Annotated in this window: 242 protein-coding genes, 3 pseudogenes and 1 riboswitch (2 of these 246 running past the window's edge); of the genes and pseudogenes, 155 read left to right on the top strand and 90 right to left on the bottom strand. The window is 66.9% G+C overall.

What is annotated here, in order from left to right:
* Positions 1-1010, top strand: the 3' portion of a protein-coding gene (locus ACRCUN_RS01710; protein WP_462139916.1) for an NAD(P)/FAD-dependent oxidoreductase. It extends 16 nt beyond the left edge of the window; 1010 of the gene's 1026 nt are visible here — the last part of the coding sequence; the start codon falls outside the window, past its left edge; its stop codon occupies positions 1008-1010.
* On the opposite strand, the gene ACRCUN_RS01705 is transcribed toward ACRCUN_RS01710, so the two are convergent.
* Positions 972-2273, bottom strand: a complete 1302-nt coding sequence (locus tag ACRCUN_RS01705; RefSeq protein ID WP_462139915.1) for a uracil-xanthine permease family protein — start codon at positions 2271-2273, stop codon at positions 972-974. The genes ACRCUN_RS01710 and ACRCUN_RS01705 overlap by 39 nt on opposite strands.
* A 63-nt stretch (positions 2274-2336) precedes the next feature.
* Between ACRCUN_RS01705 and ACRCUN_RS01700 the strand changes: the two genes are divergently transcribed.
* Positions 2337-4016, top strand: coding sequence for a SulP family inorganic anion transporter (locus ACRCUN_RS01700; protein ID WP_462139914.1), 1680 nt, complete (start codon positions 2337-2339; stop codon positions 4014-4016).
* 80 nt (positions 4017-4096) lie between these two features.
* On the opposite strand, the gene ACRCUN_RS01695 is transcribed toward ACRCUN_RS01700, so the two are convergent.
* Both ACRCUN_RS01695 and ACRCUN_RS01690 read right to left on the bottom strand, forming a co-directional pair.
* The gene (locus ACRCUN_RS01695; RefSeq protein ID WP_462139913.1) at positions 4097-4870 is read right to left on the bottom strand and encodes an SDR family NAD(P)-dependent oxidoreductase; all 774 of its coding nucleotides are present in this window, start codon (positions 4868-4870) and stop codon (positions 4097-4099) included.
* Between the two features lie 10 nt (positions 4871-4880).
* The gene (locus tag ACRCUN_RS01690) at positions 4881-5720 is read right to left on the bottom strand and encodes a sugar phosphate isomerase/epimerase family protein (RefSeq protein WP_462139912.1); all 840 of its coding nucleotides are present in this window, start codon (positions 5718-5720) and stop codon (positions 4881-4883) included.
* Positions 5721-5908: 188 nt separating this feature from the next.
* On the opposite strand from ACRCUN_RS01690, the gene ACRCUN_RS01685 reads away from it, so the two are divergent.
* Both ACRCUN_RS01685 and ACRCUN_RS01680 read left to right on the top strand, forming a co-directional pair.
* Entirely contained in the window at positions 5909-7243 is a 1335-nt protein-coding gene (locus tag ACRCUN_RS01685; RefSeq protein WP_462139911.1) for an MFS transporter, read from the top strand.
* A 70-nt stretch (positions 7244-7313) separates the two neighbouring features.
* Positions 7314-7982: a GntR family transcriptional regulator gene (locus tag ACRCUN_RS01680; protein WP_462140117.1), complete on the top strand. Its 669-nt coding sequence runs from the start codon at positions 7314-7316 to the stop codon at positions 7980-7982.
* A gap of 1 nt (position 7983) precedes the next feature.
* Here ACRCUN_RS01680 and ACRCUN_RS01675 read toward each other — a convergent pair whose 3' ends face one another.
* Genes ACRCUN_RS01675 through ACRCUN_RS01665 form a run of 3 tightly spaced genes read right to left on the bottom strand, consistent with a single transcriptional unit; the run spans position 7984 to position 9780 of the window.
* Positions 7984-9204, bottom strand: coding sequence for an APC family permease (locus ACRCUN_RS01675; protein WP_462139910.1), 1221 nt, complete (start codon positions 9202-9204; stop codon positions 7984-7986).
* A gap of 15 nt (positions 9205-9219) precedes the next feature.
* Complete coding sequence (locus ACRCUN_RS01670; protein WP_462139909.1) at positions 9220-9546, bottom strand: hypothetical protein; 327 nt, start codon at positions 9544-9546, stop codon at positions 9220-9222.
* A gap of 9 nt (positions 9547-9555) precedes the next feature.
* Complete coding sequence (locus ACRCUN_RS01665) at positions 9556-9780, bottom strand: hypothetical protein (RefSeq protein ID WP_462140116.1); 225 nt, start codon at positions 9778-9780, stop codon at positions 9556-9558.
* 97 nt (positions 9781-9877) lie between these two features.
* On the opposite strand from ACRCUN_RS01665, the gene ACRCUN_RS01660 reads away from it, so the two are divergent.
* Positions 9878-11140, top strand: coding sequence for a TetR/AcrR family transcriptional regulator (locus ACRCUN_RS01660; RefSeq protein WP_462139908.1), 1263 nt, complete (start codon positions 9878-9880; stop codon positions 11138-11140).
* Here ACRCUN_RS01660 and ACRCUN_RS01655 read toward each other — a convergent pair.
* From ACRCUN_RS01655 to thiC, 8 genes and pseudogenes are all read right to left on the bottom strand, one after another.
* Positions 11107-11376 (bottom strand): DoxX-related protein, encoded by a 270-nt coding sequence (locus ACRCUN_RS01655; RefSeq protein WP_462139907.1) that lies wholly within the window; start codon positions 11374-11376, stop codon positions 11107-11109. The genes ACRCUN_RS01660 and ACRCUN_RS01655 overlap by 34 nt on opposite strands.
* 16 nt (positions 11377-11392) lie before the next feature.
* A pseudogene (locus tag ACRCUN_RS01650) lies at positions 11393-12878 on the bottom strand (flavin-containing monooxygenase).
* A 46-nt stretch (positions 12879-12924) separates the two neighbouring features.
* On the bottom strand, positions 12925-13194 hold the full coding sequence (locus ACRCUN_RS01645) for a DUF3303 domain-containing protein (RefSeq protein ID WP_462139906.1): 270 nt from the start codon (positions 13192-13194) through the stop codon (positions 12925-12927).
* Between the two features lie 128 nt (positions 13195-13322).
* Positions 13323-14276 carry a DUF5996 family protein gene (locus ACRCUN_RS01640; protein WP_462139905.1) on the bottom strand — a complete coding sequence of 318 codons (954 nt, stop codon included), beginning with the start codon at positions 14274-14276 and terminating at the stop codon, positions 13323-13325.
* Positions 14277-14293: 17 nt separating this feature from the next.
* Positions 14294-14848: a septum formation family protein gene (locus tag ACRCUN_RS01635; protein WP_462139904.1), complete on the bottom strand. Its 555-nt coding sequence runs from the start codon at positions 14846-14848 to the stop codon at positions 14294-14296.
* On the bottom strand, positions 14845-15474 hold the full coding sequence (locus ACRCUN_RS01630; RefSeq protein ID WP_462139903.1) for an alpha/beta hydrolase family protein: 630 nt from the start codon (positions 15472-15474) through the stop codon (positions 14845-14847). The genes ACRCUN_RS01635 and ACRCUN_RS01630 overlap by 4 nt, the downstream gene beginning before the upstream one ends.
* Positions 15471-16307: a bifunctional hydroxymethylpyrimidine kinase/phosphomethylpyrimidine kinase gene (gene thiD, locus ACRCUN_RS01625; protein WP_462139902.1), complete on the bottom strand. Its 837-nt coding sequence runs from the start codon at positions 16305-16307 to the stop codon at positions 15471-15473. The genes ACRCUN_RS01630 and thiD overlap by 4 nt, the downstream gene beginning before the upstream one ends.
* Positions 16304-17908, bottom strand: a complete 1605-nt coding sequence (gene thiC / locus ACRCUN_RS01620; RefSeq protein ID WP_462139901.1) for a phosphomethylpyrimidine synthase ThiC — start codon at positions 17906-17908, stop codon at positions 16304-16306. The genes thiD and thiC overlap by 4 nt, the downstream gene beginning before the upstream one ends.
* Positions 17900-18009, bottom strand: a riboswitch (TPP riboswitch). It overlaps the preceding gene by 9 nt.
* A 214-nt stretch (positions 18010-18223) precedes the next feature.
* On the opposite strand from thiC, the gene ACRCUN_RS01615 reads away from it, so the two are divergent.
* Positions 18224-19981 carry an MFS transporter gene (locus tag ACRCUN_RS01615; RefSeq protein ID WP_462139900.1) on the top strand — a complete coding sequence of 586 codons (1758 nt, stop codon included), beginning with the start codon at positions 18224-18226 and terminating at the stop codon, positions 19979-19981.
* Between the two features lie 57 nt (positions 19982-20038).
* Here the strand turns inward: ACRCUN_RS01615 and ACRCUN_RS01610 are convergent, their stop codons facing one another.
* Positions 20039-20518 carry a DUF7715 family protein gene (locus ACRCUN_RS01610; RefSeq protein WP_462139899.1) on the bottom strand — a complete coding sequence of 160 codons (480 nt, stop codon included), beginning with the start codon at positions 20516-20518 and terminating at the stop codon, positions 20039-20041.
* A 52-nt stretch (positions 20519-20570) separates the two neighbouring features.
* On the opposite strand from ACRCUN_RS01610, the gene ACRCUN_RS01605 reads away from it, so the two are divergent.
* Positions 20571-21263 carry a hypothetical protein gene (locus tag ACRCUN_RS01605; RefSeq protein ID WP_462139898.1) on the top strand — a complete coding sequence of 231 codons (693 nt, stop codon included), beginning with the start codon at positions 20571-20573 and terminating at the stop codon, positions 21261-21263.
* Between the two features lie 51 nt (positions 21264-21314).
* On the opposite strand, the gene ACRCUN_RS01600 is transcribed toward ACRCUN_RS01605, so the two are convergent.
* From ACRCUN_RS01600 to ACRCUN_RS01590, 3 genes are all read right to left on the bottom strand, one after another.
* Positions 21315-22340, bottom strand: coding sequence for an MPT63 family protein (locus tag ACRCUN_RS01600; protein WP_462139897.1), 1026 nt, complete (start codon positions 22338-22340; stop codon positions 21315-21317).
* A gap of 332 nt (positions 22341-22672) precedes the next feature.
* Positions 22673-23455, bottom strand: a complete 783-nt coding sequence (locus ACRCUN_RS01595) for an exodeoxyribonuclease III (protein ID WP_462139896.1) — start codon at positions 23453-23455, stop codon at positions 22673-22675.
* 4 nt (positions 23456-23459) lie between these two features.
* Positions 23460-24314, bottom strand: a complete 855-nt coding sequence (locus ACRCUN_RS01590) for a LysR family transcriptional regulator (RefSeq protein WP_462139895.1) — start codon at positions 24312-24314, stop codon at positions 23460-23462.
* A 112-nt stretch (positions 24315-24426) separates the two neighbouring features.
* Between ACRCUN_RS01590 and ACRCUN_RS01585 the strand changes: the two genes are divergently transcribed.
* The gene (locus tag ACRCUN_RS01585) at positions 24427-25140 is read left to right on the top strand and encodes an SDR family oxidoreductase (protein ID WP_462139894.1); all 714 of its coding nucleotides are present in this window, start codon (positions 24427-24429) and stop codon (positions 25138-25140) included.
* Here ACRCUN_RS01585 and ACRCUN_RS01580 read toward each other — a convergent pair.
* The gene (locus ACRCUN_RS01580; RefSeq protein WP_462139893.1) at positions 25127-26044 is read right to left on the bottom strand and encodes an N-acetylglutamate synthase, CG3035 family; all 918 of its coding nucleotides are present in this window, start codon (positions 26042-26044) and stop codon (positions 25127-25129) included. The two genes, ACRCUN_RS01585 and ACRCUN_RS01580, sit on opposite strands and share 14 nt — an antisense overlap.
* Positions 26044-26637, bottom strand: a complete 594-nt coding sequence (locus ACRCUN_RS01575; RefSeq protein ID WP_462139892.1) for a peptide deformylase — start codon at positions 26635-26637, stop codon at positions 26044-26046. Before ACRCUN_RS01575 ends, ACRCUN_RS01580 begins: the two co-directional genes overlap by 1 nt.
* Positions 26638-26764: 127 nt before the next feature.
* Between ACRCUN_RS01575 and ACRCUN_RS01570 the strand changes: the two genes are divergently transcribed.
* The 6 genes from ACRCUN_RS01570 (at position 26765) to ACRCUN_RS01545 (ending at position 30515) form a co-directional block, all read left to right on the top strand.
* Positions 26765-27076 (top strand): nucleoid-associated protein NapA, encoded by a 312-nt coding sequence (locus ACRCUN_RS01570; protein ID WP_067849423.1) that lies wholly within the window; start codon positions 26765-26767, stop codon positions 27074-27076.
* A gap of 75 nt (positions 27077-27151) precedes the next feature.
* Complete coding sequence (locus tag ACRCUN_RS01565) at positions 27152-27622, top strand: LytR C-terminal domain-containing protein (protein WP_462139891.1); 471 nt, start codon at positions 27152-27154, stop codon at positions 27620-27622.
* Positions 27623-27631: 9 nt separating this feature from the next.
* Entirely contained in the window at positions 27632-28336 is a 705-nt protein-coding gene (sodC, locus tag ACRCUN_RS01560) for a superoxide dismutase[Cu-Zn] (RefSeq protein ID WP_462139890.1), read from the top strand.
* Positions 28317-29447 carry a glutamate--cysteine ligase gene (locus tag ACRCUN_RS01555; RefSeq protein WP_462139889.1) on the top strand — a complete coding sequence of 377 codons (1131 nt, stop codon included), beginning with the start codon at positions 28317-28319 and terminating at the stop codon, positions 29445-29447. Before sodC ends, ACRCUN_RS01555 begins: the two co-directional genes overlap by 20 nt.
* Before the next feature lie 9 nt (positions 29448-29456).
* Positions 29457-29885 carry a hypothetical protein gene (locus tag ACRCUN_RS01550; protein WP_462139888.1) on the top strand — a complete coding sequence of 143 codons (429 nt, stop codon included), beginning with the start codon at positions 29457-29459 and terminating at the stop codon, positions 29883-29885.
* Between the two features lie 3 nt (positions 29886-29888).
* Entirely contained in the window at positions 29889-30515 is a 627-nt protein-coding gene (locus tag ACRCUN_RS01545) for an LON peptidase substrate-binding domain-containing protein (protein WP_462139887.1), read from the top strand.
* A gap of 34 nt (positions 30516-30549) precedes the next feature.
* On the opposite strand, the gene mnhG is transcribed toward ACRCUN_RS01545, so the two are convergent.
* Genes mnhG through ACRCUN_RS01515 form a run of 6 tightly spaced genes read right to left on the bottom strand, consistent with a single transcriptional unit; the run spans position 30550 to position 36646 of the window.
* Complete coding sequence (gene mnhG, locus ACRCUN_RS01540; protein ID WP_409504411.1) at positions 30550-30888, bottom strand: monovalent cation/H(+) antiporter subunit G; 339 nt, start codon at positions 30886-30888, stop codon at positions 30550-30552.
* Complete coding sequence (locus ACRCUN_RS01535) at positions 30885-31172, bottom strand: monovalent cation/H+ antiporter complex subunit F (protein WP_462139886.1); 288 nt, start codon at positions 31170-31172, stop codon at positions 30885-30887. The genes mnhG and ACRCUN_RS01535 overlap by 4 nt, the downstream gene beginning before the upstream one ends.
* Positions 31169-31708 (bottom strand): Na+/H+ antiporter subunit E, encoded by a 540-nt coding sequence (locus ACRCUN_RS01530; protein WP_462139885.1) that lies wholly within the window; start codon positions 31706-31708, stop codon positions 31169-31171. Before ACRCUN_RS01530 ends, ACRCUN_RS01535 begins: the two co-directional genes overlap by 4 nt.
* Positions 31705-33291 (bottom strand): Na+/H+ antiporter subunit D, encoded by a 1587-nt coding sequence (locus ACRCUN_RS01525; RefSeq protein WP_462140115.1) that lies wholly within the window; start codon positions 33289-33291, stop codon positions 31705-31707. The genes ACRCUN_RS01530 and ACRCUN_RS01525 overlap by 4 nt, the downstream gene beginning before the upstream one ends.
* 14 nt (positions 33292-33305) lie before the next feature.
* Positions 33306-33764 (bottom strand): Na(+)/H(+) antiporter subunit C, encoded by a 459-nt coding sequence (locus ACRCUN_RS01520; RefSeq protein ID WP_462139884.1) that lies wholly within the window; start codon positions 33762-33764, stop codon positions 33306-33308.
* Positions 33761-36646, bottom strand: a complete 2886-nt coding sequence (locus tag ACRCUN_RS01515; protein ID WP_462139883.1) for a Na+/H+ antiporter subunit A — start codon at positions 36644-36646, stop codon at positions 33761-33763. Before ACRCUN_RS01515 ends, ACRCUN_RS01520 begins: the two co-directional genes overlap by 4 nt.
* Positions 36647-36803: 157 nt before the next feature.
* Here ACRCUN_RS01515 and ACRCUN_RS01510 point away from each other — a divergent pair, with 157 nt between their 5' ends.
* Positions 36804-38228 carry an FAD-dependent monooxygenase gene (locus ACRCUN_RS01510; protein WP_462139882.1) on the top strand — a complete coding sequence of 475 codons (1425 nt, stop codon included), beginning with the start codon at positions 36804-36806 and terminating at the stop codon, positions 38226-38228.
* Positions 38229-38311: 83 nt separating this feature from the next.
* Here the strand turns inward: ACRCUN_RS01510 and ACRCUN_RS01505 are convergent, their stop codons facing one another.
* Genes ACRCUN_RS01505 through ACRCUN_RS01495 form a run of 3 tightly spaced genes read right to left on the bottom strand, consistent with a single transcriptional unit; the run spans position 38312 to position 39698 of the window.
* Positions 38312-38758, bottom strand: a complete 447-nt coding sequence (locus tag ACRCUN_RS01505) for a DUF1707 domain-containing protein (protein WP_462139881.1) — start codon at positions 38756-38758, stop codon at positions 38312-38314.
* A 59-nt stretch (positions 38759-38817) separates the two neighbouring features.
* The gene (locus ACRCUN_RS01500; RefSeq protein ID WP_462140114.1) at positions 38818-39306 is read right to left on the bottom strand and encodes a hypothetical protein; all 489 of its coding nucleotides are present in this window, start codon (positions 39304-39306) and stop codon (positions 38818-38820) included.
* A gap of 2 nt (positions 39307-39308) precedes the next feature.
* The gene (locus ACRCUN_RS01495; RefSeq protein WP_462139880.1) at positions 39309-39698 is read right to left on the bottom strand and encodes a hypothetical protein; all 390 of its coding nucleotides are present in this window, start codon (positions 39696-39698) and stop codon (positions 39309-39311) included.
* A 21-nt stretch (positions 39699-39719) separates the two neighbouring features.
* On the opposite strand from ACRCUN_RS01495, the pseudogene ACRCUN_RS01490 reads away from it, so the two are divergent.
* Positions 39720-40292, top strand: a pseudogene (locus ACRCUN_RS01490) (TetR family transcriptional regulator); the annotation flags it as partial.
* A 12-nt stretch (positions 40293-40304) separates the two neighbouring features.
* A complete protein-coding gene (locus ACRCUN_RS01485; RefSeq protein ID WP_462140113.1) occupies positions 40305-40733 on the top strand; it encodes an SRPBCC family protein in 429 nt (142 codons plus the stop codon).
* Here ACRCUN_RS01485 and ACRCUN_RS01480 read toward each other — a convergent pair.
* From ACRCUN_RS01480 to ACRCUN_RS01460, 5 genes are read right to left on the bottom strand one after another with little or no spacing between them, the layout of a single operon-like run.
* Positions 40730-42937 carry an AAA family ATPase gene (locus ACRCUN_RS01480; RefSeq protein ID WP_462139879.1) on the bottom strand — a complete coding sequence of 736 codons (2208 nt, stop codon included), beginning with the start codon at positions 42935-42937 and terminating at the stop codon, positions 40730-40732. The two genes, ACRCUN_RS01485 and ACRCUN_RS01480, sit on opposite strands and share 4 nt — an antisense overlap.
* Positions 42938-42947: 10 nt before the next feature.
* Positions 42948-43808, bottom strand: a complete 861-nt coding sequence (gene pssA / locus ACRCUN_RS01475) for a CDP-diacylglycerol--serine O-phosphatidyltransferase (RefSeq protein WP_462139878.1) — start codon at positions 43806-43808, stop codon at positions 42948-42950.
* Positions 43809-43821: 13 nt separating this feature from the next.
* On the bottom strand, positions 43822-44520 hold the full coding sequence (locus ACRCUN_RS01470; protein ID WP_462139877.1) for a phosphatidylserine decarboxylase: 699 nt from the start codon (positions 44518-44520) through the stop codon (positions 43822-43824).
* Positions 44521-44555: 35 nt separating this feature from the next.
* Complete coding sequence (gene moeA, locus ACRCUN_RS01465) at positions 44556-45743, bottom strand: molybdopterin molybdotransferase MoeA (protein ID WP_462139876.1); 1188 nt, start codon at positions 45741-45743, stop codon at positions 44556-44558.
* 2 nt (positions 45744-45745) lie between these two features.
* Complete coding sequence (locus ACRCUN_RS01460; protein WP_462139875.1) at positions 45746-46669, bottom strand: SDR family NAD(P)-dependent oxidoreductase; 924 nt, start codon at positions 46667-46669, stop codon at positions 45746-45748.
* 37 nt (positions 46670-46706) lie between these two features.
* Here ACRCUN_RS01460 and ACRCUN_RS01455 point away from each other — a divergent pair, with 37 nt between their 5' ends.
* The 3 genes from ACRCUN_RS01455 to ACRCUN_RS01445 are packed head-to-tail and all read left to right on the top strand — an operon-like array spanning position 46707 to position 49547.
* On the top strand, positions 46707-47246 hold the full coding sequence (locus ACRCUN_RS01455) for a PH domain-containing protein (protein ID WP_462139874.1): 540 nt from the start codon (positions 46707-46709) through the stop codon (positions 47244-47246).
* Positions 47243-48706 (top strand): PH domain-containing protein, encoded by a 1464-nt coding sequence (locus ACRCUN_RS01450; RefSeq protein ID WP_462139873.1) that lies wholly within the window; start codon positions 47243-47245, stop codon positions 48704-48706. The genes ACRCUN_RS01455 and ACRCUN_RS01450 overlap by 4 nt, the downstream gene beginning before the upstream one ends.
* A gap of 25 nt (positions 48707-48731) precedes the next feature.
* Positions 48732-49547, top strand: coding sequence for an HAD-IIA family hydrolase (locus ACRCUN_RS01445; RefSeq protein ID WP_462139872.1), 816 nt, complete (start codon positions 48732-48734; stop codon positions 49545-49547).
* Here the strand turns inward: ACRCUN_RS01445 and ACRCUN_RS01440 are convergent.
* The gene (locus ACRCUN_RS01440) at positions 49544-50950 is read right to left on the bottom strand and encodes a vanadium-dependent haloperoxidase (protein WP_462139871.1); all 1407 of its coding nucleotides are present in this window, start codon (positions 50948-50950) and stop codon (positions 49544-49546) included. The two genes, ACRCUN_RS01445 and ACRCUN_RS01440, sit on opposite strands and share 4 nt — an antisense overlap.
* Before the next feature lie 74 nt (positions 50951-51024).
* The gene (locus ACRCUN_RS01435; protein WP_462139870.1) at positions 51025-52731 is read right to left on the bottom strand and encodes a DEAD/DEAH box helicase; all 1707 of its coding nucleotides are present in this window, start codon (positions 52729-52731) and stop codon (positions 51025-51027) included.
* Positions 52732-52977: 246 nt separating this feature from the next.
* On the opposite strand from ACRCUN_RS01435, the gene ACRCUN_RS01430 reads away from it, so the two are divergent.
* On the top strand, positions 52978-53556 hold the full coding sequence (locus ACRCUN_RS01430; protein ID WP_462139869.1) for a hypothetical protein: 579 nt from the start codon (positions 52978-52980) through the stop codon (positions 53554-53556).
* A gap of 4 nt (positions 53557-53560) precedes the next feature.
* On the opposite strand, the gene ACRCUN_RS01425 is transcribed toward ACRCUN_RS01430, so the two are convergent.
* Together ACRCUN_RS01425 and ACRCUN_RS01420 are read right to left on the bottom strand one after the other, a co-directional pair.
* Positions 53561-54067: a cupin domain-containing protein gene (locus ACRCUN_RS01425; protein WP_462139868.1), complete on the bottom strand. Its 507-nt coding sequence runs from the start codon at positions 54065-54067 to the stop codon at positions 53561-53563.
* A 96-nt stretch (positions 54068-54163) separates the two neighbouring features.
* The gene (locus ACRCUN_RS01420) at positions 54164-55087 is read right to left on the bottom strand and encodes an SDR family NAD(P)-dependent oxidoreductase (RefSeq protein WP_462139867.1); all 924 of its coding nucleotides are present in this window, start codon (positions 55085-55087) and stop codon (positions 54164-54166) included.
* 106 nt (positions 55088-55193) lie between these two features.
* On the opposite strand from ACRCUN_RS01420, the gene ACRCUN_RS01415 reads away from it, so the two are divergent.
* The 4 genes from ACRCUN_RS01415 to ACRCUN_RS01400 all read left to right on the top strand — a co-directional run bounded on the left by ACRCUN_RS01415 (position 55194) and on the right by ACRCUN_RS01400 (position 59364).
* Positions 55194-55751 (top strand): TetR/AcrR family transcriptional regulator, encoded by a 558-nt coding sequence (locus ACRCUN_RS01415; protein ID WP_462139866.1) that lies wholly within the window; start codon positions 55194-55196, stop codon positions 55749-55751.
* Positions 55748-56584 carry an LLM class F420-dependent oxidoreductase gene (locus tag ACRCUN_RS01410; protein ID WP_462139865.1) on the top strand — a complete coding sequence of 279 codons (837 nt, stop codon included), beginning with the start codon at positions 55748-55750 and terminating at the stop codon, positions 56582-56584. The genes ACRCUN_RS01415 and ACRCUN_RS01410 overlap by 4 nt, the downstream gene beginning before the upstream one ends.
* A 180-nt stretch (positions 56585-56764) precedes the next feature.
* On the top strand, positions 56765-58390 hold the full coding sequence (groL, locus tag ACRCUN_RS01405; protein WP_462139864.1) for a chaperonin GroEL: 1626 nt from the start codon (positions 56765-56767) through the stop codon (positions 58388-58390).
* Between the two features lie 140 nt (positions 58391-58530).
* Complete coding sequence (locus ACRCUN_RS01400; protein WP_462139863.1) at positions 58531-59364, top strand: endonuclease domain-containing protein; 834 nt, start codon at positions 58531-58533, stop codon at positions 59362-59364.
* 69 nt (positions 59365-59433) lie between these two features.
* Here ACRCUN_RS01400 and ACRCUN_RS01395 read toward each other — a convergent pair whose 3' ends face one another.
* Together ACRCUN_RS01395 and ACRCUN_RS01390 are read right to left on the bottom strand one after the other, a co-directional pair.
* Positions 59434-59811 carry a pyridoxamine 5'-phosphate oxidase family protein gene (locus ACRCUN_RS01395; RefSeq protein ID WP_462139862.1) on the bottom strand — a complete coding sequence of 126 codons (378 nt, stop codon included), beginning with the start codon at positions 59809-59811 and terminating at the stop codon, positions 59434-59436.
* A gap of 43 nt (positions 59812-59854) precedes the next feature.
* Positions 59855-61588: an N-acyl-D-amino-acid deacylase family protein gene (locus ACRCUN_RS01390; RefSeq protein ID WP_462139861.1), complete on the bottom strand. Its 1734-nt coding sequence runs from the start codon at positions 61586-61588 to the stop codon at positions 59855-59857.
* Positions 61589-61637: 49 nt separating this feature from the next.
* On the opposite strand from ACRCUN_RS01390, the gene ACRCUN_RS01385 reads away from it, so the two are divergent.
* Positions 61638-62024, top strand: coding sequence for a VOC family protein (locus ACRCUN_RS01385; RefSeq protein ID WP_462139860.1), 387 nt, complete (start codon positions 61638-61640; stop codon positions 62022-62024).
* 3 nt (positions 62025-62027) lie between these two features.
* Here ACRCUN_RS01385 and ACRCUN_RS01380 read toward each other — a convergent pair whose 3' ends face one another.
* Both ACRCUN_RS01380 and ACRCUN_RS01375 read right to left on the bottom strand, forming a co-directional pair.
* On the bottom strand, positions 62028-62531 hold the full coding sequence (locus ACRCUN_RS01380; protein WP_462139859.1) for a hypothetical protein: 504 nt from the start codon (positions 62529-62531) through the stop codon (positions 62028-62030).
* On the bottom strand, positions 62531-64066 hold the full coding sequence (locus tag ACRCUN_RS01375) for a serine/threonine-protein kinase (protein WP_462140112.1): 1536 nt from the start codon (positions 64064-64066) through the stop codon (positions 62531-62533). The genes ACRCUN_RS01380 and ACRCUN_RS01375 overlap by 1 nt, the downstream gene beginning before the upstream one ends.
* Positions 64067-64121: 55 nt before the next feature.
* Between ACRCUN_RS01375 and ACRCUN_RS01370 the strand changes: the two genes are divergently transcribed.
* From ACRCUN_RS01370 to ACRCUN_RS01345, 6 genes are all read left to right on the top strand, one after another.
* On the top strand, positions 64122-64643 hold the full coding sequence (locus ACRCUN_RS01370; RefSeq protein WP_462139858.1) for a mycothiol transferase: 522 nt from the start codon (positions 64122-64124) through the stop codon (positions 64641-64643).
* The gene (locus ACRCUN_RS01365) at positions 64640-65221 is read left to right on the top strand and encodes a phosphatase PAP2 family protein (protein WP_462139857.1); all 582 of its coding nucleotides are present in this window, start codon (positions 64640-64642) and stop codon (positions 65219-65221) included. Before ACRCUN_RS01370 ends, ACRCUN_RS01365 begins: the two co-directional genes overlap by 4 nt.
* Positions 65222-65226: 5 nt before the next feature.
* Positions 65227-66744, top strand: a complete 1518-nt coding sequence (locus tag ACRCUN_RS01360; protein WP_462139856.1) for an aldehyde dehydrogenase family protein — start codon at positions 65227-65229, stop codon at positions 66742-66744.
* Between the two features lie 74 nt (positions 66745-66818).
* Positions 66819-67676 (top strand): polyphosphate kinase 2, encoded by an 858-nt coding sequence (ppk2, locus tag ACRCUN_RS01355; RefSeq protein ID WP_462139855.1) that lies wholly within the window; start codon positions 66819-66821, stop codon positions 67674-67676.
* Positions 67677-67707: 31 nt separating this feature from the next.
* Complete coding sequence (locus ACRCUN_RS01350; protein WP_462139854.1) at positions 67708-68556, top strand: hypothetical protein; 849 nt, start codon at positions 67708-67710, stop codon at positions 68554-68556.
* Positions 68557-68656: 100 nt separating this feature from the next.
* Positions 68657-69874 (top strand): peptide synthetase, encoded by a 1218-nt coding sequence (locus ACRCUN_RS01345; protein WP_462139853.1) that lies wholly within the window; start codon positions 68657-68659, stop codon positions 69872-69874.
* A gap of 11 nt (positions 69875-69885) precedes the next feature.
* Here the strand turns inward: ACRCUN_RS01345 and ACRCUN_RS01340 are convergent, their stop codons facing one another.
* The 4 genes from ACRCUN_RS01340 to ACRCUN_RS01325 form a co-directional block, all read right to left on the bottom strand.
* Positions 69886-70470 carry an RNA polymerase sigma factor gene (locus ACRCUN_RS01340; protein WP_462139852.1) on the bottom strand — a complete coding sequence of 195 codons (585 nt, stop codon included), beginning with the start codon at positions 70468-70470 and terminating at the stop codon, positions 69886-69888.
* Positions 70471-70550: 80 nt separating this feature from the next.
* The gene (locus tag ACRCUN_RS01335) at positions 70551-71462 is read right to left on the bottom strand and encodes a crotonase/enoyl-CoA hydratase family protein (RefSeq protein ID WP_462139851.1); all 912 of its coding nucleotides are present in this window, start codon (positions 71460-71462) and stop codon (positions 70551-70553) included.
* A gap of 31 nt (positions 71463-71493) precedes the next feature.
* On the bottom strand, positions 71494-71760 hold the full coding sequence (locus ACRCUN_RS01330) for a hypothetical protein (protein ID WP_462139850.1): 267 nt from the start codon (positions 71758-71760) through the stop codon (positions 71494-71496).
* A 53-nt stretch (positions 71761-71813) separates the two neighbouring features.
* Positions 71814-73850 (bottom strand): prolyl oligopeptidase family serine peptidase, encoded by a 2037-nt coding sequence (locus ACRCUN_RS01325; RefSeq protein WP_462139849.1) that lies wholly within the window; start codon positions 73848-73850, stop codon positions 71814-71816.
* 19 nt (positions 73851-73869) lie between these two features.
* Here ACRCUN_RS01325 and adh point away from each other — a divergent pair, with 19 nt between their 5' ends.
* Positions 73870-75393, top strand: coding sequence for an aldehyde dehydrogenase (gene adh / locus ACRCUN_RS01320; protein WP_462139848.1), 1524 nt, complete (start codon positions 73870-73872; stop codon positions 75391-75393).
* 72 nt (positions 75394-75465) lie between these two features.
* On the top strand, positions 75466-75936 hold the full coding sequence (locus tag ACRCUN_RS01315) for a DUF779 domain-containing protein (RefSeq protein ID WP_462139847.1): 471 nt from the start codon (positions 75466-75468) through the stop codon (positions 75934-75936).
* A gap of 5 nt (positions 75937-75941) precedes the next feature.
* Here ACRCUN_RS01315 and ACRCUN_RS01310 read toward each other — a convergent pair whose 3' ends face one another.
* On the bottom strand, positions 75942-76808 hold the full coding sequence (locus ACRCUN_RS01310) for a cyclopropane mycolic acid synthase family methyltransferase (protein WP_462139846.1): 867 nt from the start codon (positions 76806-76808) through the stop codon (positions 75942-75944).
* A 145-nt stretch (positions 76809-76953) separates the two neighbouring features.
* Between ACRCUN_RS01310 and ACRCUN_RS01305 the strand changes: the two genes are divergently transcribed.
* The 4 genes from ACRCUN_RS01305 to ACRCUN_RS01290 are packed head-to-tail and all read left to right on the top strand — an operon-like array spanning position 76954 to position 79377.
* Positions 76954-77232 (top strand): putative holin, encoded by a 279-nt coding sequence (locus ACRCUN_RS01305; RefSeq protein WP_462139845.1) that lies wholly within the window; start codon positions 76954-76956, stop codon positions 77230-77232.
* Positions 77225-77671 carry a hypothetical protein gene (locus ACRCUN_RS01300; RefSeq protein WP_462139844.1) on the top strand — a complete coding sequence of 149 codons (447 nt, stop codon included), beginning with the start codon at positions 77225-77227 and terminating at the stop codon, positions 77669-77671. The genes ACRCUN_RS01305 and ACRCUN_RS01300 overlap by 8 nt, the downstream gene beginning before the upstream one ends.
* Positions 77672-77701: 30 nt before the next feature.
* Positions 77702-79111: a dihydrolipoyl dehydrogenase gene (gene lpdA / locus ACRCUN_RS01295; RefSeq protein WP_462139843.1), complete on the top strand. Its 1410-nt coding sequence runs from the start codon at positions 77702-77704 to the stop codon at positions 79109-79111.
* Complete coding sequence (locus ACRCUN_RS01290; protein ID WP_462139842.1) at positions 79108-79377, top strand: hypothetical protein; 270 nt, start codon at positions 79108-79110, stop codon at positions 79375-79377. The genes lpdA and ACRCUN_RS01290 overlap by 4 nt, the downstream gene beginning before the upstream one ends.
* Here the strand turns inward: ACRCUN_RS01290 and ACRCUN_RS01285 are convergent.
* Together ACRCUN_RS01285 and ramB are read right to left on the bottom strand one after the other, a co-directional pair.
* Positions 79374-79925, bottom strand: coding sequence for a carboxymuconolactone decarboxylase family protein (locus tag ACRCUN_RS01285; RefSeq protein WP_462139841.1), 552 nt, complete (start codon positions 79923-79925; stop codon positions 79374-79376). The two genes, ACRCUN_RS01290 and ACRCUN_RS01285, sit on opposite strands and share 4 nt — an antisense overlap.
* A gap of 27 nt (positions 79926-79952) precedes the next feature.
* Positions 79953-81368: an acetate metabolism transcriptional regulator RamB gene (gene ramB / locus ACRCUN_RS01280; protein WP_462139840.1), complete on the bottom strand. Its 1416-nt coding sequence runs from the start codon at positions 81366-81368 to the stop codon at positions 79953-79955.
* A 118-nt stretch (positions 81369-81486) separates the two neighbouring features.
* Here ramB and ACRCUN_RS01275 point away from each other — a divergent pair, with 118 nt between their 5' ends.
* The 4 genes from ACRCUN_RS01275 to ACRCUN_RS01260 all read left to right on the top strand — a co-directional run bounded on the left by ACRCUN_RS01275 (position 81487) and on the right by ACRCUN_RS01260 (position 85903).
* Entirely contained in the window at positions 81487-82308 is an 822-nt protein-coding gene (locus tag ACRCUN_RS01275) for an acyl-ACP thioesterase domain-containing protein (protein ID WP_462139839.1), read from the top strand.
* 266 nt (positions 82309-82574) lie between these two features.
* Positions 82575-83861: an isocitrate lyase gene (gene aceA / locus ACRCUN_RS01270; RefSeq protein WP_462139838.1), complete on the top strand. Its 1287-nt coding sequence runs from the start codon at positions 82575-82577 to the stop codon at positions 83859-83861.
* A gap of 160 nt (positions 83862-84021) precedes the next feature.
* Positions 84022-84882, top strand: a complete 861-nt coding sequence (locus tag ACRCUN_RS01265; protein ID WP_462139837.1) for a 3-hydroxybutyryl-CoA dehydrogenase — start codon at positions 84022-84024, stop codon at positions 84880-84882.
* A gap of 145 nt (positions 84883-85027) precedes the next feature.
* On the top strand, positions 85028-85903 hold the full coding sequence (locus ACRCUN_RS01260) for a cyclopropane mycolic acid synthase family methyltransferase (protein ID WP_462139836.1): 876 nt from the start codon (positions 85028-85030) through the stop codon (positions 85901-85903).
* A 41-nt stretch (positions 85904-85944) separates the two neighbouring features.
* Here ACRCUN_RS01260 and ACRCUN_RS01255 read toward each other — a convergent pair whose 3' ends face one another.
* From ACRCUN_RS01255 to ACRCUN_RS01245, 3 genes are all read right to left on the bottom strand, one after another.
* A complete protein-coding gene (locus ACRCUN_RS01255; protein WP_462140111.1) occupies positions 85945-86787 on the bottom strand; it encodes an endonuclease domain-containing protein in 843 nt (280 codons plus the stop codon).
* Positions 86788-86921: 134 nt separating this feature from the next.
* Positions 86922-87791 carry a polyphosphate kinase 2 family protein gene (locus tag ACRCUN_RS01250; protein WP_462139835.1) on the bottom strand — a complete coding sequence of 290 codons (870 nt, stop codon included), beginning with the start codon at positions 87789-87791 and terminating at the stop codon, positions 86922-86924.
* A gap of 5 nt (positions 87792-87796) precedes the next feature.
* On the bottom strand, positions 87797-88501 hold the full coding sequence (locus ACRCUN_RS01245) for a TetR/AcrR family transcriptional regulator (RefSeq protein ID WP_462139834.1): 705 nt from the start codon (positions 88499-88501) through the stop codon (positions 87797-87799).
* Positions 88502-88608: 107 nt separating this feature from the next.
* Between ACRCUN_RS01245 and ACRCUN_RS01240 the strand changes: the two genes are divergently transcribed.
* The 6 genes from ACRCUN_RS01240 to deoC all read left to right on the top strand — a co-directional run bounded on the left by ACRCUN_RS01240 (position 88609) and on the right by deoC (position 92556).
* Positions 88609-89937, top strand: coding sequence for a DUF445 domain-containing protein (locus ACRCUN_RS01240; protein WP_462139833.1), 1329 nt, complete (start codon positions 88609-88611; stop codon positions 89935-89937).
* A 90-nt stretch (positions 89938-90027) separates the two neighbouring features.
* On the top strand, positions 90028-90432 hold the full coding sequence (locus tag ACRCUN_RS01235; protein ID WP_067849238.1) for a helix-turn-helix domain-containing protein: 405 nt from the start codon (positions 90028-90030) through the stop codon (positions 90430-90432).
* A gap of 57 nt (positions 90433-90489) precedes the next feature.
* Positions 90490-91134 (top strand): heparin-binding hemagglutinin, encoded by a 645-nt coding sequence (locus tag ACRCUN_RS01230; RefSeq protein WP_462139832.1) that lies wholly within the window; start codon positions 90490-90492, stop codon positions 91132-91134.
* 46 nt (positions 91135-91180) lie between these two features.
* The gene (locus ACRCUN_RS01225; protein WP_462139831.1) at positions 91181-91465 is read left to right on the top strand and encodes a DUF2516 family protein; all 285 of its coding nucleotides are present in this window, start codon (positions 91181-91183) and stop codon (positions 91463-91465) included.
* A 3-nt stretch (positions 91466-91468) separates the two neighbouring features.
* Positions 91469-91879, top strand: a complete 411-nt coding sequence (locus tag ACRCUN_RS01220; protein ID WP_462139830.1) for a DUF2599 domain-containing protein — start codon at positions 91469-91471, stop codon at positions 91877-91879.
* Entirely contained in the window at positions 91879-92556 is a 678-nt protein-coding gene (gene deoC / locus ACRCUN_RS01215) for a deoxyribose-phosphate aldolase (RefSeq protein ID WP_462139829.1), read from the top strand. Before ACRCUN_RS01220 ends, deoC begins: the two co-directional genes overlap by 1 nt.
* Before the next feature lie 6 nt (positions 92557-92562).
* Here the strand turns inward: deoC and ACRCUN_RS01210 are convergent, their stop codons facing one another.
* The 4 genes from ACRCUN_RS01210 to ACRCUN_RS01195 are packed head-to-tail and all read right to left on the bottom strand — an operon-like array spanning position 92563 to position 95625.
* Positions 92563-93456: an LmeA family phospholipid-binding protein gene (locus tag ACRCUN_RS01210; protein WP_462139828.1), complete on the bottom strand. Its 894-nt coding sequence runs from the start codon at positions 93454-93456 to the stop codon at positions 92563-92565.
* On the bottom strand, positions 93453-94292 hold the full coding sequence (locus tag ACRCUN_RS01205) for a carbon-nitrogen hydrolase family protein (RefSeq protein ID WP_462139827.1): 840 nt from the start codon (positions 94290-94292) through the stop codon (positions 93453-93455). The genes ACRCUN_RS01210 and ACRCUN_RS01205 overlap by 4 nt, the downstream gene beginning before the upstream one ends.
* Positions 94293-94297: 5 nt before the next feature.
* Positions 94298-95095 (bottom strand): class I SAM-dependent methyltransferase, encoded by a 798-nt coding sequence (locus tag ACRCUN_RS01200; RefSeq protein WP_462139826.1) that lies wholly within the window; start codon positions 95093-95095, stop codon positions 94298-94300.
* A 23-nt stretch (positions 95096-95118) separates the two neighbouring features.
* Entirely contained in the window at positions 95119-95625 is a 507-nt protein-coding gene (locus ACRCUN_RS01195) for a DUF2505 domain-containing protein (protein ID WP_462139825.1), read from the bottom strand.
* A 26-nt stretch (positions 95626-95651) separates the two neighbouring features.
* On the opposite strand from ACRCUN_RS01195, the gene ACRCUN_RS01190 reads away from it, so the two are divergent.
* Both ACRCUN_RS01190 and ACRCUN_RS01185 read left to right on the top strand, forming a co-directional pair.
* Positions 95652-96719, top strand: a complete 1068-nt coding sequence (locus ACRCUN_RS01190) for a UDP-N-acetylmuramate dehydrogenase (RefSeq protein ID WP_462139824.1) — start codon at positions 95652-95654, stop codon at positions 96717-96719.
* 6 nt (positions 96720-96725) lie between these two features.
* A complete protein-coding gene (locus tag ACRCUN_RS01185) occupies positions 96726-98057 on the top strand; it encodes a L,D-transpeptidase (protein WP_462139823.1) in 1332 nt (443 codons plus the stop codon).
* Between the two features lie 69 nt (positions 98058-98126).
* On the opposite strand, the gene ACRCUN_RS01180 is transcribed toward ACRCUN_RS01185, so the two are convergent.
* Positions 98127-98876, bottom strand: coding sequence for an SDR family NAD(P)-dependent oxidoreductase (locus ACRCUN_RS01180; RefSeq protein WP_462139822.1), 750 nt, complete (start codon positions 98874-98876; stop codon positions 98127-98129).
* Between the two features lie 185 nt (positions 98877-99061).
* On the opposite strand from ACRCUN_RS01180, the gene ACRCUN_RS01175 reads away from it, so the two are divergent.
* The 6 genes from ACRCUN_RS01175 (at position 99062) to regX (ending at position 105018) form a co-directional block, all read left to right on the top strand.
* Complete coding sequence (locus tag ACRCUN_RS01175) at positions 99062-100375, top strand: ROK family protein (RefSeq protein ID WP_462139821.1); 1314 nt, start codon at positions 99062-99064, stop codon at positions 100373-100375.
* 10 nt (positions 100376-100385) lie between these two features.
* Positions 100386-101717: a D-inositol-3-phosphate glycosyltransferase gene (gene mshA / locus ACRCUN_RS01170; protein WP_462139820.1), complete on the top strand. Its 1332-nt coding sequence runs from the start codon at positions 100386-100388 to the stop codon at positions 101715-101717.
* Between the two features lie 20 nt (positions 101718-101737).
* Positions 101738-102226 carry a type III secretion system chaperone family protein gene (locus ACRCUN_RS01165; RefSeq protein ID WP_462140110.1) on the top strand — a complete coding sequence of 163 codons (489 nt, stop codon included), beginning with the start codon at positions 101738-101740 and terminating at the stop codon, positions 102224-102226.
* 23 nt (positions 102227-102249) lie between these two features.
* On the top strand, positions 102250-102990 hold the full coding sequence (locus ACRCUN_RS01160) for a phosphoglyceromutase (RefSeq protein WP_462139819.1): 741 nt from the start codon (positions 102250-102252) through the stop codon (positions 102988-102990).
* Between the two features lie 145 nt (positions 102991-103135).
* Positions 103136-104323 carry a sensor histidine kinase gene (locus tag ACRCUN_RS01155; protein WP_462139818.1) on the top strand — a complete coding sequence of 396 codons (1188 nt, stop codon included), beginning with the start codon at positions 103136-103138 and terminating at the stop codon, positions 104321-104323.
* An 8-nt stretch (positions 104324-104331) separates the two neighbouring features.
* A complete protein-coding gene (gene regX / locus ACRCUN_RS01150) occupies positions 104332-105018 on the top strand; it encodes a two-component sensory transduction protein RegX (protein ID WP_462139817.1) in 687 nt (228 codons plus the stop codon).
* 5 nt (positions 105019-105023) lie between these two features.
* Here the strand turns inward: regX and ACRCUN_RS01145 are convergent, their stop codons facing one another.
* Positions 105024-105791 carry a DUF3109 family protein gene (locus ACRCUN_RS01145; RefSeq protein WP_462140109.1) on the bottom strand — a complete coding sequence of 256 codons (768 nt, stop codon included), beginning with the start codon at positions 105789-105791 and terminating at the stop codon, positions 105024-105026.
* Positions 105792-105948: 157 nt separating this feature from the next.
* On the opposite strand from ACRCUN_RS01145, the gene ACRCUN_RS01140 reads away from it, so the two are divergent.
* The 9 genes from ACRCUN_RS01140 to ACRCUN_RS01100 all read left to right on the top strand — a co-directional run bounded on the left by ACRCUN_RS01140 (position 105949) and on the right by ACRCUN_RS01100 (position 113441).
* On the top strand, positions 105949-106920 hold the full coding sequence (locus tag ACRCUN_RS01140; protein WP_462139816.1) for a Ppx/GppA family phosphatase: 972 nt from the start codon (positions 105949-105951) through the stop codon (positions 106918-106920).
* 29 nt (positions 106921-106949) lie between these two features.
* The gene (locus ACRCUN_RS01135) at positions 106950-107993 is read left to right on the top strand and encodes an Rv0497 family membrane protein (protein WP_462139815.1); all 1044 of its coding nucleotides are present in this window, start codon (positions 106950-106952) and stop codon (positions 107991-107993) included.
* Positions 107994-108024: 31 nt separating this feature from the next.
* Positions 108025-108870, top strand: coding sequence for a sugar phosphate isomerase/epimerase family protein (locus ACRCUN_RS01130; RefSeq protein ID WP_462139814.1), 846 nt, complete (start codon positions 108025-108027; stop codon positions 108868-108870).
* Between the two features lie 33 nt (positions 108871-108903).
* Positions 108904-109719 (top strand): thioesterase family protein, encoded by an 816-nt coding sequence (locus ACRCUN_RS01125; RefSeq protein ID WP_462139813.1) that lies wholly within the window; start codon positions 108904-108906, stop codon positions 109717-109719.
* Positions 109720-109745: 26 nt separating this feature from the next.
* Complete coding sequence (gene proC, locus ACRCUN_RS01120; RefSeq protein WP_462139812.1) at positions 109746-110606, top strand: pyrroline-5-carboxylate reductase; 861 nt, start codon at positions 109746-109748, stop codon at positions 110604-110606.
* A gap of 138 nt (positions 110607-110744) precedes the next feature.
* Complete coding sequence (locus ACRCUN_RS01115; protein WP_014876915.1) at positions 110745-110972, top strand: cell division/environmental response transcriptional regulator; 228 nt, start codon at positions 110745-110747, stop codon at positions 110970-110972.
* Between the two features lie 112 nt (positions 110973-111084).
* Positions 111085-111186, top strand: coding sequence for a 30S ribosomal protein bS22 (locus tag ACRCUN_RS01110; RefSeq protein WP_003402602.1), 102 nt, complete (start codon positions 111085-111087; stop codon positions 111184-111186).
* Positions 111187-111215: 29 nt separating this feature from the next.
* Positions 111216-112337: an SDR family oxidoreductase gene (locus ACRCUN_RS01105; RefSeq protein WP_462139811.1), complete on the top strand. Its 1122-nt coding sequence runs from the start codon at positions 111216-111218 to the stop codon at positions 112335-112337.
* 36 nt (positions 112338-112373) lie between these two features.
* The gene (locus tag ACRCUN_RS01100; RefSeq protein ID WP_462139810.1) at positions 112374-113441 is read left to right on the top strand and encodes a lysophospholipid acyltransferase family protein; all 1068 of its coding nucleotides are present in this window, start codon (positions 112374-112376) and stop codon (positions 113439-113441) included.
* Between the two features lie 14 nt (positions 113442-113455).
* Here the strand turns inward: ACRCUN_RS01100 and ACRCUN_RS01095 are convergent, their stop codons facing one another.
* Positions 113456-113992, bottom strand: a complete 537-nt coding sequence (locus ACRCUN_RS01095) for an FAS1-like dehydratase domain-containing protein (RefSeq protein WP_462139809.1) — start codon at positions 113990-113992, stop codon at positions 113456-113458.
* A 175-nt stretch (positions 113993-114167) separates the two neighbouring features.
* The gene (locus ACRCUN_RS01090; RefSeq protein WP_462139808.1) at positions 114168-115070 is read right to left on the bottom strand and encodes an HAD family hydrolase; all 903 of its coding nucleotides are present in this window, start codon (positions 115068-115070) and stop codon (positions 114168-114170) included.
* Positions 115071-115108: 38 nt separating this feature from the next.
* On the opposite strand from ACRCUN_RS01090, the gene ACRCUN_RS01085 reads away from it, so the two are divergent.
* From ACRCUN_RS01085 to ACRCUN_RS01020, 14 genes are all read left to right on the top strand, one after another.
* Entirely contained in the window at positions 115109-115402 is a 294-nt protein-coding gene (locus ACRCUN_RS01085; protein WP_462139807.1) for a glutaredoxin family protein, read from the top strand.
* Positions 115403-115459: 57 nt separating this feature from the next.
* A complete protein-coding gene (locus ACRCUN_RS01080; RefSeq protein WP_462139806.1) occupies positions 115460-116815 on the top strand; it encodes a glutamyl-tRNA reductase in 1356 nt (451 codons plus the stop codon).
* A 36-nt stretch (positions 116816-116851) separates the two neighbouring features.
* The gene (hemC, locus tag ACRCUN_RS01075) at positions 116852-117784 is read left to right on the top strand and encodes a hydroxymethylbilane synthase (RefSeq protein ID WP_462140108.1); all 933 of its coding nucleotides are present in this window, start codon (positions 116852-116854) and stop codon (positions 117782-117784) included.
* Positions 117781-119580 carry a bifunctional uroporphyrinogen-III C-methyltransferase/uroporphyrinogen-III synthase gene (locus ACRCUN_RS01070; protein WP_462139805.1) on the top strand — a complete coding sequence of 600 codons (1800 nt, stop codon included), beginning with the start codon at positions 117781-117783 and terminating at the stop codon, positions 119578-119580. Before hemC ends, ACRCUN_RS01070 begins: the two co-directional genes overlap by 4 nt.
* Positions 119581-119652: 72 nt before the next feature.
* Positions 119653-120585, top strand: a complete 933-nt coding sequence (gene hemB, locus ACRCUN_RS01065) for a porphobilinogen synthase (RefSeq protein WP_462140107.1) — start codon at positions 119653-119655, stop codon at positions 120583-120585.
* Positions 120582-121025 (top strand): hypothetical protein, encoded by a 444-nt coding sequence (locus ACRCUN_RS01060; RefSeq protein ID WP_462139804.1) that lies wholly within the window; start codon positions 120582-120584, stop codon positions 121023-121025. Before hemB ends, ACRCUN_RS01060 begins: the two co-directional genes overlap by 4 nt.
* 20 nt (positions 121026-121045) lie before the next feature.
* Positions 121046-121429 (top strand): hypothetical protein, encoded by a 384-nt coding sequence (locus ACRCUN_RS01055; protein ID WP_462139803.1) that lies wholly within the window; start codon positions 121046-121048, stop codon positions 121427-121429.
* Positions 121419-121919: a transport-regulating membrane protein Mce1N gene (locus tag ACRCUN_RS01050; protein WP_462139802.1), complete on the top strand. Its 501-nt coding sequence runs from the start codon at positions 121419-121421 to the stop codon at positions 121917-121919. The genes ACRCUN_RS01055 and ACRCUN_RS01050 overlap by 11 nt, the downstream gene beginning before the upstream one ends.
* On the top strand, positions 121916-122143 hold the full coding sequence (locus ACRCUN_RS01045) for a hypothetical protein (RefSeq protein ID WP_462139801.1): 228 nt from the start codon (positions 121916-121918) through the stop codon (positions 122141-122143). The genes ACRCUN_RS01050 and ACRCUN_RS01045 overlap by 4 nt, the downstream gene beginning before the upstream one ends.
* Before the next feature lie 3 nt (positions 122144-122146).
* Positions 122147-122908, top strand: a complete 762-nt coding sequence (locus tag ACRCUN_RS01040) for an APH(3'') family aminoglycoside O-phosphotransferase (protein WP_462139800.1) — start codon at positions 122147-122149, stop codon at positions 122906-122908.
* 52 nt (positions 122909-122960) lie between these two features.
* On the top strand, positions 122961-123815 hold the full coding sequence (locus tag ACRCUN_RS01035) for an oxygenase MpaB family protein (protein WP_462139799.1): 855 nt from the start codon (positions 122961-122963) through the stop codon (positions 123813-123815).
* Entirely contained in the window at positions 123802-124395 is a 594-nt protein-coding gene (locus ACRCUN_RS01030) for a TetR/AcrR family transcriptional regulator (RefSeq protein ID WP_462139798.1), read from the top strand. Before ACRCUN_RS01035 ends, ACRCUN_RS01030 begins: the two co-directional genes overlap by 14 nt.
* 55 nt (positions 124396-124450) lie before the next feature.
* The gene (locus ACRCUN_RS01025) at positions 124451-124654 is read left to right on the top strand and encodes a hypothetical protein (protein WP_462139797.1); all 204 of its coding nucleotides are present in this window, start codon (positions 124451-124453) and stop codon (positions 124652-124654) included.
* Positions 124655-124704: 50 nt separating this feature from the next.
* A complete protein-coding gene (locus ACRCUN_RS01020; protein WP_462139796.1) occupies positions 124705-125187 on the top strand; it encodes a pyridoxamine 5'-phosphate oxidase family protein in 483 nt (160 codons plus the stop codon).
* A gap of 25 nt (positions 125188-125212) precedes the next feature.
* Here ACRCUN_RS01020 and ACRCUN_RS01015 read toward each other — a convergent pair whose 3' ends face one another.
* Both ACRCUN_RS01015 and ACRCUN_RS01010 read right to left on the bottom strand, forming a co-directional pair.
* Complete coding sequence (locus ACRCUN_RS01015) at positions 125213-125581, bottom strand: ArsR/SmtB family transcription factor (RefSeq protein ID WP_462139795.1); 369 nt, start codon at positions 125579-125581, stop codon at positions 125213-125215.
* The gene (locus tag ACRCUN_RS01010) at positions 125529-126842 is read right to left on the bottom strand and encodes an MFS transporter (protein ID WP_462139794.1); all 1314 of its coding nucleotides are present in this window, start codon (positions 126840-126842) and stop codon (positions 125529-125531) included. Before ACRCUN_RS01010 ends, ACRCUN_RS01015 begins: the two co-directional genes overlap by 53 nt.
* Positions 126843-126959: 117 nt before the next feature.
* Between ACRCUN_RS01010 and ACRCUN_RS01005 the strand changes: the two genes are divergently transcribed.
* Positions 126960-127808, top strand: coding sequence for an ABC transporter permease (locus ACRCUN_RS01005; RefSeq protein WP_462139793.1), 849 nt, complete (start codon positions 126960-126962; stop codon positions 127806-127808).
* On the opposite strand, the gene mddA is transcribed toward ACRCUN_RS01005, so the two are convergent.
* From mddA to ACRCUN_RS00990, 3 genes are all read right to left on the bottom strand, one after another.
* Positions 127721-128491 (bottom strand): methanethiol S-methyltransferase, encoded by a 771-nt coding sequence (mddA, locus tag ACRCUN_RS01000; RefSeq protein WP_462139792.1) that lies wholly within the window; start codon positions 128489-128491, stop codon positions 127721-127723. The two genes, ACRCUN_RS01005 and mddA, sit on opposite strands and share 88 nt — an antisense overlap.
* Before the next feature lie 82 nt (positions 128492-128573).
* Positions 128574-128957, bottom strand: a complete 384-nt coding sequence (locus ACRCUN_RS00995) for a nitroreductase family deazaflavin-dependent oxidoreductase (protein WP_462139791.1) — start codon at positions 128955-128957, stop codon at positions 128574-128576.
* Entirely contained in the window at positions 128957-129337 is a 381-nt protein-coding gene (locus ACRCUN_RS00990) for a nitroreductase family deazaflavin-dependent oxidoreductase (protein WP_462139790.1), read from the bottom strand. The genes ACRCUN_RS00995 and ACRCUN_RS00990 overlap by 1 nt, the downstream gene beginning before the upstream one ends.
* Before the next feature lie 195 nt (positions 129338-129532).
* Between ACRCUN_RS00990 and ACRCUN_RS00985 the strand changes: the two genes are divergently transcribed.
* The 9 genes from ACRCUN_RS00985 to ACRCUN_RS00945 all read left to right on the top strand — a co-directional run bounded on the left by ACRCUN_RS00985 (position 129533) and on the right by ACRCUN_RS00945 (position 139267).
* Positions 129533-130951 (top strand): cytochrome P450, encoded by a 1419-nt coding sequence (locus ACRCUN_RS00985; protein ID WP_462139789.1) that lies wholly within the window; start codon positions 129533-129535, stop codon positions 130949-130951.
* A 35-nt stretch (positions 130952-130986) separates the two neighbouring features.
* A complete protein-coding gene (hemL, locus tag ACRCUN_RS00980) occupies positions 130987-132297 on the top strand; it encodes a glutamate-1-semialdehyde 2,1-aminomutase (RefSeq protein WP_462139788.1) in 1311 nt (436 codons plus the stop codon).
* 38 nt (positions 132298-132335) lie between these two features.
* On the top strand, positions 132336-132923 hold the full coding sequence (locus ACRCUN_RS00975; RefSeq protein WP_462140106.1) for a histidine phosphatase family protein: 588 nt from the start codon (positions 132336-132338) through the stop codon (positions 132921-132923).
* Complete coding sequence (locus ACRCUN_RS00970; protein WP_462139787.1) at positions 132923-133555, top strand: TlpA disulfide reductase family protein; 633 nt, start codon at positions 132923-132925, stop codon at positions 133553-133555. Before ACRCUN_RS00975 ends, ACRCUN_RS00970 begins: the two co-directional genes overlap by 1 nt.
* Positions 133552-134325, top strand: a complete 774-nt coding sequence (locus tag ACRCUN_RS00965; protein WP_462139786.1) for a cytochrome c biogenesis CcdA family protein — start codon at positions 133552-133554, stop codon at positions 134323-134325. The genes ACRCUN_RS00970 and ACRCUN_RS00965 overlap by 4 nt, the downstream gene beginning before the upstream one ends.
* Entirely contained in the window at positions 134322-135905 is a 1584-nt protein-coding gene (gene resB, locus ACRCUN_RS00960; protein WP_462139785.1) for a cytochrome c biogenesis protein ResB, read from the top strand. The genes ACRCUN_RS00965 and resB overlap by 4 nt, the downstream gene beginning before the upstream one ends.
* Positions 135902-136870 (top strand): c-type cytochrome biogenesis protein CcsB, encoded by a 969-nt coding sequence (ccsB, locus tag ACRCUN_RS00955; RefSeq protein WP_462139784.1) that lies wholly within the window; start codon positions 135902-135904, stop codon positions 136868-136870. The genes resB and ccsB overlap by 4 nt, the downstream gene beginning before the upstream one ends.
* Before the next feature lie 691 nt (positions 136871-137561).
* Positions 137562-137900, top strand: a complete 339-nt coding sequence (locus tag ACRCUN_RS00950; protein WP_462139783.1) for a hypothetical protein — start codon at positions 137562-137564, stop codon at positions 137898-137900.
* 74 nt (positions 137901-137974) lie between these two features.
* Positions 137975-139267 carry a MinD/ParA family ATP-binding protein gene (locus tag ACRCUN_RS00945; RefSeq protein WP_462139782.1) on the top strand — a complete coding sequence of 431 codons (1293 nt, stop codon included), beginning with the start codon at positions 137975-137977 and terminating at the stop codon, positions 139265-139267.
* A 6-nt stretch (positions 139268-139273) separates the two neighbouring features.
* Here the strand turns inward: ACRCUN_RS00945 and ACRCUN_RS00940 are convergent, their stop codons facing one another.
* Entirely contained in the window at positions 139274-139435 is a 162-nt protein-coding gene (locus ACRCUN_RS00940; RefSeq protein WP_462139781.1) for a hypothetical protein, read from the bottom strand.
* Between the two features lie 76 nt (positions 139436-139511).
* On the opposite strand from ACRCUN_RS00940, the gene ACRCUN_RS00935 reads away from it, so the two are divergent.
* From ACRCUN_RS00935 to ACRCUN_RS00925, 3 genes are all read left to right on the top strand, one after another.
* Positions 139512-139793 carry a DUF4229 domain-containing protein gene (locus ACRCUN_RS00935; RefSeq protein ID WP_462140105.1) on the top strand — a complete coding sequence of 94 codons (282 nt, stop codon included), beginning with the start codon at positions 139512-139514 and terminating at the stop codon, positions 139791-139793.
* Entirely contained in the window at positions 139790-140827 is a 1038-nt protein-coding gene (locus ACRCUN_RS00930; RefSeq protein ID WP_462139780.1) for an aminotransferase class V-fold PLP-dependent enzyme, read from the top strand. Before ACRCUN_RS00935 ends, ACRCUN_RS00930 begins: the two co-directional genes overlap by 4 nt.
* A gap of 96 nt (positions 140828-140923) precedes the next feature.
* The gene (locus ACRCUN_RS00925) at positions 140924-141172 is read left to right on the top strand and encodes a hypothetical protein (RefSeq protein WP_462139779.1); all 249 of its coding nucleotides are present in this window, start codon (positions 140924-140926) and stop codon (positions 141170-141172) included.
* A gap of 10 nt (positions 141173-141182) precedes the next feature.
* Here ACRCUN_RS00925 and ACRCUN_RS00920 read toward each other — a convergent pair whose 3' ends face one another.
* The gene (locus ACRCUN_RS00920) at positions 141183-142814 is read right to left on the bottom strand and encodes a GAF domain-containing sensor histidine kinase (protein WP_462139778.1); all 1632 of its coding nucleotides are present in this window, start codon (positions 142812-142814) and stop codon (positions 141183-141185) included.
* A 125-nt stretch (positions 142815-142939) separates the two neighbouring features.
* On the opposite strand from ACRCUN_RS00920, the gene ACRCUN_RS00915 reads away from it, so the two are divergent.
* From ACRCUN_RS00915 to ACRCUN_RS00885, 7 genes are all read left to right on the top strand, one after another.
* The gene (locus ACRCUN_RS00915) at positions 142940-143299 is read left to right on the top strand and encodes a LytR/AlgR family response regulator transcription factor (protein ID WP_462140104.1); all 360 of its coding nucleotides are present in this window, start codon (positions 142940-142942) and stop codon (positions 143297-143299) included.
* A 173-nt stretch (positions 143300-143472) separates the two neighbouring features.
* Positions 143473-144444, top strand: coding sequence for an acyl-CoA thioesterase (locus ACRCUN_RS00910; RefSeq protein WP_462139777.1), 972 nt, complete (start codon positions 143473-143475; stop codon positions 144442-144444).
* Positions 144445-144547: 103 nt separating this feature from the next.
* On the top strand, positions 144548-145213 hold the full coding sequence (locus ACRCUN_RS00905; RefSeq protein ID WP_462140103.1) for a response regulator transcription factor: 666 nt from the start codon (positions 144548-144550) through the stop codon (positions 145211-145213).
* A gap of 1 nt (position 145214) precedes the next feature.
* Positions 145215-146603 carry a sensor histidine kinase gene (locus tag ACRCUN_RS00900; protein WP_462139776.1) on the top strand — a complete coding sequence of 463 codons (1389 nt, stop codon included), beginning with the start codon at positions 145215-145217 and terminating at the stop codon, positions 146601-146603.
* A 14-nt stretch (positions 146604-146617) separates the two neighbouring features.
* Positions 146618-147538 carry a TAXI family TRAP transporter solute-binding subunit gene (locus ACRCUN_RS00895; protein ID WP_462139775.1) on the top strand — a complete coding sequence of 307 codons (921 nt, stop codon included), beginning with the start codon at positions 146618-146620 and terminating at the stop codon, positions 147536-147538.
* Positions 147539-147690: 152 nt separating this feature from the next.
* The gene (locus ACRCUN_RS00890) at positions 147691-148731 is read left to right on the top strand and encodes a TAXI family TRAP transporter solute-binding subunit (protein ID WP_462139774.1); all 1041 of its coding nucleotides are present in this window, start codon (positions 147691-147693) and stop codon (positions 148729-148731) included.
* Positions 148728-150764 (top strand): TRAP transporter permease, encoded by a 2037-nt coding sequence (locus ACRCUN_RS00885; protein ID WP_462139773.1) that lies wholly within the window; start codon positions 148728-148730, stop codon positions 150762-150764. The genes ACRCUN_RS00890 and ACRCUN_RS00885 overlap by 4 nt, the downstream gene beginning before the upstream one ends.
* Here the strand turns inward: ACRCUN_RS00885 and ACRCUN_RS00880 are convergent.
* Positions 150742-151395, bottom strand: coding sequence for a response regulator (locus ACRCUN_RS00880; RefSeq protein WP_462139772.1), 654 nt, complete (start codon positions 151393-151395; stop codon positions 150742-150744). The two genes, ACRCUN_RS00885 and ACRCUN_RS00880, sit on opposite strands and share 23 nt — an antisense overlap.
* Positions 151396-151641: 246 nt before the next feature.
* Between ACRCUN_RS00880 and ACRCUN_RS00875 the strand changes: the two genes are divergently transcribed.
* Together ACRCUN_RS00875 and ACRCUN_RS00870 are read left to right on the top strand one after the other, a co-directional pair.
* Entirely contained in the window at positions 151642-151857 is a 216-nt protein-coding gene (locus ACRCUN_RS00875; protein ID WP_462139771.1) for a helix-turn-helix domain-containing protein, read from the top strand.
* Positions 151858-151859: 2 nt separating this feature from the next.
* Entirely contained in the window at positions 151860-152426 is a 567-nt protein-coding gene (locus ACRCUN_RS00870; protein WP_462139770.1) for a Clp protease N-terminal domain-containing protein, read from the top strand.
* Between the two features lie 12 nt (positions 152427-152438).
* On the opposite strand, the gene ACRCUN_RS00865 is transcribed toward ACRCUN_RS00870, so the two are convergent.
* Positions 152439-153317 (bottom strand): 1,4-dihydroxy-2-naphthoate polyprenyltransferase, encoded by an 879-nt coding sequence (locus ACRCUN_RS00865; protein WP_462139769.1) that lies wholly within the window; start codon positions 153315-153317, stop codon positions 152439-152441.
* Between the two features lie 35 nt (positions 153318-153352).
* On the opposite strand from ACRCUN_RS00865, the gene ACRCUN_RS00860 reads away from it, so the two are divergent.
* From ACRCUN_RS00860 to ACRCUN_RS00835, 6 genes are all read left to right on the top strand, one after another.
* Positions 153353-153568 carry a hypothetical protein gene (locus ACRCUN_RS00860; RefSeq protein ID WP_462139768.1) on the top strand — a complete coding sequence of 72 codons (216 nt, stop codon included), beginning with the start codon at positions 153353-153355 and terminating at the stop codon, positions 153566-153568.
* Positions 153569-153574: 6 nt separating this feature from the next.
* Complete coding sequence (locus ACRCUN_RS00855; RefSeq protein ID WP_462139767.1) at positions 153575-154351, top strand: S-methyl-5'-thioadenosine phosphorylase; 777 nt, start codon at positions 153575-153577, stop codon at positions 154349-154351.
* Complete coding sequence (locus ACRCUN_RS00850) at positions 154348-155379, top strand: NAD-dependent epimerase/dehydratase family protein (protein ID WP_462139766.1); 1032 nt, start codon at positions 154348-154350, stop codon at positions 155377-155379. The genes ACRCUN_RS00855 and ACRCUN_RS00850 overlap by 4 nt, the downstream gene beginning before the upstream one ends.
* Before the next feature lie 95 nt (positions 155380-155474).
* Positions 155475-156506 carry an endonuclease/exonuclease/phosphatase family protein gene (locus ACRCUN_RS00845; RefSeq protein ID WP_462139765.1) on the top strand — a complete coding sequence of 344 codons (1032 nt, stop codon included), beginning with the start codon at positions 155475-155477 and terminating at the stop codon, positions 156504-156506.
* Between the two features lie 18 nt (positions 156507-156524).
* Complete coding sequence (locus ACRCUN_RS00840) at positions 156525-157337, top strand: alpha/beta hydrolase (protein WP_462139764.1); 813 nt, start codon at positions 156525-156527, stop codon at positions 157335-157337.
* Positions 157338-157388: 51 nt separating this feature from the next.
* Positions 157389-158507, top strand: a complete 1119-nt coding sequence (locus ACRCUN_RS00835; RefSeq protein WP_462139763.1) for an NAD(P)H-dependent flavin oxidoreductase — start codon at positions 157389-157391, stop codon at positions 158505-158507.
* 29 nt (positions 158508-158536) lie between these two features.
* Here the strand turns inward: ACRCUN_RS00835 and ACRCUN_RS00830 are convergent, their stop codons facing one another.
* Together ACRCUN_RS00830 and ACRCUN_RS00825 are read right to left on the bottom strand one after the other, a co-directional pair.
* Positions 158537-159553 carry a sensor histidine kinase gene (locus ACRCUN_RS00830; protein WP_462139762.1) on the bottom strand — a complete coding sequence of 339 codons (1017 nt, stop codon included), beginning with the start codon at positions 159551-159553 and terminating at the stop codon, positions 158537-158539.
* Positions 159550-160227, bottom strand: coding sequence for a response regulator transcription factor (locus ACRCUN_RS00825; protein WP_462139761.1), 678 nt, complete (start codon positions 160225-160227; stop codon positions 159550-159552). The genes ACRCUN_RS00830 and ACRCUN_RS00825 overlap by 4 nt, the downstream gene beginning before the upstream one ends.
* A 106-nt stretch (positions 160228-160333) precedes the next feature.
* Here ACRCUN_RS00825 and ACRCUN_RS00820 point away from each other — a divergent pair, with 106 nt between their 5' ends.
* The 5 genes from ACRCUN_RS00820 to ACRCUN_RS00800 are packed head-to-tail and all read left to right on the top strand — an operon-like array spanning position 160334 to position 163844.
* Positions 160334-160993 (top strand): glycosyltransferase family 2 protein, encoded by a 660-nt coding sequence (locus ACRCUN_RS00820; RefSeq protein ID WP_462139760.1) that lies wholly within the window; start codon positions 160334-160336, stop codon positions 160991-160993.
* A complete protein-coding gene (locus ACRCUN_RS00815) occupies positions 160990-161652 on the top strand; it encodes a TIGR04282 family arsenosugar biosynthesis glycosyltransferase (protein WP_462139759.1) in 663 nt (220 codons plus the stop codon). Before ACRCUN_RS00820 ends, ACRCUN_RS00815 begins: the two co-directional genes overlap by 4 nt.
* A 1-nt stretch (position 161653) precedes the next feature.
* A complete protein-coding gene (locus tag ACRCUN_RS00810) occupies positions 161654-162283 on the top strand; it encodes a class I SAM-dependent methyltransferase (RefSeq protein WP_462139758.1) in 630 nt (209 codons plus the stop codon).
* A complete protein-coding gene (locus ACRCUN_RS00805; RefSeq protein ID WP_462139757.1) occupies positions 162280-163380 on the top strand; it encodes a molybdopterin-dependent oxidoreductase in 1101 nt (366 codons plus the stop codon). The genes ACRCUN_RS00810 and ACRCUN_RS00805 overlap by 4 nt, the downstream gene beginning before the upstream one ends.
* 2 nt (positions 163381-163382) lie before the next feature.
* Positions 163383-163844 (top strand): hypothetical protein, encoded by a 462-nt coding sequence (locus ACRCUN_RS00800; RefSeq protein WP_462139756.1) that lies wholly within the window; start codon positions 163383-163385, stop codon positions 163842-163844.
* On the opposite strand, the gene ACRCUN_RS00795 is transcribed toward ACRCUN_RS00800, so the two are convergent.
* Positions 163770-165125, bottom strand: coding sequence for a hypothetical protein (locus ACRCUN_RS00795; RefSeq protein WP_462139755.1), 1356 nt, complete (start codon positions 165123-165125; stop codon positions 163770-163772). The genes ACRCUN_RS00800 and ACRCUN_RS00795 overlap by 75 nt on opposite strands.
* Positions 165126-165202: 77 nt before the next feature.
* Here ACRCUN_RS00795 and ACRCUN_RS00790 point away from each other — a divergent pair, with 77 nt between their 5' ends.
* On the top strand, positions 165203-166030 hold the full coding sequence (locus ACRCUN_RS00790) for a GNAT family N-acetyltransferase (RefSeq protein WP_462139754.1): 828 nt from the start codon (positions 165203-165205) through the stop codon (positions 166028-166030).
* Between the two features lie 7 nt (positions 166031-166037).
* Here the strand turns inward: ACRCUN_RS00790 and ACRCUN_RS00785 are convergent, their stop codons facing one another.
* The 3 genes and pseudogenes from ACRCUN_RS00785 to ACRCUN_RS00775 all read right to left on the bottom strand — a co-directional run bounded on the left by ACRCUN_RS00785 (position 166038) and on the right by ACRCUN_RS00775 (position 168633).
* Positions 166038-166652 (bottom strand): pyridoxamine 5'-phosphate oxidase family protein, encoded by a 615-nt coding sequence (locus tag ACRCUN_RS00785; protein ID WP_462139753.1) that lies wholly within the window; start codon positions 166650-166652, stop codon positions 166038-166040.
* 43 nt (positions 166653-166695) lie between these two features.
* Positions 166696-168187 (bottom strand): annotated as a pseudogene (gene arsB / locus ACRCUN_RS00780) (ACR3 family arsenite efflux transporter).
* Positions 168184-168633 carry an ArsI/CadI family heavy metal resistance metalloenzyme gene (locus tag ACRCUN_RS00775; protein WP_462139752.1) on the bottom strand — a complete coding sequence of 150 codons (450 nt, stop codon included), beginning with the start codon at positions 168631-168633 and terminating at the stop codon, positions 168184-168186. Before ACRCUN_RS00775 ends, arsB begins: the two are co-directional and overlap by 4 nt.
* A 98-nt stretch (positions 168634-168731) precedes the next feature.
* Between ACRCUN_RS00775 and ACRCUN_RS00770 the strand changes: the two genes are divergently transcribed.
* Positions 168732-169091: an Rv2640c family ArsR-like transcriptional regulator gene (locus tag ACRCUN_RS00770; protein ID WP_462139751.1), complete on the top strand. Its 360-nt coding sequence runs from the start codon at positions 168732-168734 to the stop codon at positions 169089-169091.
* Here the strand turns inward: ACRCUN_RS00770 and menE are convergent.
* On the bottom strand, positions 169088-170179 hold the full coding sequence (gene menE / locus ACRCUN_RS00765) for an o-succinylbenzoate--CoA ligase (RefSeq protein WP_462140102.1): 1092 nt from the start codon (positions 170177-170179) through the stop codon (positions 169088-169090). The two genes, ACRCUN_RS00770 and menE, sit on opposite strands and share 4 nt — an antisense overlap.
* A gap of 35 nt (positions 170180-170214) precedes the next feature.
* Entirely contained in the window at positions 170215-170535 is a 321-nt protein-coding gene (locus tag ACRCUN_RS00760) for a DUF3349 domain-containing protein (RefSeq protein ID WP_462139750.1), read from the bottom strand.
* A 279-nt stretch (positions 170536-170814) separates the two neighbouring features.
* On the opposite strand from ACRCUN_RS00760, the gene ACRCUN_RS00755 reads away from it, so the two are divergent.
* The 7 genes from ACRCUN_RS00755 to ACRCUN_RS00725 all read left to right on the top strand — a co-directional run bounded on the left by ACRCUN_RS00755 (position 170815) and on the right by ACRCUN_RS00725 (position 177084).
* On the top strand, positions 170815-172056 hold the full coding sequence (locus ACRCUN_RS00755) for an inorganic phosphate transporter (RefSeq protein WP_085147482.1): 1242 nt from the start codon (positions 170815-170817) through the stop codon (positions 172054-172056).
* Positions 172057-172080: 24 nt separating this feature from the next.
* Positions 172081-172365 (top strand): hypothetical protein, encoded by a 285-nt coding sequence (locus ACRCUN_RS00750; RefSeq protein ID WP_462139749.1) that lies wholly within the window; start codon positions 172081-172083, stop codon positions 172363-172365.
* A 9-nt stretch (positions 172366-172374) separates the two neighbouring features.
* On the top strand, positions 172375-172677 hold the full coding sequence (locus ACRCUN_RS00745; RefSeq protein WP_462139748.1) for a DUF3349 domain-containing protein: 303 nt from the start codon (positions 172375-172377) through the stop codon (positions 172675-172677).
* Positions 172678-172937: 260 nt separating this feature from the next.
* Entirely contained in the window at positions 172938-173366 is a 429-nt protein-coding gene (locus tag ACRCUN_RS00740; protein WP_462139747.1) for an MmpS family transport accessory protein, read from the top strand.
* Complete coding sequence (locus tag ACRCUN_RS00735) at positions 173363-176254, top strand: MMPL/RND family transporter (protein ID WP_462139746.1); 2892 nt, start codon at positions 173363-173365, stop codon at positions 176252-176254. The genes ACRCUN_RS00740 and ACRCUN_RS00735 overlap by 4 nt, the downstream gene beginning before the upstream one ends.
* Before the next feature lie 14 nt (positions 176255-176268).
* Entirely contained in the window at positions 176269-176616 is a 348-nt protein-coding gene (locus ACRCUN_RS00730) for a DUF732 domain-containing protein (protein WP_462140101.1), read from the top strand.
* Between the two features lie 15 nt (positions 176617-176631).
* Positions 176632-177084 (top strand): DUF5078 domain-containing protein, encoded by a 453-nt coding sequence (locus tag ACRCUN_RS00725; RefSeq protein WP_462139745.1) that lies wholly within the window; start codon positions 176632-176634, stop codon positions 177082-177084.
* A 3-nt stretch (positions 177085-177087) separates the two neighbouring features.
* Here ACRCUN_RS00725 and ACRCUN_RS00720 read toward each other — a convergent pair whose 3' ends face one another.
* The 3 genes from ACRCUN_RS00720 to ACRCUN_RS00710 are packed head-to-tail and all read right to left on the bottom strand — an operon-like array spanning position 177088 to position 179489.
* Positions 177088-177660: a TetR/AcrR family transcriptional regulator gene (locus tag ACRCUN_RS00720; RefSeq protein WP_462139744.1), complete on the bottom strand. Its 573-nt coding sequence runs from the start codon at positions 177658-177660 to the stop codon at positions 177088-177090.
* A 13-nt stretch (positions 177661-177673) separates the two neighbouring features.
* On the bottom strand, positions 177674-178057 hold the full coding sequence (locus tag ACRCUN_RS00715) for a VOC family protein (protein WP_462139743.1): 384 nt from the start codon (positions 178055-178057) through the stop codon (positions 177674-177676).
* Between the two features lie 49 nt (positions 178058-178106).
* Positions 178107-179489, bottom strand: a complete 1383-nt coding sequence (locus ACRCUN_RS00710; RefSeq protein WP_462139742.1) for a PucR family transcriptional regulator — start codon at positions 179487-179489, stop codon at positions 178107-178109.
* Positions 179490-179653: 164 nt separating this feature from the next.
* On the opposite strand from ACRCUN_RS00710, the gene ACRCUN_RS00705 reads away from it, so the two are divergent.
* From ACRCUN_RS00705 to ACRCUN_RS00685, 5 genes are read left to right on the top strand one after another with little or no spacing between them, the layout of a single operon-like run.
* Positions 179654-181120 (top strand): amino acid permease, encoded by a 1467-nt coding sequence (locus ACRCUN_RS00705; RefSeq protein WP_462139741.1) that lies wholly within the window; start codon positions 179654-179656, stop codon positions 181118-181120.
* Positions 181117-181815 (top strand): SDR family NAD(P)-dependent oxidoreductase, encoded by a 699-nt coding sequence (locus tag ACRCUN_RS00700; protein ID WP_462139740.1) that lies wholly within the window; start codon positions 181117-181119, stop codon positions 181813-181815. Before ACRCUN_RS00705 ends, ACRCUN_RS00700 begins: the two co-directional genes overlap by 4 nt.
* Positions 181812-182573: an SDR family NAD(P)-dependent oxidoreductase gene (locus ACRCUN_RS00695; protein WP_462139739.1), complete on the top strand. Its 762-nt coding sequence runs from the start codon at positions 181812-181814 to the stop codon at positions 182571-182573. The genes ACRCUN_RS00700 and ACRCUN_RS00695 overlap by 4 nt, the downstream gene beginning before the upstream one ends.
* Complete coding sequence (speB, locus tag ACRCUN_RS00690) at positions 182570-183559, top strand: agmatinase (RefSeq protein WP_462139738.1); 990 nt, start codon at positions 182570-182572, stop codon at positions 183557-183559. Before ACRCUN_RS00695 ends, speB begins: the two co-directional genes overlap by 4 nt.
* Positions 183552-184394, top strand: a complete 843-nt coding sequence (locus ACRCUN_RS00685) for a polysaccharide deacetylase family protein (RefSeq protein ID WP_462140100.1) — start codon at positions 183552-183554, stop codon at positions 184392-184394. The genes speB and ACRCUN_RS00685 overlap by 8 nt, the downstream gene beginning before the upstream one ends.
* On the opposite strand, the gene ACRCUN_RS00680 is transcribed toward ACRCUN_RS00685, so the two are convergent.
* Positions 184391-185260, bottom strand: coding sequence for an SDR family oxidoreductase (locus tag ACRCUN_RS00680; RefSeq protein WP_462139737.1), 870 nt, complete (start codon positions 185258-185260; stop codon positions 184391-184393). The two genes, ACRCUN_RS00685 and ACRCUN_RS00680, sit on opposite strands and share 4 nt — an antisense overlap.
* Positions 185261-185336: 76 nt before the next feature.
* Here ACRCUN_RS00680 and ACRCUN_RS00675 point away from each other — a divergent pair, with 76 nt between their 5' ends.
* Both ACRCUN_RS00675 and ACRCUN_RS00670 read left to right on the top strand, forming a co-directional pair.
* The gene (locus ACRCUN_RS00675; RefSeq protein WP_462139736.1) at positions 185337-185831 is read left to right on the top strand and encodes a pyridoxamine 5'-phosphate oxidase family protein; all 495 of its coding nucleotides are present in this window, start codon (positions 185337-185339) and stop codon (positions 185829-185831) included.
* A 225-nt stretch (positions 185832-186056) separates the two neighbouring features.
* The gene (locus ACRCUN_RS00670; protein ID WP_462139735.1) at positions 186057-187031 is read left to right on the top strand and encodes a TerC/Alx family metal homeostasis membrane protein; all 975 of its coding nucleotides are present in this window, start codon (positions 186057-186059) and stop codon (positions 187029-187031) included.
* 49 nt (positions 187032-187080) lie between these two features.
* Here the strand turns inward: ACRCUN_RS00670 and ACRCUN_RS00665 are convergent, their stop codons facing one another.
* On the bottom strand, positions 187081-187995 hold the full coding sequence (locus tag ACRCUN_RS00665; RefSeq protein WP_462139734.1) for a 1,4-dihydroxy-2-naphthoyl-CoA synthase: 915 nt from the start codon (positions 187993-187995) through the stop codon (positions 187081-187083).
* 110 nt (positions 187996-188105) lie between these two features.
* Here ACRCUN_RS00665 and ACRCUN_RS00660 point away from each other — a divergent pair, with 110 nt between their 5' ends.
* The gene (locus ACRCUN_RS00660; protein ID WP_462139733.1) at positions 188106-188381 is read left to right on the top strand and encodes a hypothetical protein; all 276 of its coding nucleotides are present in this window, start codon (positions 188106-188108) and stop codon (positions 188379-188381) included.
* Positions 188382-188387: 6 nt separating this feature from the next.
* On the opposite strand, the gene ACRCUN_RS00655 is transcribed toward ACRCUN_RS00660, so the two are convergent.
* Both ACRCUN_RS00655 and ACRCUN_RS00650 read right to left on the bottom strand, forming a co-directional pair.
* Positions 188388-188837 carry a nitroreductase family deazaflavin-dependent oxidoreductase gene (locus ACRCUN_RS00655; RefSeq protein WP_462139732.1) on the bottom strand — a complete coding sequence of 150 codons (450 nt, stop codon included), beginning with the start codon at positions 188835-188837 and terminating at the stop codon, positions 188388-188390.
* Between the two features lie 9 nt (positions 188838-188846).
* On the bottom strand, positions 188847-189536 hold the full coding sequence (locus ACRCUN_RS00650; RefSeq protein ID WP_462139731.1) for an HAD family hydrolase: 690 nt from the start codon (positions 189534-189536) through the stop codon (positions 188847-188849).
* Between the two features lie 211 nt (positions 189537-189747).
* Between ACRCUN_RS00650 and ACRCUN_RS00645 the strand changes: the two genes are divergently transcribed.
* The 15 genes from ACRCUN_RS00645 (at position 189748) to ACRCUN_RS00575 (ending at position 203920) form a co-directional block, all read left to right on the top strand.
* Positions 189748-190506 carry a response regulator transcription factor gene (locus ACRCUN_RS00645; RefSeq protein WP_462139730.1) on the top strand — a complete coding sequence of 253 codons (759 nt, stop codon included), beginning with the start codon at positions 189748-189750 and terminating at the stop codon, positions 190504-190506.
* 230 nt (positions 190507-190736) lie between these two features.
* On the top strand, positions 190737-192365 hold the full coding sequence (locus ACRCUN_RS00640; RefSeq protein ID WP_462139729.1) for an ABC transporter substrate-binding protein: 1629 nt from the start codon (positions 190737-190739) through the stop codon (positions 192363-192365).
* 10 nt (positions 192366-192375) lie between these two features.
* Entirely contained in the window at positions 192376-193335 is a 960-nt protein-coding gene (locus tag ACRCUN_RS00635; protein ID WP_462139728.1) for an ABC transporter permease, read from the top strand.
* Positions 193332-194279 carry an ABC transporter permease gene (locus ACRCUN_RS00630; RefSeq protein ID WP_462139727.1) on the top strand — a complete coding sequence of 316 codons (948 nt, stop codon included), beginning with the start codon at positions 193332-193334 and terminating at the stop codon, positions 194277-194279. Before ACRCUN_RS00635 ends, ACRCUN_RS00630 begins: the two co-directional genes overlap by 4 nt.
* A complete protein-coding gene (locus ACRCUN_RS00625) occupies positions 194279-195160 on the top strand; it encodes an ABC transporter ATP-binding protein (RefSeq protein ID WP_462139726.1) in 882 nt (293 codons plus the stop codon). The genes ACRCUN_RS00630 and ACRCUN_RS00625 overlap by 1 nt, the downstream gene beginning before the upstream one ends.
* Positions 195150-195959, top strand: coding sequence for an ATP-binding cassette domain-containing protein (locus ACRCUN_RS00620; RefSeq protein ID WP_462139725.1), 810 nt, complete (start codon positions 195150-195152; stop codon positions 195957-195959). Before ACRCUN_RS00625 ends, ACRCUN_RS00620 begins: the two co-directional genes overlap by 11 nt.
* Positions 195956-197347, top strand: a complete 1392-nt coding sequence (locus tag ACRCUN_RS00615) for an amidase (protein ID WP_462139724.1) — start codon at positions 195956-195958, stop codon at positions 197345-197347. Before ACRCUN_RS00620 ends, ACRCUN_RS00615 begins: the two co-directional genes overlap by 4 nt.
* Positions 197348-197361: 14 nt before the next feature.
* The gene (locus ACRCUN_RS00610; protein WP_462139723.1) at positions 197362-197559 is read left to right on the top strand and encodes a hypothetical protein; all 198 of its coding nucleotides are present in this window, start codon (positions 197362-197364) and stop codon (positions 197557-197559) included.
* A gap of 33 nt (positions 197560-197592) precedes the next feature.
* A complete protein-coding gene (locus tag ACRCUN_RS00605) occupies positions 197593-198999 on the top strand; it encodes an amidase (protein ID WP_462139722.1) in 1407 nt (468 codons plus the stop codon).
* The gene (gene ureE / locus ACRCUN_RS00600; protein WP_462139721.1) at positions 198996-199457 is read left to right on the top strand and encodes an urease accessory protein UreE; all 462 of its coding nucleotides are present in this window, start codon (positions 198996-198998) and stop codon (positions 199455-199457) included. The genes ACRCUN_RS00605 and ureE overlap by 4 nt, the downstream gene beginning before the upstream one ends.
* A complete protein-coding gene (locus tag ACRCUN_RS00595) occupies positions 199454-200113 on the top strand; it encodes an urease accessory protein UreF (protein WP_462139720.1) in 660 nt (219 codons plus the stop codon). The genes ureE and ACRCUN_RS00595 overlap by 4 nt, the downstream gene beginning before the upstream one ends.
* Before the next feature lie 21 nt (positions 200114-200134).
* Positions 200135-200785: an urease subunit beta gene (gene ureB / locus ACRCUN_RS00590; RefSeq protein WP_462139719.1), complete on the top strand. Its 651-nt coding sequence runs from the start codon at positions 200135-200137 to the stop codon at positions 200783-200785.
* Positions 200782-202488, top strand: a complete 1707-nt coding sequence (gene ureC, locus ACRCUN_RS00585) for an urease subunit alpha (protein WP_462139718.1) — start codon at positions 200782-200784, stop codon at positions 202486-202488. Before ureB ends, ureC begins: the two co-directional genes overlap by 4 nt.
* Entirely contained in the window at positions 202485-203102 is a 618-nt protein-coding gene (gene ureG / locus ACRCUN_RS00580; protein ID WP_462139717.1) for an urease accessory protein UreG, read from the top strand. Before ureC ends, ureG begins: the two co-directional genes overlap by 4 nt.
* A complete protein-coding gene (locus ACRCUN_RS00575; protein WP_462139716.1) occupies positions 203099-203920 on the top strand; it encodes an urease accessory protein UreD in 822 nt (273 codons plus the stop codon). Before ureG ends, ACRCUN_RS00575 begins: the two co-directional genes overlap by 4 nt.
* Here ACRCUN_RS00575 and ACRCUN_RS00570 read toward each other — a convergent pair.
* Together ACRCUN_RS00570 and fadD8 are read right to left on the bottom strand one after the other, a co-directional pair.
* Positions 203844-205073: an RNA polymerase sigma factor gene (locus ACRCUN_RS00570; RefSeq protein ID WP_462139715.1), complete on the bottom strand. Its 1230-nt coding sequence runs from the start codon at positions 205071-205073 to the stop codon at positions 203844-203846. The genes ACRCUN_RS00575 and ACRCUN_RS00570 overlap by 77 nt on opposite strands.
* A 188-nt stretch (positions 205074-205261) precedes the next feature.
* Entirely contained in the window at positions 205262-206863 is a 1602-nt protein-coding gene (gene fadD8, locus ACRCUN_RS00565) for a fatty-acid--CoA ligase FadD8 (RefSeq protein WP_462139714.1), read from the bottom strand.
* A 167-nt stretch (positions 206864-207030) separates the two neighbouring features.
* Here fadD8 and ACRCUN_RS00560 point away from each other — a divergent pair, with 167 nt between their 5' ends.
* Positions 207031-207288 carry a hypothetical protein gene (locus tag ACRCUN_RS00560; RefSeq protein WP_462139713.1) on the top strand — a complete coding sequence of 86 codons (258 nt, stop codon included), beginning with the start codon at positions 207031-207033 and terminating at the stop codon, positions 207286-207288.
* Between the two features lie 66 nt (positions 207289-207354).
* Here the strand turns inward: ACRCUN_RS00560 and ACRCUN_RS00555 are convergent, their stop codons facing one another.
* Positions 207355-207813 carry a YciI family protein gene (locus ACRCUN_RS00555; protein ID WP_085147435.1) on the bottom strand — a complete coding sequence of 153 codons (459 nt, stop codon included), beginning with the start codon at positions 207811-207813 and terminating at the stop codon, positions 207355-207357.
* A gap of 195 nt (positions 207814-208008) precedes the next feature.
* On the opposite strand from ACRCUN_RS00555, the gene ACRCUN_RS00550 reads away from it, so the two are divergent.
* The 4 genes from ACRCUN_RS00550 to ACRCUN_RS00535 all read left to right on the top strand — a co-directional run bounded on the left by ACRCUN_RS00550 (position 208009) and on the right by ACRCUN_RS00535 (position 213277).
* Entirely contained in the window at positions 208009-209643 is a 1635-nt protein-coding gene (locus ACRCUN_RS00550; RefSeq protein WP_462139712.1) for an amidohydrolase, read from the top strand.
* Between the two features lie 29 nt (positions 209644-209672).
* Positions 209673-211238 carry a long-chain-fatty-acid--CoA ligase gene (locus tag ACRCUN_RS00545; protein WP_462139711.1) on the top strand — a complete coding sequence of 522 codons (1566 nt, stop codon included), beginning with the start codon at positions 209673-209675 and terminating at the stop codon, positions 211236-211238.
* A gap of 147 nt (positions 211239-211385) precedes the next feature.
* On the top strand, positions 211386-212288 hold the full coding sequence (locus ACRCUN_RS00540; RefSeq protein ID WP_462140099.1) for an esterase family protein: 903 nt from the start codon (positions 211386-211388) through the stop codon (positions 212286-212288).
* A gap of 2 nt (positions 212289-212290) precedes the next feature.
* Complete coding sequence (locus ACRCUN_RS00535) at positions 212291-213277, top strand: o-succinylbenzoate synthase (protein WP_462140098.1); 987 nt, start codon at positions 212291-212293, stop codon at positions 213275-213277.
* A 72-nt stretch (positions 213278-213349) separates the two neighbouring features.
* Here ACRCUN_RS00535 and ACRCUN_RS00530 read toward each other — a convergent pair whose 3' ends face one another.
* Positions 213350-213697, bottom strand: coding sequence for a type II toxin-antitoxin system HicB family antitoxin (locus ACRCUN_RS00530; RefSeq protein WP_462139710.1), 348 nt, complete (start codon positions 213695-213697; stop codon positions 213350-213352).
* A gap of 155 nt (positions 213698-213852) precedes the next feature.
* On the opposite strand from ACRCUN_RS00530, the gene ACRCUN_RS00525 reads away from it, so the two are divergent.
* Genes ACRCUN_RS00525 through ACRCUN_RS00505 form a run of 5 tightly spaced genes read left to right on the top strand, consistent with a single transcriptional unit; the run spans position 213853 to position 218517 of the window.
* Positions 213853-214821 carry a GlxA family transcriptional regulator gene (locus ACRCUN_RS00525; RefSeq protein WP_462140097.1) on the top strand — a complete coding sequence of 323 codons (969 nt, stop codon included), beginning with the start codon at positions 213853-213855 and terminating at the stop codon, positions 214819-214821.
* A 9-nt stretch (positions 214822-214830) separates the two neighbouring features.
* Positions 214831-215547, top strand: coding sequence for a DJ-1/PfpI family protein (locus ACRCUN_RS00520; RefSeq protein ID WP_462139709.1), 717 nt, complete (start codon positions 214831-214833; stop codon positions 215545-215547).
* Positions 215548-215583: 36 nt separating this feature from the next.
* Positions 215584-216363, top strand: coding sequence for an alpha/beta fold hydrolase (locus tag ACRCUN_RS00515; protein WP_462139708.1), 780 nt, complete (start codon positions 215584-215586; stop codon positions 216361-216363).
* Positions 216364-216394: 31 nt separating this feature from the next.
* Entirely contained in the window at positions 216395-218014 is a 1620-nt protein-coding gene (menD, locus tag ACRCUN_RS00510; RefSeq protein ID WP_462139707.1) for a 2-succinyl-5-enolpyruvyl-6-hydroxy-3-cyclohexene-1-carboxylic-acid synthase, read from the top strand.
* Positions 218011-218517 (top strand): DUF3592 domain-containing protein, encoded by a 507-nt coding sequence (locus ACRCUN_RS00505; RefSeq protein WP_462139706.1) that lies wholly within the window; start codon positions 218011-218013, stop codon positions 218515-218517. The genes menD and ACRCUN_RS00505 overlap by 4 nt, the downstream gene beginning before the upstream one ends.
* On the opposite strand, the gene ACRCUN_RS00500 is transcribed toward ACRCUN_RS00505, so the two are convergent.
* Positions 218507-219181 carry a DsbA family protein gene (locus tag ACRCUN_RS00500; RefSeq protein ID WP_462139705.1) on the bottom strand — a complete coding sequence of 225 codons (675 nt, stop codon included), beginning with the start codon at positions 219179-219181 and terminating at the stop codon, positions 218507-218509. The genes ACRCUN_RS00505 and ACRCUN_RS00500 overlap by 11 nt on opposite strands.
* A 108-nt stretch (positions 219182-219289) precedes the next feature.
* On the opposite strand from ACRCUN_RS00500, the gene ACRCUN_RS00495 reads away from it, so the two are divergent.
* Positions 219290-220417 carry a glycosyltransferase family 4 protein gene (locus tag ACRCUN_RS00495; protein WP_462139704.1) on the top strand — a complete coding sequence of 376 codons (1128 nt, stop codon included), beginning with the start codon at positions 219290-219292 and terminating at the stop codon, positions 220415-220417.
* 1 nt (position 220418) lies between these two features.
* Here ACRCUN_RS00495 and ACRCUN_RS00490 read toward each other — a convergent pair whose 3' ends face one another.
* A protein-coding gene (locus tag ACRCUN_RS00490) for an aconitate hydratase (RefSeq protein ID WP_462139703.1) crosses the window boundary here: on the bottom strand, positions 220419-220896 show its end. It continues 1469 nt past the right edge of the window; 478 of the gene's 1947 nt are visible here — the last part of the coding sequence; its start codon lies beyond the right edge, outside the window; its stop codon occupies positions 220419-220421.

The following is a 220896-nucleotide window of genomic DNA, read 5'->3' as shown; positions in this document are numbered from 1 at the left end:
TCGCGGGAGGCGGCCCGGCCGGGCTGGCGACCGCGGTGTACGCGGCACGGGCTGGGCTCGAAGCCGTCGTCGTCGAGCACCGGCGCGGCCCGATCGACAAGGCGTGCGGTGAGGGTCTGATGCCGCATTCGGTTCGCCAGTTGGAGCGCCTCGGCGCAAATCTGGACGGAAAGCCCTCCCGGCCTTTTTATGGCATCCGCTACCTCGACGGCCGCCGGTGTGCCGAGGCCCGGTTCCGCGACGGGGCCGGGCGGGGGGTGCGTCGTACGGTATTGCACGCGGCACTGTCCGAGGCCGCGGCTGCGGCCGGCGTTCGGGTCGTGCACGGCGAGGTCGGTGAGGTCACGCAAGACTCGACGTCGGTGAGCGCAGCGGGTTTTCGTGCGCGATACCTGGCCGCCGCCGACGGCCTGCACTCACCGATCCGCCGGTCGCTGGGCCTCGCGAGCGGCGAGGCGCAGCGCCGCCGATGGGGCATCCGGCGACACGTCCAGATCGCGCCGTGGTCCGACTGCGTCGAGGTCTACTGGGCACATGACACCGAGGCGTACGTGACGCCGGTCAACGACGACTGCGTCGGCGTCGCGATCCTCAAATCCACCCGTGGCGGGTTCGGCGAACATCTCCAACAGTTCCCCGAACTCGCCGAGCGGATAGCCGGCCTGCCGCACGGCCAGGACCGGGCGGCCGGCCCGCTGCGGCAGAAGGTCCGCCAGCGTACGGCGGGCCGGGTTCTGCTCGTCGGCGACGCCGCCGGCTACATCGACGCGCTCACCGGCGAGGGGATGGGTTTGGCGTTCGGCGGTGCGGAACTACTCGTTGGCTGTGTGCTGGCCGACCGGCCCCAGGACTACGACCGGCAGTGGCGGGCGATGACGCGGCGCTACCGGTTCCTGACGGCAGCGCTGTTGCACGGCAGCGGTTTTCGTCCGGTGCGGACGGCCATCACGCCCGCCGCGGCGGCACTGCCGTCAGTGTTCACCCGCGTGGTCAACGCGTTGGGGGAGTGAGGGCTTCCGTCTGCCGAGGCCACCAAGGAACTCCAGCGAACGCATGCCGTGGAATATCACCAGGGCCGCGATCGAGCCGAGCGCGATGCCGGTGAACGTCAAAGACCCGGCCTGCCAGGTGAAATCGGCGATGCCGATGATGAGTGGTATCGCGGCGGTCATCTGGTTGATCGGCTTGGAGAAGTCGACGTGGTTGGTCAGCCAGATCCGGACGCCCAGGATGCCGACGAGGCCGTAGAGCACGATGGTGGCCCCGCCGAGCACACCCGGCGGGATCGCCGAGATTGTCGCGCCGACCTTGGGGCACAACGACAATCCGATTGCGACGGCCGCGGCGACCCAGTACGCGGCGGTCGAATAGACGCGCGTGGCGGCCATCACGCCGATGTTCTCGGCGTAGGTCGTCGTCGCCGATCCGCCGCCCGCGCCGGCCAGCACGGTCGCCACGCCGTCGGCAGCCAATGCCCGCCCGATGAGCGGATCCATGTCGGTGCCCGTCATCTGGCCGACGGACTTGACGTGGCCGATGTTCTCGGCGACGAGTGCGATGACCGCGGGCAAAAACAGCGGCAGCACGCTGATGGTGAACGTCGGCGCCTGGAACTCGGGCAGGCCCACCCACGGCGCGGCGGCGATCGCCGACGTGTCGACCTCGCCGAGAACGAGCGCCAGCAGATAGCCGACCGCGACGGCGCCGAATATGGCCAGCCGACCGATGATTCCGCGGAAGAACGCCAGGGTCGCCACCAACAGCACGAGTGTGACGAGACCGACCAGCGGACCCTTCTCGAAGTTGTTCTTCGCCGCGGGCGCCAGGTTGAATCCGATGAGTGCCACGATCGCCCCGGTGACCACCGGCGGCAGGACCAGATCGATCCATCGGGTGCCGACCAGATGCACGACCGCGCCGATGAGAATCAACAACACACCGACCGCGATCAACCCGCCCAGCGCGCTCCCGGTTCCTTCGGACGCGACGGCCGCAGTCACGGGCGCGATCACCGAGAAACTCGATCCCAGGTAACTGGGCAGGCGGTTGCCGGTGACGAGCAGGAACAGGATCGTGCCGACGCCCGAGAACAGCAGCGTCGTGGCGGGCGGGAAGCCCGTCAGCACCGGCACCAGGAACGTGGCGCCGAACATCGCCACGACGTGCTGTGCGCCGATCCCGACGGTGCGGGCCCAGTCCAGCCGCTCGTGCGGGGCGACGACGAAGTCATCGTCGGCGCGGGCCTCGACATACTTCCAACTCAGCAGGGTCACGATTGAGAACTACACACCATGAACGGCCACCGTGCACCCGCACTCGCGCAAGAATCGAGCGCGATGAAGCTGACTGCCGCCACGGTGACTCCTGGGCTGGTGCAGATCGTGCACTACCAGCGGTCGTGGCTGCGGGGCGACGTGGTGGCCGGGGTGACGGTCGCGGCGTATCTCGTACCGCAGGTCATGGCCTACGCCACGGTTGCGGGGCTGCCGCCGGTCGCCGGGCTGTGGGCGTCGCTGGTACCGATGGCCGTCTACGCGCTGCTCGGCTCGTCACGTCAGCTTTCGGTCGGCCCGGAGTCGACGACGGCGCTGATGACTGCCAGCGCTTTGGCTCCGCTGGCGATCGGCGATCCCGCGCGATACGCCGTGATGGCGGCGGTACTGGCGCTGCTGGTCGGGGTGATCTGCCTGGTGGCCGGGTTCTGCCGGCTGGGTTTTCTTGCCGACCTGCTGTCGCGGCCGGTTTTGATCGGCTACATGACCGGCGTCGCGGTCATCATGATCAGCGGACAGCTCGGCAAGGTCACCGGGACCACGGTCGAAGGCGACGAGTTCATCGACGAGGTCGTGTCTTTCGGCGCGGGCATCGCCGGCGTCCATTGGCCCACGGTGGCGTTGTCCGTCGCGGTGCTGGCGGTGTTGCTCATCCTCTACCGGATGTCACCGGTGTTTCCCGGCCCCTTGATCGCGGTGTTGGCCGCGACGGCCGTGGTGTGGTTGTTCGGCATGGAGGACAAGGGCATTCGTGTCATCGGCGACATCCCGGCCGGCCTTCCGGTACCCAGCCTGCCCGCCGTCACGTTCGCCGAACTGGCGGCGCTGACGATTCCCGCGGTGGGCATCGCGGTGGTCGCATTCTCCGACAACGCGTTGACCGGCCGGACCTTCGCGGCCCGTCGCGGCGAGACGATCGACGCCAACGCCGAACTCCGCGCGCTGGGCGTCTGCAATCTGAGCGCCGGTGTGACGCAGGGGTTTCCGGTGAGCTCAAGCGGCAGCCGGACGGCGCTCGGCGATGTCCTTGGCAGCCGCACGCAGTTGTATTCGTTGGTGATGCTCGCGACGGTCGTGGTGGTGATGCTCGCAGGCCGCGGCCTGCTCGAGCATTTCCCGATGGCCGCGCTCGGCGCGCTCGTGGTCTATGCGGCGCTGCGGTTGATCGACATCCCCGAGTTCCGGCGGCTGGCCAGATTTCGGCGCAGCGAGCTGGTGCTCGCGGTGGCCACGACGGTCGCGGTACTCGGGCTCGGCGTGCTGTACGGCGTGCTGGTCGCGATCGGGCTTTCACTGCTGGACATGCTGCGCCGAGTGGCCCGGCCCCACGACAGCGTGCTGGGTTACGTGCCAGGGATGGCCGGTATGCACGACGTCGACGACTATCCGCAAGCTGAGCCGGTGCCCGGATTGGTGGTGTACCGCTACGACGCGCCGCTGTTCTTCGCGAACGCCGAGAACTTCCGCGAACGCGCGATGGCCGCGGTCGAGGAATCCGACGATCCGGTGGAGTGGTTCGTGCTCAATGCCGAGGCCAACGTCGACCCGGATCTGACCGCCGTCGACGCGCTAGAGCAGTTGCGCCGCGACCTGACGGCACGTGGCATCGTGTTCGCGATGGCGCGCGTCAAACAGGATCTGCTCGACGACCTCGTCGCGGCCGGGTTCGTCGACCGGGTCGGCGAGGACCGGATCTTCCCGACCCTGCCGACCGCGGTCGAGGCGTTCCGCGGGCGCTCCTGACACACTGCGAGCGACCGTGAATGTCCGTATTTGGCGGCGTGTCGGCGTACAGACACGGGCGCTCGCGGGGGTTGGGGGGGCTAGTGCATGTGGCTGCCACCGTTGATGTCAACGGTGGTGCCGGTCAAATAGCTCGCTTCCGGACCCGACAGGAAGGTGATCACGGCGGCCACCTCGTCGGTCGTCGCGGTGCGGCCGACCGGGATGTCGGCGGCCAGCTTGGCTTCCTGCTCGTCGGTCGACCCGACCCGGATGTTGGTGTCGACCGCGCCAGGGGTGACCGCGTTGACGGTGACGCCGGTGTCGGCGATCTCGCGGGCCAGCGACTTGGTGAACCCGAGGATCGCGGCCTTGGCCGACGAGTACGGCACCTTGCCGAACACGCCGCCGCCGCGCTGCGCGGACACCGAGCTCATGTTGACGATGCGGCCCCAGCCCGCCTCGATCATGTCGGGCAGGAACGCCTTGGTCACCAGGTAGGTTCCGGTCGCGTTGACGGCCATCACCTTGTTCCACAGCTCGAGCGTGGTGTCGAGGAACCCGACGGGCGAGGTGATGCCCGCGATGTTGGCGAGTGCGCCGACCGCCGGCAGGTTGCCCGACGCGATCTCGGCGGCCACCGCAGCATGTGCCGCGGCGACCGACTCCTCGGAGGTGACGTCGACCGCGTGGCCGAACGCCGGTACGGCGTACTGGTTTCCGATCTCGGCGGCGACTTTCGCCGACTTCTCGCCATCCAGATCGAGGATGACGACGGCCCAGCCCTCTTTGGCGTAGCGCGCCGCGACGGCCATGCCGATGCCCTTGTCGGAGGTCGCCCCGGTGACGACGGCGGTGCGTTGGATCGTGGTCATGAATCGCTCCTTAGATGAGTTCTGAAATCGTTTGCGCCGCTTGTGCGGTGGCGGCCGGGCGCTCGTCGTCGGTGACATCGCGCGTCTCGAGCTCGAGCGCGAACTCGCCGGTGTATCCGGCGGCAGCGAGGGTCTTGAGCCCCGTCGCGAAGTCGACCTGGCCGCGTCCGACGGAAAGGTTGATGTTGCCCGGCACGGCGTCGCGGATGTGGACGTGGGCGATGCGGTCGGCGAAGCGGCTGACGAAGTCGACCGGATCACCACCCGACGCGACGACATGACTGAAATCCATCACGATGCCGATCCCGGTGCCCTGCAGGCGGTCGGTGAGCGCCTGGGCCCGCTCCATGTCGTGGCACAACCGGTAGTAGTGCAGCGACTCGGTCCAGAGTTCGACACCGTACTCGGCGGCGTGTTCGGCTGCCGACGCCAACTCGGCGGCGACCAGGTCGAGATCCTCGTCGAGGGATCGCAGCGGGGTGTGGTCGATCGCGCCGCACGGCAGCACGAGCGCGTTCGCACCCGTGGCGGAGGCGAGGGAAAGAAGCATGGCGAGGTGCCGGCGGCGGCCGGCGCGGGCTTCGTCGGTGAGCGGACGGTTCAGATCGCCGATGTCGCCGTTGATCGACCGGACCCGTAGCTGCGAGGCCGCGACGGTTGCCGCGACCGTGGCGACCGCGGCTTCGTCGAGCACGTAGGGCACGTGGTCACACACCCCGGGCAGGGCGCCGAGGTCGATCGTGCGGAAGCCCAGTTGGTCGATCCAGGTGAGCGCCATGTCGAGGTCCAGGTGCCGGAAGCTGATGGTCGAGCAGCCGAGGCGAGCGTGCGGTGTGGTTTCGCCGGTCATGAGCACCTTCGCGGATGGAGTACGTGACGGCGGCCACAATATCGGAGTTGACTGTCAACAGTCAACTGGCGACGCGTAAACGATGTCGACTGTTGACAATGCACTGTGGGCGTGCTCACACTAGGTGACCTGAAGCACTGTTGACCGTCGACAGTGACGCGGACTAGGGCGTTTGAAAGGATCTGCTCATGAGCGACGATGCTCTTTCGATGCGGGGACCCGTACACGGCACTCCGGAGGCCAAAAGGGTTGCCATCGGCTCCGGCGTCGGCGCCGTCATCGAGACCTACGACTTCATCGGCTTCGGCACCGCGGCCGCGCTCTACTTCGGGACTGCGTTCTTTCCGAACTCCAGTCCGGTCGCCGGCACGTTGGCCGCGTTCGCCACGCTGGGCGTCGGGTTCGCCGCCCGCCCCCTCGGCGGCATCATCGGCGGGCATTTGGGCGACAAGGTGGGCCGCAAGCCGGTCCTGGTCGCCTCACTGATCATCATGGGTCTGGCGACGTTCGCCATCGGCCTGCTGCCCACCTACGCCGCCGTCGGCGTGCTGGCGCCGGTCCTTCTGGTGACCGTGCGCATCATCCAGGGCCTGGCCTTCGGCGCGGAGTGGGGCGGCGCGATCCTCATGAGCTACGAACACGCACCGTGGAAGCAGAAAGGCCGCTACACCGGAATCGTGCAGGCCGGTTTCCCCGTCGGTCTGCTGCTGGCGAATCTGGTGTTTCTGGTCAGCGTCCATCTCGGTGGTGACTGGGCATGGCGCGTGCCGTTCCTGGCCAGCATCGTGCTCGTCATCGTGGGCCTGATCATCCGGGCCCGGGTGCCCGAATCCCCGGTGTTCGAAGACGTCAAGCAGACCGGCAAGATCGTCAAGGCGCCGATCGTCGAGGTGTTCAAGACCGATTGGCGAAACATCCTGCGCGGCATCGGCCTTCGCATCGCCGAGACTGCGGGCTACGCGGTGTCGATCACCTACATGATCTCCTATCTCAAGAGCGCCAAGCTCGCCACTGCCACCGAAACCCTTGTGGCCCTGTGTATTGCGTCGGCGGTCGGCATCTTCGCCACGATCGCGTGGGCCAGGCTGACCGACCGGGTCGGCCGTCGCCCGGTCTACCTCTGGGTGTGCGGGTTCGGCATTCCGTTCGGTGTGCTGATGTTCATGCTGGTCAATACCGGCTTGTTCCTGTTGATCGTAGCGACGTTCATCGTGTCCTACGGCGTATCCCAGAATGCGCTGGCCGGCGCGCAGGGTGCGTGGTTCCCCGAGCTGTTCACAGCCAACACGCGGGCGTCGGGAGCCTCACTGGCATACCAGATTTCGGCGATGGTCTCGGGTTTCACGCCGTTCATCACGACGCTGCTGTTCGAGGGATTCGGCTGGATCGGCCCCGCCTTGCTGTTCTCGGCCTACGCCGCGATCGGGTTGTGGGCCGCGATCGTCACCAGGGAGACCTGGGGCCCGCGCGAACGTGCCATGGCCGATAAGGCCGCTGCCGAGGCCCACGCGCTCGCCGCGTGAGGCGCCGGGCGGCGGTAGCATCAGTGTTGACAATCAGATGTTGACAGTCGGGGAGGGTTCGATGACCACCGTGTCCGGGGAGGCCCCGTCGCTGCTGCGCCTGGAGAAGACCAGTCTGCGTGAGCAGGCCCTCTCCGCACTGCGCCGGGCGATCACCACGGGCCAGCTGCAGCCGGGCACGCATCTGGTGGAAACCGACCTGTCCGAGGCGTTGCAGATCAGCCGTGGCACCTTGCGCGAGGCGATGCGTCAGCTGCAGCAGGAAGGCCTCATCTCCGCGGGTGCCCGCGGGCGCCTCTCGGTGCGCCATCTCGACACCAAGGAGATCAAGGACATCTTCGACGTGCGGGCGGCGCTGGAATCGCTGGCCGCGAGTGCGTTGGCCCGGCGCGAGGACCGCGCCGCGGCCGTCGCCGAGTTGCGCGTCGCCGTTGCCGACATGGAGCGCTGGGCCGCCTCCAACCTCGAGGACCGGATCGAGGCCGACCTCAAGTTCCACCGCACCATGTGCCATCTGTCGGGCAACGAGACACTGCTGCACTCGTGGTCGTCGCTCGAGGGCAGCATCCGCATGTCGATCATGTACGCCGGCGTCGAGCGGGCGTTGAAGAACATGGACGCCAAACGGCACCTGGAGATCGTCGACGCCATCGAGTCCGGTGACGAGGCGGCCGCGGCCGCGACCGTCCGCGACCATATGTGCACTGCCGCAGCAGTTCTGGTGGACGGGCAGGACTGATTCAGCGAAGGGCGCGGACCCCGTAGATCGCCGCGCCCACCGCTACCACTGCCAGACCGGTCAGCACCGACGACAGCGGCAGGGTGAATGCCAGCACCAGGCAGCCGATCAGGCCCAGTGCCGGAACGATCCGGCGGCCCAGCGTCCATGCCGATGCGTTGGCGATGGCGTAGTACATGAGCACCGCGAACGACGAAAAGCCGATCGCCCCACGCAGATCCGCGAACGCGGCCAGCGCTGCCACCGCGATGCCGACGACGATCTCGGCCCGGTGTGGGCTGCCGAACCGCGGATGCACGGCGGCCAACCGGTGTGGCAGGTGATGGTCGCGGGCCATCGCAAGCGTCGTGCGCGATACCCCGAGGATCAACGCCAGCAGCGAACCCAGCGCGGCGACCGCGGCCCCGACCTGAACCACCGGCTGCCACTGCGCGGCACCGGCCGCCGCGACCGCGTCGGCCAGCGGTGCCGGTGTCGACGCCAGTTCGGCACTGCCCAACACCGCGAGCACCGCCACCGCGACCACGGCGTAGACCAGTAACGCGATGCCCAACGCGATAGGGATCGCCCGTGGAATGGTTCGGGCCGGGTCGCGCACCTCCTCGCCGAGTGTGGCGATGCGCGCGTAGCCGGCGAACGCGAAGAACAGCAGCCCGGCCGCCTGCAGCACCCCGCCTGCCGTCACATCGCCTGCCAATTCCAGCCGCGCGGGGTCGGCCGCACCCGACCCGGCCACGATCACCACGACCGCCGCCAGAACCGCGAGCACGACGGCGACGATGATCCTGGTGAGCAGTGCCGACTTCTGCACGCCGGCGTAATTGACCACCGTCAATGCCACGACTGCGGCCACCGCGACCGCGTGCGCTTGCGCCGGCCAGACGTAGAGGCCAACGGTCAACGCCATCGCCGCACAGGATGCGGTCTTGCCGACGATGAAACTCCAGCCCGCCGCGTAGCCCCAGAATTCGCCGAGCCGTTCCCGGCCGTAGACGTACGTGCCGCCGGACTGCGGATAGAGAGCTGCCAGCCGCGCTGACGACGTGGCGTTGCAGTATGCGACCACGGCCGCCACCGCAAGCCCGATGAGGAGTCCTGTTCCGGCGGCACCGGCGGCCGGAGCCAGCGCGGCGAATATGCCCGCTCCGATCATCGAGCCAAGGCCGATGGTCACTGCGTCGACGGTGCCGAGCCTGCGCTGCAGACCCTCGGGCGTGGTCACGCCAGCGATAGTAGATCAGTGTGTGTCGCGGTTCGGCATGAGCGATTCGTGAGCCGAGGTCGTCGCAGCTCTAAACAGCACGGCGAGCAGGGCAAGGCCTCCGATCGCCACGATCGGAATGGTCCACAGGCGACGCGTCGTCAACGCCGACCCGCACTTGTCGATGTATTCGCCGCCGGCAACCGCAGCCTGGTCGAGGTGAGCCGAAAAGGCCGTTCCGCAAGGGATCTGCATGCCGTACTGGTCGAAATCGTCAAGATAGACCGACATGCTCATCAGATACAGGCCGATGGCGACGATGATGGCACCGGCGATCCCGGTATAGACAGCGCGATAACTCATGCCTCCCTCTCAGGTCATACAGACGTCGGCGAACAACAGCACCGGCCACGACACGATCGAGCCGAGGAACGACACCATCGCGTCGAGAGGCGCCATTTGCTCGAGATGATCGGTGTGGGTGCTCGACCAGACCGCGCCGATCAGCAGGTAGGGCGCCCCGAGGACGATCGCTGCCACGAGCACTTCGCCAACCGCGATCCGGTACGACAGCAATCTCCGCAATTTGACGAGCACGGCGCCCCCATCCGGCCTCAAGGCCAATTATGTTAATCACCATTCTGCATGGCGTTACCATTTTGACCGGATCGGTAGGTCCGTTTATCGTGTCGGCATGGCGCGCACCACGGCCGACCCGAGCGACAGTGGCGCATCTGGTGTGCGGCGCCGCCCCAAGGACCGTAAAGCGCAGATCGCGCGGGCATCCGCCGAGGCGTTCAGTGCCCTCGGCTATCACGGGGTCAGCATGGAGTCCATCGCCTCGCGCGTGGGCATCTCGGCCGCCGCGTTGTACCGGCACTATTCGAGCAAGTACGAGTTGTTTCGCGATGCGGTGCTCAACCTCGGACAGCAACTGGTCGACAACACCGCGTTCGCCGATGACGACGGAGACGACGGCGGGGGAGACCCACGCGAGCAGCTGCGGCGTCTGGTCGCCGCGCTGACCGACACCTCGCTTGCCAACCGCGAATCCGGCGGCCTGTACCGCTGGGAGGCGCGATTCCTCAACGGGGACGATCAGACCACACTCGACGCCCAGGTCCGGACCGTGCACCAACGCATCCATGGGCCCCTGCAGGAACTGCGGCCGGATCTGGACTCCCACGCGCGCTGGACCCTGTCCACGGCGGTGCTGAGCGTGGTCGGCAGCATCGTCGACCATCGAGCGAAACTGCCTGCCGGCCAGATCCGTGCGGTGCTCGCCGAGATCGTCGAGACCGTGCTGGCTGCCGAGTGGCCGGAAATCCCGGATCTCGACGAGGCGGAACCGGCCCCGGCGCCAGCCGGCGTGGGCGCAACCAAATACGAAGCCCTGCTGACCGAATCGATGCGACTGTTCAACCAGAACGGTTACCGCGACACCACCATGGAACACATCGCCGCAGCTGTCGGCATGCCGGCCTCCGGCATCTACCGCTACTTCTCGGGCAAGACCGACATTCTTGCCGCGGGATTCCGCCGCGCCGCCGATCGGTTGTCGGCCGATATGGCCGAATTGCTCAGCACCATCGACGATCCCGAGCAGGCACTCGCGGCGTTGATCGACAACTATGTGGCGCGCTCGTTCGAGCGTCCGGAACTCGATTACGTCTACTACACCGAACGCCTCAACATGGCCCCGGCCGACCAGAAGATCCTGCGCGACCTTCAACGGTCTGCCGTTGAGTCGTGGGTCGACCTGGTTACGCCGCTGCGTCCCCAGTGGTCTGCTGGTCAGGCGCGGTTCGCTGTTCATGCTGCGATGGCTTTGGTGATCGACCTGGGCCGGCAGATGGAGTACCAGAATTCGGCGCAGGCCCGGGCCGTCGTCGCGGCCATGGTCGATCTGACGTTGTTGGGCCGCTACCGGTTACGGACGGCGTTGCCGGCGAGGTAGGCCAGATAGCCGACTGTTCCGATCGCGGCGAGCTTACGGGTCTTGGGCAGCAGAAGGCCCAGCCCGATCGCGGTCTCGATGCCGCCGTTGGTGTAGATGTGCTTCTGCGTGTCCCTGGGGAACGCCGACTTGGTGATCGACTCGAACAGCTGCGGCTTCACAAAATGTGAGACACCTGCGCCGGCCACGCCGAGGCCGACGAGCTTGACGAGCTTCGAGTTGTTGCCCTCTGCCATGTGTGATCCTCTCTGATCAGGCAAACGTGTAGTCACTCAACGGAAATCGTGACGCTTCTGCGACGGCCCTTCGGGTCGTCATCGGTCGGAGCAGCGTTGCCTCGCCGCTCGGATTGAAATAGTACGACCGTGCCGATGCGCAGTTGCCGAGGGTGAACAGGGAGTCGCCCAGTGCCTCGGTCATCCGGTCCAGGTACCGGCTGTTGGCCTCCTCGGTGACCTCGAACGTGGTGGCGCCGCGGCGCTTCACCTCGGCGAACAACCGGTCCATGAGCCGCATCTGGTATTCCATGGTGTTGAAGAAGTTCAGCCCGAGGAACGCGTACGGACTGGCCAAGCTCAAGAAGTTGGGGAAGTACGGCATCGAGACACCCTGGTAGGCCTGGAATCGCGTTTCCCGCCACCACTTTCCGAGGTTGCGGCCGTTCCGGCCGATCACCTCGATGGCCGGGAAGTTGGCCTCCCACAGATCGAAGCCCGTCGCGAGCACCAATGTGTCGATCGCCGTCTTGCTGCCGTCGCCGTTGACGATTCCGTCGGACTCGATGCGTTCGATGCCGTCGGCCTGCAGGTGCACGTGCGGCTTGGTGAACGTGCGGTAGTAGCTGTTGGAGAATGTCGGGCGCTTGCAACCGAAGTCGTAATCCGGGGTCAGCTTCCGGCGTAGTTCGGGGTCGCGGATCGACGCGAACCGGTGCAGCTTCGCGAGGTCGGCCGCCGCGATGTTGAGCCGGCGAAAGTACCGGTGCTTGAGCACCGCGGTGTCGACCATGAAGGCGTAGAGGCCGTCGGTGACCGCGCGAACGACCCGCTGCGTCAACGGGATGCGGGCGAACAGCGCCCTTGCCCCCGGCGGGAACCGCAGGTCGACCTTGGGCACCACCCAGATGGGCGTGCGCTGATAGACCGTCAGATCGGCGACCCGCTTGGCGAGTTCGGGGATGAGTTGAACCGCTGTCGCGCCGGTACCGATGATCGCGACCCGCCGGCCGTCCAGGTCATAGCCGTCTTCCCAGTCGGTGGTGTGGATGACGTTGCCCGCGAAGGCGTCGATGCCGGGGATGTCGGGCGTGTGGGGCTGGGACAGAAATCCGGTGGCGGTGAACAGGAATTGAGCGGTCAGCGTCTCGCCGCCCGACACCGCGACCTGCCACTCGCCGGCTTCCTCGTCCCAGCGAGCGCCCTCGACTGTGGTTGTTGAATCGGATGTGGCGGCGCACGCCGTATTTGTCGGCCACGTCGTCGGCATACTTCTTGATCTCGGTGCCGGTGGAGAACAGCCGCGACCAGTTCGGATTCGGCTCGAAGAAGTACGAGTACGTGGTGGTGGGGACGTCGACCGCCAGGCCGGGGTAGTGGTTCACGTACCAGGTTCCGCCGAGATCGTCCTCGCGATCGACGATGACGAAATTGTCGATACCCATCCGCTTGAGCTGGATGGCCGCACCGATCCCGGCGAAACCCGCCCCGACGATCACCGCGTCGTACCTCCCCGGACCCATGCGGCAAACAGTACCGCAGGTACCGGGTACTTTGTCGAGAGGTCGATCAGTACAGCTTGGCGAGCACCTCGCCGGCCTCGGCGTCCTCCACCGCGGGGGTGATCTCCATCGTCAAGAACTCACCCCACTCCGCCGCGGATTCGAACATCGCCTTGGCGTCGTCGGTCTCGACGATCGCGAAACCCTGGCCGTTCATGCCCCACCACCGGCCGAGCATCGTGACGCCGTCGGGTACCTGGGCGCCGGTCTTCTTGAACTTGTCGACCGCCTCGCGGAAATTGGCCTGGGACTGCGTCCAGTGCACGATGAACTTCATGGTGGCCTCCTCCTGGTGATTGGCTCACATCGATGAGTCGAGTGTGTTCCCAACCAGGGCAGACGCTTAGAGTATGCCGTTACCTATTTGCGCAGGGCCGCGGTTTTCACTGGTCAACCAGGGTGAAGTCATGGGTTGCCGTGGTTGCCGGTGGCGTCTTGGGCCCAGCGTCGCGGATCGTCCTCCAGGCTCGCCCGGTCCCAGCCGGCGAGGTCGGCGGCCGCAGCGTAGGTCGTCTGCAAAAACTCGAGCAGTGCGCGGTCCGGGTCTGACGATTTCCGAACCGCCTCATACGGCAGGAGAAACTGTCGGAAGTCGGGACTGTAGAACGCGGCGTCGGGACCCACGGGAAAGTCGGCGAACCCTTGCGGCTCCGGATAGGCGTAGGCGTAGAACGCGCCCTCCTCACCACCACCCGGCCAGAACCCGCAGCTGCTCAGCTCGTGCGAATATCCTTCCACCATCACCCAATCCGCGCAGTTGGGCGCTCCGCCGGGGTGCTCGGGCGCCGGACGGCCCGAGAATCGGGTGCAGGCCATGTCGAACGAGCCCCAGAAGAAATGCACCGGGCTGACCTTGCCGACGAAATGCGAACGGAATTCACTGATCACCCGGTGGGCCTGCACCAGTTGACGCCAGAAGAGGTGCGCGGCTCGGGAGTCGTAGGAGGCGTGTTCGTGATCCTCGGCGAACGGGATGGCCGGTTCGACCTCGTTCGGGCGAGCCGAGATTCGCGCTTCGATGCCCAATTGATCCAGGGCGGAGAGCGTTTCGGCATAGAACTGCGCGACCGATTTCGGTGCCAGCGCCACGGTGCGTGAGCCGCCGTCACTCGTGCGGATCAGCAGTACGTGGTCGACGAAGTCGAACTCCATGTCGAACAATCGGTTTCGGTGCGGAATCGACGATGTGGTCAGCCCACGCGGACTCACGTACAAGGTGACCTGCCACCAATGATTGAGCAGTGGCGAATGTGTCAGCCGGATCTTTCCGACGATCTGCGTCCACATGTGCAGCGTCGCCCGGGTCGGTTCCCAGTCCGCGACACGCAATTCCGGCCACCCGTTATCGCCTGAAGTCATCTGCAACAGCGTAGCCGCTAGCCGAGTTTCCCGGTGCGGGGTTCCTCGGTGGTGGCGATGCAGGTGACCACTCGGTCACCACGTTGCCAGGAGTCCGCGGTCGGGTAGAGCACGAACAGCTTGATGGCGGAATCGTCGGCCGTCGAGGGCGAATACTGCGCCAGGGCGGGTGCGCACTTGTCGGTGTACTTGATCACCTCGGCCTCGCCGGGGAAATCGCCGTCCGGCATGGGTACCACCGCGAAAACCTCGCCCTTGTGCGGCTGATCGCACGGCACGGTCTGCACGTAGAGCACACGACTGCTGTCGGGTATATCTGCGAGGCAGTCGCCGCTCTTCACCTCGGATGCCTCGGTCGAGTCGCGCTCGGTGAAGACATAGAGCGCCACGCCGGCGGCGACGACCAGCGCCACTACCGCCACCACCGCGATCAACACCCACTTGAGTGCCGATGACTTCTTGGGCGGCGCCGGGAACTGGCCGAACTCCGACGAGTACGGCTGTGGCGGAGGCGGCGGATAACCGTGGCCTGGTGGCGGACCGTACGGCGGCGGGCCGGGGGGAGTGCTCATGCTCCGACGATATCGAGCCGCCGCAACGCCGCGTCGACTGCGAGGGCCGGGACATCGAGGGTCTTGGAGCCCAGATCGTGCCGCGCTCCCGTGATCGCGACCACCTCGGTGGGACCGCTGACCAACGCGGCGGCCGCGTTGATCTCGTCGAGCGTGCCGAATGGGTCGGCGCTTCCGTGGGTGAACACGGTCGGAACCGTGATGCGGGGCAGATGCTCGGTGCGCGCCCGCTCGGGCTTGCCGGGTGGATGCAGCGGATAGGAGAAGAGCGTCAGCGCGTCAAGGACGAGACCTTCGTCTGCGACTGCCATCGACGTCTGCCTGCCACCGTACGAGTGGCCGCCGGCGATCACCGGACCGTCGGCGAGGGTGCGGGCCAGCGCGACGGCGTCCGCTATCCCGGCGCGATCGCCCGCCGCCGAGCCCGACGGCGGTCCCTTGGGTCTGCGGCGCCGGTAGGGCAGGTTGTAGCGGATTGCCAGCCAGCCGCGCGACGCCCATTCGTCGCAGATCTTGATCAGCAGCGGCGACTCGCGGCTGCCCCCTGCGCCGTGCGTGAGCACGACGACGCCTTCGGGGCTGCCCTTCGGCGGGTGCGCGACGCCCGCGATGTCGTCGAGGCTCATGACTGCAGGCGGAACAGTGCGTTCACCGGTCCGTGCCCGTGCCCAAGCGGGTAGGCCGCACGGATACATTCTGTCACCCAGGCCTTACCGAACTCGACCGCGTCGGGAACCGAATAGCCATGTGCCAGAGCGCATGCCGTGGCCGCTGCCAGCGTGTCACCGGCGCCGTGGTCATGGCCGGTGTCGACGCGCGGCGCGTCGAACTCGTAGAAATCGCTGCCGTTGAACAGGATGTCGGGGCTTGCGGCAGACGAGCGCAGATGCCCGCCCTTGACCAAAGCCCACTGCGGTCCCAGCGCGTGCAGCGCACGGGCCGCATCCCGCTGAGAGGCCGGATCGACCACCTCGATATCCACGAGTAGCCGCACCTCGTCGAGGTTGGGCGTCACGAGTGTCGCCAGCGGGAACAGGTCGGTGCGCAGCGCATCGATGGCGCTGGGATGCAGCAGCGGATCGCCGTGCATCGACGCGCACACCGGGTCGACCACGAGCGGCACCTGTCCGTCGAGCCCCTCACCGCGCCACGTCTCGGCGATCGTCGAGATGATCTCCGACGACGCCAGCATGCCGGTCTTGGCGGCCTGGATACCGATGTCGGAGGTCACCGCCGAGATCTGCCCCGCGACGACGTCGAGCGGGATCTCGTGGAAACCCTTGACGCCCACGGAGTTCTGCACCGTCACCGCGGTCAGCGCGACACAGCCGTGCAGTCCGAGCATGGCGAAGGTCCGCATGTCGGCCTGGATGCCGGCGCCGCCGCCGGAATCGGACCCGGCGATGGTCATCACGCGAAGCGGCGTGTGACCGGCGGGAGGCAAGGACAAGTAGTTCACTTCGACGATTCTGCCAAGGGCAAATACACGCGGTTGCCGTGTTCGGCGAACTCCTCCGACTTGTCCTTCATGGCGTCGCGAATGTCCTGCGTGATGCGCATCGAACAGAACTTCGGCCCGCACATCGAGCAGAAGTGCGCGGTCTTGGCCGGTTCGGCGGGCAGGGTCTCGTCGTGGAACTCGCGTGCGGTGTCCGGGTCCAGCGACAGCGCGAACTGATCATGCCACCGGAACTCGAAGCGGGCCTTCGACAGCGCATCGTCGCGCTGCTGGGCGCGCGGATGTCCCTTGGCCAGGTCGGCGGCGTGTGCGGCGATCTTGTAGGCGATCACGCCGTCCTTGACGTCCTTGCTGTCGGGTAGCCCGAGGTGTTCCTTCGGCGTGACGTAGCACAGCATCGCGGTGCCGGCCTGGGCGATGATCGCCGCGCCGATCGCCGACGTGATGTGGTCGTATGCGGGCGCGATGTCGGTGGCCAGCGGCCCGAGTGTGTAGAACGGCGCTTCCTCGCAGAGTTCCTCTTCGAGCTTGACGTTTTCGACGATCTTGTGCATCGGCACGTGGCCGGGGCCCTCGATCATCACCTGCACGCCATGGGATTTCGCGATCTTCGTCAGCTCGCCGAGGGTGCGCAACTCGGCGAACTGCGCTTCGTCGTTGGCGTCGGCGATCGAGCCGGGCCGCAGGCCGTCGCCGAGCGAAAACGTCACGTCGTAACGCGCCAGGATCTCGCAGAGCTCCTCGAAGTTGGTGTAGAGGAACGACTCGGTGTGATGCGCCAGGCACCAGGCCGCCATGATCGAACCACCGCGCGACACGATGCCGGTGACCCGGTTGACCGTGAGCGGGATGTAGCGCAGCAGCACCCCCGCGTGCACGGTCATGTAGTCGACGCCCTGCTCGCACTGCTCGATCACGGTGTCGCGGTAGATCTCCCACGTCAACTTGGTGGGATCGCCGTTGACTTTCTCCAGCGCCTGATACATCGGCACGGTCCCGACCGGAACGGGGGAGTTGCGCAGGATCCACTCACGGGTGAGGTGGATGTCCTTGCCCGTCGACAGATCCATGATGGTGTCCGCGCCCCAGCGGGTGGCCCACACCATCTTGTCGACCTCTTCGCCGATTGACGACGTGACGGCCGAATTGCCGATATTGGCATTGACTTTCACCGCGAACGCCTTGCCGATGATCATCGGCTCGCTCTCGGGGTGGTTGTGGTTTGCCGGGATGACCGCCCGGCCTCGCGCGACCTCGTCGCGCACCAGCTCGGCCGAAACACCTTCGCGCGCAGCGATGAACGCCATCTCGGCGGTGATCTCGCCGGCTCTGGCCCGTTGCAGCTGCGTGCCCCGGTCGCGCACCACGCCCGGACGCGGCGGCAACCCGGCATTCAGATCGATCACGGCCTCGGTATCGGTGTACGGGCCCGAGGTGTCGTACAGGTCGAGATGGTCGCCGTCGGTCAACAACACCCGACGGAACGGCACGCGCATGCCTGCCCCGTCATGGTGAACATCCCGGTAGAACTTGACGCTTCCCGTGATCGGACCGATCGTGACCGACGGGTCGACCGCGCCGTTGACAAAGACATCACTCATCAAAGATCTCCCTACGCCGGCATTACCCGGTCAGGTTCGTACGGTCGACGGGCCTACCCGTCCTCTCAGCGCGCTCGGTGCGCGCTCCCGCGTGGATTCGGTTGTGCGTGTCCCAACGTAGCGCAGTCGGTCGGCGATGGGGAACCGGGACGCGTCGTTTTCGCCGCCAGGGTTGTCGATCGCCTAGGCGCGCGACCCTCATGTCGAAACCGACGCGGCGAATTGCCGCCCGATGGTTTGTATAGCTAATATATGTGTTTTGAATGTAGTGGGCCGCCGCTGTCCCTTGAGAGCGATACGCAAAGCGAAGACGGAATGACGACTGAGACGACGAAGACTGCCGGGAGTGTTGACGCGGCGCAGGCCGTGACCGCGACCCGCCGCATGCGGATGGATCGTGACCACCCCTTCTACAAGTGGATCGTGCTGTCCAACACGACACTGGGCACCCTGCTCGCGACCATCAACGCCTCGATCGTGTTGATCTCGCTGCCGGCGATCTTCCGGGGTATCGGGCTCAACCCGCTCGCGCCGGCCAACGTCAGCTATCTGCTGTGGATGCTCATGGGCTACCTGGTCGTGACGGCCGTGCTGGTCGTGCTGTTCGGCCGGCTCGGCGACATGTACGGCCGCGTCCGCATCTACAACCTCGGTTTCGTGGTGTTCACTGTCGCGGCCATCGCGTTGTCGGTCGACCCGTTCGACCTCGGCGGTGGCGCGGTGTGGCTGATCGCGTGGCGCGTGGTGCAGGGAATCGGTGGGGCAATGCTGATGGCCTCGTCGTCGGCGATCCTCACCGACGCGTTCCCGGCCAATCAGCGCGGTATGGCGCTCGGCGTCAACATGGTCTCCGCAGTCGCCGGATCGTTCCTGGGCCTGCTGATCGGTGGCGTGCTCTCCGAATGGGACTGGCGCGCGGTCTTCTGGGTCGGCGTGCCCGTCGGTGTGCTCGGCACCATCTGGAGTTACCGCTCGCTCAAGGAACTCGGTGTGCGGACCCCGGGCCGGCTCGACTGGGCGGGAACGCTCACCTTCGGCGTCGGTTTGACGGTGCTGCTCACCGGGATCACCTACGGTATCCAGCCCTACGGCGACTCGACGACCGGTTGGGCCAACCCGTGGGTGTTCGGCTCGATCGCGGCCGGGTTGGCGCTGCTGGTGCTGTTCTGTGTCATCGAACTCCGCGTGCCGAATCCGATGATGAACATCCGGCTGTTCCGGTCGACGGCGTTCGGCATGGGAAACCTCGCGGGGTTGATGTCGTCGGTGGGGCGTGGCGGATTGCAGTTCATGTTGATCATCTGGCTGCAGGGCATCTGGCTTCCGTTGCACGGCTACAGTTTTGAATCCACGCCGCTGTGGGCCGGGATCTACATGCTGCCCATGACGGTCGGATTCCTGGTGTCCGGTCCGCTCGCCGGCACACTGTCGGACCGCTACGGCGCGCGGCCGTTCACCGTCGGCGGCATGCTGTTGATGGCCGTCACCTTCGTTGCGCTGGTGATGATCCCGGTCAACTTCGACTACTGGCTGTTTGCGCTACTCGTGTTCCTCAACGGCCTCGGCGGCGGCATCTTCACCGCACCCAACACCGCGTCGATCATGTCCGCGGTACCCGCCGCCGAACGCGGATCGGCATCCGGCGTGCGGGCCACGTTCTTCAACGCCGGCTCATCGCTGTCCATCGGCATCTTCTTCTCGCTGATGATCGTCGGGCTGGCCGGAAGCCTGCCCGGCGCGATGAGTTCCGGCCTTGAACAGCAAGGCGTCTCGTCCGCGGTGGCCCACGATGTGGCAAACCTGCCACCGGTGGGCAGCCTGTTCGCGGCGTTCCTCGGGTACAACCCGATCGCCGAACTGCTGGCTCCGTCGCATGCACTGCAACAGCCCGGGGTCGACGCCGAGGTACTCACCGGCCAGCAGTTCTTCCCGCAACTCATCACCGAACCGTTCCATGCCGGGCTGACCGTGGTGTTCATCGCGGCCGCGGTGATGATGGTGGTCGGCGCGGTGGCGTCGTTGTTCAATGCGGGCCGCTATGGGACGGAGGCGGGAGCCGACAATGAGGCTTGAGAGGCGGGAGCCGACAATGAGGCTTGAGAGGCGGGAGCCGACAACGAGGCATGAGGCCTAGTTCGCCCCGCCGATGGTGACCGCACGCAGCAGGAATCCGTCGAGCCTGCGCCCGATCACCGACTCCTCCGGAAAATAGGCGGCGATCTCCAGGTTTTCGTCGGCGACCGCCTCGGCCCATTCGACCGGCCAACCCCCGTCGGACAGGCTGGTCTGAAATGCGAGCACGACATCGTCACGCGTCATCTCGGTCTCCGTGACGAGCGCCGTGGTGGTGGCCCGGTGTGAAGCCGCGCCGGCGAACCCGCGGCCGCAGCCACACGGCCCGTGGGCATCGTCGCGATCGCGTGTGCATGGTTCCTGCACCCACACGAGTTCGCCTTCCACGCAGTAGTGGTAGTCGTCTGGTTCCATGCCTTGGGTGAACTCGGTTGCCACCAGGATCTTCACGGGTACCTCCACGGTCGGGATGTCGTGCACGCTACGGCGCCGCACCGACATCGAGCCGTGACCGGCTTCGCAAGCGTCACCTACCATTTGCATGGTGCCGACGGGTGGCGGCACGGGGGGGTGTGACGGAGGTGCAGCGATGAGTATGTCCCCGCCGGACCCGCCGCGCCCCGAGCCGATGTGGGATCAACTCTTCGAACTCGACGATGCCCGGCGGGCCGGTGGGCGGGCGTCGGTACTGCCGCGGGCACTCAAGCGCAGACGGCCGAACCCCGCGCTCGTCGTCGGGGCCGCGGCGATGATCGTCGTGGTTGCCGTCGTGGTGCTCGTGGTGTGGCTGCTACGTCCGTTGCCGTCGACTGAATCAGCCCCTGGCACAACCGAATCAAGCGAGGCGACCGACTCGCAGGCGCAGCGCCGGCTGGCGCAGTTGTTGCCCGCGGGCTATTCGGCGGACGCGTGCACCCCCGAGGCGCCGTCCACACCGAATGCGCTCGCGTCCGTGACCTGTGGCGAGAACGCCGATCCGGGCGGTCCGCCGCGGGCGACGTACACGTTGTTGCGCGACAAGGCCGCTCTCAGTGCCGCTTTCGATGCGGTGGTCGCGTCGTCGACGACCGTCGTGTGCCCGGGGCGGATCCAATCGCCGGGTCCGTGGCGGCGCAATGCGACACCCGATCAGGTCAGCGGCGTCCTGTTCTGCGGTACGCAGCAAGGTCATCCGATCGTGGCCTGGACCGACGACGCCACGCTGCTGCTGAGTGAGGTTCACGCCGACGAAGCGGGCCCGACCTTCCCCGAGTTGTATGCGTGGTGGTCGTCGCACTCGTAGACGCATGAATGCCGGCGGCGCCGCAGCGCCACCGGCATTCAGCTCACGACGTCAGGGGGTCGGCGTGCCCTGGACCGCGGCGGGCACGAGCGTCGGGATTCCGCCGGCCGTAAGCGGCGGTGCCTCAGTGCCCGCGGGAACCGGGGTGGTCGGCGCGGGAGCACCCGGCGCGAGCGGCGCTGCGGGAGCCGGAGCGGGAGCAACGGGTGCGCCAGGGACAGGCGCGGCCGGAGCGGGTGCGCCCGGAGCGGGTGCTGCCGGAACGGGGGCGCCCTGGACGCCTGCGGGCAACGGCGTGCCCTGGCTGCCTGCCGGTGCCGGAACATCTTCTGGCAACGGGGTGCCCTGGGTGTCTGCCGGCAGCGGCGTGCCCTGGCTCCCTTCGGGCAGCGGTGCTTCCAGGGCGCTGCCCGGCAGGTCGGTTGCCCGGGTTCCGGCGCCTGGCGCCGTGGCGACCGGCGCCGGAGTGTTGGCCGCGGGCACCGGCGTCGGAGCAGTCGCGGCAGGAGCGGGCGTCGTCGCGGCGGGTGCCGCCGCAACCGGTGCCGAGCGCACCGGCACCGATCGGGACCCGCCAGGCGCCGGTGCCGACGGGGCAGGCGCCACCCAGGTCGCCAGATCCTGGCCGCCGGCGTTGTAGACGACGCTCGTCGGCTTTTCGCCGGTGACGTCGAAATAGACCTTGCCCGTGGTCTTTTGGCCCTGGGCCAGGGTCGCCGGGTTGACGCCCTGCGGCGTGGCGACCTGGAACAGCACGCGGTAGTTCTCACCGTTCGTCGCGCGGGCATTCAGATTCGACACGATGGGCGTCACCGAGCCCTGGATCGCCTCGTCGGTGGCGGTGGCCTCCCACAGCGTGCCGCGCACCGCATAGGGAATCGTGTCGGTGCTCGGCTTGAGGTCGCTGATGGTCCAGGCCTGCACCACGGCACCGTTCTCCAACTTGGCCTGGCTGCCGAGCTGGCTGCTGGCCGTTGCGGCGGCGTCGGCGAATGCGGTTGCCATGCCCACGGTGCCTGCGGCTCCGGCGGTGGCCAGCGCTGCGGCGACGGCCGCGGTCAACGTCGAGATTTTCATGTTGCGGTTCACTCCCTGAGTCGTCGGTTGACGGCTTCCCCCGAACTGGGCGGTCACCTGCCAGCGAAGCTAGCAGTCGAGTTAATGGTACGAAACCTTTAACCCCGTACCGGACGCTAATTCCGGGCGGTGAATCGCCGAACTGCGGCACGTGCGGGTCGCTGGGAAGATCGTTGCTTCTGCGGGTATTTCACGAGATCGACGCAGGGAGAAGGGATTGCCCGATCTGCACGGCGATGTTGGTGAACGGTGAGTGCGGCGGCGGTGAACGAAAAGAATTCGAATGCGAACTATTGGCGAAACGTTCGCTTACTTGCCGTTTCGTTCGCGCGTCACTTCAGGTCCACCAGAACGGGAGCGTGATCGCTGGGAGATTTTCCTTTGCGTTCTTCCCGCACGATTTCGGCGTGCGTCACTCGATGCGCCAATGCGGGTGAGCCGAGGATGAAGTCGATCCGCATGCCCTGGCGCTTGGGGAACCGCAACTGGGTGTAGTCCCAGTAGGTGTAGACCCCCGGCCCGGGAGTGAAAGGCCTTACCACGTCGGCGTATTGGGCTTCGACGATCGCGGTGAACGCCGACCGCTCCAACGGCGTGACATGGGTGGAGTGTTTGAAGACCTCGACGTCCCACACGTCCTCGTCGGTGGGGGCGATGTTCCAGTCGCCGACCAGCGCGATCTGCGCCTGCGCATCTTCGGCCAACCACTTCTGTGCGTTGTCACGAAGTGCGGCAAGCCATTCCAGCTTGTAGGCGTAGTGCGGCGAGCCGACGGTCCGGCCGTTCGGGATGTACAAACTCCACACCCGCACGCCGTCGCACGTCGCGGCAAGTGCCCGGGCTTCGGCGGCGGCCTCCCACGCGGGCTGACTGTCGAAGCCGAGTTGCACGTCCTCGAGGCCGACGCGTGACGCGATCGCCACGCCGTTCCACTGGTTGTGTCCGTGATGGACCACGTCGTAGCCGAGCGCGGCGAACGGCATGGTGGGGAATTGGTCGTCGGCGCACTTGGTCTCCTGCATCGCAAGCACGTCCACGTCGGCGCGCGCCAACCAGTCGGTGACCCGGTCGACGCGGGCGCGGATCGAATTGACGTTCCAGGTGGCCAGCCGCATGGGCTTAGAGCGTACGGGCGGCGACCTGCTGCAGGAATGCGCGGGCGGGTGGACCGGCGGTGGCCGGCACCGCAACCGCAAGGGTGCGAGTCGTGGCGGGGATGAGTGGGCGGGTGACGATTTCGGGCACCGGGCCCGGTAGCTCGGGAAGGATGCTCACTCCGAGGCCCGAGCGCACCATGTCGATGACTGCGGTCATCTCGTGCGCCTCGAAGTCGGCGCCGAGTTGGACACCCACCTTCTCGGCCACCGGGGCGAACACTGCCGAGCAGCCGCCCGTCGATCGGATGAAAGGTTCGGCCGCGAGGTCGGCATACGTGATCGCGTCGAGCCCGGACAGCCGGTGGCCTGCCGGCAGGACCGCCACCATCTGGTGCACGCCCAGCAGTGCGGTCTCGAACTCGGGTGCGGGCAGGCTGACGACGCCGACCTCGGCAGCGCCGCGGTCCAGCCAGCTGCGGATCTCGGGTTCACTGCCTTCCAGCAGGTGCACGGTCACTCGTGGGTGTGCGTCGCGGAACGCGCGCAGCCACGGCGCGACTGCCGTCCCCGTTGCGAACGGCAGACTGGCCAGCCGCAGCGTCCCGGTGAGTTCACCGGCCAGCGCCGCGACCTCGCTGCGCATCGCCTCCATGTGCTGCACGGCGTGACGGGCGTGGCTCACCGCGCGGTCACCCGCGGCGGTGAGCGAGACACCATCGCGATGACGACGCAGCAGGGGCAGACCGAGTTCGTTCTCGAGGCTTGCGACAGCCCTGCTGACCGCGGGTTGCGACAGGTTGAGCCGTCGGCCCGCCGTGGTGAATCCACCGTGGTCGACGACCGCAAGAAATGACTTGAGCTGAAGCAGAGTCGGCACTACAACCTCCGGTATGCGCAATCTACATGCAGCTATACCACTAATGACATGGAAGATGCCGCGAACCAGAACGTTTACGTAATACACACTGACCGAATCGAAGGGAACGGACATGACATCACGACGAGTTCTGATCACCGGGGCATCGAAGGGCATCGGCCGAGCGGTGGCCGACCGGCTCGCGGCGGCCGGCCATGAACCGGTCGGATTCGCCCGATCGGCCGCACCCGGTTTCCCCGGCAAGCTGATCGAGGTCGACCTCAGCGACCGTGCGGCCACCGACGTCGCCCTGGCCACTGTCCTTGCCGATGGACCGGTCGACGCGGTGGTCAACAATGTCGGTCTTGCGACGTTCGCGCGCATCGGCAGCATCGACCTCGACGCGTTGTCCCTCAACTACGACATGAACGTGCGGACCGCCGTGCAGGTCGTGCAGGCGGCGCTGCCGGGGATGCTGGCCAAGGGGTGGGGACGCATCGTCAACGTGACGAGCCTGACCACACTCGGCACTCCCGAACGCACGCCGTACGCCGCGTCGAAAGCCGCGCTCGAAGCGGCCACCCGCATCTGGGCCGGCGAACTCGCGTCCACCGGCATCACGGTCAACGCCGTGGCGCCCGGACCGACCGAGACCGAGATGTACCGCCAGCGCAGCCCCGAGGGATCCGAACGCGAGCAGCGGTTCCTGAACACGATCCCGATGCGTCGCGTCGGCAAACCGAACGAGATCGCCCACGCCATCTGCGCACTCCTCGACGAGGACGCGGGTTACCTCACGGGGCAGGTCATCCGGGTCGACGGCGGCGGCAGCATCAGCGCGGCGTGATCACGTCCTCGGCCGCCACGTACCTGGTGTGGTGGTGCAGCCGGAAGCCCATCGAGGTGTAGAGCATGATGGCCGGCGCGTTGTCGGTCTCGACCTGGACGTAGGCACGCTGAGCGCCGTGCTCGGCGCCCCAGGCCAGTAGCGCGGCACACACCGCGCGGGCGTGCCCTTGTCGCAGGTGTTCGGCGGCCACCCGCACCGACGAAATGCCCAGCCACGGCGTCCCATTCGGCGCTGCCGTCACCGCACCGCGCCCGACCGCGCAGCCGGCGGCCGAGGCGAACGTCAGCGTGCCGTCGACCACGGCGGTCAACACCTCGACGGGTACGTCGCGTTCGTAGGTCCGCAGCCACTGCTCGTCCGGCTGCCACGCCAGCGTGACACTCGGCGTCGAGGGTTGCGCTGGCGTGACAGTGGCGGGGATGTCGCGCACCATCACACGGGCCGGCTTGATGCCCGACGCCCGGATCGGCAGTAGGCGCTCGGGCAGGGCCAGCCATGCCGGCAGGTCGCGTGCGCGATACCAGTCGACGATCGCGGGGACGTCGGCGATCTGTGCTGAAATATCGAGTGGCACAGCTGAATTCGCTCGGCTCGTGGCGCCGAGGCCGGCGCGCAGAAACCAGCCCCGGTTCCACTGGTGTTCGGTGCCAGGCCACGCGAGGGCGGCCGCGTGCTCGAGGGCGCGGATTTCCGACGCGCGGACCGGGGTGTGGGAAAGCTCGCGCACGCTGACGATGTCGGCGGGTGCGATGTCGACGAGTTCGCCGGATTTGGTGCGCACGCGCACCGTCGGAGCGGTTCGTTCGATGTGCCCGATGACGTCGGTGAGCGGTTCGGCCGAGCCGGCCGGTAGGCGATAACGCAGGCTCACCCGGCTGCCGACGGCAGGAAGGGCGGCCATCAGTGACCGAACGGGTCGGGGTCCTCGCCCGGCATCCAGGACAGGCCGGGAACGCCCCAGCCGTTGCGCTTCACGGCCTTTTTCGCGGCGCGCGCATGCCGGCCGACGAGCCGGTCGATGTAGAGAAATCCGTCGAGGTGTCCGGTCTCGTGCTGAAGCATGCGGGCAAACAGATCGGTGCCCTCGAGCGTGATCTCGGAACCGTCGGCGTCGAGGCCCGTCACGCGCGCCCAGTCGGCCCGGCCGGTCGGGAAGTTCTCACCCGGCACCGACAGGCAGCCTTCCTCGTCGTCGTCCGGATCGGGCATCGTCTCGGGAACCTCCGAGGTCTCCAGAACGGGGTTGATGATCACACCCCGCTTGCGCGGGCGACTGCCGCGCGTTTCGGCGCAGTCATAGACGAACAACCGCTTGGCGACACCGATCTGGTTGGCGGCCAAGCCAACCCCGTTGGCCGCGTCCATGGTGTCGAACATCGTCTGGATGAGCTCGGGCAGGTCAGGTGGCAGCGAACCGTCCGCGCCGACGGGCACCGGCTCGGTCGGGGTGTGCAGAACGGGATCTCCGACAATGAGAATCGGTACGACGGCCATGGTCGGAAAGCTTATGTGAGCCGACTCGCGGGCTTAGGTGTCACCTCAAGCCAGCAAGCCGTGGTTGAATACAGCCCGAACCACAGCGATGTAATTTCTCGAGTGTCGGAAGGGTCCAGGGAGCAATATGGACGGCGCCATGGCGCGGACTGAGCAATCCGGGGACGACTCTGATCTGACCGATGGGCTCACCCGGCGCGAACACGATATTTTGGCTTTCGAACGCCAATGGTGGAAGTACGCGGGCAGCAAGGAAGACGCGATCAAAGAGCTGTTTTCCATGTCGGCCACGCGCTACTACCAGGTGCTCAATGCACTAGTCGACCGGCCAGAGGCATTGGCCGCCGATCCAATGCTGGTCAAGCGTCTGCGCCGGATGCGGGCCACGCGCCAGAAGGCACGGGCCGCGCGGCGGCTCGGCTTCGATATCAACACCTGACGGTCGCTCCCGCACGCGAGGAGGACAGATGGCCGGTGTGACGGTTCGGGCCATGCGCTCGATACAGTGGACGCGATGAATCAGCGAGAGTCGTCCGGGCTACCCCTGCGCGCCATGGTGATGGTGCTGTTGTTCCTCGGGGTCGTGTTCCTCTTGGTCGGATTCCAGGCGATCGGATCCGACGACGACTCCTCCGATCAGCAGTCGACCGTCGCGACCGCGACGACGACCACCCCGCCGAAGAGCTCGCCGAAAGCCGAGCCCGAGCCAGCGGCCAAGGCCGACGTGCGGGTGTACAACATCTCCGACGTCGCAGGCGCGGCCGAAGGCACCGCCACGCGGCTGCGCGACGCACAGTGGAATGTCACCGAAACCGGCAACCTCACCTTGGAGGGGGTCGCGGGTACGACGGTGTTCTTCGGCGAGGCTCCGGGTGAGCGGGAATCGGCCGAGGAAGTGGGCAAGCTGCTGCAGGCTCCGGTGGAACCGCGGCGCCCCGAGCTTGCCGAGCAACCACCGGGCGTCATCGTGGTGGTCACCGGTTAGGCTTTGGCCATGCTGAAGTCCGTCGGTGTCGCCGTCCTGTTCGCCGCCCCCGTTGTTGCGTTGAGTGCATGCGCCCCCAACGAACCGGTGGCCACCCAGCCCGGTACCACTCCTGCGATCTGGACCGGATCCCCGTCGCCCACGGCCTCGCCCGGTGAGCACGGCGGTGAGCACGGCTCGGGTGCGACCAGTGGTGGCGAGACGCTGACCGCCGATATCAAGACCGCCGACGGCACGTCCGTTGCGACCGCGGATTTCCAGTTCGCCGATGGCTTCGCCACCGTCACCATCGAGACCACCGCCCCCGGTCTGCTCGCTCCCGGATTCCACGGCCTGCACATCCACTCGGTGGGCAAGTGCGAGGCCAACTCGGTCGCCCCGACCGGCGGTGCGCCGGGCGACTTCAACTCCGCCGGCGGGCATTTCCAGGTCCCCGGACACACGGCACACCCGGCCAGTGGCGATCTCAGCTCGCTGCAGATCCGTCAGGACGGCTCGGGCAAGCTCGTGACGACGACCGACGCCTTCACCGCTGAGGATCTGCAGGCCGGTACGAAGACCGCGATCATCATCCACGAGAAGGCCGACAACTTCGCCAACATCCCGCCGGAGCGCTACCAGCAGGTCAACGGCACCCCGGGTCCCGATCAGACGACTATGGCCACCGGCGACGCCGGAAGTCGGGTGGCGTGCGGTGTTATCGGCGCCGGCTGACAGCCGCATCGATTTCGCCGGGTCGCCCCGGCCCACCGTCGGCGTCGAGTGGGAGTTCGCTCTCGTCGACGCCGACACCCGTGAGCTGAGCAATGAGGCCGCTGCGGTGATCGCCGAGATCGGCGAGAACCCGCATGTGCACAAAGAGCTGCTGCGCAACACCGTCGAGATCGTCACCGGGATCTGTGAGAACACCGGCGAGGCGATGGACGACCTGCGCGGCACGCTCGGCACGGTGCGCAATATCGTTCGCGGCCGCGGTATGGAACTGTTCTGCGCCGGAACGCATCCGTTCGCGAAGTGGTCGGCCCAGCAGCTCACCGACGCGCCGCGCTATGCCGAACTGATCAAGCGCACGCAGTGGTGGGGCAGGCGGATGCTGATCTGGGGCGTGCACGTACACGTGGGTATCTCCTCGGCGCACAAGGTGATGCCGATCATCTCCTCGCTGCTCAACCAGTTCCCGCATCTGCTGGCGCTCTCGGCGTCTTCGCCGTTCTGGGAAGGCGAGGACACGGGCTATGCCAGCAACCGCGCGATGATGTTCCAGCAGCTGCCGACCGCGGGTCTGCCGTTCCAGTTCCAGACGTGGCCTGAATTCGAAGGATTCGTCCACGACCAGAAGAAGACCGGCATCATCGACCACCTCAACGAAATCCGTTGGGATATCCGGCCCTCACCGCATCTCGGCACCGTCGAGGTGCGGATCTTCGACGGCGTCTCCAATGTCCGCGAACTCGGTGCGCTGGTGGCACTGACGCACTGCCTGATCGTCGACTTGGACCGCAGGCTCGACGCGGGGGACCAACTGCCCGTCATGCCGCCCTGGCACGTGCAGGAAAACAAGTGGCGCGCCGCGCGTTACGGCCTGGACGCGGTGATCATCCTCGACGCCGACAGCAACGAGCGGCTGGTCACAGAGGATCTCGACGAGCTGCTGAACCGGCTCGAGCCCGTAGCGGCGTCACTGCGCTGCAGCGACGAACTGGCGGCCGTCGCCGACATCTACCACTCCGGGGCCTCATATCAGCGGCAACGGCGGGTGGCCGAGGAAAACGACGGGGACCTTCGTGAAGTCGTTGACGCATTGATCGGGGAACTTCAGCTATAGGGTGGGCGCATGCAGCGTTTGATGGTGGCCGGGCTCGCCGCCGCGGCGATCGGTTTGGCGGGCTGTAGCAACGTCACTGCGGGCACGCCGATGGCCGATCCGGATCAGACCGGCATATCGACGACGACCACCACCAAGCGGACGCCGACCAGGACCGCGTCTCCCTCGACACCGTTGTTCCCACCGCCGTCGCCCGGCGGCGGCAGCGGAAGTGGGGCCAGCACACCGCCGCCCAATGGCATGTCGACAACCTGTAGCGAATACGCATCGCTGGACGAGGCGACACAGCGCGGCATGGTCGACCTCCTGAGTGAGAACGGCTATCCGGGCATGAAGAAGAACCCGTTCATCTGGGTGAGCTTCATCGGTGCGATGTGCGCACTCGCCGACCGCAACGCGACCGTGGTCGAAGCGATCAACAACAAGGTTCCGGGCTGAGCTGTGGCCGTATCGCCCATGTTCCCGCTCGAGGTGGCCATGCTGCCCGGCGAGGAACTGCCGCTGCGGATCTTCGAACCCCGGTACGTGGCGATGGTCGGCGACTGCATGGCCATGCCGGAACCGGCATTCGGAGTGGTGTTGATCGCCGCGGGCCGCGAGGTGGGTGGTGGCGATCAACGGTGCGACGTGGGGGCACTCGCCCGGATCGTGGACTGCCAGACCCTGGGAGCGGAGCGGTTTCGGCTCGCGTGCGTGATGGGGGAGCGAATCCGGGTGCAGCGCTGGCTCGATGACGACCCATACCCGCGGGCCGAGATCGAGGCCTGGCCCGACGAACCCGGCGACCCGGTCGATGCTGCGCAGATCGCGGGGATCGAGGACCGCATGGTCGCGCTGTTCGACCGGATCGGGGAGGCCAAGGGGATGTCGATTCACAGCCGCGAGATCGTGGCTGCTGCCCGGCTCGACCCGGCGAATCACTTGTACGCCTTGGCCGCTCGCTTACCCATGGGGCAGGCCGACCGCTACTCCGTGCTGTCCGCACCCACCGAGGCCGCGCGGCTGGAAGCCTTGAGCGAAGCGGTCGACACCGTCACCGCGATGGTCGAGTTCCAGCTTTCGGAGTAGCTCGCCGGCGGGCGTCGGCGTGGGTGCGAAACGCTCAGTCGCGGCCCTCGAACTCCGCTATCTCGTCACGGGTCAGCAGATCGTCGCGAATGTTCTGCTCGCGGTAGGCCAGTTGACCGACGCGATTGGCGATCACGGGGGCGGTGATGAGGGTGAACAATCCGGTCAGGATCACCATGCCGACGTCGGCGTGGCCACGCAGCCGGATCGCGGCGCCCGCCAGCACCAGCAGCAGCCCCAAAACCTGTGGCTTGGTCGCGGCGTGCATGCGCGAAAGGGTGTCCGGGAAGCGGACAATACCGATCGCGGCCGTGAGTGCGAGCGTCGAGCCGCTGAGAATCAGGATCGCGGTGATGATGTCGAGAACGTTCACAGCAGCCTCCGTTTGGGCCGCGGATTGTCGGTGTCCGGCACGCGGAAACGGGCCACGCTGACCGAACCGACAAAGCTGATCAACGCCAGCGCGGTCAGGCTGTAGGTGACCGTGGTGTCCAGGCTGAACGCGGCCCATGTGCCGATCGCGCACAACGTCACCGCGACCAGGGTGTCGAGAGCCACCAGCCGATCGAGTGTGCTCGGGCCGGCCAACAACCGGAACATCGTGACGGCCGCGGCCGCGGTGAGCATGACGCCAGCGGTGATCCATACCCAGCTCATGAGGCGTCGACCTCCTTGTCTGCCGATGGCTGCCAATCGGATTCGCGTTCGAACGCGGCGACCAGCAGCCGCTGGAATTGATCGACCTGGCGGTAGAACCGGTTCACCGACCGTTCCGAGCCGACATCGAGAACGTGGACATACAGCATCCGTCTGGACTGGTCGATCTCCAGCACGATGTTGCCCGGCGTCAGATTCATGATGTTGACCGCGAGGGCCAGCACCAGATCCGACTTGAGCGGCATGTGCGCGCGCAGCACCGCGGTGAGCGGCGGCGGACCGGGCCGCACCGCCAGCCACGCCACCTGGACCGATGACAGCACCAGGTAGTAGCTGACCAGTGCGACCAGTTTGGCCAGCGACAGCGGATGCAGCTTGCCTTCCACCGGCACCGCGGGCAGCGGCAGCAGCACGGTGATCAACAGTGCGATGGCCAGCCCGCTGATCAGATTCGCGGCAGACACGTTGCCCCACAACAACGTCCACACCATGATCAGGAAGCACAGCACCCAGGCGCGCAGCATGAGTCTTCTCATCGAGACTCTCCCAACACCGCCGAGATGTACTGCCCGCGATCGATCACCTCAGCGGCTGACCGCTCGCTGTAGGCGAATATCGGGCCTGCCGCGACGGTCAGCACGAGCCCTACCGCGATCAGGGCACCGGTCGGCACCAGCATCCCGACCGGCATGCGTCCCACGTTGTCGCGGTCGGCGAACTCGATGTCCGCTGAGCTTTCCGTATCGTCGAGCAGCACCGCGGGCGCGGCCGCGGCCAGATGCCCTTCCGGTGCGTCGGCCCTGGCCCGCCAGAACGCCTTCGTCCAGACCCGGGCCACCACGTACAGCGTCAACAGGCTCGTGACAACACCGCCCGCCACCAACGTCCAGGCCAGGGCCGAGCCGTTCTCGGCACCGGCCTCCAGCAGCGCGACCTTGCCGATGAAGCCCGAAAACGGCGGAATCCCGCCAAGATTGAGAGCCGGAACCACGAACACGAACGCCAGTACCGGGCTGGCCGCGGCAAGCCCACCCAGCCGCTGCAGCGTCGACGCGCCCGCCTGGCGTTCGATCAAGCCGACCACCAGGAACAGCGTCGTCTGCACCACGATGTGGTGTGCGACGTAGTAGATCGCACCCGACATCCCGAGCTCATTGGCCAGCGCGATGCCGAACACCATGTAGCCGATGTGGCTGACGAGCGTGAACGACAACAATCGCTTGATGTCGCTCTGCGCGATGGCGCCGAGAATTCCGATCACCATTGTCAGCAGCCCGGCCACCAGCAGTACCGCATCGAGCCCGCCGCCGGGGAACAGCAGCGAATGGGCCCGGATGATGGCGTACACACCGACTTTCGTCAGCAGACCGGCGAATACCGCGGTGACGGGCGCCGGGGCGGTGGGGTAGGAATCGGGCAGCCACGTCGACAGCGGGAACACCGCGGCCTTGATGCCGAACGCGACGAGCAACACCGCGAACAAGGCCGACCGGGTGCCCTCGGGCACATCGTCGAGACGGACGGCGAGCTCGGCCATGTTCAGCGTGCCGGTGGCCGCGTAGACCAGCGCGATGCCGATCAGGAAGATCAGCGACGACACCATCGACACCATCACGTAGGCGATGCCGGCGCGCACGCGTTCCTCGCTGGCCCCGATCGTCAGCAGGACGAAGCTCGCGGCGAGCAGAACCTCGAACCCCACGAAGAGGTTGAACAGGTCACCGGCAAGGAAAGCCGTACACACACCCGCTGAGAGCACGAGGTAGGTCGGCAGGAATATCGACACGGGCTGGCGTTCATCGCCGTCGCGGATGCCCTGGCCGATGGCGTATACGACGACGGCCAGCAGCACGATCGACGACACCACGAGCATCAGCGCCGTGAGCCGGTCGACGACGAGCGTGATGCCGAGCGGACCCAAGCCAGGAACGCTCTGGCTCCAGCCGCCGACATGCAGCGCGAGCGTGCCGTCCCGGTCGGCCAGGTACAGCAGCGCCGCGCACACGCCGACCACGGCCGTCAGCGCCACCTGCGTGATGATGCGCTGCAGGTGCGGGCGCCGCCCGGCGACGAGGGTGATCGCCGCGCCGATCGCGGGGATCAGCACCGGCAGCGGCATCAAGGTCTGGGCTGTCACTTCGAGCCCTCGAATCCGGGCAGCGCGTCGAGTTCGTCGGGAGCATCGGTGTCGCGGCTCGCGTCCGGCAGCGGTATGACGTCCTCCTCGGCAGCCGACAGCCGCGAAACCCGGGTGTCCTCGGGATCGTTGGCGACCTCTTCGGCGGTGGTCAATCGGTACGACCGGTAAGCCAGGGCGAGCACGAACGCCGCGATGCCCATGCTGATCACGATCGCCGTGAGAATCATGCCCTGGGCCAGCGGGTCGGCTGTGGTGGTGGCGCCGTTGCTGGTGCGGTCACGGATCGGCGGATTGCCTCCGCGGCCACCGGCCGCGAGGATCAGCAGATTCACGGCGTTGCCGATGAGCAACAGACCCAACAGCATTCGGGTGAGGTTGCGTTCCAGTAGCAGGTACACGCCGGCGCTGGTGAGGCCGCCGATGAGGATCAACGGAACCAGAAAGGTCGTCATCGTGCCACCGCCTTAGCCGGTTCGGGCGTCTCCGCCAGGTCCAAGTCCACCCGCGCGCCGAGGCTGCGCAGCACATCGAGCACGAGCCCGACCACGATCAGATACACCCCGAGGTCGAAGAACAGCGCGGTCACGAACTTCACCGATCCCAGCACCGGCAGCTCGAACTGCACGAGCGCCGACGACAGGGCAGGCGCACCGACCAGCAGGGAGGCGACCGCGGTTCCGGCCGACAGCGCAAGACCGGTGCCGAGAATCTTGCCTGCGTCCAGCGGCAGCGTCTCACCCAGTTCGTAACGGCCACCGGCCAGATAGCGCAGCACGAGCGCCAGGCCCGCGGTGAGACCGCCCGCGAAGCCGCCGCCGGGGGTGTTGTGCCCGGCGAAGAAGAAGTACGCCGACAACACCATGATGAGCGGGAAGATGACGCGCGTCGCGACCTCCAACACCAGTGAGCGGTGCCGCGGGTCGCGCAGCTCGCTTCCGCGCAGCCACGTCACGTCGCCGACCGCGGGACTGTAGGCGCCTACCGGACCGATGTCAGGCTGGCCGACGGCCGTGCTGACGCGCGGTGCCGAGCCGAACCTGCGGTGCCGGAACACAAGTGAGGCCACACCGGTCGCCGCGACGAGCAGCACCATGACCTCGCCCATGGTGTCCCAGGCACGGATGTCGACCAGGAGGACATTGACGGTGTTGGCGCCGTGCCCGCGGTAATAGGCGGCGTCCGGCAGCAATTCGGCGATGCCTGCCCCGGTACGCGCCGCCATCGCGTACACCGCCAGCGACGTGACGGCCGCACCGACGGCGAGCGCGAGCAAGGCGCGCGGGAGGCGGTTCTTGTTGATCTTGGTCGCGTCGGCCTCGGCGGGCAGTGTCCGCAATACCAGCACGAAGATCACCAAAACCAGTGTCTCCACGAGGAATTGGGTCAGAGCCAGGTCCGGTGCGCCGTGGAAGGCGAAGATCGCGCCGCAGCCGTATCCGGTCACCCCGACCAACAGCACCGCGGCCAAGCGGTTGCGCATCACCGCGGCACCCAGTGCCGCGGCCAGCATGAGTAAGCCGACCACCACCTGCAGCGGTGAATCCACCAGTGCGAAGTCGGGATGGTTGCGGGCACCGCCGAGCACGAGCGTCGCGACAGGCAGGAACACGAGCGTCAGCAGGATCACCGACTGCGTCTGCGGTAGCGACCCGCGCTGTGTCTGCGCGGTCAGCCGCACCGACACCACGTCGAGGCCGCGGATGACCGCGTCGTAGATACGGTCGGCGTTGCCCAGCGGGTGGTAGGCCCATGGGGTGCGGGGAAGTCGGCGCCGGCTCACGAACAGTGCGGTACCGACCGCGAGCACGACAACCGACAGCAGCAACGGCAGACCGAAGCCGTGCCACAACGCCAGGTGGTAGCCCGATCCGCCCGGCACGGTGTCGGCGTACTCGTCGAGCACAGCGTCCAACCCGGCGGGCCACAGACCGAACAACAGACCGGCCGCCGACAGGATGGCCGGCGCGGCCAGGAAAGTGACCGGGGGCCGGTGCATTTCGGCGACCCGCACGCTCGGCTGCGGTAATCCCTTACCGGAGAACGCGCCCCAGAGGAACCGCAGGCTGTACATCGTGGTGAAGACCGAGCCGACCACGATGCCGGTGAGCACGTACGGCGCGGCGGTGCCGAGCGCCGCGCTGTGCAGCACGGTCTCCAGATCGGCTTCTTTGGCGACGAAGCCGAAGAACGGCGGCAGCGCGGCCATGCTCGCGGTGGCTCCGCACGCGATGATCAGCAGCGGCCGGTTCTGGCGCCCCAAACCGGCGAGCCTGCGGATGTCGCGCGTGCCGGTCGCGTGGTCGATGACACCGACCACCATGAACAACGAGGCCTTGAACATCGCGTGCGCGCACAGCATGGCCAGGCCCGCCAGCATCATGTCCGAGCCGCCCGCGCCGACCATCACGGTGATCAGGCCGAGCTGGCTGACCGTGCCGAACGCCAGGATGAGTTTCAAGTCGTACTCGCGCACCGCGCGCCAGCCCGCCAGCAACATCGTGAGCAGGCCGAGCCCGATCACCATGGGCCGCCAGAGCGGGGTGTCGGCGAATCCGGGCGTCATGCGCGCCACCAGGTAGACACCGGCCTTCACCATGGCGGCGGCATGCAGATAGGCGCTGACGGGGGTGGGTGCGGCCATCGCGCCCGGCAGCCAGAAGTGCATGGGCACGATCGCCGATTTCGACAGCGCACCGACCAGGATGAGCGCGATGCCGATCGACGCGGCAGTCCCGGTGGGCGGCGCGGCGATGAGTTCCGACAGCAGATAGGTGCCTGCGAGATTGCCGAGCACGATGATGCCGACGAGCATGGCGAGCCCGCCGAACGTCGTGACGAGCAGGGCCTGGGTTGCCGCGCGGCGGCTGGTGGCCCGCTCGGCGTAGTGGCCGACCAGCAGGAACGACAGCACCGTCGTCGTTTCCCAGAACACGTACAGCACCAGCATGTTGTCGCTTACGACCAGGCCGAACATCGCCCCGGAGAACGCGACGAGCTCAGCGGCGAAGCTGGGCAGACGCTTCTCGACCTTTCCGCCGTGATGGTGGAAGTACTCCGCGCAGTAGAACAGTACGAGTGCCCCGATGGCCAGCACCAGGACGCTCATGATGGCCGCGAGGGAGTCGAACCGCAGGGTGATGTCCATCGACAGCTCGGGCAGCCACGGGATGTGCAGCGTCGGCACGCGGTCCTGGCTCGGCCAGTTCAGGCCGACCCATACGAGCGAGCCGAGCGGAACGAGTGCCAGGGGATAGAACGCCAGCCGGCCCCATCTGGCCACGAGAAGTGGAGCCAGCGCGGTGGCGACCGCGTGGGCGAGCAGGACGGCGAGCATGGCACTCCGATCTGGTTGTGGTCGGGGTGTCGGCTACCGATGAGCGCTTGCGCGAAGAGCATCGGCATGAGTGGCTACGACTTTTTCCCATTCTACGTGCGCAGTTGTGGCTACCATCAGCGTGCAGAGCCGTCGCGCAGCGAAGGGGTGAATTCTCTTGGCAACCAACGAGGTTCTTGTGGTCGGGGCCGGGCCCACCGGTTTGATGCTTGCGTGTGAGCTCGCGCTGGGCGGCGCGAAGGTGACGGTGCTGGAGGAACGCACGTCGGCACCCAACATCACGCGGGCGTTCGCCGTACATGCGCGGACCCTGGAACTGCTCGACGGGCGTGGCCTGGCCGATGAACTGCTCAACCGGGGACTGCCGGTGCGCGAGGTGGCTCCGCCCGGCGGGTCGACGCTCGACCTGACGGAATTGCCGACGCGGTTCGGGATGGTGCTGATCGTGCCGCAGAGCGGTACCGAGCAGGTGCTGGAGGCGCACGCCACCGAGCTCGGAGTCGAGGTGCGGCGCGGAGCCGAAGTGGTGGGCCTGCGCCAGGACGCCGACTCGGTGACGGTCGATCTGGCCGGCGGGCAAAGCCTCAGCGCGGCATATGTGGTGGGGTGCGACGGCGCACACAGCAAAGTTCGGCAGTTGGTAGGGATCGACTTCGTCGGCAAACAGTACGAGACGCACATCCTGCTCGCCGACGTCCGGCTGTCGTCGCCACCGGACGAGACGTTGTTCGCCCGCACCGGTACGGAAGGCGTCGTGTTGTTCGTCCCGTTCGGCGACGGCTGGTTCCGCGCCATCGCGTGGGACCGGCTGCGCGAACAGGCGCCGTTGAGCGAACCGGTGACGCTCGACGAGATACGTGACGCGTTCCATCGGATCGCGGGCCAGGACTTCGGCATGAGCGATATGCGGTGGAGCTCGCGGTTCCTCAGCGAACGAAAGCAAGCCCGCCACTACCGGTCGGGCCGGGTATTCCTGGCGGGCGATGCGGCGCATGTCCATTCCCCGCTCGGCGGGCAGGGCATGAACACCGGGCTCGGCGACGCGATCAACCTGGGCTGGAAACTCGCCGCGGCGGTGCGCGGGCAGGCGCCGTCGTGGCTGCTCGACAGTTACGAACGCGAGCGCCATCCGGTCGGCGCGGCTGTCCTGCGGCTCACCGATGCGTTCAATCAGGTGGTCCTGAGCTCGGCGGCGACGCGTCGGCTGCGGGTCCTCGTGCTGGGGACCGTGTTGCGCATACCGCGTACGCGACGGTTCCTGGCCGAGCGGCTCAGCGGCATCGGCATCGCCTATCCACGGTCGAAGGACGAGGACTGGCTCGTGGGACGCCGCATGGCCGACGTGGACTGTGGCGGTGCGCGGCTCTACGAGTTGCTGCGGGCGGGCAAGTTCGTGCTCGTCACCGCTGCCGCGGTCGATATCGGCGACGACGACGTCATCCACGCGATCGACAACCGGCCGGAGCTGCCGGACGCGGTACTCGTGCGGCCCGACGGCTATGTAGCCTGGGCCAGTGAACGCCTGCCGCATGCCGATGAGGTCCGTGCGGCGATCGCGCACTGGACTTCCGCATCGGGGTGAGCGCCCAGATTGCGCTCAGGGACAGAAATCCGCGCGATCTCGTCCCTGGCTGCAATCTCGTGACCGTGTGCGGTGTGGTGCAGTCAGCGGGCTCGACAATGTGGTCGAAGTCCCGTCGAACCGTGCGCGAAGACCGGGATCGCATGCGACGCAACGCCGATGCCCCAGCCCATGATCGGCCAGACCGGCCAGAAGTACCAGCCGCCACCGCCGAATCCGACCGCGAGCCAGATGCCGACCATCAACAACGAACCGGCGAGGTAGGCGGCGAGGTGCAGCCGCACGCTGAGCCGGGCGGCCCGCAGCTGCGCTTCGCGGCGGCGGGGATCGTTGCGGCGCAATTGCGCGACGGGCAGATCAGCGAGCAGGCCGCGAAGCTCGCCGGTGGTCTGCGCCTGGAATGCGGTGTGCAGACGGTCTTCGTACTCGGCCATCGTCAGATAGCCCTGTGCGAGCGCCTGGCCCAGGTCGTTGGCGGTCTTCTCACGCTCGTGGTCGCCGGCGCGGGTGGTCTCAACAGTGGCAGGCATCTCGACTCCCTTTGAACTAGGCAGTGACAAGTTCACTATCGCACTCAAACTTGTCATCGTCAAGATGTGATCGACGACGCCTCCGCCTCGGCGAGGTCGCGCAGCGTGAGCAGCTGTTTGCGCATCATCACCAGATCGCCGACGGCAAGTGCCCAGCCGATCGGTCGGGGGCCGTCGAACAGCACGCGGACGTGTAGGCGGCCTCCTTCCTCGACGGCGCGGACCGCATAGGTGACGGCGACCCGGCGGGCGTGCAGGGTGATGTGCTGGTCGGTCGCGAACGAGTACAGCGCGAAGGTGCCCATGAACCGCTGACCAGCGGCGAGGTGGGTCAGTTCCGGACTGCGCGTGCGCGGGCTGCGGCGGCCGAAGTTGTCCAGCAGGTCGTAGCTGTATGGCGCCGCCCGCAATTGGCACAGCCATGCGAACACGGTGGGCGTGGGCGCCTGAATGGTGATCGCCCGGTCCGCGCGGGTGCGTGCGGTGGGCGCGATCGCATCGCACGGCAGGGTGGCGGTCCGCTCATCCGCCGTCGCGCCCCAGTTCATGATCACGCCAACACCTCAGGACGTGGACGCAGTTGCCCCGCAATGCGTTTGAGCGTCCAGTGCACCGCCATGCGATGACCACCCGTGCCGATCACCAGTGCGCGGTAAACCTTGCCGTGCAAACCCGGAAACGCCGCCCAGGTCTGCGAGCGCACACGCGTGCGGTGCGGGCCGAGGGCGTCGAGCTCGAACACCCACTTGTAGACCGAGAACGGGTGGCGTCCCTTCAGTGCGAGGCGTTCGCGTGGGCTGCACTCGTCGATCGCGAAGCCGAACGGCGGACGGGGGTCGGCGGGATCGTCGCACAGAGTGCGCAGGACGGCGGCCCATGTCGTGGCGGCGTCGGCCTCGACGGTTATGGCATGCTGATCGATATAGGGTAAGCGTTCCATATAGAAGGACCGTACTAGATCGTGGCACCTCCGCGGAAGCATGAAACCGATGTGATCCTCGACGCGACGCGCACGCTGGTACTCGCGGACGGACCGCGGGCCGCGAGCGTCGCGGCGATCGCCAAGGCCAGCGGCGCGCCGGCGGGGACGCTCTATCACCGATTCGGCAACCGCAACGGAATCCTCGCGGCCGCCTGGCTCAGAGCGCTCGAACGGTTCCAATCGCGGGCGATGGCCGGCGGGGCGGAGTCCGCGCTGGAATCGGCGGTGGCCATGGCTGTCGGCGCGGTGCGATTCGCCCGTGAGGTGCCCGACGACGCGCGCCTGCTGCTGACGATCCGGCCCGCCGATCTGCTCGACGGCGAACCCGACGCCGACTTCCACGCCAAACTCGCCGCGATGAACGCGCCGCTCATCGCGCGGCTGCACGACCTCGCGCGGCGCCTGTACGGGGACGACGATGCGCGGACCATGGACGCCATGGCGCGCGCCGTCGTTGATCTGCCCTATGCCGTCGTGCGCAGGCACGCGCACGATGACCGACTGCCGGCCTGGTTGGAAGAAGATCTGGCCGATGCGGTCCGTAAGCTGTTGGGCGTGAACACAATCGTCACCGCAAGCCGTGAGATCGCCGCCCCTGCCGATGCCATTTTCGAGTTGATCGCCGATCCGGCGCAGCAGCCGCGCTGGGACGGCAACGGCAATCTGGCCGAGGCGGCGGCCGGACAGCGCGTCCATGCGGTCGGTGACGTCTTCATCATGACCATCTCACAAGGCGGCGACCGGGAGAACCATGTCGTCGAGTTCGAGGAGGGTCGCCGGATCGCCTGGCGCCCATCCGAACCGGGCGCTCAACCGCCGGGGCACCTGTGGCGTTGGGAGCTCGCGCCGCTCGACGCCGGGCGCACCCTGGTCACCCACACCTATGACTGGTCACAGCTCGCGGACGAGAAGCGCATGGTGCGGGCACGCGCCACCACGGCCGACAAACTGCAGGGCTCGATCGACCGGCTCGCCGCGATTGTGGAGGGCTAGCGCCCGGCCGCGAACTCGCGCAGTGAATCCACCTGAACGGGATCCAGTGAGGGACGGACGGTTTCGCGCGCCTTCGCGACATCGGCTGCGGTGACGTCGGCCGCGTCGATCGAACGGCGCATTGCCGTCAAGGCCGCCTCGCGTAGCAACGCCACGCAATCGGCCGCGCTGTAGCCGTCCAGCTCGCCGGCCAGGGTGTCGAGATCGACGTCGTCAGCCAGCGGTATGGATTTGCCTGCCGTACGCAGGATCTCGCGGCGAGCCTCGGCGTCGGGCGGTTCGACGAACACCAGACGTTCCAGCCGGCCCGGCCGCAGCAGGGCCGGATCGATGAGATCGGGCCGGTTGGTGGCGCCCAGCACGACGACGTCGCGCAGTGGTTCGATGCCGTCGAGTTCGGTGAGCAGCGCGGCCACCACGCGATCGGTCACCCCGGAGTCGAAGCTCTGCCCGCGCCGCGGTGCCAGTGCGTCGATCTCGTCGAGGAACACGAGTGACGGTGCCGAGTCCCTCGCGCGGGCGAACAGTTCGCGCACGGCCTTCTCCGACGAGCCCACCCACTTGTCCATCAGCTCAGCGCCTTTGACCGCATGCACCGAGAGCCGCCCCGAGCTGGCCAGGGCCCGCACCACGAAAGTCTTGCCGCAGCCGGGCGGGCCGTACAGCAGCACGCCGCGCGGCGGCTGTACGCCCAGCCGCGCGAACGTGTCCGGGTGCTGCAACGGCCACAGCACGGCCTCGGTGAGCGCCTGCTTGGTCTCCACCATGTCGCCGACGTCGTCGAGCGTCACCGAACCGACCGAGACCTCTTCGGATGCCGAACGCGACAGCGGCCGGATGACCGTAAGGGCTCCGGTCAGATCCTCCTGACGCAGCACCGGCTCGGCACCGTCGGCGCTGGCCCGGGCGGCGGCCCGCAGCGCGCCCTCGCGAACCACCGCGCACAGATCGGCGACCACGAATCCGGGTGTGCGGTCGGCGATTTCATCGAGACTCAGCTCGGCGGTCGGGACATCGCGCAGCAGCACCTCCAGCAGAGCCTTACGCGTCGCGCCGTCGGGCAGGCTCAATCCCAGCTCGCGGTCGCACAGATCCGGGTTGCGTAGCCGGGGGTCGACGCCCTCGGGCACCGCGGAGGTCGCGATGAACGCCACCCCCGGAGTGGCGACCGCATCGCGCAGTTCGGCGAGGATCAGCGTCGCGACCGGATCGGGCGGACGGTCGCCGGCACCCGCAGGCAGCAGCGCGTCGACGTCGGTGATCAGCAGCACGCCGCCACCGTTCTTGACGGTTTGCACCGCGGCCGTCACCTTGCCGAGGCGATCCTCGACATGCAGTGCGCCGACTTCGGGGCCGTCGAGCTCGACGAGGCGCCGCGACGCGCACACCGCGCGGACCATGGTGGCCTTCCCGACCCCGGCCGGGCCGGAGACCAAGACGCCGAGACTGGCTGTCGCGCCGAGCGTTTTGAGCAGTTCGGGTTCGTCGAGGGACAGCTTGAGCCATTCGGTGAGCTTGCCCGCCTGAGTGTGCAGACCCTTGAGGTCGTCGAAGCTCACGGCCGGTTCGTCACGCGTGGCGCTGACCGTGTGCTGAGCACCAGGCACGGGCTCGGCCGGTTCGACGCCCGAACCCCACGACACCACCGAATTGGGTTGCACGCTCACCGGTCCGGCGGGATCGACCCCGGTGACCGTCAACAGCTCCGATGTCCAGGTGATGCCCACCGATGACGCCAGCGCACTGGTCGCCGCCGACGTCGACGTCCCGGGGCCGAGATCGCGCGGCAGCAGCGACACGGTGTCGCCGACGGTCATAACCTTGCCCAGCAGCGCCTGGCGCAGGGTCGCAGACGAAATGGAATCGGTGGCCAGCCGCGAGCCGGACACGGTGACGGCGCGAGCCCCGTACACCGTCACCGGCGCAACGATCACCGTTGCGGTTTCCCGCAATCCCGCGTTGGACAACGTGACATCGTCGAGCAGCGCCGTACCGGCGGGCGTGCCGGCGGGCGCGATGCCTGCAACCGCCGCGGTCGTGCGTGAGCCGGTCAGCGCCACCGCGTCCCATTCACGGATGCCCAGCGCGGCAAGGACTTCCGGATGCAGCCGGACGACGCCACGACGGGAGTCGAGCGCAGAGGTGTTGAGCCGTGCGGTCAGCCTCAGGTGGCTCAGCGCCACGGCGTCAGCGTCGTCTTCCATCTGAGTCACGTCAGCGACCCGGCTTGCGCAGCCCCAGGCGGGCTACCGAACGCCGGTGCGGTTGCGCGCGGCGAATCGCGCGGCGGGCGGCCCGGCGCTGCCGCGGTTGCTCGTCCCAGGATTCCGGATGGTTGGCGACCCAGTGCTTGGTGCGGACCGCGAACGGTATGTGGATCACGTAGGCCACGATGATCACCATGATCACGATGTAGCCGTAGAACACCGAGGCCGCGACCCCGATGGCGACGAGGACCAGCAGCGGGGCGACCATGTTGGGTGATACCGCGAACGTATGGATCTTGCGCATCGGGATACGGCTGACCACCAACATCGAGACGCCGATCATCCATAAGATCACCGCCCACTCCGCTGAGGACGTTGTCCACCATTCGCCCGGAAATTGCATTTTGGCCGCGAGCGGTCCGATCGCCCCGATCGCGCCTGCCGGCGCAGGCATGCCGACGAAGTACTCCTTCTCGTACGCGGGCTGGTCCACGTCGAGCAGCGCGTTGAACCGAGCCAGCCGCAACACGATGCACACCGAATACAGCAGCACCACGATCCAGCCGACCCGCGATTGCGACAGCAGGGTCCCGTAGATGATGAATGCCGGTGCCACACCGAAATTCACCGCGTCGGCCAGCGAGTCGATCTCCTCGCCCATCTTGGACGTGGCCTTGAGCATGCGGGCAACGCGGCCGTCGAGCGCATCGAGGATCGCGGCGACCGCCAGGAAAGCCATGGCTTCCGTCGGCCGGTTGTCGAGGGCCATCTTCACCGCGGTCAGTCCGAGGCAGATGGCGGCGACCGTCATGGCGCTGGGCAGCATCCGCACCGTGAAGGACGGGGGCCGGATACGCGCTTTGATCATGACAGCCCCGCGATCATGGCAACTCCGCCAGCACGGTTTCGCCGGCCAGCGCCCGCTGGCCCCGCGAGACCATCAACCGCGATCCGGCAGGCAGGTAGGTGTCGAGCCGCGAGCCGTACCGGATGAGCCCGTAGGTCTGGCCGATGTCGAGCTTGTCGCCGACGTGCGCGTCGCACACGATGCGCCGCGCGACGAGCCCGGCGATCTGCACTGCGATCACGTGGACGCCCTCCGGGGTGCGGATGACGACGCTGTTGCGCTCGTTGTCCTCACTGGCCGCCTCCAACTCGGCCGAGTGGAATCGACCGGGGCGATGCTGAACGGCGACCACCTCACCGCCGATCGGCGCGCGCTGCACGTGCGCGTCGAGCACCGACAGAAAGATGCTGACCCGTTGCATTGGCGTATCGGACAACCCCAGTTCGGCGGGCGGCACTGCGTCCTGAATGAGGCACACCAGACCGTCGGCCGGCGCCACCACGACACCAGGGCGGGTCGGTGGGACCCGTGGCGGGTGCCGGAAGAACGCGGCGTTCGCGCCCGCGGCGAGCAGGCCCGCGCGCCGCACCCACCGGCGGTTACGGCCGAGGGCGGCGACGGCGAGGCTCGCGCCGACGAAGGGCAGGCCCGCGGAATGCATCGGCGGAATGCTGGATCGCACCAGCGCCGCGAGGCGTTCTGGACCGGATTGGAGGTCGGGGCGTCTGGCCATCGGCTGGATTCTACGTGCGTGCCGGGTCGGATTCGCTAGCTCAGGTCCCACACCGCGACGGGTGCCCCGGCCGCCAGTTCGGTGACGTCCTCGTCAATCTCCAGCAGACAGTTCGCCGAGGCCAGCCACCGCAGATGATGTGAGGCCGGCGGGCCGTAGCTGGTGACGCTGTCACCGGTCAGCACGCCACGCCGGAACTGCCGTTTACCGCGCGGCGACGTCAGGTCCTCGGTCAGCACCGCGGTGCGCCGCGGCCGGCCCGGTCCGGCGTGGCCCATGGCCGTACGCAGCGGTTCACGGACAAACACCTCGAAAGACACGAGCGCACTCACCGGGTTGCCGGGCAGCGTCACGATCGGAACGCCATCGACCATGCCCGACCCCTGCGGCATGCCCGGCTGCATCGCGACCTTGACGAACTCGACCTGATCGGCCAGTGAGTCCTTGACCACCTCGTACGCACCCGCGCTCACGCCGCCGGTGGTGATGATCAGATCGGCGTCGTGCGCGTGCTCGGCCAGGATCGCGCGGAATGTGTCCACGTCGTCACCCGACATCGGCACGGCCACCACCTGGGCGCCCGCGTCACGGACTGCAGCGGACAGCATCACGCCGTTCGATTCGTATATCTGGCCCGGCTGCAGCGCCGTGCCGGGCGCCACGAGTTCGGTCCCGGTCGACATCACGAGCACGCGTTGGCGCGGAAGCACTGTCAACTCCGCCAGGCCGAGTGCGGCAGCCAGCCCCAGTGCGGCCGGGGTGACGACCTTACCCGCGCGCAGCACAGCGGTACCGGCCGTGACGTCCTCACCGGCTCGCCGGATGTGCTGGCCGGACTTGGCCGCCGTGCGGATCGTGACGGTGTCGGTGGCCCCGTCGGTGGCCTCGACCGGCACGACGGCCGTAGCGCCCGACGGAAGCGGCGCACCCGTCATGATCCGGTGCGCGGTGCCGGGTTTCAGCGTCAGCGGGTCGGTGCGGCCGGCCGGGATGTCCTCGGCGACCGGCAACCGGACGGGCGCGTCCGCCGACGCGCCTTCGATGTCCTCGGCGACGACGGCATAGCCGTCCATGGCGGAATTGTCGAAGCCGGGTAGCGACAACGGCGCGACGACATCGGCCGCCAACACCAGGCCCAGCGTTTCGGCCAGCGGCAACTGTTGTGCCGCACGGGCTTTGATCAGCCCGGCGACGATGGTCTGATGTTCCTCGACGGTCCGCATGGCTACACCGGGTACGTGACGCCGGTCAGTTCCTCCGACACCGCCCACAGCCGCCGCTGCAGGTCTGAATCATGGGACTGACTACTGGAATTCACCAGCTTCGGATAACCCCGCAACTCACGGAATCCTTCCGGACCGTAGTACTGGCCGCCGCGCACACCAGGCTCGGTCGCCGCCCGCAATGTGGCCAGCGCGCCCATCGCGGGGCTGTTGGTGAACAGACCCGCCAGCTGGTTGAAACCGGGCAGCGTCGAGCCCGGGATGTGGCGCATCAGTTCGGTGTTCGAGATGCCCGGGTGCGCGGCCACCGCAATCGTCGGTTTGCCGGCCGCCGCGAGCCGGCGCTGCAGTTCGTAGGTGAACAACAGGTTGGACAGTTTCGATTGCCCATAGGCCGCGACGCGGTTGTAGCCGCGTTCCCACTGCAGATCGTCGAAGTGGATCTTGGCCTGAATGCGGTGGGCGATGCTGGCGACCGCGACGACGCGCGATCCGTCGACCGGCAGCAGGTGATCCAGGAGCAGCCCGGTGAGCGTGAACGCCCCGAGGTGATTCGTGCCGAACTGCAGCTCGAAGCCGTCGACAGTGGTCTGCTTGGGCGGGTACATCACCCCGGCGTTGTTGATCAGCAGGTCGATGCGCGGATAGGCGCTCCGCAGTTCATCGGCCGCCGTGCGGATGGAATCCAGCGAGCCCACGTCGAGCGCCTGCAGCTTCAGGTCGGCCTTCGGTGCGGCGGCACGGATGCGGTCGGCGGCTTCGCGGCCCTTGTCGAGGTTGCGGACCGCGATGACCACGTGTGCTCCCTTGGCGGCCAGCGCCCGTGCGGTCTCATAGCCCAGCCCGGTGTTGGATCCGGTGACGATGGCGATCCGGCCGGTTTGATCGGGGACGTCGGCCTCGGTCCATTTCGTGTCGGCGCTCATGGTTCGAACTCTACGGTTCGTCGGGCATGCTCGACTCATGGACCGCGGACGTGACGAGCAGTCAGGCGGCACTGCTTCGGGATTGACCCTTCTCGATCCCGCACACCCGCCCAGCCGCAAGGCGCCGTTGGTGTGGGCGCTCGGCGCGGCCATCCCGTGGGCGCTACTGGTGCTCGCGCAACTCGTGTGGGTCGTCGTCGACCGTCGCATGCTGTGGCTGCATGGTCTCGCCGCGGCCGCCACGCTGGTAGGGATCGTGCTGTTCGTTGTGGTGGTTCCGATGTGGCGGTACCGCGTGCACCGGTGGGACGTGTGCGTCGACTCCGCGACGCCTGCGGTCTACACGCGCACCGGCTGGCTCGTGCAGGAGCGGCGGATCGCGCCGATCTCGCGGGTGCAGACCGTAGACACCTATCGCGGCCCGCTCGACCGGCTGTTCGGCCTGGCCAACGTGACGGTCACGACGGCATCGTCGGCCGGGGCGGTCCGCATCGTCGCGCTGGATGCCGGGGTGGCCGACCGGGTGGTGGCGCAGCTGACCGACATCGCCGCGATCGGCGAACAGGACGCGACATGACCGAGGTGCCTGCTGTTTCGCCGCAATGGCAGCGGCTCAGCCCGCGCATGCTGTTCGTGCACCCGGTCCACGAGGTGTTGCAACAGATCCCGCTGTTGGTCGGTTCGGTGGTGCTGGGCTCGGCGACCGGGAACCCGTTGTGGACGGTTGCCGCGATCGCGTTGACCATCGCATTCGGTTTGGCGCGGTGGTTCACCACCACGTACCGCATCGAGCCAACCGAGGTGCAGCTGCGCACCGGTGTGCTGCAACGGAAAGTACTGTCGGTGCCGCGCAATCGGATTCGTTCGGTGTCGACCGACGCGCGGCTGCTGCACCGGGCGCTTGGGCTGACGGTGCTGCGGATCAGCACCGGCCAGGAAGCCAAGGGCGATGCCGAGTTCGCACTCGACGCGGTCCAGGCCGAGCAGGTACCGCGACTGCGGGCGATTCTGCTGGCCGACGCGGTGCCGGTCGCCGATACGCCGCCCGGTCGCGTGCTGGCGCGCTGGCAGCCGGCCTGGCTGCGCTACAGCCCGCTGAGTTTCACCGGGCTGGCGATGATCGCGGCCGCGGTCGGCCTGGTGTACCAGGCCGGAGCCGGTGCGCTGCTGGGTAATTCGCAGCTCGCGCGGTCCGGGCTGGCGTTCGCAGAGCGGATGGGCGTGTTCGTCAGCGTGATCGTCTCGGTGCTTGCCGTGCTTGTTCTGTCGGTGGTGCTCTCGGTGCTGCGGTCGCTCGTGACGTACGGGAATCTGGAGCTCAGGCGAGACCGCGACGTGCTCCATCTGCAGCACGGGCTGCTTCGGGTGCGCGAGCACACCTACGACATGCGGCGGTTACGGGGTGGCTCGCTGCGTGAGCCGCTCCTGGTCCGGTTGTTCGGCGGAGCGCGTCTGGACGCGGTGATGACTGGGGTCGGCGGCGAGGGCGAGGCGTCGCTGCTGCTTCCGCCATGTCCGTCGGCCACCGCCACGACGGTGCTGGCCGATCTCATCGAGCAGCCTGACGCCGTGAGCGGCCCGCTGCGCTCGCACGGGCGCGCGGCCATGCGGCGGCGCTGGACCAGGGCGCTTCTGTTGCCTGCGTTGATACTTGTGCCCCTTGTGGTTGTGCGAGCGCCGGTGTGGGCGTGGGTGCTGTGGGCGGTGCTCACATTGGCCGCGGCGCTGCTCGCCGCGGACCGGGCACGATCACTGGGCCATCGGGTCGGCGCCGGCTGGCTCGTGGCAAGGGCCGGCAGCCTGGAACGTCGCCGCGACTGCCTGCAAGCCGCGGGCATCATCGGCTGGACGGTGCGCCAGACGCTGCTGCAGCGCCGCGCCGGCGTTGCGACGCTGATCGCGGCGACCGCGGCGGGGGACAAGCGCTACCAGGTGATCGACGTGCCTGCCGCCCAGGCGTGGTCGATCGTCGCGGCCGCGTCTCCATGGGTGGCACACAATCAGTGGGCCGATGGGGTGGGGCCCGAGTTGCGCTGAACCTTCAGGCGTTTACTGTCGCTGCATGGCTATCGGTGGGGTGCTGTTCGACATCGATGGTGTGCTGGTGACCTCCTGGCAGCCCATCGACGGTGCGGCTGAAACGTTGCAGGTGCTGGAAGACAACCAGATTGCCCGGTCCTATCTGACCAATACGACGACGCGAACGCGCGCCCAGATCGCCGAGTTGTTGACGGAGGCGGGCATGGCGGTCGCGCCCGACGAGGTGATCACGGCCGCGGTGTTGACGGCCGAATACGTGCGCGACCGGTACCCGGACGCGCGGTGCTTCCTCGTCAACAGCGGGCAGATCGGCGAGGACATGCCCGGCGTGGACGTCGTGTACTCGAGTGACTTCACCGGGCCGAAGGCCCCGGACACACCCGACGTCGTGTTGCTCGGCGGGGCCGGCCCCGAGTACAGCCACCTCACGTTGAGTTGGGTCTACGACTGGATGGCACAAGGTGTCCCGGTGGTCGCGATGCATCGCAGCACGGCGTGGAACACCACCGACGGTCTGCGGGTCGACACCGGCATGTATCTGATCGGCATGGAGGAGACCTCCGGGCGCAAGGCCACCGCCGTAGGCAAACCGGCGCCGGAGGGCTTCGTCGCGGCCGCCAACCGGCTCGGCGTCGACCCCGACGAGATGTACATGATCGGCGACGACCTCAACAACGACGTGCTCGCCGCTCAGGTGGTCGGCATGACCGGTGTGCTCGTGCGGACCGGTAAGTTCCGTCAGAGCACGCTGGACCGTTGGGCCGCAGACGAATTCGCGATGCAGCCGAACTTCGTCATCGACTCGGTCGCCGATCTTCCTGAGCTGTTGGAGCTTTAGACGCTACCGCCCAGCGATGGCGGCTGGTTGAAGAACGCGTGCGCTTCCTGCCCGATGTCCAAGCCGAGCGGAACGCCGCCGATTTTCTTGTCGGATCGCGGAATTCCGTCGAAGCGCCAATGGACACCGAGATAGATCCGGCTCACGGAGTTCTCCCACACGGGTTCGACGAAATTGTTGAACGTGACGGGCACTCGCGGACGGACCGAGCCGTCGGGATCGTGTGAAACACCGTCGAGTTCGTCCGACGTGAACGTGAACGTCTCGGCCGTGAGCGGAGCCGAAAGCCCTTCTTCGATGTTGAGGACATCTTGCAGTGAAATCGGGCCGGCGGACTTGTTCAGCGTGAGCCGCAGCGCCTGCATGACGGCTGCGCCGAAGGTGGCATGGCCGGACGGGTAGGCAGGGAAGGGCGGCGTGAAGGTACCCCGCGGGCCATTGGTTTGCGGCGCTCCCAGCGGTGCCCAGAACGGATCGCCGTCCGGCGCCGCCTCGTTGCGAACACCGACGACCGGCCGCCAGAGGTTGTAGACGTACTTGTAGTGCCATGCGTCGATGCCCGCGTCGGCCATGGCCACGTTGACCACGGCGAACAACTCTGCCAGCCGCGCCCGGTTGAGCGTCGAGGCGTGCTTCCGGGCGAGGACGCGCACGATCTGGTTGTACAGCCGTGGCGGCACACCGAGGTTGTTCGCCCCGTCGTAACCCCAGTACACGCCGATCCGCTGCTGCTCGGCGGTGCGGTCGCCACGCGTTACCGAGCCGAGGTCACGGACCTCGACGAAGTCGTCCTCGTAGTCCTTGTCGTCGAGGAAGTCGGACAGCCCGTAGCCGGGGAAGGGGAGCAGATCCTGGTGGTCGGCGCCGGTGAATCGCGTGACTTCGCCCCACACCGGCCCAAGCTGCGGTTGGCCGACGTTGTAGGGGTCCGCCCGGTGCACGCCATAGCCGGGGTCGGCCGGCTGCCCACGGGTCACCATATCCGCCGAACCGTCGTTCGCCCGGTACTTCAGGATGGCCTCGGCGATGTCTTTGCCGTGGTCGAACGCCGTCTGGTTGACGTTGCCCAGCGCATCGTCGAACAACGACTCGTACGCGGGGTAGAGCCTTTTGAGCGTGGTTACCGCCGCGCCGGCGATGACGTCATCGACGGGGCCCGTCACGTTGGAAATGTTGTGCGGTGCCATCTTCTTGTTGAGATAGGCGGCAGCCGGCTGGTTGCTTTGGAAGGCGACGGCGTCGTGGATCGCCAGATGCACGATGGCCATCGCTCGCGAGGTGCGAATCGGACCAGGCTGCTGGTTGTTGACATAGCCGTTGGTGAAGTCCCGCCGCGAGGCTTCGAGCAGAACGGAGTTCCAATAGAGGACGCTGTTCATGGCACTTTCCTGTCTGATTGCCAATGGTGGTCAGACGCAGTGTCATTCGCGAGGAACGCGGCCCACACGAGTAGTGAAGTACTCGATTTCTGGGTCAGCTAGGCCTGCAGTGTCCGGACGGCTTCGATGCGGTCCTTGAGCTGATCGGTCGTCGCCGCGGCAACCGGTGGGCCGCCGCAGATACGGCGCAACTCGTTGTGGATCCAGCCGTGCGGCTTGCCGGTGCGGTGGTGGGCGATGGTCACCAGAGCGTTGAGTTCGCGGCGCAGTTCGCGCAACTGCCCGTGCGTGGTGCGCGGTGGCGGCGGGCCGCCAGAAGCCGCCGCTTCGGCAGTGCGCTTGGTGATTTGCTCATCTTGCCTGCGGCGCAACAGGTCTCGCATCTGTTCGGCGTCGAGCAGCCCTGGGATGCCGAGGTAGTCGGCCTCCTCGTCGCTGCCCGCCGGAGTTGCGGTGCCGAACGAGGCGCCGTCGAAGATGACCTGGTCCAGCTCGGCATCGGCACCGAGGTACTCGAAACCGTTTTCGAGCTCGCTCTTTTCGTCCTTGCGCTTCTCGGCGGCTTCGAGCGCCTCGTCGTCGAGCCCGTCGGATTCGCGGTGCGGCTTGCCCAGCACGTGGTTGCGCTGGGCTTCCATCTCGCTGGCCAGCAGAAGCAGGTTGGGCACCGACGGCAGGAAGATGCTGGCGGTTTCACCGGGGCGGCGCGACCGCACGAAGCGGCCGATGGCCTGTGCGAAGAACAGCGGCGTCGACGCACTCGTCGCGTACACGCCGACCGACAGCCGTGGGACGTCGACGCCTTCGGACACCATGCGCACCGCGACCAGCCACCGACTCGTCGACTCCGAGTACTGGCTGATGCGGTCCGATGCGCTGGGATCGTCGGAGAGCACCACGGTGGGCACCTCGCCGGTGATCTTGGTGAGCAGATCGGCGTAGGCCCGCGCGGTCGTCTGGTTGGTGGCGATGATCATGCCGCCGGCATCGGGTACGTGCTGGCGTTTCTGCTGCAACCGCTTGTCGGCCGCCGCGATCACCGCGGGCATCCACTCGCCGGCCGGGTTCAGTGCGGTGCGCCACGCGCGGGCGGTCTGCTCGGCCGTCAACGGTTCGCCGAGGCGCGCGGCGTGTTCTTCGCCGGCACTGTCGCGCCAGCGGGCCTCACCCGAATAGGCCAGGAACACCACGGGCCGGACAACTCCGTCGGCCAGGGCATCCGCGTAGCCGTAGACATGGTCGGCCCGGGAGCGCTGGAATCCGCTCTCGTCGGGCTCGTAGTTGACGAACGGGATCGGGCTGTCGTCGCTGCGGAACGGCGTACCCGTCAGAGCCAGGCGCCGCGTTGCGTCGTCAAACGCCTCGCGCATCGCATCGCCCCAGCTCTTCGAGTCGCCGCCGTGGTGGATCTCATCGAAGACGACCAGCGTCCTGCGGTTCTCGGTGCGCACGCGGTGCCGCGTGGGGTGGCTGGCCACCTGAGCGTAGGTGACGACGACGCCGTGGTACTCCGCTGACGTCTGAGAGTTGGAATTGCTGAACTTCGGATCCAGTGCGATACCGTTACGCGCCGCCGACTGCGCCCACTGAATCTTGAGGTGCTCGGTGGGCACCACCACGGTGATCGCGTCGACCGTACGGTCGGCCAGCAGCTCCGCCGCGATCCGCAGCGCAAACGTGGTCTTGCCGGCGCCAGGGGTGGCGACCGCCAGGTAATCCCGCGGTTTGGCGGTCAAGTACTTCACCAGCGCCTTGCGCTGCCAGCCCCGCAGTGCCTGGGTGCTGGGCGCTGCATCAGCCCGCACCCGAGGACTCCTCTCAGTCGAGATGCAGTCTAGGCCAGCGCGTTACGTCGGCGCATCTTCCCGCGAGTGAGCCGGGCGTGTCGCTCGCGTGCTTTCGGTCCGAAGTTCATGGACGGCACAATGGGCCGCGGGTGTCAACTTTCGAATCGCGGGCGTCTTCGTGACACTCGGCAAACACTCAGCCGTCCATCCGCCGCTGCGGAATTGCCGCGGTTCACCGCCGAACCGGCTCATTACGCTCGGACGATGAGCCGAAAACCCACGAGCAGTACCAACGGTCTGCGGGTGTTGCTCATCGTGCTGGGCGTCATGCTTGTGGCCGGTGTCGTACTCGTCGCAACAGCGTTCCTCGTCTTCAAGTACGCGGTGGATCGTGCTTTCGACAGCAACGATCTCGGCCTGCACTCCATCGACGCCACGGCGGCGGCCGCGGCGATGCAGGACCGCGGGATCGCGATACCCGACGGCTTCGCCTTCATCGAGATGACCGAGCTGAATCAGTTCGTCGGCGCCGACGACTACGCGGGCAGGTATTCAATCGACTTGTCGTTCCCGGATGCCGTGAAGCTGCTCGCCGAAGCGAATCCCGACTTTCCGAAGTTGCGCAGCGCGGCATGTACCGATGAGATCGTGCGTGCGGATTTCCTTGAGGCGCCTGGCTTCACGTGCAGCGCGGGCACCGAACTCGCGGTGACCACGCGGACACTCGACGGTGTGGACGTGTTGGCCGACCACTACCACGGGACGCCGCCGGACACCGAGACCATCCTGGTGGTGCACACCGGCGGGCAGGTGGAGTTATTCGTGTTGTCCCGCGGACACTAGGCCGTCACACGAAGTAGTTGTCGTTCTTGATGAACCACTCGGCGCGTTCTTCGTCGGTGAGATCGGCGAGTTGGGCGAAGCCCTCGAAGTACGCCTCGCGCGGCGCGCCCGGAGCAAACAACATCAACAGCGACGTCGGTGCATCGGCCTCATTGCGGAAGCCGTGGATGCCCCCGGGTGGGACGTAGAGAAAGTCACCCTGACTGCCGTCGACCCAGTCATTGCCGTCATAGAGCTTGACCGTGCCGGACAGCACGAAGAACGCCTCCGACATCGCGCGGTGGAAATGGGGACCCGGGCCGCCGCCCTGCGGGCCGATGTCGACGCGGTACAGGCCGTAATCACCATCGGTCTGTTGCTGATTGGCCAGATAGTGGTACTTCACCAGGCCGAACGAGTCGTAGTCGGCGGGCTCGTCAGCGCGTCTCAAACGGGCGCTGACCTCCGGCTCGTCTTTGGTGTAGCGGGGCGGGGGATAGGGCGGCACATTCCTGGGGTCCCAGAGCGACACGCGACCCAGCCTAGTTGGGATGCCGATTTCGGCACCCGGGTCGTTCGCGCCGTCGCGGCGCGGCCCTGGTGCCGAAATCGGCGACGAGACGTCAGGTCAGGCCGTGGCCTCCTGCAGCGCGGGGAACGTCACCCCGGTGAGCTCTTCGGACACCGTCCACAGCCGGCGCTGCAGATCGAGGTCATAGGACAGCTGGTTGGACAGCACCAGCTTGGGGTAGCCGCGCTGCTCGGCGAAGCTGTCGGGACCGTAATACTGACCGCCCAGCGCAGCCGGGTCGGTCGCCGCGCGCAGTGTCGGCAGGGCACCCATCGCCGCGTCCTGGAACAGCAGGCGGGCTGCGGGCATCGCCACCTGGAAGGCACGCGGGAGGTGCCGTGCCAGTTCGGTGTCGGATCCGCCCGGGTGTGCGGCCAGTGCGGTGGTCTGGTGACCGGTCAGACGGCGCTGAAGTTCATAGGTGAACAGCAGGTTGGCGAGCTTGGATTGACCGTATGCCTGCAGCCGGTTGTAGCTGCGTTCCCACTGCAGATCATCGAACCGGATGCCGGGGGCGAAGCGGTGGCCGGTGCTGCTGACGGTCACGACACGTGAGCCGGTCACCGGAAGCAGGCGGTCGAGCAGTAGGCCGGTGAAAGCGAAATGCCCGAGGTGGTTGGTGCCGAACTGCAGTTCGAAGCCGTCGGCGGTCGTCTGTTTGGGCGGGGTCATCACGCCTGCGTTGTTGATGAGCAGGTCGATGTGCTCGTGCTTGTCCTTGATCTCGGCTGCCGCGGTGCGGACGGACTCGAGTGAGCCCAGGTCCAGTTCCTGCAGTTCGAGCCGGGCGTCGCGAACGGTCCTGCCGATCCAGTCGATCGCGGCGTTGCCCTTGTCGAGGTTGCGCACGGCGAGCACGACGTGCGCGCCCTTGGCCGCGAGTGCCTTCGCGGTCTCCAGCCCGAGCCCGGTGTTGGCTCCGGTGACGACGGCGATGCGGCCGGTTTGGTCGGGAATGCTGGCGGTGGTCCATTTCGTCATGAGAGACTCCTGGTGAGGGTTAAACGGAGTGTGCGCTCCGGTTGCTTCCGAATATACGGAACGTGCGCCCCGTTTTGTCAATCCCCGATTTTGTGAGGTGGTGTCGATGCGCGCGGATGCGGCCCGCAACCGTGCCCGGGTGCTGGAGGTCGCGTACGAAACGTTCGCGGCCGAGGGGCTCACGGTGCCGATCGATGAGATCGCGCGCCGGGCCGGGGTGGGCGCCGGCACCGTATACCGGCATTTCCCGGCCAAAGAAGACCTGTTTCGTGCGGTGATCGCCGACCGCATCAACGCGATCGTCGAAGAGGGCCGGACGCTGCTGGCCGAGGCGGACCCGGCCGACGCGCTGTTCGAGTTCCTGCGGTCAATGGTGCGGTGGAGTGCAGAGGACCGCGGCCTCGTCGACGCGTTCGCCGGTGCGGGTATCGACATCAAAGCCGTGGTACCCGAGGCGGAGGACGAGTACATGGCTGTGCTGGGCGACCTCCTGCGGGTCGCGCAGGAAGCGGGTGCGGTGCGCCGCGATATCGACGCCGCGGACGTCAAAGCGCTCATGGTCGGCTGCCAGGCCATACAGAGCTACAACGCCGACGTGGCCGAGCACACGACCCACGTCGTCTTCGACGGTTTGCGCGCGCCGGGAGTAGCGTCGGCGAGGTGAAGTTCGGCATCTCCACGTTTGTCGACGACGACACCATCGACCCGGCAACGCTGGCGCGTGCGATCGAAGAGCGGGGCTTCGTCTCGCTCGTCGTGGCCGAGCACAGTCACATCCCGGTGAGTAGGGAATCCCCGTATCCGAGCGGTGGCGATCTGCCGTCGTACTACTACAACACCCTCGATCCGTTCGTCACGCTCGCCGCCGCGGCCGCGGTGACCTCAACGATCGAACTATTCACCGGCGTCGCCCTGCTCATCCAGCGCGATCCCATCCACACTGCCAAGGAGGCCGCGAGCATCGACCTGATCTCCGGCGGCCGGTTCGTGTTCGGCGTGGGTGCGGGCTGGAACCTCGAAGAGATGCGCGACCACGGCACCGACCCGAAAACCCGCGGGGCACGGCTGGACGAGAGCATCGAGGCGATCAAGGCGCTGTGGACCACCGAACCCGCCGAGTACCACGGCAAACACGTCGACTTTGAATCGTCTTTTTGCCGTCCCAAGCCGGTCCGGAAGCCGCATCCGCTCATCTATATCGGGGGCAACTCCGACGCCACGGTGAAACGGGTTCTCCGTCACGGCGCAGGGTGGATCTCCAATCCGCTGCCGAGGAACGTGCTGGCCCAACGGATCGGACAGATGCGCGACGGCGCGGGCCACGATGTCGCGCTCGCGATGTTCGGGACACCCATCGATGCCGACTATTGGCGGGCGGCCGAGGATCTCGGGTTCGGTCAACTCGGGTTGTTCCTGCCGTCGGTCGGCGAGGACGAATCGCTGCGCTTGCTCGACGACTTCGCCGCGCGCGTCGAGCAGTACCAATCCGGTGCGTAACAACCTTGCACTCGCACTGGTCGAGTGCTAAGAATGCAGTTGGCACTCTCGATTCGTGAGTGCTAGGTCGGGACGGTGAGACCGGGGCCGCACCTGCGGGAGCACACCCCAGTCGTCCGTCGCGGGCACTGAACCCGACCAACGAACGTGCGATCCCCTATCCGGAGGAATCACTTCGCAATGGCTAAGACAATTGCGTATGACGAAGAGGCCCGTCGCGGCCTTGAGCGGGGCCTGAACAGCCTCGCCGACGCGGTAAAGGTGACGCTGGGCCCCAAGGGTCGCAACGTCGTCCTGGAGAAGAAGTGGGGCGCCCCCACGATCACCAACGATGGTGTGTCCATCGCCAAGGAGATCGAGCTGGAGGACCCGTACGAGAAGATCGGCGCTGAGCTGGTCAAAGAGGTCGCCAAGAAGACCGACGACGTCGCGGGCGACGGCACCACCACCGCCACCGTTCTGGCCCAGGCTCTGGTTCGCGAAGGTCTGCGCAACGTCGCGGCCGGCGCCAACCCGCTCGGCCTGAAGCGCGGCATCGAGAAGGCCGTCGAGAAGGTCACCGAGACCCTGCTGAAGTCGGCCAAGGAGGTCGAGACCAAGGAGCAGATCGCTGCCACCGCCGGTATCTCGGCCGGTGACCAGTCCATCGGCGACCTGATCGCCGAGGCCATGGACAAGGTCGGCAACGAGGGTGTCATCACCGTCGAGGAGTCCAACACCTTCGGCCTGCAGCTCGAGCTCACCGAGGGCATGCGCTTCGACAAGGGCTACATCTCGGGTTACTTCGTCACCGACGCCGAGCGTCAGGAAGCGGTCCTCGAGGATCCGTACATCCTGCTGGTGTCGTCGAAGGTCTCGACCGTCAAGGACCTGCTGCCGCTGCTGGAGAAGGTCATCCAGTCCGGCAAGCCGCTGCTGATCATCGCCGAGGACGTCGAGGGCGAGGCACTGTCGACCCTGGTGGTCAACAAGATCCGTGGCACCTTCAAGTCCGTCGCCGTCAAGGCCCCTGGCTTCGGTGACCGCCGCAAGGCGATGCTGCAGGACATGGCGATCCTCACCGGTGGCCAGGTCATCAGCGAAGAGGTCGGCCTGTCCCTCGAGACCGCCGACGTCGCGCTGCTGGGCAAGGCCCGCAAGGTCGTCGTGACCAAGGACGAGACCACGATCGTCGAGGGTGCCGGTGATTCCGACGCCATCGCCGGCCGCGTGGCTCAGATCCGCGCCGAGATCGAGAACAGCGACTCCGACTACGACCGTGAGAAGCTGCAGGAGCGTCTGGCCAAGCTGGCCGGCGGTGTTGCGGTGATCAAGGCCGGCGCTGCCACCGAGGTGGAGCTCAAGGAGCGCAAGCACCGCATCGAGGACGCCGTCCGCAACGCGAAGGCCGCCGTCGAGGAGGGCATCGTCGCCGGTGGTGGCGTGGCTCTGCTGCAGTCGGCTCCGGCGCTGGAGGAGCTCAAGCTCACCGGCGATGAGGCCACTGGCGCCAACATCGTCCGCGTGGCGCTGTCGGCTCCGCTGAAGCAGATCGCCTTCAACGGTGGTCTGGAGCCCGGCGTCGTCGCCGAGAAGGTCACCAACTCGCCCGCCGGCACCGGCCTCAACGCCGCCACCGGTGAGTACGAGGACCTGCTCAAGGCCGGCGTTGCCGACCCGGTGAAGGTCACCCGCTCGGCGCTGCAGAACGCAGCCTCGATCGCGGCGCTGTTCCTCACCACCGAGGCCGTCGTCGCCGACAAGCCGGAGAAGGCCGCCGCACCCGCCGGCGACCCGACCGGTGGCATGGGCGGTATGGACTTCTAAGTCCCTTTACGAGAAGGCCCGGCTCGCTTGGCGAGCCGGGCCTTTTCGTTTATCCCCAGCGTGGGGTTCATGCACAGGTTTTGCTGTATTTCGGTGCACTGGGCCCACTTTCGTCGGCGGTCTCGCCGAACGTGCCGGGCATGGAACCTTTTGTCGGAAGTGCCGCGATTCGTCGCGGCGAGTTAACCCGGCGCTCCCTGGTGCGCGGGCATCGAGCGGTCTACCGCGACGTATATGTCCGGCGCGATGTCGAGCTGACCGCTCGAATCCGGGCACAGGCGGCGTGGCTGAGCACAGGCGCCACGCTCGCGGGGATGTCGGCTGCGGCGGTGCATGGCACGAAGTGGTTGAACCCGGCGATGCCCGCCGAGATCATTCGTGCCGACCGGCACGCGCCGAGCGGGATCGTGGTGCGCTCTTGGACACTCGATCCAGGGGAGACATGCCGTGTTGCCGGCACAGAAGCTACGAGTGCCGCCCGCACAGCGTTTGACATCGGCCGGCGGCACTACTTCGACGACGCAGTCCCCATGGTGGACGCGTTGCTCAATGCCACAGGGATCAAGCCCGCCGATGTGACTGCGGTGGCCGATGTCCATCCGGGTGCACGCGGTGTCGCACAGCTGCGAGTCCTGTTGCCCTGGATCGACGGCGGTGCCGAGTCTCCGCAGGAGAGCAGGTTGAGACTGGTCATTGTCCGGGGTGGGCTACCTGTCCCAGAGACCCAGATCGAGTTCCGCGAACTGCACATACGCGTCGACATGGGATGGCGGGAATGGCAGGTCGCAGTGGAATACGACGGCGTTCAACACTGGACCGATCGGCGGCAGCGGTCTTGGGATATCGACCGAATCGCGATGCTTGAGGAGGCTGGCTGGGTGGTAGTGCGGGTCAGCGCAGAGATGATGTCGCGACCGCACATCATCGTCGAACGTGTGCGGGCAAAATTGCGGGCCGCTGGCTGTCCAGTCTGAGGCCGAGCGTGGGCATTGTGTACGGATTTCGCCGCAATCGCGTGCACAAACCCCACACTGGGCGGCACGTCAGTTCTCCGAAAGCACCACGCAGTCGTTGGTGCCGGGGTTCGCCGCGTTCCGCGACTGTTTGCGGTGCAGGACCGCGCGGCTCGGCACGATCTGCTGGGTGTCGTCGTCGGTGGCGGCGGGTTGTCCGCGGCCGTCGACGATCAACGAGAAACCACCGGGCTGGCGTGGTGGCCAGATGAGGGTCACCCCGTCGTGCAGGGCCAGGTTTCTGCGGGTGTGCCCGCCGACCGGGCCCACATCGATGACGCCGTCGACGAACTGGGGCTCCACCGCCACGGTGTGTGCGTGGTAGTTGTCGTCGACGGTGACGAGATAGGCGAACGTGTAGTCCGTCAGCTTGGCGGCCAGCTGGTTGAGATCCACTTTCACGCTCATGACGCGAGGATAGTTCGGTTTGCCCGCCGTCGGGCCGGACCTGTCAGACCGGCGCAACTTGGCGGCCGCGGATGAGCCGGCCGGGTCGCGCATCGGTGGGCACGCCGTTCTCGGCGATGACTTCGCCGGAGACGATGGTCGCGACATAGCCGTCCGCGGCCTGGTCGAGGCGACGGCCGCCGCCGGGCAGATCGTGAGCGACGACCGGCCGGTGCAATCGCAGTCCCGCCTGGTCGATGACGTTGAGATCGGCCTTGTAGCCGACGGCGATCCGGCCGCGGTCGGCCAGACCCGCGACCTGGGCGGGCACCGAGGTGAGCTCGCGGACGGCAGCTTGCACGCTCATGCGGCCGGTGGCCCGATCGCGAACCCAGTGCGTGAGCAGATAGGTGGGGAAGCTCGCGTCGCAGATCATCCCGTAGTGCGCGCCGCCGTCGCCGAGGCCGAGCACGACGTCGTCGCGGCGGATCAGCTCGGCGACCGTGTCCAGCGAGTTGTCGCGGAAGTTGGCCAACGTCACGAGCAGCATGGCGTGCCCGTCGTCGTCGAGCACGCGGTCATACGCCTCCTCGAGCGGGCTCACGCCGCGGGCACGGGCCCGTGCGCCGATGGAATTGGCCGGGTCTGGTTCGTAGTCGGGTGCGTCGCCGAGCGGGTACATGTAGTCCCAGGCCTGCACGGCGAACATCAGCGGGTGCCCGTCGCTTGCCGGTGAGTCGGCCAGAATCCGTTGGCGGACTTCGGGTTTGCGCATCTCGGCGACCCGCTCCGCGAGTGGCAGATGCGCGATCTCGCGATAGCTCGGGTACAGCACGAACGGATTTCCCGACAGTTCGAGGCCCAGCACGAGCCCGATGGGCCGCGGGAAGATCTGGGCGGTGATGAAAGGACCGTCCGCTCCGGCGTTCTCATTGGCCTTCTCGACCATCCGCAGCGCATCGAGGAAGAACGGCGGGCCCGCGTTGCCGATCGCCAGCGTGAACGTGACGGGCAGGCCGACGTCGGCGGCCACATCGAACACCGTCTGAAGTGCGGGCTCGTAATCGCCGGCCACCAGATCCGGCACGAACTGGATGAGCCCGCCGCCGGCGTCGTCGACTCCGCGGGCGATCGCCTCGATCTCGGCGTAGCCCGCGTCGTAGCTCGGAATCGGTTGGCCGCTTTCGGTTTTGTGGATGGTCAGCCGCGACGACGCGAAGCCGAGTGCACCGCATCGCACGGCCTCGGCCGCGAGCTTGCGCATCAGCGCCAGATCCTCGTCGGTGGCGGCTTCGCGGTCGACGCCGCGCCTGCCCATCACGTACACGCGCAGCGGCGAGTGCGGAAGGAACGCTGCGACGTCAATGTCGCGACGCCCCGCGTCCAGCGCGTCGAGGAATTCCGGGAACGTTTCCCATGTCCACGGAAGTCCGTCGACCATCACGACTCCCGGGATGTCCTCCACGCCTGCCATGACGTCGACGAGCACGTCGTGATCGTCGGGCCGGCACGGCGCGAACCCGACGCCGCAGTTGCCCATGACCGCTGTCGTCACGCCGTGCGCGGAGGACGGCGTGAGCCGGTCGGACCAGATCGCCTGGCCGTCGTAATGGGTGTGCAGGTCCACGAACCCCGGCGTGACGAGCAGGCCGGTCGCATCGATCTCGCGCTCGGCCGCCCCGGCCACGGACCCCACCTCGACGATGACGCCGTCGCGTACCGCGACGTCGCCGATGAACGGTTCGCCGCCCAGTCCGTCGACGATCAGGCCACCGCGGATACATACGTCGTAGGTCATCTAACAAACCTACGACCACCTGTCGGTGTCGCGTGCCAGGATCGAGCGCGTGATCGATCATTTCGGAATCAACTGCGCAGACTTCGCCAAGTCGAAGGAGTTCTACGACGCGGTCCTGGGCGTGCTGGGCTACACGCGTCAGATGGACTACGACGTGGCCATCGGTTACGGCAAGGACGGGCATCCCGCCTTCTGGATCGCCGATATCAGTGCCGGTGCCGCCGGCGGGCCCAACCGCGAGATCCATGTGGCGTTTCACGCGTCCGGCGTCGATGTGGTCACCGAGTTCTACGAGACCGCGCTGAAGCTGGGTGCCGAGCCGCTGCACGCACCACGCCTGTGGCCCGAGTATCACCCCGGGTATTTCGGCGCGTTCGTCCGCGACCCGGACGGCAACAACGTCGAGGCCGTTTTCCACGGGGCCCCGCCGCAATAGCGCCTACAACGTGCTGATCGCGGTGATGAGCCACGCACCGTTGATCTGCGCGAGCTCGACCCGGATGGCCAGCTGCGCCTCCGTCTTGGTCTTGTTGCTTGTCGAGGCGACGGTCTGGTCGACGAACGTCAGCACCTGAGCCTTGTCGGCCGACAAGGTTTCGATCGCGGCGTTGCGAACGGTCGCGGTCTGCGTGACGCCGTTGGACCGGGCGATGGCCGTCTTCGAGCGCATCTGTTCGCGGTAGTTGTCGACGGCCTTGCCGGTCAGCAGTGAAGCGAGGTCATCGACGTCGTCATCGTCGGTTCTCGGCGTGTAACTCAGCAGCTTCTCGAGGTTGGCGGTCGCCAACTCCAGCACCTCGTCGCGCGCGGCGGTCTCGTCGGCGACCGGTGTCGGTGCCGGCCGGTTCTTGTCCATCAATTGCCACGTGCCGAGCCCGAGCGCAACCGCTATGCCCACGACGAGGCTGCCAACCAGAACCACCCATCCCGTCCGGCGCTGCATCAGTCCACGAACTCCATCTTCGAGGCCTTGTAACCGTCGCCGACCTTGACCATCGTGATTTCGAGCCGCTGGACGGCGTCCTCGCGCGGGGCATTGGTGTTGTACGTCGTTTTCGTGGTGACACTGACCAGCACCACGGCCTCGTCGGTCGTGAACGATTCGACACCGGCGCCGGTCACGTCGGCCTCGGTCTCTTTGCCCTCGTCGACCGTGCCCTGCTTCATCTTCGCCGAACCACTGCGCAGCCGGTCCTGGAATTCACCGGTCGTCTGATCGATCACGCGCTCGATGTCAGCGTCGACGGTGTCGGCATTCACGGTGACGAGATCGACCGCCAGGGTCTTAGCCGCGTCGACGTAGGGCTGCCATTGTGGGGTGGTGCTCGCCGTCGGGGCGCTGCGGAGGAACTGGGTGGCGGCAAAGCCGATCGCGCATGCCAACAACACACCGAGCACGGCGGGCACGAGAGTCCTTGCCGCGCTGCGCTTCTGTCGCGGGCGGGGTTGCAGTGCGGGAGGCGTGAACGACCAGGCCGCCGCAGGGGGCGGCGTGCTGATCGACGGGCTACTGATGTGCGGCGCAGGCGGTTGCGGCGCAGGAGCCGGTGGCGGCGACGGCGGTGAGACGACCGGCCGCGCGGTGCTCGCCACGGGCGGACGTGGCGCGGGTTTGGGAGCGGCGTTCGCGAGCGCGTTGGCGAAATCACTGCACTGGGCGTAGCGCTCGGCCGGATTCTTGGCCAGGCCCTTGGCCATCACGTCGTCGAGGTGGGCGAGTTCTGGGCGTGAGTCGCTCAGGCGTGGCGGCGGTTCGCTGAGGTGCTTGCTGATGACGACGGCCGCGTTCGAGTGGTGGAACGGCGAGCGTCCGGTCAGGAGATGAAATGCGCTGGCAGCCAGGGCGTATTGATCGGCCCGGCCGTCCATGTCCTGCCCCAGCAGCTGCTCGGGTGCGGAATAGGCCATCGAACCGACCGCCATGTTGGTGGCGGTCAGGCCGCTGATGTCGTCGACGCGGCGCGCAACACCGAAGTCCGCCAAGAGAATTCGGCGTCTCGTACGCACGCGGGGAGCGGTATCGGCATGGTCCCCGGATCCGGTCAGCAGGATGTTCGCCGGCTTGACATCGCGGTGCAAGAGGTTGCGGGTGTGGGCGTAATCGAGCGCGTCGGCGATTGCCGTGACGATCTCGATCGCCTCGGGTAACGGCATTCCGGTCGGATGGTGTTCGCGGACGAACCGTGACGCGTCGGTGCCGTCCACATAATCCATGGCGATCCAGAGCTGACCGTCGCTCTCGCCGCGGTCGTGCAGGCCGACGATATGGGGATGCCACAACAGGGCGGCGATGTCGGCTTCCCGATTGAACCGCTGCCGGTACTGCGTGTCGCCGGTCAGCGAGGTCGGCAGGATCTTGAGCGCGTCCTGACGGGGCAGCCGCGGATGCTGCGCCAGATACACCTCGCCCATGCCGCCGGAGCCGAGCAAACGTTGAATCGTGTACCCGGCGAACACGTCACCGGTGTTCAGCGGCATGGCCGTGATAGTAGCGGTGACCGGGGACCTTTCCAGCGCGAGTAGCGTCAGGATCATGACCGCCGCCGATTCCGAAGCCGTCCGGGAGCTGTTGCGTGACGCGTTCACCCGGCTGATCGAGCACGTCGACGACCTCACCGAGGGGCTGACCGACGAGGTGTCGAGCTATCGGCCGACGCCGCAGGCCAACAGCATCGCGTGGCTGATCTGGCACAGTGCCCGATGCCAGGACCTGCAGCTGTGCGACATCGCGGGCGTCGAGCAGGTGTGGACCCGCGACGGATGGGTCGACCGGTTCGGCCTCGACTTGCCGCGCAACGACATCGGATACGGCCACCGGCCCGAGGACGTCGCCAAGGTGCAGGCACCGGCCGACCTGTTGGCCGGCTATTACCGAGCCGTGCACAAGGTCACGCTCGAGTACATCGCCACGGTCACCGCGGACGAGTTGGCGCGAGTCGTCGACACCAACTGGGATCCGCCGGTGACGGCGAGCGCACGGCTGGTCAGCATTGTCGACGATTGCGCACAGCATCTCGGCCAGGCGGCCTACTTGCGAGGAATCATCGGGAAATGACGCGCTGGTGGCCACCGGTCGCGATGGTCGCCATGTTGGTGCTGGGCGTGGCGGTGCGTCACGGACCGACCCCCGTCGACGGCTGGTTTCAGGCGTTGGGCCGCGACCTGGGTCCGTACCGCCGGACGTTCCTGTTGTTCACGGACTGGCGATGGCTGACGCCGGTGCTTCTGGCCGCGATCGTCGTGGTGCTGTGGCGCAGACAGTGGTGGCTTGCGGCGGCGATGGCCGTGAGCCCGCCGCTCGCGATTGCCGTGGCGCGGGCGTGCAAACACCTCTTCGGTCGGGAGAAGGGCGGTGCCCTGGCTTATCCCAGCGGCCACGCGACGTTCGTCGTCATGGTGATGGGGATGTTCTTGATCGCCGCCGGGTTCGCCGCATGGGCCGTTGCCGTGGCGGTCACCGTGAGCCTTCTCGGCATGTTCGGGCAGGCGATCACGCACCATTACTTCACCGATACGGTCGGCGCGGCGTTGCTGGCCACGTCGGTCGTCTGTCTGGTCTACGTCACGACCCGGCCCACACTTGACAGGTGTCAACCCCGGTGCGACGTGGGTCACAAACGGTGGTTAACATAGGGCGCATGACAGCGACGCCTGAAGTAGAACTGCCGGAGACCGGCACTATTCACAACCCTGCGACCGGCGCCGTCGCCGGCCAGGTGCGTTGGACCGATCCGGCCGATGTGCCGCGGATCGCGGCGGGCCTGCGGGCCGCGCAGAAGGAATGGGAGGCCCGCGGCGCGAAAGGCCGCGCCAAGGTGCTCGCCCGCTACGCCGTGTGGCTCGGCGACCACCGCGACGAGATCGAAAAGCTGCTGATCGCCGAGACCGGCAAGTCGGCAGTGGACGCGGCGCAGGAGGTGCCGCTGCTGCTGATGATCTTGTCGTACTACATCAAGACCGTGGAGAAGGCGATGGAGCCCGAGACCCGGCCCGCTCCGTTGCCGTTCCTGTCGATCAAGAAGATCGCCGTGCACTACCGCCCGCGCGCGGTCGTCGGCATCATCGCTCCGTGGAACTACCCGGTCGCCAACGCGATGATGGACGCCATCGGCGCACTCGCCGCCGGTTGCTCGGTACTGCTCAAGCCGTCCGAGCGCACCCCACTGACGGCCGAGGTGCTGCTGCGCGGCTGGTTGGACTCCGGCGCGCCGGAGGTGTTCGCACTCGCCCAGGGCGCCCGTGAGGTCTCCGAGGCCGTCATCGACAACTCCGACTACATCCAGTTCACCGGGTCCAGCGCGACCGGTGCCAAGGTGATGGAGCGCGCCGCGCGGCGGCTCACCCCGGTCAGCCTCGAGCTCGGCGGCAAGGATCCGATGATCGTGCTGGAGGACGCCGACGTCGAGCTCGCCGCGAACGCTGCGGTGTGGGGCGCGATGTTCAACGCGGGCCAGACGTGTGTGTCGGTCGAGCGGGCCTATGTTCTTGAGCCCGTCTATGACCAGTTCGTCTCGGCTGTCGTGAAAGCCGTGAACAACCTCAAGATGGGTGCGGGCGAGGGCTACGACTTCGGCGCACAGATCGACGAGAACCAGGTGGCCATCACCGAGCGGCATGTGAACGAGGCGATCGCGGCCGGGGCCAAGGCGTTGACCGGTGGCAAGCGGTATGACGGGACGGGCAGTTTCTACCCGCCCACGGTTCTCGTCGACGTCGATCACTCGATGTCCTGCATGACCGAGGAGACGTTCGGCCCGACCCTGCCGATCATGAAGGTGTCCTCGGTCGAGGAAGCTGTCCGGCTTGCCAACGACAGCCAGTACGGCTTGAGCGCCTCGGTGTTCTCCAAGGACACCGACCGGGCGAAAGCCGTTGCATTGCAGTTGGATTGTGGAGCGGTCAACGTCAACGACGTGATCTCGAACCTGATGTGCACCACCGCGCCGATGGGCGGATGGAAGACGTCGGGCATCGGCGCGCGGTTCGGCGGCGTCGACGGCGTTCGCAAGTTCTGCAAGCAGGAGACCGTCGTGGTGCCCCGCACCAATGTCGGTGCCGGCGGCAACTACTACAACAACTCCCACAAGGCGTTGGCGCGGATGAACAAGCTCATGACCAAAATGGCGCTGTCGCGCCCGCGGCGCAAGGCCAAGTAGGAGAGGGGTAACTCGCCACCGGCCGTTCACTGCGGTGTCACCTTGGCTTCTGCCGGGGCCGATACTTTCGGCCGGTGACTCTGGACTCCACTGGCTACGCCGTCCGCGACGACGATGACGACGACCCTGAGCTGCTGCTTCTTCCGAGCGGCGAAGTCGTCGACACCTGGCGCGAGGGCTATCCGTACGACGAGCGGATGAAGCGCAACGACTACGAGGAGCAGAAGCGACTGCTCCAGATCGAGTTGCTGAAACTGCAGAAGTGGAGTCAGGCCAACGGCCACCGGCACGTCATCGTGTTCGAGGGCCGCGACGCCGCGGGCAAGGGTGGCACCATCAAGCGGTTCATGGAGCACCTCAACCCGCGCGGTGCTCGCGTCGTCGCGCTGGAGAAACCCACCGAGAAGGAACGCACTCAGTGGTATTTCCAGCGCTACGTCGGCCACTTGCCCGCCTCCGGTGAGATCGTGCTGTTCGACCGGTCCTGGTACAACCGCGCCGGTGTCGAGCGAGTGATGGGCTACTGCACACCCAAGCAGCATGCGGAGTTCATCCGCCAGGCCCCGCTGTTCGAGCAGATGCTGGTCAACGACGGCATCAGCCTCACGAAGCTGTGGTTTTCGGTGACGCAGTCCGAGCAGCGCACGCGCTTCACCATCCGCCAGGTCGATCCGGTGCGCCAATGGAAACTCTCCCCGACCGATCTTGCGTCGCTGGACAAATGGGATGACTACACCGCGGCCAAGGAAGACATGTTCGCCTGGACCGACACCGAAACCGCGCCGTGGACTGTGGTGAAGAGCAACGACAAGAAACGCGCCCGTATCAACGCCATGCGTTACGTGCTCGGTAAGTTCGACTACGACAACAAGGACCATGAGGTGGTCGGCCATGCCGATCCACTCATCGTGGGGCGTGCGCTCTCGGATTGATCCCCGGTGCCGCCCCGGCTAGGAGGGCGGCGTGCGGTTTGTGACGACGCTGTTCCTGTGGGTGCTGACGACGGCTCTGCTCGCGGTGGCGGTACCGAGCGCGTGGGCGCAGAAGAACGTCATCGATCGCACCGGGTACTCGGCGTTCGCCGCGGCGGCCGCCAAGGACCCACAGCTGCAGCAGGCGGTCGCTGGTGAGCTCACCACCCAGGTGACCACATTGGCCGCGCAACGCGGCGCCGACGTGAATGCCGGCATGGTGCGCGGGGTGGCCAACGCCTACACCGCGGGTGAAGCGTTTCCCGGACAGTTCGCCAGGGCCAACGAAATCGCGCACACCTGGATGTTCACCGACCGGGTGGCTCGCGACGCCGACGGCGGCTGGGTGATCGATCTCGCGCCGATGCTGTCGGACACGTCGTTTCAACAGACCCTGGCGAACTTCGATGTCGAAGTGCCGCAGACACTTACGGTGCAGATCACGGCATCGCCGCCTGCCGGCCTGGAACCGGGGAAACTACGGTTGCTGGCGGTGTGGGGGCCATGGGTGAGTGTGGCGGCCGCGGTGCTCACCGGAGTCTTTGCCCTGCTGACGCTGGCTGCGGCCCGTTCCCGCGGCAAAACGCTTGCAGCGTTGGGTGTTTCGGCACTTCTCGTCGGTGCGGCCGGGTGGGCCGGGCTGGAGGCCGCACGTCGGTACATCAACGATGCGCTCAACCACACCAGCGGCGACATCCGCCAGATCGCCGATTCGATGGTCGGCCACGCAATCGGCAGCCTGCACCAGTGGCTCAACCTGACCCTCGCGGCCGGCGGTGGCCTTGTGGTGTTGGGCGTGATCGTGGCGATGCTGGGCGGCCTGCGCCGCCGGACGGACTGACAGTGACCTCACAGCGGTTGTGGGGTAAGTCGAGCTGATCGGCTGCCGCTAATCACATGACGGCCCGCGAACGCGGGTCCTCGTGTGAGGAGGCAGACGCATGACGACCTTGGTGCGGCCATTCGGCGCGTGGGAGCGGTTCTTCTACCGCTACAACGAAAACAATCAGGTGCAATTCTCGGTGGTTGTCGAATTCGCGGTCCCATTCGAAGAGACCATGGTGCGTGCCGCGCTCGATGCTGTTCAGCGGCGCTACCCGGTGTTGTCGGCGCATGCCGAGGATCGGCCCGGGACGCGGTTGGGCTTCTACCGTGCTGCCGAGGCTTCGCCAATCCCGCTTCGGGTTGTCCGCCACGATCGCACCGACTGGCAGTCTGCGGTCACCGAGGAACTGATCCAACCGCTGGGTGGTGCCGGGAACCCTCTCATCCGCGCCGTGCTGATCACCGACGCCACCACGTCGACCGTTGTCCTGACGTTCGATCACACTGCCTCAGACGGGATATCGGCAACGTTGGTGATCGACAGCCTGGTGGCCGCGCTCAACGGCAGGCAGTTGAACGAATTGCCGGTGGCCGAGCCGGTGGAGGACGTGATCAACCGCGTCGTGCCCACTGCGCAGTTCGATGTCCCGCCGGTCGATCCCCGCATGGGTATTCCGGCCAAGATCCGTCCTTTCGACGGCACGGCTCCCGACATCGCGGCGATCGAGCTGAGCGGTGCGGAGACCGACCGGCTGGTGAAGCGGTGCCGCGTCGAACACACCACGGTGCACGCCGCAATCCTGGTGGCCCAGAGCCTGGTACGAGCCGAAGAGCTCGGCGAGAACTTCGTTCGCGTGTTCAGCCCCATCAACGTCCGGGAGACGGTGGGAGTGGGGGAGGTCTACGGGCTCTACATCGGCGGTGCGCTGAACGGGGTTGCGGTCGACGGCGATGTCGCATTCTGGGACCGGGCCCGCGCGGTCAGCGCCGAACTCGCGATATGCCGATCGGCGCATGCGGTTGCCGCAGTGACCGCGCGAGTGCAGGACAGTATCACGATCGATGCGGAAGCCGTTGACGCGGAACACTTCCTGACCGAATCGCTGCCGTCGGAATTGTTGATCACGAACCTCGGAGCGCGAGATCTCACCGCCACCGGGCCGATCGCCCCGGTCGCGGTGTGGGGGCCCGTGGTGCACGAGCAGTTCGCCGGCGAGTATGTCACGGGTATCGTCACGTATCGGGGCAGGCTGCGTATGGTCACGTGCGCGTACACGCCGCCTGGCGGCTTCCTGGCTGGCATGCGGGCCCTGCTGATGACCGAATGCGGATGACGCGACCTGCGTCAATTCGCTTGAGGGAGATAGCCGTTGGCGGCAAGGCAGTGATGAAGTTTCCGCCGTGCATCGAATATCGCTTTGTGTATGGCGTTTCGGCTGATCCCCAGCTCGTCGACCAGGACGTCGAGCGGGGTTTCGTCGACCACGACGGCGACGAACAGCCGACGCTGATGTTGTGTCATGGTCTGCTCGATGGCCTGCTTGATGACGGTGAGCAACTCAAGTCCCTCGGCGTACGACGCGGGATCGACCAGCGTCCGGTTCGGTATCCGGGTCCAATCCTCATCTGACAGTGCCGCCATTGGGACGCGCCAGTGATGGCGGTTGAGCTTCTCCGACACCTCCAACGCGACGAAGCGATACGCCCATGTGGTGAACCGGCTTTCGCCGCGGAAGCTGACCAACTTGGCCAGTACCGCAAGAAGCGCGTCAGCGGCGGCCTGCTCGGCGATGTCGTCGAGTTCCCGCCCGGTGACGGGTGTTCGGGCCGCACGTCGGCGGACCTCGCGGCGCGCGACCCGCACGAGCACGCCGAACAGGCGGTTGATCCCGTCTTCGCGTTCGGTGCCATGGCCGCACAGGGAGCGCATCCACCGAACCGTATCGGGATCACGGTCGAGCCCGAGGGGACAACGTGAGGGCGAATCGATGGTCACGCATCCGAGAAACGTTATGCGTCGACGTCCGGTTCGATGACGTGCGACGGGTCGGGCCTGCGCTCCGGCGGTGCCTGGCTGTAGTCGCCCCACGGCCCGTCACGGCGCTCGACTGCGGCGCGCACGCCGTCGTGCGCAGCGGTGCCGATGAAACTCAGCGCGTCGGGGGTGTTGCGCATCAAGCCGTCGAGGATGCCGCCGAGCGTCTGGGTGGAGGCCAGGCCCATGTTCTCGTAGGCCTGATTGACGATGAGCTTCTGGGCTTGCAGCTGGGACAACGGGATTCGCGCCAGCTTGCCCGCAACCTCGGCCACCCGGGCCTCAAGGTGCTCGAACGGAACGGATTCATTGATGAGTTCCACTGCGGCGGCTTCTTTTCCGGTGAGCGGCTCACCGGTCAGCGAATGCCACTTCACCTTCGCCAGGCTCAGCCGGTACAGCCACATTCCGGTGAGGTAGGCACCCCACATGCGCGCATACGGGGTGCCGATGACCGCGTCGTCACTCGCGATGACGATGTCGGCGCACAGCGCATAGTCACTCGCACCGCCCACGCACCAGCCGTGCACCTGGGCGATCACCGGTTTGGACGCGCGCCAGATGGCCATGAACTTCTGGGTCGGCCCGGTCTCGCGGGCGCTGACCATCGCGAAGTCCTTGCCCGGGTCCCAGCGGCCGTCGGTGTTCATCGCTGCACCCCAATGCTGGAAGCCGCCGCCGAAGTCGTATCCGCCGGAGAATGAGCGGCCGGCACCCCGCAGCACGATCACCTTGATCTCCGGGTCGCGCTCGGCCAGGCCGATGGCCTTCTCGATCTCATCGGGCATCGGCGGCACGATCGTGTTGAGCTGCTCGGGCCGGTTCAGCGTGATGGTCGCTATCGGAGCAGCCGTGCGGTAGAGCAGTGTTTCGAACTCGTGGGCCATGGAAGCAGTCGAGCCACTTCGGCCCGTGAAGTCAAGAGTCGTCGTGGCGCTGGCGGAAGTTCTGGAACGCAACCGCGAGGCGGACGTCGGTCGGTGTCCGGTCCTCTTTGAGGCTCGATTCGGTGACGGCCAGGGCGATGAGTACGTCGGCCGCGGTGATGAACAAGCCGAACCAGTACATCCATTTGAGGCCTGGTTCGGGTTGGACGGCGAAGTAGACGACGAGGAAGATGGGCCCGACGATGCCGAATATCAGGGTCATGCCCTGGATCGCGAGATAACGCCGGAATGCGTGCATCGGGGTCAGCATAACGGCGCGGGAACGCTCCGGCGTGGTGTCCGGCGCGCCGGCTATCCGCCGAGCATCCGCCACAGGAACTCGTAGGTCAGCGCCGCCTTGAACGCGGCCTGCTTGTTGTCGGCGGCGCCGCCGTGCCCACCTTCGATGTTCTCGTAGTAGTACACGCGGTGGCCGGCCGCCTGCAGTGCGGCGGTCATCTTCCTGGCGTGGCCCGGGTGTACGCGGTCGTCGCGGGTCGAGGTCGTGATCAGGATGGGCGGATACCGGCGGTCGCCCGAGATGTTCTGGTAAGGCGAGTATTTGGAGATGAACTCCCAGTCGGCCGGATCATCCGGGTCGCCGTACTCGGCCATCCATGAGGCACCGGCGAGCAGCAGGTGGTACCGCTTCATGTCGAGCAGCGGCACGCTGCACACCAGCGCACCGAACAACTCCGGATACTGCGTGAGCATGACACCCATGAGAAGTCCGCCGTTGCTGCCGCCGGACGCACCGAGCTGCTCGACGGTCGTGATGCCGCGTCGCACCAGATCGGCGGCGACAGCCGCGAAGTCCTCGTACACCAGGTGCCGGTTCTCCCGCATCGCCTGGGTGTGCCAGCGCGGCCCGTACTCGCCTCCGCCGCGGATGTTGGCCATGACGTACGTGCCGCCGCGGGTCAACCAGCCCCGGCCGAGTCCGCCGGCATAGCTGGGGGTCAGCGAGTTCTGGAATCCGCCATATCCGTAGAGCCACGTCGGTGCGGGGGTGGAGCGCTGCCCGACCACGAAATACGGGATGGCCGTGCCGTCGGCCGACGTCGCGAAATACTGGGCGACATCGATGCCGTCGGCGTCGAAGAACGATGGCGCGGACTTGAGCTGTTCCAGTGCGCCACCCGCGGTTCCGTGCAGCAGTCTCGACGGTGTGGTGAATCCGCTTGTGTCATAGAAGACTTCGTCGCCGAATGGGTCAGTGTCCACCACGACGGTCTCGTCGGACGCCGGGATGCCGGGGGCGTCCACGCGTTCCCAGGTTCCCGGCGTGACGATCTCGATGTGGCTGGCGACGTCGCGCCGCGTGACCAGCACGAGCTTGTCTTTCGTCCAGCTGGCGCCGGACAGGCAGCTGTGCTCATCCGGTTCGTACACGACGGTGAGATCACGTTCACCGGAGAGGAAGTCGTCGAATTTGGTGGCCAGCAGGCTGCCGGCGGTATAGGTGACATCGCCGATCTGCCAGTCCGTCCGCAGTGAGATCAGCATCCACTCGCGGTGCGTCGCCGTCGTCGCGTCGGTGGGAACATCGATGGGAATCAGTGCGCCGTCGCGGAGTTCGTAGCGGATGCGGTTGTAGAAGTCGGTGTACCGGCCCAGCCTGGTGTGCTCATAACCGGGCGTACGGTCGACGCCGGCGATGACCCGCACGTCCGTCGGTTCGGCCTCATAGACCGTTTCGGCATTCTCGAGCGGCTCGCCACGGCGCCAGCGCTTGGCGATACGCGGATAGCCGGACTCGGTCATCGAACCCTCACCGAAATCGGTGCACACCAGCACGGTGTCCTCGTCCTCCCATGACACCGAGGACTTCGCCTCCGGCAGCTCGAAGCCGCCGTCCACGAACTGCTTTGTCCGCATGTCGAATTCACGAACCACCGTGGCGTCGGCGCCGCCGCGGGACAGGCTTATCAACGCGAGCGTGTGTTCGGGTTCGATCACCTCGGGGCTCGACCACACCCAGTTCTCGTCCTCGGCGCGCGCGAGTTCGTCGACGTCGATCAGCACCTCCCACTGCGGATCATCGGTGCGGTAGCTGTCCAATGTGGTGCGCCGCCACAAGCCGCGGGGATTGGCCTCGTCGCGCCAGAAGTTGTACAGATGGTCCCCGCGCCTACCCACATAGGGGATGCGGGCGTCGGTGTCGAGCACCTCGAGCACCTCGGCGCGCAACTCCTCGAAACGGTCGCCGCCGAGCTCGGCCAGCGTCGCGTCGTTGTGGGCGCGTGCCCACTCCAGCGCGTCCTCGCCGGTGATGTCCTCGAGCCACAGATATGGGTCGTCTGCCATCACCCCATTGTGGCCGTGGGCGTAGTGTGAGCTGCGTAACACCGCTTACGAGGAGTCGATGATGACCGTGTTTTCCCGCCCTGGTGCTGCCGACGCCCTGATGTCATTCGAATCGCGCTACGACAACTACATCGGTGGTGAGTGGGTCGCGCCAGTCGATGGCCGGTATTTCGAGAACCCGACTCCGGTGACGGGTCAGGTGTTCTGTGAGGTGGCGCGCTCGACCGAGGCCGATATCGAGAAGGCTCTGGATGCCGCGCATGCGGCGGCGCCGGCGTGGGGTAAGACCGCGCCTGCCGAGCGGGCGGTGATCCTCAACAAGATCGCCGATCGCATCGAGCAGAACCTGGAGTCGATTGCGTTGGCGGAGTCGTGGGACAACGGCAAGCCGATCCGCGAGACCCTCAATGCCGATATTCCGTTGGCGGTCGACCACTTCCGTTACTTCGCCGGGGCGATCCGCGCGCAGGAGGGAAGCCTCAGCCAGGTCGATGAGGACACGGTTGCCTATCACTTCCATGAGCCGTTGGGTGTGGTCGGCCAGATCATCCCGTGGAACTTCCCGATCCTGATGGCGGTGTGGAAGCTGGCTCCGGCGCTGGCTGCCGGTAACGCCGTGGTGCTCAAGCCCGCCGAGCAGACGCCGGCCTCGGTGCTGTACCTGTTCAGCCTGATCGGTGATCTGTTGCCCGCGGGTGTGGTCAACATCGTCAACGGGTTCGGGGTCGAGGCGGGCAAGCCGCTCGCGTCGTCGAATCGGATCGCCAAGATCGCATTCACCGGTGAGACCACCACGGGCCGGTTGATCATGCAGTACGCGAGCCAGAACCTGATCCCGGTCACGCTGGAGCTGGGCGGCAAGTCGCCGAACATCTTCTTCAACGACGTGATGGCGGCGGGGGACGACTTCCAGGATAAGGCGCTTGAGGGATTCACGATGTTCGCGCTGAACCAGGGTGAGGTCTGCACGTGCCCGTCGCGTTCGCTGATCCAGGCTGACATCTATGACGAGTTTCTGGAACTGGCCGCGATCCGCACGAAGGCTGTGCGCCAGGGCGATCCGCTCGACACCGAGACCATGATCGGCTCGCAAGCGTCCAACGACCAGTTCGAGAAGATCCTGTCCTACATCGAGATCGGCAAGAGCGAGGGTGCTCGCGTCGTCACCGGTGGCGAGCGCGCCGACCTCGGCGGTGACCTGTCCGGCGGCTACTACGTGCAGCCGACGGTGTTCGAGGGCAACAACAAGATGCGGATCTTCCAGGAGGAGATCTTCGGTCCCGTGGTGGCGGTGACGTCGTTCACCGATTACGACGACGCGATCTCGATCGCCAACGACACCCTCTACGGTCTGGGTGCGGGCGTGTGGAGCCGTGACGGCAACACCGCCTACCGCGCAGGCCGCGACATCAAGGCCGGCCGCGTGTGGACCAACTGCTATCACGCCTATCCCGCACATGCGGCGTTCGGTGGCTACAAGCAGTCGGGCATCGGTCGTGAGAACCACAAGGTGATGCTCGACCACTACCAGCAGACCAAGAACCTGCTCGTCAGCTACAGCAACAAGGCCCAGGGCTTCTTCTAAAGCGCCCAGCGTCGGCTTGTGTGCGAGAAATCGCGTAGAACTCGCACACAAGCCAACGTTCGAAAGGAAAACATGACCAGTCGAGCCCTGATCACCGCGGCCGCCGCCGACCTCCTCGGGACCCTGCAGGAACGCCACGGCGCGTTGATGTTTCACCAGTCCGGCGGGTGCTGCGATGGATCGTCGCCCATGTGCTATCCCGATGGGGATTTCATCGTCGGCGACCGGGACATCCTGCTCGCGGTCCTCGACGTCGGCGACGGCGTGCCGGTGTGGATCTCGGGCCCGCAGTTCGAGGCGTGGAAGCACACCCAGCTCGTGATCGACGTGGTTCCCGGCCGGGGCGGAGGCTTCAGTCTGGAAGCCCCCGAAGGCATGCGCTTCCTGTCGCGCGGCCGGGCATTCACCGACGCCGAGAATCAGGAGCTGGCCGGTCAGCCCCCCATCACCGGGGCGCAGTACGCCGACGGCGCGCGGCCGGTGCGGGCGGGCAGCTTAATCGTCGCCGAAGCCGAAGAGGCGTGCCCGATTCCGGGACGCTAGCGCGCTCACGGAGTCTTCTGCAGCGTGAACTGGACGACGTCCACCTGGCGCCGCCGGAACAGTTTCGCGCAGCCCGTCAGGTACTTCATGTACCGCTCGTAGACCTCTTCGGACTGGATCGCGATGGCCTGCTCCCGGTTGGCCTCCAGGTTGGCCGCCCAGATGTCGAGAGTCTTGGCGTAGTGCGGTTGCAGCGACTGCTTGCGGGTCACCGTGAACCCGGCCTTGGTGGCGAGCTCGTCCACCATGGGAATTGACGGTAGCTGCCCGCCCGGGAAGATCTCGGTGAGGATGAACTTGATGAACCGGGCCAACTCGAACGTGACCGGGATACCGAGCTCCTGTGCATCCTTCGGATGGATTCCGCAGATGGAGTGCAGCAACATCACTCCGTCGGCAGGCAGGGCCCGATACGTCTTGGCGAAGAACGCGTCATAGCGATCGCGCCCGAAGTGCTCGAACGCGCCGATGGACACAATGCGGTCGACGGGCTCGTCGAACTGCTCCCAGCCCTCCAACAGCACCCGCCTGCTGCGCTCGGTGTCCATGCCATCGAACATCTGCTTGACGTGTGCGGCTTGGTTTTTCGACAGCGTCAGCCCCACCACGTCGACGTCGTAGCGCTCGATCGCGCGGCGCATCGTTGCGCCCCAACCACAGCCGATGTCGAGCAACTTCATACCCGGCTCGAGGCCGAGCTTGCCGAGCGCGAGGTCGATCTTGGCGAGCTGCGCCTCCTCCAGCGTCATGTCGTCGCGTTCGAAATATGCGCAGCTGTAGGTCTGGGTCGGGTCCAGGAACAGGCGGAAGAAGTCGTCCGAGAGGTCATAGTGAGCTTGGACGTCGGCAAAGTGGGGGGTCAGCTTTGGCATAGTGCGGGCACCTTCCTGTGGACGCCATTCGCCCACATCAAGCATTCGAAGCCGACAGCGGCGCGGATCACCTCGACCAGATACCCGGTTCGGCACGCCGTCAAGCTGCCGCGGAAGATGCGTCAACTGGCGTTATCGTCAAATAGTGATCCCGCTGCCACGGGCGTGGCTGCTGACCAGCGCAATGCTGGTCGGCACGGCGGTCGGGCTCGTTGCCGGGGTGGCCTCGACGGTGTTTGTGACCGCAACTATTCGTCCTGACGTCGTGATCGCCATCGTCGTCGGCGTACCCGGCGTGCTTGGCATGCTGCTGATCGTGTCGTCCGGGCGGCGCTGGATCACGGCGCTCGGCGCCTTCGTTCTCGCGCTCGCACCCGGCTGGTTCGGGGTACTCGTTGCGATGCAGGCGGCCTCCGGTGGCTGACGATTCGGACACGGCGACCGCGCCGTTCACGCCGTCCTTCGACACCGGAGGTCTAAAGACCCCGGTGCTCGAACACCAGGACGAGCTGCCCTCCGAGCCGCTGCCCGCGCCCGCACCGCCGATGGAGGTACCGAGCACCTACCAGTACCTGGGGCGCTGGTCGTTCGTCCTCGTCGTGGCCGGGGTGTGGATCGTCGCAGGCGCGGCCGGCCTGGGTCTCTATCACTTCTGGTTCGGGGCGGTCGACAAAACCTGGCCGGTGTTCCTGGTGTTCGGCTATGTCGTCATCACCACGGTGGCCGGGCTGCTGGCGGCGATGGCGCAGCGCAAACCACTGGTCTCGGCGTTGGCCATCGCCCTGATGTCGGCCCCGCTGGCCTCCGTGGCTGCGGCGGCCGTGTTGTACGGCGCTTACGTCTTCGGATGGATCGCCCGGTAGAAAGATTGCCGCGCCCACTAGGGTGGGAGCGTGACCCACTTTGACGTCGTCGTTCTCGGAGCCGGTCCCGGTGGATACGTCGCGGCCATTCGCGCCGCCCAGCTGGGGCTGAATACCGCCATTGTCGAACCCAAGTACTGGGGCGGCGTGTGCCTCAACGTCGGGTGTATCCCGTCGAAGGCGCTGCTGCGCAACGCGGAGATCGCCCACATCTTCAACAAGGAAGCCAAAACCTTCGGCATCAGTGGTGAAGCCACGTTCGACTACGGCGCGGCATTCGACCGCAGCCGCAAGGTCGCCGACGGCCGGGTCGCCGGTGTGCACTTCCTGATGAAGAAGAACAAGATCACCGAGATCCACGGGTACGGGAAGTTCACCGGGCCCAACAGCCTTGAGGTCGAATCGAGCGAGGTCGGCCAAGAAGGCCCGGTGAAGGTCGAGTTCGACAACGCGATCATCGCCACCGGATCGTCCACTCGGCTCGTGCCCGGTACCTCGCTCTCCGACAACGTGGTCACCTACGAGACCCAGATCCTCTCGCGCGACCTGCCCGGGTCGATCATCATCGCCGGCGCCGGTGCCATCGGCATGGAGTTCGCCTACGTGCTGAAGAACTACGGCGTCGACGTGACCATCGTCGAGTTCCTGCCGCGGGCCCTGCCCAACGAGGACGCCGAGGTCTCCAAGGAGATCGAGAAGCAGTACAAGAAGCTGGGCGTGAAGATCCTCACCGGCACCAAGGTCGAGGGGATCGTGGATGAAGGGGCTGATGGCCCGGTCCGCGTCACCGTCAGCAAGGACGGAAAGTCCGAAGAGCTCAAGGCCGACAAGGTGCTGCAGGCCATCGGCTTCGCGCCGAACGTCGAGGGCTTCGGCTTGGAGAAGGCCGGCGTCGCGCTCACCGACCGTAAGGCGATCGGGATCGACGACTACATGCGCACCAACGTGCCGCACATCTACGCGATCGGCGATGTCACGGGCAAGCTGCAACTCGCCCACGTGGCCGAGGCGCAGGGTGTCGTCGCCGCCGAAACCATCGGCGGCGCAGAGACTTTGCCGCTCGGCGACTACCGGATGATGCCGCGCGCCACGTTCTGCCAGCCGCAGGTGGCCAGCTTCGGCCTCACCGAAGAACAGGCCAAGGAAGAGGGCTACGACGTTAAAGTCGCCAAGTTCCCGTTCACCGCGAACGGCAAGGCGCACGGCCTGGCCGACCCCACCGGCTTCGTCAAGCTGATCGCCGACACCAAGTACGGTGAGCTGCTCGGTGGGCACCTGATCGGGCCGGACGTCTCCGAGTTGCTGCCCGAGCTGACGCTCGCCCAGAAGTGGGATCTGACGGTCAACGAGCTGACCCGCAACGTGCACACCCACCCGACGCTGTCGGAGGCGTTGCAGGAGTGCTTCCACGGCCTGGCCGGCCACATGATCAACTTTTGAGAAACGAAATCGTCGCCGGTATAGCCGGATTGGTGGTCGGTCACATCCTGTGGCTGGCCGCCATCACGTTGGCGACCGACAGCTCGAGAGTCACCCGGTGGGTGTTGGTGGTCGCCGGACTGTCGTTCGCGGGCGCTCTGGCGGCCGCCTGGTTCGGCTGGCGTAAATACCAGGACAAGTCGCTCGTGTGGGCGGCGTTCCTGTGGTGCCTGCCGGTCTCGCCCGTGCTGTTCTCGCTCGGCGTGCTCGGGGTGACCTACCTCTAGTCCGGGAAGTCGAGCGGCATCCGGAGCGTGGTCATCGTGGCGGCCAGGCCGTCGTATTGCGCTGCCAGCATGCAGAATTCGATGAGCTGCTGCTTGGTGAGGTGCTTCGACAGCGTCGCCCACGTCTCCGAGGACATCGAGCGCGTGACGACGAATTCGTCTGTCGCGGTGATGAGTACGCGCTGGCGATCGGTCAGTCCCTCGGCATCGGGACCCTCGAATATCCTGGCCTGCGTTTCGGCGTCCACGCCGCGGCTGCGGGCCAGCCTGCGGTGCTGCTGCAGCTCGTACTCACAATCTCGCAGATGCCCGACCCGCAGGATGATCAGCTCGGCATCCTTGCGGGGCAGCTTGCCGAGCGGGCCGAGCAACACCCCGGAATACGGCAGCCAGGCCAGGAACAGCAACTTGTGCTGTCCCAGCACGTTGAAGAGCGTGAACCTCGGGGCTCGGATGGCCCGGGCGCCAAGCTTGGCGATGGCCCAGTTGATCGGTCCCAGCTCCCGAAATCCGCCTGGCGCGATACGGGCAGGCTCTAATGCGCTCACTCAACCGAGTCTGGCACAGGCAAGCCGTCAGGACTGCTTCACCAGATACGGCGACACAGTTGACCGGTGCTCGTCGAGATCGAGGGCCCGGCCGAGGGCGGGGAAGGCGCGTTGCGGGCAGTTGTCGCGTTCACACACCCGGCAGCCCGACCCGATCGGTGTGGCGACCTCACCGGACAGGTCGAGGCCTTCCGAATAGACGAGTCGGTGGGCGTGGCGCAGTTCGCAACCGAGCCCGATCGCGAACGTCTTGCCCGGCTGCCCGTATCGCGAGGCGCGACGTTCCACGGTGCGCGCGACCCACATGTAGTTGCGGCCGTCGGGCATCTGGGCGATCTGCACCCCGATCTTGCCCGGGTTGCCGAACGTCTCGTAGACATTCCACAGCGGACAGGTTCCGCCCGAGGACGAGAAGTGAAAACCGGTGGCGGACTGCCGCTTTGACATGTTGCCCGCGCGGTCGACGCGGACGAACGAGAACGGCACGCCGCGCATCGACGGGCGCTGCAGCGTGGAGAGCCGGTGCGCGATGGTCTCGTAGCTCACCGAGTAGAACGCCGAGAGCCGCTCGACGTCGTAGCGGAAATTCTCGGCGACGTCGTGGAACTGCCGATAGGGCAGCACCGTTGCCGCGGCGAAGTAGTTGGCCAGGCCCAGCCGTGCGAGCGTGCGTGACTCGTCACTGGTGAACATGCCTTCGTCGACGAGCTTGTCGATGAGGTCGCCGAACTCCAGGTAGGCGAGCTCGGCGGCCATCTTGAACACCTGCTGGCCGCGGGAGAGGTGATTGCCCATCTCCAGCGTCTTGGTGGCGGGGTCGAAGCGGTGCAGGACGGTGTCGCCCAGATCGATGCGCCGAACGATGCGAACGTTGTGCACGGTGGTCAGCCGATTCGACAGCTCACCTGCCAGGTCGCCGCGGTTCATTCGAATACGGGCGGTCAGGTCCTCGGCCGCGGTGTCGAGTTCGTGCAGATAGTTCTGGCGTTGGTAGAAGTAGTCACGCACCTCTTCGTGCGGCATGGTGATCGATCCACTGCCGCTGCCGTCGGAGTACCTGTCTTCGGTCGCGGCGGCGAGCTGGGTCGTCGTCAGCCGGTAGCGCCGGTGCAAGTTGACCATCGCTCTGGCCAGATTGGGATGCGCGGCGACCATGTCGGCGATCTCGCTGAGCTCGACGTCCACGCCGAAGTCGCGGTCCATCGTCGCTTCGCGCAGTTCGGCGACCAGCCGGGTGTCGTCCTGGGACGCGAAAAAGGTCGCGTCCACGCCGAACACCTCGGTGATGCGAAGCAGGACCGCAACCGTCAGCGGGCGGACATCGTGCTCGATCTGGTTGAGGTAGCTGGGAGAGATCTCGAGCATCTGCGCCAGCGCCGCCTGGCTGAATCCACGCTCGCTTCGCAGCTGTCGCACTCGTGAGCCGACGAAGGTTTTTGCCACGTCAAACAGGCTAACAACGTTGCAAAGAGTTGACTTCGCATTCTTGGCAGATTGGTACTTAGGGCTGCGTCGAGACGCCTGGCATGATCGCCCTAGGCCACCGAATGGGGAGATTTAGATGACGGGCACCGAGGGCAAGCCGACGACCGGACTGGGCAAGACGATGATGCCGGTGCCCGATCCTCATCCCGACGTCTTCGACCGCCAATGGCCCTTGCGGGTGGGCGATATCAACCGGGTCGGCCGGCTGCGGTTCGACGCCGCGTGCCGCCACATCCAGGACATCGGCTCCGATCAGCTGCGCGAGATGGGCTTCGAGGAGACCCACCCGCTGTGGATCGTCCGGCGCACGATGATCGACCTGATCCGGCCCATCGAATTCCAGGACATGCTGCGGATGCGGCGGTGGTGTTCGGGGACGTCGAACCGGTGGTGCGAGATGCGCGTGCGCATCGATGGCCGCAAGGGCGGGCTCATGGAGTCCGAGGCGTTCTGGATCAACATCAACCGCGAGACGCAGGGGCCCGCCCGTATCTCCGATGACTTCCTCGAGGGCCTGCGACGCACCACCGACGAGGCCCGGCTGAGATGGAAGGCCTATCTGAAGGCAGGCAGTCGTGAAGACGCCAACGAGATCCGCGAATATCCCGTCCGGGTGTCCGACATCGACCTGTTCGACCACATGAACAACTCGGTGTACTGGACGGTCATCGAGGACTACCTACACACCCATCCGGAGCTCCTCGAGCAGCCGCTGCGGGTGACGATCGAACACGACGCTCCGGTCGCGCTCGGCGACAAGCTCGAGATCATCTCGCACACGCACCCGCCCGGTTCGACCGACAAGTTCGGGCCCGAGCTCACGGACCGGACTGTTACAACGCTCACATATGCGGTCGGCGAGGAGACAAAAGCCGTCGCTTCTCTGTTCGCGCTCTGAATCCATCAGGTTTAACAGTACGAGCGTACTGACCAGCGAAAACTGGTTACTCGGCGGTAGCTTCTGAACCGGTACAGCCATCATATTTCTTCGCAAACTTTGCAAGTTAACGCAGCGGTTTGGCGAAAGTTGGCAACTGAAACGGGTGGACCTGCGGATATGTGCTGTGCCATCGTCGGATTAGCACAACAGTGAAGCTGCTGCGGCGTTAACAACCAACGACGCGTACGGCGCCGCAGCGACTTAACAACCAAAGGAGAAGTCCTATGTCGACCGTGGGCACCCCGAAATCACCGGAACAGATCCAGCACGACTGGGATCACAACCCCCGCTGGAAGGGCATCACCCGCACCTACACCCCGGCCGACGTCGTCGCACTGCAGGGTTCCGTCGTCGAGGAGGCCACCCTGGCCCGCCGCGGCGCCGAGGTGCTCTGGGAGCAGCTGCACGACATGGACTTCGTCAACGCGCTTGGCGCACTGACCGGCAACATGGCCGTCCAGCAGGTCCGCGCCGGCCTGAAGGCCATCTACCTGTCGGGTTGGCAGGTCGCCGGTGACGCCAACCTGTCCGGACACACCTACCCCGACCAGAGCCTCTACCCGGCCAACTCGGTGCCGCAGGTGGTCCGCCGCATCAACAACGCGCTGCTGCGCGCCGACGAGATCGCCAAGGTCGAGGGCGACACCTCGGTCGAGAACTGGCTCGCCCCGATCGTCGCCGACGGTGAGGCCGGCTTCGGTGGCGCGCTGAACGTCTACGAGCTGCAGAAGGCGATGATCGCCGCCGGTGTCGCCGGTTCGCACTGGGAAGACCAGCTGGCCTCGGAGAAGAAGTGCGGCCACCTCGGTGGCAAGGTGCTGATCCCGACGCAGCAGCACATCCGCACCCTGACCTCGGCCCGCCTCGCGGCCGACGTCGCCGACGTGCCGACCGTCGTCATCGCCCGCACCGACGCCGAGGCCGCCACCCTCATCACCTCCGATGTGGATGAGCGCGATCAGCCGTTCATCACCGGTGAGCGCACCGCCGAGGGCTTCTACCGGGTCAAGAACGGCCTGGAGCCCTGCATCGCCCGCGCCAAGGCCTACGCGCCGTACTCCGACCTCATCTGGATGGAGACCGGCACCCCGGACCTGGAGCTCGCCAAGAAGTTCGCCGAAGGCGTCAAGAGCGAGTTCCCTGACCAGATGCTGGCCTACAACTGCTCGCCGTCGTTCAACTGGCGCAAGCACCTCGACGACGCGACCATCGCGAAGTTCCAGAAGGAGCTCGGCGCGATGGGCTTCAAGTTCCAGTTCATCACGCTGGCCGGCTTCCACGCGCTCAACTACTCGATGTTCGATCTGGCCTACGGTTACGCCCGCAACCAGATGAGCGCTTACGTCGAGCTGCAGGAGCGCGAGTTCGCCGCCGAGGACCGTGGCTACACCGCGACGAAGCACCAGCGCGAGGTCGGCGCCGGCTACTTCGACCGCATCGCCACCACGGTGGACCCGACCAGCTCGACCACCGCGCTCGCGGGCTCGACCGAAGAGGGCCAGTTCCACTGACGATGCGTCCGCCGAGTGTGGGTCCTGTGTACAGATATCGCCGATAATCCGTGCACAGCGCCCACGGTCGCGGTCGTCAGGAGTTGACAGCGCAGGCCCCGCTCAGAATTCTTGGGCGGGGCCTGTCGCATGTTCGCGTATTGAGACGAAAGTGAGAACAGTGACCAATCCAATTGAACGAGTAGGGGTTATCGGCGCCGGGCAGATGGGTGCGGGTATCGCCGAGGTGTCCGCCCGTGCCGGCGTCGACGTACTCGTCTTCGAGACCACCGAAGCGCTCGTCACGGCCGGGCGCAACCGCATCACCAAGTCGCTCGAGCGCGGCGTCAGTGCCGGCAAGGTCACCGAGCGCGAGAAGGACGCCGCGCTGGCCAAGCTGACGTTCACCACCAAGATCGCCGACCTGGCCGACCGCCAGCTCGTGATCGAGGCGGTCATCGAGGATGAGGCCGTCAAGAGCAAGATCTTCGCCGAGCTCGATGAGGTCATCGCCGATCCGGACGCCGTCCTGGCGTCGAACACGTCGAGCATCCCCATCATGAAGCTGGCCGCAGCCACCAAGAACCCCAGCAGGGTCCTCGGCCTGCACTTCTTCAACCCGGTTCCGGTGCTGCCGCTGGTCGAGCTGGTCACCACGCTGGTCACCACCGATTCCGCCGCGGCCCGTGTCGAGGAGTTCGCCAGCACGGTCCTCGGAAAGCAGGTCGTCCGTTGTGCCGACCGGTCCGGCTTCGTGGTCAACGCGTTGCTGGTTCCGTATCTGCTCGCAGCGATCCGGATGGTCGAAGGCGGCTTCGCGACCATCGAAGATGTCGACAAGGCCGTTGTGGCCGGGCTCTCGCATCCGATGGGTCCGCTGCGGCTGTCCGACCTCGTCGGGCTCGACACGCTAAAGCTCATCGCGGACAAGATGTTTGACGAGTTCAAGGAGCCGCTGTACGCGGCGCCGCCGCTGCTGCTGCGCATGGTCGAGGCCGGGCAGCTCGGTAAGAAGTCGGGTCAGGGCTTCTACAAGTACTGAGCCCACCCGAGCTGGCACTTGACGCTTGTCTTAGCTAGTCTACCCACCGAAGGGCCTGCTGGCTGGGTCGTTGAGTCTGCGCGGACACGCGTCGGCCCAACCGTTGGGCGTCAGCAGAAGAGAAACGCAAAGGGTTACTAGTCGCATGTCACAAGTCGAGTCCGAACTGGCGCCGTATTACGAAGAGTCACAGTCCATCTACGACATCTCGAACGATTTCTTCGCGCTGTTCCTCGGTCCCACGATGGGCTACACCTGCGGGTACTACGAGCGTGAGGACATGACGCTCGATGAGTCGCAGAACGCCAAGTTCGACCTCGCGCTGGGCAAGCTCGACCTGAAGCCGGGCATGACGCTGCTCGACATCGGTTGCGGCTGGGGCGGTGCGCTGGAGCGGGCCGTCACGAAGTTCGACGTCAACGTGATCGGAATCACGCTGAGCAAGGCTCAGTCGGATTACGCCCGTGAGCGGCTGGCGAAGATCGAGACCGAGCGGACCGTCGACATCCGGCTGCAGGGCTGGGAGGAGTTCAACGAGCCCGTCGACCGCATCGTGTCGATCGGCGCGTTCGAGGCATTCAAGGCCGAGCGTTACCCGGTGTTCTTCGAGCGGGCCTACAGCATCCTGCCGGACAACGGAGGCCGGATGCTGCTGCACACGATCCTGGCTCACACGCAGCAGTTCTTCCGTGAGAACGGCATCAAGCTGACGATCAGCGACCTGAAGTTCATGAAGTTCATCGGCGAGGAGATCTTCCCCGGTGGGCAGCTGCCCGCGGTCGAGGACATCGAGAAGCTCGCCGACGGCTCGGGCTTCAAGTTGGAGCGCATTCACCTGCTGCAGCCGCATTACGCGCGCACGCTGGACATGTGGGCGTCCAACCTGGAGGCCGCCAAGGACGAGGCCATCGCCATGCAGGGGCAGGAGGTCTACGACCGGTACATGAAGTACCTGACCGGTTGCGCCGACTTCTTCCGCCGCGGTATCACCAACATCGGCCAGTTCACGCTGGTCAAGTAACGCCGACAGTACGGTTTATGACGGAATTCAAGCGAATTCCGTCATAAACCGTATTCTCGCCGCGGATAGCCCGCCTGATACAGGGCATTCCAAACCCGCGTCATGATCTCGGGTGCGCGATACCGCAGTTGGCGCGAGCTCACCCGCACGATCGTCCAACCACGTGCGGCCAGGAATTCCAGCCGGACGATGTCGCCATCGTGGATGTCCGGGTCGACCCAGTGTTGTTGTCCGTCGTATTCGACGCCGACCGTCCACTCGGGCCACCCCATATCGATACGCCGACGCGTCCGGCCCCACTCGTCGGTGACCGGTATCTGCGTGGCAGGGCGGGGGAGCCCGCCGCGGACCAACATCAGCCGTAGCCGGGTTTCCTGCGGAGATTCGGCCCCGGCGTCGGCCAGGCCGAGTGCACTGCGTAGCAGGCGGATACCGCGGGCCCCGGGGTAACGTTCAGCGATACGCACGACATCGGCCACCTGCCCGCGAGCGCTGTTGAGCAGCGCATCGATCTGGATGATCGCGGTGTCGAGCGGTTGACGTCGCCCTATGTCGTAGCAGGTACGCGCGACGTTGGTGCATGTCATACCGTCGACGACCCGTAGTTCGTCCTGCGCGATGACGCCGGTGTGGATCAGGATGCCAGGCGGCGAAGGCTGGCGGATACGAGCGAGTTCAGCCGGCGCGTCATCGGGCAGCCACTTGCTGCCCAATACCGCGGCAGCGGAGTATCCGGCCAGCGTTGCCGACCGTCCGGACCACAGCCAGGCGGCGAATGCCCGCGAACGTGCCGTGAGTGCGAAACCCTTTGGTGCATAGACATTCTGGTGCACCATGGTGTATTTCGCCCGTAGCATCTGCCGGGTCACGGCCCCGGCCGCCATTGCCTCGCTTCCGACGATGATCCCCACACCGATGTTCGACGCACCAGCGAGGCGTCCGGTTCCTTCACCCGCCGAGGCTACGGTTTATGACGGATTTGCGGCGACATTCGTCAGAAAGCGTAGTCTCGGCGCACCTAGGCCTCCGCCAACCGCTTCTTCTCCGCCTCGATGTCGAAATCAGCCGGCGGCCATGACATGTCGAGACCTTTGAGCGCTTCGATGAGCAGTTCGGTGATGGCCAGCCGGCTGTACCACTTCTTGTCACTCGGCACGATGTGCCATGGCGCGTACTCGGTCGAGGTGCGGTCGAGCATCGCCTGATAAGCCTCTTGGTACTTGGGCCACAGCAGGCGTTCGTCGATGTCGGCCGGGTTGTACTTCCAGTACTTGTCGGGCCGCTCGAGGCGTTCGGCCAGGCGTGCTTTCTGCTCGTCGAGTGAGACGAACATCGCCACCTTCACCAAAGTCGTGCCGGCGTCGACGAGTTCGCGCTCGAACGTGTTGATCTCGTCGTAACGGGCGCCCCACACGTCGGGCGGCACGAGGTTGTGTACGCGGACGATGAGCACGTCCTCGTAGTGCGAGCGGTCGAACACGCCGATGTGCCCCGCCGGCGGCAAGGCATTGCGGATCCGCCACAGGTAGTGGTGGGCGCGTTCCTCCTCGGTGGGCTTGCCGAAGCTGGTGTACCGAATGCCCTGCGGATTGGCCGCTCCCACAACGTGTTTGACGATCCCGCCTTTGCCGGCAGTATCCATGCCCTGCAAGATCAGCAGCACCGAGCGGTTGTCGTCGCCGCTCTTGTTGCGGGCGTAGAGCATCTCCTGCAGCTCGGCGAAGCGATTGTTGCGCTGGGTCTGGAGCTCGGGCGCATCGGATTTGGAACCGCTGAAGCCGGGTGTGTGTTCGGTCTCGATGTCGGCGACCTTGTCGCCGGGCCGGAACGCCAGGTGGATGTGCGGCTCGTGCGTCCAGAGCTCGGGCAGGTCGGAGTCGTTACTCACGGGCCCTAGTCAAGCAGGCGCCGCGGCGGAACCGGCGACGGATGCGGCTGCGAGTTGAATTTCTCAAGCGATCCGCCGACCTCGACGATGCCGCACAGGGCGTACCACGACAGCATGGTCAGGTAGTCGATCAGCTCGTCGGTGGTCATCCGTGGATTCGACATCCACGAGTGCGTGGCCAGTTGCACGCCGCCGACGGTGTGGAACGCCCACGCCTCGGCACCGGCGGTGTCCATGCCCGCCTCGGCCATGCGTCGACGCAGCATCACCGCGAGCATGCGTGCGATGATCTGCTCGGAGTCGGCGACGGCCTTGCTCTTGCTGGCCGAGTTGTTGGCCATCACGAATCGGTACGGCTCGGGCTCGGCGGCCACGGTCTCGACGTACACCCGGATGATCTCGCGGGTGAGGTCGAACCCGTCGAGATTCGACGACAGCGCCGCCGCCATGTTCGGGATCAGGGTGGTCTGCGCGAACCGCATCATCACGGCGGTGGTGAGGTCGTTCTTGTCGACGAAATAGCGGTACAGCACAGTCTTCGACACGCCGATCTCGGCTGCGATCTCGTCCATGCTGACGTTGCTGCCCCGATGCCGGATGGCTTCCAGGGTGCCGTCTACCAACTCGTTTCGACGCTCCACCTTGTGCTGGTGCCAGCGCCGCTTACGTCCATCGGTTTTCACCGCCGCCGGCGGAGTCTGCTGTGCCACTGTTCGCAGTAATTCCAATCCCTAGGTCCACTTGATACTACGGCGAATCGGCCCCCATCTGCTTCTGGGATCGGCCCGGTACTCGCGGGATAGCGGATGATGGACCTGTGGCACATCGATTCGATGCGGAGAACCGCGCGTTGCCGGCGCCGCGGGCGAGTTTCGCCGAGACGCTGGCCGGTGCGGACAGCGCAGCCGACGCCGAACGCCGACGGGGTTTGCGGCGGATGAAGCTGGTGGCGCTGAGTTTTCTCATCGGCGCCACCATCGTCTTTCTGGTGTGCACGTGGGCGCAGTCGAACGGGGCCCCGGGATGGGTGGGTTACGTACGTGCGGCCGCCGAGGCCGGGATGGTCGGCGCGCTGGCCGACTGGTTCGCTGTCACCGCGCTGTTCAAGCATCCGCTGGGCATTCCGATCCCGCACACCGCGATCATCAAGCGCAAGAAGGATCAGCTGGGCGAGGGGCTCGGCACCTTCGTTCGCGAGAATTTCATGTCTCCCGAGGTGGTCGAGACCAAGCTTCGCGACGCGGAGGTGGCAGGCAGGGTCGGCAAGTGGCTCTCCGACCGGTCCCACGCCGAGCGGGTAGCCGCCGAAACCTCCACCGTTTTGCGCGTCGGGGTGGAGATGCTGCGCGACGAAGATGTGCAGCACGTGCTCGACCGCATGATCGTCAAACGCATCGCCGAGCCGCAGTGGGGGCCGCCGATCGGCCGGGTGCTGGCCTCGCTGCTGGCCGAGGGGCGCCAGGAGGCGCTCATCCAGTTGTTGTGCGATCGCGCGTTCCAATGGTCGCTCAACGCGGGCGAGGTCATCGAGCGCGTCATCGAGCGGGACTCGCCGACCTGGTCGCCACGCTGGGTCGACCACCTGGTCGGGGACCGCATCCACCGCGAGCTCATGGATTTCACCGACAAGGTTCGGCGCAACCCCGACCACGAACTGCGCCGGTCGGCGACGCGGTTCATGTTCGAGTTCGCCGACGATCTCCAGAACGACGAAGCCACCATCCAGCGCGCCGAGAACGTCAAGGAACAGATCATGGCGCGCGACGAGGTGGCCCGTGCCGCCGAGACCGCGTGGACGGCGGCGAAGCGGATCATCTTGGAATCGGTTGACGATCCGTCGTCGGCACTGCGCACGCGGATCGCCGACTCGGTCATGCACATCGGTGAATCGATGCGCGACGATGCCGAGCTGCGCGACAAGGTCGACAACTGGATCATCCGCGCGGCCCAGCACCTGGTGTCCGAATACGGGGTCGAAATCACCGCGATCATCACCGAGACCATCGAACGCTGGGATGCCGACGAGGCGAGCCGGCGCATCGAACTCCATGTCGGCCGTGACCTGCAGTTCATCCGGATCAACGGCACCGTCGTTGGCGCGCTGGCCGGACTGATCATCTATTCGATAGCTCAACTACTCTTCTGACCTGCGCTAACTAGTGCTTGCAAAAGTTAGCACCCCGTCGTAGCGTGGAATCCGTCGTTAACGGATACCCGACCTACGAGGGGGCCACGCATGGCGCAGGATGAGAATCTCGCGGCTGTTGTGTCCAACGCCGCGCAGGACATCGGAAGCTTCATCCGGTCCCAGCGGGAGGCGGCACAGGTATCGGTGCGGCAGCTGGCCGAGAAGGCCGGCGTCAGCAATCCCTACCTCAGCCAGATCGAGCGGGGTTTGCGTAAACCGTCTGCCGACGTGCTCAACCAGATCGCGAAGGCATTGCGGGTGTCCGCGGAAGTGCTCTACGTCCGCGCCGGGATCCTGGAACCCAGCGAACCCAGCGAGGTCCGCGACGCCATCGTCAACGACGTCGGGATCACCGAGCGGCAGAAGCAGGTGCTGCTCGACATCTACACGTCGTTTCGCCAACAGAACGAAGCCGCTGCAGGTGAGGAGCCGACGTCTGACTCAACTGACTAACACCCTTCGCACTGTCCGATGACAACCAGAACTTCATCCCTGGAAAGGAATTCAACAATGGCCGACAACACCACCGACAAGAACCAACCGACCATCGAAGACCTCAAGGCCCCCCTGCTCGCCGCAGTCGGCGCTGCCGACCTCGCCCTGGCCACCGTCAACGAGATCGTCGCCAGCCTGCGCGAGCGTGCCGAGGAGGCCCGCACCGACGCCGAGGCACGCGTCGAGGAGAGCCGTGCCCGCCTGAACAAGCTGCAGGAGGACCTGCCGGTTCAGTTCGGTGAGCTGCGCGACAGGCTCAGCTCCGACGAGCTGCGCAAGACCGCGGAGAGCTACGCCGATCAGGCCACCGCGACGTACAACAAGCTCGTCGAGCGCGGCGAGGCCGCCCTGGAGCGCCTGCGCAACCAGCCGGCTCTCGAAGAGGCCGCCACGCGCGTCGAGGGCTACACCGACCAGGCCGTCGAGCTGACCCAGGAAGCGCTCGGAACCGTCGCCTCGCAGACCCGCGCCGTGGGCGAGCGCGCCGCCAAGCTGGTGGGCGTCGAGCTGCCGAAGAAGGCCGAGAAGGCGCAAGCGCCGGTCAAAAAGGCCACCGCACCGGTCAAGAAGACCACCCCGGCTGCGAAGAAGGCCGCTCCGGCCAAGAAGGCCACCCCCGCGACCAAGGCCGCTCCGGCCAAGAAGGTCACCCAGAAGTAATCCCCGTCATTCGACGTCGACGATGGCGCCCGCATAGGCTGGTGAGGTGATACTTGCCAACCTTGCGGGCGTCATTGTTGCGGTACTCGTCGTCCTCGTCCTGATCGTGGGCGTCTACGCCTTCATAAATGCGGCTATGCAGCGCCCCGACGCCTACACGGCCACGGGCAAGCTCACCAAACCGGTATGGCTCGCCATCATCGGCGTGGGACTGCTGCTGGCGCTGCTGTTGCGCGACGCGTTCGGCGCTGCGATCTCGGCGTGCGCGACGGGCGTGTACCTGGTCGACGTCCGACCGAAACTACTTGAGATCCAAGGAAAGTCGCGCTGATCGATGCGCCTTTCGAAGGCCGCGCTCGGCGCGGCGACCTTCGCCGTGGCTCTGACGTGCGTGGCTCCGGCGGCCTGGGCTGAGCCCGCCACGCCTTACGTCGATCATGTCGAATGGGCCAAATGGGGCGACCTGTCGAGCCTGCGGGTCTATCCGACCGACGCCGCGCGCCGGCTGGCCCGTCAGCCCGGCACGTCGGTGCAGGCCGACGAGGCATGGGCGCAGGTTCTGGCGCTCTCGCCCGACGCCGATATCGCCGGCATGCGCGAGCAGTTCCTGTGCCACTGGACGTTCGCCGAGCTTGCCGAACCGGGCAAGACCAGCTGGAATCTCGAGCCGTGGCGCCCCGAGGTGTCACCGGACATGATGCTGGCCGCGGGCTGCAATCCCGGCGGTACGGAAGAACCGTTCTGATGAGCCGGTACACGCGCGCACAGGTCGCCGCGCTAGTCGATCACACGCTCCTCAAGCCAGAAGCGACCGCGGCCGATGTCGCCGCGCTCGTCGCCGAAGCGGCCGAACTCGCGGTGTTCTCGGTGTGCGTCTCGCCGCCGATGGTCGCCGCGGCCGCCAAGAAGTGCCCGGCCGGGCTGGCCGTGGCCGCGGTGGCCGGATTTCCGTCCGGCAAGCACCTGCCCGAGATCAAGGCCGCCGAATCCCGGTTGGCCGCCGCCGCGGGCGCATCCGAGATCGACATGGTGATCGACGTGGGTGCCGCGCTGGCCGGCGACCTCGTCGTGGTGGCGTCCGACGTGGCCGCCGTGCGGGCTGCGGTACCGGACGCGACGCTCAAGGTCATCGTGGAATCCGCTGCGCTACTGGAGTTCTCCGGGGAAGCGCTGCTGGCCGACGTGTGCCGGGCCGCCGAGGAGGCGGGCGCCGACTTCGTGAAGACCTCCACCGGATTTCACCCAAGCGGCGGCGCGTCGGTGCAGGCCGTCGACATCATGGCCCGCACGGTGGGGGAGCGGCTGGGGGTGAAGGCCAGCGGCGGCATCCGCACCGCCGAACAAGCCATCGCGGTGCTCGACGCAGGCGCCACCCGGCTCGGGCTGTCGGGCACCCGAGCCGTGCTCGACGGTTTCAGCTAGCGCGGCTCACAGGGCCGCGAAGCACGGATCCTCGGCAGGCTTCGGCATCGAGGCGTTCTGCGTCGAGAACTGAGCCACCACACCGCTGTCGGTCACCTGCACGCTGTCGGCGTGGATGCCCATCGGATAGTTCTCGGTGAGCTGCGAGGTGAACTGGTCGAGGATCGGCTGCAGTGTCTCGCGCGGCCACGACAGGCCGATCGCGTTCAGTTCGGTGATCTGCAGCGAGATGCCCTTGTTGACCACGCGGGGCTTGGCGATGATCGTGCCGACCAAGCCCTTGAGCTCGATCGTGCCTGCTGACGGATTTGTGGACACGTCCGAGATCGCCGAGCCGATGAACGGCAGCTGGACCATGTCGGCCACCGTCTGGCGGATGCCGTCGGTGGACCAGGTGATGTTGGCGACCAAAGAACCGACCGAACCGCCCGAGTCGGCGGTGTCCTCCAGGCGCACGTCCTTGATGTGGAGCGCGACCTTCATGCCCTTGGCATCGCGGATCTGGTTGCCCGCGGTTTCGATGTTGATGTTCGTGTAGTGCCCGGACATGTGCTGCAGCAGGAACGGCGGCAGCGGGTCGAACGACGCCGTTGCGCTGTCCTCCACGATGCACTCGACGACCCCGGCCACGATGCTGTCGGCACGGTTGCGGGCATACAGTTCGCCGCCGAGCACGCCCGCCGCGACCAAGGCCAGCACGATCACGACCACCAGGACGATCGACAACGGGTCGGACAGCAGCTTCTTGATCTTCGCCATCGGCGACAAATCCTTCTGCGGGGATGCGACTGGGGGCGGCGCGGCCGGGTAATCGGGCGCAGGTCCCTGCGGAGGCTGCTGGGGCGGTGCCGGCGGTACTGGTGGGGCCTGGTCGGTGGGGCGGGCCCAGGGATCGGTCACCCCAGCGATTGTGCCTTACCGGACTGGGCAAAATGCGAGCGACCGAGCTGGGCGCGGGACGATCGGTTGCTCAGCACCGCGATGGCGTCGCGGGCTCCGCTCGCGGCGTCGAGGTCGATGTCGGCCAGCAGCAACTGCGGATCCGCGCCCGCTGTGGTGAGCACCTCGCCGGTGGGCGAGGCCACCAGGCTGCCGCCGACGCCCGTCGGGCCGGACTTCGCGATCTCCTCACCCGGATAGGCCTGATCCACCGCCGCGATGAAACCGGTGGTGTCGAGCGCCCTGGCCCGGGCCAGCAGTGTCCACTGCTCAAGCTTGCCCGGCCCCGAACCCCACGACGCGTGCACGGTGATCAATTGCGCGCCGCGTTGCGCCAGCTCCACGTAGAGCTCGGGAAACCGGATGTCGTAACACGTGGTCAAGCCGACCGGCACGCCGCCCACAGGGATGGTCACAGGTTCGGAACCCGGTGCGACGGTGCGTGATTCGGCGAATCCGAACGCGTCGTAGAGATGCATCTTGTGGTAGTGGGCTTCGATGCCCGGCCCGGTGGCCAGCAACGTGTTGGTGACCCGGCCGTCGTGGCTCGGCGCGAACATCCCGGCCACCACGACAATGCCGGCGCGCGCGGCGATGGCGCGGACGGCCGACGCCCACGGGCCGTCGAGTTCCTCAGCGACCGGGCCAAGCGGAACCCCGAACCGGCACATCGTGGCCTCGGGAAACAACACGAGCTGTGCGCCGTCTTCGGCGGCACGCCGGGTGTAGTCCTCGACGAGTTCGAGGTTCGACGACGGTTCGGTGCCGGTCGCGATCTGCGCCATGGCAATTCGCATGAACCTCAGCCTACTGGCGCCACGGTCTCCCACGGGACGGTGAGCACCCCGTCGCGCATCCGGCGCCGTGGCGGTTCGACGCTGAACCCCTCAGCGCGCAGTAGCTCCAGCATCGCGCGCCAGCGCACCCGCGGGCCGAACACCCCGTGCCCGGCGACACTGGCCCAGGCCCGGTCCGCGGCGCTGAGCAGCCGATGGATGGGCTGACCCTCGATGTTGTCGTGGATCAGTATCTTCGGCAGTCGCTCGCCCAGATCCGACGGCCGCTCGATCGCGAACGGATCGCACGCGAGCGTCAGGCTGACCGGGCCCGCCGTGTCCAGCAGAACCCAGCAGCACCGCCGGCCCAGCTCGTCGCACGTGCCGTCGACGACCAGCCCGCCCGGTGCCAGCTGCCGCCGCATCGTGGCCCAGGCGTCCGGGACCGCCTCGACCGGATACTGGCGCAGCACGTTGAACGCCCGCACCAGCACCGGCCGCAGACCGGCCAACTCGAATCCGCCGAGCGCGAACTCGACACCGTTGGCGCCGGCCAGTTCTCGCGCGGTCGCGACCCGCTCGGGGTGGATCTCCAGGCCGACGACGCGGACGTCGGCCCGCACCACTTGCAGTCGCGCGGCCAACTCAAGCGTCGTGACCGGAAGCGCGCCGTAGCCGAGATCGACCACCAGCGGCTCGTGCGCCGTGCGCAGCGCACTGCGCACCCGCGCCGAATGCACCAGCCAGCGGTCGCTGCGGCGCAGGCGGTTGTACCCGGTTGTGCCCCGGGTGATCGCTCCGACGGGTTTGCCTGCCGGGCTCATAGCTCTCGACGCTACGGCACCGATCAGGAGTTATCGCCGATCCACACCGTGGTGAAACGCTGTTCGGCGATCAGCAGATCGACGAGCTGTGAGCCGATGAAGTTCTCGATCTTGCCGCCCACCAACGGGATCTTGACCTCGACCGTGGTGCGGACGGCGAGCTTTGCCCCGGCACCCGACGGCGCGAGGAGCGCGGTCCCGGTGAGCGACACCGGTGCGCCGTGGATCGCACCGCTGACCGTGCCGTCGGCCTTACCGTCGCGGATCGGTTGCCACGTCTCCTCCCGGCGGATGCTCAGGTCACCCTGGTGGAACTGCGACACCAGGCCGGGCAACCGGTCCGACCGCAGAACCTGCGTGGTGACGACGTCGATGCCGCCATCGTCGGCGATGGTCAGCCGGTCCAGGCTCGCGTCGTCGGCGCCGGAATCGGCGAGGCGGGCCAGCCAGTACCGCTCATCGGCGAATGCGCGGCGGACCTGTTCGACGCTGCCGTCGTATTCGGTGGCCATGTCGAATGATCGCGGCATAGCTGGCCAGGCTACCGTTACCGGCCGTGGTCAGTTCGCATGTCGCAGGCGTCGAAGTCGCCGAGTCGGTTCCGCTGGCTCCGCTGACCACGCTGCGCATCGGCCCCACCGCACGCAGGGTTCTGACCTGCACGAGCACCGAACAACTCGTCGGTGTGTTGCGCGCCCTCGATCTGGAAGACGAGTCCGTGCTGGTGCTGGCCGGCGGCTCGAACGTCGTCCTTTCCGACGACATCGCCGATCTGACGGTCGTGCGGGTGGCCAACACCGAGATCACCGTCGCGGGCAACCTCGTGCGAGCCGAGGCAGGCGCGGTGTTCGACGACGTTGTGGTGACCGCGCTCGCGCACGGCCTGGGCGGGCTCGAATGCCTGTCGGGGATACCGGGCTCGGCCGGTGCGACGCCCGTGCAGAACGTCGGCGCCTACGGGGCCGAGGTTGCCGACACCATCAGCCGGGTGCGGTTGCTGGACCGCCGAACGGGCGAAGACCGCTGGGCGCTGCCCGGAGAACTGCGGTTCGGCTACCGCACCAGCGTGCTCAAACACTCCGACGCGGTGATCGTGCTGGAAGTGGAGTTCGCGCTCGACCCCGACGGGCGCAGCGCGCCGCTGCGGTACCGCGAACTGGCCACCGCACTGGGCGCCGAACCGGGCGACCGGGCCGACCCGCTCGCGGTGCGCGAGGCCGTGTTGCGGTTGCGGGCGGGCAAAGGCATGGTGCTCGACGCCGACGACCACGACACCTGGAGCGTCGGATCGTTTTTCACCAACCCCGTCGTATCGCAGCCCGAATTCGACCGCGTTCAGGCCGCGGTGGCCGGGCCGGTGCCCAACTATCCCGCGCCTGACGGCGTCAAGCTCGCGGCGGGTTGGCTCGTCGAGCACGCGGGTTTCGGAAAAGGGTTCCCCGGCGACGGCGCCGCGGCGCGGTTGTCCACCAAGCATGCGCTGGCGCTCACCAACCGCGGTCATGCGACAAGTGCGGACGTGATCGCGCTGGCCAGGACGGTGCAAGCCGGTGTGCGCGACGCGTTCGGGATCGAACTCACACCCGAACCGATTCTGCTTGGATGCTCGCTGTCGGTACCCTAGATCCACGTGAGCTCAGCCGGTGATATTCAGGCCTCTGCGCCGCTGATAAACCGGCGGCGCGCCCTGACGGCGCTTGCCGTCGGAGTGGGCGCAGGCGCGCTGGCCGCGTGCTCGGGCAAGACGCCCGGCCAGGCCGAACCCGAGGCCGCCCCGGCCGCGCCGACATTGACCTACGAACCCGCCGCCGACAGCGCCGACGTCCTCCCGACCGCGCCGGTGGGCGTACAGGTCAGCGATGGCTATTTCCAGCGCATCAGCCTGACCAATCCGGACGGCAAGGCCGTCGCGGGCCGGCTCAACCAGGACCGCACCGCGTTCAGCACCACCGAACCGCTCGGCTTCGACTCCACCTACACGTGGGCGGGCACGGTCGTCGGCCATGACGGCAAATCCGTTCCGGTCCAGGGCAAGTTCACCACGGTCGCGCCTCAGACGCAGGTCAACGGCCAATTCCAGCTCGCCGACGGTCAGGTGGTCGGCGTGGCCGCGCCGGTCATCCTGCAGTTCGACGCGTCGATCGACGACGAGCACAAGGCGATCGTGGAGAAGGCGCTGCAGGTCACCACGGTGCCGTCCGTCGAAGGCAGCTGGGCCTGGCTGCCCGACGAGGTGGGCGGGTCGCGCGTGCACTGGCGCAGCCGCGAGTATTTCCCGCCCGGAACGAAAGTCAGCGTCAAGGCGCCGCTGTACGGCGTGGACTTCGGCGATGGAGCCTACGGCGCCGCCGACGCCACGCTCGACTTCGAGATCGGCAGGCGCCAGGTCGTCAAGGCCGAAGCTTCCTCGCACCGCATCCAGGTGCTCGACGGAGCCGGTGCGGTGATCATGGACTTCCCGTGCAGCTACGGCGAAGGCGATCTCGACCGCAACGTCACGCGCAGCGGCATCCACGTGGTCACCGAGAAGTACGAGGACTTCTACATGACCAATCCCGCGGCGGGTTACGCCAACGTGCGGGAGCGGTTCGCGGTGCGCATCTCCAACAACGGCGAGTTCATCCACGCCAACCCCGCCAGCTCGGGCGCGCAGGGCAACAGCAACGTCACCAACGGCTGTATCAACCTCTCGATCGAGGACGCGCAGCAGTACTTCAACACCGCGATGTACGGCGATCCGGTCGAGGTCACCGGCACCCGCATCGAGCTGTCCTACGCCGACGGCGACATCTGGGACTGGGCCGTCGACTGGGACGAATGGACGGCCATGTCGGCGATTTCGGACAAGAAGCCGCCCGCCGACATCCCGGCCTCGGCCCCCGCGACGCCGACCGACGCCCCGACCCTGTCGGGCACGCCGACCACCACGACGCCTGAGCCGAGCCCCGCACCGGGCGGCTGATCACTCCGCGAAACCGACGCACTGGTGGGCGGGGCTGCGCGCGGGCGACCAGTGCGTCGGTTTCGCGGACTACACCTGCCGGTTGAAGCGGCCGTGCGGCGCCTGGTCGCGCGGCCGGATCACGATCTGGTCGAGGTTGACGTGTGACGGCCGGGACGCGACGAAACCGATGACCTCGGCGACGTCCTCGGCGACCAGCGGCGTGATGCCCTTGTAGACGTTGTCGGCGCGTTCCTGATCGCCGCCGAAGCGCACCAGGGAGAACTCCGTCTCCACCGCGCCGGGTGCAATCTCGGTGAGCCGCACCGGTTTTCCGAGGAGCTCGCCCCTGAGCGTGCGGTGCAGCGCGCCCTGCGCGTGCTTGGCCGACGTGTATCCCGCACCGCCGTCATAGGTCTCGAACGCCGCGATCGAGGTGATCGTGACGATCAGGCCGTCGCCGGATTCGATGAGCTTGGGCAGCAGGGCGCGCGTGACCCGCAGGGTGCCCAGCACGTTGGTCTCCCACATCCAGCGCCAATGGTCCAGATCGGCGTCGGCCACGGGTTCCAGCCCCTTGGCCCCACCGGCGTTGTTGACCAGCACGTCGACCCGGTCGAGGCCGGCCGCCATGGCGGCGACGGCATCGGGGTCAGTGACATCCGCCACAACGGCGGTTCCACCGATCTCACTGGCCAAAGCCTCGACGCGGTCCGCGCGCCGTGCGGCGCAGACCACTTGAAAGCCAAGGGCGGCAAGGGTTTTGGCGGTCGCGGCACCGATTCCGGCACTGGCACCCGTGACCACCGCGACCCGGCGGTCGGACTGTGGTGTCGTCATCTGCCCAACCTTAGTTGCCGTGCTAAGTTCGTCGTGTGTCCCAGACCTCCCAGTCCCGCTTCGTGCGGCGTGCGTGTTGTTGTTGCGCACCCCGCCGCGCCTGACTGAACCCGGACACCGCTGTCCTGCTGAGTCGCAAGGTGTGGCCTCGACCCACCTACCGACAACCAGTAAGGACAACTCACGTGACCACCGCCACCGCCGCACCCATCCGTCGCCCCGGCAAGACCGCCCCCCGCGCCAATCGGTCACTGGCTTCGAGCACCGCGCGCTACCCGCAGTCACGCCTGCTGCACATCGTCGCGCCGTCGCTCAAAGTTCCCGACGCCGCGCCTGCCGCGGTCTTCAGCGCGGTCCGGATGCGTGGCCCGATCGCCCGGGACGCGGTCGCCCAACACACCCAGTTGAGCATCGCGACGGTGAACCGGCAGGTCACCGCTCTGCTTGAGGCCGGAATCCTGCGCGAACGCGCTGATCTCGCCGTATCGGGCGCGATCGGGCGGCCCCGCGTTCCGGTCGAGGTGAACCACGAGCCGTTCCTGACGCTGGGCATCCACATCGGCGCCCGCACCACCAGCATCGTGGCCACCGATCTGTTCGGTCGCACGCTCGACGTCGTCGAAACCCCGACGCCGTCCGGGCCGCAGGCCGCTGCGCTCGCGACGTTGGCCTCCAGCGCGCGCCGTTACCTGAGCCGCTGGCACCGGCGCCGGCCGTTGTGGGTGGGCGTCGCGGCCGGTGGCGTGGTCGACAGCGCCACCGGGTATCTCGACCATCCACGGCTGGGCTGGAGTGATGCCCCGGTCGGCCCCGCGTTGGCCGAGGCGCTCGGCCTGCCGGTGTCGCTGGCCTCGCACGTGGACGCGATGGCGGGCGCGGAGCTACTGCTGAGCGGTAGGCGGCCCGACGCCGGTGGTACCCAGGCCAGGACCAGCCTCTACGTCTACGCCCGCGAAACGGTCGGCTACGCCCTGTCGATCGACGGCCGGGTGCACACGCCGGCCAGCGGCCCCGGAACCATCGCGGGTCTGCCCGCGCAGTCCGAACTGCTCGGCGGCTCAGGGCAATTGGAGTCGAGCGTCAGCGACGAGGCGGTGCTGACCGCGGCCCGCAAGCTTCGGATCATCCCGGCGGAAGGCCCGGCTTCGACGCTGCCGACGGTGCTGCGCGCCGCCAGGCAGGGCAACGAACAGGCCCGCGAGTTGCTCGCCGACCGCGCCCGTGTTCTCGGCGAAGCCGTCGCGCTCCTGCGCGATCTGCTCAACCCCGACGACCTGGTCGTCGGCGGCCAGGCGTTCACCGAGTACCCCGAGAGCATGCCGTTGGTCGAGGCCGCATTCGCCCAGCGCACGGTGCTCGGGCCACGTGATCTGCGGGTTGCCGCGTTCGGTAACCGGGTGCAGGAGGCCGGTGCGGGCATCGTCTCGCTGGGCGGGCTGTACGCCGATCCGATCGGTGCCATGCGGCGCGCTCAAACCCGTCGATCGGCAGCGGTGTAGACATGTCTGTGTGCGCCTAGCAACAGACGGGTCCGACGTCGCATCGAACAGGCACCGGCCCGAGGCTCCTCGCCGTGTCGCAGTGCTGTCCGTGCACACCTCCCCATTGGCGCAGCCGGGCACCGGTGATGCCGGCGGCATGAACGTCTACGTCCTCCAGACCGCGCTGCAGCTGGCCCGCCGTGGTGTCGAGGTCGAGGTGTTCACGCGGGCGACCTCGTCGGCCGATGCGCCCGTGGTGCCGGTCGCCCCCGGCGTGTTGGTGCGCAACGTCGTGGCCGGACCGTTCGAGGGGCTCGACAAATACGATCTGCCCACACAGCTGTGTGCGTTCACCGCCGGCGTTTTGCGGGCCGAGGCCACCCACGAGCCCGGCTACTACGACATCGTTCACTCGCACTACTGGCTGTCCGGCCAGGTCGGCTGGCTGGCCAGGGACCGCTGGGCGGTGCCCCTCGTACACACCGCACACACGCTGGCAGCGGTCAAGAATGCCGCACTCGCCGAAGGTGACTCACCCGAACCACCGCTGCGCGCCGTGGGGGAGCAGCAGGTGATCGACGAAGCCGACCGGTTGATCGTCAACACCGAACACGAAGCGCACCAACTTGTTTCGCTGCACAACGCCGATGCCGCCCGCATCGACGTCGTGCACCCCGGCGTGGATCTCGACATGTTCACCCCCGGTTCGCGGGAGGCCGCGCGGGCGGTGCTCGGGCTCGCCGCCGACGAAAAGGTGGTGGCCTTCGTCGGCCGCATCCAGCCGCTCAAGGCTCCTGACATCCTGTTGGGGGCGGCGGCCAAGCTGCCCGGCGTGCGGGTTCTGGTGGCCGGTGGCCCGTCGGGTTCGGGGCTGGCCGAGCCCGACACCCTGGTTCGGCTCGCCGACGAGCTGGGTATCACCGATCGGGTGACGTTCCTACCCCCGCAATCGCGTGAACAGTTGGTCAACGTGTACCGCGCCGCCGACCTGGTGGCGGTGCCGAGCTACTCGGAATCGTTCGGGCTGGTCGCCGTCGAGGCCCAGGCCTGCGGCACGCCGGTGGTGGCCGCCGCCGTCGGCGGACTTCCCGTGGCCGTGGCCGACGGCGTCAGTGGTGCCCTGGTGAACGGCCATGACGTGGGCGATTGGGCGGCTGCGATCGACTCCGTGCTGCAGGCGCACCCTGCCGTGATGAGCCGGGCCGCCGTCGAGCACGCCGCCCGATTCTCGTGGGCCCACACGGTCGATGCCCTGCTCGCGAGTTACTCGCGAGCGATGACCGACTACCGGTCCCGCCATCGCAGGCCGGCCCGCCGCGCCGGCAGGCGCTTCTCGATGCGACGGGGTGTGCGCACGTGACCGAGCGGGCTGCCCAAGACATCCGCGACGCCATCGTCGCCACGCTCGACGAGCACGAGCTGGTCTACCACCACCACGAGGGCACCCACGGCGGCTTGCCCGGCATCGTCGTCGAACTGCCCGGTGAGCGCCGGCTGGTGACCAACACCATCCTGAGCATCGGCGAACACTCGGTGCGCGTCGAGGCGTTCGTGTGCCGCAAGCCCGACGAGAATTTCGAGGGCGTCTACCGGTTCCTGCTCAAACGTAACCGCCGGCTCTACGGCGTGGCCTACACGCTCGACAACGTCGGCGACATCTATCTCGTGGGCCGCATGGCGTTGAGTGCCGTCACCGCCGACGAGATCGACCGCGTGCTCGGCCAGGTGCTCGAAGCCGTCGACTCCGACTTCAACACGTTGTTGGAGTTGGGTTTTCGCTCGTCCATCCAGAAGGAATGGGAGTGGCGGGTGTCGCGCGGCGAGTCGTTGAAGAACCTCAAGGCGTTCGAGCACCTCATCGAGGACTGACGACTCATGAGAGGATCGCTGACATGCCGACCCTGATCCTGCTTCGCCATGGCGAGTCCCAGTGGAACGAGAAGAACCTGTTCACCGGGTGGGTCGATGTCGACCTCACCGACAAGGGCCGCGCCGAGGCAGTGCGCGGCGGCCAGTTGATGGCCGAGCTGGGGTTGCTGCCCGACGTCGTGTACACCTCGTTGCTGCGCCGAGCCATCAACACCGCGAATCTGGCGTTGGACAAGGCTGACCGGCACTGGATCCCCGTGCACCGGGACTGGCGGCTCAACGAGCGTCACTACGGCGCGCTGCAGGGCCTGGACAAGGCCGAGACCAAGGCGAAGTACGGCGACGAGCAGTTCATGGCGTGGCGACGCAGCTATGACACGCCGCCGCCGCCCATTGAGAAGGGCAGCGAGTTCAGCCAGGACGCCGATCCGCGCTACGCCGACATCGACGGCGGCCCGCTCACCGAATGCCTCAAGGACGTTGTCGAGCGGTTCGTGCCGTACTACGAGGGCACGATCATCCCCGATCTGCAGGACGGCAAGACCGTGCTGATCGCCGCGCACGGCAATTCTCTGCGCGCCCTGGTCAAGTACCTCGACGAGATGTCGGACGAGGACGTGGTCGGGCTCAACATCCCGACCGGCATCCCGCTGCGCTACGACCTGGATGAGAACCTCAAACCGCTGGTCGTCGGTGGTCAGTACCTCGATCCGGAGGCCGCCGCCGCGGGTGCGGCAGCCGTCGCGGCGCAGGGCGCGAAGTAGCCGGCCGCCGTCACCCGGGCCATTCGGCGAACGCAGGGTTACACGGGGTTAACAGCAACCAAACTCCTGTCTTTGGCCGTGTGACATGTCCCGTTTTGGCCGCACGCTGCTGGGATGACGTTCACCGGATGCGTACGATTTTCGCGTGAGCTTGGTGTCGGCGTTACTGCTGACGGCGGTCGTGGCGTTGCTCGCGCTGATCGTCGGTGTGGGCGTCGGCGCCGCAGTCGCTCCCCGCATCATCGCCAGGCGCCAGCGCCGCGCCGCGGACGAAGCGGGCATGACGGTTTCCCAGATGCTGCAGCTGGTGGTGTCGCTGTCACCGACCGGCATCGTCGTCGTCGACACCTTCAACGACGTGGTCTACGCCAACGACCGCGCCGGTGAGCTGGGGGTGGTGCGGGACAGGCTGCTCGACGACCGGGCCTGGCGCGCCGCCGAGCAGGTATTTGCCACCGGACAGAACATCGAGGTCGACCTTTCGCCGCGCAAGGTGACCAACCCGGGACGGTCGGGCATCTCGGTACGCGGCGAGGTGCGGCTGCTCGCCGACGACGATCGCCGCTTCGCCGTCGTCTATGCCGACGACCAGTCCGAGCACGCGCGCATGGAAGCGACGCGACGTGACTTCGTGGCCAACGTCAGCCATGAACTGAAGACTCCGGTCGGCGCCATGGGTGTGCTCGCCGAAGCCCTGCTGGCCTCGGCCGACGATCCCGACACCGTGCGCCGGTTCGCCGACAAGATGGTCGCCGAGTCGCATCGGCTGGCCGACATGGTCGGTGAGCTCATCGAGCTCTCGCGACTGCAAGGCGGTGAGCGGCTGCCCGATCTGGAGGCGGTCGACGTCGACACCGTTGTCGCCGAGGCGCTCTCGCGGCACAAGGTGGCCGCCGACAACGCCGAGATCGGGATCACCACCGACGCCCCGACCGGTTACCGCGTCCTCGGCGACGAGGCACTGCTGGTGACGGCCATCGCCAATTTGGTGTCGAACGCAATCGCCTACTCGCCCAACGGATCGAGCATCTCCATCAGCAGGCGCAGGCGCGGCGGAAGCGTCGAGATCGCCGTGACCGACCGCGGCATCGGGATCGCCAAGGCCGACCAGGAGCGGGTCTTCGAACGGTTCTTCCGGGTCGACAAGGCCCGCTCGCGCGCCACCGGTGGCACCGGCCTCGGCCTGGCAATCGTCAAACACGTGGCCGCCAACCACAACGGAACCATCCGGCTGTGGAGTCAGCCGGGAACGGGGTCGACGTTCACGCTGTCGATCCCGGCCTATCCCTATCCCGACGACCCCGCAAAAGACCCAGACGAACGAGAGGATTAGCGAGACCTATGACCAGCGTGTTGATCGTTGAAGACGAGGAGTCGCTGGCCGATCCTTTGGCATTCCTGCTCCGCAAGGAGGGCTTCGAAGCCACGGTGGTTGGCGATGGCCCGTCCGCGTTGGCGGAGTTCGAGCGTTCGGGTGCTGACATCGTGCTGTTGGACCTGATGCTGCCCGGGATGAGCGGAACCGATGTCTGCAAGCAGCTGCGCGCCCGCTCCAGCGTGCCGGTGATCATGGTCACCGCCCGTGACAGTGAGATCGACAAGGTCGTCGGGCTCGAGCTCGGCGCCGACGACTACGTCACCAAGCCGTACTCGGCCCGTGAACTCATCGCCCGCATCCGCGCGGTACTGCGGCGTGGTGCCGACACCGACGACACCGGCATAAGCGACGGCGTGCTTGAGGCAGGCCCGGTCCGGATGGACGTCGAACGCCATGTCGTGAGCGTCAACGGCGAGCAGATCACGTTGCCGCTCAAGGAGTTCGATCTCCTCGAGTACCTGATGCGCAACAGCGGGCGCGTTCTGACGCGTGGCCAGCTCATCGACCGGGTGTGGGGTGCCGACTACGTCGGCGACACCAAGACCCTCGACGTGCACGTCAAGCGGCTACGCTCCAAGATCGAAGCCGACCCGGCCAACCCGGTGCACCTCGTCACCGTGCGCGGGCTCGGCTACAAACTGGAAGGGTGACCGGGCTACTCGGCGGCGCGCGTCGCCGGGTGGACGGCGATCAGTCCTAAGTTGCTGCGCCGCTTGCACATTGCGGCCAGTTCGGCGTAGGCCTTCTCGCCCAGAATGGCGGTCAGCTCCGGCCCGTAGGACTCCCACACCTGCTTCGCGCCGACGTGGGCGGCCGGATCGCCCGTGCAGTACCAGTGCAGGTCCGCACCGCCCTCGCCCCAGCCGCGCCGGTCGTACTCGGTGATGACCGTCTTGAGCACCTGGGTGCCGTCGGGCCGGGTGACCCAGTCCTGACTGCGCCGGATCGGCAACTGCCAGCACACGTCGGGTTTCATCGTCAGCGGTTCGACGCCGAGCTTGAGCGCCTTGCTGTGCAGCGCACAGCCGATGCCGGAGCGGAACCCGGGCCGGTTCAGAAAGATGCACGCGCCCTTGTACTTTCGGGTGCGCAGATTCGGTTTGCCGTCGTACTCGTCGTCCTCGAGATAGCCCTTCTTGCCAAGGCCCTTCTCGCGGAACTGCCAGTCGTCGTCGGTCAATTGCTTGACCGCGTCGTCGAGCCGGGCCCGGTCGTCGTCATCGGAGAGAAACGCGCCGTGCGAGCAACATCCGTCGTCGGGCCTGCCCTCGACCGTGCCCTTGCAGGCCGGCGTGCCGAACACACAGGTCCAGCGCGACAGCAGCCACGTCATATCCGCCGCGATCAGATGTTCCGCGTCATCGGGGTCATAGAACTCCACCCACTCGCGGGCGAAGTCGAGCTCCACTTCACCTGACTTCATGGTCTGCTCTTCGCGCAAGCGCTCAATCGCGACACGTGTCACGCCGCAAACGGTACTCGCATCTGCCCGAAGGCATTTCCCAATCGTGCGGTGTGCCGCGCCACAGACACGTGGGTCCGGGCACGAAACCGCCTGCGCGACCCATTAGGTTGGGGACGTGCGGTTAGGCGTGCTCGACGTGGGCAGTAACACGGTGCATCTACTCGTGGTGGATGCCCGCCGGGGCGGCCATCCGACCCCCATGAGTTCGACCAAGGCCGCACTGCGGTTGGCGGAGGCCATCGACAACTCCGGCAAGCTCACCCGCAAGGGCGCCGACAAGCTGGTGGAAACGGTCGACGAGTTCGCCAAGATCGCCACCAGCTCGGGCTGTGCCGAGCTCATGGCGTTTGCCACCTCGGCCGTGCGTGATGCCACCAACTCCGAGGACGTGCTGGCCCGGGTGCGGTCGGAAACCGGCGTTTCGCTGCAGGTGCTCAGTGGTGTCGACGAGTCCCGGCTGACGTTTCTCGCGGTACGCCGCTGGTATGGCTGGAGCGCGGGCCGGATCATCAACATCGACATCGGCGGTGGTTCGCTGGAATTGTCGAACGGTGTCGACGAAGAGCCCGAGGTGGCGCTGTCGCTGCCGCTGGGCGCGGGGCGGCTGACTCGGGAATGGCTGCCCGACGATCCGCCGGGCCGGCGCCGGGTCGCGATGCTGCGGGACTGGCTGTCGACCGAACTGGCCGACGCGGGCGCGACCATGCTCAAACCGGGCACGCCGGACCTGGCCGTCGCGACCTCGAAGACCTTCCGGTCGCTGGCCCGGTTGACCGGCGCGGCGCCGTCCGGGGCAGGTCCACGCGTCAAACGGACGTTGACGGCAACTGGATTAAGACAGCTCATAGCTTTCATCTCTAGGATGACGGCGGCTGACCGTGCTGAACTGGAAGGGGTGAGTGCCGAGCGGGCCCCACAGATCGTCGCCGGTGCGTTGGTAGCTGAGGCTAGTATGCGAGCACTGGAGGTCGAATCTGTCGACATTTGCCCCTGGGCACTGCGGGAAGGGTTGATCCTGCGGAAACTCGACAGCGAGGCCGACGGAACCGCCCTGGTAGGAACAGCGGCACGGGATGCTGGACGATAAGAAATAGCTAGCCCCAAAGGCAACACAGGATGACTGGACCAGAAGATAGCCACACCGGCACGCGCCCGATCTCGGTCGCGGAGTTGCTGGCAAAGAACGGAACGATCGGCGCACCGCCCGTCGGCGGACGCCGTCGGCGCCGGCGGGGTAACAGCGACTCGGTGACCGTCGCCGAACTCACCGGTGAGATTCCGATCGTTAGCGACGACGACCCCGCGCCCGAGACCCGCAGCGAGCCCGAAACCCGCCGCGAACCCGACCCGGCACTGGTCGACACCGCCATCGTGGCCGCCGTCGATGCCGAGCCCGCGCCGCACAGCCCACGCAACGGAGCCGCGACAAGCACCGATGTCGAGCGCGAGCCCGAGCCCGAGATCGACCCGGTGGAGGCCGATTACGACGCGCATCTGCAGGCGCGCGACGCCGACCCGGAACCCGTGGAGTTCCGCCCGCGCCCGCGCCGCCAGCAGTATCCGGGACCGCGCGACTACACGCCGTCGGGCTCCGGCGCGGAGCGGATGAGCCCCGACCCTCTCGACGATCTGGACGACCACGACGCGCCGACGTCCAAGGGCTCGGCCAAGCTCGTGGAATCCGCCGATGACGACGTCGACACCGACGGCGACCGCGAGTCCTACCTCGGCTCGTCGCTTGGGCCGCTATTCGGCGGCCAGTCCGTGGCCGACGACATCGCCCGTAAGGGCAGGCCCGGTGTGGACGATGACGTCGACGATGATGACCGCACCACCGCCACCGCTGTCGATGACCGCGACGACCTGGACGAGTTCGACGAGGTCGATGACACCGAGGGTTCGCCGCTCGTGCGCGGCGCGTGGATCGTCGGTCAGTGCGTCATCGCGGTCGCGTTCGGCGCAGGCCTGTTCATCGCGTTCGATCAGCTGTGGAAGTGGAACACGATCGTCGCGCTCGTGCTGGGGGTGCTGGTCATCCTCGGCCTGGCCGGTGGCGTGCGGGTGGTGCGCAAGACCGAGGACATCGGCAGCACGCTGACCGCGGTCGCGGTCGGAGCCCTGGTCACGTTCGGACCTCTGGCGCTACTGCAGGCGAGTTAGTACACCGGTACACAATTAGAATCAGCACCCTGTGCGCCCTGCCATCAAGGTCGGCCTGTCCACGGCTTCGGTCTATCCGCTGAGGACCGAGGCTGCCTTCGAGTACGCGGCCCGCCTCGGCTACGACGGCGTCGAGTTGATGGTGTGGGCCGAATCGGTCAGCCAGGACGTCGATGCCATCGCGAAAATGTCCGCCCATTACGGGGTTCCGGTGCTGTCCGTGCACGCGCCCTGCCTGCTGATCTCGCAGCGGGTCTGGGGCGCCAACCCGATCCCCAAGCTAGAACGCAGCGTGCGCGCCGCCGAGGAGCTGGGCGCGCAGACCGTCGTCGTCCATCCGCCGTTCCGGTGGCAGCGCCGTTACGCCGAGGGCTTCACCGAACAGGTTGCCGCCCTCGAAGCGGACAGCGACGTGCTCGTCGCGGTGGAGAACATGTTCCCGTTCCGGGCCGACCGGTTCTACGGCGCAGGCCAGACGTCCATCGAGCGCATGCGCAAACGCGGCGGCAGGCCGGGGCCCGGCATCTCCGCGTTCGCGCCGTCCTACGACCCGCTCGACGGCAACCACGCCCACTACACGCTCGATCTGAGCCACACCGCGACGGCGGGCACCGACGCACTGGACATGGCCCGCCGGATGGGCGACGGACTGGTGCACCTGCACCTGTGCGACGGCAATGGCGCGTCGACCGACGAGCATCTGGTTCCCGGTCGTGGCACCCAGCCGACCGCCGAGGTCTGCCAGATGTTGGCCAACGGCGACTTCACCGGGCATGTGATCCTCGAGGTCACGACGTCGGGCGCGCGCACCGCCGCCGAGCGCGAAGCGCTGTTGGTGGAGTCCCTGCAGTTCGCCCGCAAGCACCTGCTGCGCTGAGCGCGGCTGCCACCGACCGGAGGACATACCCGCATGCCCGGATCCACGCTGTTCACCGATGCCATGGCGCTCACCCCGGCCGGCGACGGCGTCTATGACGGTCACCTCAACGAGCACTGGACGATCGGGCCAAAGGTGCACGGCGGGGCCATGCTGGCGCTTTGTGCCAACGCGGCACGGACCGAGGCCGGGGCAGGAGCTGAGCCCATAGCGGTGTCGGGCAATTTCCTGTGGGCCCCCGACCCCGGGCCCATGCGCGTGGTCACGACGGTGCGCAAACGCGGCCGTCGCATCAGCGTGGTCGACGTCGAACTCAATCAGGGTGACCGCACCGCGGTGCACGCCTCGGTGACCCTCGGCGAGCCCGAACATCATGTGGCGCCGCTGCTGTCGTTCAACCCGGTCGTGCCGTTGATGACGCCGGAACCGCCGCCCGGCCTCGAACCGATCGGCCCAGGACATCCGATGGAGCACATCGTGCATCTGGCGCACGGCTGTGACATCCGGCCCGCCCTGCACACGCTGGGGCCGCGGACCGACGGCGGTCCGCCGGTTTTCGAGTACTGGGTCCGGCCCAAGGGCGTCGCGCCCGACGTCCTGTTCGCCCTTCTGTGCGGCGACGTGTCGGCTCCGGTCACATTCGCCGTCGAGCGCACCGGTTGGGCGCCCACGGTCCAGCTGACGGCGTTTCTGCGGGCGCTGCCAGCCGATGGGTGGCTGCGCGTCATGTGCACCGCCGTCCAGATCGGTCAGGACTGGTTCGACGAGGACCACATCGTGGTCGACTGTGAGGGCCGCATCATCGTGCAGTCCCGCCAACTCGCGATGGTGCCCGCCGAGGGCTCCTGACCGCACGCCGTGCGATGCTGTGCGCCATGTCGAGAATCGCGATCATCGGCGGCGGCAGCATGGGTGAAGCGTTGCTGTCGGGGCTGTTACGGGCCGGTAGGCAGGTCAAGGACATGGTGGTCTCGGAGAAGTTCCCGGACCGTGCGAAGTACCTCGCCGACAAGTACTCGGTCCGCGTCACGTCGGTCGTCGATGCGGCCGAGAACGCCGATTACGTCATCGTCGCGGTCAAGCCCGCCGATGTCGCGACCATCGTCGAAGAGGTCACCGAGGCCGCGGCGCGCGCCGAGACGGATTCCGCCGAGCAGGTGTTCGTCACGATCGCGGCCGGGGTGAGCACGTCGTTCTACGAGTCGAAGCTGCCAGCCGGCGCGCCGGTGATCCGGGTCATGCCCAACGCACCGGTCGTCGTCGGCGGCGGGGTCAGCGCGCTCGCGCCCGGCCGGTTCGCCACCGCCGAGCAACTCAAGGAGGTCTCGGCGATCTTCGACGCGGTCGGGGGAGTCATCACGGTCGCCGAATCGCAGCTGGACGCGGTGACGGCCGTATCCGGGTCGGGGCCGGCCTACTTCTTCCTGATGGTGGAGGCGTTGGTGGACGCGGCTGTCGCGTCCGGTCTGTCGCGTGCGGTGGCGACCGATCTGGTGGTGCAGACGATGGCCGGTTCGGCCGCGATGTTGCTCGAGCGTCTCGACGAGGTCGACGCGGCGGGCGGAGCCGCGATGGACACCACGGCGGCGCAGCTGCGCGCCACGGTTACGTCACCCGCCGGAACGACGGCCGCTGGACTGCGCGAACTGGAGCGCGGGGGCCTGCGGGCCGCGGTCGCCAATGCCGTGGAAGCTGCGAAAACGCGCTCTGAGCAGCTAGGAATTACATCAGAGTAATTAGAGAAATTCGGATGGATTAGCCCACACCCGTCGCAGTAACCCCACCTGCCACGCTATTCTCCCTTTGTATGCGCGGGTTGGTGCCAGCGGTGGGGAAGCCGCTGGAACTGCCCGTGCCTGATTGATTGGGTTGCGATGACGTCTATGAACGGGCCATCGGCGCGGGATGCTGGCGACGGCCAGCCCCGAGCTCAATTTCTGACAGTCGCCGAGGTGGCGAGCTTGATGAGGGTCTCGAAAATGACGGTGTACCGGTTGGTGCACAACGGCGAGTTGCCTGCGGTCCGGGTGGGCCGATCGTTCCGGGTACACGCCAAGGCTGTCCATGATCTGCTGGAGACCTCGTACTTCGACGCGGGTTAGGCATGGTGGCGCCGACGTCGGTGTAGGCAGGCGTTTTCCGTTTCCCAGGCTGGCCCGGGTAAAGTAACCAGGTCAATCACTAGCTGTCTAGGTAGCGGAGTCACCGGGGTTTATGGGTTCAGTCATCAAGAAGCGGCGTAAGCGCATGTCGAAGAAGAAGCACCGCAAGCTGCTTCGACGCACCCGGGTGCAGCGCAGAAAACTCGGCAAGTAGCCGACCGCCGCGGCCGCTAGGCTGAGCCGATGGATTCTGATGGACGTTCTGGGGGACGCCCGACGGGAGTCCCCGGCAATGCCGGAGGTACGGAATCCGCAGATTCGGCGCCGTACCCGAAGGTGGTTCTGGTCACGGGTGCGTGCCGGTTCCTCGGTGGTTATCTGACCGCCAGGCTGGCACAGAACCCGCTGATCAACCATGTCATCGCCGTCGATGCGATCGCACCGAGCAAGGATCTGCTGCGTCGCATGGGGCGGGCCGAGTTCGTCCGCGCCGACATCCGCAATCCGTTCATCGCCAAGGTGATCAGGAACGGGGATGTCGACACCGTTGTGCACGCCGCGGCGGCCTCCTACGCGCCGCGGTCCGGCGGGCGGGCCACGTTGAAGGAACTCAACGTGATGGGCGCGATCCAGCTGTTCGCGGCCTGCCAGAAGACACCGTCGGTACGCCGGGTGATCCTCAAGTCGACCTCGGAGGTCTACGGCTCAAGCTCGCGCGACCCGGTGATGTTCACCGAGGAGAGCAGCGCACGCCGACCGCCGGGTGAGGGTTTCGCTCGCGACAGCATGGACATTGAGGGCTATGCGCGCGGGCTGGCCCGGCGCCGTCCCGACATCGCGGTGACCATTCTGCGGCTGGCCAACATGATCGGCCCGGCGATGGACACCGCGCTGTCGCGCTATCTGGCCGGGCCGGTCGTGCCATCGGTCGTCGGCCACGATGCCCGGTTGCAGCTGCTGCACGAGCAGGACGCGCTCGGGGCGCTGGAACGCGCCACCGTGGCGGGCAAGGCGGGCACCTTCAACGTCGGTGCCGCGGGCATCATCATGATGAGTCAGGCGATCCGTCGCTCGGGCCGGATCCGGCTTCCGGTGCCGCGTTCGGCGTTGTCCGCCGTGGATTCGCTGAGCCGCGCCACTCGCTACACCGAACTCGATCGCGAGCAGTTGAACTACCTCAGCTACGGCCGGGTCATGGACACCACGCGGATGCTCAACGATCTGGGATACCATCCGAAGTGGACGACTGCGGAGGCTTTCGACGATTATGTACGTGGTCGTGGATTGACTCCGATCATCGACCCACGATGGGTACGCTCAATGGAGAGTCGCGCCGTGGGGATGGCGCAGCGTTGGGGACACTAGTACTGACTCGATCCGGGGTGGGGAGAAGGTATCGACGTGGCGGGCGAACCTAAGGCGAAAGTCATTCCGCTACACGGGAATTCAACCCGTGCTTCGGCCACTCGCCGGGCTGCCCAGCGTACCGAGAGTGCGCGTCGACATCCTTCGCTGCTCGCCGATCCCGGGACGAGGGCCTCGGCCGAGCAGATCGCCGCGGTGGTCCGCGAGATCGATCAGCGGCGCAGCGCTGCCTCGGGTGTTCCGCCGGTCGAGGACAACCCCACCGAGCTTGCCAAAGCCATTGCCGCCCTATCGGAATTCGCCCGTAAACGGATGGCGGGCGATTACACCGTCGACGAATTCGGATTCGACGAACACCTCACCAACGCTATCTTTCTTCCTTTGCTGCGAGTGTTCTTCCAGAACTGGTTCCGGGTCGAGGTATCGGGGATCGAGAACCTGCCGGACACGGGCGCGGCACTCGTCGTGGCCAACCACGCCGGCGTCCTGCCGTTCGACGGTTTGATGACTCAGGTCGCCGTGCACGATCACCATCCCGCGCACCGCCACCTCCGGTTGCTGGCCGCCGATCTGGTGTTCGATCTGCCGATGGTCGGCCAGGCCGCACGCAAAGCCGGCCACACCATGGCCTGCACGACCGACGCACACCGGCTGCTGGCCAACGGCGAGCTCACCGCGGTCTTCCCGGAGGGCTTCAAAGGGCTCGGCAAGCACTTCAAGGACCGCTACAAGCTGCAGCGATTCGGCCGCGGCGGATTCGTTTCGGCTGCGCTGCGGGCCAAGGCCCCGATCGTGCCGTGCTCGATCGTCGGGTCGGAGGAGATCTACCCGATGATCGCCGACGTGAAGCTGCTGGCCCGGCTGCTTGGGCTGCCGTACTTCCCGGTGACGCCGCTGTTCCCGCTCGCCGGCCCGGCCGGGATGATTCCGCTGCCGTCGAAGTGGCATATCCGGTTCGGTGAGCCGATCGACACGACGGGCTACGACGAGGGTGCTGCCGACGACCCGATGGTCACGTTCGAGTTGACCGACCAGGTGCGGGAGACCATCCAGCACACGCTCTATCAGTTGTTGGCCGGCCGCCGGAACATGTTCTTCGGCTGAGATTCTGGGGGCTGTCAGCTCCCGGACTTTTGCCCAGCAATCATCCGGGCGATCGCGGCGTCGCGTGCGGCGGCGATCTGCGAGCTGATCTCATCGGCCTCGTCGGGGTGGGCCGCCTCGCCGAGCATCGTGACGATGCTGGTCGCGATGGGTTTGCCGTCGTCGTCGGTGACCTCGGCCCGGATCTCGCAGATCACGGTGCCGTGCGACTCGATGACCGAATCCAGATACGAGTCGAACCACAGCTTGTCGCCAACGACGATCGGCCGGTGGAAGATCAGCTTCTGGTCGCGGTGCAGCACCCGTTCGAGATTGATCGGCACGTCGAACTTGTCGAAGAGCTCGAGTTGGACGCGGCGGCCGGCAACAGCCAGGAACGTCAGCGACGCCACCACGCTGTCGTGTCCGTACTCCTTGGCGGCCTCGTCGCTGTAGTGGGCGGGATGGTCGTCCTTGACGGCGCGGGCGAACTCGCGGACCTTCTCGCGGCCGACCTCGAAGTAGTCCGGATACCGGTAGTGAGTCCCGATGATGTCTGCGGCGATACTCATGTGCCCTGTACTGCTCCCTGTGCTCTCCGCATGAACCGTCCCTTGCTGCGGGGCACGTTTGTGCGGCCCGCCGCGGTGCCGATTACGCGGCCCGCCGCGGTGCCGATTACGCAGCCCGCCGCGGGCGCTCCATTTCGCGGCCCGCCGCGGAAGCCTATCAGCGCGCTCCGATTGCTCAGCGAATGTCGTGGCGACGCGACGCCACCGCGGCCAGCGCACCGCCGAGGGCGCCGAGCGCCAACGCCGACGGCACCCCGATCCGTGCGGCTTTGCGTGCCGTCCGGAAATCGCGGATCTCCCAGCCCCGTTCGCGGGCCAGATCGCGCAACGCCGCGTCGGGGTTGATGGCCACCGCGGTGCCGACCAGCGACAGCATCGGCACGTCGTTGAAGCTGTCGGAGTACGCCGTGCAGCGGCGCAGGTTGAGGCCTTCGCGAATGGCCAGCGAGCGCACCGCGTGGGCCTTGCCGGTGCCGTGCAGGATGTCGCCGACGAGCCGGCCGGTGAACACGCCGTCGACGGATTCCGCGACGGTGCCGAGCGCACCCGTGAGCCCCAGCCGCTTGGCGATCGTGGCGGCCAGCTCGTAAGGCGTCGCGGTGACCAGCCAAACCTGCTGGCCCGCGTCGAGGTGCATCTGCGCCAGCGCCCGGGTGCCCGGCCAGATCTTGTCGGCGATGATCTGGTCGTAAATCTCCTCGCCGAGTTCGACGAGCTCGGCGGTCGACCGGCCCTCGATGAACGCGAGGGCCTTGCGCCGGCCCGCCGCCACGTCTTCGCTGTTCTCCTTGCCGGTGAACTGGAACTTGGCCTGCGCGTACACGATGCCGAGGATGTCGGCATAGGTGAAGTACTTGCGCGCGGCCAGTCCGCGCGCGAAGTGCACGAGCGACGATCCATGCACGAGCGTGTTGTCGACGTCGAAGAACGCCGCCGCGGTCAGATCAGGCGGAGGCGCGCTGGGGCCGGCGGACGCATCGGCTTCAAGGTCGGTGGCGAGATCGGTGACCGCTGCTTCGGCGCTGGCCTCGCCGCCGAGCTCCTGAGCGGGCGCATCGGCACTACCGGATTCGGACACGAATTCACCCTAAGTCACGCGGCGGGGATACTGGCGGCGTGGAGCGCGAGCAGTCCGGTCCGGCGGATCGGCACACCGTGACGTTGCTGACCAGGGCCGGGTGCAGCTTGTGCGCGCGGGCCGCGGAGCAACTGACCGCATTGCGCGACGAGCTCGGGTTCGAGCTGGTCACCACCGACGTCGACGTCGAAGCCGCCGCAGGCGACCCGAAGCTGCGCGCGCAGTTCGGTGACCTGTTGCCCGTCATTTTGCTGAACGGATCCGAACACAGCTACTGGGAAGTCGACGAGCAGCAGTTGCGTCGCGACGTCACCGGCGGCATAGATCACTAGGTGAAATTTGGTGGCCGGGCAGGGAAACGATTACCTTGGTGACGTGGTGATGAAGCCGTGAGCGTGCTGCTATTCGGGGTTTCGCACCGCAGCGCGCCGGTGTCTGTTCTCGAGCAGCTGAGCACCGACGAGGCCGAGCAGGCCAAGATCATCGACCAGGTGCTCCAATCGTCGTTGGTCACTGAGGCCATGGTGCTGTCCACGTGCAACCGCGTCGAGGTATACGCGGTGGTCGAGGCGTTCCACGGTGGTCTCTCGGTGATCGGGCAGGTGCTCTCCGAGCACTCCGGCATGGGGCTCAACGACCTCACCAAATACGCGTACGTTCGCTACGCCGAGGCCGCCGTCGAGCATCTGTTCGCGGTGACCAGCGGCCTGGATTCGGCGGTCATCGGCGAAGCGCAGGTGCTGGGCCAGGTCCGCCGGGCCTACGCGTCGGCCGAAGCCAACCACACCGTCGGCCGCACCCTGCATGAGCTGGCACAACGGGCGCTTTCGGTCGGCAAGCGCGTGCATTCGGAGACGGGCATCGACGCCGCGGGCGCCTCGGTGGTGTCCGTGGCCCTTGGCATGGCCGAGGCCAAACTCACCGGTGGGCTCGCGGGCCGCACCGCGGCCGTGATCGGAGCCGGGTCGATGGGTGCGCTTGCCGGCGCCCACCTGGTGCGTGCCGGCATCGAGCGCGTGCACGTGGTCAACCGTTCCCTGCCGCGAGCCCGACGGCTCGCCGAGAACCTCACCGACCAGGGCGTGGTGGCCGATGCGGTGGCGCTGGAGAACCTGCCGGAGGCGCTTGCCGACGTCGATGTCGTCGTGAGCAGCACGGGTGCCGTCCGTCCCGTCGTGTCGCTGGCCGACGTGCACCATGCGCTGGCCCAGCGCAACGCTTCGGGCACCGAGCATCAACTGGTCATCTGCGACCTCGGCATGCCGCGTGACGTCGACCCGGCGGTGGCCGGTTTGCCCGGTGTCTGGGTGGTCGACATGGACCGCATCCAGCGCGAACCGTCGGCCCGCGCGGCCGCCACGGACGCCGACGCGGCCCGCAACATCGTTGCCACCGAGGTTGCCAACTACCTCGCCGGGCAGCGCATGGCCGAGGTCACCCCGACCGTCACCGCGCTGCGCCAGCGGGCGGCCGACGTGGTCGAGGCGGAGTTGCTGCGGCTCGACAACCGGCTTCCCGGCCTGGACGCCGCCCATCGCGACGAGGTCGCCAAGACCGTGCGCCGGGTGGTCGACAAGTTGCTGCACGCCCCGACCGTGCGCGTCAAGCAGCTGGCAAGCGCCCCGGGCGGGGATAGCTACGCCGAGGCGCTTCGCGAGCTCTTCGAACTCGACCCGCAGGCCGTCGAAGCTGTGGCAGCCAGCGAATTGCCATTTATGGCAACAGATCTCGATAAGACTGAGTAGAGATTGGCAAACTCTCCTAGGACGCGTGACACTCCGATCCGGATCGGAACCCGGGGTAGCTTGCTGGCGACCACGCAGGCCGGAACCATCAGAGACGCATTGCTGGCCGCCGGGCATCCCTGCGAGCTCGTCATCATCTCGACCGAGGGCGACCGCAATCAGGGGCCGATTGCCGACATCGGTGTCGGGGTGTTCACCGCGGCCTTGCGGGAAGCGATCCACGACGGCCGCGTCGATATGGCCGTCCACTCGTACAAAGATTTGCCAACCGCGCGCGATGAGCGCTTCGCCATCGCCGCGATACCCCGCCGTGAGGACCCGCGCGACGCGCTCGTCGCCCGCGACGGATTGGTGCTCGGAGAGTTGCCGGCCGGCTCGGTGATCGGCACGTCGAGCCCGCGGCGGGCGGCACAGCTTAGAGCACTGGGTCTCGGTTTGGAAATCCGCCCCCTACGAGGCAACCTAGATACCAGGTTGAACAGGGTTACGAGCGGTGATCTCGACGGCATCGTGGTCGCCCGGGCGGGTTTGGCCCGCATCGGACGACTGGACGTTGTCACCGAGACGCTCGAGCCGGTGCAGATGTTGCCAGCGCCGGCTCAAGGTGCGCTCGCGGTGGAATGCCGCGCCGGCGACACCGAGTTGGTCGCGGTGCTGTCGGAGCTGGATGACGCCGACACGCGTGCCGCGGTCACCGCCGAACGGGTCCTGCTCGCCGAACTGGAGGCGGGCTGTTCCGCACCGGTGGGCGCGATCGCCGAGGTGGTCGAGTCCATTGATGAGGACGGCAACGTCTTCGAAGAGCTGTCGTTGCGCGGCTGCGCAGCGACGCTGGACGGATCCGACGTGATCCGTGCGTCCGGCATCGGAACTCCGGAGCGGGCCGCCGACCTAGGCGTCTCGGTGGCCGCGGAGCTTTTCGAACTGGGCGCACGCGAGCTGTTGGAAGAGCGTGGGAGTGAGAAATGACCCGGCAGGACACCGTCGGCGGAGCCGACAATGCTGCCCGCGTTGGCGAAGCCGACAATGCTGCTCGCGTCGGCGGAGCCGACAATGCAGCCCGCGTCGGTAGTGCCGACAACGTAGTTCACGGCGGCGCCGACCATCCGGTCCGAGCGCGCGGCCGCAAGGCGAAGCCCGGTCGCATCACCTTCGTGGGTTCAGGCCCGGGTGACCCGGGACTGCTGACCGCGCGGGCGCAGGCGGTGCTCGCGCACGCCGAATTGGTTTTCACCGATCCCGACGTCCCCGAAGCGGTGCTGGCTCTCGTCGGCACCGACCTTCCGCCGGCTTCCGGTCCGGCGCCCGCGGCCAAGTCCGCGGACGCGGCCGACGCCGCTACGCCGCAGGCTGACCAGCCGGCCGTGATCCCGGGCGGGCCCGAGGTGCGGCCCGCACTCGGCGAACCTGCCGAGGTGGCCAAGACGCTGGCAGGCGAGGCCCGCCACGGATACGACGTCGTGCGTCTGGTCGCCGGTGACCCGCTTTCGGTGGATGCGGTGATCACCGAGATCGGCGCTCTGGCCAAGACGCACCTGAACTTCGAGATCGTGCCCGGTTTGCCCGATACGACCGCGGTGCCGACGTACGCCGGCCTGCCGCTGGGTTCGTCGCACACCGTCGCCGACGTCCGCGGCGACGTCGACTGGGCGGCTCTGGCCGCCGCGCCGGGTCCGCTGATCCTGCACGCGACGGCCTCGCATCTCCCGGACGCCGCGCGCACCCTCATCGAGCACGGTCTGGTGGACAGCACCCCCGCGGTGGTGACCGCCAACGGCACCACGTGCCAGCAGCGTTCGGTGGAGACCACGCTGAGCGGCCTGATCGACAAGGCCACGCTGGCAGGCAGCGAGCCCGCCGGTCCGCTGGCCGGGCCCCTGGTCGTCACGATCGGCAAGACCGTCGCCAACCGGGCCAAGCTCAATTGGTGGGAGAGCCGCGCGCTGTACGGCTGGACCGTTCTGGTGCCGCGCACCAAGGACCAGGCCGGCGAGATGAGCGGTCGGCTGGTGGGCCACGGTGCACTGCCCATCGAGGTGCCGACCATCGCCGTCGAGCCGCCGCGCAGCCCCGCGCAGATGGAGCGCGCGGTCAAGGGCCTGGTCGACGGCCGGTTCCAGTGGGTCGTGTTCACCTCGACCAACGCCGTTCGCGCGGTGTGGGAGAAGTTCAACGAGTTCGGCCTCGACGCGCGTGCGTTCTCCGGGGTCAAGATCGCCTGCGTCGGCCAGGCCACCGCCGACAAGGTACGTGCGTTCGGGATCAATCCGGAACTGGTTCCCTCGGGCGAGCAGTCCTCGCTCGGCCTGCTGGACGAATTCCCGCCCTACGACGAGGTTTTCGATCCGGTCAACCGGGTGCTGCTGCCGCGCGCCGACATCGCCACCGAGACGCTGGCCGAAGGCCTGCGCGAACGAGGTTGGGAGATCGAGGATGTCACCGCGTACCGCACGGTGCGCGCGGCTCCGCCGCCGGCCCACACCCGCGAGATGATCAAGACCGGTGGTTTCGACGCGGTCTGCTTCACGTCGAGCTCGACGGTGCGCAACCTGGTCGGTATCGCGGGCAAGCCGCACGCTCGCACCATCGTCGCCTGCATCGGACCGAAAACCGCTGAGACTGCAGCTGAATTCGGGCTGCGGGTCGATGTCCAGCCGGAGACGGCCGCCGTGGGTCCGCTGGTCGAGGCGCTCGCCGAGCATGCCGCGCGGTTGCGCGCCGAGGGTGCGTTGCCGCCGCCGCGCAAGAAGAGCCGTCGACGCTAACCGGAGAGATGCGGAGGCTTGACCGTGTCCTATCCAAGACATCGTCCGCGCCGGCTGCGGTCCACCCCGGCGATGCGCCGATTGGTGGCGCAAACGTCGTTGGAGCCAAGGCATCTGGTGTTGCCGATGTTCGTGGCGGACGGTATCGACGAACCTCGGCCCATCAACTCGATGCCTGGCGTCGTTCAGCACACCCGCGATTCGCTGCGGCGCGCCGCGGCTGACGCGGTCGACGCCGGAGTCGGCGGACTGATGTTGTTCGGCGTGCCGCGCGACGAGGACAAGGACCCCACCGGGTCGGCGGGGATCGACGCTGACGGCATCCTCAACGTGGCGTTGCGCGACCTCGCGAAAGACCTCGGCGACGCGACGGTGTTGATGGCCGACACGTGCCTCGACGAGTTCACCGATCACGGGCACTGCGGGATCGTCGACGACCGTGGCCGAGTGGACAACGACGCCACGAATCTTCAGTACGTAAAACTGGCTGTGGCACAGGCGGATTCAGGCGCACACGTGGTCGGGCCGAGCGGCATGATGGACGGTCAGGTGGCCGCCATCCGCGATGGCCTCGATGCTTCCGGGCACACCGATGTGGCCATCTTGGCCTACGCCGCGAAGTTCGCCTCGGCGTTCTACGGGCCCTTCCGCGAAGCGGTCTCGTCCAGCCTGGTCGGCGATCGCCGTACCTACCAACAGGATCCGGGCAACATTCGCGAGGCGGTCCACGAGATCGAGCTCGACCTCGACGAGGGTGCCGACATCGTGATGGTCAAACCCGCGATGAGCTATCTCGACGTGGTCCGGGCCGCGGCCGACATCTCGCCGGTTCCGGTGGCGGCTTATCAGATCTCGGGTGAGTACTCGATGATCAGTGCCGCCGCGGCCAATGGCTGGATCGACCTGCAGGCGGCCGCGCTCGAGTCGCTGATCGGGATTCGGCGGGCCGGTGCCGACATCGTGCTGACGTACTGGGCTGCCCAGGTCGCCGGCTGGCTCGCGTGACCGAACCCGTGACGCAACAGCGCAGGGAGCCCGGTGAACGTCCGGGACCCCGCCCTGACGACGTCGACACCGGGTTCTGGTTGTGGGTTGTCGCGCTGCCGCTGCTGGTGATCGGCTACCTGCTCGACGTCGTCACCGGCGCTCGCGGCGACCAGAGGGTGCTCCTGATCGTGTTCTCGGTGATGCTCATGGTGGTCGTGGCGTCGATCGTGGGGGCGTTTCTGGTCCTGCTGCGGCAAGGCTATCGGTGGGCACGGACCTTGTTGACGAGCGGCGGGGCGGTGTCGGTGGTGCATGCCGTCAGCAGCCTGCTGTCCGGCGACCGGCCTGCCGCCGTCGCGGTGGCGTATGCCGTCACGGCCATCGTCGGATCGGTACTGATAGTCGGCGGGATCTATCTGTTGCACCGCAAGGACGCGAACGGATACTTCACGCGCTGATTCGCTAGGCTTTGCCGACGATGCCCACATCACCGCCGCCACAGCGCTCGCTCGTCGCGACCGTCGGATTCTGCTTCTGGCTGGTCGCCGCGGTGTTGTTGATGGTCGGCGGCATGATCGCGGCCGCGGTCTCACTGCCCGGCCTGGACACGCTGGTGTTCCGCGGCACGGGCGTGCTGACCGCGCTCGCCGGCATCGGGATGGCATTCCTGGCCGGCCGCAGCCGCGGCGGCGATCCGCGCTTCCGCCGGGCCGCGATTGCGCTGTCCATCGCGATCGTGGTGATCGTGGCGTTGACGGCCCGGTTCGGGGTGGTGCACATCCTGACCCTGTTCGGGGTGATCCTCCTCATCGTCGGGACGATCCTGAATGCGCTGCCGAAGCCGAGGAGAGATGTTGACTGAGGCCGAGGGGCAGAGCGGAGCGGACGCGCAGGCGCCCGAAGTGCTGTTCTACGAGCAGGGCGCGAGCTGGGCGTGGTTGCTGGCCGGGCCGGCCGCGGGCATCAGCATGGCGATTCTGCAGAGAACGGGCGGATACGGGTACGACCTGTGGATTCCGCTGGCGTTTTTGGTCCTGGTCTCCGGCTTCATCGCGATCCAGATCAAGGCGGCACGCATACACACCTCGGTCGAGCTCACGGCTCAGACACTGCGGCAGGGCACCGAGCGCATCTCGATCGACGAGATCGTGCGGATCTATCCCGAGGCCACCGGATCCGAGGCGCTGAAATGGCAGTCGTTTCGCGCGCTCGGCGAACTGACCGGAGTTCCGCGCGGCCGTACCGGGATTGGTCTCAAACTCACGGGTGATCGCTCCGCCCAGGCCTGGGCGCGTAAGCACCGCCGCCTGCGCGAAACCCTGAGTGCACTCGTCGAGGAGCGGACCCCGTGAAGCGCCGCGCCGTCATCGAGCTCGCGGTCGCGATCCTGGCGGCCGTCGGCTGTGTGCTGAGCTGGCTGGCGGCCAGCTCCACGATCGAGGTCGCACCCATACTGGCCGGTGAACCGGTCACCACGTCGGTCACGTACTCGGCACCGCTTCTGGTGCTTTCGTTGTTGTTGGCCACCGCTGCCGGGGTGCTCGCCGTCCTGGGAATCGCCCGGCTGCGACGCTGAGCCGTGTTCGACTGGCTGCCTGTCACACACGGTGAGTCGGGTGCCGAGGTGTTCCGCAGCCCGGACGGCACGCGATACCGCAAGGTGGTCGGCGCGGCGGCGACAGCCGAACTTGCCGCGGAGCGCGACCGCACTGCGTGGGCGCACGGCTACGGCCTACCCACACCGGATGTGCTCGACTGGGGTGTCACCGAGAACGGCGGCGCTTATCTCGTCACCGGCGCTGTTGACGGAGTTCCCGCCGATCGGCTCGGGGAATCCGGGCTGCGCGCCGCCTGGCCGTCGATCGTGGCTGCGGTTCGTGCATTGCACGACGTTCCGGTGGGCGATTGTCCGTACCGCCGCGACCTCGACACCATGTTGAGTTGGGCGCGCGCCGTCGTTTCCGCAGGCTCCTTCAATCGGGATTTCTTTCGCGACGAGGATCGTGACGTCCCTGCGCCCGTACTGCTGGCGCGCGTTGAACAACAGGTCAATATCCGGCGCAGGCAGGAAGCGCTCGATCTGGTGGTGTGCCACGGGGACTTGGCTCTGCCGAACGTTCTCGTCGATCCCGGCCGGCTCACTGTCACCGGGTTCATCGACCTGGGACGGCTCGGCGTCGCGGATCGGCATGGCGATCTGGCCTTGCTGATCGCCATCACCGCCGACATGTATCCGGGTTTCACCGATGCCGCGGACGACCTGGCCGCGGCGTATCCCTGGCAGACCGATTCGGACCGCCTCCGCTTCTACCTCGAGCTCGACCCGTTGACCTGGGGGTGAGTGTCGTCACACCCATCTTGGTACAAAGTGCAGAATCTGTAACACTGTGTCCATGACTGATCTGGCTGAGCAGCCGCAGCAGCTCGACGCCCTGCCCTTGGGCCCCGAATCCTTGGTGTGGAAGTACTTCGGCGACAACCGCATGTACCTGATCGGACCGCGGCCCGCCGTGTTGCAGAACATGCTGGCCGAGCTTGGCCAGGGCGTGCTCGACCACTCGACGTTCTTCTCCGACACCGCCGAGCGGCTCAAGCGCACGATCCCGCCGATCTTCCGCACGGTGTACGGGACTGAGGACGACAACGCGGGCACCCAGGTTCGCGATTTCCACCACCACGTCAAAGGCGATATGCCGGACGGCGGCCGCTACCACGCGTTGGACCCCGAGACCTACTTCTGGGCCCACGCGACATTCGTCGAGCAGGTGTTCTACTTCGCCGACACCTTCGTCAAGCGCCTGACCGACGCCGAGAAGGAACAGATCTACCTCGAATCCAAGACCTGGTATCGCCGCTATGGCGTGAGCGACCGCCCGATGCCTGCGACGTACGCCGAGTTCGTGCAGTACTGGGACCGGATGATGGATGAGGTCGCCGTGCCGCACAAGTCCGCGCGCTACGGCGTCGGATATGTGACCAAAGGCTTCCCGTGCCCCAAGGCGGTGCACCCCGCGGTCTGGCGGGTCATCGCATTCGTCTTCGACCCGGTCGCGGCTTTCCTGACGACCGGCGGCTTGCCGCCCCGTGCTCGGGACCTGCTCGAACTGCCGTGGAGCGAACGACAGGAACGCAACTATCAACGGTTTGCGGCGTTTTGGAGGTCCCGCCCGGTGAACTGGGTGTGGGATCATCTGCCGATGAGCGTGCGCTACAACAAATTCGCGCAAAAGGGCTATGCCAGGGGCTGACACCGCCAGCGAGGCCATCCTCGACGCCGCACTCGTAGAGTTCGAACGGCACGGCTTTCGCCGGGTCGCGCTCGACGATGTCGCGCGGCGCGCCGGCGTCAGCCGCACCACGATTTACCGCAGGTTCGCCAACCGCGACGAACTGGTCGGGGCCGTGATCGAGCGGGAGAACGTGGCACTGTTCGCCGATATCGCCAACGAGTTGAAAGCCGCAGGGCCGCAGTCGAACTACTACGTCGAAGCGTTTACGCTGTCGATTCTGCGGTTCCGCAGGCACCGGGTGCTCAACCAGATGATCGGTGACGAACCGGCTCTGGTCATGGAGTTGATGCAGAGGCACTACGGCGCGGCGGTCGAGCGCATGGCCGCCGCGCTCCGCGTGATCTTCCCGGCCGGGTTCGCCGACAAGATCGGTGAGCAGACCGTCAACGACCTCGCCGACACGATCCTGCGCTATGCGGCGATGGTGCTGCTGCTGCCCAGTGTGCAGCCGCTGGACTCCGCCGACGACATTCGCGCATTCGCGACGCGGCACTTCCTGCCCAGCCTTCCGGTGTCGCTGCGCGCCGTGCCCGCGTGACAGCAAGCTGATCGCCGCTGTTTGGTAGCTCACATTTCGGGGCAGCCCGATACCCATGGACACCGAAGAAAACCGCAGTACCGAGGCCCCAGAGGTTACCGACGAGCATCGGCAGAAGGCCAAGAAGATCATGGAGGCGTATGAGGACGACCGTCCGACAACGACACTGCCGGGCAGTGGGGGAACGGTCTCCGGAACCATGGTCAACGACTGGGTCGACGACGAGGGAAAGCCGGTCTACGGCAACGACGACAAATAGCGGCGAGCATTGACGCCGCTAGCAGTGCGGCGCCACCTAGGGTGGCAGGCGTGACTCCGTTGGACCAGACTGCGCCCGCATTCGTCGACATGGCCCATGCGATCGTGTGGGCCTCGGTGGCCACCGTCGACGCCGACGGCCGGCCCCGCACCCGCATCCTGCATCCGATCTGGGAATGGGATGGCACCGACCTGTTCGGCTGGGTCGCGACGGTGCCGAGCCCGGTCAAGCGCGCACACCTCGCAGTGAATCCGTATGTGTCCGTGAGTTACTGGACGACGAGCCACGACACGTGCTCGGCCGACTGTCTCGTCGAGTGGTACACCGACGACGAAACCTGCACGCAGGTGTGGGACAAGTTCGCCAACGGCCCGGAGCCCGTCGGCTACGACCCGCACATCATCCCGCAGTGGAGCGAAGGGCCGACGTCGCCGGAATTCGCCGCGCTGCGGCTGACGCCGTACCGGCTACGGGTGATGCCGGGGACGGTCATGATGCAGGGCGCCGGCGAGGTGCTGAGCTGGCACAGCTAGCCGTCTCTTACGTCCCGCTTCGCGGTCAGGGATGTGGCGGTTCTCCGGTCACGCGGTGGTCGGCGTGATTGAGGCCTTCGCGGACCAGGCGACTGAGGTGGCCGTCATTGAGCCGGTAGACGATGTGCCGGCCATCGCGGCGGGTGGCGACGAGACCGGCGAAACGCAATTTGGCGAGGTGCTGGCTGACCGACGTTCGCGAAGCGCCGGTTGCGGCGGTGAGGGCGGCGACGTCGGCCTCGTCCTGGCTCAGAAGCCACAGGACATGCAGGCGGGTGGGGTCGGCGAGCATCCGGAAGATGTCGCTTGCGGTCTCCAGGCGCAGCTGATCGGGCTCGACGTCATGCCGCAGACTGGCCGACGCCGGCGGTTTCTGGGGTGCCGATCGGGTCATGTACATCACCTCGCTGCCGTGACGGGGATCCGGTCGGGCGCCAGATTGAGATCGCTGCCGCTGCGGCGAGTGTAGCCACCACGGTCAGGGCGAGTGCCGCAACGACCTGGCCCAGCGTGGCGCCGACCCAGCCGGCGATCGGGTAGGCCACCAGGAAGCAGGCGTGCGACAGGGAGAACTGCGCGGTGAACACGGCAGTCCGGTTGTCTGTCGTCGAGCCCCGCCGCAGCAGTCGCGCCGATGGGGTGTTGACCATGGAGGTTGCCGCACCAAGCACGATCCACAACGCGCCGAGAGCGATCCACCCGGCCGGCGGTGCGGGCGGCACCGCGATGAACGTCGTCGTCGCGATGAGACCCGCGCACGCGACAACCGCACCGGAGAGCATGACGGTGCGATCGCTCGCCCTGTGCAGGATCCCGGGCGCGGTCAACGCGGCCAGCATGGAGCCGGCGCCGTAGCAGGCGAGTGCCGCGGCCATGCCGGACTGCTGGCCGTCGAGCAGTTCTCGGACATAGACCACGGTGTTGACCACGACCAGGCCGGTCGCGGCCGCCACCGCCATGTTGAGGGCCAGCAGTGCGCGCAACTCGGTCGCCGCGGCCATCACGCGCGCCCCCTGCAGGATCCGATCCCGCAGCCGCCCGGGCCGAGCGGCAACCGGAATGGCGGGAAGCCGGCTCGCGACGACGAGGGCCGCCGAGGCGGCGAATCCGGCGACGGTGCCCAGGAACAGCAGGTGGTACGAGATCACGGTCAGCAATGCGGCTGCCAGCATCGGGCTCAGCAGCGCTTCGAGGTCGTAGGCGAGTCGCGACATCGACAACGCCTGCGTGTAGTCGTCCTCGTCGGGCAGGACCGATGGGATCGCCGACTGGAACGCCGGGGTGAATGTCGCGGAGGCGGCTTGCAGCGCAAACACGAGTACGTAGATCTGCCACACCGCATCGACGAACGGCAGCAGCAGCGCGACCGAGCCGCGCACCATATCGGTTGCCACGAGCAGCGTTCGTCGCGGGATTCGGTCGGTCAGTGCCGACATGAGGGGTGCCACCAGAACGTAGGCGACCATCTTGATCGCCAACGCCGTGCCGAGTACCGCGCCCGCGCGGTTGCCGGCCAAGTCGTAGGCCAATAGGCCGAGCGCGACGGTCAGGAGCCCGGTTCCGACCAGTGCGACGACCTGCGCAGCGAACAACCGGCGGAATACCGGATTCGCCAACGCGCCGGAGCGCCACGTCCGCAGGGAGTGGTCAGTCATGCCGCCATTATTGACTTATGTGCGCACATGCGCACCTAATGGCGCTGTGCTTCTCGGGCCGTGGCCGCGACGATGGAACGATGGTCTCCGATATGCCCGACGACACGCGGTAACGGCATGCTGTCGAACGAGCCCGTTCTCGGAATTCCGCTCATCGTGCTGTGCCTCGGCATGGCGCTCGCGGCTGCGCTCATCTACCGCATAGCTGCGCTAGGGCCGCCTGCCACGGTGCCGTGGGCGACTGTTCGCGCCGGGGTGCAACTGGCGGCCGTGGCCGCGATCCTTGCCGCGGCGATCACCCGGTTGTGGTCGTCGGCGCTCGTGCTGGCGGTGATGTTCACGGTCGCGAGTGTCACGGCCGCGCGCCGGAGCCAGGCGACGCGCGGATCTGCCTTGGTCGCAGTGGCTTTGGCTGCCGGACTGCTGTGTGTGGTGCCCGCGCTGCTGCTGTCCGGGGTGGTGCCCACCACCGGAGTCGCCGTCGTGCCGATCGTCGCGATCGTCCTCGGTGGCACCATGACCGCTGTTGCCGTTGCGGCGCGTCTGGCTCTCGACGCCCTGGTCATGCGCGCCGGCGAAGTCGAGGCGGCGCTGAGTCTCGGTATGACCGACCGGGATTCCCGTCTGGAAGTCATCCGCGGCGCGGCCGCCAATGCCTTGCTGCCGAACCTCGATTCGACCCGGACAGTGGGTTTGGTGACGCTTCCAGGGGCGTTCGTCGGGGTGTTGCTCAGTACCGGGTCGGCGGCTCAGGCAGGCGCGGTGCAGATTCTCGTCCTCGTGGCGCTGCTGCTTTCGCAGAGTTGCGCCGTGGCGATCACCATCGAACTGATCGCCCACGGTCGCATTGCGCGGGCGCGTTATCCCGTGCTTCCGGCTCAGGCCGGTCGATGCCGAATCTTCGGTGTCGGCTCCGTATGGTCGCGGTGGGGCAGAGGCACCAGCATCGAGACCCGGTCCCGGTAATCGCGGTACTGCTGGCCCATGACGCCGACCAGATCCCGCTCTTCGAGCTGAATCGCCACCAGGATGTAGGCCGTGGTGACCGCGGCGAAGAGCAGATGACCGGCGGTCATGGTCGGTGCGGCCCAGAACGCCACGATGAAACCGAGCATGATCGGGTGGCGAATCAGCCGGTACAGCAACACAGTTCGGAATCCGGGCTCACGGTAGGGCTGATCTCGGCCAGCCAGAAACACCTGACGCAGGCCGAACAGATCGAAGTGATTGATCATGAACGTCGAGCTGAGCACGGTGGCCCAGCCCAACCAGAACAACACCCACAACACCGCCCGGCCCGCGGTGGATTCCACGTCCCACACGACGGCGGGCATGGTCCGCCACTGCCAGTACAACAGGAACAGCGCCAGGCTCGCCAACAACACGTAGGTGCTGCGCTCGATGGCCTGCGGGACGAAGCGCGTCCACCACCGTTTGAAGCCGGGCCTGGCCATCGCGCTGTGCTGCAACGCGAACACTGACAACAGCACCAGGTTGACGATCACCGCCTCGACAATCCCGGCCGGGATTCCGGAGTCGACCGTGCGCGGGACCACGAAGTTGCCGACGAAGCCGATCGCATACAGAAATGCCACCAGGAACACCAGGTAGCTCGCGACCCCATAACCGATGATGAACAGGCGCTTCATGGTGAACCTCCCGGTTGCCCGGCCGAAGTAGGCGCCTATTTACTGTAAACCCGAAACCTCCAGGTGAACAGAGGTTTGCGCGCTAGCCAAGGCGGCGCACAAGCAACGCGTCCGGAGTATTGAGCCGGCCCACCACCGCGCGCCACGGGCCACCGAGCAGCGCCGCCGCTTCCCGGGTCGGCACCACACGCGGATCGGTCACCTCGAAGATCTCACCGCCCATCACCGCGCGTCCGCCGCCGGCCGCGAGGAGATTGCGCACCCAGTCCCGGTTCGGTCCGTACGGCAGCAGGATCGCCACCCCGTCGGAGGTGCGGAACATCGTCACCGGGGTGCGGTAAACCGTTCCACTGCGTCGCCCGCGATGTTCGATGAGCGACCACATGCCGAACCGACCCGACAGCGGCCGCACGATCCGGTTGACGACGCGCCGGTTGAACTCAGCGCGCTGATCGGCGAACCGCATCAGACGCGACGCAGTAGCACGGCCTGCTCGAACGGCAAGCGGGCAAAGACCTTCTGCACGCGGCCTTTGACGTGGGCGGCCGCCTCTTCTTTGGTCACCACGCGAGGGTCGGCGAGCCGGATGGTCCTGCCGTGCCGCCGCATGTCGGCTTCGCCGGCGGCCGTGATGTTCTTGAGCCAGTCGCGATTCGGTCCGTAGGTCAGCAGGATCGCAACACCTTCGTCGGTGCCGAACACCGACAGCGGGGTGCGGTAGCGCGTACCGGATTTCCGGCCGACGTGTTCGAGGATCCCGAACGTGGGGGCCCAGCCCGCCCACAGCCGTTGAATGGGGTTGGTGACGTGACGGTTGAACCGCGCCAGCCATTGCGGTAATTGCATCGCCCAATCATGCGCGAATGCCCGGCGGTTCGACCAGATCCGGCTGTGCTGGCGCTCAGCGCCAACTTTGTCGACACTATGGCGTATGGGCTACCTCAAGCCGCCGTGGTTCGTGCGTGCGGTGTTCAACCGGATGGCGCGCCTCAGCAAACAACCACAGCCAATCCGCGTCGTCGCGCAGACGCCGGTGGCCTTGTGAGGCCCGCGACCGACGGCGGGAACGCCGTGACGCCGGTGCCTGACGTCAGCGCGCTTCCGCTGGCGCCACGCAACCCGCTGTCGATCCGTCAGCTCGCGAATGCGGTCCGGGCGCTCGACACCGGGCAGGAGTTGATCCGCGCCGCGGGCGGACCCGTCACCCGCGTGCAACTCGGGCCCAAGTGGCTCGTGCCGCCGTTGGTGGCGGTGTTCTCGCCGGAGGGCATCCGCGACGTGCTCGGCCGCAACGACGCGTTCGCCGAGCGGTGCATAGTCCACGACGAGGTGCGCCACGCCGCAGGAGACAGCCTTTTCGTGCTGCCCAACGAGCAGTGGCGGCCCCGCAAACGCGCCCTGCAGCCGGTCTTCACCAAGCAGAACGTGCGGGCCTTCGGCGGCCACATGGCCGGAGCGGCGCAGGCTGCCGTGGATAGTTGGGCAGACGGCGGCGAGGCGGTCCGTGCCGTCGACCTGGACGCCGAATGCCGCCGGGTCACCATGCAGTCGCTCGGGCGTTCGGTGTTGGGGATCGACCTCAACGAGCGCGCCGGCGTCATCGTCGAACACATGCACGTCGCGTCGTCGTATGCCACGGACCGGGCATTGCGCCCGGTTCGGGCGCCGCGGTGGCTGCCCACCCCGGCCCGCAGCCGGGCCAGGGCCGCCGTTGCGGCCATGCGCGGCGTCGCCGGTGAGATCCTGCACGCCTGTCGCGTCGATCCGGCCCATGACGCGCCGCTGGTGCGGGCGCTGATGGCCGCGACCGACCCGGAGACCGGTCTTGCGATCTCCGACGAGGACATCTGCAACGACCTGCTGATCTTCATGCTGGCCGGCCACGACACGACCGCGACGGCACTCACGTACGCGCTGTGGGCCCTGGGGCACCATCCGGAGATCCAGGACCGCGTGGCCGCCGAGGCCGCCGCGCTGGGCGATCGTGAGCTGACGCCGGCCGACGTGCCGAGCCTGCGCTACACCGTGCAGGTGCTCGACGAGGCGCTACGGATGTGCCCGCCGGCTGCCGGTGTGGGCCGGCTGGCGCTTCAGGACATGGCGGTCGGCGGGTACCGGGTGGAGGCAGGCAGCCTCGTGGCGCTGGGCATCTACGCGGTGCACCACGACCCAGACGTGTGGCCGAATCCGCAGGTCTTCGACCCGGACCGGTTCAGCCCGGAGAATGCGCAAGGGCGCGACCGCTGGCATTTCATCCCGTTCGCGGGTGGTGCGCGCTCGTGCATCGGTGAGCATTTCGCCCGGCTGGAGACGACGCTCGCGCTGGCCACGATCGTCCGGGCGGTCGAGGTCGTCTCGGCCGACGCCGACTTCCCCGTCGACGTGCCGTTCACGACCGTGGCACGGGGTCCGATCAGGGCCAGTGTGCGCGCTCGCAAGCCGAACCACTACACCCTGTAGTTGACGGGTTTGCCTCGACTGGGACACTGGTGGCCATGCGTGTCGATTCTGCGCAGACCCAGCGCTCGGCCCAACTGTTCGCCGACGCCTGCGCCGTCATCCCCGGTGGAGTGAACTCGCCCGTCCGTGCCTTCAACTCGGTGGGCGGCACCCCGAGGTTCATCACGTCGGCCAACGGCTACTGGCTGACCGATGCCGACGGGAACCGCTACGTCGACCTCGTCTGTTCGTGGGGGCCGATGCTGCTCGGCCACGCCCACCCGGCCGTCGTCGAGGCGGTACAGAAGGTGGCCGTCGACGGGCTGAGCTTCGGTGCTCCGACGCCGTCGGAGACCGAACTCGCTGCCGAGATCATCGACCGGGTGGCCCCCGTGGAGATGCTGCGGTTGGTGAACTCGGGCACCGAGGCCACGATGAGCGCGATCCGGCTGGCGCGCGGCTACACCGGCCGAGCCAAGATCATCAAGTTCTCCGGCTGCTATCACGGCCACAGTGACGCGCTGCTGGCCGACGCGGGCTCGGGCGTCGCGACCCTTGGTCTGCCGTCCTCGCCGGGAGTCACGGGCGCGGCCGCGGCCGACACGATCGTGCTGCCGTACAACAACGTGGCGGCCGTCGAAGAGGTGTTCGGCCGGTTCGGCGATGAAATCGCCTGTGTCATCAGCGAAGCCAGCCCGGGCAACATGGGCACGGTGCCGCCGCTGCCCGCTTTCAACGCCGCGTTGCGCCGCATCACCGCCGAGCACGGTGCCCTGCTGATCCTCGATGAGGTCATGACGGGGTTCCGGGTGAGTCGGGCGGGTTGGTACGGCCTGGATCCCGTGGCCGCCGACCTGTTGACGTTCGGAAAGGTCATGAGCGGGGGCCTGCCCGCCGCCGCGTTCGGCGGCAGCGCCGAGGTCATGGGCCGGTTGGCTCCGCTCGGCCCCGTCTATCAGGCGGGGACGCTGTCGGGTAACCCGGTGGCGATGGCCGCCGGGCTGGCCACACTGCGCAACGCCGACGACGCGGCCTACGCCAGGGTCGACGCCAACGCCGACCGATTGGCCCGTCTCCTCACCGATGCGTTGAGCCAGGCGAGTGTGGCCCACCGGGTGCAGCGCGCCGGGAACATGCTCAGCGTGTTCTTCACCGACGAGCCGGTCAACGACTTCACCGCGGCCAAAGCCACCGAAACCTGGCGTTTCCCGGCCTTCTTCCACGCGCTGCTGGATGCCGGGGTGTACCCGCCGTGCAGCGCGTTCGAAACCTGGTTCGTCTCAGCGGCTTTGGATGACGACGCGTTCTCCCGGATCGCCGACGCACTGCCCGCCGCCGCACGCGCCGCCGCGGAGGCCAAGGCGTGAACGACAGTGCGGTGCCGGTCAGAACGACCGTGCATGTGATGCGGCACGGCGAGGTGCACAACCCGGAGAAGGTGCTCTACGGTCGGCTGCCGGATTACCACCTGTCCGAGCGTGGGCGCGCGCAGGCGCAGGCCGCCGCGGACTGGCTCGCGGACCACGACATCGTCTACGTCGTGGCCTCCCCGCTGGAGCGGGCGCAGGAGACGGCAGCGCCGATCGCCGAACGCCACGGTCTGTCGATCGATACCGATGACGATCTCATCGAGTCGTGGAACACGTTCGAGGGCAAGCGCGTATCGCCCGGCGACGGCGCGCTGCGTGACCCGAGGAACTGGCCGCTGTTGCGTAATCCCAGCAAGCCCTCATGGGGTGAGCCGTATGCCGAGATCGCCCCGCGCATGATGGCCGCCCTGCACCGGGCGCGCCTCAAGGCGGCGGGTCATGAAGCCGTATGCGTGAGCCATCAGCTTCCGGTCGAGACGCTGCGGCGCGCGATGATCGGGCGCAAGCTCGCGCATCTGCCGTTGCCGCACAGCCGGTTGTGCAATCTGGCATCCGTCACGTCGTTCACGTTCGACGGCGACCGCCTGATCCGGTGGGGTTACACGGAGCCCTGGGGAATCTGATGCGAGGGTTTGTCGCCCGGGCGTGCATCGGGGTGTTGGCAGCGCTGCTGGCGCTGCTGACCGGATGCTCGACCGGTGACGACGCGGTCGCCCAGGGCGGCACGTTCGAGTTCGTCGCCCCCGGCGGAAAGACCGACATCTTCTACGACCCGCCCGAAAAGCGCGGTCGCCCAGGCGCATTGACCGGCCCGGATCTTCTCGACCCGGCGAAGATCATCTCGCTCGACGACTTCGCGGGCAAAGTGGTCGTGATCAACGTGTGGGGTCAGTGGTGTGGCCCGTGCCGCACCGAGATCACCGAGCTGCAGCAGGTCTACGAGGCAACGCGGTCGGCAGGCGTCGCGTTCCTGGGAATCGACGTGCGCGACAACAATCGCGAGGCCGCAGTCGATTTCGTCACCGACCGCAAGGTGACGTTCCCGTCGATCTACGACCCGCCAATGCGCACCATGATCGCGTTCGGCGGCAAATACCCGACGACCGTCATCCCCTCGACCGTGGTGCTGGACCGTCAGCACCGGGTCGCTGCGGTGTTCCTGCGCGAGCTGTTGGCCGAGGACCTGCAACCGTTGGTGACGCGGCTCGCCGCCGAGCCGGGTGAGGCTCCGGCGCCTCAGGAGTCGAAGCCATGACCGGATTCGCCGAGATCGCCGCGGCGGGACCGGTACTGCTGGCCCTGGGTGTGAGCGTGCTGGCCGGCCTGGTGTCCTTCGCGTCGCCGTGTGTGGTGCCGCTCGTCCCGGGCTACCTGTCGTACCTCGCCGCGGTCGTCGGTGTCTCCGAGGACCAGCCCGGTCAGGTTGCGGTCAAGACCGCCCGGCTGCGGGTGGCCGGCGCGGCAGCCCTGTTCGTCGCGGGGTTCACGGTCGTCTTCCTGCTCGGCGCGGTCGCGGTGCTCGGGATGACCACCACGCTGATCGCCAATCAGCTTCTGCTGCAACGCATCGGCGGCGTCGTCACGATCGTGATGGGGCTGGTGTTCGTCGGGTTCATCCCGGCGCTGCAACGCCAGGCCCGCTTCACACCACGCCAGTTGTCGACGGTCGCGGGTGCCCCGCTGCTGGGCGCGGTGTTCGCGCTGGGCTGGACGCCGTGCCTCGGCCCCACGTTGACGGGCGTGATCGCGGTCGCCTCGGCGACCGACGGATCCACCGTCGCGCGCGGTGTCGCGCTGGTCTTGGCCTACTGCCTCGGCCTCGGCATACCGTTCGTGCTTCTGGCACTGGGCTCGGCGCGCGCGGTGCAGGGGCTCGGCTGGTTGCGCCGCCACACCAGGACCATTCAGATCTTCGGTGGCGTCCTGTTGATTCTCGTCGGCACGGCGCTCGTCACCGGCCTGTGGAACGAGTTCGTGTCCTGGGTGCGTGACGCGTTCGTGTCCGACGTCAGGTTGCCGATATGACCGCGGTCTCGCGCCTGTTCGCGTTGATCCGCAACACCTGGCGCACGCTCACGTCCATGGGCACCGCATTGGTGCTGCTGTTCCTGCTCGCACTCGCCGCCATCCCCGGTGCTCTCTTGCCGCAGCGCAGCCTCAACGAATCCAAGGTCGACGAGTATCTCGCCGCGCATCCGACCATGGGCCCGTGGCTGGACCGGCTGCAGGCCTTCGACGTGTTTTCGAGCTTCTGGTTCACCGCGATCTATGTGCTGCTGTTCATCTCGCTCGTCGGCTGCCTGACGCCGCGGCTCATCGAGCACGTCCGCAGCCTGCGTGCGGTGCCGGTCGCGGCGCCGCGCAACCTGCGCCGCCTGCCCAAACACCACATCGAGCAGGTCAGCGGCGATCCGGCGGAGTTGGCGCGGACCATGACGCGACGGCTCAAGGGCTGGCGCACCGTCACGCGCCGACAAGACGACGAGAGCACCGAAATCTCGGCGGAGAAGGGCTATCTGCGCGAGTTCGGCAACATCGTCTTCCACTTCTCGCTTCTCGGTCTGCTGGTCGCGGTCGCCGCGGGCAAGCTGTTCGGTTACGAGGGCAACGTGATCGTGATCGCCGACGGCGGCCCCGGTTTCTGTACGGCATCACCGGCCGCGTTCGACTCCTTCCGGGCGGGCAACACCGTCGACGGCACCTCGCTGAACCCGATGTGTTTGCGCGTCAACAACTTCGAGGCCGACTACCTGCCATCCGGTCAGGCATTGTCGTTCGCCGCCGACATCGACTACCAGGCCGGCGAGGACCTGACCAACGACACGTGGCGGCCCTACCGGCTTGAGGTCAACCACCCGCTGCGGATCGGCGGCGACCGAGTCTACCTGCAGGGGCGTGGTTATGCGCCGTCGTTCACCGTCACCTTCCCGGACGGACAGACCCGCAGCCAGACGATCCAGTGGCGGCCCGAGGAACAGATCACGTTCCTGTCGTCGGGCGTCGTGCGCATCGACCCGCCCGCGGGCACCTATCCCGACGCAGACGAGCGCCGCAAGAACCAGATCGCGATCCAGGGGCTGTTCGCGCCCACCAAGCAGCTCGACGGCACGCTGTTGTCGTCGAGCTTCCCGGCCCTCAACGACCCCGCGGTGGCGGTCGACATCTATCGCGGGGACACCGGCCTCGACACCGGCCGCCCGCAGTCCCTGTTCTCCCTCGATCCGCGGCTGATCGGCCAGAACCGGCTCACCAAGGTGGCGCGCGTCAATCTCGAGGAAGGCCAGGAGACGACGCTCGACGACGGCACGCGGGTGCGCTTCGACGGGGCCAAGCCCTTCGTGAATCTGCAGGTGTCCCATGACCCCGCCCAGATCTGGGTGCTGGTGTTCGCGCTGTCGATGATGGCCGGGCTGTTGGTGTCGTTGGTCGTGCGCAGGCGCCGCGTCTGGGTTCGGATCGAACCCGCCGGGGCGGGTACCGTGAGCGTCGAGTTTGGCGGGCTGGCCCGCACCGACAACTCCGGATGGGGTGACGAGTTCGAGCGGTTGACCGAGCGGCTCTTGGAGGGCTGTGAGGTGCCGGCCAGGGAGAAGGCGGATCAGTGAATACCGAACACATCGACATAGGGCTGGCCAGATACTCGGACTGGGCGTTCACGTCGTCGGTTCTGGTTCTCGTGGGCGGGCTGCTGCTGCTGGCGGTCGAGCTGGCCTACAGCCGCAGCCGTCGCGTCGAGACGCGTGAGCTCGTCGGCGCGACCGTCGGTGCCGACAGTGCCACCCCCGGCGTCGTCCTCGATGAGCCCAAGCGCTCGTTCGACGAGCGCATCGGCAAGACCGGTTTGGCCCTGACCTATGTCGGTATCGGCCTGCTGCTGGTGTGCATCGTGCTGCGCGGCCTTGCGACCTCGCGCGTGCCGTGGGGCAACATGTACGAGTTCATCAACCTGACCTGCTTCTGCGGGCTGGTCGCGGCCGCCGTCGTGCTGCGTCGTCCGCAGTACCGCACGCTGTGGGTGTTCGTCCTGCTGCCCGTGCTGATCCTGCTGACCGTGTCGGGTCGCTGGCTCTACACGCACGCCGCTCCGGTGATGCCCGCGCTGCAGTCGTACTGGCTGCCCATCCACGTGTCGGTGGTCAGCCTCGGCTCGGGTGTGTTCCTGGTGGCCGGCGTCGCGAGCATCCTGTTCCTCGTCAAGATGTCGCCGCTGGCCGAGCGCGACAACGGCGTGGGCCGGGTGATCCAACGCCTGCCCGATGCTCAGACCCTGGACCGCATCGCGTATCGCACCACGATCTTCGCGTTCCCGGTGTTCGGCTTCGGCGTGATCTTCGGAGCCATCTGGGCCGAGGAAGCGTGGGGGCGCTATTGGGGCTGGGACCCCAAGGAGACGGTGTCGTTCATCGCGTGGGTGGTCTACGCCGCCTACCTGCACGCCCGTTCGACCGCAGGTTGGCGCGACCGCAAGGCCGCCTGGATCAACGTCGTGGGATTCGTCGCGATGGTCTTCAACCTGTTCTTCATCAATCTGGTTACCGTCGGCCTGCATTCGTACGCCGGCGTCGGCTAGGGATATTTCGCGAGCGTCCCGCGTCCCGCGGCTCGCGGTGTCTCGCGTCCTTGGGTCCAGCGTCGCCATTGTCCAGGCGCTCGGGCCCCGCTTCGCCGTCGCCCCGGCGGTGTCGGTGCGCCCGGCTGATAGCGACAAAGTCGCGGAAACCGCCTCGTGTGCCTCCTCAGCACCTTGAACCTCAGTGGTCAAATCCCATGGCTCACTTGGGCCTCTGCGGTAGCACAGGCCTCGTTCATTACGTGCCCGTCCTGCGCGCGACATTGTCGCTGAGTGACAACCCCGGGGGGATGCGCCGACGACGGACTGGGCAAGTAGGCACGCACGGTGTCAGCGGTGCCACCCCAGCGGGTGTTGTCGCGACCGATGGCGCGGCACATGCGCGCCAGTAACGTGGTGGCGGTCTGAGGCGCGTTTTTCCGCCACAGCGTTACTGGCGCGGTCGCGTCGGCCGGTATCTGGGGCCACGAAACGCGCGCGCGACATTGTCGCTACAAGGCGGGCGTGCCAAATGACGTGTCGCACGTGGCCAGAGGGCCATGAGTGTCCAGTGTTGCTCGCGCCGTGGGGCCCAAGTGAATCATGTTGCCCAGGAGGTGTTTTCAGCGACATTGTCGCTCATATGCGGGCCGCACGGCACCTGCTTGCCCGTCGCCGACGACTTGTCGGTAGCCGGTGGCATCGTGACGCCATGTCAGACAAGTACCTGCTCAGAGGCATCGAACTGCGTTATGTGCTGACCATGCAGCTACTGCGGCACGGGCCTCAGTCGGTGGCCGATCTGGCCGATGCACTTCGCGAGCAAGGCTTCACCACCAAGGGCAGACCGTCGAAGGCGATCTCCGACGCACTGCGGTGGGAAATCAACCACGGTCGCGTCCACCGGATTCGGTATGGCAAGTACCGGCCGGCGTCGATGCCCCGTTCCACCGAGTACCGGATCAGGAACCGGGTCCTGGCGCTGTGCGAGGCCGCGGCCGAGCTCACCGCACGAGATGCCGACGCGTTCTGGAACGCGCTCGGCGCCTGACGGCGACCGGCACGCGCCCTCACACACCGGCGCGCTATCGTCGGGCCCGAGGTTGTCCGAGCAGAGGGGATTTCGTGTCCGAGTCATCCGAACACCCGGTGGACGAGTCGACGACCGGACCGGAAACCCCGCCCGCCGAACCAAGCAACGCCGACCAGCCCCTTGCCGAACCTCCGGTCGTCGAACAGCCCGTCGTCCCGTCGGTCTTCGCGCCGGTGCCCGGCTTCCGCGGTCAGCAGCGGTTCAGCGATCCCGCCAAGGCCGGTGTGTCGACACCGCTGCCCGCGGAGTGGACGGCTCCGACACCGCCCCAGGGAATCCCGGTGATCACCCCGCCGCCCGCGCCTGCCGCACCGCCCGCTGCAGGCATTGAGCGGCCCGCCGCCGGAGCCGTTGAGCCGCCCGCCGCCGGTGACTTCGCCACGCCCTATCGCGACCTCTCGACCACCGCCCTGCTGGGGCAACGCAAGCCTCCGCCGTCGGCGGGCTGGCGCAAGTGGCTGTATGTCGCCTCGTTCAAACAGATCAACGTCGGTGAGAGCCCGAAGATCACCCATCGCAACAGCCTCGTCGCGGAGGTCAGCCAGCCGCTGCAGGGTTGCTACCGCATTGCGCTGCTGTCGCTCAAGGGTGGCGTCGGTAAGACGACGATCACCGCGACGCTGGGCGCCACCTTCGCCTCGATCCGGGGTGACCGCGTCGTGGCAGTCGACGCCAACCCGGACCGTGGCACCCTGAGCCAGAAGGTGCCGCTGGAGACCGCCGCCACGGTGCGGCACTTGCTGCGCGACGCCGAGGGCATCGAACGGTACAGCGATGTCCGCGCCTACACGTCGCAGGGGCCGAGCCGCCTGGAGGTGTTGGCCTCGGAGAGTGATCCGGCCGTGTCGGAGGCTTTCAGTTCCGAGGACTATCTGCGTGCCCTTGAGGTACTGGAGCGGTTCTACAGCCTCGTGCTCACCGACTGCGGCACCGGCCTGATGCATTCGGCGATGTCGGCTGTGCTGTCGAAGGCCGATGTGTTGGTGGTGATCAGCTCGGGGTCGGTCGACGGCGCGCGCAGTGCCTCAGCAACTCTCGACTGGCTCGACGCGCACGGTCATCAGGATCTTGTGCGCAATTCGATCGCGGTGATCAACGCAGTGCGGCCGCGGTCGGGCAAGGTGGATCTGGCGAAGGTCGTGGACCACTTCTCCAGGCGCTGCCGCGCGGTCCGCCTCGTGCCCTTCGATCCGCACCTCGAGGAAGGCGCCGAGATCAGCCTGGACCGGCTCAAGCCCAAGACCCGTGAAGCGCTCATCGAGTTGGCCGCGGTGGTGGCCGGCGACTTCGCCGGGGCGCACCGGTCCGGCGGACCGCGCGGTTGATCCGCGCTAGGTCCGCGGGTTGTCGCCGTGCCCGAGCCGCCGCAAGAAGTCCGGGTCGTCGTCCGGACCGATGACGCGCGTGCGCGGTTGATTGCCCGCAACGCGTGCCAGCCGCCAGCCGACATAGACCAGGCAGGCCACTGCAAGAATAAGGAGCAGGTACGCCACTCGAAACCTCCTTGATCCGAATATACGCGTCGTCGGTAGGCTCGGGAGGGTGTCAGCAAGTCGTCCCGCTTCCCGCATGATTGCCGATGTGCTGGCCTACCTGCTGGCCAGGCTCGTCCTCGTGGCGGTGCTGGCCGCAGCGATTTTCGGGGCAGGGCACCTGTTCATCGAGGACTTCCCCGTCGTGGTGGCGTTGTTGTTCGCTCTGGTGATCGCGTTGCCGCTGGGCATCTGGTTGTTCCGGCCCTTGCGCGAGCGGGCCACCGCCTCGATCGCGGTGTTCGACGAACGCAGGCGCAAGGATCGCGAACAACTGCAGGCCCGGCTGCGCGGCGACGAGCCGCCCGCGCAGCAGTGAGAGAGGCGTTCGGCGCGGAATTCGCGGGTGCCGAAGGATTTCTGAATTCGCCGACTTATGGGTTGCCGCCGCAGTTTCTGGTGGACGCGTTGCACCGCTGTATCGCCGAGTGGCAAGCCGGCACGATGGACGCGGCCTCGTTCGATGAACCGGTGCGGCTCGCACGGGCCGGGTACGCGACGCTTGCCGGGGTACCTGCCGAATCGGTGACGTTCGCGGGCAATGTGTCGGCCGCATTGGGGTTGGTGGCGGCAGCGGTTCCCGACGGCAGTCGCGTCGCGGTGCTCAAGGGGGAATTCACCAGTACCACTTTCCCGTTCGCCGCGCAGGGGTCCCGCGGCGTGACGGTCACCGAACTCACGGCCGACGAACTCGTCGCCGGCGCCGCCGAATACGACGTGATCGCCGTCAGCCTCGTGCAGTCAGCCACCGGGTCAGTGCTGGATTCGGCGACGTTACGCACCGCGGTGGCGGGCACCGACACCCTCACTGTGCTCGATGTCACGCAGGCGGCCGGCTGGAAGCACCTCGACCTGGGCTGGGCCGACGTCACCGTTGCCGGTGTGTACAAATGGCTGTTGGCGCCCCGCGGGACGGCGTGGATGTCGTTGAGCGACAGGGTCGCAGCGCGGATGACTCCGCACGCGGCTAACTGGTATGCGGGCGATGAACCGTGGCAGTCGATCTACGGTCTGCCGTTGCGGTTGGCGCGTGACGCCCGCCGGTTCGACGCCTCCCCGGCCTGGTTCGCCATGCTCGGCGCGGGTCTGACATTGCCGTGGCTGGCTTCGCTGGACCCGGCGGCGGTCGAGTCGCACACAGTGGGCCTGGCTAACCGGCTTCGGGCTGAGATCGGCTTACCGCAGCAAGATTCGGCGATCGTGTCCCTACCCGTGGCAGATGCCGCGGAACCCTTGCACCGCGCCGGTATTCGCGCCGCTGTGCGAGCGGGCGCGGTCCGCGTGGGCTTTCACCTGTACAACACCGAAGACGATCTCGATCGGCTACTCGACGCGCTGGGGGATAACCGGTAATCGGCATTGGGTGCCAGCGTTGACGCTATTCGCGGCGCTGAGCGCGAAGCTGGAATTGCTCGAATTGAGCTGGCCGACAAAGGAGTAGTGCTGATCATGAGTATCCGAACACGCATATCGACGGTTCTGGCCATCGGCGCGGGCGCGGTGGCGGTCGCGGTCGCCCCGATCGCACAAGCCGCCCCGAGCGGGCCGACGTGTACCTCGGCGGTCACGTCGACGCTGTGCCAGACCGAGGGCAACGCGCAGTTCACCGCAACGCCGCCGGCCGTCGACTATCAGGCCCAGTACCCGTTCTTCGGCGAGTACGGCCTGCTCTTCCACCACGGTGGAGACCACCGCTGACGGCTGCGGGCTAACCGCAGTGAAGTGGGATGCGCGCGGTGATCGTGGTGCCGCCACCAGCGGGGCTGGAGATCGTCAGTTGCCCGGACAGTGCTTCGACGCGGTCCTTGAGGCCGATCAGTCCCGACCCGGATCCTGCGACGGCGCCGCCGATTCCGTCATCGCGAATCGAAAGATGCAGTGCGTCGCCGGCGACGCGCGCAGCGACATCGATGATGGTCGCCTTGGCATGTTTGGCGGCGTTGGTAAGCGCCTCGGCGACGACGTAATACGCTGCCACACCGACCGATTCGGGTACTGGCTCGCCGAGGTCGAGGTGCACATCGACGGCAATGGGACAGCGCCGGGCCAAGGACCTGATCGCGGGCCCCAGACCTCCCTTCGACAGGATCGCCGGGTGGATTCCGCGCGAAAACTCCTGCAGTTCATCGGATAGCGCGGAAAGCCCGGTCACGAGGCGGTTGAGCTGCGTGCGCAGCTCGACCTGATCGGCGGGCACCGAAGCTTCGACCGCACGCAGCGCGAGCCCCAGCGAGATCACCCGCTGCTGGGCACCGTCGTGCAGATCCCGTTCGAACCGCCGCCGCGCCGCGTCGGCGGCATTCACGATCCTGGCCCGTGACGCAGTCAACGCGGCACGGGTGCGGGCGTTGGTCATCGCCGTGCCGACAAGGTCCGCGAAGTCGCCCACCCGAACCTCGGTGTCGGGCGCGAATGCGTCGGGCTCGGTTGCTCCGACACACAGAGCGCCGCCGACCTTTCCATCCACCATGATCGGTGCGCCCACTGCGGACCGGATGCCGATGCCGAGTATCCGCGCTGCGGTAGCTCCGGTCAGCATGGCGTAGTCGTCGACGCGCGCCGGCTGTCCGGTCGCGGCGATGACGGCGGGAATGCTGTCGCCATCGAGCGGCAGGCGTTCTCCGATGGTCAGTTTCGGCACACCATAGGGGTCGCGTGAGCCCAGAACCAGTGCCGAACCATCGCCGGGATACAGCAGTAACGCCACGTGGTCCATGCGCAGCCCGGCGGCGAGCTCGTCGACCGCGGCCGGGTACACCAAGTCAGGCGGCGCCCCTTGCGCCACCAGGGTCGCGACGCGGCGTAGCGCGGCCTGCTGTTCGGCCAGCGCGCTCACTTCGGCGTGACTTGCGGCGATCAGGTGCTGTGCTTCGCGGGCGGTGGCCGCGGCGAGATCGGCCTCTTCTCTACGCTGCTCGGCCTCGGCGGCACGCAGCCGCGCCTGACCGACGAGCACGTTGGTCAGTAGAGCCACGGGTACAAAGATCGCGATGGCCGCGATGTCGCGCGGATGCGTCGGCAGCAGCCCTCCGTGGGTCTCCATGTGAAACCGCACATAGACCAGCCCGCTGGCCACCGACGTCGCCAGCGCCAGGCGCATGCCCCAACTCGCGGAAATCACCAGCACGCCGAGGAGGAACACCGCGCCGAATGTGCTCTCGGGCGCAATCCGGCGCAAGAAGTAGACCAGCAGTGTCTCTGCGGTGATCAACGCCGCCGCGACCAGGATTCCGACGCTCACCGGCGGAGCCGTCGGCCGCAGCACCAGGCTGAGCAGGCACGCGCGGACAGAGCGCCGGCGCTTGCCGGACGGTGGCGGAACAGCACGGGTAACACTCATCTGACCTCTATGAACGCTTCTCGTAGCCCGATCATGCCCACTATCGCGGCAAATTCCGGCTAGCGGTAATGAAACCGCGCCGCATCGCTGACACCCTGGAGGCATGAGTGGCTTCCGGAGGCGACGTGCGCTGCCTCATCGTCGATGACAGCGCCAATTTCCGGACCGCCGCAAGCGCCATGCTCGGGCGCGGCGGCGTCGATGTCGTGGGGGCCGCCTCGAACAGCGATGAGGCGTTGCGGATGTGCGGGGAGCTTCAGCCCGACGTCGTTCTGGTCGATGTCGCGCTCGGTACCGAGAGCGGGTTCGATCTGGCCGATCAGCTGAGTTCCGGTGCACTGACGATGCCGCCGGCGGTCATCCTGATCTCGACGTACGCCGAACAGGACCTGCACGAGATGATCGCGTGCAGCCCGGCCGTCGGTTTCGTCCCGAAGTTCGCGCTGTCGGTGGCGGCGATCGAGCACCTGTTGGCACGGTGTTGACGTCGGAGACTTCGCGCGATCTGTGAATCGTGCGAGGAAACAACGGGTTCGGCGCTCGACCTCTTTCACGCGCCCCGCTGCGACGCCCACGATGGCTGCAGTACGGCCGGAGGAGGTCGATTGCGATGTGCCACTCACATCAGCCGCATGGACAGCGCGGTGCCCGCTTTCACGTGAGCCCCGACGACGTCGGGGTCACCGGATATGTCGATGGCGCAACGCTACTCGAATGGATTGACAGCGTCGGGTGTGACGTCGCCACGCACTGGAGTGGCCGTGTATGCGTCGCCGTTGCCGTCGGCAACGTTCATCTCGACCGGCCGATCGGTGTGGGTGAGATGGTTGAGGTGCAGGCCGACCTCGTCTACACCGCCGCCAGTCGCATGCACATCCTCATGACGGTGTGTTCGAGCGATCCGGAGACGGCCCGGACGGATCAATCCACCCAGTGCACAGTCGTTTTCGAGGCCCTCGACGATTCCGCCTCGCCCGTCGACGTGCCGGCGTGGACGCCAGTCACCATGCTTGAGTTGCAGCGGCACCGGCAGGCGCGGGCGCGGATGCGGACGCGCACCCGGATCGAGGCGGAGATGGCCGCAGCGTGCGATATCGATGCGTGCCCCAGATCACGCCTTACCCGGCACATTTCGCCCGGGCCGGTCTCGGCTCGGCTCATCATGCGGTGTGTCGACGAAGCGGCCTGTCGGGTCGGCGCCGACTGGTCGGGCCGTCCGGTCATCGCGGCCTACATCGCTGGGATTCACTTTTGTCATCGCGCGACCGCCGGCGGCGCCCTCGAAGTGGCTGCGCGCGTCGTTCACACCGGACGGCGCAGTGTTCACATCGGCATCTCGGTCATGGTCACCGATGGTGGTCAACCGGCAGTGCTGGCACACGGTCTGGCGGTTGTCGTGTCACTGGACGAGCGGGGCCGGGCACGTCCGGTACCGCAATGGGTGCCCGCGTCTGACGAAGACCGCCGATGCAGTGAGCATGCCCGGCAGCTCATCGAATTGCGTCAGTTCATCGAACCGTTCACCATGGCCGTCGTCGGATCGGTGTCGACCACCGGGCCTGCGAGTTATCGGTTTGCGCGGCAACACCATGCGAGACCGGCGGCGTCCGGCTCTCTGTGGATTGTGTAAGGAACGGCAGTGATATGGCCGATTCCCTTCCCCGCAGGTCGCGCGCCTCTCATGATGACGGCACAAATTGGCGAGACCTTAGAGGACTGCGTGCATCATGCCCATGCGGGTGCTGCTTGTCGAAGATGACGAGGGGGTCGCGGCGGCGTTGGCCGAGCTTCTCGGCCACGCCGGCGCGTCGGTGATCCGGACCGTGCGCGGTGCCGATGCGCTCAACCGCGTCAAAGGCTGCGATCTTGTGTTGCTGGACTTGGGTTTACCGGACATGGACGGCCTCGACGTGCTGCGCACGCTTCGACGGGCCTCGTCGGTTCCGGTGATCATCATGACGGCCCGCGACAGCGACGGTGCGGTGGTGTTGGGATTGCGGGCGGGAGCCGACGACTATCTGGTGAAGCCGGTACGGAAAGCGGTTCTGTTGGCGCGCATCGATGCCGTCATGCGTCGCATCCGCCGCGTCGGCGGTGAAGCCCCGCCACCGGCCGGCCCGGTGCTTGCCGGTCCGGTCACGATCGACCGGGAGCGCAGAGAAGTCTCCATCGCCGGAATTCCGCAGGCGCTCACCAGAACCGAATTCCAGATTCTGACCACCCTCGCGGGCCGTCAGGGGGAGGCGGTCAGCCGTGAGGAGTTGATGCTCGATGTCTGGGGCACCGCGGTGGTCGGCCGGTCCCGATCGTTGGATTTCTTCATCGGACAAATCAGGGCCAAGCTCACCGGGCTTCCGCTGCAGACCGTGCGCGGGTTCGGTTTTCGGCTGGACACCTGACATGGGTCCGCGGGTCCGCGTCGTCCTCGTCGTCGTCCTGTCGTTGCTCGCGATCGCCGCCCTCGCCGTGCCGTTGGCCGTGAGTCTGGCCGACCGGCGGACGGCAGCACTCGCCGCCGAGCGCAACCGCCAACTCGCCGCGTTGGCCGACGCGGCCGCCATGCACGACGCACCCGTGCAACAACTGGTCGACCGCTACTACGAGGTGTATGAGGAAGGGCTGCTGATCGTCGACAGCGACGGCCGAACGCTGGCCGCACGCGGGCTCAATGACGGTGATCCGGGTGTTGGCACCGCGGTCAATCACGCTCTGGTCGACGCGCCCGCACCGTCGTGGCCGCGCATCTGGCCCTGGGACCAGAAGCGGATGCTGGCCGCCGAGGGGGTCCGGCGGGACGGCGAGCTGGTCGGCGCGGTCGTGCTCGCGGTCGACACCACCGCCGCGGCGCGCGAAGTCGCGCGCGGCTGGCTGTGGCTCGCGGTGGGTTGCTTCGGCCTGATCGTGCTGGCCGTCGTCGTTGCCGGGGCTCTCACGCGATGGGTCTTGCGCCCACTCAACGGATTGGAGCGCGCGGTTGCCGAGATGACCGAAGGCGTCGCCGGGCCGCCGGCCAATGTCGCCGGGCCACCCGAGTTGCGTCACTTCACCGCGGCGTTCAACACCATGGCCCAGGTCGTGCGGGCGTCGCTGGACCGGCAGCGGCAACTCGTCGCGGACGCGTCGCATCAGCTGCGAAATCCGCTCGCGGCCGTCCGGTTGCGGGCGGACACCCTCGATGACTTCGTGGCCGACGAGGGACGCCCGACGTACCGGTCGATGTCCGCCGAGCTGGACCGCCTCGAAAACCTGCTGCAGCAGCTTCTGCGTCTGGCGCGTGCCGAGCAGGTCAGCGGCAGCCGCCAGGTGGGCCTGTCCGCGACGGGTACGGAGTGCACCGACCTGGCCGACGTGATCGCCGAGCGGGTCGCGTTCTGGCAGCCGGTCGCCGACCGCAGCCACCAGCGTCTGCTCGGCAGGCCGGGCGCTCCCGGGCTCGCGGTGCAGCTGGCTCGTCACGAGGTCGAGCAGTTGCTCGACGTCGCGGTGGACAACGCCATGCGTTACGCCGGGGACGATACGACGGTCACCGTATCGGCCACGCAAAGCGACGGCGACACAGTCGAACTCGTGGTTAGTGACAATGGTGCCGGGCTCGCCGAAGACGACCTCGAAAAGGCGTCCGCTCGGTTCTGGCGCGGGCGCGACGATGGCTCGGGCACGGGTCTCGGGTTGGCGATCGCCGCCGAGATCGCCGCAGGCCACGGGGGAGCGGTCGCGGTGGAGAACGCCCCAGAGGGTGGTCTGCTCGTCCGCTATCGGCTGCCGCTGGCAGGCCAATCGACATGTTGACCAAACCGCACGGAATGAGCCGTCGCGCATTCATCGCCGCGGCGGCCGTGCTCGCGGTCGGCTGTGTCGGCCGGGAACCGAACGGGCACGTGCGTTTGGGCGCAGGCGATCCGGGCGGTATGTACCTGGCGTTCGCCGAGGTGCTCGCACAACAGGTCCACGCGCGTTACCCCGACATCGTCGTCGATGTCGTGCCCACCGAAGGCAGCGTCGAAAACCTGGCTCGTCTACGCGCCGGAGACATCGATATGGGCTTGTCGCTGGCCGATGTGGCCGAGCGAGACCGCGCTGCCGAATCCGCGACGACCGCGCCGATTGCGGTGGCCCGCGTGTATGAGAACTATCTGCAGGTCATTGTTCGTGACTCTCTTGCCGTGCAACAACTTTCAGACCTCGAGGGGCTGGCCGTCTCGTTCGGGGCCGCGCGATCGGGTGCCGCGATGACCAGTGAGGTGCTGTTCGATGCGGCCGGCCTGCGGAACCGGGTCGGCATGCTGTGGTACCGGCTGCGGGACGCGCTGGCACACCTCGACGACGGCAGCATCGACGCGATCGTCTGGTCGGGCGGGGTACCGACACCGGCGATCGCCGAACTGGACGCCCAACTGCCACTGCGGATACTCGATATCGCCGCACTCGCGACGCCGATGAGCCGGCTCGCCCGTTACCCGTACGTTGTGCGGCGAGTGCCGGCGGGTGGTTACGTGCCACCGGGTATCCGTTCTATCGGCGTCCCCAATTTGCTGTTGTGCCGGCACGGTTTCGGGGAGGCGTTGGTTGCTGCGGTTGTTCGCGTCCTGGCTACCGACGCACCGCACCTCGTGCCGCCCTACGTCCGTGGGCTGCAGTATCTCGACGCGCCGTCCATGATCCAAACCGGGCTCATCCCATTGCATCCCGCCGCCGTGCGCGCCTACCGCAAACTCCACGGCTGAGCCTGCTCCGGTTTGGTCCGTCGAGAACCTGTGGATTGTGCGAGAAAGTCGGCCCAAGGCGCTCATTTTGTTCCGCGCCGATGGCGATCGGGGCCATGATCGGCACACGACCGGTAGGCGGCGATGACGCCGCTGATCTGAAGGGGAGCAGAATGGGAAACAACGCCAGCGCATTATTCATGACGCCGACGGCTGTCCGACTGGGCGCCGCTGTTGGCGCAATGATGTTGGTACTGGCCGGTTGTGGTGGTCAGCGCAGTGACGACAACGGGGCCGCCGCGTCGGAACCGACCTCGTGTGAGGTCACGTCGGACGCCCGGCTCAGCATCGCCACCGGCAACACCACAGGCGTCTACTACACACTCGGCGGTGCATTCGCCGAAGCGATAAGCCAGCAGACCGGCGGCAAACTCAAGGCCACCGCAGCTGAGACGTCGGCTTCGCTGCAGAACATCCAGCAACTCGTGGCGGGTACGCACCAGATCGCGTTCTCACTCGCCGATACGGCCGCCGACGCGGTCAACGGCACGGCCTCGTTCACCGAGAAGCAGCCGATCGCCGCCCTCACCCGCCTGTATCCCAATTACACCCAGGTGATCGCGCGCACCGACTCCGGCATCAACACGATCGCCGACATGCGGGGCAAGCGGGTGTCCACCGGGGCACCCAATTCGGGCACCGAGGTGATCGCCAATCGCATGCTCGAGGCGGCCGGTCTCAACCCGTCCGGCGATGTCGCCGCACAGCGCACCGAACTCGGCAAGACCGTCGAGGGCATGAAAGACGGCTCCATCGACGCGATGTTCTGGTCCGGCGGCCTGCCCACCAGTGGCATCACCGATCTGTTCGTCAGCCGTCGCGATCAGGTGAAGTTCATCGATGTCACCGACACGCTGCCCAAGCTGCAGGCGATCAACCCCATCTATGAGCAGGGCGTGATCCCGGCCAGCACTTATCAGACTCCGGCCGACGTGCCGACCGTCGTCGTGCCCAATGTGCTTCTGGTGAAAGACGACATGGACGGCAACACCGCGTGTGTGCTGACCAAGGCGCTGTTCGAGCACAAGGACGATCTGGTCAAGGCCAACAAGGCTGCCGACAACATCGCGTTGGACACCGCGCGTGAGACCAGCCCGGTGCCGTTGCATCCCGGAGCTCAGAAGGCGCTCGATGAGCTCGGTGCGGCAAATTGACCGTGGCTGAACGGGATACGCGGGAGGCTGACGTCGCGGCGTCGGCGGCGTACGAGGACGAGAAGCCGGCGCGCCGGTTGACCGGCTGGGTCGGGCATGCCGTGGCCGCGGGTTGCGTCCTGCTCGGCTTGTTCGCGGCGCTGCAGGTGTTCTTCCCGCTCGCGCAGGGCAACCAGTTCTCGCTGATCGTGTTCCTGGCGGCGGTGCTGCCGCTGACGTTGCTGTGCTACCGCTCGGGTTTGCGGTTCCGCCGGCGGTCACACGATGACTCGGTACCGCAGGACCAACCCGACAACCCGACGCCGGTGGACTGGCTGCTTGCCGCGGTGGCGTTGGTGGCGTGTCTGTATCCGGTCTTGCCGTTCGAAATCGCCGGTGCGGGCGGAGGTTTCGATGAGTTCCTGAGCCGGCAGGGCACGCCCGCCGCGCTCGACGTGATCGTCGGGTCGATCGTGTTGCTGCTCGTGCTGGAGGCCTGCCGGCGCACCACCGGTGCCGCGCTGCCGATCGTGTGTCTGCTGGCGCTCGGCTACGCCTACTACGGGGGTTATCTGCCGCAGGGTGCGGCCATCGCGCACGCCGGTGTGGATTGGGACCAGATCATCAGCGCGTCGTTCATCCAGGCGACCGGCATCTACGGGGTGCCGCTGGACGTCGCGGCCACCTACATCGTGCTGTTCACCATCTACGGTGCGGTGCTCGACGCGTCGGGCGCCAGCAAGTTCTTCATCGATTTGTCGTTCGCCGCGTTCCGCCGATCGCGAGCCGCCCCCGGCCGCACCGTCACGCTGGCCGGGTTCCTCCTGGGCAGTGTGTCCGGGTCGGGCACCGCGACCACGGTCAGCCTCGGCTCGGTGTGCTGGCCGGTGTTGCAGAAGGCCGGTTACCCGAAGGAGAACGCGGGCGGCATGTTGGCCGCCGCGGGCATCGGTGCGATCCTGTCGCCACCGACCCTGGGCGCGGCGGCCTTCATCATCGCCGAGTACCTCGGGGTGTCGTACTTGACGGTGCTGCTGTGGGCAGTGGTGCCGACGATCCTCTACTACCTCGGCATCCTGCTGGCCGTCGAAATCGACGCGAGGCGTTACGGCACAAGGGATGTCGAGGTCAGTGCCGCGTCGAGTTGGCGGCTGCTCGGCCGATTCGGCTACCACCTGATTTCACTCGTGCTGATCGTGGTGTTCCTCGCGATGGACATCTCGGCGGTCCGCGCCGTGGTGTACGCGACGCTGATACAGATCGTGCTCTCGTATCTGGATCGCGAGCACCGGTTGACCCCGGCCCGGCTGTACACGGCGCTGGCGACCGGGGTGCGGGGCGTGCTTTCGGTCGCGGCTGTATGCGCCGCCGCCGGCGTCATCGCGGCGATGATCACCCGCACCGGCCTCGGCCTGCAGCTGAATTCGATCCTCGTGAACACGGCCCGCTTCATCAGTGAAAACCCAACAGCGGTTTTGATTTTGACGGCGTTGTTCGCCGCGGTCGCGGTGTCGATCCTCGGGCTGGCGGTGCCGGTCACCGCGTCGTTCGTGATCAGCTGGGTCATCGTCGGCCCGGCGCTGCAGGATCTCGGTGTCGCCGCGCCCGCCGCGGCCATGTTCGTCTTCTATTTCGCGGTGCTGTCCGAAGTCACGCCACCGACCGCGCTCGCCGCCGTCGCGGCATCGGCGATCACCGGCGGCCGGGTGATCGCGACGATGATGCAGACCTGGAAGTACACGCTGCCGGCGTTCTTGGTGCCGTTCGCGTTCGTGCTGACCGACAACGGCCAAGGGCTGCTCGGGCTGCGGTCGTTCGGTGACATGGTCTGGACGGGGGCGGTCGCTGCGCTGGCCGTTGCCGCGCTCGCGGTGTTGACGGGCGGGTGGATGATCCGTCAGGCCGGGTGGCCCGAGCGGATCCTGTGCGCGCCGGCAGCGGCGTTACTGCTCTACCTGCACCCGGTGACGATCGCGGTGGGAGCCGGGCTGCTCGTAGTGGCGCTGATATTGCACCTCGTGATGCGTCGGGCTAGCGCGCTTCCAGATACGTGATGACGGCGCGGACCCGGCGGTGGTCGTCGGCCTCTTCGTTCAGGTTGAGCTTGGTCAGGATGCTGCGGACGTGCTTTTCGACGGTGCCCTCGGTGACCCAGAGGCGGCGGGCGATTCCTGCGTTCGACCGGCCTTCGGCCATCAGCACCAGCACCTCGTGCTCGCGGGCGCTCAACGCGGCCAGCGGGTCGTCGCGACGCCGCGCGGACACCAGCTCGGATACCAGTGCCGGGTCCACCACCGAGGCGCCCTTCGCGATCCGCTCGAGGGTCTCGACGAAATCGCCGACGTCGGTGACACGCGTCTTGAGCAGGTAGCCGATGCCGTGACCGCTGGCGAGCAGTTCGGTCGCGTGCTCGACCTCGACGTGGGCCGAGAGCACCAGGATTCCGGTGTCGGGTGACTCGCTGCGGATCACCTTGGCCGCGTCGAGGCCCTCGGTGGTGTGGGTCGGAGGCATCCGGATGTCGACGACCGCGAGCTGTGGTGCGTGATCGCGCACCAGCGCAAGCAGTTCGGCCGCGTCGGCCGCCTGCCCGACGACCTCGAACCCGGACCGGTCGAGCAGGCTGGCAAGCCCCTCACGCAGAAGTACGTCGTCGTCGGCAACGACGACTTGCAGGGCACTCATCACGGTCCTTCCCGCGCTGGTTCACCCGGGTCATCCCGGGCCGACCCATCATTTCGCATGTTCCTGCAAAACGACTAGTCAGGGCGGTGTGGTGGGTGCAGCGGGCTCCTTTCCTCGCGGCAATCGTGTTGAGTGTGCCGTTTCATACGCGACTCGCCGATGCGTGCGTATGAATCCGCACAGTCGCTGCGACGGCCGACTGCCGTGCATGTCAAGTTTTCTTGACACGCGCGATATGTTGGCAACGTGAGTGAAGTCGATGCGCTGATCACCGACGGGGTCAGCAGCTCGGACCCCGCCGTTGGATTACGCGCGGTGCGGGCACTGCAGCGGTTACAGGAGCGGTTGGAGGCCATTCACGTCGCGAATGCCCGCGAACAGGGTTGGAGCTGGCAGGCGATTGCCGATGCGCTCGAGGTGAGCCGCCAAGCGGTGCATCAGAAGCACAACCGGAGGAAATGACCATGTTCGAACGGTTCAGCCGCCACGCCCGTGTCGCCGTGGTGCTGGCGCAAGAGGAGGCCCGCGAACTGGCGGCCAACGACATCCGGCCCGAACACATCCTGGTCGGCGTGTTGCAGAGTTCCGGTCGCGAATTGTCGGCGATGCTGGCCGGATTCGGGCTCACGGCCGATGTCGTGCGCGGAAAGTTGGTCGCCGCCGACGCGCCCGGTGACGAATCCTTCGACGCCGACGCGGAGGCCCTGCGCGCAATTGGGATCGACCTACGGGCGGTGCGCGACAACATCAACCGGACATTCGGAGCCGATGCGTTCGACAATGCACTGCGCCGATCCGGACGACGAAGTCGCCGCCGCGGGCACATCCCGTTCACCAAACCCGCCAAGAAGGTTCTGGAACTGGCGCTACGGGAAGCCTTGGCGCACAAAGACAGTGTCATCGGATGCGAGCACATCCTGCTCGGCATCCTCCGCGGCGGAGACGATTACACCGTCAGCCTGGTGACCGAACATGTCAGCGCGGAGGATTTGCGCACAGGCATCGTCGATCTGCTCGACAAGGCTGCCTAGTGTCTGCTCGCGCTAGAAGCCGGCAGCCACCCCGAGCGCCACGCCCACCGCAACCGCCCACACCAGCATCGTCAGTCCGGTGTCGCGTAACACCGGAATCAGCGCCGCCCCGCCGAGCCCCGTGCGTACCGGCCGCACCGCCCGCAACGCAAGAGGCAGCGCCAGCAGGCCTACCGCACACCACGGGGTCGCGGCGATCAGCACCAGCGTCAGCGCAAAGGCAACCGCCATCAGCACCTGGAACAGCACCCGGGTGTGGGCGTCGCCCAGGCGCACCGCGAGCGTGATCTTCCCGGACTCCGCGTCGGTCGGGATATCGCGCAGATTGTTGGCCACGAGCACCGCCGATGACAGCGAACCCATGACCACCGCGGCTACCACGCCGACCCAGTCGATGCGCAGCGCCTGCGTGTACTGCGTACCCAGCACCGCGACCAGGCCGAAGAAGATGAACACCGCGACCTCGCCGAGCCCCAGATACCCGTAGGGCTTCTTGCCGCCGGTGTAGAGCCATGCGCCCGCGATGCACACCGCGCCGACGGCGATCAGCCATGGTGCGCTGACCGCGGCCAAAGCGACGCCGGCGACCGCGCCGACCCCCAGGCTCAGCAGCGCGGCCGTCAACACCGCGCGAGGTGATGCCAACCGTGAGCCGACCAGCCGCAGCGGCCCGGACCGCACGTCGTCGGTGCCGCGGATGCCGTCGGAGTAGTCGTTGGCGTAGTTGACGCCGACGATCAGTGCCAGCGCGACCACCAATGCCAGCAACGCTTTCCACCACACCGCAGCGCCCAGCCACGCGGCTGCGCCCGTCCCGGCGATCACCGGTGAAATCGCGTTGGGCAATGTGCGTGGACGGGCTCCCTCGATCCACTGCGCAAAACTGGCCACGCCGCCATCGTATGAGCCGACCTACACTGAGCCTCATGAAGGACCAGCTCAGCAAGACCGAGATCGGTAAAGATGTGCTGCAGGAGTCCGTCGAGGCGGTGGCCTCGACGGTGGGGGAGGTCGCCACGATCATCACCACGGCGGTGAAGGACGTGGCGTCGGCAATCGGTGGTCTGGCGACGGACGTCTTCGAAATCCGGGACAGCGCCCGAAAAGCCCGCGAGGCGCAAGTCGAGGACGAGACCGAATAACGCTGCATGCTCGGAGTCATCGGCGGTAGCGGTTTCTATTCGTTCTTCGGGTCCGACGCCAGGACCATCAATCTCGACACCCCCTACGGTGAACCGGCCGCACCGGTGACCGTCGGCACGGTGGGCGCGCATGAAGTGGCGTTCCTGCCCAGGCACGGCGTGAGTCACGAGTACTCACCGCACACCGTGCCCTACCGCGCCAACATGTGGGCGATGCGTGCGCTCGGGGTGCGGCGGATTTTCGGCCCGTGCGCGGTCGGCAGCCTCACCGCGGAATTGGGGCCGGGGGCCATGGTGGTGCCCGATCAGCTCGTCGACCGTACGAGTGGCCGCAGCGACACGTACTTCGACTCCGGGGGCATCCACGTCTCGTTCGCCGATCCCTATTGCCCGTCGTTGCGCGCGGCCGCGGCCGGGCTGCCCGGTGTGGTCGACGGCGGCACGATGGTGGTGATCCAGGGTCCGCGTTTTTCCACCCGCGCCGAGAGCCGCTGGTTCGCAGGCCAGGGCTTCACATTGGTGAACATGACCGGATATCCCGAGGCGGTTCTCGCCCGTGAACTCGAAATGTGTTATGCCTCAATCGCTTTGGTCACCGATCTGGATGCGGGTATCGAGGCCGGTTCGGGTGTGACGACTGTCGACGTGTTCGCCGAGTTCGAACGCAACATGGTGCCGTTCAAGAAGCTCGTGCACGAGGCGCTGGAGGCGGTCGAGGTCGAGCGCACGTGCACACACTGCCTGGCCCACGACGGTGTGAAGCTGCCGTTCGAGTTGCCGTGAGGGTTCTGCTGACGGGTGCGGCCGGGTTCATCGGAACCCGTATCGCCGCCGCGCTGCGGAACGCCGGACACGAGGTGATCGCGGTCGACGCGATGCTGGCCGCGGCTCACCGCGCCGGTACCGAACCGCCCGACGACTGTCAGGCGGTCGACATCCGCGACGCCACTGCGCTGGCCCCGCTCCTGGACGGTGTCGATGTCGTCTGCCACCAGGCCGCGGTGGTGGGCGCCGGGGTGAATGCGGCCGACGCGCCGTCGTACGCCAGCCACAACGACTTCGGCACCGCGGTGCTGCTCGCCGAGATGTTCGAGGCCGGTTGCGCACGCCTGGTGTTGGCATCGTCGATGGTGGTCTACGGGCAGGGCGGCTACGACTGCCCCGAGCACGGGCCGGTCGAGCCGTTGCCCCGGTCTCGTACGGATCTCGACAACGGCGTCTTCGACCATCGTTGCCCGGTCGGCGGGGAACAGTTGCGGTGGCGGCTGGTCGGTGAGGACGCGCCCCTGCGCCCGCGCAGTCTCTACGCGGCGAGCAAGACCGCGCAGGAGCACTACGCGCTGGCCTGGTCGGACGCCGCCCGCGCCGCGGTCGTCGCGTTGCGCTACCACAACGTGTACGGCCCGGGCATGCCGCGCGACACCCCGTATTCGGGGGTGGCCGCGATCTTCCGGTCAGAGCTGGAATCCGGCGATGTGCCAAGGGTTTTCGAAGACGGTGGACAGATGCGCGATTTTGTCCATGTCGACGACGTCGCGGCCGCCAACGTCGCCGCGGTCGAGGCGGGGTTGGACGGCTTCAATGCGTTCAACGTGTGCTCTGGCCGGCCGATTTCGATCATGGACGTCGCCACACAACTGTGCGAGGTGCGAGGCGCGCCCGCCCCCGTCGTCACCGGTCAGTACCGTACGGGCGATGTCCGCCACATCGTGGCCGACCCGGCGCGGGCCGCAGAAGTTCTCGGATTCCGGGCCGCGGTCGATCCGAGCGACGGGCTGACGGAATTCGCGTTCGCCCCGCTGCGCGGATAGCGCCGAGGTGAACAACACGTCGCGGGTGGAGGAATGTTCCTCCACCGTTCCGTTGTCGAACACTCGAGCGCCGACGGCCCCGGTAGGCAATGGGTATGGACCTCAAGCGATTCAGCGTCGCGACCTTCAATCTGTTCAATCTGCAGGATGCGGGCAAGGAGATGCACCGCGGCGCCGTCTGGACCGATGAGCAATTCAAGAACAAAGCGTGGTGGACGGCATGGCAACTGGAGACGCTGAACCCCGACATCGTGGGATTGCAGGAGTTATGGAGCAAAACCGCGCTGGAAAAGGTGCTCGCCGCCGGCAGTAGTGAGTTGAAAGACCGCTACGACGTGCTGGCCAAGCCTGCAACCGGCAAGAAGATCGTCTGTGCCGCATTGGTGCGGAAAGGGCTATTGAATGGCGAACCACGTTGGGAGGACAAGTTTCCCGACGCGGTGAAGCTGCAGTCCTCCGACGACGCGAACGACCCGCAGGCCCCGCGCATCAACGTGACCATCAACCGGTTCTCCCGGCCGGTGCTGAATTTCCAGGTCCAGCTGCGCGACGACGAACCGGCCACCGAGGTCTATGTCGTGCACCTGAAGTCGAAGTTACCGACGGCGGTCAGCGGTGAGGCCTGGTTCGATGCCGACCCGGACATGTACCGCTCCCACCAGACCGCGTTGGGCCAGGCGATCTCGACCATTCGCCGGACGGCGGAAGCCACCGCGGTGCGGGTCATGCTCACCTCTGTCATGAAGGACTCCACGACGCCGGTGATCGTGCTGGGCGACATCAACGACGGCCAGCACAGCAATACCGCCAACATCCTCACCGAGCAGCCCCGGTATCTCGTGGGCGAGGCGGTGGGCGGCGCGGACGTCGGCCTCTACACCGCCCAGACGTTGCAGGAGTACCGCGATACCCGCGACGTCTACTACACGCACGTGCACCAGGATCTGCGTGAATCGCTCGACCACGTCCTGGTCAGCGAGCAGTTCTACGACAACAGCCGCAAGCGTCGCTGGTTGTTCGACGGTCTGGTGATCAACAACGATCACCTCAACTTCGACAATCAGAAGGATGTCGGCACCGGAGATCACGGCGTGGTGAAGGTAAGTTTCAAGCATGACCCCGCCTGAGGTGCGGCCGCGGGGCTGATGCGCCGGTGGCTCGCGGTCGTCGCTATCGTCGCGCTCGTGACGACTGGCCTGCTCGCCGTGCTGTTTTCCGCGCAGCGGTGGTTCATCTACTTCCCGTCGCCGGGCCCGGTCCCGTCCGCCGCGACGGTGTTGTCCGGCGGTCAGGACGTCGAGCTGACCACCGCCGACGGAAAACAGTTGGGAGCCTGGTACTTTCCGGGCCCGACGCGGTCGGCGGTGCTGGTGTTCAACGGTAACGGCGGCGACCGGTCGATGCGGGCACCGCTCGCTGTCGCGCTCAACCGGATGGGGCTGTCGGTGCTGCTGTTCGACTATCGCGGCTACGGCGGCAACCCGGGCCGCCCGACCGAGTCCGGGCTGGCCGCCGACGCACAAGCGGCGCACGAATGGTTGACGGCCCAGCCGGGTGTCGACCAGGTCGCCTACTTCGGTGAGTCCCTCGGCGCGGCGGTAGCCCTCGGGCTTGCGGTCGACAAGCCTCCGGCGGCGTTGGTGTTGCGGTCGCCGTTCACGTCGCTCGCGGACGTCGGAGCGGTCCATTACCCGTGGCTGCCGGTGCGGCGTCTCCTGTTGGACCGGTATCCGTCGATCGATCGGATTCCGTCATTGTCGGCGCCACTGCTGGTCATCGCCGGCGATCGGGACGACATCGTGCCGACCGCGCTGAGCAGGCGGTTGTACGAGGCCGCGCCGCAACCCAAGCGGTGGCTGCCGGTGCCCGGCGCCGGCCACAACGACCCTGAGTTGCTCGATGGACGCCTGATGATCGGTGAGATCGAGCGGTTCTTTACGGAGTCGGGTCTGACGTAGCTCAGCCAAGGCACTTGACACCCGTCAAGTGTGGCGGTCAATACTGACGGGGTGAAACCCGCCATCTGTGAGCAGTTCGGTATCGACTTTCCGCTTTTCGCCTTCAGCCATTGCCGCGACGTGGTGGCGGCGGTGACGAACGCCGGCGGCTTCGGCGTGCTCGGCGCTACCGCCTACACCCCCGAGCAACTCGACCGGGAGTTGTCGTGGATCGACGAGCAGGTGGGCGGCAAGCCTTACGGCGCCGACATCATCGTGCCGGCGAAGTTCGAGGGCAAGGGTGAGAACCTGTCGCGCGGCGAGCTCGTCGACCGCATTCCGGCCGAGTACCGCGAGTTCGTCGCGAAACTTCTCGCCGATCACGACATCGAACCCGAGGCCAAGCAGCGGACGGGTGGGTCCATGCTGTCCGGGGATACCGGCGCCGAATTGCTGCAGGTGGCGATGAGTCATCCGATCAAGCTGATCGCCAACGCACTCGGGGTGCCGCCGGATTACATGATCGAAGCCGGCCGCGAGCGCGGGGTCCCGGTCGCGGCCCTCGTCGGTGCGCGCGAACACGCCGTCAAGCAGGTGCAGGCGGGCGTCGACCTGATCATCGCGCAGGGCACCGAGGCCGGTGGGCACTGCGGTGAGGTGACGACGATGGTGCTCATCCCCGAAGTGATCGAGGCCGTCGAGGACGCGGTTCCGGTCCTTGCCGCGGGCGGCATCGTCACGGGCAGGCAGATGGCCGCCGCGGTGGCACTCGGCGCGGCCGGGGCGTGGACCGGATCGGTATGGCTGACCACCGAGGAGGCCGAAACGGCGCCGCACACCGTGCAGAAGATGCTCGCCGCCACGTCGCGTGACACCGTGCGCTCGGCCGGGCGTACCGGCAAGCCGGCGCGGCAGCTGGTTTCGGAGTGGACCGACGCCTGGCTGCCGAACAAGGATGGACGCCAACCGCTTCCGCTGCCCCTGCAGAACATGTTGGCCGAACCGGTGATCCGTCGGATCGATGTGCTTGCCGCACAGGGACATCCGGGCGCGCAGGCGTTGGCCACCTACTTCGTCGGTCAGGGTGTGGGGCTGATGAACAAGGTCAAGCCGGCTCGTGAGGTGGTGCGCGAGTTCATCGAGGACTACCTGGCCGCGACCGAGCGGCTGAGCAACTCGCTGCCGGATTGACGCGCCGGCGTGAGAGCGCGAAGCGAACGCTAATTCGCCAACGGCAGCCGCACCTCGAACCGCGCACCGGTGTCGAGATTGCGGGCCGACAGGGACCCGCCGTGTGCGTGTACCAGGCCGGCGGCGATCGCCAAACCCAGCCCCGACCCGCTGGGCAGTGACGAATCCGCGCGCGGCACACGGCCGTTCGAGCCTCGATAGGCCACGTCGAACACCCGGGGGAGATCGGCCTCGTCGATGCCGACACCGGTGTCGTCGACGCGTGCCCACGCCGTGCCGTCGTCGGATCCCACGGACAGTGTGACGCTGCCGCCCTCCGGAGTGTGTGCGATCGCGTTGGCGACGAGGTTCGACAGCACCCGAACCAGGGCGCGGTCGCTGCCGAAGACGTGGACCGCGCTGTCGGGCAGCCCCGCGGTCAGCTGCACGCCGGCGCGTTGCGCGGGTATCCGGTGGGCGGCCAGTACATCGTCGACCACTTCGTCGAGGGCCACCTGTTCGCGCGTGGGCTGGACCGCCCCGGCGTTGATTTTCGACATCTCGAACAGGTCGTCGACCATCTCGGAGAGCCGGATCGATTCCTGCTCAATGTGTTTGGCTTGAATGCGGACTTCGTCGTCGGTGACGACGCCGTCGGCGATGGCCTCGGACACCGCCCGGATGCCGGCGAGGGGCGTGCGCAGATCGTGGCTGACGAACGCGACCAGCCGGCGCCGCGACTGCTCGGCGGCCCGTTCCGAATCGCGAATCTCCTGTTCCCACACCGTGCGCCGGGCCTGGTAGCGGGCAAGCATGACGGCAGCGGGAATGGTCACCACCGACACGATCACCAGTACGACGACGATCCTCTCGAAGTTCTCGGTGATCATGAAGCCGCTGGCCCCGATGACGCCGGCGAACGTCGCGAGTGTCGGGATCAGCACGAGCGCAACCATGCTGACGGCAAGCGACCAGGACCGCGCCAGCCGGATGACGATCGCCCCGGCCACGACCACCGGAACCGAGCAGGCCAGTGCCCACCCGACGATCTCCCAGAAGTCGGTCACGGGCTGCTACTCCACAAATAGCCGCGGCCCCATACCGTCTGGACCCGGTGCTGGTCGCCGAGCTTGGCCCGCAGCCGTTTGACGTGGACCGTGACGGTGGACAGATCGCCGAAATCCCACCGCCATACCCGCTTGAGCAGGTCTTCGCGGGTGAACACCGTGTCGGCGTGCGTCAGGAAGAACACCAGCAGGTCGAATTCGCGGTTGGTCAGGTTGATCGGCTTTCCGCCAACGGTGACCGAGCGGGCCGCCGTCGACACGTTGAGCTCGCCGACCGACAGTTCCATCGGCACCGGTACGGTCGGACCCGCCGTCCGCCGCAGCACCGAACGCACCCTCAGCGCCAGCTCACGCGGGCTGAACGGTTTGGTCAGATAGTCGTCGGCGCCCGCTTCGAGACCGGCGATGCGGTCGTCCTCCTCACCGAGTGCGGTCAGCAGGATCACCGGCATGCTGTAGTCGCCGTCGCGGCGCAGGTCGCGGCACAGCGACAACCCGTCTGATCCGGGCATCATCACGTCGAGCACCGCGACGTCGATGTGCTCGCTGTCGAGCAGCCGCAACGCCTCTGTGCCGTCCTCGGCGATCGAGACCTCCAGACCGTCCCGCTCCAGGTACCGGCGCACGACATCGCGCACGACGGTGTCGTCGTCGGCGATGAGGACACGGGTCATAAGCAATGAGGCTAACCGCGCAGAGCCGCTACCAGCGCCGGTGTCACGGTTTTGTCACCGCTTTGCCCATGGTGCCCGGACCCGGTCACGGCATACCGTCGCTGATATGGCCCCAGTAACGGCCCAGGTGACCGTTGTGCTGCCCTGCCTCAACGAGGAGCAGTCGCTTCCCGGGGTGTTGGCCGCCATACCCAGCGGGTATCAGGCTCTCGTGGTGGACAACAACAGCACTGATGACACCGCGGCGGTGGCGAAGGTGCACGGTGCGGCGGTGGTGTCGGAACCGCGGCCCGGCTATGGATCGGCGGTGCACGCCGGCGTGGTCGCGGCAACGACGCCGATCGTGGCGGTCCTCGACGGCGACGGATCGCTCGACCCGCAAGAGTTGCCCGCATTGGTTGCCGAACTCGATCGTGGCGTGGATCTGGCGATCGGACGGCGCCGGGCGGTCCGCGGGCTGCGTTGGCCATGGCATGCGCGCCTCGGCACGGCCGCGGTGTGCTGGCGGCTGCGGCAGCGGTACCGCCTGCCGGTGCACGACATCGCGCCGATGCGGGTGGCCCGCCGGGATGCGCTGCTGGGGCTCGGGGTGACCGACCGCAGGTCGGGATATCCGCTCGAGCTGTTGGTGCGCGCCGCGCAGGCGGGGTGGCGGGTGGTCGAACGGGACGTGACGTACGGGCCTCGCACCGGTGGCAAATCGAAGGTGAGCGGCTCGCTCCGGGGCAGTGTCATTGCGGCACTGGACTTTTGGCGGGCGATATGATCCTGCCGGTCACCATTCTGGTAGTGGCGAAGGCCCCGGTTCCCGGGTTGGCCAAGACCAGGTTGGCGGCGGACGTCGGTGCCGAGTTGGCCGCCGACATCGCAGCGGCCGCACTGCTGGACACGCTCGATGCGGTGGCGCGTGCTCCGGTATCGCGGCGCGTGGTGGCGATGACCGGCGATCTGGGGCAGGCCTGCCGGGCGGGCGAGATCGTAAGGCGGCTGGACGATTTCATCGTCGTCGGACAACGCGGCGACGGCTTCGCCGAGCGGTTGGTCCATGCTCATGAGGACGCCGCGTGCCCGGGAGTTCCGGTGCTGCAGATCGGTATGGACACCCCGCAGGTCAGCGCAGGGCTCCTGGCCGACTGTGCGCGGGCACTGATGGATGGCGATGCGGTACTGGGTATGGCGCGCGACGGCGGCTGGTGGGTGCTGGGTGTGCATGAGGCGACGACGGCTGCGTGCCTCGGCGCGGTGCCGATGTCGCGTCCGGACACCGGGGCTGTAACGCTGGCCGCGCTGCGCGGCACAGGGACAGCCGTGAGCCTTGTTACCGAACTGGCCGACGTCGACACTCTCGCGGATATCGACGTTGTGCGGCGTGCCTGTGAACCGGACAGTCGATTCTTCTGCGCTACCCGTGCGGCGGGGGTGTGACGTGCACGGACATCTCTATGACCAGGCCCTCGACGGGGAACAGTGCTGGGTCCGCCGCGACGACGGCCGCGTGCAACGGTTGCCCGTGCACCGCTGGCTGGGCGGGGTGCACACCGATCACCGCTTCGACCGCGCCATCGTGAATCTGTGTACGGGGCCGACCATCGACCTGGGTTGCGGCCCAGGCCGTCTGGTTGCGGGTCTGGTGCGGCGCGGGGTGCCCGCCCTTGGCGTCGACCAGTCGGTCGCCGCTGTCGCGATGGCCCGCAGCAGCGGCGCCCCGGTGCTGTGCCGCGATCTGTTCGGGCCGTTACCGGGAACCGGACGCTGGCATACCGCGCTGCTAGCCGACGGCAATGTCGGCCTGGGCGGCGATCCGTGGCGCGTACTGCAGAGAGCGGGTGAACTGCTTCGACGGGGAGGCGAATGCCTTGCCGAATTCGAGCCGGCCACAACGGGAATCGAGTCGTGTTGGGTCCGGCTGGAGACCCTTCAGTCCGTCGGGCCGTGGTTCCGGTGGGCTTCGGTGGGCCTGGATTGTGCGGCCCGTATCGCCGCCGATGTCGGCCTGGTGCTGGGAGCGGTCCACCCGATCGGGGACCGCGTCATCGCGAGCCTGGTGGCGAGGTGACCGGGCTGCGCGGCACCGCGGTTACTGCCCGGGTCGGCCTCGCATTGGGTGTCGCGGTGGCCTTGTGCTTCATCACCGGGTTGATCAGCCACTTCATCCAGCACCCGCAGCCCTGGTTCTACTGGCCTACGCGCCCAGTCTGGCTGTACCGCGTGACGCAGGGCTTGCATGTCATCTCGGGCATCGCGGCGATTCCGCTCATCGTGGTCAAGCTGTGGTCGGTGTGGCCCAAGCTGTTCGAACGTCCACTGATCGGCGGGCTCGTTCGGCAGCTCGAACGGGCGTCGATTCTCGTGCTCGTGGCTTCGATGCTGTTCCAGCTGTCCACCGGCCTGCTGAACACCGCACAGTGGTATGCGTTCGAATTCTTCTTCACCACATCTCATTACGCGATGGCATATGTGGCCGCAGGCGCCGTCCTCGTCCACATCGCGGTGAAACTTCCGGTCATTCGGCGTGCGCTCGGAGAACCGCTCGACGAGCAGCCCACCGGCCACCTCGCCGGACCGACGAGGCGCACCGTGCTGCGCGGCACGTTCCTGGCGGTGGCACTTGCGACCGTGGTGACCGCGGGCCAGACGGTTCCGTTGCTGCGCCGCGTTTCCGTGCTCGCGCCGCGTTCCGGGGAAGGGCCCCAGGGTGTTCCGGTCAATCGGTCGGCAGCCGCTGCCGGCGTCGTGCGCAGTGCCCGCTCAGACCGGTACCGGCTGACCGTCAGCAACGGTCCGGTGAAACGCGAGTTCACCGTCGATGAACTCCGCGCGATGCCGCAGACCGCACATCGGCTGCCGATCGCGTGCGTGGAAGGGTGGAGCGCGGACGCCGAATGGACCGGCGTCGTGCTGGCCGATCTCGTCGCCGCAGTCGGGGGTTCGTCCGACAGCGACGTGCGGATGATCTCTCTCGAGCCACCGGGACCGTACTCCCGCACGACGCTTCCGGCCCTTCATGCCCGCGACAGGCAGACGCTGATTGCGCTGCGGCTCAACGGTGAGACCCTCGATCTCGACCACGGCTACCCGTGCCGGCTGATCGCCCCGACCCGGCCCGGCGTGTTACAGACCAAATGGCTGTCGCGAATCGAGGTGGTGGGGTGATCGTGACGCGGATTCTGCTGGGCGTGGCCGGCATCGCTGTCGCCGGTTACGGTGCGGTGCTGCTCTGGGACAACCCGCCGGTGATCATCGCGCGGATCCTGGTGTGGGCGGTGGTGGGCGTGGTGGTGCACGATCTCGTGTTCGCACCGGTATGTGCTGCCGTTGGGCTGGCTGGCCGGCGCTTACTGCCGGCACGATGGCAATCCCCGGTCGCGATGGCCGGGCTGTGCAGCGTGGTGCTGGTGCTCTTGGCCATCCCCGTGTACGGCAAGCCCGGTCTGCGCCCGGACAATCCGACGGTTCTGGACCGGGACTACCCACTGGGGCTGTGGATCTCGTTGGCAGTGGTCTGGCTGTGCGTCCCGGTGTACTTCGCCGCGACGCGTTGGCTACCAGTTCGTCAGGATGACGTGGTTGAGCACGAGCGCGCCGATCACGTTGAGCGCCAACCACCAGCGGTGTGACCGCGGTGGCAGCAGCGCCCCCGCGGCGGTGAGCCAGACGGTGAAGGGAAGCCAAATCCGTTCGGTTTCCGCCTTGCTGAGCATGCTGAGATCGGCGAACGTAATGGCCAGCAACGCGCCGATCAGCAACACCACCAGACCCGACCGCCGGCGGATCGCTGTGATGTCGAAAACCCGGCCGATGCCGGCCACACTGCCCAGGCCGATGGCACACACCACCGAGGCCAGGTTCGCCCACGACCAGTACTGGAACGGCCGGTCGTTGGCGATGCCCTGCCAGTAGCGTTCCTGCACCAGGGTGTAGCCGTCGAACCACCAGAAACCTGCGACGACGAACACGGCCACGACCGCGAGTGCGGCGAGGACGGCCGGAATGAGCACGCGGAGCGCAGCCCGCCAATCGGCGGCGGTCACGAGCACTGCGAGCGCGGGCAGTGCCATGAGCACCAGGCCGTAATTGAGGAATATGCCCCAACCGAGCAGCAGCCCGGATCCGACGGCGGTCAGCGTCGTCCACCGCACCGAACCACTGACGGCGAGCGCCAACAGGGCAATACCCCAGGCGGCCACCCCGGCGAAGTAGCCGTCGGCCGACACCGCGATCCAGATCGCCGTCGGTGCCACCGCGACGAACGGCGCGGCCAGTCTCGCGGTGTGTTCGTCGGCCAGCGCACGGACGGCCACGATGATCGCGGCGGCAGCGCTGGAACCGACCAGCAGACACAACAATCCGGCCCAGGCCCCACCGCCCAGCCCGATCCGGTCGAGCCAGACGAACGTCAGCAGCGCTCCCGGAGGGTGACCCGATACATGGGTTATCCACGAATCCGGCTGGAAATCCAGGATTCTGCTGGAGAATGTCCGTACCGCCTCGGGTATGTCGGTGACCGTCGGCACCTGCCGCAGGTATTCGTGGCGAGCGGTCAGCCGGCCGGCGAAACCGCGCTGCCAGCCGTCGATCATCGCCAGCGAGAACGCCCAGGCACACGATGTCGCCCACGTCGCCAATGTCAAAGTCCGCCATGGCAACCGCTGTGCCACCGCCTGGCCCCACCACACCGTTGCCGCGCCGATGAGGACGGCCGGGACGGTACCCCAGCCGACATGTGTGTTCCACCATCCGAAGATGGGTGCGGTGTCGGCGAAACTGTAGATCTGGCCGGGTGTGCTGTTGATCAACGGCGTGACGATGCCGAGATCGAGGTGGGGCACTACGAACGCCGTGACCACCAGCGTTCCCCCGACGGCTACCGCCACCGTCTCCCGGCGCCCGATCTGCATGGGTTCCACCATATGGGTCGGCGCGTGTGGGTGACCCTGACGTTTCGGTGACGGTTGTGGTGGGCACAATGTCGGGCGTGGATGCCGAGCAACTGTTCTGCGGTACGACCTTGGCCCGTCGCATCGAACGTGCTGAGGCACAACTCATCGTCGCAGCCACAGAGGCCGCCAAAAGCCGTGGCGGGGAGGGCCTGGTGCTGCCGGTGGCCGGTGGCTTCGCGTGTTTCGCCGACGCCGGATCGCCGATGAACAAGGTGGTCGGGCTCGGGTTCGACGGGGTGCCGGACGAAGCGGTGCTCGGCGAAATCGAGCGCGCGCTGGCCGGCCGGGGAGCGGCAACCCAGGTCGAGCTGTCCAATCTCGCGGACCCGGAAGTCGGCGGACTGTTGACCGGGCGCGGCTATCGGCTCGCCGGCTTCGAAAACGTACTCGGCCGGCCCGTCGGTGCGGAGGACCTTCCGGCTCCCACCGGCGTCGAGGTGCGGCGCGCCGCCGATGTCGCGGCCTGGGTCGACGTGGTGGTCGATGGCTTCGCGCATCCGGACGCCGAGGGTGTGGCGAGCCATGAGGAGTTTCCCCGCGATGTCATCGAGCGGGCCGAAATCGACATGGAAAAGGCCGGAGCGGCACCGTATATCGCGGTCATCGACGGGACGGTGGCCGGCGGTGGCGCGGTGCGGTTCACCGATGGCATCGCCCAGTTGTGCGGTGCCGCAACCGCACCGGCCTATCGTCGGCGCGGTGTGCAGACGGCGCTCCTGGCGGCGCGGCTGGCGGATGCTGCCGCAGCGGGCTGCGACATCGCCGTCGTCACCACGGCGCCGGGTTCGAAGTCACAGCAGAACGTGCAGCGGCGCGGATTCCAATTGCTCTACACCCGAGCGATTCTGGTGAAGGCGGTATGACAGCCGTTCAGTACAGCATTTTCCGCAAGCTGTCCTCGGTGTAGTAGGCGTCCAGTTCGGCCTGGCTCAGGTCGGGCTTGAAAGCCTTGGCGAGTTGTGCGACCGAGGGGACGGCCGTTGGATTCCAGGTTTCGGGTTTCCAGGTGTCCGACCGCAGAAAAGCCTTGGCGCAGTGCCAGAACACCTCTTCGACGGCGATCTCCAACGCCAGGATCGGCCGCTTGCCGCCGACCGCCATGGCGTCGAAATAGTCTGCATCGGAGAGGATCCGCGCGGTCCCGTTGATGCGCAGCGTGTCGCCGCGACCCGGGATGACGAACACCGTGCCGACGTGCGGACGTTGCAACACGTTGAGATAGCCGTCGACGCGCTTGTTGCCCGGCCGTTCGGGGATGGCGATCGTGGTGTCGTCGATCACCTGGGCGAAACCGGGCGGATCGCCCTTGGGGGAGACGTCGACGCGTCCGTGGTCGTCAGTGGTGGCGATGAAGCACAGCGGGGACGCCGCAAGCCAGTCCTGCTGTACCGCGGAGAGTTGCTTGGTGACCTTGTTGGCAACGTACTTGTTGGGGTGCCCGACGATGGCACGCAGCTCTTCCACGGTTTTCACTTCATGGCCCATGCCTCCATGATGCCTGTCCCCGCAGGGAAATTGTCGGCTGCGGTTACCGGCTGACCGGGATGTTCAGGTCGGCCAGTAGCCGGCGGACGCGTTTCTCGATGTCGTCGCGGATCGGCCGCACGGATTCGAGGCCCTGGCCGGCCGGATCGGGAAGTTCCCAGTTCTCGTAACGCTTGCCGGGGTAGACGGGGCAGGAGTCGCCGCAACCCATGGTGATGACGACGTCGGCGGCCTGGACGATTTCGTCGGTCCACGGCTTGGGGTACTCGCCGGTGATGTCGATGCCGACCTCGTGCATGGCGGCGATCGCGGCAGGATTGATCTCGTTGCCGGGCTCGGAGCCGCCGGACCCGGCGACCGCGTTGTCGCCGGCCAGGTGAGTGAAGAATCCGAGGGCCATCTGAGAGCGGCCGGCGTTGTGTGTGCACAGGAACAGCACGGTGGGTTTGCGGCCGTCAGTCATCCGATCTCTCCGTTCTGGGGGCGGTGCTGCGTCGCCGCAACGCCAAGGACACATAAACGAGGGCGACCAGAACCGGTACCTCGATGAGGGGGCCGACGACGCCGGCGAGCGCTTGTCCTGAGGTGGCGCCATAGGTCGCGATCGCCACCGCGATCGCGAGTTCGAAGTTGTTCCCCGCGGCTGTGAACGCCAGCGTCGTGGTGCGTTCGTACCCCAGGTCGAGCACGGTGCCGAGCAGGTAACCCCCGCCCCACATGAGCGCGAAGTAGGCGAGCAGGGGCAGCGCGATACGAGCCACGTCCCACGGGTGGCCGGTGATCTGATCTCCTTGCAGGGCAAAGAGAATCACGATGGTGAACAGCAGGCCGTAGAGCGCCCAGGGCCCGATCCGGGGCAGGAATGTGGACTCGTACCACTCGCGGCCCTTCGATTTCTCCCCGATGCGCCGCGACAGGTACCCGGCGACCAGTGGGATGCCGAGAAAGATCAGAACCGACTTGGCGATCTGCCACGGTGAGGTGTCGATGGTCGTCTGCTCGAGGCCCAGCCAGCCGGGCAGCACCGACAGGTAGAACCAGCCGAGGATCGCGAACATGGCGACCTGAAAGATCGAGTTGAGTGCGACGAGCACGGCGGCGGCTTCGCGATCCCCGCACGCCAGGTCGTTCCAGATGATGACCATTGCGATGCAGCGGGCCAAGCCGACGATGATCAGACCCGTGCGGTATTCGGGCAGGTCGGGTAGCAGCAGCCAGGCCAGTGCGAACATCAGGGCTGGGCCCAGCACCCAATTCAGCACCAGTGACGACAGCAGTAATCTGCGGTCACCGGTGACGGTGTCGAGACGGTCGTAGCGCACCTTCGCCAGCACGGGGTACATCATGATGAGCAGTCCCAGCGCGATCGGCAGCGAAATACCGTCGATCTCAATGCTTTCCAGCGCGGTGTTCAGTCCAGGGATCCAGCGGCTCAAAAGCAGGCCGATGACCATCGCCGCGCCGATCCACACGGGCAGGAAGCGGTCGAGGATGGACAGCTTGCCGACGACCGCGGCTGTGGCGGTGTCGGTCACGCCGGTACCTCGGCGGGGCCGCCGCAGCACGCCGCGCCGCCGGCTGAGTCTTCGAGCAGTGAAGGGCTCGTGCCGAAGGTGTCGGAGTCGGCGAGCACGGTGTAGACCTCCCATTTCTCGCCGGCCGGGCCCGTCACCCACACCTTGTCCTGGGTGGCGAAGCAACACGTGGTGCCGATCTCCTCGTCGGTGAACAGTCCTTCGCCGGTCAGCCGGGCGATCTCGGCGTGCACCTGCTCGCTGGATTCGACTTCGACGCCGAGGTGGTTGATCGTGCCGCCGCTGCCCGGATTCTCCAGCAGCACCAGCTTCAACGGCGGCTCGGCGACGGCGAAGTTGGCGTAGCCCGGCTTCACCTTGTTCGGGGTCGTGTTGAACAGCTTGGAGTAGAAGGCGATTGCCTCGTCGAGGTCATCGACATTGAGGGCGAGCTGAACGCGGGACATGGCGGACCTCCGGGCTGATGAGACATATATCGAATTCGGTGTCGAGCTCAGACTGCCACCTTTTTGATATATGTCAAGACAGCTGGCAGGATGGGTTCATGCCGAAAGCGCTGCCCGTGATCGACATGTCCGCCCCGGTGTGTTGCGCGCCGGTGGCGGCGGGCCCGATCAGCGATGAGGACGCCCTTCAGGTCGCGATGCGGCTGAAGGCGATCGCCGATCCGGTTCGGGTGAAGATCATGTCCTACCTGTTCAGCTCGGCCGCCGCGGAGGAGACCAGCGGCGACCTGGCGGCGGTGCTCGGCCTGAGTGAATCGACCGTCAGCCACCACCTCGGCCAGCTCCGCAAAGCCGGGCTGGTCATCTCGGATCGCCGCGGCATGAACGTGTTCCACCGGGCACGGCCCGACGCCTTGCAAGCGCTGTGCGTGGTGCTCGACCCGAATTGCTGCACTTAACCGAATTGTGCGGTGAGCGCGCGGCGGTCGATCTTGCCGATGCCCCGCCGAGGAAGCTCGTCGACGACGTGGATCTCGCGTGGTGCGGCCGTGGCGTCCAGGGTGCGTGCCACGTGGGCTCGTAGGTCTGCGAGCTCGGGAGGTTCGGTGCCGGCGGTCAACACCAGCGCGGCGACGACGCGCTGCCCCAGCCGCTCGTCGGCGACGCCGAACACCGCACATTCCGCGATCGCGGGGTGGGTGGCCAGAGCCGATTCGACAAGCTGCGGAAGGACGGTGAGACCGCCCGTGCTGATTGCGTCGTCGACGCGGCCCAGCACGCGCAACACCCCTGAATCATCCACGGCACCAAGGTCATCGGTGCGAAACCAGCCGGGTTCGGCGAATGGATCGGGGGTGACGGGGTTGCGGTAACCTTTGGCGATCGTCGCGCCGCCGAGCACGATCCTGGAATCCTCCAACCGCACGGTGACGCCCTCGAGCGGCACGCCGTCGTACACGCAGCCGCCCGCGGTCTCACTCATCCCGTAGGTGCGCACCACCGTCACCCCTGCTGTCGCGGCGCGCTCGGCCACACCGGAGGGCATCGGCCCTCCACCGATCAGCACCGCATCGAGATCGGCCAATGCCGCGCACGCCGCCGGGTCACGCAGGGCCTTGTCGAGCTGCACCGCGACCAATGAGGCGTATCGGCGCCCGGACCCCAGCGCCGCTACCGCCGAGGGCAATTCGGCGGGTTCGAATGCGGGGGAGATGGTGATGGGGCTGGTGCCGGCGACGACGCTGCGCACCAGGACCTGGAGGCCCGCCACGTGATAGGCGGGTAGCGCCAGCAGCCATCGGCCCGGCCCGCCGAGTCGCCGGTGGGTGGCTTCTGCGCTCGCGGTCAACGCCTCGCGCGTGAGCATCGCCCCCTTGGGCGCGCCCGTGGTCCCCGACGTCGACACGACCACGGCGACGTCTTCGTCGATCGGTTCGCCGGCCCGCAAAGTCGTTGTGAGAAGCTCTGTTTGGCGATCGTCGTCAGGTGGGGTCGGAAGGATCGCCGATCCGCGGCCGGCGAGCAGATCGGCGAGGACGGGCAACAGTGAGTCGCCCGTGACGGGGACCGGGCGCAGGAGGGCTATCGCGGGCCTCCGGCCTGGCTCTCGCCCTCGTCGGGGCGCGGATCGTCCAGCGGCCAGCCTTGCGCGGCCAGGCGCTGGCGCACCCGCTCGATGTCCTCGTCGCGGGGAAGCTCATCGGTGATCTCGGTGATCAGCACACCGATGTCGATGTGGTCGAACTCTCCGCGATCGATGAGGTCCTGTGCGACGGCTTTCACTTCGTCATTGGTGAGACGCCGGGTCAGCAGAGCGAGCAACGGCACCCGGTCGGGCCCGGGTACACCTTCCGGGTACCCGGCATTGAGCCAGGCCGCAATTTTGGCCAGAAATGCGTTCACTGCGAAAACTCCTGATGTGGAAGCGCACGGGGAGCGATCATTTGGATGTACCTGGATGCACCAAAGACTCACTGATCGTAATGCCCGCCGCGAGTGCGGTTCACAGCCAACTCCCAGGCTTTAGCCGTGAGGGCGCGCAACTGTGGCGAACATGCCGGGGCGGCCAAGTGAACACTGAATGAACACATCGCGGGCTCAATTGAAGGCGCAGGTTAGAGGCCTCATTTAGACAAGCTTCCGGCTAGTCAAAAACGCATCGACGGCCCCAAAATTAGCGCCATGAGCGCAGAGCTGATCATTCTGGTGTTGCTGATAGCAACAGCATTGGCCTTCGATTTCACCAACGGCTTTCACGACACCGGAAACGCGATGGCGACGTCGATCGCCACCGGTGCGCTTAAGCCCAAAACCGCCGTGATCCTGGCGGGCATCCTCAACCTCGTCGGCGCCTTCCTCTCGGTCGAGGTCGCCGTGACGGTGACCACGTCGGTCCTCAAGATCCAGGACAGCAAGACGGGGTCGCTCGTATCCGGCATCGATGCCTCCACGGGCCTGACGATCATCTTCGCCGGCCTGATCGGCGGCATCCTCTGGAATCTGCTGACCTGGCTCTTCGGCATCCCGTCCAGCTCGTCGCACGCGCTCTTCGGCGGGCTGATCGGCGCGGGCCTGGCCGCGATCGGTCTCGCCGGCGTCAACTGGTCGGGCGTCGTCCAGAAGGTGCTCATCCCGGCGGTCGCCGCGCCGTTCATCGCCTGCCTGGTGGCAGCATGCGGCACCTGGCTCGTCTACCGCATCACCCGCAATGTGCTGAAGAAGCGTCGTGAGGAAGGCTTCCGCTGGGGCCAGATCGCCACCGCCTCACTGGTCGCGCTGTCGCACGGCACCAACGACGCACAGAAGACGATGGGCGTCATCGCGCTCGCGCTCATCACCACCGGGCACCTGACCGGTGATGTGAAGGAGAACGGCCTGCCGTTCTGGATCATCGCGTCCTGTGCGTTGGCCATCGGCCTCGGCACCTACATCGGCGGTTGGCGCGTCATCCGCACCCTGGGCAAGGGCCTGGTCGAGATCGAGTCACCGCAGGGCCTCGCCGCCGAGGCATCCTCGGCCGCGATCATCCTGAGCTCCAGCGCCGCCGGTATGGCGTTGTCGACCACCCACGTCGCCACCGGGTCGATCCTCGGCAGCGGTGTCGGCAAGCCCGGCGCCGAGGTGCGCTGGGCCGTGGCCGGACGCATGGCAATGGCCTGGCTGATCACACTGCCCGCCGCCGGGCTCGTCGGTGCGCTGTCGTTCTGGCTGTCGCACGGCGTCGAGTCGATCACCGGTGCCGCGCTCGCCGGCGACGGCCTGATCTTCCTGATCCTGGTCGGACTCTCGTTCTACATGTGGTGGCGCGCCCAGCAGCAGAAGGTCGACCACAAGAACGTCAACGCCGATTGGGACGACACCACCAACTCGGTCGTGCCCGCAGATGTCCGCGAGGCCACCAAGGCCGACAAAGCCGCCGTCTAGATCACCCGACATAAGGAATCACTGATGATCTATCTGGAATCCATCCTCAAGGTTCTCGTGGTCGGGCTTATCCTCGGCGCGGGGCTGCCCGCGGTGTTCGCCCTCGGGCTCGTGGCCTACTCCAACGGGGCCGGCGGCACCCATGAGGACGGCACGGTTCAGGCGGCCAACCCGGCGCTCAAGGTGCTCGGTCTGGTGCTGTTCGCCTTCGTCGCCGCAGTCATCGTGATCGCGATCCTGTGGATCACGAAGGCCACGATCATTCACCACTTCGGATTCAACCCCGTCCCGTTCCTTCCGGGTAAGTGAGCTGACGCCATGACCGAGAGCTACATGGACAACGTGCTGACGTGGCTGCACAAGGGTTACCCCGAGGGTGTGCCGCCGAAGGATTACTTCGCCCTCCTGGCGCTGCTGAAGCGCTCGCTGTCCGAGGACGAGGTCGTGCAGGCCGCCCAGGCGATCCTGCGGTCCAACGACGGTGATACCCCGGTGACCGACGGCGAGATCCGCGACGCCGTGCACAAGATCATCGAGAAAGAACCGAATCCCGAAGAGATCCACCAGGTCGCGTCTCGGCTGGCCTCGGTCGGCTGGCCGCTGGCCACCCCCGTGCGCTGACAACACCTTTCCGTTGAATCCCGGCCCGCAAGGGCCGGGATTTTTTTGTGCCGGCACGCGGCGACGCTGATCAATCCGTGGCCGCCGACCGGTGTGCGCTGGCCGACTCGGTCGCGGCGCAGTGATCCAGTTCACCAGACGGCTAAGCATCGTCTAGCTGTGTAGTCAAGATCAGTTAGCCGCTCGGCTTGTTTCAAGTGGGCCGCTTGTATAACTTGTGCGATTGATGGCTGACGGCGGCAGTGCGGGAGGAAGCGGCGATGCAATTGCTCAAGCGGGTGTGGTTGCCCCTGGTTGCCGTGGCGGTGATCGGTGTAGCGGGGTTTGCCGTCGATCGTGTCCGCGGCGTGTTCGCATCTGATCCGCCGTTGACCACACCGGTGGAGTTCGCGAACGATCCGGAACCGTTTGATCCAAAAGTGTTGACGTACGAGATCTTTGGTCCGGAAGGGGCTGCCGTGGATGTGAACTATGTGGATCTGGAGGGCGAGCCGCAGCGAGTCGACAGCGCCATCCTGCCGTGGTCCATCACGTTGCAGACCACCGAGCCGTCGGCCGCGGCCAACATCGTGGCACAGGGTAAGACCGACTTCCTGGGGTGCCGGGTGATCGTCGACGGTGAGGTCAAGGACGAGCGCAGCGTCACCGGTACCAATGTCCAGACCTTCTGCATCGTGAAGTCCGCATGAGCGCGCACGCGGACGCGCCCACCGGGCCCATCACCACCAAGGCGCCGCACGAGAGCGCACACTTCGGACGGATCGCCCGCGTACTTCGCAAACTTTCCATTCCGATCATCCTGATCTGGGTGGCCATCGCCGCGTTCTTGAACATCGCGGTGCCGCAGCTCGAGACGGTCGGCGAGATGCGGTCGGTGTCGATGAGCCCGAAGGAGGCGCCCGCGGTCATCGCCACCGAGCGCATCGGGCAGGTGTTCGACGAATACAAGTCCAACAGCTCGGCGATGATCGTCCTTGAAGGGCAGGAGAAGCTGGGCGACGACGCCCGCCGCTACTACTCCGAGCTGATCGAGAAGCTGCGGGCCGACACCAAGCATGTCGAGCATGTGCAGGACCTCTGGAGCGATCCGCTGACCGCGTCCGGTGTGCAGAGCGGTGACGGCAAGGCCGTCTACGTCTCGGCCAACCTGGCGGGCAATCAGGGCGAGTCGCTGTCACTGGAATCCGTCGAAGCCGTCAAGCACATGGTGGAGAGCATTCCCGCGCCCGAGGGTGTCGAGGTCTTCGTCACCGGTTCCGCGGCGATGACCGCCGAGCAGACCGAGGCCAGCCACGGCAGCATGCGGATGGTGGAGGCGCTGACCTTCCTGGTCATCATCATCATGTTGCTCGTCATCTTCCGGTCGATCATGACGACAGTGCTGATCCTCTTGATGGTGGTGGTCAGTCTGTTGACGGTCCGTGGTGCGGTGGCATTCCTGGGCTACTACGACATCATCGGCCTCTCGACCTTCGCGACCGGGCTGTTGGTCACGTTGGCGATCGCCATCGCCGTCGACTACGCGATCTTCTTCGTCGGCCGTTACCAGGAGGCTCGCGGTAGCGGCGAGGATCGAGAGTCGGCCTACTACACCATGTTCGGTGGCACCGCACATGTCATCGTCGGATCCGGCCTGACCATCGCGGGCGCCACCTTCTGCCTGAGCTTCACCCGGTTGCCGTATTTCCAGACCCTCGGTGTGCCGCTTGCGATCGGCATGCTGGTGCTCATCGTCACCGCGATGACGTTCGGTCCTGCCATCGTCACCATCGCAGGCCGGTTCCTCGACCCCAAGCGCTCGATGCGCGTGCGTGGTTGGCGCTCGGTCGGTACCGCGGTGGTCCGATGGCCCGGCCCCATCCTGATCACCACCATCGCGGTCTCGCTCATCGGCCTGCTGGCGCTGCCCGGTTACAAGACCAGCTACAACGATCGTCTGTACCTGCCCGACGACATCAGTTCCAACCAGGGCTATGCGGCGGCCGAGCGGCACTTCTCGCCGTCGCGGTTGAACCCGGAGATGCTGATGATCGAAACTGACCGGGATCTACGGAATCCGGCGGACTTCCTGGTCATCGAGAAGATCGCCAAGGCCGTTTTCCAGGTCGACGGCATCGGCCGGGTGCAGACCATCACCCGACCCGACGGCACGCCGATCGAGAACACGACGATCCCGTACATGATCAGTCAGCAGGGCACCCTGCAGCGGCTGAACGAGAAGTACAACGCCGACCGCACCGCCGATATGACCAAACAGGTCGCCGACATGCAGAAGACCATCGACAACATGGATCGGATGCAGGCGATCACGGAGCAGATGGCCGACACCACCAGCCAAATGGTGGCGTCCATGGACGGCATGGTGGCCAACATCGAGGAACTGCGCGACAACATCGCCAATTTCGATGATTTCTTCCGGCCGATCCGCAACTACCTCTACTGGGAACCGCACTGCTTCAACATCCCGATGTGCTGGTCGCTGCGGTCGGTCTTCGACGTCATCGACGGCATGGACGTGATGACCACGGACATGAACGAGATGATGCCGCAGATGCATCGGCTCAACGAGTTGATGCCGCAGATGATCGCGATCATGCCGGAGATGAAGCAGACCATGGTGAGCATGCGGGAGATGATGCTGACCATGCAGCAGACCCAGCAGGGTATGCAGGAGCAGCAGCGCATCATGCAGGAAACCTCGACCGAGATGGGCAAGGCCTTCAACGAGGCGATGAACGACGACTCGTTCTATCTGCCGGCTGAAGCGTTCGAAAACCCGGATTTCGCAAAGGGTATGGAACAGTTCCTCTCCCCGGACGGGCACGCGGTGCGGTTCATCATCAACCATGAGGGTGATCCGATGTCCGCCGACGGCATCGAGCGGATCGACGCGATCAAGACTGCGGCCAAGAACGCCATCAAGGGCACGCCGTTCGAGGGTTCGACCATCTACCTCGGTGGCACCGCGGCCACGTTCAAGGACATGGCCGACGGCACGAAGTACGACCTGTTGATCGCCGGGATCGCCGCGATCTGCTTGATCTTCCTGATCATGCTGCTGCTGACCCGCGCGATCGTCGCCGCCGCGGTGATCGTCGGCACGGTGGTGCTCTCGCTGGGGGCGTCATTCGGGGTTTCGGTGCTGCTGTGGCAGCACATACTGGGCATCGAGTTGCACTGGATGGTGCTGCCGATGGCGGTGATCATCCTGTTGGCCGTCGGTGCGGACTACAACCTGCTGGTCGTCTCGCGGCTCAAAGAGGAGATACATGCCGGGCTGAACACCGGCATGATCCGGGCGATGGGCGGCAGCGGTTCGACCGTGACCGCCGCGGGCATGGTCTTCGCTTTCACGATGATGGTGATGGCGGTCAGCGACCTCACGATCATGGGCCAGGTCGGTACGACGATCGGTCTGGGTCTGCTGTTCGACACCCTGGTGATCCGCTCGTTCATGACGCCGTCGATCGCCGCGCTGCTCGGCAGATGGTTCTGGTGGCCACAGCGGGTGCGGTCCCGGCCGAAACCGCAACCGTGGCCCCGGATTCAGCGTCACCCACAGGAGTCTCTGGTCTGATGCCGATCTCCTGGATGAAGCGCGGAGCAATCGCGGCGGCGGCGGTGATTGCCGTCGCGGCGGGACCGATGGGCGCTGCAACGCCGGTGGCACACGCCGATCCCGATCAGGAGTTCGCCGAGCAGTTGCACGTCCACGGGATTTACGGGCAGAAGGACTACAACGCCTGGATCGCCAAGATCATGTGCAAGCGGCTGCGCAACGGCCTTGACGCGGATGCGTTCGCGTCGGCGAAGTTCGTGCACGCCCAGCTCGACAAGGACACCACCACGGACCAGGCCTGGCAGTTCGTCGGAGGCGCGATACCGACCTACTGCCCGGAACAGGCGCCCGCGCTGAAGCGCGCCGCCGAACAACGCTGAGGAGAGCCAAACCCCATGCTTCGCAAGAAATCCATCGGTACCTGTTTGGCTGCGGCCGCTGCCTCCACGACACTGGCGTTCACACCGGGCGTCGCGGCCGCCGATGCCACCGACGAGTACCCGATCCCGAGCAACATGCTCAGGACCACCTGCACCGTCGACCAGTACATGGCCGCGGTACGGGACACCAATCCGGTGTACTACGAGCGCTACATGATCGACTACAAGAACAAGCCTGTCGCCGATCAGCAGGGCGCCCGCGATCGCATCTACTGGTTCTTCTCCCTGGACTACGCGGGCCGCCGCCAGTACTCGGAGAACACGGCCACCAACGCCTTCTACGAGCAGATGTCCTGGCGCTGGCCGAACTGGGCGAAGCTGTTCTTCAACAACAAGGGCGTCGTCGCGCACGGCACCAAGAACTGCGCGACCTACCCGGCCGCCGATCCGACCGTCTGGACCTGGTAACGCTCACTCGAAATACGAAGTGGTGCGCAACAATTGCTGTGCCACCTCCAGCAGCGGCCTGAGCAGGTCTTCGTCGCTGACGTCCCGGAGTCTCTTGTCGGTCACGGCGGCATAGATGCCGTTGGTGACCATGGAGATGACGACTCTGCCCGCAGGCCCGTGTGCCCCACCGAGCAGCAGGTCGGTGAAGCGCTGGGTCGTCTCGGCGAGGTCCTCGCGTGACTGGATCAAGCTCTCCAGCGCCGGGTCGCCGGTGAGCACCGCAGCCAGCCTGCGGTGCCGCACGCTCAGCTCGATGAGGCCGGTGATGCTGATCTCCCGGCGGGTGGCCCGGTCGGGGACGGCGTCGGCGATCGCCACCACGCGCGCGAGGTCGTCGAACATCGGCTGCGCCGCGGCCGCCACGATGTCTTCCTTGGAATGGAATTGGTAGTAGACCGACGCTTTACCGACGCCGATGCTGTCGGCGATCATCTGCAGCGTGGTGCCGCTGACACCGTGCTCCCCGAACAGTGTCAGCGCGGCCTCCAGTACCCGTGCGCGCGCGGTGCCACGGCCCAGTACCGATTTCGCCACGACGGTCTCCCCGTCAGTCCCTGACGTCGCGGCGCAGCGGATGAGTAGGGGGCACCTGGACGAATATCAGCGTGACGCCGTCGGGGTCGATCACGTGCATCTCGTGCAAACCCCACGGTTCGTGCGCCGCAGCCCGCGCGATCGGCACGCCGCGGCTCTCGAGTTCGGCCTGCGTGGCATACACGTCACGCACCTGCAGCCACAACGCCCCCGGGAACGAGCCGGATTCGGTCGGGCTGTGGTGGCCGGCGATCTCGATGAGCGATTGCCCGGCGTAAAACACCGTGCCCGCACCGTATTCGCGGGCGATGGCCAGCCCGATACCGTCGCGGTAGAACTCCAGCGATCTCGGGTAATCGACCGGCCGGATCAGCATCCGGCTGGCCAGGATCTCCATAGCTGACTGTCTACCATCGCGCACTGCCCTGGCGGGGCCGCGACACGGATCAGTCCTGGCGGCCCGGCATCCGGCGCGCCCGGTCACTGGCCCGCAGTCCGATGGCGAATGCGGCCTGATCGTCGAAATTGAGCGGGTTGCGTCCGGTGATCTCGTGAATGCGCGACAACCGGTGCCGCACGGTGTTGGTATGCAGGAAAAGTTCACGGGCCGTGTCGATCAGCGAGCCGTTGGTGGCCAGGAAGACCCGCAAGGTACGGACGTGCTGGGTCCCGCGATCGTGATCGATCTGGTCCAGCGGATCGATGAGCTGATGCTTGAACGGGGCGAGCCGATTGAGCGGCAGCCCTTCGAGCAGGCTGTCGAACGTGCTCAGCTGATCCGGTCCGATGCTGCCCCCGTGTTGCTGGGCGAGGTCGAGCGCGATGCGGGCCTGCGTGATGGCCGAGCCGAGTTCGGCCAGCGGCGCGGCCGCCGAATGCCCGGACGGCAGCGACAGTTCGGCCGCGACCGCGGTCAGCTCATCGGTTTCGTCGGTCAGCACCAGGCAGACTTCCGGTGCATCGCCGACGAGCGTGGTGGGAAACGCCATCGAGAGCAGGGCGCCCGCGCCTGCGGGCCAGGCCGAGCACGCGACCTCGCGCGCCGCGAGGCCCGGCCACTCCAGTAGCTGGTTGAGCGCGCCCGGCAGCAGCATGCGTCGTTCGACCAGTGACAGCAACTGGCCGACACGTTCGCGAGCCAGGGCCGATTCGATGTCACGTTCGCCCTGTGCGGCCTGCGCGAACCGCGCGATGACCTCAAGCAGCGCCGTTTCCGGCGGATCGCCGCTGCCCACCCACACCAACGTGCCGAGGCCCTCGACCGGCACCGCGGTAGCCCCGGCCTCGGGCTCACCATCGGGTTCGAGCAGGAAGTAGCAGCCGAGCAACTGACCGGCCCGATCCAGTAGCTGACGCACCGATTCACGCCGACGCTGCGACGAAAGTAGTTCGGGAACAAGGGTATTGGTCGCCCTCGCGACGGCGATCTCGCCGCCGACCTGGAAATCGGCGACATACCGGCTCACGGTCGCGAACGGCACGTTCGGCGGGGCGATGAGCAGTGGCAGATGCCCGCGGGCACACGCGGCGATCAGCGCGTCGGGAACCGTGTCGTGCACGTCGCCGACGCCGAAACACAGCCCGCCCACGTCAGCCCGCCCCAGTGCCTCCACGAACGCCTGGCAGTCCTGTGGTGTCTGCAGACTGATGCCCACCGTGCACACCAACTCGCCGCCGCGCAGGTATCGCGTCGGATCGCGCAACTCGGTGGTGTGCGCCCAGCTGACCGGCCGCCCGAGGTCACCGGTGCCGGTCTCAGGGGCCAGCAATCCCAGATTCGATTCGAGCAGATCACGCAGCGTCGGCGCGACGTCGCTGCGGTCCGACATGGACCGAGCGTAACGCCGCCGTCACGCGTGCGCCGCGGTCCGTTGTTCGATCCTCCAATGGCGGGGTTCGGCGATGGTGTGTTCGCAGCGTCTTCGCTCCAAACGCTTGGCGGTCGCGCGGTGCCGGCGTGATAGTTCCTCCAACCGAATCAAGGGAGCACCCGATGTCCTCACCCGACGGCTCGCAGGTTCTGCGCCGCGAATTCTCGCTCTGGTCGGCGTTCGCGTTCGCGTTTGCGTTCATCTCGCCGATCGTCGCGCTCTACGCGATCTTCGGCCTCGCACTGGCCGCCGCGGGCCCCAGCTTCTGGTGGGGCTTTGCCCTCGTGTTCGCCGGTCAATTGTTGGTGGCCCTGGTATTCGCGATGCTGGTGTCGCGCTGGCCGCTCGAGGGCTCCATCTATCAGTGGTCGCGGCGGCTGCTCGGCACGTCCTACGGGTGGTTCGCCGGCTGGACCTACATGTGGACGTTGGTGATCGCGATGGCCACCGTCGCACTCGGCGCCGCGGGCTTCGTCGCCAACATCGCCGGCGTCGAGTCACCGTCGGGCGGCTTGCGGGCCGTCATCGCGCTCGTGATCCTCATCGGCGGGACGGCCATCAACCTCGTCGGGCGCGGTGCGCTCAAGGCGTTCATGACCGCGAGCATCGTCGCCGAGGTCATCGGTTCGATCGGCCTGGGCACCTGGCTTCTGCTGTTCCACCGGCAGAACTCGCTGTCGGTGTTGTTCGACGGCGGCGGACCCGATATCGACCTGTGGGCGTACCTGGGCGGGCCGTTCCTGATCGCGGTGGCGTTCATCGGGTTCTCGTTCGTGGGTTTCGAAAGCGCGGGGGCGATCGCCGAGGAAGTCCATGAACCGCGTCGCGATCTTCCCAAGGCCGTGCTGTTCTCGCTGACGTTCATCGCGGTCGTGGTGGCGTATTCGAGCCTGGCAATCATCCTTGCCATCCCCGATCTCGATGCGGTCGTCGCCGGTTCGATTGCCGACCCGGTGTACGAAACCCTCACTGCCGCACTGGGACACGGCATCGCCAAGCCCGTCGAGGTGTTGTTCGTGATCGGGTTCCTCGCGAGCTTCCTGGCGCTGCAGACGTCGGCTTCGCGAGTGATCTGGGCGTACGCGCGGGACGGCGCGCTGCCTGCCTCGGCTGCGTTGGCCCGGCTGCGCGGCAAGGCCCGCATCCCCGTCGTCGCCATCCTCGTCACCACCGTCATCGGCGGTGCGCTCTTCCTGCTCAGCATCGTCGCGGGCGACATCTACTCGCTCATGGTCAACTTCACGTCCGGTGGCTTCTACCTGGCCTTCCTGTTTCCGCTGATCGGTTTCGTCGTGGTCGCGCTGCGCCGCGGCTGGACCGACGGGAGCTTCTCGCTCGGGCGTGCGACGATCCCCGTCGCCGTGGTGGCAGCGGTGTGGGCGGTTCTGCAGATGCTCAACATCTCCTGGCCGCGTGCGGTTTACGAGCAGCGGTATCTGGACTGGTCGGTGTGGATCGCCGTGGCGGTGCTGTTCGTCTTCGGCCTGGCGATCCTGCTGACCGTGCGGCACCGCATCGTCAGTGCGGCCGTGATCGACGACATCGAAGCGGCCGACGAACACGCTGACATCACGGTGGCCGGTCGATGACGACGGCACCGGTAGCGGTCGTCACGGGCGGCGCCAGCGGTATCGGCGCCGCTGTGGTCGGCGCGCTGCAGCGTCGTGGCTACCTGGTCGGCGCACTCGACCTCAGTGGCGGGGCGGCCGCAGAACACGTTGTGCGGGTGGATGTTTCGGATGGCACCGCGGTGGCCGGCGCGGTGGCAGAGATTCGCCGCGAACTCGGACCGGTCTCGGCGCTGGTGACCTCGGCGGGCCATTACGAGATGACGCCGGTTTCGGAGATCACCGCACCGGCTTGGCACCGCATGCTGCGCGTTCACGTCGGCGGGCTGTTCAACACGGCCAGGGCTTGTCTGCCCGACATGCTCGAACGGCGATCAGGCGCGGTGGTCGCGGTGGCGAGCGAACTCGCGGTCGGCGGCGGCGATCAGGACTCGCACTACGCCGCCGCCAAAGGCGCGATCATCGGGCTGGTCCGCAGCCTGGCCGCCGAGGTCGCCGACCGCGGAGTGCGCGTGAACGCCGTCGCGCCCGGGCCGACCGACACACCCCTGCTGGCCGCCGATTCACCTTGGCGCGCTGAAGATTATCTCGCGACCCTGCCGCTGCGCCGGCTGACGTCGCCGGCCGAGGTCGCGCGTTGTGTCGAGTATTTGGTGTGTGATGCCACGTTCTCGGTCGGCGACGTCGTCAACGTGAACTCGGGAGCGGTGATATGACCTCACTTCACGGCCGCGTCGCCCTGGTGACCGGCGCGGCGCAGGGCATGGGTGCCGCACATGCCCGCCGCCTGGCCGCTGCGGGAGCGACGGTGGCGGTCAACGACATTCACGGCTCCGCAGAGCTCGACGCACTTGCCGCCGAGATCGGCGGCCTGACCGCGATCGGCGACGTGTCCGACCCGGACGCGTGCGCGCGCATCGTCGACGGCGTGGCCGCGACGGCAGGCCGCCTCGACATTCTCGTCGCCAATCACGCCTACATGACCATGGCTCCGCTGCTCGAGCATGACGAGCGGGACTGGTGGCGCGTCATCGACACGAATCTCGGCGGCACGTTCCAGTTGATCCAGGCCGTCCTGCCTCACATGCGAGGGCTGGGGCAGGGGCGCATCGTGGTGATCGCGAGCGAATGGGGCGTCACCGGCTGGCCGGAGGCCACCGCATATGCGGCGTCGAAAGCCGGGTTGATCGCGTTGGTCAAGACGTTGGGACGCGAGCTCGCCCAGGAACGGATCATCGTCAACGCGGTCGCGCCGGGCGTCACCGATACACCGCAGCTTCAGGTCGACGCCGATGCCGCGGGGGTCGGCCTCGCGGCCGTGCAGCAGCAGTACGCGAAGTCGATCCCATTGGGCCGCATCGGTTCTCCTGACGAGATCGCGGCGGCCGTGGAGTTGCTGGCCGATTTCGACGTGGAAGCCGTTGTCGGCCAGGTCATCTCTTGCAACGGCGGATCGACCCGGGCGCGGGTATGACGAAAGGGGAGCAGGTGGAAAGCCAGCCGTATGCGCGGTCGGCGACGGGCAATGTCGGACAGGTCGATGCGCAAGCGGTTCCGCGGTACGCGGGGATCGCGACGTTCGCGCGGCTGCCGCAGCGCCATGAGGTCGAGCACTACGACATCGCGGTCGTGGGGGTGCCGTTCGACAGCGGCGTCACCTACCGCCCGGGTGCCCGGTTCGGCCCCGCCGCGATCCGGCAGGCGTCGCGTCTGCTCAAGCCGTACCACCCGGCGCTCGACGTCAGTCCGTTCGCCTCGGCCCAGGTTGTCGATGCCGGTGACATTGCCGCGAATCCGTTCGACATCGGTGTGGCGGTCGACGAGGTGCGGGAAGGCATCGCCGGGCTGGTGACCACGCCGAAGAAGCGAGTCGTGGCCCTCGGCGGTGACCACACCATCGCGCTGCCCGCGTTGCAGGCCATGCACCGGGTGCACGGCCCGGTCGCGCTCGTGCATTTCGACGCCCATCTCGACACCTGGGGCCCCTACTTCGGGGCGCCGTGCACGCACGGAACTCCGTTTCGCCTTGCCGCAGAGAAGGGTCTGCTCGTCAAAGACCACTCCGCGCACATCGGGATTCGCGGGTCCCTCTACGACCGGGCCGATCTGCTCGACGACGAGTCGCTCGGGTTCACCATCGTGCACTGCCGCGATATCGACCGCATCGGCGTCGACGGGGTCATCGACCGCATCCGGCAGCGCGTCGGTGAGCATCCGGTGTACGTGTCCATCGACATCGACGTGCTCGACCCGGCGTTCGCGCCGGGAACCGGAACGCCGGAGATCGGCGGCATGACGAGCCGCGAGTTGGTCGCGGTGCTGCGCGCCATGCGCAGTCTGCAGATCGTCGGCGCTGACGTCGTTGAAGTGGCGCCGGCCTACGACAATGCCGAAACCACGGCGGTCGCCGCCGCCAACCTGGCCTACGAGCTGATCACCCTGATGGCCGATGATGCCTGAATTCACCTGGCCCAACGGTAAAGCGGCGGCCGCCGCGTTCACCTTCGACGTGGACGCCGAGTCGGCGGTGTTGTGGGGCAACGACGCCGTCGCGGCGCGCATGAGCGTGATGTCGCATCAGGCCTACGGACCGCTCGTGGGTGTACCACGCATTCTCGATCTGCTTGAACGCCACCAGATCCCCGCGACGTTCTTCGTGCCGGGTCACACCGCGCACCGCTATCCCGATGCGGTGCGCAGCATCGTCGCCGCCGGACACGAGGTCGCTCACCACGGCTATCTGCACGAACCGCCCGCGCAGCTGACGCTCGACGAAGAGGTCGAGGCGCTCGACCGCGGTCTGGAGGCGCTGGCCGGAGTCGCCGGTGTGGTACCGACGGGATACCGCGCACCGATGTGGGAATTATCCTGGCAAACCCCGTCTTTGCTCGCCGAGCGGGGGTTTCTCTACGACTCGAGCCTCATGGATGCCGACCACCCGTATGAGCTCGCGGTGGGTGATGGTTCGCTCGTCGAGATCCCGATCCAATGGGCCCTCGATGATTGGGAGCAGTACTGCTACCTGCCCGACATATCCGGCAGCGGCCTGATCGAGAGCCCGCGCAAGGCGCGCGAGCTCTGGCAGCTCGAGTTCGACGCGCTGCGCCACCGCGGTGCGTGCTGGGTGCTGACCAATCACCCGTTCCTATCTGGAAGAGCTTCGCGCGCAGCTGAACTCGACGGCTTGATGCGCCACGTGCTCGATCACACCGACGTGTGGACGACCAATCTCGGTGCGATCGCCGAACACGTCCGGTCGTTGGGACTGCCGCCCCGCACCATCACCCAACCCTAGACCGGCTGGACCCGTTGACGTTTCATCACCGCGTCGACGAGGCCCGGTGCCACCGTGTTGAGCGCCTTGGCGGTCACCGCCATGCGCGGCGCGATCTGCACGGGCCGGGTGCGGGCCGCGGTCACCATCCAGTCGGCGGCTTCTTCGGCCGACAACCCGGGTAACCCGTCGTAGGCGCGGGTGGGTGCGATCATCGGTGTCTTCACCAGCGGGTAGTAGAGCGTCGTGGAGTGCACACCCACCGCGGCCCACTCGGTCTCGATGACCCGGCTGACCGCCGACAGGGCGGCCTTGGACGCGTTGTACACCGCGAACAGCGGTGACGATTCGTTCATCACGCCCCAGGTCGAGACGTTGATGATGTGGCCGTCCCTGCGCTCGCGCATGCCGGGCGCCAATCCACGGATGAGCCGCAGCGGTGAGTAGTAGTTGAGCGTCATGGTGCGCTCGACGTCGTGCCAGCGCTCCAGCGACTCGGCCAGTGGGCGCCGGATCGAGCGGCCGGCGTTGTTGATGAGTATGTCGACGCCGCCGAGGTCGGCTTCTACCTTCGCGACCAGGCCGTCGACGGCGTCCATATCCGCCAGGTCGACGGCGTGAGCGCGGGCGTCCCCGCCCTTGGCGGTGATCCGCTCGACGAGCGCGTCGAGCAGTTCCTGACGGCGCGCGACGGCGATCACGGTGGCGCCGCGGGCCGCGAACTTCTCGGCTGCGGCCTCACCGATGCCCGACGACGCACCCGTCAGCAGGATGCGCTTACCGGCGATGTCGATGTCGTCGCGGCCCTGCAGACGTTCGGTCAAGGGCGGCCGCATGCTGGTCAGCAGCAGCTGGTCGGACAGCATGCGCAGCGGGTTCTTGCTCATGCGGCGAGTTTAGGTGGCCGGTATTTTTGTCTGTTCGCAGTGATGAGTTCGCCGAATTTGGGCAGTCTGTACCGGTATGACGATCACCGGCACTCTCGACCAGCGATTCAGTGAAGCGACCCAGCCCACCGAGTGGCAGGCCGCTGCCGACGCGCTCACCACAGCGGGTCTGTATTGGCTGACCACCGTCCGCGCCGACGGCAGGCCACACGTGACACCCTTGGTCGGCGTCTGGGTCGATGACAGCTTCGTGTTCTGCACCGGGCCCGCCGAGCAGAAGGCGCGCAACCTGCAGGCGGGCACAGCCGTCGTCGTCACGACCGGCGCCAACACGTGGAACGCCGGGCTCGACGTGGTCGTCGAGGGTGCGGCCTCTCGGGTCACTGGACGCGACGAGTTGACTGCGCTTGCCGACACCTACCGCGCCAAATACGGCGACGACTGGGATTTCGACTGTGACGACGAGGTTTTCGACCCCGAGGGCGAGGCGGCCATCGTGTATCGGGTGGCGCCTGTCAAAGTGCTCGCATTCGCGAAATCACCGCACGGTCAGACGCGGTTCCGCCTCTGAAGTTGCTGGGACATTCCTGGCAGATTCCTGGGAAGCGCTGTGGGGCAAGGGTTTCACGTCTGAACCCGCTATAGTTCGACGAGTTCGTGGAGGGGAGTATTCCTCGCGCGGCGCCGTCGTCATCACGGAAGGCCCCATGGCCGACCCGGCGGCGCCGGTCCCGGCCCATGGCCGAGGGCGGAAGAGACCTCCGGACCGCTGCTTCATGCTGTCCGGAGGTTGATCGTGGTTTCTGTTGTCTCGCCGCTGGTTTGGGTTGTCACCGTCGCGGTGTTGCTCGCCATCATTGTCCTGGATCTGACCGTGATCGCGCGGCGACAACAGACCGTCACCACCAAGGACGCGGTGCGCTGGGTGCTGGTCTACATCGCGCTCGCGGCCCTGTTCGCGGCCGGCCTGTTCATATTCCTGCCTGGGCAGGCGGGCCAGGAGTTCATCGCCGGCTACATCACCGAATACAGCCTGAGCGTGGACAACCTGTTCGTGTTCATGATCATCATGGCCCGCTTCGCGGTACCGGCACTGGCGCAGGACAAGGTGCTCTACATCGGGATCGTGCTGTCGCTGGTGATGCGGGCCGTGTTCATATTCGCCGGCGCCGCGGCCATCGCGGCCGCGAGCTGGGTGTTCTACATCCTCGGCGGGTTTCTGGTCTACACCGCGATCCAGTTGGCCATGGAGGACTCCGACGACGAGCCGGACTTCCACAACAACGCCGCCGTGCGGTTCCTTGGCCGAGTCCTGCCCATCAGCGACGACTACGACGGCCGGAAGCTGATCACCCGGGCCCGCGGCAGGCGCATGCTCACCCCGCTGGTTATCGTCATCGCGGCGATCGGCATGGCCAACGTGGTGTTCGCACTGGACTCGATCCCGGCGATCTTCGGCTTGACCAGCGACGCTTACATCATCTTCACCGCAAACGCGCTGGCCCTCATGGGGCTGCGCCAGCTCTATTTCCTGATCGGCGGCCTGCTCGACAAGGTGGTGTACCTCAGCAAGGGCCTGGCAGTGATCCTTGGCTTCATCGGTCTCAAACTCATCATCGAGGCTCTGCACGGTTCGCGCCTCGACGAGTTCGGGTCATTTCACCTGCCCGAGATCGGCACCGTGACGTCGCTGCTGTTCATCGTCGCCACGTTGACGGTCACAACGGTCATCAGCCTCCTCAAAACCCGCCGCGCGGCCGAGGCCCAGTGATTTGTGCACGTTTACCGGCGGTCAGCGCCGGTAAACGTGCACAAATCACTCAGAAGTAGCGCGGGAAGCCGCTCCAGTCGGGGTCGCGCTTCTCGAGGAACGCGTCGCGGCCCTCCACGGCCTCGTCGGTCATGTACGCCAAACGCGTTGCCTCACCAGCGAATACCTGCTGGCCCACGAGCCCGTCGTCGATCAGGTTGAACGAGAACTTCAACATCCGAATAGCCTGCGGCGACTTGCCGTTGATCTCGGCGGCCCACTGCAGGCCGGCCTTCTCGAGGTCGGCATGGTCGACGACCTCGTTGACCGCGCCCATCTGGTGCATCGTCTCGGCGTCGTAGGCGCGGCCAAGGAAAAAGATCTCGCGCGCGAACTTCTGACCGGTCTGGCGTGCGAGGTAGGCGCTGCCGAAGCCGCCGTCGAAACTGCCGACATCGGCGTCGGTCTGCTTGAACCGGGCATGCTCGCGGCTGGCCAGGGTCAGGTCACATGTCACGTGCAGGCTGTGCCCGCCCCCGGCGGCCCACCCGTTGACCAGGCAGATCACCACTTTGGGCATGAACCGGATGAGGCGCTGCACCTCCAGGATGTGTAGTCGGCCCGCGCGCGCCGGATCGACCGTCTCGGCGGTTTCCCCTGCCGCGTACTGGTAGCCCGTGCGGCCGCGGATACGCTGATCGCCGCCCGAGCAGAACGCCCAGCCGCCGTCCTTGGGCGAAGGTCCGTTGCCGGTCAGCAGGACCACGCCGACATCGGGGGACATGCGGGCGTGGTCGAGGACCCGGTACAGCTCGTCGACCGTGTGTGGGCGAAAAGCGTTGCGTACCTCGGGCCGGTCGAAGGCCACGCGCACCGTCGGCTTTTTCGCGCCGTCGGCGATGTGGCGGTGGTAGGTGATGTCAGTCAGATCGTCGAAGCCGGGTACTGGCTCCCAAACCGTGGGGTCGAACGGGTTGCTGCTCACCTGCTCGACTGTAGAGCGGCGACGGAACGGAGTTTCATCGGCACCTTTGGCGGGTATGAAACGAGCCGCGATGGTGCGCGCCGCGCATCACCTGACGAGGAGAGGCCACAATGAAGCGGTCAGCAGGCGTGTTGTTCTCGGGATTGGTCGCGGGCGTACTGCTCGCGGGATGCTCTCCCGCAGTCACCGGCGGTGACACCACCTGTGAAGACTTCCTGGGCCAAGACGAGAAGACGCAGAACGATGCGGTGGCCAAGATGCTGAAGGACGAGAAGGGCACCGACGCGGCGCAGCTGGAGATCACCGGGACGCGGCTGTCGGTCCAGACGTTCTGTCAGACGGCGGGCAAGCAGGAAAGCAAGATCAAGGAGGCGCCGCACCTGTAGGCGCGGTTACACCGCATCGAGCCGGAACACCGGGCAGCGGCCGGCGAGGGCTTCGAACTCGTCCGGATGTGGCCCGGTGACCAACCCCGCGTTCTTCATGAAGCCGACGCCGGTGGGCACCAGGATGGGAAATTCGCGCAGGAGCGGTCGTGCCTGCTCAGCGGGGATTTCCACCATCCTGACCCGCTGGGCGCGGCGGCCGTGGTGCACAGTCGCCTCACCGGCGGCGCGGACGTTGGCCGTCCAGTCGGCACCGGGCAGGCCGCCGACGACATAGCGTTTTCCATCGACGGTCATCGGCGTCACCGGGGTCGAGCGTGGTTTACCCGACTTACGGCCCGGCACCGTCAAGACCATCGGACCCTTGTCGCCGCCGACGCCGAGCTTGTTCAGCCCGATCATCACCTTGTTGACGTATTTGAGCCACCACGGTGGCCGGATACGTTCGGCTGCCATGCGGCCAGCCTAGGCCTGGATCCCGAATCCTGTCAGCGCCGTCTGCAGCCCGTCAGCCCGCTCGGCCGTGGGCAGCGGGTCGACGAGGGCGAACTGGCAACCGACGGCCTTCGCGCCGCCGTCGGCTTCCTCGCTGTCGCCGACCATCAGTGCGTCCTGCGCGGCGACCCCGAGCCGGTCCAGTGCCGTGGTGAAAATCGCGGCGTTGGGTTTGACCGCGCCGACCTCGAACGACAGGATGAACTCGTCGACGTCGTCGTCAGCGCCGATCGCGGCGAACGCGGGCCGGACGTCGAACGCGATGTTGGACACGATCGCGGTCTTGATGCCTTGTCTTTTAAGGGTTTTCAGCACAGCTGCGCTGTCGGGGTACGCGGTCCAGCTGTCGGGGTCGATGACCCGCGCGTACAGCTCTTCGGCGTGGTGGTCGGTGAGCCCGGATTCGCGCAACACATGCAGGTACGCCTCGCGGTGCAGGTGCGGCGCCAGGTCGCGGTTGACCCAGGCGTGGTACTGCTCGTCGCTCATCTGCACCGAGCGTCCGGTCGGCGCGGTGAGCCGCCGCATCAGCTCGGCCTGCACATGCCCGTCGACCTCGCGTTCGTCGACGGCGATTCCCGCGAACCAGCTCTCATCCTCTTCAAGGCGGAACAACGTCCCCGAGAAGTCGAACAACACTGCCTTGACCATGACAACCATGTTACGAACATGCGCCAGTATTCTCCGGTTCGTTACGGAACGCCAACGCCGGCAGGCGAATTCGGATGGTCCGAACAGGAACGAGCGAGTAGGGCGTGTGGGGCATGTCACGTGGGGCGTAACGGCGAGGAAACAGTCCCTGAACGTTCTCGACCCTCAGCCGTAGTCGACTACGTATACGCGGGCTGTTACGTGGGAGGAGAGCGACGACATGACGATGGCGGCCATCGAGCCAAGGGACTTCGCTGCGATTGCCGCTGACATGGCTTCCACCGACACAGGTGTTCGCGTCCGCGGTGCCATCGACTTCCTGCGCATGGAGGCGCGCTTCGACACGTTTCTCCTCGCCTACAAAACGCCGGGCTCGAAAGGGTTCAGCCTGGTCAAATCCGTTGGGTACTCCGATGCCGTCGCGGGGTATCTGAGCTCCGACATCCAGGCCAAGCCCGAGTTCTCGCGGCAGTTCGCCGATCACACGCGGGTGTGGGACTGGGTCGACGTGCCCGAGTTCGCCGACTCGTACAGCGGCGCGAAAGTACTGCGTCCCGAAGGCTTCAGCAACGGGTTTCTGATGGTCTTGCACGACGGGGCCGGCGATGTGGTCGGAATGTGCCAGGCCAACATGGAGCGGCCCGAGTTCACCGTGCGCAGCAGAGACCTGGTGGAGAAGGTGCGGCCGCTGTTCACGAAGTACGTGGCTCGTGTGCGGGCGAGGGCCCATACCCGGCTGACACCTCGGGAACAAGAGATCCTCGCCCTCCTGCGCGGTGGCCTGTCGAACGCGGAGATCAGCGACCGGCTCTACTTGTCGCCGCGGACGGTCAGCACCCACGTCGAGCGCGTGCTGCGGAAGCTCGGCGTGGCCAACCGCGTGGCAGCCGCGGTGCAGGCCACGGAACTCGAACTCGTCAATCACATGCACACCATGACCGCGGTACCGCCGCCGCGGCTCAGCGGGGCCGGCTTCTAACCGGCCGCGGTCCCATCGCACGGGTGGCCGGAGGTGGCCATCCGTGCTATTCGTGTGTCGGCGTAACTATCTGTAAGACAGTAGTTTTGGCGAATATTACGTCGGATGACGTATTCCGCCTGGGCCGTTGCAGTCCTTACGGTTGACATCGAACTCGTTGGGTACCACTGCTCGCCGCGGCGCAGTACGTACTCCGACGGCATCGCCGACCACGCCCGGAGGATCCACGGATGACGGACGAGCCGCGACGACGAATGCGGCGCTTGGTTTTACGGTTACTGGCAGTCGGTGTAAGCGCGATCGTCGGGATCGCCTCACTGGCCGGCTGCTCGCGCGGACCTGTCCACACGGGCAACGTGTTCGTGATCGCGATCGAGTCGGAGGCCGACATCCTCGATCCGCAGGTGGCAGGCGGATGGGTGACGTGGCGGATCAATCGTCAGATATTCGAACCGCTCGTCGATGAGGACCTGAGCATCCCGTCCGAGCAGGCGACGGTTCCGCCGTTGCGGCCCGGTCTCGCCGAATCCTGGGACATCTCGGCCGACGGCCTCGAATACACCTTCCACATCCGTCGCGGCGTCGAGTTCCATGACGGCACACCGCTCGATGCGCAAGCGGTCGAGTACAACATTCGCCGGATGTGGGACAAGAACTCCCCGATGTACTCGGCCAGGGCGGCCGGTCAGACCAGCTTCGTCTGGAAGTTCGTCGATTCGGTAACGACCGTCGACGATCACACTGTCAAAGTCCGCCTGACGCAGCCGTTCTCGGAGTTTCTCCGGATGCTCGCGCAGGGCGGTAACGGCTCGACGGCGATCATCAGCCCCACCGCGCTGCAGACCTACGGTGACGACATCGCCGACCACCCGGTGGGAACGGGGCCGTTCAAGTTCAAAGAACGTATCCGCGGTGAACGGATCGACCTCGTACGCAACGACGACTACTGGGGCACGGTCCCGGCGATCGACGGCGTGGTGTTCCGGCCGCTGCCCGACCCGTCGGCGCGGACCGCGGCGCTGCGGTCCGGTGACGTCGACATGATCGCGGTGCCGAACCCCGACAGCATCGACAACCTCGTCAACGAGGGCTATCAGCTGTCGGAGGGGACGCCGCCGCACACCTGGTATCTGTCGTTCAACATGAAGGACCGCTACACCTCGATACCCGAGGTGCGCGAGGCGATCAACCTGGCCGTCGACCGCGAGGGCATGGCACGAGACCTGTTGCGCGGCTCGGTGAATCCGGCGTACGGCGTTCAGGCCCTTTCGGCGGGCGGCTATGTCGAGCGCAGGGACGCCTACGAACGCGATCTGGAGAAGGCCAGGAAATTACTGGCATCGGTCGGCCTTGGCGACGGGTTCGAGACCACGCTGATCACCTCGACCGACGGCTCAGGCCAGATCATGCCGGCCCAGATGGCCGAGTTCATCCAGCAGAATCTCGCCGAGATCGGGATCAACCTGCACATCCAGACCCAGGAGTGGATCTCGTATCTGGGCGTGTGGGCACGGGGTATGCAAGACGGTGTCGGCATGGCCCAGATGTCGTGGGGCATGACCAGCCCGTACTGGCTCTACATCGTGACGTCCTCGGAGTTGCAGGCGCCCAACGGACCCAACGTCGGCTACTACGCCAACCCCGCGCTCGACAAGGCGATGCACAACGCGATCACCGCGCTCGATCCGGACGAAGCCGACCGGTGGTGGCGTGAGGCCAACAACATCGTGAGCGACGACGCGGCCCTGGTTCCCATCGTCAACGACAAGGCACCGTACGTCCTTGCCCCCTATGTCTCGGGATTCGTCTCGGCGAGCGAGGAGTGGTACGACCTGACTTCTGTGCGGCTAGAACAGTGAGGCTCGAACAATGACCGGAGTGATCGGAAGCCGGCTGCTGTCAACAGTTCTCGTACTGTTCGGCGTCAGCTTGATCGTATTCCTGCTGCTGCAACTCGTTCCGGGCGATCCGGCTGTGACCATTCTGGGTTCGGGTGCGACGGCGGAGGCGGTGGCGGCACTGCGGACTGAGCTCGGGCTGGACCGGTCGTTGCCGGTGCAGTTCTTCGACTACCTGGGCGGGTTGCTGCACGGGGACCTGGGCCGGTCGCTGACCATCAACGCGCCCGTCACCGACATCATGGTGCCCCGCTTCGCCAACACGATGATCCTCACGGTGGCCGCACTGGTGTTGTGCATCGTGGTGGCGGTGCCGCTCGGGGTCATCGCAGCGCACAAGCAGTACAGCATCTTCGACCGCGCCTCGATGGTCATCTCACTGGCGGGTGCGAGCGTGCCGGTGTATTGGTTCGGCCTGCTGCTGATCGGTGTCTTCGCCATCACGCTCGGCTGGCTCCCGACGTCGGGCATGTACAACCCGCGATTCCCCGGCGGGCCGGGAGACCTGCTGGCCCACTTGATCCTTCCCGCGATCGCGGCCGCACTCGTGCCGCTCGCGGTGATCGCCAGGATGACGCGCAGCGTGATGATCGACATCCTGCAGCAGGACTACATCCGCACGCTCCGCGCCTCGGGTCTGTCGACCGCCTCGGTGCTGTGGCGCCACGCACTGCGCAACGCCTTGCCGCCGATCGTGAACATCATCGGCCTTCAGGTGGGTTATCTGCTCGGCGGCGTGGTGTTCGTCGAAGTCGTGTTCGGCTGGCCCGGTCTCGGCCAGCAGCTCTACACGTCGATCACCCAGCGTGACATCCCGGTGGTGCAGGCCGGTGTGCTGTTCATCGCGCTGGCCTTCGTGATCATCAACCTCATCGCCGACGGCGCGGTCGGCCTGCTCGATCCGCGTACCAGAAGAAAGGTCGGAGCATGAACGCCCTTGCCGCGGCGGCCGCCGGGCGCCGCGCATTTCCGAGAGTCCGCCGATCGTCGGCGGGCGGGCACGTTCCCGCCGAATCCGACGCTCCGAAACCCCAGTGGCGCTTAGCCGTCCGCGCCTTCAGCCGCGACAAGATGGCCGTGGTGTCGCTGGCCGTCCTTGTGCTTGTGGCGCTCGCGTCGATCTTCGCGCCGCTGCTCACGCCGTACAGCCCGACCGCGGGTGACCCGGTCGACCGGCTCGCCGGTATCGGTACGGAGGGGCATCTGCTCGGACTCGACGGCCAGGGACGCGACATCTGGACCCGGCTGCTCTACGGCGGCCGCAACTCGTTGACGGTGGCCGTGGTGCCGATTCTCGTGGTGTTCCCGCTGGCCCTGCTGATCGGGCTGTTCGCCGGTTTCAAGCGCAGCAGGGCCGGTGAGGTTCTGATGCGTGTGCTCGACGTGCTGTTCGCGTTTCCCCTTGTCCTGCTGGCGATTGCGCTGTCGGCGGTGCTGGGAGCCGGCCTGGGTAACGTGATGCTGGCGATCGGGATCACGCTCGTCCCGTACATGGCCCGTGTCGCCTACACCGCAACCGTGCAGGAGGCGTCGAAGGACTACATCGAGGCGGCGCGTGCCTACGGCGCGAATCCGCTGTTGCTGATGTTCCGTGAGCTGATGCCCAACGTCGTGGTGCAACTGCTCGTATACGCGACGACGTTGTGCGGTCTGATGATCGTCGTCGCATCGGGCCTGAGTTTTCTCGGCGTCGGTGTCATCCCGCCGACTCCCGACTGGGGCATCATGACCGCCGACGGCAAGAACGTGCTGCTCGAGGGCATCTATCACGTCGCAACGATCCCGGGCCTCGTCATCCTCGTCGTCTCGCTGGCGTTCAACCTCATCGGCGACGGCATCCGTGACGCACTCGATCCGCGAAAGCAGACCAGCTGATGACCAATTCGCTCGATGTCAAGAAGCTGTCGGTCGACTTTCACACCGACAACGGTGTGGTGCATGCGGTGAAGAACGCCGACATCAGGGTTCGGGAAGGCGGAATCCTGGGTCTGGTTGGCGAATCGGGCTCGGGCAAGTCGGTCACCTCGCTGGCCGTGCTGCGGCTGCTCGGCACCACGCGAGCCCGGATCACCGGTGGCGAGATCCTGTTCCGTGGTGAGAATCTGCTCGACAAGACCGACAAGGAAATGCGTGCCATCCGGGGTTCACACATCGGGATGGTGTCGCAGAACGCGTTGTCGGCGCTCGACCCGTCGTTCACGATCGGGTCGCAGTTGGTCGAGGTCATCCGGTTGCACCAAGGTGTGGACAAGGCGACCGCCCGCACGAAAGCGCTTGAGGCGCTTGAGCTCGTGGCACTACCCGACCCGAAACGCCGTATGAAGGCGTATCCGCATGAACTGTCGGGTGGTCAACGTCAGCGCGTGGTGATCGCAATCGCACTGGCGTGCCGGCCCGAGCTGCTGCTCGCCGACGAACCGACGACCGCCCTGGACGCGACCGTTCAGAAGCAGATTTTGGATCTGCTGGTCACGATCAACCGCGAGCTGGGAACGTCGATCTTGCTGGTGACCCACGACTTCGGCGTGGTGGCCCATGTGTGCACCGACGTTACCGTGATGCGCCGCGGCGACGTGCTCGAATCGGGGGCCGCCGAACAGGTGCTCAACAACCCTCAGCATCCCTACACGCAGGGGCTCATGCGCGCCGTGCCGAGGCTGCACCTCGACGATCAGACCCGGTCCATACCCCGCGCTGACCGCCGCCTGTTCGAGTTCCACGGCGACACCACCAAGGAGACAGCAGATGTCGCATAGAGAGGCGCTGGTTTCGGTCACCGACCTGAGGAAAGTGTTCGCCGTCCGCGGCGAGGACGGCAAACGCGGCGAGTTCGTCGCGGTCGATTCGGTGACCTTCGACATCCAGCGCGGCGAGACCTTCGGCCTGATCGGCGAATCCGGCTCGGGCAAGACGACGACGGGCCGGATGGTGCTCGGGCTGGAGAAGCCGACGTCGGGATCGGTCACGTTCGACGGCAACGAGCTGGTGGGACTGTCGGATCTGGATATGCGACGCTACCGCCGCCACATTCAGATCGTGTTCCAGGATTCCGGTTCGGCCTTCAACCCGAGGCGCAGCGTGGGTGCCCAGATCGCATATCCGCTCAAGCTCTTTCGCACGTGCTCGCCGGCGGAGGCGCGTACGAAGGTGGTCGAACTCCTCGACCGCGTTGGCATGCTGCCGTCCCACTACGACCGCTACATCCATGAATTCTCGGGCGGCCAGCGCCAACGCCTCGGTATCGCGAGGGCGCTGATCACCGACCCGGATTTCGTCGTCCTCGACGAGCCGACGGCCGCGCTCGATGTGTCCGTTCAGGCGCAGATACTCAACCTGCTCAAAGACCTGCAACGGGAACGCAAACTCACCATGCTGTTGATCACCCACAATCTCGCACTCGTCGAGCACATGTGCGAACACGCCGGGGTGCTCGACCACGGCAAGCTGGTCGAAGTGGGGCCCGTCGATCAACTGCTCACCGCACCGGCCACCGACATCACCCGCAAGCTCGTCGACGCCGTGCTCGAGCCCGAACTCGCAGGAGCCGCCCGATGACCGAATCGCTTGTGAGCCCGACCATCCCGCAGCTGCGGGGTCTCATCGACAGCGGCGATCTCGCACCCGTCGGCCTGGTCCGCAGTGCACTGGCGCGAGTTTCGCAGGTGGAGGACAAGATCCAGGCGTTCGCCGCGATCTTCGCCGATGAGGCGCTCGCGGTCGCCCAGCAGCCTCAACCCGACCGGCCGCACGGGCCGGCGCCGTTGTGGGGCATACCCGTCGTCGTGAAAGACATCTACGACGTGGCGGGTTACCGGACCGGCAATGGATCGCTCGGTGCCCCGGATCATCTGGCGGTGCGCGATTCCGAGGCCGTCCGGCGCCTGCGCGCCGCGGGCGCCATCATCCTCGGCAAGAGCACGACGCATGAATACGCATACGGCGTCAACACGCCGCCGACCCGCAACCCGTGGTCGCTCGACCGGATACCCGGCGGGTCAAGCGGCGGGACCGGCGCGGCGATCGCGGCGGGCATCACCACCGCCGGGCTTGGCACCGATACGGGCGGCTCGATCCGGATTCCTGCGGCACTGTGCGGTGTCACCGGACACAAACCGACGTTCGGCCTCGTCAGCCGCAGCGGGGTCAGCGCGTTGAGTTCCACGCTCGACCACACCGGGCCGCTCGGACGCACGGTCGACGACACTGTGGCTCTGCTGGAAGCCATCGCCGGACATGATCCCGCCGATCCGTACAGCTCGACCGCGCCCGTCGGTGACCTGCGGTCCGAGTACGAACGAGGGCTGGACGGCCTGACCGTCGGCGTGGCGGAGAAGTACTTCTGTGATCGGCTCGCCCGCGATGTGGCCGAGGTGTTCGAAGACGCGGTGCGGACCCTCGAAGGTGCCGGCGCAACCATCAAGTCGGTCGAGTTCACCGATGTCGAATTGTGCCCTGGCGTGGTGGATGTGGTGTGCGGGGTCGAGGCTGCGGCCTGGCACGCGATGCAACTCGGCATGCAGCCCGACAAGTTCGGCGCGGACGTGCAGGACGCCCTGCGGATCGGTGCGGCATACACCGGTGTGGAGTACCTCGAAGCACTGCGCGCCCGCGCCGCGGTGATCGCGGGCATGGATGCGCTGTTCGGGTCGGGCGCAGACCTGTTGATCTCGCCGACGATCGCGATGACCGCACCGCCGTACGGGTCGACCCACGTCGAACTCGGCGGCCGGACGGTATCGGTCCTCGCCGGCATCAACGCGCTGACCGTGCCGGCCAATGTGACGGGCATGCCCGCGCTCACGGTGCCGGCCGGCTTCGGCGCCGACGGCCTGCCCGTCGGGCTTCAGCTCATGGGCCCTCGCGGCGCGGACGCGACCGTGCTGGGTGCCGGACGGGCCTTCGAGGCGCTCGTCGACTGCGCAGCAAGAACCCCCGCATTGTGAAACAAGGAGATGTCATGCCCGACAACGATTTCAGTCCATCGCAAGAACAGGTGTCAGCGGCCTTCGAATTCGCCGGCGTTGCCGTGCCCGCCGACCGGGTTGCGGCCAACTACGAAACCTATTCGTCGACACTGGCGCTGATTCGCAAGGCCTCCGCACCGGGGCTGGGGGAGACCGTCCCGGCCGTCGGCTTCAAGGCGCACTGGGATTGATCGGTCAAGGTCAGAAAGGACACCCAAACCACCATGGAACTCTACGAACTTCCGTTGATCGAGGTCGCCGCGAAGATCCGCAGCAAGGACGTCTCGCCGGTCGAGGTTACCCAGTCGGCGCTGGACCGCCTCGAGGCGGTCCAGCCGACCCTTACCGCATTCGTCACCACCACACCCGAACTCGCGCTCGAGCAGGCCAAGCTCGCCGAGAAGGAGATCGGCGATGGCAACTATCGTGGCCCGCTGCACGGTATCCCGCTCGGGGTCAAGGATCTTTACGACACCGCAGGCATCAAGACCACCTCAAGCTCGGCGCAGCGGGCCGATTACGTACCGGACGCCGATTCGGCGTCGGTCGCCAAGCTGTACGACGCGGGTATGGTCTTGATTGGCAAGACCCACACCCATGAATTCGCGTATGGTGCAACAACACCCACGACAGGCAACCCGTGGGCACCCGAGCGCACCCCTGGTGGATCCAGCGGTGGTTCCGGGGCGGCCGTCGGTGCCGGCGTCGTGCACGTCGCACTGGGCAGTGACACCGGTGGCTCGATCCGGATCCCCGCGGCACTATGCGGGACGGTCGGCCTCAAACCGACGTTCGGCCGTGCATCGCGGGTCGGCGTCGCGTCGTTGTCATGGTCTCTCGACCACGTCGGACCGTTGAGCCGCAACGTGATCGACTCGGCCCTGGTGATGGCCGCGATGTCGGGCTTCGACCGTCGCGATCCCGGTACGGCGAACGTGCCGGTGCCCGACATGGTGACCGCGATCGACGCGGGGGTGGCAGGCAAGAAGATCGGCATTCCGGTCAACTACTACACCGATCAGGTGGCCCCGGAGGCGGCCGCGGCCGCACAAACCGCAGCGGCCAAGTTCGAGGGACTCGGCGCCGAGCTGATCGAGGTCGAGATCCCGATGGCCGAGCACATCGTGCCGACCGAGTGGGCCATCATGATGCCGGAAGCGACTGCTTATCACCTTGACTATCTGCGCAATTCACCCGACAAGTACACCGACGAGGTGCGAATTCTGCTGGAGACGGGCGCGGCCCAGCCCGCCACCGACTACGTCAACGCGCTACGACTGCGCACCCTGATCCAGGCCGCGTGGAAGGACATGTTCTCCTCGATCGACGTGTTGTTGGCGCCCACCGTTGTCGCGCCCGCGACACTACGATCAGACCCGTTCGTCCGGTGGGCCGATGGTACGGTCGAGGCGGCCACCGCTGCCTACGTGCGCCTGTCGGCACCGGCGAACGTGACCGGCCTGCCGTCGTTGTCGGTGCCCGCCGGATTCAATACCGACGGGCTGCCTTTGGGCGTTCAGATCCTCGGCAAGCCGTTCGCCGAGCCCGAGATCCTGCAATTCGGCTACGCGCTGGAGCAGAGCACCGACGTCGTCGGGAAGATCGCGCCGGTACTGGCCGAGGTGGCGTGACGACGGTGACCACCGGCCCACGGATTCTCGACGGCATCGTCGGTTGGGCGACCGACGATGCCGTCGCCGGGCGGTTGCACGAGCTGCGGCATCGCCACGCGGTCGAGTACGTGCATCTCGATGCCAACGACCTCGACCGAAGGCGGCTGCGGGTGACCTCGGACGCCGGCACCGACTACGCCGTGATCCTCACGCGTGACAGCGCCCTCGGCGACGGTGCGGTCCTGCTGCTCGACGCCGATCGGGCAGTGGTCGTGCGGGCGGGTGCACCGCAGACCTTGACCCTGCGCGCCAACGACCTCGCCGCCGCGCTCCGGCTGGGTTTCCTTGCGGGCCATCTGCATTGGAAGGTCGACCAGCACGACGACACGCTGGTGGTCCATGCAGAAGGGCCGCAGGCCGACTACACGGCGCGCATCGCCGAACTGCTGGATACCGGCCGCGTCGAGTTGCGATGACCGATCGCGGGCAATTGCTGGCCGGAATCCGGTTCGGCGACAGTGCCTTTCCATCCGGCGGGTTCGCCTTCTCGTCGGGGCTCGAGGGCTCTCATCGTGACGGGCTGGTATGCGACGAGGACGACGTGACGGCGTTCGCCGCGGAGCAGCTCGGCGGCAGGTGGCACCGGTGCGACCGGGTGTTGATGCGGCGAGCCTGGTCGGAGCGCGACCCGCGTGCCACCGACGAATTCGCCGAGGCGCTCGCGTCGATGTCGGTGTTACGGGACGCATCCCGCCGGGCCGGTGCGGCCACGCTGGCGACGTTTCAGGCGGTGGTCGATCACGGTGTCGCCGAATACCGCAACCGCGTGCTCACCGGGACCGCGCCCGGCCATCTGCCGGTGGCGCAGGCCGTGTGCTTTCGCGCCGCCGGCCTCAGCCTCGACACCGCCGAGGCAGTCGCCGCGTGGCAGGTCGTCTCGGGAATCACCAGTGCCTCCTTGCGTCTCGGCATCTGCGGGCACCTCGGTGCGCAGCGCGTGCTGACGGCGCTGAGCCCGGCGCTGCTCGACGTACTGCGCCGTGATCCGCCCGATGAGCCCGCCGCGTTCACCGCCTATGCCGACATCGCGGCCCAGCGCCGCGGAGACGGTGTGCGGCTGTTCGCCAGTTGACCTCGAACCGAAGGAGAGCATGTGAACCTGACGCCAACCGAGCTCGAGCGCCTGACGATCTTCGCCGCGGCCGAACTCGCCAGACGTAATCTGCGCGAGGGGATTCCGCTGAGCCATCCGGAAGCGGTGGCGCTCCTGACCGACGAGGCGATGCTCGTCGCGCGCAAGAACATGGCCTACGACGAGGTGATCGATCATGTCACGGGTCTGCTGGGGGCCGACCAGTGTGAGCCGGGTGTACCGGACATGGTGCGCATCGTGATGCTGGACGCACCGTTTCCCGACGGCACCAAGCTCGTCACGCTGATCGATCCGATCGCGGCCCGCGAGAACGACACCCGGCCAGGCGAGATCATCGTGGGCGACGAGCCGATCGAGCTGTTCCCCGGCGCACAGCGGGTCACGGTGACCGTCGTCAATCGCGGCGACCGCGATATCCAGGTCCGCAGCCAATCGCACTTCTGCGAGGCCAATGCCGCTCTGGAATTCGACCGCAGGGCCGCGTGGGGCCACAAGCTGGATGTGGCCTCCGGGGCCGGGGTGCGGTTCGAGCCGGGCATTCCGGTCGAGGTGACATTGGTGCCGATGGCGGGCGACCGGATCATCCATGGGTTCTCCGGTTCGGCCAACGGGCCCCTGGACGCCGACGGTGCGTTGGAGGCCGCGCTGTGACGAGCATCGATCGACGTTCCTACGCGCGCATGTTCGGCCCGACCAAGGGCGACCGCATCCGGCTGGCGGATTCCGAGTTGCTCGTCGAAGTCGAACACGACCACACGGTTCCCGGGTTCGAGTTGCTCAGCGGGGCGGGTAAGTCGGTACGCGACGGCGAGGGCTATCGACCGTCGGCGAAGCACTCGGACGGAGCCCTCGACTACGTCATCATGAACGCGGTCGTGATCGATGCGGTCAGTGGAATCATCAAGTGTGACATCGGCATCCGGGACGGCCGGATCGTCGGGCTCGGCAAGGCGGGCAATCCCGACACCATGCCGGGCATCACCCCGGGTCTTATCGTGGGAACCAGCACGACACCGATCCCCGCGGAGGGGATGATCGTCACCGCGGGCGCGATCGAGACCCACGCCCACCTGATCTCGCCGCAACAGACCGAGCACGCCTTGTCCACGGGGACCACCACGCTCATCGGCGGATCGTTGGGCCCTTCGTTCGAGGTGGCGACCGGCGGCCCGCGCAACCTCGGGCTGTTCCTCAAGGCCGGTGACTACACACCGATGAACTACGTGCCGTTCGGGCGCGGCTCGTCGGATCCGGCGGCAGTGCTCGAGATGGTGGCGGCGGGCGCCGGGGCGGTCAAGATCCACGAGGACTTCGGGGCGTCGCCTGCCATCATCGACAAGACCTTGCAGGCAGCCGATTCCGCCGATTTCGCGGTGCACCTGCACACCGACTCGATCAACGAGTTCGGCTTCTCCGAGACGACGATGTCGACGATCGGCGATCGGACGATTCACCTCTACCACGTCGAGGGCGCGGGCGGTGGGCATGCGCCCGACCTGATCCGCTGCGTGAGCTACGACAACGTCATCCCCGGCACCACCAATCCGACCAATCCGTACACGCTGGGCGGTCTGGATGAAGGCGTGCCCATGACCATGGTCGCGCATCTGATGAATTGGGAAGCGCCCGAGGACATCGCGTTCGCCGAAGCCAGGATCCGGCCGCAGACCATGATGGCCGAGGACTTCCTGCACGACATGGGCGCGATCTCGATATTCGGCAGCGACACGCAGGGGATGGGCCGGGTCGCCGAGAACATCGCGAACTGCTGGCAACTCGCCGCGGTGATGAAGCAGCGCGTCGGGCGCCTGCCCGAGGAGACGACTGTGGCCGCCGACAACGAACGCGTCAAGCGCTACATCGCCAAACTCACCATCAATCCGGCCATCTCGGTCGGTGCCGACGCCCACATCGGCTCTATCGAGGCGGGAAAGGTCGCCGATCTGGCGATCTGGGACCCCGCCTTCTTCGGTGTCAAACCGCGGGTGGTGCTCAAGAACGGTTTCATCACATGGGCGGCGCTCGGCGACGCGGCGGGATCCATATCCTCATCGGAACCGATCATCCAGCGTCCCAACTGGGGTGCGCTCGGCGACGCGGCCGCCGAGTTGGGATTCGTGTTCATGTCGTCGCTCGCGGTCGACGCCGGTGTGCCGGAACGGTTGGGGCTGCGCAAGAACGTGTTGCCGATCAAGTCGGTTCGCCGCCTGCGGAAGAAGGACATGGTGCGCAACGACGCCCTGCCGCATGTGGAAGTCGACCCCCGCACGTTCGAGGTACGCGCCGACGGGCAGCTGCTCATCACCGAACCCGCTGCCACCGTCCCATTTTCGAGAAAGTACATGCTGCGATGACGACTTCGCTCAAAGCCGCCCGGATCGGTATCGGCGGACCCGTCGGTTCCGGCAAGACCGCGCTCGTCGAGGCACTGCTTGCCGGCTTCGCCGAGCGGGGTCGGTCGGTTTCGGTCATCACCAACGATCTGGTGACCGTGGAGGACGCCGAACGCATCCGGCGCTCGGGACTGATCGACCCGAGACGCGTGCGGGCCGTAGAGGCCGGTGGCTGCCCGCACACCGTGATCCGGGAGGATCCGTCGCTGAACATGGCGGCCGCCGACGCGCTGGAGGCCGAATTCCCCGACACCGAGATGATCCTGCTCGAGTCGGGCGGTGACAATCTGGCCTCCACCTTCTCGCGTGACCTCGTCGACTACTGGCTGTTCGTGATCGACGTCGCCGGTGGCGACGACATCCCGCGCAAGCGCGGCCCCGGCGTACTGCGGTGCGATCTTCTCGTCATCAACAAGGTCGATCTGGCCCCGCACGTCGGCGTCGACCTGGCGCTGATGTGCAAGGAAGCCGACGAAGTCCGCAGCGGCAGACCGGTTGTCGCAATCAGCGCGCGCGGTGGGCAAGGCGTCGATGTGGTGATGGATGTGCTTGAGCGGGATGTGTTGTTCGTGTGACCGCGGCGCTTGATCTGGTCTTCGCCCGCGTCGGTGGCCGGACCGTGTTGACCAGGCGGCGCTACCGCTGGCCGCTGCTGATCGGGCGGGTTTTCGACGAGCCCGCGCAACCCGGCATGGGGTCGGTGACCATCCAGAACGCCGCGGGCACAGTCATACCCGGTGACGTGGTCCGCCAATGCATCGGCGTGGTCGACGCCGCGTGTGCGGTGGTTCGGGGGCAAGGTGCCACAGTGGTCAGTGGGGTGCCCGGAGGTGGCGAGGCAGTCGAGGATGTCGGCGTGCGGGTGAGTGCAAGCAGCACGCTTGTGTTCGACCCGGCACCGCGCATCCTCACCGCGCATGCCCGCTACCGTCAGCACACGCAGGTCTGTGTCGAGCCGGGCGGACTGGCGGTGCTGACCGATGCCGTTGTGCTGCACCCTGATCTGGCCGACGACGTGTTCAGCAGTTACGCGTCGCGGGTTGCGATCATGTCGGCGGACGGCACGCTGCTGGCCCTCGACGCGCAGATACTCGACGCCATGCCCCTGGTACGGCGAGCCCCCACCGCGTTCGGCACGGTCTACATCGTCGGCGCCGGCCTCGACACCGCGATGACGGCCCGGACACCGGCTCTCGAATCGATCGCCGACCTCGGCCGTGTGTATGTGGGCGTCACTGATTTGCCCAACGCGGCCGGGTGGGCCGTGCGGATCGCCGCGGCGGACGGCGGTGCGCTGCGTACGGCCGTCGGCGCGGTCATCGCGCTCGTGACGCCTTGTCCAGCAGAACGTCTCGTTCGCGATCGTTCTCGGTCATCGACGCTGCACGGCTGAACTCGGCGGCCGCCTCGTCGTGCCGGCCCAGCCGCGCCAGGAGTTCACCGCGCACGCTGGGCAGTAAGTAGGAGTCGTCGAGGCCGTCCAGACCGTCGACGATCGCCAGTGCATCCGCGGGTCCTGAACTCATCGCCACCGCGACCGCCCGGTTCAGCTGCACGACCGGCGACGGCGCGATCTGCAGCAGCGCGTCATAGATCTCTACGATGCGGTTCCAATCCGTGTCGGCGGCAATAGGGGCGATGGCATGGCATTCGGCGAGTGCGGCCTGCAGCGCGTATGGTCCCCATCCCGAACCTCGTTGCTGCCGCGCCGCATTCGATCGCTCAATGGCCGCGACACCGCGCTGTATCTGGGCGCGGTCCCAGCGGGCCCGGTTCTGGTCCTCCAGCAGAATCGGCCTGCCGTCGGCGTCGGTGCGCGCACCGAACCGCGACGACTGAAACTCCATGAGCGCCAACAACCCGTGGACTTCGGGCTCGTCGGGGACGAGCGCGGCCAGCACGCGGCCCAACCGCAATGCCTCGGTACACAGCTCATCTCGAATCCAGCGTTGCCCGAACGACGCCGAATAGCCTTCGTTGAAGATCAGATAGATGACTGCGAGCACCGCCGTGAGCCGCTGTGGATACTCTTCGCGCGGCGGAACCTCGAACGGCGCGTTGGCAGCCGACAGCGCCTTCTTCGCCCGAGTGATACGCGCGGCCATCGTGGCCTTCGAGGTGAGAAACGCCCGGGCGATCTCCTCGGTACTCAGACCGCCGACCATCCGCAGTGTCAACGCGATCTGGGCCTCACGCGACAGCACCGGGTGGGCCGCGATGAAGATCAGCCGCAGCACGTCGTCATCGATGCGGTCCGGATCCCACGCCTCGTCGACATGATCGGCGAGTTCGCGGGCAAGCTCGCCGTACTTGGCATCGAGGTTTTCCTGGCGGCGCCAGTGGTCGATGGCCTTGCGCTTGGCGACCGTCGTGAGCCAGGCCCCGGCGTTACGCGGCACGCCGGTCTGCGGCCATTGCGTCAACGCGTCGACGAGCGCTTCCTGTGCCAGATCCTCGGCGAACCCGATGTCGCCGACCACGCGGGTCATCGTCGCGACGATCTTCGCGGCTTCCATGCGCCAGATCGCGTCTAGCGTTTCCCGCATGTCCGTCACCGTTTCGACCACGCCGCCATTGTGCCGAGTGTCACGCTAGAGTGGCACCCGAGTTCGCGAGCCACTCTGGCGTGACAACGGCGCTCAGGCTGGCGCCGTGATATCACCCGCGATATCGCATTCCGGACCCATATGTGCCAACACTCTCGGGTGCCGGTGTGGCCGATGTGACGTGAGGGTCAACCGATCGCGCGGGCCGCACCCTCCCAGAACTGTGCGCGCACGGCCTTCTTGTCGGGCTTGCCGAGTGCGGTCACCGGAACGGAGTCGACGACGATCACCTGCTTGGGCGATTGCACGGAGCCCTTGCGCTCCTTGACCGCGGCCTGGATCTCGGCGGTCACGCGGGCAACCGCTTCTTCGCCGGCATCGGCGTCGGGCCGCAGCACGATCACGGCCGTCACGGCCTCGCCCCACTTTTCGTCAGGGGTCCCGATGACGCACACCTGCGCGACGGAAGGATGCTCGGCGACAACGTCTTCCACCTCACGCGGGAACACGTTGAAGCCGCCGGTGACGATCATGTCCTTGACGCGGTCGACGATGAACCAGTAGCCGTCCTCGTCCTCGCGGGCCATGTCGCCGGTGCGCAGCCAGCCGTCCTTGAAGGTGTCGGCGGTGGCCTCGGGCAGCTTCCAGTAGCCACCCGCCAACAGCGGCCCGGACACGCAGATCTCGCCGACCTCGCCGCGAGGCACCGGATTTCCCTCGGGATCGAGCAGCGCGGTGCGTGCGAACAACGTCGGCCGCCCGCATGAGGTCAGCCGTTTCTCGTCGTGATCCTTCTTGCCGAGATACGAGATCACCATGGGCGCCTCGGACTGGCCGTAGTACTGCGCGAAGATCGGCCCGAACCGCTTGAGCGCCTCCGCCAGCCGCACCGGGTTCATCGCCGAGGCGCCGTAGTACACGGTCTCCAGTGATGACAGGTCGCGCGTGTGCGAATCGGGGTGGTCCATGAGTGCGTAGATCATCGACGGCACCAGCATGGTCGCGGTGATGCGGCGTTCCTCGATCACACGCAGCACCTCGGCCGGATCGAACTTGGGCAACACGATCATCTCGCCGCCCTTGACGATGGTCGGCACGAAGAACGCCGCGCCGGCATGCGACAGCGGTGTGCACATCAAGAAGCGGGGATTCTCCGGCCACTCCCACTCCGCGAGCTGGATCGTGGTCATCGTGGTGATCGACCGGACAGTGCCCATCACACCCTTGGGTTTGCCGGTCGTACCGCCGGTGTAGGTGAGCCCGCCGATGTGGTCGGGGGGCAGCTCGGCGGCCTGCAACGGCTGCGGCGAATACTTCGCTGCCTCGGCAACCAGATCGACCCCCACGCCCTCGAGCGCTGCAGGCACCGGGCCGATGGTCAGGACCTGCCGCAGCGACGGCACCTTCTCCAACAGGCCCAGCGCCCGTTCGACGAAGGCAGGCGTCGGATCGATGATCAACGTCGTCACCTCGGCGTCGGACAACACGTAAGCGTGGTCATCCAGCGAGCCGAGAGGGTGTAGCGCGGTGCGGCGGTATCCCTGCGTCTGGCCGGCGCCGATGATCATCAGCACCTCGGGCCGGTTCAGCGACAGAAGGCCGACGCCCTCGCCCGTGCCTGCGCCCAGCGCCTCGAACGCCTGGATGTACTGGCTGATGCGCTCGGCGAGCTGCCCGCCGGTGAGAGTCGTCTCGCCGAGGAACAGCACGGGCTTGTCTTTGTTGCGCTTGAGCGCACCCACCGTGAGGTGGCCGGAGTGGATCGGATGGTGCAGCAGATCATCACGCATGCCCATCAGATTAGAACGTGTTCCAGAAATGCTGTAGGGGATCCCCTCATCTCTACGCGGGCAGGTAGACCGACCGGCGGAAGTCAAGTAGTGCACTACTCGCGTTTTGGCAGGCAGGCGTGCCTAGCGTCGTAGCCAGTCCACCGACCATCCGCAGGAGTCATACCATGGCACGCCATTCCGGCACCTACACGACGATCACTCCGTCGTACGCGCTGTTGTGCGTGGCCTTCGGTGCTCTCGCGGCCGCCGCATACGTCGTCGCCGATCCCGGCTCCATGCCCGCTCTGGCCGTCGCGCAGTGCGCGCACTACCACTCTGATTTCGACGAACGCCGTGCCCTGGTCCCAGCCGATTCAGCCGATGACTGGACGCACCCGCAGGCGGTCGACATTCCGCAACTAGGCGGACGATGCCATTTGTAGAGGGCGGGGGGCGGCCAGTCCCCGGCGGGTTAGGGACCGCCGGGGACTGCGCCGATATCGCCAGGGTCAGCGGCCTGCGGCCTTGCGTGCCTCAGCGGCGACCTTCTCCGCGAGGTCGGCCCGCCACTGGATCTCCTTCTGAATCCACTCGTTGTCCTGAGGAAACTCTTCGGTCTCGCTGACGCGGCGCACCTCGAGCTTCACCCCGGTGCCGAGCGGGCACTTGCGCGCCCACTGCTTGGCCTCTTCCTTCGAGGACACGTCGAGCATCCAGAACCCGTTGAACAACTCCTTGGCCTCGGTGTACGGGCCGTCGGTGATCACCGGCGGATCGGAGTTGAAGTCGACGACGAAGCCCTCCTCGGGATCGGTCAAACCCTCTCCGGCCAGCAGCACTCCCGCTTTGACGAGCTCCTCGTTGAACCGACCCATGTCGGCGATGATCTGGTCGAAGTCGATCTCCTGCTCGGCCATCGCGGCCTCGGCCTCCGGGGTGGACCGCATGATCAGCATGTAGCGCGACATTGTGTGTCTCCTTCTGGTGTCGGGAAGGGGCGCGTCCATTCTTGTTCAGGTTGCCCCTCGCAAGTACGTCGAACGAGACCCCCGCGAAATCGACACGGCTCCCAAAAATTTCTCTGACCGATTTCGTGCCAGACCGGCGACACGGATTTCCGGCGACACGCCCAGGCACACGCCACTACGCCATAGCATCCGGGCATGGCCCCAACTGATTCCGCCGCGCCCCCGCGCGGTGCCGATCTGGTTCTCTTCGGAACCGTCCTGACTGTCGACTCCGCGCAACCCACCGCCGAGGCCCTTGCCGTGGCCGGCGGCCGGATCGTCGCGGTCGGCGGCCGCGCGGACGTCGAAGAGTGGGTCGGGGCCAACACCGAAGTGCGCTCGGTCGACGGCTGCATCTTGCCGGGTTTCATTGAGGCGCATGGTCATCCGTTGATGGAAGCGGTTGCGGTATCAGACCGGATCGTCGACATCCGACCCGTCACACTGCCTACGGCCGATGCCGTCCTCGAGGCGATCCACGCCGAGGTCGCGGCCAGGGGCGCGTCGGGCGCCTATCTCAACGGCTGGGACCCGTTGCTGCAGCCGGGGTTACCCGAGCCGACGCTGGCCTGGTTGAACAGCGTCGCACCCGATACCCCGTTGGTGATCACCCACAACTCCGGGCACAAGGCGTACTTCAACTCCGCGGCGGCCGAAGTCGCCGGGCTCACCCGCGACACCCCGGACCCGAAGGGCGCGAAGTACGGGCGTGACGCCGACGGCGAACTCGACGGCTCCGCCGAGGAGACGGCCGCGGTGTTTCCGCTGCTGGGCGGGGCCATCTCGGTCAGCGACTATCCCGCGATGCTGCAGGCCGAATGCGCACGGCTCAACCGAGCCGGTCTGACCACGTGCTCGGAAATGGCGTTCGACCCGATGTTCCGGCCACTGCTCGACCAGATGCACGACCACTTGACCGTTCGGTTGCGGACCTACGAGATGTCCACCGCGGCACTGCACACCGACGCCCAACCGTTCGACGGCGACGACATCGTCCGTCAGGTCGGCATGAAGATCTGGGTCGACGGCTCACCCTGGATCGGCAACATCGACCTGACGTTCCCCTACCTCGACACCGAGGCCACGCGGACCATCGGCGTGCTGCCCGGATCGTGCGGACACGCCAACTACACACGTGAGCAGCTCACCGAGATAGTCAGCACGTTCTATCCGCAGGGCTGGCAGATGGCCTGCCATGTGCAGGGCGACGCCGGCGTCGACACCATCCTCGACGTCTACGAGGAGGCGCTTCGCGCACACCCGCGCGACGATCACCGGTTGCGGCTCGAACACGTCGGCGCCATCACGCCCGAGCAGCTGCAGCGTGCCCACGCCCTCGGCGTCACGTGCAGTCTGTTCGTCGACCAGATCCACTACTGGGGCGACATCATCGTCGACGGGTTGTTCGGCCCCGAGCGCGGCGAACAGTGGATGCCCGCCGGGTCGGCCGTCGCGACCGGCATGCGGATCTCACTGCACAACGATCCACCCGTCACCCCAGAGGAACCGCTGCGCAACATGAGTGTCGCCGTCACGCGGACCGCCCCGAGCGGGCGCGTGCTGGCTCCCGAGCAGCGGCTGACTGTCGAGCAGGCGATCCGGGCGCAGACCATCGACGCGGCATGGCAGTTGTTCGCCGACAACGTGATCGGGTCGATCGAGGTCGGCAAGTACGCCGACCTTGTGCTGCTGTCCGACGACCCACGCACCGTGGCCCCCGAGACCATCGCCGACCTCGAAGTACAGGCCACTTTCCTGGCGGGCCGACAGGTTTATCCGAAAGCCGGTTGACGGCCGGGGCGCCGTGGCACGCTCTGGGCATGTCAGAGCTGGCGGCACCGAAGTTTCTCGACGAACGCGTGGCCCACTGGGCGGCGACCAAGCCGGACGAGGAAGCCGTCACTTATCTGGACCGCACATGGACGTGGGCCCAGTGGAACGACCGGATCCGCCGACTGGCCGGTGCGTTGAGCGCGTGGGGGATAAGCCGTGGTGACGTGGTCGCGTTCCTGGACAAGAACCATGCGGCTTGCGTCGAGTTGACGCTCGCGGCGGCGTCGCTGGGTGCCGCCAACGCGATCGTCAACTTCCGGCTGGCGGCCGATGAGCTCGACTATGTGCTCAACGACTGCGGTGCCAAGGCGTTGATCGTCGGCACCGACCTGAAGCCGGCCATCGACAAGATCGCCGAGCGGCTGACAACCATCGAGCACGTCGTGACCGTCACCCCTGACGGAGCGGATGGCGACGAGTACGAGGCGCTGCTTGCCGGTGCGGCGCCGGTCGACCGTTCACCGGATGTGCAGCCGGATGACGTGTGCATGGTCATGTACTCGTCGGGGACGACCGGTCGCCCCAAGGGGGTCGCCCTCACACAGGCCAACATCCTCGCCCACACTCGCAACGCATTTCGGAGCTGGGTGCTCGAAGACGACGACAAGAGCCTCGTGGCCATGCCGCTGTTCCATGTTGGTGGTTCGTCGTACGTGCAGTTCGGCATCCAGAACGGTCTTCCGACGTATCTGGTGCGCGAGGTCGACGGTGCCGCGCTCGCCAAGGGGATTCTGGCCGGGGCCAACCGGACATTCCTCGTTCCCGCGGTTCTCGCGACGGTGCTCGAGTCCGGTGCGGACGCGGTGAAACTGTTCGGTGCGTTGAAGACGTTCTGTTACGGCGCATCACCCATGCCCTTGCCGCTGCTGCGGGCCGCCCTGCAAGCCTGGCCGAACACCGACTTCATTCAGGTGTACGGGCTCACCGAGGTGTGCGGCGTGATCAGCCTCCTCGGGCCAGAAGACCACCGCGGCGCCGACGAGGAGCGGTTGATGAGCGCGGGCACGGTGATCTCCGAAGCGCGCGTGCGCGCCGTCGATCCGGACACCTGCGAGGATGTCCCCGTCGGGAAACAAGGCGAATTGTGGTTCTGCACACCGCAATTGATGAAAGGCTATCTCAACCGTCCGGAAGCGACCGCCGAGTCCGTCACGCCCGACGGATGGTTCCGCACGGGTGACATCGGCCGGCTCGATGAGGACGGTTACATATTCGTCGAGGACCGGCTCAAGGACATGATCATCTCCGGCGGCGAGAACATCTACTCCATCGAGGTCGAACGGGTGTTGGCCGAGCATCCCGCGGTCACCGAGGTCGCCGTCATCGGCGTGCCCGACGAGAGATGGGGCGAGTCGGTGAAAGCCGTTGTGGCTCTTGACCATGACGTGCCGGAAAAGGAATTGATCGCGTTCGCCCGGGAGCGGCTGGCCGGCTACAAGTGCCCCAAATCGGTGGACATCGTCGATGCGTTGCCACGCAATCCCACCGGCAAGATCATGAAGAAGGATCTCCGCAAGCCGTACTGGGACGGCCGCGACCGCGCCACCGTGTAGGAACTGACTGCGCGGTTTTCTACATTTTCCGTTCCGAGCGGAGTAGGTTCGCCCCCATACGTGTGCGCGAAGAGGTGGGGTGCGGACATGGCGGATGCGCATGGAGTGCATAGGTTTTCCCGCGGGACAGTGATTCTGACTGCCCTGATGGTCGCGGTAACCGTCGGACTACTCGGCCCGCCGCAGAAAGCCGAGGCCTGGTCGCGAGCCGGTCTGCCGGTCGAGATGCTGTCCGTTCCATCGGGATCGATGGGCCGCGACATCAAGGTGCAGTTCCAGGGCGGCGGGCCTCGTGCGGTCTACCTGCTGGACGGTCTGCGTGCTCGGGACGATTTCAACGGCTGGGACATCGAGACCCCCGCGTTCGAGTGGTTCTACCAATCGGGCCTGTCAGTGGTCATGCCCGTCGGTGGCATGTCGAGCTTCTACACCGACTGGTATCAGCCCGCCGCGGGCAACGGCGGAGTGTGGACGTATAAGTGGGAAACGTTCCTGACTAGCGAGCTTCCGCAATGGCTTGCCGCCAACAAGGACGTGTCCACGTCCGGCAACGCCGTGGTCGGCCTGTCCATGTCGGGCAACTCGGCGATGATCCTTGCCGCCTTCTACCCAGGGCAGTTCATCTACGCGGGGTCGCTTTCGGCGTTCCTCAATCCGTCCGCCGGACCGTGGCCCGGGCTGATCGGCCTTGCGATGGGCGACTCCGGGGGCTTCAGCCCCAACGCCATGTGGGGTCCGCCGGGTGATCCGGCCTGGGCGCGCAACGATCCGACAGTGCAGGTGGGAAGGCTCGTCGCGAACAACACGCGTATCTGGGTCTACTGCGGGTCGGGGACGCCGGGTGAACTGGGCGGCGGCGACCTCCCGGCGACCTTCCTCGAAGGCACCGCGTTGCAGAGCAACCTGAACTTCCGCGACCAGTACATCGCGGCGGGCGGCAACAATGCGGTGTTCAATTTCCCGCCGACCGGAACCCACACGTGGAGTTACTGGGGTGCGCAACTGCAGGCGATGAAGCCCGACATTCAGCGGGTGCTGGGCGCCGGTTAGGCATCATTGACTCTGTGCCCGCGATCGACGATGTCCTGGACCGCCTGCACGTCGTCGCGCTGCCGATGCGTGTGCGTTTCCGTGGCATCACCGTGCGTGAGGTGGCGCTGATCGACGGGCCGGCAGGGTGGGGAGAATTCGGGGCCTTCCCCGAATATGAGGCGCCCGAGGCGTCGGCCTGGCTGGCCGCGGCCATCGAAGCCGCCTATCGGCCCGCGCCCGAAGCTCGTCGCGACCGCATTCCGATCAACGCCACCGTGCCCGCGGTCGAGCCCGAACAGGTGCCTGCGGTGCTGGCCCGGTTTCCCGGGGCCGGGACGGCCAAAGTGAAGGTGGCCGAAGCGGGGCAGACGCTGGCCGATGACGTCGCGCGCGTCAACGCCGTGCGCGACCACGTTCCGGTGGTCCGGGTCGACGCGAACGGTGGGTGGAGCGTTCGTGAGGCCATCTCGGCAGCCGAGGCTCTCACCGCGGACGGTGCGCTGGAATACCTCGAGCAGCCGTGCGCCACTGTCGAAGAATTGGCGGAGTTGCGGGCCCAGGTGAAGGTTCCGATCGCCGCCGACGAGTCGATCCGCAAGGCCGACGATCCACTGCGCGTTGCCGCATTCGGGGCCGCCGATGTCGCCGTGCTCAAGGTTGCGCCGTTGGGCGGCGTGGCGCGCCTGCTCGACATCGCAGCCCAGATCGATATGCCGGTCGTGGTGTCCAGTGCACTCGATTCGGCTGTCGGTATCGGCCGGGGGCTGTTGGCCGCCGCGGCACTGCCGGAGTTACGGCATGCGTGCGGATTGGGAACCGGTGGACTGTTCGTCGAAGACGTTGCCGAGCCCCGGGTTCCGGTCGACGGGTGCTTGTCCGTTTCCGCCGTGGTGCCGGATCCGGCGCGGTTGTCGACGCTCGCGGCGCCGGCGTCGCGGCGGCAGTGGTGGATCGAGCGTGTGCGGGCTTGTTACCCGTTGATTTTCGCGCGGTCCCCGCAAATGTGAGTCACACGCGTCTCTCCAGCACCTGGGAGGTCCGGCAGGTATGGGTCAGAAGTGCGATATCACCGGTGATATCTAGTACAGGTCGCTCAGTGACACCGGTGGACGGCCGGCCAACTTCTGGATCACCCACTGGTTCAACGACACTCCCTCCTCGGTGGCTTCGACGGTCAGCCGGGCGTGCAGCATCGGTGAGGCGCGGACCATGAACTTGCCGGTGTAGCGGCGGTCGGTCAGCGACGCGGGTGTGTCCATATCGCTGGCCAGTCGGTCGGCCACTTCCTGCTCGACTTGCTTCTCGATATCGGCGATCGCCGCCCCGGCAGTCATACCGCGCGACCACAGCAGGGGAAATTCGAGGCACCGCCCGATGTACTCCTTCTCGTCCAGCAGCCACTCGGCACGGTAGGTGTACTGAGTCATGGCGAGATCATCGCGGAGGGGGCTGACAATTCGCGCACTGATATCACCCGCGATATCGCACTTCAGAGTGGACTACGCGTTCCAATGCGGCCCGTGTCCTAATTTGTGGGGTGCATGGCGTAGACGCCATCGCCGACATCCTCAACACTGAAGATGTGACGCGGTCGGTGGTGCTTCTGGGCTACTCCGGCGTGCAGGCGCTGGATCTGGTCGGGCCATTCGATGTGTTCACGAGCGCGACGTTGTGTCTGGCCGGCAAGGAGAACTCCGACGGCGGCTACGCCGTCACTCTCGCCTCCGTCGACGGCCAGCCCGTCACGACTTTCACGGGTCTGGAGTTCGTCGCCGCGCCGCCGCCTGATCCCCACGGCCCGATCGACACGATCGTGATACCTGGCGGAATGGGTGCGGAGGCTGCGCGGCAGAATCCCGACGTCATCGAATGGATCACCACCGCGGCCGGCCACGCGCGGCGGGTCGTCAGCGTGTGTACCGGCGCGTTCCTGGCCGCGCAGGCTGGTCTGCTCGACGGTTGCCCGGCCACCACGCACTGGGCGTGGGCCGCTCGGCTGGCGGACGAATTTCCCACGGTGTCAGTCGATCCCGAACCGATTTTCGTGCGCAGTTCGGAGCGGGTGTGGACGGCCGCCGGGGTCACCGCCGGAATCGATCTCGCGTTGTCGCTGGTCGAGGACGACTACGGCACCGATGTGGCCCAGACTGTTGCCCGCTATCTGGTGCTTTATCTGCGTAGGCCGGGCGGACAAACCCAGTTCGCCGCGCCCGTGTGGATGCCCCGGGCGAAACGCGCGCCGATCCGCGAAGTGCAGGAGGCCATCGAAGCCGAACCCGGCGGCACTCACAGTATTTCCGCGCTCGCCGAGCGGGCCGCCATGAGCCCACGGCATTTCACTCGCGTTTTCACCGATGAGGTCGGGGAGGCGCCCGGTGCGTACGTCGAGCGGATACGCACCGATGCCGCCCGTCGTCAGCTCGAGGAATCCGACGACACCGTCACCGTCATCGCCGCCCGGTGCGGGTTCGGCACCGCAGAGACCATGCGTCGCAACTTCGTTCGGCGACTAGGCATTTCACCTGATCAATACCGGAAAACCTTCGCGTGAGGAGACACCATGCAGATCGCCATCGTGCTGTACCCCAGCTTTACCGCACTGGACTTCATCGGACCCTATGAAGTATTGCGCGCTCTGCCCGACGCCGAGGTGCGGTTCGTTTGGCACGAGCCAGGACCGATCACGGCCGACTCCGGCGTACTGCTCGTCGGTGCCACGCACAGTTTCGACGAAACCCCGGCACCCGACGTCGTTTTGGTCCCCGGCGGGCCCGGCACTGTAACCACGGCTCGCGATGAGAAGGTGCTCGGCTGGCTGCGGCGAGTCCATCCCCGCGCCACCTGGACCGCGTCGGTGTGTTCGGGATCGGTGGTGCTGGCCGCCGCAGGTCTGTTGGACGGCAAGCGGGCGACCTCACACTGGTCGACGCTCAGCGCGCTCAAGGCATTTGGTGTCACGCCGGTCGGTGACCAGCGGATCGTGCACGAAGGAGACGTCATCACCGCTGCCGGAGTCTCCGCCGGCATCGACCTCGGCATGTGGCTGGCCGGCCAGATCGGCGGTGAAGCCAAGGCTAAGGCCATCCAGTTGATGATCGAGTACGACCCGCAGCCGCCGTTCGACTCCGGACACATGTCGAAGGCGTCGGCGACCACGAAGGCCGGAGCAACCGCCCTGCTGGGTAAAGACATGATCAAGCCCGAGTTGCTCAAGGACAGTGTCCTGCTGGCGTGGGACCGCGCAATCGCAAAGGTGCGTGGCCGCCGTACCGCGTGACTGCTGCACTGACCGCCATCAAGTAGCGTCGGCCAGGTGAATCTGGCATATGACGACCGAGGCAAGGGCGACCCGGTGCTGTTCATCGCCGGTCGTGGCGGTGCGGGCCGTACCTGGCACCTGCATCAGGTGCCTGAGTTCCAGCGGGCCGGGTACCGCGTCATCACGTTCGACAACCGGGGGGTCGGCGCCACCGAGAACGCCAACGGTTTCACCACCGAGCAGGTGGTCGGTGACACCGCATCGCTCATCGACAAGGTGGTCGGCGGGCCGGTCCGTGTCGTCGGGGTTTCGATGGGCTCGTACATCGCCCAGGAATTGATGGTCACACGGCCAGACCTGGTCAGCCAAGCCGTGTTGATGGCCACTCGTGGTCGCCATGACAAGGCCCGGGAGTTCTTCAACAACGCCGAGCGGGCGATCATCGACGCAAACATCACATTGCCACCCGCCTACGACGCGAAAATCCGCCTGCTGGAAAGCTTTTCGCCGAAAACCTTGAACGACGACCGCGCGGTCACCGACTGGGCGGAGATGTTCACGATGTGGCCCACCAAATACACACCGGGCCTGCGCAGCCAGCTTGCGGTGGCGCCAGAAGACAACCGGCTGCCGGCCTATCAGCACATCAAGGTTCCGGTGCTCGTCATCGGCTTCGCCGACGATCTCGTGATAGCTCCGCACCTGGGTCGTGAGGTCGCCGACGCCATCCCGAACGGTCAGTACCTGGAGATCCCCGACACCGGGCACCTGGGCTTCATCGAAAAACCGCAGGAAGTCAACGCCGCGATCCTCAAGTTCTTCAGTGCCCAGTAGGGCCCATCGGGCCGGCGAATAAGGTGGAGTGGTGAACCCATCGACGGCACAGGCCCGCGTCGTCGTCGACGAACTCATTCGCGGCGGTGTCCGCGACGTCGTACTGTGCCCGGGCTCGCGCAACGCACCGCTGGCGTTCGCCCTCTCCGATGCTGATCGCGCCGGTCGGATCCGGCTGCATGTGCGCATCGACGAGCGGACCGCGGGCTATCTGGCGATCGGGTTGGCCGTGACCGAGCGTGCCCCGGTGTGTGTGGCCATGACCTCGGGCACGGCCGTCGCAAACCTGGGCCCCGCGGTGGTCGAGGCGAACTACGCGCGGGTGCCGCTCATCGTGCTCAGCGCCAACCGGCCCTATGAACTGCTCGGCACGGGCGCCAACCAGACCTTCGAGCAGCTCGGCTACTTCGGAACCCAGGTGCGGGCGAACATCAGCCTCGGGCTCGCGGAGGATGCACCGGACAAGTGGGACACGCTCAACGCGCAGTGGCGCTCGGCGACATGCCGGGTGCTGGTCGCGGCCACCGGGTCACGCAGCGCCAACGCAGGCCCGGTGCAGTTCGACATTCCGTTGCGGGAGCCCTTGGTGCCCGACAACGAAGACAAGTCGTTTCCGCCCGGCCGCGCCGATGGCAGGCCGTGGACCTACACCCCGCCGGTGACCTTCGATCAGCCGCTGGACATCGACCTCACACCGGATACCGTCGTGATCGCCGGTCACGGGGCCGGTGCGCATCCGAACCTGGCCGAGCTGCCGACTGTCGCCGAGCCGACCGCACCGCCTGCCGCCAACCCACTGCATCCGCTGGCACTGCGACTCGTACACCCGCAGCAGGTGATCATGTTGGGCCGGCCGACACTGCATCGCCCGGTCTCGGCGCTGCTGGCCGACCCGTCGGTCCCGGTGTTCGCGCTCACCACCGGCCCCCGCTGGCCGGATGTCTCGGGAAACTCGCAGGCCACCGGCACGCGGGCGGTGACATCGGGCGCCCCGAGCGCGGCGTGGTTGCACCGCTGCGCCGAAGTGAACGGCCACGCCGTCGCGGCCGTCCGCGATCAACTCAAGGCTCACCCCCTGACCACCGGCCTGCACGTCGCGGCCGCGGTTGCCGATGCGCTGCGGCCGGGTGACCAGCTCGTACTCGGCGCGTCCAATCCCGTCCGCGACGCCGCGCTGGTCGGACTGAACCCGCAGGGCGTGAAGGTGCGCTCCAACCGCGGGGTGGCCGGTATCGACGGCACGGTGTCGACGGCCATCGGCGCCGCCCTGGCACACGACGGCCGGACCGTGGCGTTGATCGGCGACCTGACGTTCGTCCATGACAGTTCGGGCCTGTTGATCGGTCCGACCGAGCCGATGCCGCGCAGCTTGACGATCGTCGTGTCCAACGACAACGGCGGGGGCATCTTCGAGCTGCTCGAACAGGGCGACCCGCGCTTCTCCGACGTGTCCTCCCGCGTGTTCGGCACGCCGCACGACGTGGACGTGGGTGCGTTGTGCCGCGCGTACCACGTGGACAGCCGCCAGATCGAGGTCGACGCGCTGAGCGCGGCGCTCAACGAGCCGTTCGAGGGCATGCGAGTGCTGGAGGTGAAGGCCGACCGGTCGTCGCTGCGTGCCCTGCACGCGTCGATCAAGGCGGCCCTGTGAGGGCGCCTGCCGTCGTCAAGCGCCTCAAGTCCGCCGTGCAGCCGTTGCTTCCGCATTTGTACGGAGAGCCCGGCGAGACGCGCGCCCAACGCATCATCCGGCGTGTCCGGATCGGAATCGTGGTGGTCGCGTGCCTGGTGACGTTGCAGTCGGTGCTGCTGGTGCTCGGTGCGTGGCGCAACGACCGCCAGATCGAGCGGCACATGGGGGTGGCGGCCGCCGAAGTGCTCAGTGCCGGGCCGCGACGTTCCACGATCGAGTTCGTGACGCCCGACAGGGTGACCTACCGCCCCGAGCTCGGGGTGCTGTACCCGTCCGAACTCGACACGGGCATGCGGATCTATGTCGAGTACGACAAGAACAACCCCGATCTGGTGCGGGTGCGCGACCGCGACGCCTCACTGGCGATCATCCCGGCCGGGTCGATCGCGGTGGTCGGCTGGGTGGTCGCGGGCGCGGCACTCTTCGGTTTGGCGGTCGTGCAGCGCCGGCTCAACCCTTAGCTTTCGACATCAGCTTCGACAGCCAGTTGTTGTCATAGATGTCGACCTTCTCGTCACCGGCGAGGTCATAGACCGTCGGCGTCCCGCCGTAGCTGTCGATATCCATGAGGAAACCGGTGTTCTGATCGGCCATCTCCACCACGTCGACGCCCTGCTCGCCGGACGCGATCTTGGCCACCTGCTCGGCGCCCACCCCGCTTTCGCGCGCCATGTCGGCCAACTCGTCGTCAGAAGGCCCGTCCCCACCCTGCTCTTGGTGGCCCCACAGGTCCTCGACGAAAGCCTGGAACGCGACGCCGTCGGTGCCCGGGCCCGCGGCGAGGAACAGCGCGTTGCTCACCCGAGCCGAATAGTCGGTCCCGTCGTCGAGAAAGGTCATCGGGCGATACGTGATGGCGAGCTGGCCCAGGTTGACGTAGCTGGCCATTTCCTCGCCGAAGTCGTGCTGCAGCTGGGCGCAGTGCGGACATTGCGGTTCGGTGAACACCTCGATGCGCGCGGTGGCCTCCGGGAAGCCGATGAGAATGCCGGAACCGTCCTCGGTGATCTCGCTGGGCGGCTTGTTCGGATCCGGCTGCGCGGACCCCTCGACCACCTGGCTGCAGCCGGCAGCGGTAAACACCGCCGCTGCCAGCAGCGCACCGAGACCGTGCGATAACCGCATGTCGGCAACATTAGCGCCGATGCATGATCCGTTCGCGGGCATCAGGTTTTTGCGTGTCGTACCCCCGCAGGCAACCTCTTCGACAGCTCTCGGGGAGACTATCTTGACGTGCGCGTTGCAATCGTCGCAGAGTCGTTCCTCCCGAATGTCAACGGCGTCACCAACTCGGTGCTTCGGGTGATCGAGCATCTCCGCCGCACGGGTCATGAGGTTCTCGTCATCGCTCCGGACACTCCACGCGGCCAGCCACCCGCCGACCGCGTGCACGACGGTGTGCGGGTGCACCGCGTGCCGTCGCGCATGTTCCCGAAAGTGACATCACTGCCTTTGGGTGTGCCTCGGCCGCGAATGGTGAGCGTTCTGCGGGGATTCGATCCCGACGTCGTGCACCTCGCGTCGCCCGCGCTGCTGGGCTGGGGCGGTGTGCACGCCGCCCGGCATCTCGGCGTGCCTACGGTGGCGGTGTTCCAGACCGACGTGGCCGGATTCGCCGAGAGCTACGGCATCGGCATCTTGTCACGCGCTTCGTGGGCGTGGACCCGCCGCCTGCACAGCAAGGCCGACCGCACCCTGGCGCCGTCCACTTCGGCGATGGAAAACCTTGCCGCCCATCGGATCCCCCGTGTGCACAAGTGGGGCCGCGGTGTCGACATCACCGGCTTCGCGCCCTCGGCCCGCGATCAGGAGCTGCGGGCGGCCTGGTCGCCCGACGGTCGGCCGATCGTCGGATTCGTCGGCCGGCTCGCACCCGAGAAGCATGTCGAGCGGTTGGCGGCGTTGGCGGGCCGTGACGATCTGCAGCTCGTCGTTGTCGGTGACGGGGTCGACCGGGACAAGCTCGGATCTGTGCTGCCGTCAGCGGTTTTCACCGGCGAGCTGCGGGGAGAGGCGCTTGCGGCCGCGTACGCCAGCATGGACGTGTTCGTTCACCCCGGTGAACACGAGACGTTCTGCCAGGCGGTACAGGAGGCAATGGCCTCGGGTCTGCCGGTGATCGCACCCGACGCCGGCGGCCCGCGGGATCTGGTGTCGCCGTACCGAACCGGACTGCTGCTGCCCGTAGCCGAATTCGAGGCCGCGCTGCCCGCCGCGGTTGAGCATCTGATCGCCGAACGGCCGCGGTACTCCGTGGCGGCTCGCCGCAGCGTGCTCGGCCGCACCTGGCCGGCAATCTGCGACGAGCTCATCGGCCATTACGAGGCCGTGCAGGGCCAGCGTCGGCTGCGCGCGGCCTGACCTACTTCTGGGTCGCGAGCCAGGGGATCAGCCCACCGGCGAGCACATGCTGGACCTGGCGTGGCGAAAGCCGGTGCCGCACATCGAACGACGTGTTCTGCGTGGTGTTGGTGACCGTGATCGGCTTACCGTCCGACAGTGCCTGACGCACACCGGCGATGGTCAACACATCGTCTTGCGCGATCGCGTCGTAGTCGGCGCCGTCAGCGAATTCCAGTGCCAGCACCCCGAAGTTGGCGAGATTCTGCCAGTGGATCCGGGCGAACGACTTGGCAATCACCACGAGCAGCCCGAGGTGGCGGGGTGCGATGGCGGCGTGTTCCCGTGACGAGCCCTGGCCGTAGTTCTCTCCGCCGACGATGACGTGGCCGGAAACGGCTTGTGCCCGCTCCGGATAGCTTTCGTCGATCTGGGTGAAGCTGAACATCGCGAGCTTCGGGATGTTCGACCGGAACGGCAGGGCCCGCGCGCCGGCCGGG

It is taken from the genome of Mycobacterium venezuelense, from assembly GCF_054919535.1.
The sequence above is the reverse complement of the archived record's forward strand: the minus strand, read 5'-3'. Positions and strand labels throughout refer to the sequence as shown.

Excerpts from the sequence above, each read along its gene's own strand:
- ACRCUN_RS01700 (WP_462139914.1), top strand. The coding sequence starts at position 2,337 with ATGAAGCTGACTGCCGCCACGGTGACTCCTGGGCTGGTGCAGATCGTG.
- ACRCUN_RS01695 (WP_462139913.1), bottom strand. The coding sequence starts at position 4,870 with ATGACCACGATCCAACGCACCGCCGTCGTCACCGGGGCGACCTCCGAC.
- ACRCUN_RS01690 (WP_462139912.1), bottom strand. The coding sequence starts at position 5,720 with ATGACCGGCGAAACCACACCGCACGCTCGCCTCGGCTGCTCGACCATC.
- ACRCUN_RS01685 (WP_462139911.1), top strand. The coding sequence starts at position 5,909 with ATGAGCGACGATGCTCTTTCGATGCGGGGACCCGTACACGGCACTCCG.
- ACRCUN_RS01670 (WP_462139909.1), bottom strand. The coding sequence starts at position 9,546 with ATGAGTTATCGCGCTGTCTATACCGGGATCGCCGGTGCCATCATCGTC.
- ACRCUN_RS01660 (WP_462139908.1), top strand. The coding sequence starts at position 9,878 with ATGGCGCGCACCACGGCCGACCCGAGCGACAGTGGCGCATCTGGTGTG.
- ACRCUN_RS01655 (WP_462139907.1), bottom strand. The coding sequence starts at position 11,376 with ATGGCAGAGGGCAACAACTCGAAGCTCGTCAAGCTCGTCGGCCTCGGC.
- ACRCUN_RS01645 (WP_462139906.1), bottom strand. The coding sequence starts at position 13,194 with ATGAAGTTCATCGTGCACTGGACGCAGTCCCAGGCCAATTTCCGCGAG.
- ACRCUN_RS01640 (WP_462139905.1), bottom strand. The coding sequence starts at position 14,276 with ATGACTTCAGGCGATAACGGGTGGCCGGAATTGCGTGTCGCGGACTGG.
- ACRCUN_RS01635 (WP_462139904.1), bottom strand. The coding sequence starts at position 14,848 with ATGAGCACTCCCCCCGGCCCGCCGCCGTACGGTCCGCCACCAGGCCAC.
- ACRCUN_RS01630 (WP_462139903.1), bottom strand. The coding sequence starts at position 15,474 with ATGAGCCTCGACGACATCGCGGGCGTCGCGCACCCGCCGAAGGGCAGC.
- thiC (WP_462139901.1), bottom strand. The coding sequence starts at position 17,908 with ATGAGTGATGTCTTTGTCAACGGCGCGGTCGACCCGTCGGTCACGATC.
- ACRCUN_RS01615 (WP_462139900.1), top strand. The coding sequence starts at position 18,224 with ATGACGACTGAGACGACGAAGACTGCCGGGAGTGTTGACGCGGCGCAG.
- ACRCUN_RS01610 (WP_462139899.1), bottom strand. The coding sequence starts at position 20,518 with ATGGTAGGTGACGCTTGCGAAGCCGGTCACGGCTCGATGTCGGTGCGG.
- ACRCUN_RS01605 (WP_462139898.1), top strand. The coding sequence starts at position 20,571 with ATGAGTATGTCCCCGCCGGACCCGCCGCGCCCCGAGCCGATGTGGGAT.
- ACRCUN_RS01600 (WP_462139897.1), bottom strand. The coding sequence starts at position 22,340 with ATGAAAATCTCGACGTTGACCGCGGCCGTCGCCGCAGCGCTGGCCACC.
- ACRCUN_RS01595 (WP_462139896.1), bottom strand. The coding sequence starts at position 23,455 with ATGCGGCTGGCCACCTGGAACGTCAATTCGATCCGCGCCCGCGTCGAC.
- ACRCUN_RS01585 (WP_462139894.1), top strand. The coding sequence starts at position 24,427 with ATGACATCACGACGAGTTCTGATCACCGGGGCATCGAAGGGCATCGGC.
- ACRCUN_RS01580 (WP_462139893.1), bottom strand. The coding sequence starts at position 26,044 with ATGGCCGCCCTTCCTGCCGTCGGCAGCCGGGTGAGCCTGCGTTATCGC.
- ACRCUN_RS01575 (WP_462139892.1), bottom strand. The coding sequence starts at position 26,637 with ATGGCCGTCGTACCGATTCTCATTGTCGGAGATCCCGTTCTGCACACC.
- ACRCUN_RS01570 (WP_067849423.1), top strand. The coding sequence starts at position 26,765 with ATGGACGGCGCCATGGCGCGGACTGAGCAATCCGGGGACGACTCTGAT.
- ACRCUN_RS01565 (WP_462139891.1), top strand. The coding sequence starts at position 27,152 with ATGAATCAGCGAGAGTCGTCCGGGCTACCCCTGCGCGCCATGGTGATG.
- sodC (WP_462139890.1), top strand. The coding sequence starts at position 27,632 with ATGCTGAAGTCCGTCGGTGTCGCCGTCCTGTTCGCCGCCCCCGTTGTT.
- ACRCUN_RS01550 (WP_462139888.1), top strand. The coding sequence starts at position 29,457 with ATGCAGCGTTTGATGGTGGCCGGGCTCGCCGCCGCGGCGATCGGTTTG.
- ACRCUN_RS01535 (WP_462139886.1), bottom strand. The coding sequence starts at position 31,172 with ATGAGCTGGGTATGGATCACCGCTGGCGTCATGCTCACCGCGGCCGCG.
- ACRCUN_RS01530 (WP_462139885.1), bottom strand. The coding sequence starts at position 31,708 with ATGAGAAGACTCATGCTGCGCGCCTGGGTGCTGTGCTTCCTGATCATG.
- ACRCUN_RS01525 (WP_462140115.1), bottom strand. The coding sequence starts at position 33,291 with ATGCCGCTGCCGGTGCTGATCCCCGCGATCGGCGCGGCGATCACCCTC.
- ACRCUN_RS01520 (WP_462139884.1), bottom strand. The coding sequence starts at position 33,764 with ATGACGACCTTTCTGGTTCCGTTGATCCTCATCGGCGGCCTCACCAGC.
- ACRCUN_RS01515 (WP_462139883.1), bottom strand. The coding sequence starts at position 36,646 with ATGCTCGCCGTCCTGCTCGCCCACGCGGTCGCCACCGCGCTGGCTCCA.
- ACRCUN_RS01505 (WP_462139881.1), bottom strand. The coding sequence starts at position 38,758 with ATGCCTGCCACTGTTGAGACCACCCGCGCCGGCGACCACGAGCGTGAG.
- ACRCUN_RS01500 (WP_462140114.1), bottom strand. The coding sequence starts at position 39,306 with ATGAACTGGGGCGCGACGGCGGATGAGCGGACCGCCACCCTGCCGTGC.
- ACRCUN_RS01495 (WP_462139880.1), bottom strand. The coding sequence starts at position 39,698 with ATGGAACGCTTACCCTATATCGATCAGCATGCCATAACCGTCGAGGCC.
- ACRCUN_RS01480 (WP_462139879.1), bottom strand. The coding sequence starts at position 42,937 with ATGGAAGACGACGCTGACGCCGTGGCGCTGAGCCACCTGAGGCTGACC.
- pssA (WP_462139878.1), bottom strand. The coding sequence starts at position 43,808 with ATGATCAAAGCGCGTATCCGGCCCCCGTCCTTCACGGTGCGGATGCTG.
- ACRCUN_RS01470 (WP_462139877.1), bottom strand. The coding sequence starts at position 44,520 with ATGGCCAGACGCCCCGACCTCCAATCCGGTCCAGAACGCCTCGCGGCG.
- moeA (WP_462139876.1), bottom strand. The coding sequence starts at position 45,743 with ATGCGGACCGTCGAGGAACATCAGACCATCGTCGCCGGGCTGATCAAA.
- ACRCUN_RS01460 (WP_462139875.1), bottom strand. The coding sequence starts at position 46,669 with ATGAGCGCCGACACGAAATGGACCGAGGCCGACGTCCCCGATCAAACC.
- ACRCUN_RS01455 (WP_462139874.1), top strand. The coding sequence starts at position 46,707 with ATGGACCGCGGACGTGACGAGCAGTCAGGCGGCACTGCTTCGGGATTG.
- ACRCUN_RS01450 (WP_462139873.1), top strand. The coding sequence starts at position 47,243 with ATGACCGAGGTGCCTGCTGTTTCGCCGCAATGGCAGCGGCTCAGCCCG.
- ACRCUN_RS01445 (WP_462139872.1), top strand. The coding sequence starts at position 48,732 with ATGGCTATCGGTGGGGTGCTGTTCGACATCGATGGTGTGCTGGTGACC.
- ACRCUN_RS01430 (WP_462139869.1), top strand. The coding sequence starts at position 52,978 with ATGAGCCGAAAACCCACGAGCAGTACCAACGGTCTGCGGGTGTTGCTC.
- ACRCUN_RS01420 (WP_462139867.1), bottom strand. The coding sequence starts at position 55,087 with ATGACGAAATGGACCACCGCCAGCATTCCCGACCAAACCGGCCGCATC.
- ACRCUN_RS01415 (WP_462139866.1), top strand. The coding sequence starts at position 55,194 with ATGCGCGCGGATGCGGCCCGCAACCGTGCCCGGGTGCTGGAGGTCGCG.
- groL (WP_462139864.1), top strand. The coding sequence starts at position 56,765 with ATGGCTAAGACAATTGCGTATGACGAAGAGGCCCGTCGCGGCCTTGAG.
- ACRCUN_RS01400 (WP_462139863.1), top strand. The coding sequence starts at position 58,531 with ATGGAACCTTTTGTCGGAAGTGCCGCGATTCGTCGCGGCGAGTTAACC.
- ACRCUN_RS01395 (WP_462139862.1), bottom strand. The coding sequence starts at position 59,811 with ATGAGCGTGAAAGTGGATCTCAACCAGCTGGCCGCCAAGCTGACGGAC.
- ACRCUN_RS01390 (WP_462139861.1), bottom strand. The coding sequence starts at position 61,588 with ATGACCTACGACGTATGTATCCGCGGTGGCCTGATCGTCGACGGACTG.
- ACRCUN_RS01380 (WP_462139859.1), bottom strand. The coding sequence starts at position 62,531 with ATGCAGCGCCGGACGGGATGGGTGGTTCTGGTTGGCAGCCTCGTCGTG.
- ACRCUN_RS01375 (WP_462140112.1), bottom strand. The coding sequence starts at position 64,066 with ATGCCGCTGAACACCGGTGACGTGTTCGCCGGGTACACGATTCAACGT.
- ACRCUN_RS01370 (WP_462139858.1), top strand. The coding sequence starts at position 64,122 with ATGACCGCCGCCGATTCCGAAGCCGTCCGGGAGCTGTTGCGTGACGCG.
- ACRCUN_RS01365 (WP_462139857.1), top strand. The coding sequence starts at position 64,640 with ATGACGCGCTGGTGGCCACCGGTCGCGATGGTCGCCATGTTGGTGCTG.
- ACRCUN_RS01360 (WP_462139856.1), top strand. The coding sequence starts at position 65,227 with ATGACAGCGACGCCTGAAGTAGAACTGCCGGAGACCGGCACTATTCAC.
- ACRCUN_RS01345 (WP_462139853.1), top strand. The coding sequence starts at position 68,657 with ATGACGACCTTGGTGCGGCCATTCGGCGCGTGGGAGCGGTTCTTCTAC.
- ACRCUN_RS01340 (WP_462139852.1), bottom strand. The coding sequence starts at position 70,470 with ATGCGCTCCCTGTGCGGCCATGGCACCGAACGCGAAGACGGGATCAAC.
- ACRCUN_RS01335 (WP_462139851.1), bottom strand. The coding sequence starts at position 71,462 with ATGGCCCACGAGTTCGAAACACTGCTCTACCGCACGGCTGCTCCGATA.
- ACRCUN_RS01330 (WP_462139850.1), bottom strand. The coding sequence starts at position 71,760 with ATGCACGCATTCCGGCGTTATCTCGCGATCCAGGGCATGACCCTGATA.
- adh (WP_462139848.1), top strand. The coding sequence starts at position 73,870 with ATGACCGTGTTTTCCCGCCCTGGTGCTGCCGACGCCCTGATGTCATTC.
- ACRCUN_RS01315 (WP_462139847.1), top strand. The coding sequence starts at position 75,466 with ATGACCAGTCGAGCCCTGATCACCGCGGCCGCCGCCGACCTCCTCGGG.
- ACRCUN_RS01310 (WP_462139846.1), bottom strand. The coding sequence starts at position 76,808 with ATGCCAAAGCTGACCCCCCACTTTGCCGACGTCCAAGCTCACTATGAC.
- ACRCUN_RS01275 (WP_462139839.1), top strand. The coding sequence starts at position 81,487 with ATGACGGGCACCGAGGGCAAGCCGACGACCGGACTGGGCAAGACGATG.
- aceA (WP_462139838.1), top strand. The coding sequence starts at position 82,575 with ATGTCGACCGTGGGCACCCCGAAATCACCGGAACAGATCCAGCACGAC.
- ACRCUN_RS01260 (WP_462139836.1), top strand. The coding sequence starts at position 85,028 with ATGTCACAAGTCGAGTCCGAACTGGCGCCGTATTACGAAGAGTCACAG.
- ACRCUN_RS01255 (WP_462140111.1), bottom strand. The coding sequence starts at position 86,787 with ATGGCGGCCGGGGCCGTGACCCGGCAGATGCTACGGGCGAAATACACC.
- ACRCUN_RS01235 (WP_067849238.1), top strand. The coding sequence starts at position 90,028 with ATGGCGCAGGATGAGAATCTCGCGGCTGTTGTGTCCAACGCCGCGCAG.
- ACRCUN_RS01230 (WP_462139832.1), top strand. The coding sequence starts at position 90,490 with ATGGCCGACAACACCACCGACAAGAACCAACCGACCATCGAAGACCTC.
- ACRCUN_RS01220 (WP_462139830.1), top strand. The coding sequence starts at position 91,469 with ATGCGCCTTTCGAAGGCCGCGCTCGGCGCGGCGACCTTCGCCGTGGCT.
- deoC (WP_462139829.1), top strand. The coding sequence starts at position 91,879 with ATGAGCCGGTACACGCGCGCACAGGTCGCCGCGCTAGTCGATCACACG.
- ACRCUN_RS01205 (WP_462139827.1), bottom strand. The coding sequence starts at position 94,292 with ATGCGAATTGCCATGGCGCAGATCGCGACCGGCACCGAACCGTCGTCG.
- ACRCUN_RS01200 (WP_462139826.1), bottom strand. The coding sequence starts at position 95,095 with ATGAGCCCGGCAGGCAAACCCGTCGGAGCGATCACCCGGGGCACAACC.
- ACRCUN_RS01195 (WP_462139825.1), bottom strand. The coding sequence starts at position 95,625 with ATGCCGCGATCATTCGACATGGCCACCGAATACGACGGCAGCGTCGAA.
- ACRCUN_RS01180 (WP_462139822.1), bottom strand. The coding sequence starts at position 98,876 with ATGACGACACCACAGTCCGACCGCCGGGTCGCGGTGGTCACGGGTGCC.
- ACRCUN_RS01160 (WP_462139819.1), top strand. The coding sequence starts at position 102,250 with ATGCCGACCCTGATCCTGCTTCGCCATGGCGAGTCCCAGTGGAACGAG.
- regX (WP_462139817.1), top strand. The coding sequence starts at position 104,332 with ATGACCAGCGTGTTGATCGTTGAAGACGAGGAGTCGCTGGCCGATCCT.
- ACRCUN_RS01145 (WP_462140109.1), bottom strand. The coding sequence starts at position 105,791 with ATGAAGTCAGGTGAAGTGGAGCTCGACTTCGCCCGCGAGTGGGTGGAG.
- ACRCUN_RS01135 (WP_462139815.1), top strand. The coding sequence starts at position 106,950 with ATGACTGGACCAGAAGATAGCCACACCGGCACGCGCCCGATCTCGGTC.
- ACRCUN_RS01125 (WP_462139813.1), top strand. The coding sequence starts at position 108,904 with ATGCCCGGATCCACGCTGTTCACCGATGCCATGGCGCTCACCCCGGCC.
- proC (WP_462139812.1), top strand. The coding sequence starts at position 109,746 with ATGTCGAGAATCGCGATCATCGGCGGCGGCAGCATGGGTGAAGCGTTG.
- ACRCUN_RS01115 (WP_014876915.1), top strand. The coding sequence starts at position 110,745 with ATGACGTCTATGAACGGGCCATCGGCGCGGGATGCTGGCGACGGCCAG.
- ACRCUN_RS01110 (WP_003402602.1), top strand. The coding sequence starts at position 111,085 with ATGGGTTCAGTCATCAAGAAGCGGCGTAAGCGCATGTCGAAGAAGAAG.
- ACRCUN_RS01105 (WP_462139811.1), top strand. The coding sequence starts at position 111,216 with ATGGATTCTGATGGACGTTCTGGGGGACGCCCGACGGGAGTCCCCGGC.
- ACRCUN_RS01095 (WP_462139809.1), bottom strand. The coding sequence starts at position 113,992 with ATGAGTATCGCCGCAGACATCATCGGGACTCACTACCGGTATCCGGAC.
- ACRCUN_RS01070 (WP_462139805.1), top strand. The coding sequence starts at position 117,781 with ATGACCCGGCAGGACACCGTCGGCGGAGCCGACAATGCTGCCCGCGTT.
- hemB (WP_462140107.1), top strand. The coding sequence starts at position 119,653 with ATGCGCCGATTGGTGGCGCAAACGTCGTTGGAGCCAAGGCATCTGGTG.
- ACRCUN_RS01055 (WP_462139803.1), top strand. The coding sequence starts at position 121,046 with ATGCCCACATCACCGCCGCCACAGCGCTCGCTCGTCGCGACCGTCGGA.
- ACRCUN_RS01050 (WP_462139802.1), top strand. The coding sequence starts at position 121,419 with ATGTTGACTGAGGCCGAGGGGCAGAGCGGAGCGGACGCGCAGGCGCCC.
- ACRCUN_RS01035 (WP_462139799.1), top strand. The coding sequence starts at position 122,961 with ATGACTGATCTGGCTGAGCAGCCGCAGCAGCTCGACGCCCTGCCCTTG.
- ACRCUN_RS01030 (WP_462139798.1), top strand. The coding sequence starts at position 123,802 with ATGCCAGGGGCTGACACCGCCAGCGAGGCCATCCTCGACGCCGCACTC.
- ACRCUN_RS01025 (WP_462139797.1), top strand. The coding sequence starts at position 124,451 with ATGGACACCGAAGAAAACCGCAGTACCGAGGCCCCAGAGGTTACCGAC.
- ACRCUN_RS01015 (WP_462139795.1), bottom strand. The coding sequence starts at position 125,581 with ATGACCCGATCGGCACCCCAGAAACCGCCGGCGTCGGCCAGTCTGCGG.
- ACRCUN_RS01010 (WP_462139794.1), bottom strand. The coding sequence starts at position 126,842 with ATGACTGACCACTCCCTGCGGACGTGGCGCTCCGGCGCGTTGGCGAAT.
- ACRCUN_RS01005 (WP_462139793.1), top strand. The coding sequence starts at position 126,960 with ATGCTGTCGAACGAGCCCGTTCTCGGAATTCCGCTCATCGTGCTGTGC.
- mddA (WP_462139792.1), bottom strand. The coding sequence starts at position 128,491 with ATGAAGCGCCTGTTCATCATCGGTTATGGGGTCGCGAGCTACCTGGTG.
- ACRCUN_RS00995 (WP_462139791.1), bottom strand. The coding sequence starts at position 128,957 with ATGCGGTTCGCCGATCAGCGCGCTGAGTTCAACCGGCGCGTCGTCAAC.
- ACRCUN_RS00990 (WP_462139790.1), bottom strand. The coding sequence starts at position 129,337 with ATGCAATTACCGCAATGGCTGGCGCGGTTCAACCGTCACGTCACCAAC.
- hemL (WP_462139788.1), top strand. The coding sequence starts at position 130,987 with ATGCGTGTCGATTCTGCGCAGACCCAGCGCTCGGCCCAACTGTTCGCC.
- ACRCUN_RS00975 (WP_462140106.1), top strand. The coding sequence starts at position 132,336 with ATGCGGCACGGCGAGGTGCACAACCCGGAGAAGGTGCTCTACGGTCGG.
- ACRCUN_RS00970 (WP_462139787.1), top strand. The coding sequence starts at position 132,923 with ATGCGAGGGTTTGTCGCCCGGGCGTGCATCGGGGTGTTGGCAGCGCTG.
- ACRCUN_RS00965 (WP_462139786.1), top strand. The coding sequence starts at position 133,552 with ATGACCGGATTCGCCGAGATCGCCGCGGCGGGACCGGTACTGCTGGCC.
- resB (WP_462139785.1), top strand. The coding sequence starts at position 134,322 with ATGACCGCGGTCTCGCGCCTGTTCGCGTTGATCCGCAACACCTGGCGC.
- ACRCUN_RS00950 (WP_462139783.1), top strand. The coding sequence starts at position 137,562 with ATGTCAGACAAGTACCTGCTCAGAGGCATCGAACTGCGTTATGTGCTG.
- ACRCUN_RS00935 (WP_462140105.1), top strand. The coding sequence starts at position 139,512 with ATGATTGCCGATGTGCTGGCCTACCTGCTGGCCAGGCTCGTCCTCGTG.
- ACRCUN_RS00925 (WP_462139779.1), top strand. The coding sequence starts at position 140,924 with ATGAGTATCCGAACACGCATATCGACGGTTCTGGCCATCGGCGCGGGC.
- ACRCUN_RS00920 (WP_462139778.1), bottom strand. The coding sequence starts at position 142,814 with ATGAGTGTTACCCGTGCTGTTCCGCCACCGTCCGGCAAGCGCCGGCGC.
- ACRCUN_RS00905 (WP_462140103.1), top strand. The coding sequence starts at position 144,548 with ATGCGGGTGCTGCTTGTCGAAGATGACGAGGGGGTCGCGGCGGCGTTG.
- ACRCUN_RS00900 (WP_462139776.1), top strand. The coding sequence starts at position 145,215 with ATGGGTCCGCGGGTCCGCGTCGTCCTCGTCGTCGTCCTGTCGTTGCTC.
- ACRCUN_RS00895 (WP_462139775.1), top strand. The coding sequence starts at position 146,618 with ATGAGCCGTCGCGCATTCATCGCCGCGGCGGCCGTGCTCGCGGTCGGC.
- ACRCUN_RS00890 (WP_462139774.1), top strand. The coding sequence starts at position 147,691 with ATGGGAAACAACGCCAGCGCATTATTCATGACGCCGACGGCTGTCCGA.
- ACRCUN_RS00880 (WP_462139772.1), bottom strand. The coding sequence starts at position 151,395 with ATGAGTGCCCTGCAAGTCGTCGTTGCCGACGACGACGTACTTCTGCGT.
- ACRCUN_RS00870 (WP_462139770.1), top strand. The coding sequence starts at position 151,860 with ATGTTCGAACGGTTCAGCCGCCACGCCCGTGTCGCCGTGGTGCTGGCG.
- ACRCUN_RS00860 (WP_462139768.1), top strand. The coding sequence starts at position 153,353 with ATGAAGGACCAGCTCAGCAAGACCGAGATCGGTAAAGATGTGCTGCAG.
- ACRCUN_RS00855 (WP_462139767.1), top strand. The coding sequence starts at position 153,575 with ATGCTCGGAGTCATCGGCGGTAGCGGTTTCTATTCGTTCTTCGGGTCC.
- ACRCUN_RS00845 (WP_462139765.1), top strand. The coding sequence starts at position 155,475 with ATGGACCTCAAGCGATTCAGCGTCGCGACCTTCAATCTGTTCAATCTG.
- ACRCUN_RS00840 (WP_462139764.1), top strand. The coding sequence starts at position 156,525 with ATGCGCCGGTGGCTCGCGGTCGTCGCTATCGTCGCGCTCGTGACGACT.
- ACRCUN_RS00825 (WP_462139761.1), bottom strand. The coding sequence starts at position 160,227 with ATGACCCGTGTCCTCATCGCCGACGACGACACCGTCGTGCGCGATGTC.
- ACRCUN_RS00820 (WP_462139760.1), top strand. The coding sequence starts at position 160,334 with ATGGCCCCAGTAACGGCCCAGGTGACCGTTGTGCTGCCCTGCCTCAAC.
- ACRCUN_RS00815 (WP_462139759.1), top strand. The coding sequence starts at position 160,990 with ATGATCCTGCCGGTCACCATTCTGGTAGTGGCGAAGGCCCCGGTTCCC.
- ACRCUN_RS00795 (WP_462139755.1), bottom strand. The coding sequence starts at position 165,125 with ATGCAGATCGGGCGCCGGGAGACGGTGGCGGTAGCCGTCGGGGGAACG.
- ACRCUN_RS00785 (WP_462139753.1), bottom strand. The coding sequence starts at position 166,652 with ATGGGCCATGAAGTGAAAACCGTGGAAGAGCTGCGTGCCATCGTCGGG.
- ACRCUN_RS00775 (WP_462139752.1), bottom strand. The coding sequence starts at position 168,633 with ATGTCCCGCGTTCAGCTCGCCCTCAATGTCGATGACCTCGACGAGGCA.
- ACRCUN_RS00770 (WP_462139751.1), top strand. The coding sequence starts at position 168,732 with ATGCCGAAAGCGCTGCCCGTGATCGACATGTCCGCCCCGGTGTGTTGC.
- ACRCUN_RS00755 (WP_085147482.1), top strand. The coding sequence starts at position 170,815 with ATGAGCGCAGAGCTGATCATTCTGGTGTTGCTGATAGCAACAGCATTG.
- ACRCUN_RS00750 (WP_462139749.1), top strand. The coding sequence starts at position 172,081 with ATGATCTATCTGGAATCCATCCTCAAGGTTCTCGTGGTCGGGCTTATC.
- ACRCUN_RS00745 (WP_462139748.1), top strand. The coding sequence starts at position 172,375 with ATGACCGAGAGCTACATGGACAACGTGCTGACGTGGCTGCACAAGGGT.
- ACRCUN_RS00740 (WP_462139747.1), top strand. The coding sequence starts at position 172,938 with ATGCAATTGCTCAAGCGGGTGTGGTTGCCCCTGGTTGCCGTGGCGGTG.
- ACRCUN_RS00735 (WP_462139746.1), top strand. The coding sequence starts at position 173,363 with ATGAGCGCGCACGCGGACGCGCCCACCGGGCCCATCACCACCAAGGCG.
- ACRCUN_RS00730 (WP_462140101.1), top strand. The coding sequence starts at position 176,269 with ATGAAGCGCGGAGCAATCGCGGCGGCGGCGGTGATTGCCGTCGCGGCG.
- ACRCUN_RS00725 (WP_462139745.1), top strand. The coding sequence starts at position 176,632 with ATGCTTCGCAAGAAATCCATCGGTACCTGTTTGGCTGCGGCCGCTGCC.
- ACRCUN_RS00715 (WP_462139743.1), bottom strand. The coding sequence starts at position 178,057 with ATGGAGATCCTGGCCAGCCGGATGCTGATCCGGCCGGTCGATTACCCG.
- ACRCUN_RS00710 (WP_462139742.1), bottom strand. The coding sequence starts at position 179,489 with ATGTCGGACCGCAGCGACGTCGCGCCGACGCTGCGTGATCTGCTCGAA.
- ACRCUN_RS00705 (WP_462139741.1), top strand. The coding sequence starts at position 179,654 with ATGTCCTCACCCGACGGCTCGCAGGTTCTGCGCCGCGAATTCTCGCTC.
- ACRCUN_RS00700 (WP_462139740.1), top strand. The coding sequence starts at position 181,117 with ATGACGACGGCACCGGTAGCGGTCGTCACGGGCGGCGCCAGCGGTATC.
- ACRCUN_RS00695 (WP_462139739.1), top strand. The coding sequence starts at position 181,812 with ATGACCTCACTTCACGGCCGCGTCGCCCTGGTGACCGGCGCGGCGCAG.
- speB (WP_462139738.1), top strand. The coding sequence starts at position 182,570 with ATGACGAAAGGGGAGCAGGTGGAAAGCCAGCCGTATGCGCGGTCGGCG.
- ACRCUN_RS00685 (WP_462140100.1), top strand. The coding sequence starts at position 183,552 with ATGCCTGAATTCACCTGGCCCAACGGTAAAGCGGCGGCCGCCGCGTTC.
- ACRCUN_RS00680 (WP_462139737.1), bottom strand. The coding sequence starts at position 185,260 with ATGAGCAAGAACCCGCTGCGCATGCTGTCCGACCAGCTGCTGCTGACC.
- ACRCUN_RS00675 (WP_462139736.1), top strand. The coding sequence starts at position 185,337 with ATGACGATCACCGGCACTCTCGACCAGCGATTCAGTGAAGCGACCCAG.
- ACRCUN_RS00660 (WP_462139733.1), top strand. The coding sequence starts at position 188,106 with ATGAAGCGGTCAGCAGGCGTGTTGTTCTCGGGATTGGTCGCGGGCGTA.
- ACRCUN_RS00655 (WP_462139732.1), bottom strand. The coding sequence starts at position 188,837 with ATGGCAGCCGAACGTATCCGGCCACCGTGGTGGCTCAAATACGTCAAC.
- ACRCUN_RS00650 (WP_462139731.1), bottom strand. The coding sequence starts at position 189,536 with ATGGTTGTCATGGTCAAGGCAGTGTTGTTCGACTTCTCGGGGACGTTG.
- ACRCUN_RS00645 (WP_462139730.1), top strand. The coding sequence starts at position 189,748 with ATGACGATGGCGGCCATCGAGCCAAGGGACTTCGCTGCGATTGCCGCT.
- ACRCUN_RS00640 (WP_462139729.1), top strand. The coding sequence starts at position 190,737 with ATGACGGACGAGCCGCGACGACGAATGCGGCGCTTGGTTTTACGGTTA.
- ACRCUN_RS00635 (WP_462139728.1), top strand. The coding sequence starts at position 192,376 with ATGACCGGAGTGATCGGAAGCCGGCTGCTGTCAACAGTTCTCGTACTG.
- ACRCUN_RS00630 (WP_462139727.1), top strand. The coding sequence starts at position 193,332 with ATGAACGCCCTTGCCGCGGCGGCCGCCGGGCGCCGCGCATTTCCGAGA.
- ACRCUN_RS00625 (WP_462139726.1), top strand. The coding sequence starts at position 194,279 with ATGACCAATTCGCTCGATGTCAAGAAGCTGTCGGTCGACTTTCACACC.
- ACRCUN_RS00620 (WP_462139725.1), top strand. The coding sequence starts at position 195,150 with ATGTCGCATAGAGAGGCGCTGGTTTCGGTCACCGACCTGAGGAAAGTG.
- ACRCUN_RS00615 (WP_462139724.1), top strand. The coding sequence starts at position 195,956 with ATGACCGAATCGCTTGTGAGCCCGACCATCCCGCAGCTGCGGGGTCTC.
- ACRCUN_RS00610 (WP_462139723.1), top strand. The coding sequence starts at position 197,362 with ATGCCCGACAACGATTTCAGTCCATCGCAAGAACAGGTGTCAGCGGCC.
- ACRCUN_RS00605 (WP_462139722.1), top strand. The coding sequence starts at position 197,593 with ATGGAACTCTACGAACTTCCGTTGATCGAGGTCGCCGCGAAGATCCGC.
- ACRCUN_RS00595 (WP_462139720.1), top strand. The coding sequence starts at position 199,454 with ATGACCGATCGCGGGCAATTGCTGGCCGGAATCCGGTTCGGCGACAGT.
- ureG (WP_462139717.1), top strand. The coding sequence starts at position 202,485 with ATGACGACTTCGCTCAAAGCCGCCCGGATCGGTATCGGCGGACCCGTC.
- ACRCUN_RS00570 (WP_462139715.1), bottom strand. The coding sequence starts at position 205,073 with ATGCGGGAAACGCTAGACGCGATCTGGCGCATGGAAGCCGCGAAGATC.
- fadD8 (WP_462139714.1), bottom strand. The coding sequence starts at position 206,863 with ATGCGTGATGATCTGCTGCACCATCCGATCCACTCCGGCCACCTCACG.
- ACRCUN_RS00560 (WP_462139713.1), top strand. The coding sequence starts at position 207,031 with ATGGCACGCCATTCCGGCACCTACACGACGATCACTCCGTCGTACGCG.
- ACRCUN_RS00555 (WP_085147435.1), bottom strand. The coding sequence starts at position 207,813 with ATGTCGCGCTACATGCTGATCATGCGGTCCACCCCGGAGGCCGAGGCC.
- ACRCUN_RS00550 (WP_462139712.1), top strand. The coding sequence starts at position 208,009 with ATGGCCCCAACTGATTCCGCCGCGCCCCCGCGCGGTGCCGATCTGGTT.
- ACRCUN_RS00545 (WP_462139711.1), top strand. The coding sequence starts at position 209,673 with ATGTCAGAGCTGGCGGCACCGAAGTTTCTCGACGAACGCGTGGCCCAC.
- ACRCUN_RS00540 (WP_462140099.1), top strand. The coding sequence starts at position 211,386 with ATGGTCGCGGTAACCGTCGGACTACTCGGCCCGCCGCAGAAAGCCGAG.
- ACRCUN_RS00530 (WP_462139710.1), bottom strand. The coding sequence starts at position 213,697 with ATGACTCAGTACACCTACCGTGCCGAGTGGCTGCTGGACGAGAAGGAG.
- ACRCUN_RS00520 (WP_462139709.1), top strand. The coding sequence starts at position 214,831 with ATGCAGATCGCCATCGTGCTGTACCCCAGCTTTACCGCACTGGACTTC.
- ACRCUN_RS00500 (WP_462139705.1), bottom strand. The coding sequence starts at position 219,181 with ATGCGGTTATCGCACGGTCTCGGTGCGCTGCTGGCAGCGGCGGTGTTT.